Source organism: Polaribacter sp. Hel1_33_78 (assembly GCF_900106075.1).
Lineage (GTDB): Bacteria > Bacteroidota > Bacteroidia > Flavobacteriales > Flavobacteriaceae > Polaribacter.
The window spans coordinates 519044-749729 of record NZ_LT629794.1; the positions used below are offsets into that span (position 1 = coordinate 519044).

Annotated in this window: 181 protein-coding genes, 1 tRNA gene and 1 pseudogene (2 of these 183 cut by a window edge); 109 read left to right on the forward strand and 74 right to left on the reverse strand. The window is 31.5% G+C overall.

The window, feature by feature from the left end; genetic code table 11:
* Positions 1 to 192, forward strand: partial view of an OmpA family protein gene (locus BLT88_RS02355; protein ID WP_091952767.1) — the end only. 666 nt of this gene lie to the left of the window's left edge; 192 of the gene's 858 nt are visible here — the last part of the coding sequence; its start codon lies beyond the left edge, outside the window; the stop codon is at positions 190 to 192.
* A gap of 2560 nt (positions 193 to 2752) precedes the next feature.
* Here the strand turns inward: BLT88_RS02355 and BLT88_RS02360 are convergent.
* Positions 2753 to 3823, reverse strand: coding sequence for a response regulator (locus BLT88_RS02360; protein ID WP_036788062.1), 1071 nt, complete (start codon positions 3821 to 3823; stop codon positions 2753 to 2755).
* A 4-nt stretch (positions 3824 to 3827) separates the two neighbouring features.
* Positions 3828 to 6545, reverse strand: a complete 2718-nt coding sequence (locus BLT88_RS02365) for a PAS domain S-box protein (RefSeq protein WP_091952769.1) — start codon at positions 6543 to 6545, stop codon at positions 3828 to 3830.
* Between the two features lie 495 nt (positions 6546 to 7040).
* On the opposite strand from BLT88_RS02365, the gene BLT88_RS02370 reads away from it, so the two are divergent.
* Positions 7041 to 7541 carry a nicotinate-nucleotide adenylyltransferase gene (locus BLT88_RS02370; protein WP_091952771.1) on the forward strand — a complete coding sequence of 167 codons (501 nt, stop codon included), beginning with the start codon at positions 7041 to 7043 and terminating at the stop codon, positions 7539 to 7541.
* A 135-nt stretch (positions 7542 to 7676) separates the two neighbouring features.
* On the opposite strand, the gene BLT88_RS02375 is transcribed toward BLT88_RS02370, so the two are convergent.
* The 3 genes from BLT88_RS02375 to BLT88_RS02385 form a co-directional block, all read right to left on the reverse strand.
* Positions 7677 to 10337 carry a cation-transporting P-type ATPase gene (locus BLT88_RS02375; protein ID WP_091952773.1) on the reverse strand — a complete coding sequence of 887 codons (2661 nt, stop codon included), beginning with the start codon at positions 10335 to 10337 and terminating at the stop codon, positions 7677 to 7679.
* A 109-nt stretch (positions 10338 to 10446) separates the two neighbouring features.
* Positions 10447 to 10881, reverse strand: a complete 435-nt coding sequence (locus BLT88_RS02380) for an Hsp20/alpha crystallin family protein (protein WP_091952775.1) — start codon at positions 10879 to 10881, stop codon at positions 10447 to 10449.
* 253 nt (positions 10882 to 11134) lie between these two features.
* Positions 11135 to 12979, reverse strand: a complete 1845-nt coding sequence (locus BLT88_RS02385; protein ID WP_091952777.1) for a cystathionine beta-synthase — start codon at positions 12977 to 12979, stop codon at positions 11135 to 11137.
* 254 nt (positions 12980 to 13233) lie between these two features.
* Here BLT88_RS02385 and BLT88_RS02390 point away from each other — a divergent pair, with 254 nt between their 5' ends.
* From BLT88_RS02390 to BLT88_RS02440, 11 genes are all read left to right on the forward strand, one after another.
* The gene (locus BLT88_RS02390) at positions 13234 to 13992 is read left to right on the forward strand and encodes a DUF481 domain-containing protein (RefSeq protein WP_091952779.1); all 759 of its coding nucleotides are present in this window, start codon (positions 13234 to 13236) and stop codon (positions 13990 to 13992) included.
* 189 nt (positions 13993 to 14181) lie between these two features.
* Positions 14182 to 17085, forward strand: a complete 2904-nt coding sequence (locus BLT88_RS02395; protein ID WP_231960057.1) for a hypothetical protein — start codon at positions 14182 to 14184, stop codon at positions 17083 to 17085.
* Between the two features lie 261 nt (positions 17086 to 17346).
* Positions 17347 to 19776 carry an Ig-like domain-containing protein gene (locus tag BLT88_RS02400; RefSeq protein ID WP_091952783.1) on the forward strand — a complete coding sequence of 810 codons (2430 nt, stop codon included), beginning with the start codon at positions 17347 to 17349 and terminating at the stop codon, positions 19774 to 19776.
* A gap of 59 nt (positions 19777 to 19835) precedes the next feature.
* Positions 19836 to 22952 (forward strand): TonB-dependent receptor, encoded by a 3117-nt coding sequence (locus BLT88_RS02405; protein ID WP_052107494.1) that lies wholly within the window; start codon positions 19836 to 19838, stop codon positions 22950 to 22952.
* Positions 22953 to 22962: 10 nt separating this feature from the next.
* The gene (locus BLT88_RS02410; protein WP_036783989.1) at positions 22963 to 24882 is read left to right on the forward strand and encodes a RagB/SusD family nutrient uptake outer membrane protein; all 1920 of its coding nucleotides are present in this window, start codon (positions 22963 to 22965) and stop codon (positions 24880 to 24882) included.
* 14 nt (positions 24883 to 24896) lie between these two features.
* Complete coding sequence (locus tag BLT88_RS02415; RefSeq protein ID WP_036783987.1) at positions 24897 to 26096, forward strand: DUF4959 domain-containing protein; 1200 nt, start codon at positions 24897 to 24899, stop codon at positions 26094 to 26096.
* 20 nt (positions 26097 to 26116) lie between these two features.
* Positions 26117 to 28807 carry a carbohydrate-binding protein gene (locus tag BLT88_RS02420; protein WP_091952786.1) on the forward strand — a complete coding sequence of 897 codons (2691 nt, stop codon included), beginning with the start codon at positions 26117 to 26119 and terminating at the stop codon, positions 28805 to 28807.
* A gap of 167 nt (positions 28808 to 28974) precedes the next feature.
* Positions 28975 to 29850, forward strand: coding sequence for a family 16 glycosylhydrolase (locus BLT88_RS02425; RefSeq protein WP_172824229.1), 876 nt, complete (start codon positions 28975 to 28977; stop codon positions 29848 to 29850).
* A 52-nt stretch (positions 29851 to 29902) separates the two neighbouring features.
* A complete protein-coding gene (locus tag BLT88_RS02430; RefSeq protein WP_091952788.1) occupies positions 29903 to 31384 on the forward strand; it encodes a glycoside hydrolase family 30 beta sandwich domain-containing protein in 1482 nt (493 codons plus the stop codon).
* A 29-nt stretch (positions 31385 to 31413) separates the two neighbouring features.
* Positions 31414 to 32958, forward strand: coding sequence for a sugar porter family MFS transporter (locus BLT88_RS02435; protein WP_036783981.1), 1545 nt, complete (start codon positions 31414 to 31416; stop codon positions 32956 to 32958).
* 183 nt (positions 32959 to 33141) lie between these two features.
* Positions 33142 to 34125 (forward strand): type IX secretion system membrane protein PorP/SprF, encoded by a 984-nt coding sequence (locus BLT88_RS02440; RefSeq protein ID WP_036783979.1) that lies wholly within the window; start codon positions 33142 to 33144, stop codon positions 34123 to 34125.
* Here BLT88_RS02440 and murI read toward each other — a convergent pair.
* From murI to BLT88_RS02480, 8 genes are all read right to left on the reverse strand, one after another.
* On the reverse strand, positions 34122 to 34919 hold the full coding sequence (gene murI, locus BLT88_RS02445; RefSeq protein WP_091952790.1) for a glutamate racemase: 798 nt from the start codon (positions 34917 to 34919) through the stop codon (positions 34122 to 34124). The genes BLT88_RS02440 and murI overlap by 4 nt on opposite strands.
* 65 nt (positions 34920 to 34984) lie before the next feature.
* Complete coding sequence (locus tag BLT88_RS02450; protein ID WP_036783973.1) at positions 34985 to 35491, reverse strand: OmpH family outer membrane protein; 507 nt, start codon at positions 35489 to 35491, stop codon at positions 34985 to 34987.
* A gap of 35 nt (positions 35492 to 35526) precedes the next feature.
* Positions 35527 to 36357 (reverse strand): OmpH family outer membrane protein, encoded by an 831-nt coding sequence (locus BLT88_RS02455; protein WP_036788054.1) that lies wholly within the window; start codon positions 36355 to 36357, stop codon positions 35527 to 35529.
* 66 nt (positions 36358 to 36423) lie between these two features.
* Complete coding sequence (bamA, locus tag BLT88_RS02460; RefSeq protein ID WP_091955619.1) at positions 36424 to 38928, reverse strand: outer membrane protein assembly factor BamA; 2505 nt, start codon at positions 38926 to 38928, stop codon at positions 36424 to 36426.
* A 7-nt stretch (positions 38929 to 38935) separates the two neighbouring features.
* A complete protein-coding gene (locus BLT88_RS02465; RefSeq protein ID WP_091952792.1) occupies positions 38936 to 39679 on the reverse strand; it encodes an isoprenyl transferase in 744 nt (247 codons plus the stop codon).
* A gap of 3 nt (positions 39680 to 39682) precedes the next feature.
* A complete protein-coding gene (locus tag BLT88_RS02470) occupies positions 39683 to 40360 on the reverse strand; it encodes a DUF6089 family protein (protein ID WP_091952794.1) in 678 nt (225 codons plus the stop codon).
* Between the two features lie 106 nt (positions 40361 to 40466).
* Positions 40467 to 41366 (reverse strand): NAD kinase, encoded by a 900-nt coding sequence (locus BLT88_RS02475; protein WP_091952796.1) that lies wholly within the window; start codon positions 41364 to 41366, stop codon positions 40467 to 40469.
* Between the two features lie 64 nt (positions 41367 to 41430).
* Positions 41431 to 42084: a CBS domain-containing protein gene (locus tag BLT88_RS02480; RefSeq protein WP_231960062.1), complete on the reverse strand. Its 654-nt coding sequence runs from the start codon at positions 42082 to 42084 to the stop codon at positions 41431 to 41433.
* Positions 42085 to 42150: 66 nt separating this feature from the next.
* Between BLT88_RS02480 and BLT88_RS02485 the strand changes: the two genes are divergently transcribed.
* The 5 genes from BLT88_RS02485 to BLT88_RS02505 all read left to right on the forward strand — a co-directional run bounded on the left by BLT88_RS02485 (position 42151) and on the right by BLT88_RS02505 (position 45317).
* On the forward strand, positions 42151 to 42873 hold the full coding sequence (locus BLT88_RS02485; RefSeq protein WP_091952800.1) for a pyridoxine 5'-phosphate synthase: 723 nt from the start codon (positions 42151 to 42153) through the stop codon (positions 42871 to 42873).
* A 72-nt stretch (positions 42874 to 42945) separates the two neighbouring features.
* Complete coding sequence (locus BLT88_RS02490) at positions 42946 to 43719, forward strand: alpha/beta fold hydrolase (protein ID WP_091952802.1); 774 nt, start codon at positions 42946 to 42948, stop codon at positions 43717 to 43719.
* A gap of 113 nt (positions 43720 to 43832) precedes the next feature.
* The gene (locus tag BLT88_RS02495) at positions 43833 to 44639 is read left to right on the forward strand and encodes a phosphatase PAP2 family protein (protein ID WP_231960063.1); all 807 of its coding nucleotides are present in this window, start codon (positions 43833 to 43835) and stop codon (positions 44637 to 44639) included.
* 103 nt (positions 44640 to 44742) lie between these two features.
* Positions 44743 to 45069, forward strand: coding sequence for a nucleotide pyrophosphohydrolase (locus BLT88_RS02500; protein WP_036783956.1), 327 nt, complete (start codon positions 44743 to 44745; stop codon positions 45067 to 45069).
* Positions 45069 to 45317: a hypothetical protein gene (locus tag BLT88_RS02505; RefSeq protein WP_036783954.1), complete on the forward strand. Its 249-nt coding sequence runs from the start codon at positions 45069 to 45071 to the stop codon at positions 45315 to 45317. Before BLT88_RS02500 ends, BLT88_RS02505 begins: the two co-directional genes overlap by 1 nt.
* A 49-nt stretch (positions 45318 to 45366) precedes the next feature.
* Here BLT88_RS02505 and BLT88_RS02510 read toward each other — a convergent pair whose 3' ends face one another.
* Positions 45367 to 48474: a glycosyl hydrolase gene (locus tag BLT88_RS02510; protein ID WP_091952803.1), complete on the reverse strand. Its 3108-nt coding sequence runs from the start codon at positions 48472 to 48474 to the stop codon at positions 45367 to 45369.
* A 53-nt stretch (positions 48475 to 48527) separates the two neighbouring features.
* On the opposite strand from BLT88_RS02510, the gene BLT88_RS02515 reads away from it, so the two are divergent.
* The 4 genes from BLT88_RS02515 to BLT88_RS02530 all read left to right on the forward strand — a co-directional run bounded on the left by BLT88_RS02515 (position 48528) and on the right by BLT88_RS02530 (position 53051).
* Positions 48528 to 49757 carry a 3-phosphoshikimate 1-carboxyvinyltransferase gene (locus BLT88_RS02515; RefSeq protein WP_091955624.1) on the forward strand — a complete coding sequence of 410 codons (1230 nt, stop codon included), beginning with the start codon at positions 48528 to 48530 and terminating at the stop codon, positions 49755 to 49757.
* 74 nt (positions 49758 to 49831) lie between these two features.
* Positions 49832 to 50881 carry a tRNA preQ1(34) S-adenosylmethionine ribosyltransferase-isomerase QueA gene (queA, locus tag BLT88_RS02520; RefSeq protein ID WP_036783950.1) on the forward strand — a complete coding sequence of 350 codons (1050 nt, stop codon included), beginning with the start codon at positions 49832 to 49834 and terminating at the stop codon, positions 50879 to 50881.
* Positions 50882 to 50948: 67 nt separating this feature from the next.
* The gene (rlmN, locus tag BLT88_RS02525; protein ID WP_091952804.1) at positions 50949 to 51989 is read left to right on the forward strand and encodes a 23S rRNA (adenine(2503)-C(2))-methyltransferase RlmN; all 1041 of its coding nucleotides are present in this window, start codon (positions 50949 to 50951) and stop codon (positions 51987 to 51989) included.
* 84 nt (positions 51990 to 52073) lie between these two features.
* Complete coding sequence (locus BLT88_RS02530; RefSeq protein WP_091952806.1) at positions 52074 to 53051, forward strand: polyprenyl synthetase family protein; 978 nt, start codon at positions 52074 to 52076, stop codon at positions 53049 to 53051.
* Between the two features lie 202 nt (positions 53052 to 53253).
* On the opposite strand, the gene BLT88_RS02535 is transcribed toward BLT88_RS02530, so the two are convergent.
* The gene (locus BLT88_RS02535; RefSeq protein WP_036783944.1) at positions 53254 to 54762 is read right to left on the reverse strand and encodes a GH3 auxin-responsive promoter family protein; all 1509 of its coding nucleotides are present in this window, start codon (positions 54760 to 54762) and stop codon (positions 53254 to 53256) included.
* Between the two features lie 59 nt (positions 54763 to 54821).
* Here BLT88_RS02535 and BLT88_RS02540 point away from each other — a divergent pair, with 59 nt between their 5' ends.
* Together BLT88_RS02540 and BLT88_RS02545 are read left to right on the forward strand one after the other, a co-directional pair.
* Positions 54822 to 55613: a DUF2797 domain-containing protein gene (locus BLT88_RS02540; protein ID WP_091952808.1), complete on the forward strand. Its 792-nt coding sequence runs from the start codon at positions 54822 to 54824 to the stop codon at positions 55611 to 55613.
* A 40-nt stretch (positions 55614 to 55653) separates the two neighbouring features.
* Positions 55654 to 56607 (forward strand): carbon-nitrogen hydrolase family protein, encoded by a 954-nt coding sequence (locus tag BLT88_RS02545; protein WP_091952809.1) that lies wholly within the window; start codon positions 55654 to 55656, stop codon positions 56605 to 56607.
* Here the strand turns inward: BLT88_RS02545 and BLT88_RS02550 are convergent.
* From BLT88_RS02550 to BLT88_RS02580, 7 genes are all read right to left on the reverse strand, one after another.
* Complete coding sequence (locus BLT88_RS02550) at positions 56604 to 57416, reverse strand: HAD family hydrolase (RefSeq protein ID WP_231960064.1); 813 nt, start codon at positions 57414 to 57416, stop codon at positions 56604 to 56606. The genes BLT88_RS02545 and BLT88_RS02550 overlap by 4 nt on opposite strands.
* The gene (locus tag BLT88_RS02555) at positions 57416 to 58432 is read right to left on the reverse strand and encodes a LacI family DNA-binding transcriptional regulator (protein WP_091952811.1); all 1017 of its coding nucleotides are present in this window, start codon (positions 58430 to 58432) and stop codon (positions 57416 to 57418) included. Before BLT88_RS02555 ends, BLT88_RS02550 begins: the two co-directional genes overlap by 1 nt.
* A 59-nt stretch (positions 58433 to 58491) precedes the next feature.
* A complete protein-coding gene (locus tag BLT88_RS02560; protein ID WP_091952812.1) occupies positions 58492 to 59895 on the reverse strand; it encodes a mannosyltransferase in 1404 nt (467 codons plus the stop codon).
* The gene (locus BLT88_RS02565; protein WP_091952814.1) at positions 59895 to 61385 is read right to left on the reverse strand and encodes a cellulose synthase family protein; all 1491 of its coding nucleotides are present in this window, start codon (positions 61383 to 61385) and stop codon (positions 59895 to 59897) included. The genes BLT88_RS02560 and BLT88_RS02565 overlap by 1 nt, the downstream gene beginning before the upstream one ends.
* A complete protein-coding gene (locus tag BLT88_RS02570) occupies positions 61385 to 62077 on the reverse strand; it encodes a glycosyltransferase family 2 protein (RefSeq protein WP_036783926.1) in 693 nt (230 codons plus the stop codon). Before BLT88_RS02570 ends, BLT88_RS02565 begins: the two co-directional genes overlap by 1 nt.
* 479 nt (positions 62078 to 62556) lie before the next feature.
* A complete protein-coding gene (locus tag BLT88_RS02575) occupies positions 62557 to 64179 on the reverse strand; it encodes a 4Fe-4S dicluster domain-containing protein (protein WP_091952816.1) in 1623 nt (540 codons plus the stop codon).
* A 59-nt stretch (positions 64180 to 64238) separates the two neighbouring features.
* Positions 64239 to 65585 carry an NAD(P)/FAD-dependent oxidoreductase gene (locus tag BLT88_RS02580; protein WP_091952817.1) on the reverse strand — a complete coding sequence of 449 codons (1347 nt, stop codon included), beginning with the start codon at positions 65583 to 65585 and terminating at the stop codon, positions 64239 to 64241.
* Positions 65586 to 65753: 168 nt separating this feature from the next.
* Between BLT88_RS02580 and BLT88_RS02585 the strand changes: the two genes are divergently transcribed.
* From BLT88_RS02585 to BLT88_RS02620, 8 genes are all read left to right on the forward strand, one after another.
* Positions 65754 to 66623, forward strand: a complete 870-nt coding sequence (locus BLT88_RS02585) for a hypothetical protein (RefSeq protein WP_091955627.1) — start codon at positions 65754 to 65756, stop codon at positions 66621 to 66623.
* 26 nt (positions 66624 to 66649) lie between these two features.
* A complete protein-coding gene (locus BLT88_RS02590; RefSeq protein ID WP_172824231.1) occupies positions 66650 to 67651 on the forward strand; it encodes a glycoside hydrolase in 1002 nt (333 codons plus the stop codon).
* A gap of 81 nt (positions 67652 to 67732) precedes the next feature.
* The gene (locus tag BLT88_RS02595) at positions 67733 to 68566 is read left to right on the forward strand and encodes a universal stress protein (RefSeq protein ID WP_091952819.1); all 834 of its coding nucleotides are present in this window, start codon (positions 67733 to 67735) and stop codon (positions 68564 to 68566) included.
* 8 nt (positions 68567 to 68574) lie between these two features.
* Entirely contained in the window at positions 68575 to 68790 is a 216-nt protein-coding gene (locus tag BLT88_RS02600; protein ID WP_091952821.1) for a hypothetical protein, read from the forward strand.
* Positions 68791 to 69318, forward strand: a complete 528-nt coding sequence (locus BLT88_RS02605) for a hypothetical protein (RefSeq protein ID WP_091952823.1) — start codon at positions 68791 to 68793, stop codon at positions 69316 to 69318.
* On the forward strand, positions 69318 to 70595 hold the full coding sequence (locus BLT88_RS02610; RefSeq protein WP_091952825.1) for an outer membrane protein assembly factor: 1278 nt from the start codon (positions 69318 to 69320) through the stop codon (positions 70593 to 70595). Before BLT88_RS02605 ends, BLT88_RS02610 begins: the two co-directional genes overlap by 1 nt.
* Positions 70596 to 70661: 66 nt before the next feature.
* Positions 70662 to 71390, forward strand: a complete 729-nt coding sequence (locus tag BLT88_RS02615; protein ID WP_091952827.1) for a metallophosphoesterase family protein — start codon at positions 70662 to 70664, stop codon at positions 71388 to 71390.
* A 534-nt stretch (positions 71391 to 71924) separates the two neighbouring features.
* The gene (locus BLT88_RS02620) at positions 71925 to 81722 is read left to right on the forward strand and encodes a T9SS type A sorting domain-containing protein (RefSeq protein WP_091952829.1); all 9798 of its coding nucleotides are present in this window, start codon (positions 71925 to 71927) and stop codon (positions 81720 to 81722) included.
* Positions 81723 to 82015: 293 nt separating this feature from the next.
* Here the strand turns inward: BLT88_RS02620 and BLT88_RS02625 are convergent, their stop codons facing one another.
* The 8 genes from BLT88_RS02625 to BLT88_RS02660 all read right to left on the reverse strand — a co-directional run bounded on the left by BLT88_RS02625 (position 82016) and on the right by BLT88_RS02660 (position 88071).
* Positions 82016 to 82831 (reverse strand): purine-nucleoside phosphorylase, encoded by an 816-nt coding sequence (locus BLT88_RS02625; protein ID WP_091952831.1) that lies wholly within the window; start codon positions 82829 to 82831, stop codon positions 82016 to 82018.
* A gap of 2 nt (positions 82832 to 82833) precedes the next feature.
* Positions 82834 to 83433, reverse strand: coding sequence for a TIGR04282 family arsenosugar biosynthesis glycosyltransferase (locus BLT88_RS02630; protein WP_036787712.1), 600 nt, complete (start codon positions 83431 to 83433; stop codon positions 82834 to 82836).
* Positions 83426 to 83920: a rhodanese-like domain-containing protein gene (locus BLT88_RS02635; protein ID WP_091952833.1), complete on the reverse strand. Its 495-nt coding sequence runs from the start codon at positions 83918 to 83920 to the stop codon at positions 83426 to 83428. Before BLT88_RS02635 ends, BLT88_RS02630 begins: the two co-directional genes overlap by 8 nt.
* Positions 83921 to 84047: 127 nt before the next feature.
* A complete protein-coding gene (gene arsM, locus BLT88_RS02640) occupies positions 84048 to 85016 on the reverse strand; it encodes an arsenosugar biosynthesis arsenite methyltransferase ArsM (protein ID WP_036788356.1) in 969 nt (322 codons plus the stop codon).
* A 59-nt stretch (positions 85017 to 85075) separates the two neighbouring features.
* Positions 85076 to 86131 (reverse strand): arsenosugar biosynthesis radical SAM (seleno)protein ArsS, encoded by a 1056-nt coding sequence (arsS, locus tag BLT88_RS02645; protein WP_036787706.1) that lies wholly within the window; start codon positions 86129 to 86131, stop codon positions 85076 to 85078.
* A 123-nt stretch (positions 86132 to 86254) separates the two neighbouring features.
* Positions 86255 to 86590 carry an arsenosugar biosynthesis-associated peroxidase-like protein gene (locus BLT88_RS02650; RefSeq protein WP_036787703.1) on the reverse strand — a complete coding sequence of 112 codons (336 nt, stop codon included), beginning with the start codon at positions 86588 to 86590 and terminating at the stop codon, positions 86255 to 86257.
* Positions 86591 to 86620: 30 nt separating this feature from the next.
* On the reverse strand, positions 86621 to 87331 hold the full coding sequence (locus tag BLT88_RS02655; RefSeq protein ID WP_091952835.1) for a DUF547 domain-containing protein: 711 nt from the start codon (positions 87329 to 87331) through the stop codon (positions 86621 to 86623).
* Between the two features lie 53 nt (positions 87332 to 87384).
* Positions 87385 to 88071: a queuosine precursor transporter gene (locus BLT88_RS02660; protein WP_091952837.1), complete on the reverse strand. Its 687-nt coding sequence runs from the start codon at positions 88069 to 88071 to the stop codon at positions 87385 to 87387.
* Between the two features lie 242 nt (positions 88072 to 88313).
* Here BLT88_RS02660 and fabD point away from each other — a divergent pair, with 242 nt between their 5' ends.
* The 16 genes from fabD to tsaB all read left to right on the forward strand — a co-directional run bounded on the left by fabD (position 88314) and on the right by tsaB (position 102812).
* Positions 88314 to 89201 carry an ACP S-malonyltransferase gene (gene fabD / locus BLT88_RS02665; RefSeq protein WP_036787694.1) on the forward strand — a complete coding sequence of 296 codons (888 nt, stop codon included), beginning with the start codon at positions 88314 to 88316 and terminating at the stop codon, positions 89199 to 89201.
* 130 nt (positions 89202 to 89331) lie between these two features.
* Positions 89332 to 89754, forward strand: a complete 423-nt coding sequence (locus BLT88_RS02670) for a hypothetical protein (protein WP_091952839.1) — start codon at positions 89332 to 89334, stop codon at positions 89752 to 89754.
* 128 nt (positions 89755 to 89882) lie between these two features.
* Positions 89883 to 93236, forward strand: a complete 3354-nt coding sequence (locus tag BLT88_RS02675) for a class I tRNA ligase family protein (RefSeq protein ID WP_091952841.1) — start codon at positions 89883 to 89885, stop codon at positions 93234 to 93236.
* A 109-nt stretch (positions 93237 to 93345) separates the two neighbouring features.
* On the forward strand, positions 93346 to 93603 hold the full coding sequence (locus BLT88_RS02680; protein ID WP_366132479.1) for a SemiSWEET family sugar transporter: 258 nt from the start codon (positions 93346 to 93348) through the stop codon (positions 93601 to 93603).
* Between the two features lie 130 nt (positions 93604 to 93733).
* The gene (locus BLT88_RS02685; protein WP_036787685.1) at positions 93734 to 94504 is read left to right on the forward strand and encodes an enoyl-CoA hydratase/isomerase family protein; all 771 of its coding nucleotides are present in this window, start codon (positions 93734 to 93736) and stop codon (positions 94502 to 94504) included.
* A gap of 4 nt (positions 94505 to 94508) precedes the next feature.
* Positions 94509 to 95066, forward strand: a complete 558-nt coding sequence (locus BLT88_RS02690) for an MOSC domain-containing protein (RefSeq protein ID WP_091952843.1) — start codon at positions 94509 to 94511, stop codon at positions 95064 to 95066.
* A gap of 381 nt (positions 95067 to 95447) precedes the next feature.
* The gene (gene cyoE, locus BLT88_RS02695) at positions 95448 to 96350 is read left to right on the forward strand and encodes a heme o synthase (protein WP_036787679.1); all 903 of its coding nucleotides are present in this window, start codon (positions 95448 to 95450) and stop codon (positions 96348 to 96350) included.
* Positions 96351 to 96353: 3 nt separating this feature from the next.
* The gene (locus BLT88_RS02700) at positions 96354 to 96941 is read left to right on the forward strand and encodes a cytochrome c oxidase subunit 3 (RefSeq protein WP_172824233.1); all 588 of its coding nucleotides are present in this window, start codon (positions 96354 to 96356) and stop codon (positions 96939 to 96941) included.
* A 55-nt stretch (positions 96942 to 96996) separates the two neighbouring features.
* The gene (locus BLT88_RS02705; RefSeq protein WP_091952845.1) at positions 96997 to 97977 is read left to right on the forward strand and encodes a cytochrome c oxidase subunit 3; all 981 of its coding nucleotides are present in this window, start codon (positions 96997 to 96999) and stop codon (positions 97975 to 97977) included.
* A 24-nt stretch (positions 97978 to 98001) separates the two neighbouring features.
* Complete coding sequence (locus BLT88_RS02710) at positions 98002 to 98343, forward strand: cytochrome C oxidase subunit IV family protein (RefSeq protein WP_036787673.1); 342 nt, start codon at positions 98002 to 98004, stop codon at positions 98341 to 98343.
* Between the two features lie 111 nt (positions 98344 to 98454).
* Complete coding sequence (locus tag BLT88_RS02715) at positions 98455 to 99126, forward strand: hypothetical protein (RefSeq protein ID WP_091952847.1); 672 nt, start codon at positions 98455 to 98457, stop codon at positions 99124 to 99126.
* A complete protein-coding gene (locus BLT88_RS02720; RefSeq protein WP_091952848.1) occupies positions 99123 to 99824 on the forward strand; it encodes an SCO family protein in 702 nt (233 codons plus the stop codon). The genes BLT88_RS02715 and BLT88_RS02720 overlap by 4 nt, the downstream gene beginning before the upstream one ends.
* On the forward strand, positions 99817 to 100356 hold the full coding sequence (locus BLT88_RS02725) for a DUF420 domain-containing protein (protein ID WP_091952849.1): 540 nt from the start codon (positions 99817 to 99819) through the stop codon (positions 100354 to 100356). Before BLT88_RS02720 ends, BLT88_RS02725 begins: the two co-directional genes overlap by 8 nt.
* Complete coding sequence (locus tag BLT88_RS02730) at positions 100349 to 100570, forward strand: hypothetical protein (protein WP_091952851.1); 222 nt, start codon at positions 100349 to 100351, stop codon at positions 100568 to 100570. The genes BLT88_RS02725 and BLT88_RS02730 overlap by 8 nt, the downstream gene beginning before the upstream one ends.
* A gap of 132 nt (positions 100571 to 100702) precedes the next feature.
* Positions 100703 to 102034 carry a TolC family protein gene (locus BLT88_RS02735; protein WP_091952852.1) on the forward strand — a complete coding sequence of 444 codons (1332 nt, stop codon included), beginning with the start codon at positions 100703 to 100705 and terminating at the stop codon, positions 102032 to 102034.
* A gap of 91 nt (positions 102035 to 102125) precedes the next feature.
* Complete coding sequence (tsaB, locus tag BLT88_RS02740; RefSeq protein ID WP_091952854.1) at positions 102126 to 102812, forward strand: tRNA (adenosine(37)-N6)-threonylcarbamoyltransferase complex dimerization subunit type 1 TsaB; 687 nt, start codon at positions 102126 to 102128, stop codon at positions 102810 to 102812.
* Here the strand turns inward: tsaB and BLT88_RS02745 are convergent.
* From BLT88_RS02745 to BLT88_RS02755, 3 genes are all read right to left on the reverse strand, one after another.
* Positions 102802 to 103602, reverse strand: a complete 801-nt coding sequence (locus BLT88_RS02745; protein WP_091952855.1) for a mechanosensitive ion channel family protein — start codon at positions 103600 to 103602, stop codon at positions 102802 to 102804. The two genes, tsaB and BLT88_RS02745, sit on opposite strands and share 11 nt — an antisense overlap.
* Positions 103603 to 103704: 102 nt before the next feature.
* Positions 103705 to 104061, reverse strand: a complete 357-nt coding sequence (locus BLT88_RS02750) for a DUF1304 domain-containing protein (protein WP_091952857.1) — start codon at positions 104059 to 104061, stop codon at positions 103705 to 103707.
* Positions 104062 to 104127: 66 nt separating this feature from the next.
* Positions 104128 to 104328, reverse strand: coding sequence for a dodecin family protein (locus BLT88_RS02755; RefSeq protein ID WP_091952858.1), 201 nt, complete (start codon positions 104326 to 104328; stop codon positions 104128 to 104130).
* Between the two features lie 166 nt (positions 104329 to 104494).
* Between BLT88_RS02755 and BLT88_RS02760 the strand changes: the two genes are divergently transcribed.
* Entirely contained in the window at positions 104495 to 104848 is a 354-nt protein-coding gene (locus BLT88_RS02760; protein ID WP_091955630.1) for a toxin-antitoxin system YwqK family antitoxin, read from the forward strand.
* 274 nt (positions 104849 to 105122) lie between these two features.
* Here the strand turns inward: BLT88_RS02760 and BLT88_RS02765 are convergent, their stop codons facing one another.
* The 6 genes from BLT88_RS02765 to BLT88_RS02790 all read right to left on the reverse strand — a co-directional run bounded on the left by BLT88_RS02765 (position 105123) and on the right by BLT88_RS02790 (position 116668).
* Complete coding sequence (locus tag BLT88_RS02765; RefSeq protein ID WP_091952860.1) at positions 105123 to 105842, reverse strand: energy transducer TonB; 720 nt, start codon at positions 105840 to 105842, stop codon at positions 105123 to 105125.
* Positions 105843 to 105915: 73 nt separating this feature from the next.
* A complete protein-coding gene (locus BLT88_RS14425; protein ID WP_172824235.1) occupies positions 105916 to 106290 on the reverse strand; it encodes a VanZ family protein in 375 nt (124 codons plus the stop codon).
* A complete protein-coding gene (gcvH, locus tag BLT88_RS02775; RefSeq protein WP_036787634.1) occupies positions 106256 to 106636 on the reverse strand; it encodes a glycine cleavage system protein GcvH in 381 nt (126 codons plus the stop codon). The genes BLT88_RS14425 and gcvH overlap by 35 nt, the downstream gene beginning before the upstream one ends.
* Positions 106637 to 106662: 26 nt before the next feature.
* Entirely contained in the window at positions 106663 to 113775 is a 7113-nt protein-coding gene (sprA, locus tag BLT88_RS02780) for a cell surface protein SprA (protein WP_091952861.1), read from the reverse strand.
* A gap of 4 nt (positions 113776 to 113779) precedes the next feature.
* Positions 113780 to 114361: a Holliday junction branch migration protein RuvA gene (gene ruvA, locus BLT88_RS02785; RefSeq protein WP_036787630.1), complete on the reverse strand. Its 582-nt coding sequence runs from the start codon at positions 114359 to 114361 to the stop codon at positions 113780 to 113782.
* A gap of 30 nt (positions 114362 to 114391) precedes the next feature.
* Positions 114392 to 116668: an NADP-dependent malic enzyme gene (locus BLT88_RS02790; protein ID WP_036787627.1), complete on the reverse strand. Its 2277-nt coding sequence runs from the start codon at positions 116666 to 116668 to the stop codon at positions 114392 to 114394.
* A 227-nt stretch (positions 116669 to 116895) separates the two neighbouring features.
* Here BLT88_RS02790 and BLT88_RS02795 point away from each other — a divergent pair, with 227 nt between their 5' ends.
* Both BLT88_RS02795 and moaD read left to right on the forward strand, forming a co-directional pair.
* Positions 116896 to 119367 (forward strand): DUF5686 and carboxypeptidase regulatory-like domain-containing protein, encoded by a 2472-nt coding sequence (locus BLT88_RS02795; RefSeq protein ID WP_091952863.1) that lies wholly within the window; start codon positions 116896 to 116898, stop codon positions 119365 to 119367.
* Between the two features lie 17 nt (positions 119368 to 119384).
* Positions 119385 to 119630 carry a molybdopterin converting factor subunit 1 gene (moaD, locus tag BLT88_RS02800; protein ID WP_366132470.1) on the forward strand — a complete coding sequence of 82 codons (246 nt, stop codon included), beginning with the start codon at positions 119385 to 119387 and terminating at the stop codon, positions 119628 to 119630.
* A gap of 2 nt (positions 119631 to 119632) precedes the next feature.
* Here moaD and BLT88_RS02805 read toward each other — a convergent pair whose 3' ends face one another.
* Positions 119633 to 119905, reverse strand: a complete 273-nt coding sequence (locus tag BLT88_RS02805) for a DUF3817 domain-containing protein (protein WP_036788349.1) — start codon at positions 119903 to 119905, stop codon at positions 119633 to 119635.
* Positions 119906 to 119968: 63 nt separating this feature from the next.
* On the opposite strand from BLT88_RS02805, the gene BLT88_RS02810 reads away from it, so the two are divergent.
* A complete protein-coding gene (locus BLT88_RS02810) occupies positions 119969 to 120391 on the forward strand; it encodes a molybdenum cofactor biosynthesis protein MoaE (protein ID WP_036787620.1) in 423 nt (140 codons plus the stop codon).
* An 87-nt stretch (positions 120392 to 120478) separates the two neighbouring features.
* Here BLT88_RS02810 and BLT88_RS02815 read toward each other — a convergent pair whose 3' ends face one another.
* Together BLT88_RS02815 and BLT88_RS02820 are read right to left on the reverse strand one after the other, a co-directional pair.
* Entirely contained in the window at positions 120479 to 121507 is a 1029-nt protein-coding gene (locus BLT88_RS02815) for a heme A synthase (protein ID WP_091952864.1), read from the reverse strand.
* A gap of 355 nt (positions 121508 to 121862) precedes the next feature.
* Positions 121863 to 122054, reverse strand: a complete 192-nt coding sequence (locus BLT88_RS02820; RefSeq protein ID WP_036787616.1) for a cold-shock protein — start codon at positions 122052 to 122054, stop codon at positions 121863 to 121865.
* 407 nt (positions 122055 to 122461) lie between these two features.
* Between BLT88_RS02820 and BLT88_RS02825 the strand changes: the two genes are divergently transcribed.
* The 5 genes from BLT88_RS02825 (at position 122462) to BLT88_RS02845 (ending at position 132497) form a co-directional block, all read left to right on the forward strand.
* Positions 122462 to 123433, forward strand: coding sequence for a ribonucleotide-diphosphate reductase subunit beta (locus tag BLT88_RS02825; protein ID WP_036787613.1), 972 nt, complete (start codon positions 122462 to 122464; stop codon positions 123431 to 123433).
* A gap of 146 nt (positions 123434 to 123579) precedes the next feature.
* Positions 123580 to 125979 carry a ribonucleoside-diphosphate reductase subunit alpha gene (locus tag BLT88_RS02830; protein ID WP_091952866.1) on the forward strand — a complete coding sequence of 800 codons (2400 nt, stop codon included), beginning with the start codon at positions 123580 to 123582 and terminating at the stop codon, positions 125977 to 125979.
* A 143-nt stretch (positions 125980 to 126122) separates the two neighbouring features.
* Positions 126123 to 127901, forward strand: a complete 1779-nt coding sequence (locus BLT88_RS02835) for a Na/Pi cotransporter family protein (protein ID WP_091952867.1) — start codon at positions 126123 to 126125, stop codon at positions 127899 to 127901.
* Positions 127898 to 129238, forward strand: a complete 1341-nt coding sequence (locus BLT88_RS02840) for a deoxyguanosinetriphosphate triphosphohydrolase (protein WP_091952869.1) — start codon at positions 127898 to 127900, stop codon at positions 129236 to 129238. The genes BLT88_RS02835 and BLT88_RS02840 overlap by 4 nt, the downstream gene beginning before the upstream one ends.
* Positions 129239 to 129299: 61 nt before the next feature.
* Positions 129300 to 132497 carry a T9SS type A sorting domain-containing protein gene (locus BLT88_RS02845; protein WP_157691112.1) on the forward strand — a complete coding sequence of 1066 codons (3198 nt, stop codon included), beginning with the start codon at positions 129300 to 129302 and terminating at the stop codon, positions 132495 to 132497.
* A 51-nt stretch (positions 132498 to 132548) separates the two neighbouring features.
* Here the strand turns inward: BLT88_RS02845 and dxs are convergent, their stop codons facing one another.
* A complete protein-coding gene (gene dxs / locus BLT88_RS02850; protein WP_091952872.1) occupies positions 132549 to 134315 on the reverse strand; it encodes a 1-deoxy-D-xylulose-5-phosphate synthase in 1767 nt (588 codons plus the stop codon).
* Positions 134316 to 134425: 110 nt separating this feature from the next.
* Here dxs and BLT88_RS02855 point away from each other — a divergent pair, with 110 nt between their 5' ends.
* The gene (locus tag BLT88_RS02855) at positions 134426 to 134875 is read left to right on the forward strand and encodes a nucleoside deaminase (protein ID WP_091952874.1); all 450 of its coding nucleotides are present in this window, start codon (positions 134426 to 134428) and stop codon (positions 134873 to 134875) included.
* Here the strand turns inward: BLT88_RS02855 and BLT88_RS14460 are convergent.
* Together BLT88_RS14460 and BLT88_RS02860 are read right to left on the reverse strand one after the other, a co-directional pair.
* On the reverse strand, positions 134872 to 135000 hold the full coding sequence (locus tag BLT88_RS14460) for a helix-turn-helix domain-containing protein (protein ID WP_368086560.1): 129 nt from the start codon (positions 134998 to 135000) through the stop codon (positions 134872 to 134874). The genes BLT88_RS02855 and BLT88_RS14460 overlap by 4 nt on opposite strands.
* A 112-nt stretch (positions 135001 to 135112) precedes the next feature.
* The gene (locus tag BLT88_RS02860; protein ID WP_091952875.1) at positions 135113 to 136612 is read right to left on the reverse strand and encodes a PLP-dependent aminotransferase family protein; all 1500 of its coding nucleotides are present in this window, start codon (positions 136610 to 136612) and stop codon (positions 135113 to 135115) included.
* Between the two features lie 75 nt (positions 136613 to 136687).
* On the opposite strand from BLT88_RS02860, the gene BLT88_RS02865 reads away from it, so the two are divergent.
* Positions 136688 to 138505: a TonB-dependent siderophore receptor gene (locus BLT88_RS02865; protein ID WP_091952877.1), complete on the forward strand. Its 1818-nt coding sequence runs from the start codon at positions 136688 to 136690 to the stop codon at positions 138503 to 138505.
* Between the two features lie 462 nt (positions 138506 to 138967).
* Here the strand turns inward: BLT88_RS02865 and rseP are convergent, their stop codons facing one another.
* Positions 138968 to 140314 (reverse strand): RIP metalloprotease RseP, encoded by a 1347-nt coding sequence (gene rseP / locus BLT88_RS02870; protein WP_091952878.1) that lies wholly within the window; start codon positions 140312 to 140314, stop codon positions 138968 to 138970.
* A 170-nt stretch (positions 140315 to 140484) separates the two neighbouring features.
* On the opposite strand from rseP, the gene BLT88_RS02875 reads away from it, so the two are divergent.
* From BLT88_RS02875 to BLT88_RS02895, 4 genes are all read left to right on the forward strand, one after another.
* The gene (locus BLT88_RS02875) at positions 140485 to 141165 is read left to right on the forward strand and encodes an SCO family protein (protein WP_036787593.1); all 681 of its coding nucleotides are present in this window, start codon (positions 140485 to 140487) and stop codon (positions 141163 to 141165) included.
* A gap of 52 nt (positions 141166 to 141217) precedes the next feature.
* Entirely contained in the window at positions 141218 to 141448 is a 231-nt protein-coding gene (locus BLT88_RS02880; protein WP_036787590.1) for a FeoA family protein, read from the forward strand.
* Positions 141448 to 143559, forward strand: a complete 2112-nt coding sequence (feoB, locus tag BLT88_RS02885) for a ferrous iron transport protein B (protein ID WP_091952880.1) — start codon at positions 141448 to 141450, stop codon at positions 143557 to 143559. Before BLT88_RS02880 ends, feoB begins: the two co-directional genes overlap by 1 nt.
* A 209-nt stretch (positions 143560 to 143768) precedes the next feature.
* The gene (locus tag BLT88_RS02895) at positions 143769 to 144311 is read left to right on the forward strand and encodes a DUF2911 domain-containing protein (RefSeq protein ID WP_091952883.1); all 543 of its coding nucleotides are present in this window, start codon (positions 143769 to 143771) and stop codon (positions 144309 to 144311) included.
* A gap of 85 nt (positions 144312 to 144396) precedes the next feature.
* Here BLT88_RS02895 and galE read toward each other — a convergent pair whose 3' ends face one another.
* The gene (gene galE, locus BLT88_RS02900; RefSeq protein ID WP_036787586.1) at positions 144397 to 145410 is read right to left on the reverse strand and encodes a UDP-glucose 4-epimerase GalE; all 1014 of its coding nucleotides are present in this window, start codon (positions 145408 to 145410) and stop codon (positions 144397 to 144399) included.
* A 21-nt stretch (positions 145411 to 145431) separates the two neighbouring features.
* Positions 145432 to 146580, reverse strand: a complete 1149-nt coding sequence (locus BLT88_RS02905; protein ID WP_091952885.1) for a DegT/DnrJ/EryC1/StrS aminotransferase family protein — start codon at positions 146578 to 146580, stop codon at positions 145432 to 145434.
* 73 nt (positions 146581 to 146653) lie between these two features.
* On the opposite strand from BLT88_RS02905, the gene BLT88_RS02910 reads away from it, so the two are divergent.
* The gene (locus tag BLT88_RS02910) at positions 146654 to 149035 is read left to right on the forward strand and encodes a penicillin acylase family protein (protein WP_091955633.1); all 2382 of its coding nucleotides are present in this window, start codon (positions 146654 to 146656) and stop codon (positions 149033 to 149035) included.
* A gap of 44 nt (positions 149036 to 149079) precedes the next feature.
* Here the strand turns inward: BLT88_RS02910 and BLT88_RS02915 are convergent, their stop codons facing one another.
* The 5 genes from BLT88_RS02915 to BLT88_RS02935 are packed head-to-tail and all read right to left on the reverse strand — an operon-like array spanning position 149080 to position 153003.
* On the reverse strand, positions 149080 to 149817 hold the full coding sequence (locus BLT88_RS02915; RefSeq protein ID WP_091952886.1) for a nitroreductase family protein: 738 nt from the start codon (positions 149815 to 149817) through the stop codon (positions 149080 to 149082).
* Between the two features lie 5 nt (positions 149818 to 149822).
* Positions 149823 to 150857, reverse strand: coding sequence for an alkane 1-monooxygenase (locus BLT88_RS02920; protein ID WP_091952888.1), 1035 nt, complete (start codon positions 150855 to 150857; stop codon positions 149823 to 149825).
* A gap of 34 nt (positions 150858 to 150891) precedes the next feature.
* Positions 150892 to 151578 carry an RluA family pseudouridine synthase gene (locus BLT88_RS02925; RefSeq protein WP_091952889.1) on the reverse strand — a complete coding sequence of 229 codons (687 nt, stop codon included), beginning with the start codon at positions 151576 to 151578 and terminating at the stop codon, positions 150892 to 150894.
* 6 nt (positions 151579 to 151584) lie between these two features.
* Positions 151585 to 152196, reverse strand: a complete 612-nt coding sequence (gene yihA, locus BLT88_RS02930; RefSeq protein WP_036787574.1) for a ribosome biogenesis GTP-binding protein YihA/YsxC — start codon at positions 152194 to 152196, stop codon at positions 151585 to 151587.
* 42 nt (positions 152197 to 152238) lie between these two features.
* On the reverse strand, positions 152239 to 153003 hold the full coding sequence (locus BLT88_RS02935) for an alpha/beta fold hydrolase (protein ID WP_091952891.1): 765 nt from the start codon (positions 153001 to 153003) through the stop codon (positions 152239 to 152241).
* A gap of 202 nt (positions 153004 to 153205) precedes the next feature.
* Here BLT88_RS02935 and mraZ point away from each other — a divergent pair, with 202 nt between their 5' ends.
* From mraZ to BLT88_RS03005, 14 genes are all read left to right on the forward strand, one after another.
* Positions 153206 to 153673 (forward strand): division/cell wall cluster transcriptional repressor MraZ, encoded by a 468-nt coding sequence (gene mraZ, locus BLT88_RS02940; RefSeq protein ID WP_036787570.1) that lies wholly within the window; start codon positions 153206 to 153208, stop codon positions 153671 to 153673.
* Positions 153660 to 154580: a 16S rRNA (cytosine(1402)-N(4))-methyltransferase RsmH gene (gene rsmH, locus BLT88_RS02945; protein WP_091955635.1), complete on the forward strand. Its 921-nt coding sequence runs from the start codon at positions 153660 to 153662 to the stop codon at positions 154578 to 154580. The genes mraZ and rsmH overlap by 14 nt, the downstream gene beginning before the upstream one ends.
* 2 nt (positions 154581 to 154582) lie before the next feature.
* Positions 154583 to 154909: an FtsL-like putative cell division protein gene (locus BLT88_RS02950; protein ID WP_036787568.1), complete on the forward strand. Its 327-nt coding sequence runs from the start codon at positions 154583 to 154585 to the stop codon at positions 154907 to 154909.
* Between the two features lie 58 nt (positions 154910 to 154967).
* Positions 154968 to 156932 (forward strand): penicillin-binding protein, encoded by a 1965-nt coding sequence (locus tag BLT88_RS02955; RefSeq protein WP_091952892.1) that lies wholly within the window; start codon positions 154968 to 154970, stop codon positions 156930 to 156932.
* 1 nt (position 156933) lies between these two features.
* Entirely contained in the window at positions 156934 to 158400 is a 1467-nt protein-coding gene (locus BLT88_RS02960; RefSeq protein WP_091952894.1) for a UDP-N-acetylmuramoyl-L-alanyl-D-glutamate--2,6-diaminopimelate ligase, read from the forward strand.
* 1 nt (position 158401) lies between these two features.
* On the forward strand, positions 158402 to 159628 hold the full coding sequence (mraY, locus tag BLT88_RS02965; protein WP_091952895.1) for a phospho-N-acetylmuramoyl-pentapeptide-transferase: 1227 nt from the start codon (positions 158402 to 158404) through the stop codon (positions 159626 to 159628).
* Positions 159629 to 160963 (forward strand): UDP-N-acetylmuramoyl-L-alanine--D-glutamate ligase, encoded by a 1335-nt coding sequence (gene murD / locus BLT88_RS02970; RefSeq protein WP_091952897.1) that lies wholly within the window; start codon positions 159629 to 159631, stop codon positions 160961 to 160963.
* 52 nt (positions 160964 to 161015) lie between these two features.
* Positions 161016 to 162197: an FtsW/RodA/SpoVE family cell cycle protein gene (locus BLT88_RS02975; protein WP_091952898.1), complete on the forward strand. Its 1182-nt coding sequence runs from the start codon at positions 161016 to 161018 to the stop codon at positions 162195 to 162197.
* On the forward strand, positions 162184 to 163275 hold the full coding sequence (gene murG / locus BLT88_RS02980) for an undecaprenyldiphospho-muramoylpentapeptide beta-N-acetylglucosaminyltransferase (RefSeq protein WP_036787551.1): 1092 nt from the start codon (positions 162184 to 162186) through the stop codon (positions 163273 to 163275). The genes BLT88_RS02975 and murG overlap by 14 nt, the downstream gene beginning before the upstream one ends.
* A complete protein-coding gene (gene murC, locus BLT88_RS02985) occupies positions 163272 to 164615 on the forward strand; it encodes a UDP-N-acetylmuramate--L-alanine ligase (protein WP_091952900.1) in 1344 nt (447 codons plus the stop codon). Before murG ends, murC begins: the two co-directional genes overlap by 4 nt.
* On the forward strand, positions 164612 to 165337 hold the full coding sequence (locus tag BLT88_RS02990; RefSeq protein ID WP_091952901.1) for a cell division protein FtsQ/DivIB: 726 nt from the start codon (positions 164612 to 164614) through the stop codon (positions 165335 to 165337). Before murC ends, BLT88_RS02990 begins: the two co-directional genes overlap by 4 nt.
* A 6-nt stretch (positions 165338 to 165343) precedes the next feature.
* Entirely contained in the window at positions 165344 to 166672 is a 1329-nt protein-coding gene (gene ftsA, locus BLT88_RS02995; RefSeq protein WP_036787545.1) for a cell division protein FtsA, read from the forward strand.
* A gap of 66 nt (positions 166673 to 166738) precedes the next feature.
* Positions 166739 to 168637: a cell division protein FtsZ gene (gene ftsZ / locus BLT88_RS03000; protein WP_091952903.1), complete on the forward strand. Its 1899-nt coding sequence runs from the start codon at positions 166739 to 166741 to the stop codon at positions 168635 to 168637.
* Between the two features lie 304 nt (positions 168638 to 168941).
* Positions 168942 to 169157, forward strand: coding sequence for a hypothetical protein (locus tag BLT88_RS03005; protein WP_091952904.1), 216 nt, complete (start codon positions 168942 to 168944; stop codon positions 169155 to 169157).
* 216 nt (positions 169158 to 169373) lie between these two features.
* On the opposite strand, the gene BLT88_RS03010 is transcribed toward BLT88_RS03005, so the two are convergent.
* Both BLT88_RS03010 and BLT88_RS03015 read right to left on the reverse strand, forming a co-directional pair.
* A complete protein-coding gene (locus BLT88_RS03010) occupies positions 169374 to 170561 on the reverse strand; it encodes a pyridoxal phosphate-dependent aminotransferase (protein WP_172824237.1) in 1188 nt (395 codons plus the stop codon).
* Positions 170562 to 170584: 23 nt separating this feature from the next.
* Positions 170585 to 171676, reverse strand: a complete 1092-nt coding sequence (locus BLT88_RS03015) for an acyl-CoA desaturase (RefSeq protein ID WP_091952906.1) — start codon at positions 171674 to 171676, stop codon at positions 170585 to 170587.
* A 118-nt stretch (positions 171677 to 171794) separates the two neighbouring features.
* Here BLT88_RS03015 and rsmG point away from each other — a divergent pair, with 118 nt between their 5' ends.
* Positions 171795 to 172424 (forward strand): 16S rRNA (guanine(527)-N(7))-methyltransferase RsmG, encoded by a 630-nt coding sequence (gene rsmG, locus BLT88_RS03020; protein ID WP_091952907.1) that lies wholly within the window; start codon positions 171795 to 171797, stop codon positions 172422 to 172424.
* 129 nt (positions 172425 to 172553) lie between these two features.
* Here the strand turns inward: rsmG and BLT88_RS03025 are convergent, their stop codons facing one another.
* Positions 172554 to 173471 carry a glutaminase gene (locus BLT88_RS03025; RefSeq protein ID WP_091952909.1) on the reverse strand — a complete coding sequence of 306 codons (918 nt, stop codon included), beginning with the start codon at positions 173469 to 173471 and terminating at the stop codon, positions 172554 to 172556.
* A gap of 157 nt (positions 173472 to 173628) precedes the next feature.
* Positions 173629 to 175326, reverse strand: a complete 1698-nt coding sequence (lysS, locus tag BLT88_RS03030) for a lysine--tRNA ligase (RefSeq protein WP_036788340.1) — start codon at positions 175324 to 175326, stop codon at positions 173629 to 173631.
* A gap of 426 nt (positions 175327 to 175752) precedes the next feature.
* Between lysS and BLT88_RS03035 the strand changes: the two genes are divergently transcribed.
* Complete coding sequence (locus BLT88_RS03035; protein WP_036787532.1) at positions 175753 to 176376, forward strand: peptidylprolyl isomerase; 624 nt, start codon at positions 175753 to 175755, stop codon at positions 176374 to 176376.
* Between the two features lie 92 nt (positions 176377 to 176468).
* On the opposite strand, the gene BLT88_RS03040 is transcribed toward BLT88_RS03035, so the two are convergent.
* Positions 176469 to 177647, reverse strand: a complete 1179-nt coding sequence (locus tag BLT88_RS03040; protein WP_091952910.1) for an OmpA family protein — start codon at positions 177645 to 177647, stop codon at positions 176469 to 176471.
* Positions 177648 to 177830: 183 nt separating this feature from the next.
* Complete coding sequence (locus tag BLT88_RS03045) at positions 177831 to 179219, reverse strand: dipeptidase (RefSeq protein ID WP_036787528.1); 1389 nt, start codon at positions 179217 to 179219, stop codon at positions 177831 to 177833.
* A gap of 108 nt (positions 179220 to 179327) precedes the next feature.
* On the opposite strand from BLT88_RS03045, the gene BLT88_RS03050 reads away from it, so the two are divergent.
* Together BLT88_RS03050 and BLT88_RS03055 are read left to right on the forward strand one after the other, a co-directional pair.
* A tRNA-Leu gene (locus BLT88_RS03050) sits at positions 179328 to 179409 on the forward strand.
* Between the two features lie 876 nt (positions 179410 to 180285).
* Positions 180286 to 181266, forward strand: coding sequence for an NADPH:quinone oxidoreductase family protein (locus BLT88_RS03055; protein WP_091952912.1), 981 nt, complete (start codon positions 180286 to 180288; stop codon positions 181264 to 181266).
* Here the strand turns inward: BLT88_RS03055 and BLT88_RS03060 are convergent.
* Both BLT88_RS03060 and BLT88_RS03065 read right to left on the reverse strand, forming a co-directional pair.
* Positions 181263 to 181712, reverse strand: a complete 450-nt coding sequence (locus BLT88_RS03060; protein WP_036787524.1) for a thioesterase family protein — start codon at positions 181710 to 181712, stop codon at positions 181263 to 181265. The two genes, BLT88_RS03055 and BLT88_RS03060, sit on opposite strands and share 4 nt — an antisense overlap.
* Before the next feature lie 66 nt (positions 181713 to 181778).
* Positions 181779 to 183911, reverse strand: a complete 2133-nt coding sequence (locus BLT88_RS03065) for a carboxy terminal-processing peptidase (protein ID WP_091952913.1) — start codon at positions 183909 to 183911, stop codon at positions 181779 to 181781.
* 283 nt (positions 183912 to 184194) lie between these two features.
* On the opposite strand from BLT88_RS03065, the gene surE reads away from it, so the two are divergent.
* Genes surE through BLT88_RS03090 form a run of 5 tightly spaced genes read left to right on the forward strand, consistent with a single transcriptional unit; the run spans position 184195 to position 188904 of the window.
* Positions 184195 to 184965 (forward strand): 5'/3'-nucleotidase SurE, encoded by a 771-nt coding sequence (surE, locus tag BLT88_RS03070; RefSeq protein ID WP_036787520.1) that lies wholly within the window; start codon positions 184195 to 184197, stop codon positions 184963 to 184965.
* On the forward strand, positions 184953 to 185240 hold the full coding sequence (locus tag BLT88_RS03075; RefSeq protein WP_091952915.1) for a hypothetical protein: 288 nt from the start codon (positions 184953 to 184955) through the stop codon (positions 185238 to 185240). Before surE ends, BLT88_RS03075 begins: the two co-directional genes overlap by 13 nt.
* On the forward strand, positions 185241 to 186353 hold the full coding sequence (lpxB, locus tag BLT88_RS03080) for a lipid-A-disaccharide synthase (protein WP_091952916.1): 1113 nt from the start codon (positions 185241 to 185243) through the stop codon (positions 186351 to 186353). It abuts the gene before it with no gap.
* 25 nt (positions 186354 to 186378) lie between these two features.
* Entirely contained in the window at positions 186379 to 186840 is a 462-nt protein-coding gene (locus BLT88_RS03085) for a C40 family peptidase (RefSeq protein WP_368086551.1), read from the forward strand.
* A gap of 36 nt (positions 186841 to 186876) precedes the next feature.
* Positions 186877 to 188904, forward strand: a complete 2028-nt coding sequence (locus BLT88_RS03090) for a ComEC/Rec2 family competence protein (protein ID WP_091952919.1) — start codon at positions 186877 to 186879, stop codon at positions 188902 to 188904.
* Here BLT88_RS03090 and BLT88_RS03095 read toward each other — a convergent pair.
* The 4 genes from BLT88_RS03095 to BLT88_RS03110 form a co-directional block, all read right to left on the reverse strand.
* The gene (locus tag BLT88_RS03095; RefSeq protein WP_091952921.1) at positions 188901 to 189449 is read right to left on the reverse strand and encodes a thioredoxin family protein; all 549 of its coding nucleotides are present in this window, start codon (positions 189447 to 189449) and stop codon (positions 188901 to 188903) included. The genes BLT88_RS03090 and BLT88_RS03095 overlap by 4 nt on opposite strands.
* A gap of 37 nt (positions 189450 to 189486) precedes the next feature.
* On the reverse strand, positions 189487 to 191034 hold the full coding sequence (locus BLT88_RS03100) for a peptide MFS transporter (RefSeq protein WP_091952922.1): 1548 nt from the start codon (positions 191032 to 191034) through the stop codon (positions 189487 to 189489).
* A 67-nt stretch (positions 191035 to 191101) separates the two neighbouring features.
* A complete protein-coding gene (locus BLT88_RS03105; protein ID WP_091952924.1) occupies positions 191102 to 192511 on the reverse strand; it encodes a peptide MFS transporter in 1410 nt (469 codons plus the stop codon).
* A gap of 31 nt (positions 192512 to 192542) precedes the next feature.
* On the reverse strand, positions 192543 to 194735 hold the full coding sequence (locus tag BLT88_RS03110; RefSeq protein WP_091952925.1) for a S9 family peptidase: 2193 nt from the start codon (positions 194733 to 194735) through the stop codon (positions 192543 to 192545).
* Between the two features lie 143 nt (positions 194736 to 194878).
* Here BLT88_RS03110 and BLT88_RS03115 point away from each other — a divergent pair.
* The 12 genes and pseudogenes from BLT88_RS03115 to BLT88_RS03170 form a co-directional block, all read left to right on the forward strand.
* Positions 194879 to 196147 (forward strand): annotated as a pseudogene (locus BLT88_RS03115) (hydroxymethylglutaryl-CoA reductase, degradative); the annotation flags it as partial.
* Positions 196148 to 196633: 486 nt separating this feature from the next.
* Positions 196634 to 197563 carry a GYDIA family GHMP kinase gene (locus BLT88_RS03120; protein ID WP_091952928.1) on the forward strand — a complete coding sequence of 310 codons (930 nt, stop codon included), beginning with the start codon at positions 196634 to 196636 and terminating at the stop codon, positions 197561 to 197563.
* On the forward strand, positions 197560 to 198771 hold the full coding sequence (locus tag BLT88_RS03125; protein WP_091952929.1) for an NAD(P)/FAD-dependent oxidoreductase: 1212 nt from the start codon (positions 197560 to 197562) through the stop codon (positions 198769 to 198771). Before BLT88_RS03120 ends, BLT88_RS03125 begins: the two co-directional genes overlap by 4 nt.
* Positions 198772 to 198821: 50 nt before the next feature.
* A complete protein-coding gene (locus BLT88_RS03130) occupies positions 198822 to 199379 on the forward strand; it encodes a thioredoxin family protein (RefSeq protein ID WP_091952931.1) in 558 nt (185 codons plus the stop codon).
* A 244-nt stretch (positions 199380 to 199623) separates the two neighbouring features.
* The gene (locus BLT88_RS03135; protein ID WP_231960066.1) at positions 199624 to 200013 is read left to right on the forward strand and encodes a hypothetical protein; all 390 of its coding nucleotides are present in this window, start codon (positions 199624 to 199626) and stop codon (positions 200011 to 200013) included.
* Positions 200014 to 200122: 109 nt separating this feature from the next.
* Positions 200123 to 203824: an efflux RND transporter permease subunit gene (locus BLT88_RS03140; RefSeq protein ID WP_091952933.1), complete on the forward strand. Its 3702-nt coding sequence runs from the start codon at positions 200123 to 200125 to the stop codon at positions 203822 to 203824.
* Positions 203821 to 205059, forward strand: a complete 1239-nt coding sequence (locus BLT88_RS03145; RefSeq protein ID WP_091952934.1) for a TolC family protein — start codon at positions 203821 to 203823, stop codon at positions 205057 to 205059. The genes BLT88_RS03140 and BLT88_RS03145 overlap by 4 nt, the downstream gene beginning before the upstream one ends.
* Positions 205059 to 207554: a heavy metal translocating P-type ATPase gene (locus tag BLT88_RS03150; RefSeq protein WP_091952936.1), complete on the forward strand. Its 2496-nt coding sequence runs from the start codon at positions 205059 to 205061 to the stop codon at positions 207552 to 207554. Before BLT88_RS03145 ends, BLT88_RS03150 begins: the two co-directional genes overlap by 1 nt.
* Positions 207555 to 207564: 10 nt before the next feature.
* Positions 207565 to 208155 carry a DUF2911 domain-containing protein gene (locus BLT88_RS03155; protein ID WP_091952937.1) on the forward strand — a complete coding sequence of 197 codons (591 nt, stop codon included), beginning with the start codon at positions 207565 to 207567 and terminating at the stop codon, positions 208153 to 208155.
* Positions 208156 to 208157: 2 nt separating this feature from the next.
* Positions 208158 to 208868: a PepSY domain-containing protein gene (locus BLT88_RS03160; protein WP_091952939.1), complete on the forward strand. Its 711-nt coding sequence runs from the start codon at positions 208158 to 208160 to the stop codon at positions 208866 to 208868.
* Positions 208869 to 208871: 3 nt separating this feature from the next.
* Positions 208872 to 210644 carry an efflux RND transporter periplasmic adaptor subunit gene (locus BLT88_RS03165; RefSeq protein ID WP_091952940.1) on the forward strand — a complete coding sequence of 591 codons (1773 nt, stop codon included), beginning with the start codon at positions 208872 to 208874 and terminating at the stop codon, positions 210642 to 210644.
* A 21-nt stretch (positions 210645 to 210665) separates the two neighbouring features.
* Entirely contained in the window at positions 210666 to 211106 is a 441-nt protein-coding gene (locus tag BLT88_RS03170; protein WP_036787473.1) for a heavy-metal-associated domain-containing protein, read from the forward strand.
* 397 nt (positions 211107 to 211503) lie between these two features.
* Here BLT88_RS03170 and BLT88_RS03175 read toward each other — a convergent pair whose 3' ends face one another.
* The 3 genes from BLT88_RS03175 to BLT88_RS03185 form a co-directional block, all read right to left on the reverse strand.
* The gene (locus BLT88_RS03175) at positions 211504 to 212430 is read right to left on the reverse strand and encodes an MBL fold metallo-hydrolase (RefSeq protein ID WP_091952942.1); all 927 of its coding nucleotides are present in this window, start codon (positions 212428 to 212430) and stop codon (positions 211504 to 211506) included.
* Between the two features lie 8 nt (positions 212431 to 212438).
* Positions 212439 to 213131, reverse strand: coding sequence for a hypothetical protein (locus tag BLT88_RS03180; protein ID WP_091952943.1), 693 nt, complete (start codon positions 213129 to 213131; stop codon positions 212439 to 212441).
* A gap of 86 nt (positions 213132 to 213217) precedes the next feature.
* Positions 213218 to 214273 (reverse strand): branched-chain amino acid aminotransferase, encoded by a 1056-nt coding sequence (locus BLT88_RS03185; protein ID WP_091952945.1) that lies wholly within the window; start codon positions 214271 to 214273, stop codon positions 213218 to 213220.
* A gap of 111 nt (positions 214274 to 214384) precedes the next feature.
* Between BLT88_RS03185 and BLT88_RS03190 the strand changes: the two genes are divergently transcribed.
* From BLT88_RS03190 to BLT88_RS03215, 7 genes are all read left to right on the forward strand, one after another.
* Entirely contained in the window at positions 214385 to 214897 is a 513-nt protein-coding gene (locus BLT88_RS03190; protein WP_091952946.1) for a DUF4920 domain-containing protein, read from the forward strand.
* Between the two features lie 30 nt (positions 214898 to 214927).
* Positions 214928 to 215590, forward strand: coding sequence for a tRNA (5-methylaminomethyl-2-thiouridine)(34)-methyltransferase MnmD (mnmD, locus tag BLT88_RS03195; RefSeq protein WP_091952948.1), 663 nt, complete (start codon positions 214928 to 214930; stop codon positions 215588 to 215590).
* Between the two features lie 81 nt (positions 215591 to 215671).
* Positions 215672 to 215803 (forward strand): hypothetical protein, encoded by a 132-nt coding sequence (locus BLT88_RS14430; RefSeq protein ID WP_302846603.1) that lies wholly within the window; start codon positions 215672 to 215674, stop codon positions 215801 to 215803.
* Positions 215804 to 215827: 24 nt separating this feature from the next.
* Entirely contained in the window at positions 215828 to 216382 is a 555-nt protein-coding gene (ruvC, locus tag BLT88_RS03200) for a crossover junction endodeoxyribonuclease RuvC (RefSeq protein WP_091952949.1), read from the forward strand.
* A gap of 97 nt (positions 216383 to 216479) precedes the next feature.
* Entirely contained in the window at positions 216480 to 217613 is a 1134-nt protein-coding gene (gene hemW / locus BLT88_RS03205; RefSeq protein WP_091952950.1) for a radical SAM family heme chaperone HemW, read from the forward strand.
* A gap of 20 nt (positions 217614 to 217633) precedes the next feature.
* The gene (locus BLT88_RS03210; RefSeq protein WP_091952952.1) at positions 217634 to 218383 is read left to right on the forward strand and encodes a cyclase family protein; all 750 of its coding nucleotides are present in this window, start codon (positions 217634 to 217636) and stop codon (positions 218381 to 218383) included.
* A gap of 6 nt (positions 218384 to 218389) precedes the next feature.
* A complete protein-coding gene (locus BLT88_RS03215) occupies positions 218390 to 219328 on the forward strand; it encodes an alpha/beta fold hydrolase (RefSeq protein WP_091952953.1) in 939 nt (312 codons plus the stop codon).
* Between the two features lie 27 nt (positions 219329 to 219355).
* Here the strand turns inward: BLT88_RS03215 and BLT88_RS03220 are convergent, their stop codons facing one another.
* The 6 genes from BLT88_RS03220 to BLT88_RS03245 all read right to left on the reverse strand — a co-directional run bounded on the left by BLT88_RS03220 (position 219356) and on the right by BLT88_RS03245 (position 226790).
* Positions 219356 to 220336 carry a CorA family divalent cation transporter gene (locus BLT88_RS03220; RefSeq protein WP_091952955.1) on the reverse strand — a complete coding sequence of 327 codons (981 nt, stop codon included), beginning with the start codon at positions 220334 to 220336 and terminating at the stop codon, positions 219356 to 219358.
* An 839-nt stretch (positions 220337 to 221175) separates the two neighbouring features.
* Positions 221176 to 221334: a hypothetical protein gene (locus BLT88_RS14115; protein ID WP_157691115.1), complete on the reverse strand. Its 159-nt coding sequence runs from the start codon at positions 221332 to 221334 to the stop codon at positions 221176 to 221178.
* A gap of 646 nt (positions 221335 to 221980) precedes the next feature.
* Positions 221981 to 222343 carry a response regulator transcription factor gene (locus BLT88_RS03230; RefSeq protein WP_091952958.1) on the reverse strand — a complete coding sequence of 121 codons (363 nt, stop codon included), beginning with the start codon at positions 222341 to 222343 and terminating at the stop codon, positions 221981 to 221983.
* Positions 222336 to 222899, reverse strand: a complete 564-nt coding sequence (locus tag BLT88_RS03235) for a sensor histidine kinase KdpD (protein ID WP_091952959.1) — start codon at positions 222897 to 222899, stop codon at positions 222336 to 222338. Before BLT88_RS03235 ends, BLT88_RS03230 begins: the two co-directional genes overlap by 8 nt.
* A 1219-nt stretch (positions 222900 to 224118) precedes the next feature.
* On the reverse strand, positions 224119 to 225762 hold the full coding sequence (locus BLT88_RS03240) for a tetratricopeptide repeat protein (protein WP_091952960.1): 1644 nt from the start codon (positions 225760 to 225762) through the stop codon (positions 224119 to 224121).
* A gap of 179 nt (positions 225763 to 225941) precedes the next feature.
* A complete protein-coding gene (locus tag BLT88_RS03245) occupies positions 225942 to 226790 on the reverse strand; it encodes an AraC family transcriptional regulator (protein ID WP_036787431.1) in 849 nt (282 codons plus the stop codon).
* Between the two features lie 172 nt (positions 226791 to 226962).
* Between BLT88_RS03245 and BLT88_RS03250 the strand changes: the two genes are divergently transcribed.
* The 3 genes from BLT88_RS03250 to BLT88_RS03260 form a co-directional block, all read left to right on the forward strand.
* Entirely contained in the window at positions 226963 to 227880 is a 918-nt protein-coding gene (locus tag BLT88_RS03250) for a dihydrodipicolinate synthase family protein (RefSeq protein ID WP_091952962.1), read from the forward strand.
* Between the two features lie 199 nt (positions 227881 to 228079).
* Positions 228080 to 229657 carry an aldehyde dehydrogenase (NADP(+)) gene (locus tag BLT88_RS03255; protein ID WP_091952963.1) on the forward strand — a complete coding sequence of 526 codons (1578 nt, stop codon included), beginning with the start codon at positions 228080 to 228082 and terminating at the stop codon, positions 229655 to 229657.
* A gap of 10 nt (positions 229658 to 229667) precedes the next feature.
* On the forward strand, positions 229668 to 230686 hold the 5' portion of the coding sequence (locus tag BLT88_RS03260; protein WP_091952964.1) for a DUF885 family protein. 718 nt of this gene lie beyond the right edge of the window; only the first 1019 of its 1737 coding nucleotides appear in the window; its start codon is at positions 229668 to 229670; the stop codon falls past the right edge of the window.

Here is a 230686-nt window from a genome sequence, read left to right on the forward strand (position 1 = left end):
TTAATGCAAACTGATTTTAATGTACAACCCGAACGAATGAGTGCTGGTGGACGCTCAGAATACGTGCCAAAAGCAACAAATGAAACTCCTGAAGGAAGAGCACTTAATCGTAGAACAGAGATTATCATCCTTCCTAAACTAGATCAGTTTTTTAATTTGTTAACACCACCAGCAGCAACATCTGTAGATTAAGTTTTTTTATAAAAATACTTTTAGGAATCGATATTGCGCAAACAGCAATGCAATGCCACAAGTAAATGAGTCAAATATTATAAAGGCTTGATAGGTTCTCTTCAAGACCTTGAAAACAGGAAAGAAAGAGGATAGCGATCTTTCGTGCAGGGAAAAATTTGGAAGTCAAAAAGGTGATTTCAGACTTTTTTTTGAGATAATTTAAAAAAGATACTCAAACTGACCCAGGTCATTTTTCATCTTTAAAAGTTGCTTTACATTAGTAGTATAATTAAAAAATTAAGTTCTTTGATAGTATTAAAATATAGATTCTAGGGATAGCAGTATCCTCTGAATCTTGGAGTTATCCAAAAGTGTTTTAAGTCTTGTGTTGCAGAGTTTTCTAGCAATAGGTACTCAAGATTGCAAGTAGCCTTAAACTACATTTGATATCTTCAAGGGAATCGAGATATTTCGGTGTCTCGATTTCCTTATAAAGAATTGACTTTTGTCTGCTGGAAGGTAAGCAAAGTCATTATGACGCGATTGACATTGCATTAGGACGACTATATGTTGTTTTAGAGTTTTAGAAATAAAACTTTTTAATGCGTTGAACAGGACTAAGTAATACTGGTTGCATCATAAGAAACTGGAAGCTTCGGCTTCCAGTTTCATTTTTTTTAAGATTTTATAAGTTTTTTAATTTAAATATTACAAAACTGATCTATGTCATGTACCATCTTTAAAAGTTGCTTTACATTAGTAGTATAATTAAAAAATTAAGTTCTTTGATAGTATTAAAATATAGATTCTAGGGATAGCAGTATCCTCTGAATCTTGGAGTTATCCAAAAGTGTTTTAAGTCTTGTGTTGCAGAGTTTTCTAGCAATAGGTACTCAAGATTGCAAGTAGCCTTAAACTACATTTGATATCTTCAAGGGAATCGAGATATTTCGGTGTCTCGATTCCCTTATAAAGAATTGACTTTTGTCTGCTGGAAGGTAAGCAAAGTCATTATGACGCGATTGACATTGCATTAGGACGACTATATGTTGTTTTAGAGTTTTAGAAATAAAGCTTTTTAATGTGTTGAACAGGACTAAGTAATACTGGTTGCATCATAAGAAACTGGGAGTTTCGGCTTCCAGTTTCATTTTTTTTTTAAGATTTTTTAAGATTTTTAATCTAAATATTAGAAAACTGATCTAGGTCATTTTTCATCTTTAAAAGTTGCTTTACATTAGTAGTATAATTAGAGTAATAAGTTCTTTGATAATATTAAAATATAGATTTTAGGGATAGCAATATCCTTTAAATCTTGGAGTTATCCAAAAGTGTTTTAAGTCTTGTGTTGCAGAGTTTTCTAGCAATAGGTACTCAAGATTGCAAGTAGCCTTAAACTACATTTGATATCTTCAAGGGAATCGAGATATTTCGGTGTCTCGATTTCCTTATAAAGAATTGACTTTTGTCTGCTGGAAGGTAAGCAAAGTCATTATGACGCGATTGACATTGCATTAGGACGACTATATGTTGTTTTAGAGTTTTAGAAATAAAGCTTTTTAATGTGTTGAACAGGACTAAGTAATACTGGTTGCATCATAAGAAACTGGGAGTTTCGGCTTCCAGTTTCATTTTTTTTTAAGATTTTTTAAGATTTTTAATCTAAATATTAGAAAACTGATCTAGGTCATTTTTCATCTTTAAAAGTTGCTTTACATTAGCAGTATAATTAAAGTAATAAGTTCTTTGGTAATATTAAAATATAGATTTTAGGGATAGCAGTATCCTCAAAATCTTGGAGTTATCCAAAAGTGTTTTAAGTCTTGTGTTGCAGAGTTTTCTAGCATTAGTTACTCAAGATTGCAAGTAGCCTTAAACTACATTTGATATCTTCAAGGGAATCGAGATATTTCGGTGTCTCGATTTCCTTATAAAGAATTGACTTTTGTCTTCCGAAAGGTAAGCAAAGTCATTATGACGCGATTGACATTGCATTAGGACGACCATATGTTGTTTTAGAGTTTTAGAAATAAAACTTTTTAATGCGTTGAACAGGATTAAGTAATACTAGTTGCATCATAAGAAACTGGGAGTTTCGGCTTCCAGTTTCATTTTTATAATTAAGTGCTAAAGATAAAATAGAAATAATTTCAAGAATTTATCAATTGGGGGATTGATTTGATTTGGGTCTTGTATAAATAAACTAATTTTTATACTGATCCAGAAACTGGAAAAACATGTTTTTTCCAGTTTTTTTTATGTGTTTAAGTTACCGTTTTTTTGAAATAAGTAAGGAGGCCATTCAGCTCGTTAATCATTAGATTGTAATTAGTAAAAAGTGTTTATTTTGATGATATTTAATTTATAAACGGCCAGTATTTCCTTAATAGGAAAACTTTTATTGATGGTTATAAATCATAATTATTTTCAAATTACTTCCGTTCAGTATTCGCTCAAAACGAACACTTTTTGGTTAACGACCATCTCGTCTATTTTGGCAACCAAGTATAGTGCTATTTTCAATGTATAGATTCTCTAGTAGTTGGCTGCGACCCGCTAAGTTCTATCTTGTAGTTTTTTACCCAAATTGAGCAATCTCGTCTATGTTTTTTTTGTCTATAATTATGATCTCTCTGTGTGGACCAATAATCACTAATCCTTCATCTTTAAAATCTGTAAGCATTCTAATAGCGGTCTCGTTGGCAGTGCCAATAAGACCCGCTAAATCTTCTCTTGAAATATGGATTCCTTTAGTTTCGGGACTAGTATGTGGCTCATTAGAATGCAACTGTAATAGTACTTTTGCTAATCGTTGTTTCACTGAAGCAAAAGCCATACTTACCAATTTTTCTTGAAGTTCAATAAGATCGTTGGATATCATAGTAATAAATTTATTCGAAATTAACTTATCACCATATAATAACGTTGTAAAATCTGTCTTAGGAATTTCAATGATCTCTGCATCTTCTATAACTGATGCAGTATCTCTATAGATACCTTTATCAGCAATCAATGATAATTGACCAATAAATTGACCAGGTCCACTTATACCTGTAACCAGGCATTTACCTGATTCCGTGGTTTTATAGGTTTTTATAGCGCCACTTTGCACAAAATAAAGTTTATGGGCTGGGTAACCTTCCATAAAAATAAAGTCTTTTCGTTTATATAATCTTACATTACGGTCCTTGGAAAGCTCCTTCATTCCCTGGTAAGATGATACTTCATCAAAAAATTGATTGACCCCTTTAAGATCTTTTGAGAATTCTTTTTTTAAAAGCTGATGTTTTTTAAGTCTAGTAGCAATAGCATCTAACAATTCGTTTTCTTCAAAGGGTTTGGTAAGGTAATCATCAGCACCTAGGTTCATTCCTTTTCTAACATCTATTTTTTCAGTTTTTGCGGTAAGAAATATAAAAGGAGTACTGGCTGTTTGTTGGTTTTTATGTAAGTTTTCTAAGACGTCATATCCGTTAAGTTCTGGCATCATAATATCACAGATAATAATATCGGGTTTTTCTAGCTTAGCTATTTGGACTCCTTTTTTTCCATTTTCAGCGGTGCAAACTTTGTAGTTTGCCAACTCTAAAATATCTGCAGTATTCTCGCGAACATCTAAGTTGTCTTCTATGATTAGTATCTTTTTCATTAGTTTATTTTTCATTAGGTTTTGGCCACTTCACTTTAAAAGTACTGCCGTTGTTCATCTGGCTCTTAAAATCAATAGTGCCATTCATAAGTTCTACATATTGCTTTACGATATTAAGACCAATCCCCGTACCTTCAATATTGTGTGTGTTTCTAGCTCTAAAAAAACGTTCGAATAATTGTTTTTGTTCCTCCTTTGGAATGCCAATACCTTGATCTTTTATTTCTATAGAAACATGCGTGCTATTTTCTTTAATTTTAAAATTAATCTGACTATCTTCTGGGGAATATTTAATTGAATTAGACAACAAATTTAGCAAGATATGGCGAACTAGTTTTGGGTCAAGTTTAATGAATACTTTACTTTCTAGGGATGAGAAAATAATATTTTGACCGACTTTTGTTGTAATTTTTATTTCTTCAATTAGTTTTTTAGAAAAGTCAATTAAATCAAATAATTCTCCATGGACTGTAATATTTCCTTCTTCCAATTTACTAAGCGACAAGAAATCATTTAGAATGACTACCAGGTTTTTTACATTTTTCTTGATTTTTCCAACATATTTTTCGCGTTTTTCTTCCTTGCCAGGTTCGTTTTGTTTATCAATAAGAATTGCAGAGGTATTTATAGCACTTAGTGGAGTTCTAAATTCGTGCGACGCCATGGAAATGAAACATGATTTCAGCTCATTAAGTTGTTGTTCTTTCTTTAAGGCATTTTGGACTTTAAGTTCAATTTTCTTTTGAAAAGTAATATCATTGTATACAAATAACGCGCTTGAAATAGTATCATTTTCATCCAATAAAGGCTTTGTATTCACAGAGAAATGTTTTTTTTTGTATTTTATTTCGAAGCGAAGGTGTTTACCATTTATGGTCTCTCTGATTTGGACTTTAATCTTTTTCTTTTGTTTTTCGGAAACGATACTAACGTCATCGACAAACATACCTTCAGAAATGAATTTATTTAATTTTAATTGAGATATAGCTTCCCCTTCTTTCAGTAGTATTTCCGAGTTTATACTAAATACGATAATAAATCCATTAGGAAAGTTCTTGGCAATAGCTGTAGATAAGGATTTACTAACAAGTGCAATTTTTTCAGCTACTTGTGTTTCTTGTATCTGATCTTTTAGGTTTAAATTTGAAGTAACAAGTTGTTCTTTGGCAACCTTTATCTCTTTTGAACTCTTTTGTACTTTTTTCTCTAATATTTCGGAGTAAATTTTTAGTTTTCGCTTACTCTCTTCCAGTTCTTTTTCATTTTTTTTTTCTACGGTAACATCTCTTATTATGGTAAGCAGTTTTTTTGCATTCATGGGCACTATGCGCGCTTCATAAAAGATTGTCCTCTCAAGCTCTTCAATTGTGTATTCAACCATTTCTACTTGCTTATTTTTTAGAACGCGCAATTGCGCTTGATGAAAGAGTTTATGCACCTTTGCTGGGAGAATTTCTTTCATGTTATTTCCAATAACTTTATTTTTAGAAGTTAATAGCTTTGTAGGATCTGGTGCGTGGAAATCTAAAAATGTTCCCTCATTATCCTGAACAAATATCATATCTGGAATAGCACGGAGTAAGGCAGCATTCTTATCAATTTGTTCTTTTAATTTTTTTTGATTGTAAGTTTGCTCCGTAATATCTATTCCGGAACTAACAATACTTATAATATTTTTGTTAGCATCCCTTAAAATTCCGTTTCGCCATTGAATGAGCCTTTCTTCATTTTCAACCAAGATTATATTTTCATAGGTGTCTGGAGGCACAGTTTCGCCCTTTATTACTTGGTCAAATAATGTTGATAATTGCTTTCTGTTGTGTTTTGGTATAAAACTATTAAACCAGTCTTTACCAATGATTTCTGAATCTAAAACTTTTAACACTTCACGCGCTTTCCGATTAGCAAATTCAATTTTATGATTTGCATTGATAACTAAAAAAATTGAAGATGCAGTATCCATATAATTAAAGAGTAAATTCTTCTCCTTTTTTATAGTAATCTCAGCTTTCTTAATTTCGGTAATATCTTTTACTGTTCCAGAAATTTGTATGGGTTTACTTGCACTATCAAATTCCATTTTGCCTTTCGCTCTTATGAATCTTATGGTGCCATCTGGCCTTAAAATTCTGTTTTCATAGAGGTAAGGTGTTTTATTTTCAATAGCATAGTTCATAGTTTTTCTGGCGAGTTCCCTATCATCTGGGTGAAGAAATAATACTGCTGTTCGAGCGTTTAGGTTATTATCTCCAGGAGATAGTCCGCAAATTTTGTATAACTCATCAGACCAGTGTTGCTCATCTGTATCAAAAATCCAGTGCCAAGTGCCTATATTACCATCACTTTCTATATTCAATAAATTGTTTCGGTTTATTTTATGAGTCGATTGAAATATCAAATTATCTGCAATGTTTGTAATATAAAAAGCAGCTTCAGCAATATCATTATCATGTATAGTTTGCACCCGAAGGTCAACTAAAGCTTTTAAGCCATTTTTTTTATGAATCCAAATACCCTTATAATTTCCTTCTTTATAATTTATAGCAGGAAATAAAGCATCTAATTTTAGGCCAATTAATGCTGCTTTTTCAAAAGCGAAAAAATCGCAAGCCACTTTATTTACTTGTATAATAGTTTTGTATTTATCGATTACAAGTATCGCTTGAGAGGAAGCGTCAAAAATTTGTTGAAGTAGTGCTGTATGTTTTTGATGTTTGTTCATACTTGTATTTAGCTTTCAATGCAATTAGTAGTATTAAATAGAAAGAAAAACGAATATGATTTAACTTCATAGATATACATTTCCAAAAATACAAAGGTGAGCTAGCTTTAAAAATGATATTTCTCATAAAAACTTCGGTTAAAAACAAATGATTTGACTCATGCAAAGGAGTCTTAAAATTCAACAAATATCAAATAGAGATGATGTAGTTCTTATATTTTTTATTTCACTAGAAATACAATTGATTTTTAATTGCGCTCCACTAGAAAAGGGGTTAGTGCATTTGTTAACATAGTTGGTTTATCAGCATGAATTTGCTAGATAAGACAAACGAATAAATTCTATTATTGAAGAAATTAGCGAGAAATTTAATTGCAATTTGTAAGCTAGTAATCCAAGGCTATTATGATTGAATTAAGTAAGATGATACAGATCATTTTATATGTTTCAGCTGCTGGTTAATTTTGAGTATTATTAATTCTTAACAATCATATTATGAAAAATTTATTCCTTATTTTTTTCCTTTTTGGATTAACAGTACCCATATTTTCTCAAATAATCGAACTAGACGAAGTCATTATTCATCCTGTTAAATACAAATATCTTTTTGCAGTTGTAGACGAAGATTCTGATGCCAATGTAAAGAAACTAGAAGTTGAAGTTTCAAATTTTGATGTTACAAAGCAAGAGTATTACAGCGATGAATATGATGGCTATAATGTGTCTTTTTACATCCCTGAAGGTTATGCGGTAGCTGTCTATGACAAAGACGGAAATATACTTAAAACCATTGAGCGTTATAAAAATGTAAAATTACCTATTTCAGTGAGTAGAGCTTTAGTAAAAAGATTTCCTCGATGGAAAGTAGAAAAAGATATTTATACGGTAAATTTTAACCAAAAGAAATGGGATGCCAAGAAAATATATAAATTAAAATTAACAAATGGTGAAAAGACAATTAGAGTAAAATCAGATGAAAAAGGTAATTTCTTGTAGCAGTTTAATAATTTATACAAAACGATTATAGAAGGCTGTTTAAAAACAATATTTAATAAATTAAGGGTTTTAAGGTGTTGACTTTAAAACCCTTAATTTCTATTTTTAATAGAAGTTAATTAGCTAAGTAAAACGTTAAAAAGTGCCACCATTTCTTTTAATTATTTGTGCTAAAGCTAACGACCCAAATGCAAAGACCAATACCCATCCCAATTGATCCCAAGATAAACTAGTAAGGAAAAGAGCCTCGGCAATCGCCGGAATGCGATATGCACCTGCGGTAATAACTAATGATATTGCAATAGAACCCCATACCCAAGGGTTTTTAATAACTTCATTATTAAAGAAGGTTACTTTGTTTTTAGCCATGTTTAATACATTAAACAATTGAGCCAGTACCAAGGTGTAAAAGGCCATATTGTTTATTTTAATGGGTGATAATTGTAATGTAAAATGCGCATAGGCTGTAATTCCTACTACAGCCGCGGTAATACATAATCCGTAAACAATAGTGGAAGACCAAAGCTGAGGTGTCATAATAGGCTCATTAGGTTTTCTAGGCGCACGTTTCATAATATCAACTTCTCCTTTGCCCATGCCCAATGCTAATGCAGGAAATATATCTGTAACAAGATTCAAAAATAAAATTTGTAATGGCAGTAAAGGTGCTGGTAAAGCAAGTAATGCCGCAATACCCACGGACACTACCTCTGCAAGATTACAAGATAATAGGTAAACTACAAATTGACGAATATGATCAAAAATGGCGCGCCCTTGCTTTATGGCTAATTCCATAGCGGTGAACTTATCATTTTTTAAAATGATATCTGCGGCTTCTCTGGCAGCTTGTGTTCCTCTAATACCCATGGCAATGCCAATATCTGCTTTTCGTAACGCAGGTATATCATTTATACCGTCTCCAAACATACTTACCGTATTCGCGTTTTCCTGATAAAATTGTACTAATTTCAATTTTTGTTCTGGTGATACTCTGGCAAAAACAGCAGCATTTAATACTTTTTCTTTCATATCAGCATCAAATCCTTCTTCAAATTTTAAGTCTCGTCCGTGAATAACTCCGATAGTTTCAAAGTGATTAGTAAATAAACCTACATCTTCAGCTATTTTTCTTGCGGTACCTGCATGATCTCCAGTCATCATAACAACTTTAATTCCGGCATTCTTATAAACTTGTATTGTAGCCTTTATATCATCTCTAGCGGCATCTAAAAACCCAATAATTCCTATAAAGGTGAGTTTAGATAACAACGCTTCTTTTTTTGGTTTTATGGCAAGGTCTTTATATGCAAACGCCAAAACCCTTAGACCCTGCGAGGCTAATTTATCAACACTATGAAACCAAGCCTCTTTATCTTCAAATTTCTTTTGTTCATTTCCAATTAAGATTTTGTCACAATATGGTAGTATGCTTTCAAAGGCTCCTTTAACAAAGACATTAAAATGTTTGTTGCCATTTTTATTCAGCGTAACCATCAATTTTCTTTGGGCATCAAAAGGAATCTCCATGGCCTCAGGAAACTTTTCTTTAATGGATTTTATATCAAATTTTAATTTTTCAGCAAACTGAATAAGTGCTACTTCAACACTATCTCCCCGAATTTGCTCTGAATCTAAGCGTACATTGTTACATAAGATACTTACCATCATCATTTTATTGAATGCATATTGATCTCGTAAATTATCAAAGTATAGATTGTTTTTGTTGTGAACAGCCGCTATGGTTTCTCCTTCAAAGGCGAGTGTATGCACTTGCATTTTATCTTCGGTGAGGGTTCCTGTTTTGTCTGTACAAATAATATTTGTTGCACCCAGCGTTTCTACAGCCTCCATCTTTTTAATAATTACCTGTTTTTTTGATAATTTTAGCATCCCTCTAGCCAAGGCAATTGTTGCAACTATTGGCAGTCCTTCTGGTATCGCCGCAACAGCCAATGCTATAGCTGTTTTAAGAATGATAAGCAGCGCTATACCTCTAAGGTATCCTGTAAGAATGATAAGAATTGCAAAAATTAATGTGAGCCAAATAAGCCATTTGCTTAAGGCGTTTAATTTTTTTTCTAAAGGTGTGCGTTGCTCATCAATGTCAAGCCCCATTTTTTGAATTTTACCGAGCTGCGTTTCGAATCCAGTATGCACAACAATTGCTTTGGCACTTCCTTGAACTACTGAAGTTCCTTTAAACAGCATATTAGTTCTTTCGGGTAGTATGGTGTTTTCGGGTAAGCGCCTTACTTCTTTCTGAATAGCATTGCTTTCTCCTGTTAGGGATGCTTCTTTTATTAATAAATTATCGCTTGTGATTAATCGAGCATCTGCTGTGATAACATCACCTTTTTCTATTAAAATGATATCTCCCGGGACTAGGAATGTAGATTTTATGGTTTTTATTTTTCCATCGCGCAGCACATTACAATCTGTGGAAGCCATTTTTTGAAGTGCTTCTAGAGAGCGTATTCCTTTTAACTCCATTACAAAACCTATGATAATGGTAATGAAGATAACCGCGAGTATCGCAATACACTCTGGCCAATCGTCTGTAAATAAAAAAGTAAAAAGAGCAGCAAGTGATAAAATTAAAATAATTGGATCAATAAATTGATCAAGTAGAATGTGCCAAGTTGGTTTTTTATTCGAGACAGTAATATCATTTTTTCCAAATTCATTTATAAGAAACCCCGCATTCTCTTGTATTAAACCCTTGTCAATAGAGCTGTTTAGCCTTTTTACGAGGGTTTTTAGGTCTAAAGCAAAAGGATGTGCAATTATTTCTGGCATCGTAGTTTGTTTAAAGATGTGCAAATCAACAACCCTCTTACCCTATCTTTTGAATTTAAAAATAAGGGTAAGAGGGTTGTTGTAGTTGAAATACTGCGGAAGTTTGCCGCTACATAACTTCAATTAATTTTGGTTCATGCGCTTTGGCTTCTTCTTTTTTAGTAAGTTTGAAGCTAAGGATACCATCTTTATACCTTGCTTTTATACCTTCATCTATTACAGAATCTGGCAATTGCAATCTTTTTTCAAAAGAATTATAGCTAAACTCTTTACGAGTATAGTTTTCTTCTTTTTCTTCTTTTGAATCTGATTTTTCTGCTGAAATATTTAAGCAGTCATCATCAATAGTAACTTCAAAGTCTTTCTTTGCGAAGCCTGGCGCTGCCAGTTCAACTTCAAAGGCTTCATCCGTTTCCTTAACATTCAAAGCGGGCTCATCCATTTTCTTTTTCCATAAACGGTTTTCAAAAAAATCGTCAGTATCAAAAAAGTCTGATGTAATTAAATTTCCCCAAGGTTTTCTTTTAAATTTTACGAGTGACATAGTTTTATGGTATTAAGTTAAACAATATTCATACGGCTAAAGTAGCAAGAAGGTGCTTATATAAAAATGACCTGTGTCAGTGTAAAGTTTTAATTTTTAATAAAGTATATCTCTATTTGGAAGTGTTTATTCCAATACATAAAAACCAACACAACTTTAAAAAGGTTGTGTCAGTTTAAGGGGTGTATTGGCGCGAATATATTTACTAGATAGTATAAATAAGTTTCGTGTTTTTATTAATAGCTCTTTAAAATTAAATGTTTGCCACAAAATCTAAAAAGACTTTTTTATGGAGTTCAAGATTTATGCTGGGAGATAGAGATGCACGGACAATATAATCTTTGTCGCCTTCTTTGGTGGTGCCTTGCGTAGAGGTAGCAGGTATGGTCCAATAACACCCTTTTAACTGTCCATAACTCACACAGAACTTACTTTCGTTGGGTATTTCTGTAATCATTAAATTGATTAAAGTAAGATTTAATGCTCTTTTGTAGACTTCTCTTTCTTCATCTGTAGTTCCTTTAGTAGGCAGATCTAATGAAAATACAGATGGGGTAAAGCCCTCTGCAGCTAACTCTTCAGACACAAAATTTATTTTTGCAGTTGGCAAATTATCCTTAATAAAGTTTACAAAGTCTCGTGTATTTATATAGGCATCTTTTATGCGTTGGTTCATAGAAGGCAATTGTTTTGCCAGGATTTTATATTGTAGTTCGGTAGCCTCGTTGTCACAAAGTGTTAGATGGTTGGCTATTTTATTCATCATAGATCCTGTTTTTTTATTTCCCACACAATAGCCAGCAGTGCACTGCCCGCCACTTGGAAATTTAGACCCACTAGCATACGAAATAGCACTAACGGTTGAGAGTAGTTCACCTTCACCTAAAAAGTGAACATTCGGACAAAATGTTTGATCTAAAATAAAAACAGGATCCATTGCAATTTTACCAGTTTTAGTTGTTCGTTCTTTACCTAAAACTTCTTTTAATTGTATCAGGTTTGGTACCTCAACTCTTGGGTTTGTAGGAATTTCTGCAATAATATAAGGAACAGCATCTTCGATAGCAATTTTAGCCAAAATGGTATCAATACTTTGCACCATATCATTGTCGCCATCAACTGGTAAATCTACCACTTCAACATTCTCAATACAAGCAGCAACGCGTCTTGCCTGGTCATTTGTACCTCCATAACAATTTGGCGGAACAATAAATTTAATAGCCTTTCCGGGATGATTTTCTTGGGCATCATCAATAAGCCCCATCATAATAGCATATTGTATGGAGAGGCCACTAGAACCCACTAATGGTTTTGTATCAGCACCAGTAATGCTTGTAATTGTATCTAAAACAATTTTTTTGTTGGTCTCTAGATCGTTTGTTGGAATATTAAAAGGAGATTTGTTAACTAAAGACTGCAATGCAGTAAGAGAATTGGCTGGCGTCATGGCAATCGTTTCTCTTCTTCTTACATGCTGAATTTCTGAAATATAACGTTCATTTTGTTCACCGTTTACTAGTAAAACACTTCCAAGGTGCTCATATATGTTGATAAAAAAGTCAATATTTGAGTTGAGGTCATTCGCATTAATTGTAGTTTCTTGTGAAACAAAAATGGTGCTGCCATTAAACTCAGAAATATCTGCGACTTTTTTAATATGTTTTAGTTTAAATTGATACCCATAAATATTCCTTAATAATTCAGCATCAAAAAAAGTTGGTAATTCACCTGTATAGACAATTTGGGTATTTTTATGATCTAATAAGTTTTTTCTTAGAATGGCTAGAATAGGAATTGTCTTTGAAGAAAAACTAATTACATTTTCTGGTTTTATATTATTTAAGTGAGCAATTGCCCACTCGAGTATACAAGATAATGGATGTCCTAATCGAATATAGTCATAAGCAGTTTGCAATTCATGGAGCGCAGTGACATCAGAATTATTGGTGTTACATAAGGTTTCAAACTGTTCTAAGAATTCAGTTTTAGCCAAATTTTCATCATAAATATCTAGTCGATGTGTTGTTAGATTCAGCCAATCAGTTGGCATATTTTCTAATACATCTTTAACATAATTGAGCATCTTAGTATCTTCCATAATTTTCACCTTTAGATAGGCCAGCAAGATACATCAAATAGATTTTTTTAAAGTGTTACTTCGTATTTTGTTAAATTGTAGTTGGTCATTTTTTCGGAAACATACTGTAACTGATATTATTGCCCTATTCTATTGATCAGAAGCATCGATTTTTGCAGGCTCATTGATTTGAGAATCTTTAAATTCTTTGTTCTTAATTCATAAATAAGTATCTTTCGAGCATATTAAAAAGAGTAATTTAATTGCGAATTAGAATGAAAAAAGTTTTATTTTATTTTTTGTTTTTCCCCATCTTTCTTTCTGCCCAGATCAACGAAAGTGATACGTTAAAGGTAAAGGTAAATCTTTCTTTAACCGGTTTTTGGCAAGGAGGAAATGTGGAAACCTTAATTTTTAGAGCAAAATCAGATTTGAGTTTAAAACTTCATGAGAAATGGGTTTTCAAAACCAAAAATTCTTACGTTTATCAGGAGTTTGGAAAGGACAAGGCAGATGAAGATATTTTAAGTCTTAATTTTTTATATTTTAATCCAGATCGAAAAATATATCCGTTGGTATTGGGTTTTATAAGTACCAATTTTCGAAGAGAAATTGAATTGCGATCTTTGGTGGGCGCAGGAGTTACCTACCAAATCTTGAATCATAAAGAGCATTGGCTTAAATTTTCGATTTCTAGTGAATATGAACAGACAAAATTTGCCAAAACTAAATTTAACCTTTCTGAGTATAATGGAAGGCAATCTATTAATACATTTCGGAGTACTTTTTGGGTAAATGGTGCCTATAAACTGTTCGAGAAAAAAGTAATTGTAAATCATGAACTTTATTTTCAGCCTTCTCTAGGTCATAGTAATAATTTTCGTTGGCAAGCGGATATTGGATTAGAACTGCCACTCTGGAAGTTTTTAAACTTTAAAATAAACTATCTGCATTCATGCGAGAGTATTGTTATAGAAAATCAAAAACAAGAAGATAGTATGTTGTCTTTTGGTTTTACCCTTAAAAGTTATTGATTAAAGAAACGCAGCCAATCTTAAAACATCTGCATGAAATTTAAAAAGATTTGATATTTGTGGTGGCGCTATTTTTTATAATTTAAGTTTTTATTATCTAAAGAGTTGATGCCTAAAAAAATAAATAATATTTTTGATGTAAATTTACTTTAATTATAATTTTAATAATTGGTAAGAAAAGTAAGGGGCTTGGAAAACAACATTTTATTTAAACACTTTAAAAGAACAAAATTATTTTTGCTTTCTATATTGTTTTTGTTTTTTTTTAAGAATACCCATAGTCAAATAAACGACCAATTTGGAAATCCTTTTATTAAAAATTTTTCAAAAAAACAGGTTAAAATAGATTTAAGAACTTTTGATATTTCTCAAAATAAGAATGGAGAAATGTATTTTGCTACCTCAGGATCTTTATTAGAATTTGATGGTTTTAGATGGGTGAATTATTCTTTAAAAGAAGAAACAGATCTTCGATCAGTTTTATATGCAGACGATCAGCACATTTACACTTCTGGTCATGGTGGTTTTGGATACTGGTCTAAAAATAAGAAAGGTATTCTAGACTATTCAAGTTTATTTTTTAAACATCCAAGTAAAACGGCACCTTTATTGCCTGTTTTTTCAAATATAGTGGCGGTAGATGGAAAGATTTTATTTCAATCTTTTCAGCAAATACATAGTTACAATCCTCTTACTAAAAAAATAAATATAATAACTGCAACTAAAGGGTTTAGTGCTCTTTTCTCTTCAAATAACAGAGCATTTGTTCAAGATGTTTCTATTGGCTTATTTGAAATAATAAACTCAGAACAAAGAATAATTAAAGGTACTGAAGATACTTCTTTAGACATTATTGAGGTATTTGAAGAGGATAAAAAAGGATTGCTAATAGCCACAAAAAATAATGGCTTTTGGCATGCTAAAGACGGAATTCTGCGAAAAAAAGAATGGAAGATTAACAAGGAAGTTGAAAATTATATCATTACCGATGTTAAAAAATATACGGAAGGTAATTTTATTGTAGGAACTTTAAGAAATGGGTTTTATATTATTTCTAAGGATGGCAAGAAAGTAGCTCATTTTAATAAAAACAATGGAATCGAGAACAATGCTATTCGTAATGTATTTAAAGATAACAACAATAACATTTGGTTGGCTACAGAATCTGGTATTAGCTATGCTGAAGTAAAGAGTGAGACAAAATATTTATTAGATACAAAAAGTAATTTTGGAACGGTCTATACAAGTTTTTTAAATGATTCAATATTGTATTTAGGCACCAACCAAGGATTATTCTATAAAAACATCAACAAAGCGAATTCAGAACCAAAGTTAATTGATCAAAGTGCAGAGCAAATTTGGGAAATTGATAAAATTGATAACCAGATTTTAGTGGGCAGTAACAAAGGAATTTCCTTGTTAGAAAATAATTCTCTGAAAACGATTCATGTTGAAGGTGGAGGATGGGTTTTTAAAACACACCCAAAGATTAATAACCTATTGTATGTAGGTTTTTATTCTGGAATAGCTGTTTTTCAGAAAAAAAATAAGCAATGGAAATTTCTAAAGAAGTTTGATGATTTTGGAGAATCATCACGGTTTATAGAGTTTGACCAATATGGGCAAATTTGGGTTGCACATCCTTCAAAAGGATATTATAGATTAAGATTGTCTCAAAATGGATTAACAATTAACGAGGTAGAGTTTTATGGAGTAGAAAATTCAAACATCGAAGCATACGCATACATTTGTAAGATTGATGGAAACTTAGTTTTTTACAATCCAAAAGGGTTCTTTTATTATGATGCCATAGATAATTCGTTTTCAAAAGCAAAATATCCTTCAGAAATATTTAAAGGCTTAAAAAATATAAATTATGTGTACCAAAATGAAAACGTGTTCTGGTATGCTACAGCTAATTTTTTAGGCTATATTTTAAGAGATGGAAACGATTTTCAGAAATACCAAGAACCTTTTTTTACCGTTTGGGACAAACACTTAAAAGACTTTAATAAAGTTGAGAAAATTAACAATGCTAATTATGCTATTGGTATAGATAATGGTATCGTTTTTCATAGTATTAGTGCTAAAACAGGAGCTTCTTTAAAAAATGCACCTACCGTTAAATTAATGGAATTTATAAGTTCAACGGATACTATAAATGCTCCAATTGATATTAACAATGAATTAAAAGTTCCACATAATAATAATTTCTTAAAAATTAAAGTTGCTTTACCAAATGTTCCTTTAAGTAATTCTAGACAGTATCAATACAGGTTAAATGGTTTAGATAATGAATGGTCATCTTGGGTTTTTGAACCCGAAATTAAATTTCCAGGGTTAACCTCTGGAAGTTATGTTTTAGAATTAAGAACAAAAAGAGAGGTAGATAGTGAGTTTAAGATGGTAGAAATTCCATTTTACATGGAATATCCTTGGTATATAAATAATACGGCAAAAACAATTTATTTAGTATCCTTCCTGCTTTTTTTTATTGGGTATAGAACTTATTTAAAAAAGAAAAATGAAAAATATGTAATTCGATTAAAACAGTTAGAAAAACAAAAAAGAGTGCGCCAAAAAGAAAGGTTTGAATTACAAAAAATGGCAGCAGATAAGGAGCTATTTATTTTAAAAGAAGAGAATTTAAATCTTGAAATCAAAAAGAAAAACTCAGCATTAGCCTCTTCTACCTTAAATAACATTAAGAAAAATGAATTGCTAACCGATTTGATAAATGATCTTAAAAAAATTGACAAAGAGATAGTAAATAGCGCATTACATTACTCCTTAAAAAAAGTAATTAAAAAAATTAATAATCAATTAATAGATAAAGAAGATTGGTTATCCTTTCAGCTTCACTTTCGTAATTCTCATTCTCAATTTTTTCAAAATTTAAGAGAAGCACATCCAGATTTATCTTCCAATGAAATTAAGTTATGTGCTTATTTAAAACTAAATCTTTCTTCAAAAGAAATTGCTTCTTTAATGAATGTAGCAATTAGAAGTATAGAACAAAGTCGTTATAGACTTCGTAAAAAATTTAATTTAGGTAAAGATGTAAATCTTGTAAACTACATTCAAAAAATTTAAATAAAAATTTTATCTCTAATAATCAATTACTTATATTTTTTAACAAAGGTTTTGTAGAGGTGTATTTTTACTTTTATTAACTTTTGTAGAGGTTAAAAAATTGTTAAATAAGGAATTTTACTTCAAATTTGTTATCAACTAAAATTATAATTGTTTTTTCTAGTACTGCAATTTTTATATAAAATTAAGAATTTGTTACAAATCAAACAACCTTATAATTGACTAGTTTCTATGTTATTTTAACTTAATTAATCATTTATTATGAAACAAAAATTACTCTTACTTTTATTAGTAACTTTTAGTGCTATAAACGCTCAAGAAGTCACTCATGTTGATTTTGACACAAACAACGAAAACATTGTTTTTAACAGCTGGAATACTTCTTCCACTTTTACTAAAATAACGAACCCAGCACCAGATGCTTTAAACGGATCTTCTTTTGTAGGTCAGTTTACAGCTGGTGATGATAATGAGATTGGAATTGGAGTTATAGATGCAAAAACGGTATTTGCATCACCTTTTAATTTAGAATCTAATTCAGTTTTTAAAATGAAGGTATTTTCTACCGAAGAAATTGATGTTATTTTTCATTTAGAGAATGATCCTGACTGGGGAAATAATATTGAAGTTGCTGCATTTATTGGAGCTGCTGATGTAAACAAATGGACAGAGTTAACTTTCGATTTTAGCAGTGCATCATCTAATATTTATATGAACAATATTGTTATTAAAATTGGTGGTGCAAATACATCACAAGGAGATATCTATTTCTTTGATGAAATTACAGGACCAGCTTTATATGCAAGTCCTGCACAGCAATACAACCCTGCAAATAGTGTAACAGATGTTTCTATTGCAACAAATTTAGAAATTACTTCTAATGGTACGTTTAGAAATTTAGACGATTCTGAGATTACAGATTTAACGGCTAAAGTTGCCTTAAAAGTAGGCGATTCAAATGGTGCGGATGTTGCCTTTACGGCATCGATTAATGGTGATAAAAATAAAATTATAATAGACCCAATAAATGATTTAGAGAATTCTGCAACCTATTGGTATGGTGTCGTAGATAATTCTATAGAATATTCAACTGGTGTTGCTGTAACTGAAGTTTCTGCAAGCTTTGAAACAAAAGCAGCAGTGACAGGCGATATTAACGAAGTTTTATTCGATTTTGATACTACCAATGAAGATGTTGGGTTTGAATCTTGGGGTGGTGTTGGTTTTGCAAAAATTGATAATCCTGACAAGACTGGAATTAATGTTTCAGATAATGTAGCTCAATATACCTATAATGCTAATGATGCTGGTTTAGAGAATTCCTTAGTAAATGGAGCAACTCCATTAGTTCCATTTGATTTTTCTGAAACACCTTTCATTAAAGTAAAAGTATGGGTAAATAAGCCTGTCGCAGTTTCTATTAAAGCTCAAAATTATCCTGATTGGGGACAGGGACAGGAGCAAAAAATAGAAGTTACAGAAACCAATAAATGGGTAGAATTGGTCTTTAATTACGGAGCTATTACCGCAACAAATTACGATAGAGTTCAAATTTATTTTGATAAAGATGGAGCGGGAAATTCTTCAGTAGGAGACCTATATTATTTTGATGACTACTTAAAAAGTAATGTTGCGCCGGCTATAGAAAATACGCTTACACCTGAAAACGGAGCTACAGATGTTTCTCAATTTGAAAAACCAACTATTTCGTCAAATTTTCAATTTAGAAATTTAGACGATACTACGATAACCGATATTTCCAGTTTTGTAGAGTTAAGAGAAAATGATGCATCGGGTACTGTCGTTTCTATGAATGCTCTTTTAAGTGATGATAAATCTACGATTGTCATAAGTCCTTCAGATATATTAAATGTAAATACCACATATTGGTACGGAATTAAAGATAATATGATTGAGTATAAAGAAAATGATACCGCTATTACCGGAGTTTCTGCAACATTTACCACGACGGCTATAGCTACAACAATGGTCACTTATAACGATTTTGACGGTACATCTTTAACTACGGTTTCAGAAACGATGGGAGATCCAGCAGGGTCTTACACTGCAGTTGCAGATCCAGCAGGAGGAAGCAATATGGTTGCCAAATGGGATAAAGGAAACTCATGGGGAGGCTGGGAAAGAATTCACTTTCAATTAAATGGACCTTTTGATGCGTCTAAAGATGATATATTCTCTTTTAGAGTCTATTCTTCAATAAAAACAGGTATAAGATTTAAGTTAGCAGATGCAAAAGAGGATGGAGATATTACCGCTCAATTTGAAACTGATGAAGAAGTTATTTTAGAAAATCAGTGGCAAACAGTGTATTTAAATACATCTGAATTAGCAGATAATGTAAGTTTTGATCATTTATTTATTTTCTTAGGCAGGGGAGATACAACAGATACTACATTTTATATAGATGATGTAAAAGGACCTCAATTACAAGGTACAGCTTCTACAAATGATTTTGATAAAACTAGTTTTCAGTTTTTCCCAAATCCTACAAAAGATTTGATAACCTTTATCAATATAGACGGGAAAAAAGAAATTAGAATTTTTGATGTGAATTCTAAACAAGTTCTTAAAAGGACTATTGAAAATAACGAGTTGTCTATTGGTAGTTTAAAACGAGGGTTTTATTTTTTAGAAATTAACGGTCAATTTAGAAAGCTAATTAAAGAATAATATTTATCTAAGCGTAACAGGGGATTTTTCTTCTGTTATGCTTTTTACAAAAAATAAGCATGAACAAACTAACGGCATTATTTTTAAAATTAATACTTATTATTACCCTTTTTTGTCCTACTATCTCTTTCTCTCAAACCACAATAGTATCAGGAGAAGTTATAGATAGCTCTGGAAATCTCCTCCCTGGAGTTTCAGTATTAGTAGAAGGAACGACTAATGGAACTACAACAGATTTTGATGGTAAATATGTTCTTAATATTAAGACTCCAAATGCAACGCTATTATTTGCCTATTTAGGATTTGAAAAACAAAAGATAAAGGTTTTAACAAATAAGATAATCAATGTAATCTTAAAAGAAAGTTTAGATCAATTAGATGAAATTCAGGTTGTTGCATTTTCAAAACAAAAGAAAAACAGTGTTATTGGTTCCATTACTACATTAAAAGCTGCAGAATTAAAACAACCAACTTCTAATATAACAAATGCATTGGCAGGTAAAATATCTGGTTTAATTTCTTATCAAAGATCTGGAGAGCCAGGAGCTGATAACGCCGCTTTTTTTATTAGAGGTGTAACGACATTTGGGTTTAATAATAGTCCTTTAATTTTATTAGATGGACTGCAAATAACTGCCTCAGATTTAGCACGTTTAGAACCCGATAATATTGCCTCTTTTTCAATTATGAAAGATGCAACAGCTACGTCCTTGTATGGAGCAAGAGGTGCAAATGGTGTCGTTTTAGTAACTACAAAGGAAGGAAAAAAGGGAAAGGCGAAAGTATCTGTGCGGTATGAAAGTTCATTATCAAGTCCTTCTAAAATAAATAGTTTTTTAGGAGCTGTAGATTATATGGAGTTGTATAACAGAGCGCAGAGATCTAGAGATCAGTCTGCAACCTTATTATATTCAAAGCAAAAAATAGAAGGAACAAGAAATGGTCTTAATCCAAATATTTATCCGGATGTAGATTGGTATAATGAATTATTTAAAGATTTTGCCCTCAATAAAAGATTGAATGTAAATATCAATGGAGGTGGAGAAGTTGCTCAATATTATTTATCGGTTACAAGTGCAAATGAAACAGGGTTGTTAAAAGTAGACCCTCTAAATAATTTTAATAATAATATTGATATTAATAGATCTAATTTAAGAGCGAATATTAATATCAATTTAACTAAAACAACGAAAGTTTCTGCTAAATTTTATTCATTATTCGAGCGCTATAACGGACCTATTATAGGTGCTTCAGATATTTTTTATCAAGTAGCACAAGCAAATCCAGCGAATTTCCCAAAAGCTTATGAACCAGATGAAGCAACTGCGAACTTCAACCATATTCTTTTTGGAAATAAAGGTAATGGTAGTTTTGCAAACCCATATGCAGAAAGTGTAAGAGGTTATAAAGATCGTTTTGCAAATACAACATTAGCTCAATTTCAAATTAAACAGGATTTAAGTTTTATTACAGAGGGCTTAAAGTTAAGAGCTATGGCTTCTGTAAGAACATTTACAGAGAATCAAAACGAACGTAGTTTTACACCTTTTTACTATGGCGCGAATGAAACGCTAACGCCACAAGGAGTTGTAAATGAACTTTATCAAATTCAAGAAGGTACAGAGTTTTTAAATAACCCTACAGTGAATAACTACGGTAATAGTAATTTTTATTATGAAGCTGTTTTAGAATACAACAGCACCATCAAAGAGAAACATGAAGTAGGTGGTTTATTGGTAAGTTATTTTCAGGAAGCTTTAAATACAATAGGCGGTAATACTGCTTTTTCCACATTACCATCCAGAAATATGGGTATATCCGGAAGAACTTCTTATAGTTATGATAGTCGATATTTTGGTGAATTTAATTTTGGATATAATGGATCAGAAAAATTTGCCGAAAAGAATAGATTTGGGTTTTTCCCTTCTGTAGGATTAGGTTGGATAGTTTCTAATGAAGCTTATTTTGAGAAAAATATTCCATCTATTAATTTATTAAAATTAAAATATACGTATGGTTTAGTTGGTAATGATGGTATTTCAGGCCCAAGTGATCGTTTTTTTTATCTATCTGACGTAAATCTCAATAATGGAGGAACGGGATATTCTTTTGGCTCAAATTATAACAACTATTATAATGGATATATTATTAATAGGTATGCAAATGAAAGTGTTACTTGGGAGGTTGCCACAAAATCTAATATAGGTTTAGAATTAGGACTATTTAATAAATTAAATTTACAAGCAGATTATTTTACAGAACATCGTAAAGATATCTATATGGAACGTCAGTATATTCCAGAAACTGCTGGTTTAACAACCACAATTAGCAGTAATATAGGAGAAGTTAAAACAAAAGGAGTTGATTTATCTATTGATTATAATCATGCTTTTAACAGTGATTTTTATATAACTGCTAGAGGTAATTTTACGTATTCAACAAACGAGATACTAGTAAATGGAGAGCCAGAATTTCAAAATGAAAACTTGAGTAGAATTGGACATCCTGTTAATCAACAATGGGGTTACATCGCCGAACGGTTGTTTGTAGACGAGGAAGATATCAATAATTCTCCTGAGCAATTTAATGGATTTTCAACCACAAACTCTTATCTGCCTGGAGACATAAAATATACAGATATAAATCAAGATGGGGTTGTAAACGAATTAGATCAAGCACCTATAGGTAAGCCAAATGTACCTGAAATTGTTTATGGATTTGGGGTATCTGCGGTCTATAAGAATTTCGATCTTTCAATATTTATGCAAGGTTCTGCAAGATCGTCGTTTTTTATAAATCCTAATGATATTTCTCCTTTTGTAAATGAAAGAAACGCATTGAGTATTATTGCTGACAATCACTGGTCAGAAAACAATCCTGACCCCAATGCTTTTTGGCCTCGATTATCAACTTATGAGATAGAAAACAATCAAAAACCATCTACTTGGTGGCTAAGAGATGGTGATTTTTTAAGATTAAAAAGTGTAGAATTTGGTTTTACAATCCCAGAAACTACAGGAAAAATTTTCGCAAATGCCAAAACAAGAATCTATATTACAGGGTTAAATTTACTGCATTTCTCAAAATTCGATTTATGGGATCCAGAATCGGCAGGAAATGGTTTAGGGTATCCACCTCAAAGAGTTATTAATATTGGGGCTCAAGTAAAATTTTAAAAAGTAAAAAATGAATTTAAAAAACAAATTTTTAGCAATTATTTTATGTAGTGCATCACTATTTATAAGCTGCGAAGATTATTTAGATATTGTGCCAGATGGAACGCAAGAGTTAAGTTTACTTTTTAATAGAAAAGAAACAGCTTATAATGCTTTAGCAAATTGTTATAGTTATTTACCGCAAAATGATGGTACATATGCAAGTTATGTTTTACTAAGTGATGAATTAGCAGTGCCAATTCCTAAAGAACCGAACGCTATTAAATTAATGAAAGGCCAACAAAATGTTTCTTCACCAATAATGGGTTATTGGTCTGGTTTTTCTGCAATAGGAAGAGGGCAAGGTTCTTTGTGGGAAGGAATACGAAGTTGTAACACGCTAGTTGAAAATATCGATTTAGTGGTTGACATGACTCAGGAAGAGAAAAATCAGTGGAAAGCTGAAGTGATATTTTTGAAGGCGTATTATCATTTTTTATTAGTTAGTAATTACGGACCAATTCCAATTGTTGATGAGAATTTGCCAATTTCTGCTTCAGACGAAGCTGTGCGATTAGATAGAAAAACGGTTGATGAATGTTTTAGTTATATAATTGAAACAATTGACGCTGCTATTGTTGATTTACCTGAGAGAATTATTGGAAATAATGATATCGGAAGAATAGATCAGGTAATTGCTAAATCTATTAAAGCAAAAGCGTTGTTGTATAGTGCAAGTCCATTATTTAATGGTAATACTTCTTTATATGGAAGTTTTGTAAATGTGAATGGAGAGCATTTTTTCAATCAAAATAAAGATGATTCTAAATGGGAATTAGCAGCTGAATCAGCAAAAGAAGCTTTAGATGCTGCAATTACTCAAGGTGCTAGTATGTATTATTATACAGAAACACCTCCACTTTTTGATACGAATAATTTTCAATTTGAGTTGGTAAGAGATCAGTATAATAATCGTTTTGCAATTACAGATCCTTGGAATTCTGAATTAATTTGGGGAAATTCTAGTCCTGTAACAAACGGACAATATTGGCAGATTCAGTCACCAGCATTAATGAAAGACCCAACATCTTCTTCTGTAGAAGCTTCTTGGCAATGGCTAGCGCCAAGTTTAAGAATGGTAGAAACCTATTACACTAAAAATGGATTGCCGATTAACGAAGATTTATCTTTTGAATATGTTGATCGATACAACACAACCACCATAGCTTTTAATCAACGTTTTTATGCCCAATTTGCAAATAGAACTGCAAAACTAAACTTAAATAGAGAGCCTCGTTTTTATGCATCTTTAGGATTTGATAGAGGATTGAACAGAACCTGGGGAAGTCTTTGGAATCTTAAAATGCGCGAAGGAGAGCTGCATGGCAGAGTTGCAAACACAGGAGACTATTTAGTAACAGGGTATGCACTTAAAAAGCTAGTGCATCAAGATTCTGAAGGAGATGCATATAATAAAGCAATTACGTATCCTTGGCCAATGATGCGATTAAGTGAGTTGTATTTAAATTATGCAGAAGCTTTAAATGAATTTAGTGGACCTTCTATGGAAGTCTATGAAGCTTTAAATAAAATTAGAGAACGCGCAGGAATACCAACGGTGCAAGATGCTTGGAGCAATGCAACTTTTGCCGCAACACCAAATAAGCACACGAGTAAAGAAGGTTTAAGAGAAATTATTCAACAAGAAAGAATGATAGAGTTGGCTTTTGAAGGTCACAGATATTACGATGTTAGAAGATGGAAATTAGCAGAAAAGTATTTTACAACCCCAATTAAAGGATGGTCTGTAGATGAAGAAACAGAGGCTAATTATTATCAAATTAAGGATGTAAGTCAACGATCCTTTAATTCACCTAGAGATTATTTACAACCTATAAGTTTTACAGAGTTGTCTAGGAACCCTAATTTAATCCAAAATCCAGGTTGGTAAAAAAATATATCATTATGAAAAAACAAATAAACAAAGTACTGCTTTTTTCAATCTTTATTTTAGCTACACTTATTGCTTGCTCTAATAATGAGGATTTTGACACAACACCTCCAGGAATACTATCTAATATTTCTGTAACGCCAACAAATGGCGGAGGAATCATAAATTATTCACTTCCTTCTGATGACGATATATTGTATGTGAAAGCGGTATATTTTAATTCACAAGATGAAGAGGTTTTTAGAGTTTCTAGCAAGTATAATACTTTTTTAGAGGTAAACGGATTAAACCAAACTTCGGCTGTTAAAGTGAAATTATATGTGGTAGATGAAAGTGAAAATAGATCAGAGACTGTAGAAATTGATTTCATCCCACTAAAGTCCTTTATTTTTTTAGTGCAAGAGAGTATCGCAATAAATCCAGATTTAGGAGGTGTAAAAATTACGTGGGATAACATTGCTTCAAAAACAGTTTTTGTTTACGTGCATATTTTGGATGGAGCAAATGAAACCATTAGAATATTATCATCAAACAACGCACAAGAAAGTATTTTTATCAGAGGTTTAGCCTCTTCAGAACTGGCATTTTCTACGAAAGTTGAAGATTTTGATGGTAACATCACGGAACTAGAAGAAAAAGGAAAATACACTCCTTTATTTGAAGAGAAAATTGATAAGTCGACTTGGACTTTAGTAAGTGGACAATCTATAAATGGAGATGCTTATGAAGGAAGAACCGTAAACTTTTGGGATGATGTTGTAGATACTGTTGAAACGGATGCAGATAATAGCTATTTTATTGCTACCAGAGAGAATAATGGAGGAAGTTTAAATTTTCCTTTAGACATTGTTATCGATTTTAATAAGAATGTTAAAATTCAACGGTTTAAAGTTTGGCAAAGAGCTTTTTGGTATAATGGAGGTGGTATTACATATCATTATCAAGAAGAAAATATAAAGTCTTTTAATCTATATGCTAGTTCAGATTCTCAAACTTGGAATTTACTTGGGCAATTTGATATTGGTGATCCAAGAGATGCTTCAGGAAATATACCAACAGCAGCTTTTCAAGAAGCAATAGATGGTCACGAATTTAGTTTAGCAAATACGTCAGAAGAATTTAGATACCTCAAATTCGAGATTACGTCTAATTATGGGAGCACTCAAATAACGGTAGGTTCTGAAATCACCTTATTCGGTTTAGATAATTTATAAATAAAGGGTTAATAATTTTTATGAAAAAATATTTTATATATATATTTCTTGTTCTAGCTATCTCTGCAAATTCTCAAGGGTTAAGAACTTTAGGTAAAAAAATAGTCAACTTAAACTCAGAAGAGGTTTTATTAAAAGGAGTTGGTTTAGGTGGCTGGATGTTGCAAGAAGGGTATATGATGAATTCTTCTGGAGCAGCAGACACGCAACACGAGTTTATACAGAAACTAACAACGCTAATTGGCGCAGATAAAACAGCAGAATTTTACACGAATTGGCGAAATAATTTTGTTACAAAACAAGATGTAGATTCCATAGCGAAATTGGGCTATAATAGCATTCGATTACCAATGCACTACAACTTATTTACATTACCCATAGAAGAGGAGCCTGTTGAGGGTGAAAACACGTGGTTAAATACCGGTTTTGAAATGGTTGATGAGCTGTTAACTTGGTGTGAATCTAATCAAATTTATTTGATCCTAGATTTACATGCTGCTCCTGGTGGCCAAGGAAAAGATGCAGCGATCTCTGATTATGACGATACAAAACCTTCTTTATGGGAAAGCGAATTTAATAAAAGTAAAACAGTTGCTTTATGGGGGAAACTGGCGGAACGTTACACAGACAAACAATGGATTGGTGGTTATGATCTGTTAAACGAAGTAAACTGGCCTTTAGGAACAAATGTACTTCGTGATTTGTATGTTAGAATTACCAATGAAATTAGAGCAGTAGATGCTAATCATATTCTTTTTATTGAAGGAAATGGATTTGCGAATGACTTTTCTGGTTTAACGCCACCATGGGATTCGAATATGGTCTACAGTCCACATAAATATTGGACGTATAACGATACTGCTTCTATGCAATGGGTGTTAGATATAAGAGAACAACACAATGTGCCGCTTTGGCTTGGGGAATCTGGGGAGAACTCTAATGCTTGGTTTACAGAGGCTATAAACCTGTTTGAAGATAACAATATTGGTTGGGCTTGGTGGCCCTGGAAGAGAATTGAAACGATTACTTGCCCTTATTCTATTAATTCGAACTCCAATTATGAAGCTATTATAAATTATTGGAAAGGGGAAGGACCTCAACCTTCTGTGGATGAAGCTGTGCAGGGTTTAAGTCAATTAACAACAGATTTATTGTTAGATAATAACGTGTATTATAAAGATGTTGTAGATGCAGTTTTAAGACAACCTCAAGATGAAACTCATATTCCTTATGCCAATCATACCTTACCAGGAATTGTTTATTTGTCTGATTATGATTTGGGAACTAATGGTATTGCTTATTATGATGTTGATTATGCAAACTACACGTTGTCTACAGGTGAAGATTATCAGCCATGGAATTCTGGTTGGAACTATAGAAATGATGGTGTAGACATTCAAACAAATTCAGATAATATAAACAGCAATGGTTATCATATTGGGTATACGAAAAATAAAGAATGGTTAAAATATACTGTTGAAGTTACAGAAACAGGTTTCTATAATATTAATTTTAGATATGCGACAACGCAATCTGGAGCAAAAGTAAAACTCTTTGTAAATGATGTTGATATTGTAGGAAATGTAAATTTAGGGAATAGTGGAGGTTGGAGCAATTTTGTAAATCACTATATAGAAAATGCATATTTAGAAGCTGGAAATCAGGTTTTAAAAGTTCAAGTTGATGGAAATTCAGAATTTAACATGAGTAGTATTGAGTTTTTAAAATCAACAGATGCAATTCCGGATTTTGAAGTATTAAGCGCGAGTACGAATGCTGATGAAAAATCAATAAAGATTGTTTTAAATCATCCAATAAACCAAACAGACTTAACAAATAGTTTGTTTGAAATAATGGTAAATAATAATTCTAGAACGATAGAATCAGCAGAAATAGATGCTTCAACGACTAGGTTTGTAAAAATAAATTTAGCAGATTATTTGTTTTATCAAGATGAAATAAAAGTAAGTTATAACGGTACTATTATCACATCAATATACAACTCAAATTTAGATGTATTTGAAAATCTAACTGTCAACAATAATTTAATAGCTAGACTATTAGTGCCAGGAAAAATACAAGCCGAAGAGTTCACCAATCAAGTTGGACTGCAAACAGAAAATACAACGGATATTGGAACAGGACAAAATATTGGTTATACAGATATTGGTGATTATGCAGAGTATTTAATTTATATTTCTGACAGGGGTAATTATAATCTAAATGTGCGAACAGCCGCGCAATCTAATGCAGGAAAAATTGAATTTAAATTAATTAATAATGTAACAACTAAAAGTATCTCTCAAATAGATTTGCCAGTTACAGGTGGTTGGCAATCTTGGCAAACAACATCTACAAAAACCGTTTTAGACGCAGGGGTTTATACTTTAAAAATGGAGGTTTTAAAAGCTGGTTTTAATATGAACTGGTTTGAATTCGAATTTGTAAATAGTTTAAGTCTTGATAGAGCAAAAAATAATAAGGTAGTAGTTTTTCCAAATCCTATTTCAGCGAGGTTTTATGTAAAATTAAATAACCAACAAAATATTAAGAAGCTAAAGATTATTGATGTGAATGGACGTTTGGTGCAAAAGTTAAAACCTAATTTAATAAACAATGTTTATAATTTATCTAATTTAAATTCTGGGATTTATTTTCTAATTTTAGAGACGGATCAAGGAAGTTTTCAAAAGAAACTAATAAAAAATTAAACAGACAATTACTGGAAGAAAATACCTAATTCTTTTACCATTCTGTATTTAAGTTTATCACTTCCTTTTGAGATATCTAAAAGAATCAGCAGAGTATAGAAGAGGATACAGTTTTTTTAGGAAAACATAAATCAAAATATTTAAAATAATTCAATTAAACAGATCAAATGAAAAATAGATATTTCTACTACATACTAAGTTTCTTTGCAATAGGGATTCTTACAATATCTTGTAAAATAAAAGATAAAAAAGACCCAATAAAAATAGTAGGGTCTAATGTTTGGGAATTAGATTTCTTGGATAATTTTGATGTTTTTAATACCGAAAATTGGCAAGACCAGCGTATTTGGGTAAATAACGAAACACATTGTTATGTTCCTGATAATGAATTCGGAACTAGAGAAGTTAGTGATGGCTCCTTAAAGTTAAAGGTTATAAATATTGGCACAAAACGTCCTTGCGATAATTTTGACAAACATGGAAAACAACATCCAGAAACCCAATATGTGGCGGGTAGAGTAGTATCAAAAAATAAAAAAGAATTTATAAAGGGAAAATGGACAGCAAGATTAAAGCTTGAGAGCAATGGAGAACCAAGTATGTTTCCTGCTTGGTGGATTCTTGGTGCGCAGAATAACGAATCCCCAATTCAAGAAGCTGATGAAAACATTTGCTGGCCTTTAACCGGTTCTGGTGAGATCGATATTTTTGAACATCATGGAGATCATCAGAAAAATCATTTCACAGCTGGAGCTATTAAAAATTTAGGAGAATGTGATAAAGGTGATTGGTGGAGTTTACGCAAAGGATTTGATGTTACTTTAAATGATTATCACGAATATTCTGTAGAGTGGGAGGGTAGTGATCTCGTTTATAGAGTTGATGATACAGAAATATACCGAAATATTGGAGAGGGGGATACTTACCCCGAAAAGATGTTTGCTATCTTAAACTTCGCCAAAATCACAGATGCACCCATGAAAGGGGAATGGGTTTTAGAAGTTGATTGGGTAAAACATGAATTTCGAAAATTATTAGATTAATCTTATTTAAATATTATATTTGAAAAATCATCTATCTCTAATTTTTATAAACATGACCTTAAAAAATTGCAGCATACTATTTTTTTTACTAATAATTGTATCTTGTTCAGATTCAGAAATTAAAGAAGTAAATAAAACTGAAAACTTGGCCACTTCTTCTATAGAAAATTACAAGAATAAAACGCTGAGAGTGTATACAACAGCAAAAGATACAGAGCTAAGACTAACAAAAACAAGTGAACAAACTTTTAAAAATAAGGTACAGCCGTTAGAAACCGAAGTGGCTATTTTTGTGAACCCAAAAAAGACTTTTCAGAAATATTTAGGCATTGGTGGCGCTATTACAGATGCTTCCGCTGAAGTTTTTTCAACGTTAAATGATGTGCAGCAAAATAAATTATTGCAATCCTTATATGGTAAAGAAGGTATTGGTTATAATATTATTAGAACGAGTATTCATAGTAGTGATTTTGGTTTAGGAAGTCATACCTATATTGAAGAGGGTGATGCAGCATTAAAGACTTTTTCAATTGAAAAAGACAAACAGAAACGAATTCCGTTTATAAAAAGAGCGATTGAACTAATTAAGGATGATGTCGTTTTTTATGCAAGTCCATGGAGTCCGCCAGCTTTTATGAAAAGCAATAAAAATATGTTACGAGGAGGTAAGTTACTTCCAGAATTTCGTCAATCTTGGGCAGATTATTATGTGAAGTTTATTAAAGCGTATGAGAAAGAAGGGATTCCTGTTTGGGGTTTAACCATACAAAATGAACCGATGGCCGTTCAAAGATGGGAGTCTTGTATTTATACGGCTACCGAAGAACGTGATTTCTTAAAAAATTATTTAGGACCTACACTTGAAAAAGAAGGTTTAGGAGATAAAAAAATTGTTGTTTGGGATCATAATAGAGATTTAATTTCTGAAAGAGCAAATACTATTTTTGAAGATCCAGAGGCGTCAAGATATGCTTGGGGTATCGGTTTTCATTGGTATGAAACTTGGACTGGAGGTTTGCCAAAATATGATAATCTAAAAAACATAAATGAATCTTTTCCATCTAAGAATATGCTATTTACAGAAGGTTGTGCAGAAGGATTTAATTCGGAAAAATTACAATTTTGGCCAAATGCAGAACGGTACGGAAATTCTATGATAAACGATTTTAATAGCGGTGTTGTTGGTTGGACAGATTGGAATATTTTACTAGATGAAAGAGGTGGTCCAAATCATGTTCAGAATTTTTGCTTTGCACCAATTCATGCAGATACAAAAACAGGAGAATTGACATTTACACCAACCTATTATTATATTGGTCACTTTTCAAAATTCATAAATCCAGGAGCTTTGCGAGTAAGCACAACAACAAGCAGAACCACTATTGAAAGTACGTCTTTTAAAAATAAAAACGGGGAAATTGTAACCGTAGTGATGAATAAAACAGATACTAAAATAGGGTATAAACTTATTGTTGGTGAAAGTGAAACTGTATTAGAAATAGCACCACGTGCAATGCAAACAATAATTTACTAAATTTACTTTTTTAAAATTCAAAATGAATTATGAATAATAAGGCATACACCATTTTTATAAGTTTTATAGTTGCATTAGGCGGATTCCTTTTTGGTTTTGATGCCGGCATTATTTCCGGAGTCATGTCTTTTGCGGGGCCAGAATTTGATTTAAGCGAAATTCAATCTGGATGGGTGGTAAGTGCCCCTTCATTTGCGGCCATGTTTGCGATGTTATTTTCAGGAAGGTTGAGTGATGTTATTGGAAGAAAAAAAACATTGATTTTTGTAGCTTTTTTATATGCTATTTCTGCTGTTTTATCTGCCATGGCATCATCTTATGAAATGCTATATGTTGCAAGAATTATTGGCGGTATCGCTTTTGGTGCAGCGTTGGTTTTAGCACCGATCTATATTGCAGAGATTTCAACAGCAGAAAATAGAGGAAAGTTAGTTTCTTTGCAGCAACTAAACATTGTTTTTGGTTTTTTTGCGGCATTTTTAAGTAATTATTTTTTTAATAAATATAATACATCAGAAAGTACTTTTTTAACCGATGAAAACGTTTGGAGATGGATGTTAGGGGTCGAGTTTATTCCTGCAGTAGGTTATTTTATTTTCTTGTTTTTTATCCCTAAAAGTCCACGTTGGTTATATTTAAAAGGGAATTTCGAGGAAGCGAAAATAGTTTTGAATAAAATTCATGGTACTGAAAGAGGAGAGGAAGAAATTGCTGCTATCGAAAAAAATATACATGCTGAGAAAAACAAAGAAGCATTAAAAATTAAAGATATATTAAAATCATCATTACGCTTTATTTTAGTTGTTGGTTTAATTGTTGGAGTTTTGCAACAAATTACAGGTATAAATGCAGTGTATTTCTATGCAACATCCATTTTTAAACAAACAGGAATAGGAACAGATGCTGCTTTTTCATCCGGAGTTTTATTAAGTTCGATTTCAGTTATATTTACTTTTGTTGCTATTTATTTAATTGATAGAACAGGCAGAAGGCCTTTATTGTTGTTCGGTACGGCGGGAATTGCAGTTAGTTTATTATTGTGTGCTTATGGTTTTAATCAGGCAACATATCAATTATCAGCAGAAAAAATTAATCAATTAGAATTTTCTGAATCCCAAAAATTACTACCTTTTGTAGATAAAGTATATGATAATGATATTGATTTTAAGAACGATGTAAAAGCGATTTTAGGGAATAAAATATATAGTAAGAATGATGGCGCTATTTTGGAAGCAGCAACTACGATTAATGCTACTTTAATATTAATCGGAATTTTAGGTTTTATAGCCTGTTTTGCATTTTCACTGGGTCCAGTTATGTGGGTATTATTGTCAGAATTATATCCATTAAAATATAGAGGATTAGCAATTGGTATTATTGCTTTTATAAATTCGTTAATAAGTTCTTTAGTGCAGTTAGTTTTTCCTTGGGAGTTATCTAATTTAGGAAATGCACTTACCTTTTTTATCTTTGGAATAATTGCGTTAGTAGGATTCTTTGTTTTGGTGAAAATATTACCTGAAACGAAAGGAAAATCTTTAGAAGAGTTAGAATTAGAGTTGGTTAAAAGCTAATTTAGGGTTTCAAATTAAGGATACTGTATAGGTGCAAACATGTAAAAATTAAAAATCATTGATTATTAATATTGCAATAGATTTTTCTTTTTTTAGTTTAATTATAGTGTTAAAACTTCAGGTGATAAGTATTTGTTCTTGTAAAATGAATATATTTGATAACTTAAATTAATCAGTGTTTGAATGAAGTTTTTATACTTTAGATTTTGCGTACTATTTTTATGCTTTTTTTCATTAAAAATTAATTCGCAAGAGACGTTGCCGATATACCAAGATTATCTTTCTGATAATGTATATTTAGTGCACCCATCGGCTGCAGGTATTGGTAATTCTAGTAAATTAAGATTTACTGCAAGACAACAATGGGCGGGAATACCCAATGCACCAGCTTTACAAACTTTGAGTTTTCATACCAAAATTAGTGAAGAATCTAATGCCGGTTATGGATTTGTTTTATTCAATGATAAAAACGGTTTCCATTCTCAAAAAGGAATACAAGGTTCTTATGCATATCATTTGCCAATGTCCGATGGGAGACTGTTTAATCAACTTTCTTTTGGATTGGCTTTTACCTTTGTTCAAAATCAATCAGACCAAAGAACTTTTACCGGAGATAGAGCAATTGCTGCTGTTGTAGAAAGTACAAGCTATTATAACGCAGATTTTAGTGTTGCTTATCATTTGGGAGGTTTTTCTTCCTATTTTACAGTAAAAAATTTATTATTAACGGCTAAGAATAATTTAAATGTTCAGGAACCTTTAGATTTAAGAAATTATATTTTTTCTACTGGATATTATTTTGGCCAAGATCTTTTTGTTCAATTTGAACCATCTTTGATGCTCCAAATTAGAGAGAGTACAGGAGAACGAATTGCAGATTTTAATATGAAAGTGTACAAGGATTTTTCAAAATTACAACTTTGGGCGGCACTTTCATATCGAAAAAGTTTTGATGTTAACGCTATCGAAAACGCACAATTTGTATCTCCAATTATTGGTTTAAATTATGATAACTTAATGTTTTCTTATACATACACAAACCAAATGAATGAGACTGTTTTAACAACATCTGGATTTCATCAAATTTCTGTGGGTATAAATTTATGGACTAGAGAACAAAGAGCTGCTGCTTGTCCAAACATTAATTCCTCTGTTAGACGATTTTAAAACTCCCTTTCATCAATTTTCACTAGCTCATTATTGTCATTAGAAATGAGCATTTTTAAAACTTGTTTGTTTTTATTGATGTAAAACTGATGCTTTCCTTTTCTTGCATTATTATTTAAAAGATGATGTTTTTCTAAGATCGCTTTGGTTTGTTTTGCAACTGCTTCTCCAGAATCTATAATCTGAATCTTCTCTCCAGTGATTTCTCTAATTTGAGGTATTAAATAGGGGTAGTGTGTACATCCTAAAACCAAACAGTCAATATCCTCTTCTAGCATCGGTGTGATATAAGAAGAAAGTAATTCATTCATTTCTGAAGAATTTATTTTCCCGTTTTCAATCAATTCAACTAAGCCTTTTCCTATCGTTTCTATAGTTGTTATTTTTTTAGTAATAGTATTTGTGGTTTTTTCAAATAACGTGCTGTTCAAGGTTCCTTTAGTGGCCAGTATTCCAATATTATTTGTTTTAGTTTGAATCGCTGCAGGTTTTATAGCAGGCTCAATACCAATAAAAGGAATAGCATACTTTTTTCTTAATATTTTTATGGCATTTGTGGTCGCAGTGTTGCACGCTACAACAATTAGTTTACAATCTTTTTGAAGTAAATATTCTGTATTTTTTATAGATAAATCAATAATTTCTTGTTCGCTTTTTTCTCCATAAGGAGCATTTTTGCTATCAGAAAGATAAATGGTGTTTTCGTTTGGTAAAAGTGTCTTAATCTCTTTCCAAATAGAAGTGCCACCAACTCCAGAATCAAAAATACCAATTGGAAAACTAGTTAATTTCATATATGTAAAAATAAAAAAACCTACTTAAAAAAGTAGGTTTTAGAATCTTATTTAAAAGTTTGTTTTTAGAAGCCTAATTTCGTTTTTACAGCTGCAAAAATATCTTCACCTTTTTTAACTAGTAAGCCTTTACCGACAGAAGCGTCTAAAATGTATAAAATACCTTTAGAAGCTGCTACTTCTTCGATAGCTTTCTGTGCTTTTTCTATAATTGGGTTTAAGCCTTCTGCCTGTTTTTTCTGCATTTCTTGTAACGCAGTTTGTCTTAATTGTTCGTATCTAGCTCTCTCTTGTTGTACTTCTTGAGCTCTAGACTCGTTTATTTCTCTTGTCTGTGCATTTTGTTCTGCAGTATACTTTTTCATTTTACTGTCTAATTTCTGCGCCATTCCCTCAATCTCATCTTGATAAGTTTTACTTAACTTTTCAATATCTAATTTCAACTGTTTTGTTTGAGGCATTTCAGCTACTAACTTTTCAAAGTCTATATGACCCGTCTTTTGTGCATTCGCAACACCACCTACTCCTAAAGTAAACACAGCAATTAATAGTAACGTTTTTAAATTTTTCATTCTTGTTTTAATTTAATTATTATTCTTGACTTTATTTAATTATTTTCTTTCTTCTTTCGTTCTTCCTCTTTTTTCTTTCTGAGGGCTTCTTTCTTTTCTCTTAAAACTTTTCTTTGTTCTTCTCGTTTTTTAATAAGAGCGGCTCTTTTTTCTGCAATTGCTTTTTTCTTCGCTTCTTTATCTGCTACTTTTTTAGCAACTGCCTGCACTTTTTTATTCTTCGCTTCTGCTAGCTTTAATTCTTTATCTGCAGTTTTTTTAGCAATAACTTCTTTTTGTGCTTCCGTTAACTCTTTGCCAGGAGCATTCGCTTTTTTTCTTTTTTGCTCCTTTTTTTCGCTTGCTAATCTTGTTCTATCTATTGTAGATAAAACAAGTTCGCTAATATCGTATTTTTTATTTGAATACAACATAATCAAATCACTAGATTTTTCAAATACAAAATCGTACTTCTTTCTTTTTGCAATCCCTTGTATCGCATTAAAAACTTGATCTTGAATAGGCTTTACCAATTGTTTTCTTACCAAAAACATATCTCCTTTAGGACCAAAGTATAAAGATTCTAAACGTCTTAATTCAAATTGTTTTAAAGTAATTTCCTCTTCTTTTTCTTCGATTAAATCTTTCGTTAAAATTACTTTTTCGTTCGCTAAGTCAGATTTTAGCACTTCTATATGACGTGCTTGCTTGTCTAATTTTTTTCTCCATTTTCCAATTTTAGCATCTAATGTATTTTGCGCTTGCATATATTCTGGAACATTTTCTAGAATGTACTCCATATCTATATATGCAATAATTTGATTTCTTTGGGACCAAAAGTTTGTGGCTGTAAATAACAGAAAAACTAATAAAAATATTTTTTTCATTTGTATAATGTATTTAGAAAAAACCGTGCCAAAAAAACCCATTGACATTACAAATGTACAGTTTTTCTAGAATTGTCTTCCAATAATAAAATGTGTTTGCCAGCCAGATTTTTCCCTTAATCCAGGTAAAGGGTCAAAGCCATGTGCAAAGTCTATACCTAATAAACCAAAGGCCGGCATAAAAATTCTTACACCTAATCCTGCTGAACGTTTTAATTCAAACGGATTAAATGTTTCAAAATTGTCATAAGAATTACCCGCTTCTAAAAATCCTAGTGTATATATAGAGGCAGAAGGAGAATCTGTTATAGAAAATCTTAATTCCATTTGAAACTTATTAAAAATTGTTCCTCCTTCAGCAGATGATAATCTATTATTTTCATATCCTCTTAATCCAACTGTTTCTCTACCATCTAACTGAAATTGTGCAATTCCATCTCCTCCAACAAAATATCTTTCAAATGGATTTTGACCTAATTCTGAATTATAAAATCCTAAATAACCCATTTCTGCGTTGGTCATCAATACTAATTTATCTGTAAATGAAGTATACCATTTACCTTTTGCTGTTATTTTATAGTATTCTAACCATTTGTATTTTTCTTGAGTTTCTAAATTTGCGTAATCTTTATCACTGAATAGAGAGTAAGGCAAAGTTGCTTTTACGGCAAGAGAAAATTCAGAACCATAAGTAGGAAAAATTAAACTTGGTCCTGCAGAGTTTCTGCTAATAACTGCGTTATACGACAAGTTATTTAAAGTTCCATTATTTAAAATATCACTACCAACTCTAAATCCATAGTTATTTAAATTAAAACTTTGATAAGAAATAGTTTGCGATAATTGAAAGAAATCATCTGGCCATTTTAAACGTTGTCCTAAACCTAAAGAGGCACCAATAATACCTAAACTTTGATTTCTATCTACATCTCCTGTTTGAAAGTTAAATTGATACTGATTTGATGAGTAAATAGAAAACGATAAAGATTGTGGTTTTCTGCCTCCCAACCAAGGTTCTGTAAATGAAAAACTATAAGTATTAAATGTTCTACTCGTTTGTAGACGTAAAGATAGTTTTTGACCATCTCCCATTGGTAAAGGATTGTACGATTCTTTATTGAATAAATTTCGAATAGAGAAATTATTAAAAGATAAACCAAGAGTACCTATAAAAGAACCACCTCCATAACCCCCTTGCAGTTCTATCTGACTTCCACCTTTTTCTACTACTGTAAAGTCTATATCAGCTGTTTTATTTTGATAATTTGGCACAACATCTGGTGATACATTTTGATCAAAGAAACCCAATTGACCTATTTCTCTAATAGACCTAATAATAGCACTTCTACTAAATAAATCTCCCGGTTTAACACGTAATTCTCTAAAAATAACATGGTCATTTGTTTTATCATTACCCGTTACTGTAACTTTTTTAATACGTGCTTTTTCATCTTCTCTAATTCTAATTTCAACGGTAATAGAGTCATTTTTCACCCTTGTTTCAATAGCATTTACTTGAGAGAATAAGAAACCATTATCTTGGTATAAGGTAGAAATATCTTCAGAATTAGGAGATCCATCACCTTTTACGCGCTCTTTAAGCACAGCGCCGTTATAAACATCACCTTTATCAATTCTTAACACTGCTCTTAATTCATCATCGGTGTATTCTTTATTTCCAACAAATAAAATATCAGCAAATTTGTACTGTTTTCCTTCTTCTAATGTTATATTTAGATTAATTGTATTGTCATCATTCCAAGAAATTTTATCACTTAAAATACGAGCATCTCTAAAGCCTAATCGGCTGTATTTATCTAAAATATTTTCTAAATCTTCTTGATAATCTTCTTCTATATATTTTGATGCTTTCCAGAAACGACCAACAAACTTACTTTTGGTGTTAGACATTGCCTTTTTCAGCTTTTTATCTGTAAATTTTTTATTTCCAGTAAAAACAATTTCTTTAATTTTTATTCGAACACCTTTATCTACAAAGACATTTATATTCACCGTATTGAGGTCTGCGGTGTCTTTTTTTACAGCTAGGTTTACTTTTGTTTTCAGATATCCTTTATCTGTGTATTTCTTTGTAATATAATTTTTTGTGGTTACAATTAAGTTATCGGTAAGCATTGCCCCTGATTTTAATTCAGCCTCTTTAACAAGTTCTTTTGCTTTAGATTTTTTAACACCAGTAATTTTTACTTGATTTAATTGTGGTAATTCTTGCACATCAAATTGTAGGTAAACGGTGTTGCCATCTACTTTTGCCAAGTATACATCTACATTGCTAAATTGCTTGCTTTCGTATAATTTTTTTATAGCACTTGTAAGCTTGTCTCCCGGTAGTTTTATAACTTGTCCATTTCTTAAACCAGTAAAAATTTTAACAGTTTCTTCGCTAAATTTTTTTAAACCAGTAACAGAAATTCCACCCAAAATATATTCTTTTCCTTTTTCGAAGGAAATATTTTTGTCGGTGGTAATGGTGTCTTTTTTTATTTGAGCTATCGTACTAAAATTAAAAAAAAGTGCAAAAAGCACTAAAGTTGTAGAAAGTAATTTCATAGAAATTTTATTCTGTAAGTTGTTCGCTTGTTTTTCCAAATCGTCTTTCTCTATTCTGATAATCTATGATGGCATCATAGAAATGTTCTTGTCTAAAATCTGGCCAAAGAATATTTGTAAAGTATAATTCAGCATACGCAATTTGCCATAATAAGAAATTACTAATGCGTTGTTCTCCACTAGTTCTTATTAATAAATCAACGTTGGGCAAATTAAACGTATATAAATGGTTATTTATAGTATTTTCATCAATTTTTTCTAAATCAAGCTCTTTATTAACAACTTTTTTAGATATGTTTTTGATTGCGTTAACAATTTCTTCTCTTGATCCGTAACTTAAAGCAAAAGTTAGGGTCATTTCATTATTTGATTTTGTTTTCTGAATTACATCTAATAATGTTTTTTGAGCAGTTTTAGGCAGATTTTCTATGTTGCCAATGGCATTCACTTTTATTTTGTTTTCTTGAAAGGTCGGCAGTTCTTTTTTTAGTGAACTAATTAGTAAACTCATTAAAGCGTCTATTTCAAATTTAGGTCTTTTCCAATTTTCTGTAGAAAAAGCATATAGAGTGATATATCTTACTTTGAGTTCTCCTGCAGCCTCCAGTGTTTGTCTTACAGCAGTTAATGCATTTTTATGTCCAAAAACTCTAGTCATCCCTTTATCTTTTGCCCAACGACCGTTACCGTCCATAATAATGGCAACGTGTTTTGGAACTCTTTGTGGGTTAATGCGTAGTTTTTTATCCATAAATTATAGTCCGTTGGTGTAACAAGCGGGTCTTCCAAAGGTGTAAATTAAAGAAAAACCAGTAAACATATACCAATCATTGCCAGTGCCTCCAAAATTAAGGTCGGTAATTGTATCATTATTGTAATCTAAATCATCTTCAAATGTATATCTAAATTTGGCTTCTAAAGAAAATGCTAAAGGACCTGCTAATTTTGATTTAAATCCAACACCAAAAGGAATAGAAAATGAGTTCTTAGTATCATAAACATATGCATCTGGTGACGATTCTGTAACAACATATTGATAGTTGAAAGCAGCTAATTCCAATAGAATGTAAGGAGTCCAAGTTTTATCATCAGATGATAAATCGTACTCATAAAAATTATATTCTAAACCTACTGCCAATTCGTTTATTGTATTGGAAAAACTTGATCCTCTATCTCTTCTAAAATCTGTATCTGCATCTTTATCATTTGCTTCAATGGGCAAATAACTGTATGTTGCTCTTAGAACCATTCTAGGGTTTAAGTTGTACTTAAAAAAAGCGGCACCCGCAATCTTATTTGGGTATATGTAGTTGAATCTGCCGATATCTCCAACATAATTAGAGCCTCCAATAGAGATTCCTGCTTCATACATTTGTCCAAATGAAACACTAGAAATGTTCATAAAAATGATTAATAGTATACTTTTTTTCATCCTAAAAAATAGCGAGCAAATATAGGTATTTCAATTTGCTTTATAAAGTTAATATGTAGTCTTTTTTGAATAACTACTATTTCTATCATTTATTGTCATAAGTACGTTAAAGGTTGGTTTCGTTCCTGGTATCTTCTCCCCACAATAATTTACTTCGTAAAGTTTGCAAAAAAGATTGATTATTTGGGGTGATACTTTTAATTTTAAATGCCGCTTTTTGTATAAAAACTTTCGTGTTTTTAGGTACAGAAGAAATTCTAGAATCTAAAGAAATTAAAAAGTCTTTTTCTCTAGAATCTATGGTTAGTTGTATGATCGTTTCATCAGAAATAACCATTGATCTTGCGCTTAAATTATGGGGTGCAATAGGTGTTATTACAAGACTTTTAGAGTCTGGTGAAATTACGGGGCCATTGCAACTTAGAGAGTACCCTGTAGAGCCTGTAGGAGTTGCAATTATCAAGCCATCAGCCCAATAATTGGTTAAATATTCCTTATTCAAACTAGTTCTTACACCAATCATAGAAGTAGTGTTTTTTCGGGCGATGGTAACTTCGTTTAAGGCAAAGTTTAACTCTGAAAACTCTTCTAACTTTGGCAGCGTTTTTATAGAAAGTAAAGTTCGCTCTTGAATTGTAAATTCACCTTTTAAAATAAGTTCTATGCTTTCTTTTATGTTTTTTTTGTTAATTGTTGCCAAGAAACCTAATCTACCTGTATTAATACCTAAAATAGGAATTCCTAAATCTCTAATATAATTAACTGCTCTTAAAATTGTACCATCTCCACCTAAAGTAAATAGAGTGTCAAAAGAAGTATTTAAGTCAGAAAAATGAGAAAAGGTTGGATATTTTTTTTCTAAAATATTTCCATCCTTTAATAAATCGTAAAATTCACTTTCTATAAAACAGACAATATTATTTTCTTGCAGGACACTCAATAAAACTTGAATTTCTTTTTCGGCAGAAATTGAATAAGACTGACCGTAAATTGCTACTTTCTTCATTTGTTTAATTCATTATCTTAGAAAAAATACAAAAAATTTGCTTCAATAAAGCCATCTTTTATGTTTACGCTTCTAGGTATTTTTGTAAATATTCTAATCTATATTTTAAGTCCTCTAAATACTTGTCATTTTGATGTGAAGAGATAATTTTATAATTATACCTTCTGAAAGCTTGCATAATTTCATTTATATCCTCTGTGATGATCTTTAGGGTAACTTGCACAAAATTATTGTGTTTTTCAGAAATATAAATTCCTAATAATTTGCCCCCATTGGCTTCTGCAATTTGACTTGCCTCACTCATAGAATAGTCATTTTCTAATTTTTCTACGATTACGGTTTCACTTTCTTCAAGCATAAAAGGACTCGTGGAAAAAGCATCTAAAACGTCGCGTAAGTCATAATAACCTATGTAATGTTTATCAGTATTTACAACAGGAATTATGTTTGTGTCATTCTCAGAGAAAGTTTTTAACAACTCTAAGACTGTTGCTTTTTCATCAGAAAAAAAATAATTCACTAAATGAGTATAGCGCTCTAAAACAGCCTCTTTATTTTCAATAGTGTGCATGTCGTCTTCTGAAAAAGAGCCTAATAATCTGCCTTTTTCTACTAATGGAAAATGTGTTATTGGATAGTTTTTGAATAGCTTTTGCGCACTTTTTACATTGTCTTGTAAGCGAAGTGGCTTAATATCTTTTAATATGTAATCATTCATGTTCATTCTTTACGAATATAGGATAAAATGATTTAATGAGTTACATTTGCAACCTAATTTTATATAATGACAAAGTTAAGCGTAAATATTAATAAAATTGCAACTTTACGTAATTCTCGAGGTGGTAATGTGCCTAATTTATTGAAAGTTGCTGCTGATATTGAAGCCTTTGGGGCAGAAGGGATTACCATTCATCCAAGACCAGATGAAAGACATATAAGGTATCAAGATGCAAGGGATTTAAAAACTATTGTTACCACAGAATACAATATAGAAGGAAACCCTATTACATCTTTTATGGATTTGGTTTTAGAAGTAAAACCAACGCAAGTTACTCTCGTGCCAGATGAATTAAATGCAATCACATCAAATGCAGGATGGGACACCATTAAACATCAATCCTTTTTAAAAGAAGTTATTTCGGAATTTAAAAAAAATGGCATTAGAACTTCAATTTTTATTGATACTGATTTAAAGTTGATTGAAGCTGCTGCAAAAACAGGTACAGATAGAATAGAATTGTATACTGAAGAATTTGCAACTCAATTTGATTTAGGAAATAAAAGAGCTATAAAACCATATACAGAAGCTGCAATCTTAGCACATAAATTAGGATTAGGAATTAATGCTGGTCATGATTTAAGTTTAGAAAACATCCAATTTTTTAAAGAGAACATTCCTCATTTAGCTGAAGTTTCTATTGGGCATGCACTTATTACCGAAAGTTTGTATTTAGGTTTAGAAAATGTGGTGAGCATGTATTTGCATAGGTTGCAAAGCACAAAGTAAGACCCTTAAAATTGATTATTTCTAATCTAGCTTTTGAAGCGAATGAGTACTCTAAAAAAATCAGAAATTTAAATGTCTAAAAATCCAATACTTCACGCAACGATAAAAGGAGAAGGGGAGCCATTACTAATTTTACATGGTTATTTTGGAATGGGTGATAATTGGAAGTCATTAGGAAATCAATTTGCTAAAAAGTATCAAGTTCATCTAATAGATCAGAGAAATCATGGACGAAGTTTTCATGCAGATGAATTTTCTTATGAATTATTAGTGGATGATTTACACAACTATATACTGCATCATCAATTAGAAAAAGTTAATTTAATTGGTCATTCTATGGGGGGTAAAACGGCGATGCTGTTTGCTGTTACATATCCAGAGTTATTGAATAAATTGGTAATTGTAGATATTTCTCCAAGAAACTATAAACCTCATCATAATGCAATTTTAGCAGGTCTAAATTCGATTGATTTTTCTTTACAAAATTCTAGAAATTTGGTCGATGAAAAATTATCAAAATATATTCCTGATTTTGGAGTTAGACAGTTTTTGATGAAGAATATTTATTGGAAAGAAAAAGGACAATTAGGATATAGATTCAATCTACAATCTTTAACAGAAAACAATCCAGAAATTGGTGAAGCTTTGCCTTCTTTTGCTGTTTTTGAAAAGGATACATTATTTTTAAAAGGAGAAAAATCTGATTATATTACTGAAAATGAAAGGCCTATTATAGAAGCTCATTTTCCGAACTCAAAAATTATAAAAATTACAAATGCTGGTCATTGGTTGCATGCCGAGAATCCGAAAGATTTTTATAGAGAAGTTGCTGAGTTTTTGGGTTAATCTTTTGACCGATTTGTAACGTAATTGGTTTCCTTTTTTTAAATTAACTTCTAATATTAGAATCAGAGAATGAAGTCAATAAACTTTATCTTTACTATATATTATTTCTAATTATGAAAAAAATATTATTATTACTTTTTTTGTTAAGTTGTTTTGGGAAAACGTTTAGCCAAACTCAAAAAATTTCTCTAAATTTAAATACAAATAAAAATTTATGGCAAAATTTTACCTATGATTTAGGGAATATGGCTGGCGGAATGGGGTATGCTTACAGCAGACCTTTATACTGGAAAAAGAAACAATTTACTCATTTTGGATATATTGCTGCGGGTACAACTTCACTATATTTTATAGATGATAATGTTGATAGATGGGCAGATGGTTGGAGAGGTGATGTGCCACGTTGGTTGGTAAACTATGGAAACGATGTTGGGAGTCCAAATAATAACTTCATGTTAACAGGAGCAGTCTATTTAGCAGGTTTGTTTACTGAAAATCCAAAATTAAGAAGAACTGGAGTTTTGTTAATCTCCTCAGCTTCTGCGGCTGGGTTGATGCAACAAATAACAAAAAGAATTATTGGTAGAGCAAGACCTAAAGCTAACGTTGGTAAAGATGTTTTTGATCCTTTGCATTTCGATAGAGTTTATGATTACGACTCTTTTCCTTCTGGTCATGTAATGCTTGGCTTTACAAATGCGTATGCAATTGCGAAACAATTTAAAAGTCCATGGGTAAAAGCGGGTCTATATACAATAGGTTCTATACCTGGATTAAGCAGAATTATTGATCGTTTTCATTGGTTTTCTGATGTTGCCTTTTCTACTGCGTTAAGTATTTTTATCGTTGAAGCTGTTGATAGATTTTTGGATAATAAGTACGATCAAAAATACAACCCTATAAAAAAGAACAAAAAGTAGTTTGGGATTTAAAAGTTACACCACAAACTTTTGGTGTGGTAATGAATTTTTGATAAACAGATTGCATACGAAACTTTATCTTTGATTTTTTAATAAATGAAATATGAACATAGAAAACGCACAGCAACAAGTAGACGATTGGATTAAGAATCATGGAGTTCGTTACTTTAATGAGCTTACAAACATGGCGCAGTTAACCGAAGAAGTTGGTGAAGTTGCTAGAATTATCGCAAGACGTTATGGAGAGCAAAGTGAAAAAGAATCTGATAAAAATAAAGATTTAGGGGAAGAGTTAGCGGATGTACTATTTGTAGTTTTGTGTTTGGCAAACCAAACAGGCATTGATTTACAAGATGCTTTTGAAAAGAAATTAGATGTTAAAACAAAACGCGATCACGATCGTCATCACAATAATAAAAAATTAAAATAATGAGTTTTATAGAGAAAATTAAAAATCCAGTTTTTTGGTCTAACTTTGTTAGAGTTGTCGTTCCCTTTTTTATCATAGTTACTTTATTTTCATTATTTATGAATAGTTGGAGAGAAATTTTTGCTGGTGATTTTACCGCAGTGGCAGAAACAAATTTTAATGATGGAAAATGGAAGAACTTTTGGGGCATAAAAATATTTATTACCGTTTTTTATGGGCTATATATTACCAATAAGAACATGAAATAAAAAAAAAGCGACTCTTAAGTCGCTTTTTTTACATACTGTTTTATGGAAATTAATCCAACTGAATTAAATCGATATTACTTTCTTTTACTTTCTGATTCAATTCTTTTACTCTAGCATCAAATAACGAATACAATTTTTTCAATTCAATATCTATATCCTTTACAATATCATTTTTAAAATCAAATGCTTGTTGCGTAGGAGCGTAGTTTCCAATTCTTGTCAACGAATTTAGATGCGCTAATTTATTATTCAATCTAATAGGAAAATTTAATGGATCCTGACCACTTTTAGATTTTGTTTGATACAAGGTTTCCTCAATTGTTGTCATATCTTTTACGAGTGTATCTGCGTATTCTAATAACGCTTTGTGCGTTTCTTTATCTTTGATGGACTTCTTTAAAAGACCAACTTGACCTCTTACTTTTTGTACATTTTTTAAAGCTTTATGAATCTCTGTCATTTTTGTATTGATCTCATTTATAAAATCAAACTGAGTTTTCATATCTCTTTCTGTAGCTTCAGAAGCTGGGTTTCTTATGATATTAAAACGTTGTGTTTGTTTTGTGTCATTGACCGCCAACTCCACTTTATAGTTGCCTGGTAAGGCCATTGGTCCACTTAAAGAAGCCCACCATAATATCATGCCTTTTACAGATTCTGCTCCAGAATGCATCATGTTCCAATTAAAAATATTGTTTCCATCGGCTACTTTTAGTTTTTCCTCCTTTTTTTCTTTATCCGGTTTAGTCGTATATTTTTTAATAAGATGTTCATTTGAGTCAAAAAAGGAAATTGAAACCACATCTTTTTCAGCCACTTTTTTAATATAATAATTTACAGAAACGCCACCTGAATGATTTGTACCAGCAGTTCTAGAAGTTCGTCCATTTCCGCCAGATAAATTATAAGCATTTTTAGGTTTGTATAAAACGATCTCTTTCTTTAAGGTAGATTCGTTTAATTGATGTAAAGGCGTTAAATCGTCAATAATCCAAAGAGAACGCCCTTGGGTTGCAGCAATTAAATTATCGTCTTTAATCGTTAAATCAGTAATGGGAACAATAGGTAGATTTTGTTTGAAAGATTGCCAGTTTTTACCATCATCAAAAGAAATATACATTCCTCTTTCTGTTCCGGCATATAACAACCCTTTTCTTTTTGGATCTGCTCTTAGAGCTCTTGTAAAATCTTCATCAGAAATTCCCTCCACAATTAATTCCCAAGATTTTCCATAATTTTCTGTTTTGTAGATGTAAGGCTTGTAATCTCCAGATTTATATTTGGTACCTACGATATAAGCGCCACCTTTTGTAAACGGATCAATCTCAATACAATTGATCATCATCCATTCTGGCATCTTTTTAGGAGTTACATTGTTCCAAGTTTCACCATTATTTTTAGAAATATGCACTAAACCATCGTCAGAACCTGTCCAAATTAAACCAGGTTCAAAAGTAGATTCTATCGCTGCGAAAATAGTTCCATAATATTCTACACCTGTATTATCTTGTGTAATTGGTCCGCCGGAAGATTTCAAAGTTTTAGGATCATTTCTAGTTAAATCAGGACTAATGATTTTCCAAGATTGCCCTTCATTTTCTGTAACATGTAAATGATTAGAAGCAGCATATAATTTTTTTTCATTGTTGGGTGAAAAGAAAATTGGAAAGTTCCATTGAAAACGATATTTAAAATCTTCAGCACCATGACCCATTGGGTCATCTGGCCAGACATTTACAGCGCGAGTTTCATTTGTTTTATGATTTTTTCTAGTTAATAAACCACCATAACTTCCTCCATAAACAATATCATCATTTAAGGGGTCTACGGCAATATGTGCACTTTCTCCACCAGCAGTTGAGGTCCAATCAGATTCGGTTATAAATCTTCCTGAAGTTCTATGTGAAATTCTTACTGTAGAATTATCTTGTTGCGCTGCCAAAATTCGATATGGAAAATGATTGTCTGTGGTAACTCTATAAAATTGCGAAGTAGGCTGATTCATATACGTGCTCCAGTTATCGCCAGCATCAAAAGAAATTTGAGCACCACCGTCATCGCCAATAATCATTCTTTGGTTGTCTTCGGGTGCAATCCATAAATCATGATGATCTCCATGCGGTGCATTATACGTTTTGTAAGTTTTCCCACCATCTGTTGATTTATGGTAACGAACATTTAATACATACAAAATATTTTCATCTTGTGTATCTGCATAAATACGGGTATAATACCAAGCTCTTTGACGCAATTTACGTTCAGAGTTTATGAGTTTAAAAGTCTTTCCTGCATCCGTAGATTTATAAATTCCACCTTTTTCATTCTCAATTAAAGCCCAAACAATATCAGAGTTTATTGGTGAAACTGTAACTCCAGCAATTCCCCAAATTCCAGATGGTAACCCTTTATTTGTTGAAATGTTAGTCCAAGTTTCACCTTGATCTACACTTTTCCATAAAGCAGAACCTTTTCCGCCAGAAGACAAACTGTAAGGAGTTCTTCGAACATCCCAAGTTGTTGCATATAAAATTCTTGCATTATTTGGGTCAATGATTAAATCAACAACCCCAGAATTTTCATCAGAAAATAATACGCGTTTCCAGTTTTCGCCACCATCAACAGATTTATAAACACCTCTTTCTTGGGTTGGTTTATATAAATCGCCCATAACGCCTGCAAAAACAATATCAGCATTTTTAGGGTGAATTCTCATTCTAGGAATGTGTCTTGAGTTTTTTAAGCCCACATGCTTCCATGTTTTTCCAGCATTTTCGGTTTTCCAAATTCCATCGCCAGAAGAAACATTTCCACGAACTGTTTTTTCTCCCATTCCGGCATACATCACATTATTATCAGATTCTGAAACAGCAATTGCGCCAACAGAACCACCGAAAAATCCGTCAGAAATATTTTGCCATGTGTTACCGGCATCTGTAGTTTTCCATACGCCACCTCCAGTAGAACCCATATAAAAAAGATTTGCTTTGCCAGAAACACCTGTAACTGCGGCACTTCTACCTCCTCTAAAAGGTCCAATATTTCGCCATTTTACGGCGCTAAAATATTCGTCAGAAACTTTGTTAGATTTTTTTTGTGCATTAACTTTGACATTTGCTGATATAAACAAGCAAATTACTAGAAAATAGATTTTTTTCATGATGGTAGTTGTAAGTTTGAATGTTAAAAATAAGAATTAAAATCATTTTTGGAATGGATATACTGTTAAATCATCTAGAGAATAAAAAGATAAAAGAGAAAAATACCATTTCTGGTTCTAAAAGTGAATCTAATAGACTCTTAATTCTACAAAAATTATTTCCAGAAATTTTAATTCAAAATTTATCAGATTCTGATGATTCCGTGCACATGCAACATGCACTTTCTACCGAAGATGGGAGGGTAGATATTGGTCATGCAGGAACTGCAATGCGTTTTTTAACATCGTATTTTGCGGTTAACGATGGCAGAGATACTGTTTTAACTGGTTCTCAAAGAATGCAAAACAGACCGATCGAAATTTTAGTAAATGCATTAAATAATTTGGGAGCAAGTATTGAGTATTTGGAGAAAGTTGGGTATCCACCGATAAGAATTAAAGGAACAAAAATAACAAAAGATAAAGTTCAAATAAATGGAAATGTAAGCAGTCAGTATATTTCTTCACTGCTATTAATCGCTTCAAAATTAGAGAATGGTTTAGAAATTGAATTGATTGGGAAAATTACCTCTGTTCCTTATATTAAAATGACTTTAAGTTTGCTGACCCAACTTGGAATTGAAAACAAATTTGAAGGTAATTTCATCAAGGTTTTTCCAAAGACAGAAATCCAAAAACAAACCATTGTTGTCGAATCAGATTGGTCTTCTGCGAGTTATTTTTATTCAATAGTCGCCTTGTCGAAAATTGGTTCAGAAATTACTTTATCAGCGTATAAAAAAGAAAGTTTACAAGGAGATTCTTGTTTGGCAGAAATTTACCAACATTTTGGAGTAGAAACTGTTTTTGGTGAACATAGTATCATTTTAAAAAAGACAAAAGTAAGTAATAAGGAGATCTTAGAGATTGATTTAAAAAATGCTCCGGATATTGCACAAACGATTGCAGTTACTTGTTTTGCTGAAAAAATTGCGTGTAATTTATCGGGTTTACATACCTTAAAAATTAAGGAAACAGATAGATTAGAAGCTTTACACGATGAATTATCTAAATTAGGTGCTTTAATTTCTGTGACAGATAAAAGTTTACATTTAGAGAAATCATCAGAAATCAAGAAGAATATTGCCATAAAAACGTACAATGATCATAGAATGGCAATGGCGTTTGCACCCTTAGCTTTGTTAGTTCCAATTAAAATATTAAATGCTGAAGTTGTCACAAAATCATATCAAAAATTTTGGGAGGACATGCAGCAAATAGGCATTGTAATTAACGAACTTTAAATATAAACGGTCAAACACTTGACAACGCCTATTTCGATGTCGTATATTTGCCTCCTTTACAGCAAAATAGACATATGAAATTATCACACTTTGAATTTGAATTGCCAGAAGAATTGTTAGCAATTTATCCTGCGGAACATAGAGATGAATCTCGTTTAATGGTTTTAAATAGAAAAGAGCAAACCATAGAACATAAAACGTTTAAAGATGTTATAAATTACTTTGAGGAAGGTGATGTTATGATGTTAAACAATACCAAGGTTTTTCCTGCGAGAATGTTCGGAAATAAAGAAAAAACAGGTGCTAGAATCGAAGTTTTCTTATTACGAGAACTAAATGCTGAGAATAGACTTTGGGATGTTTTAGTGGATCCTGCAAGAAAAATTAGAATTGGAAATAAATTATTTTTTGGAGAAGACGATAGTTTGGTTGCAGAAGTTATAGATAATACAACTTCTAGGGGAAGAACTTTACGCTTTTTGTATGATGGGAGTTACGAAGCTTTTAGAGAAAAATTATTGGAATTAGGAGAAACTCCTTTGCCAAAAGCAATTAATAGAGAAGTAGAAGCTTCAGATGAAGAACGTTACCAAACTATATATGCAAAGCATGAAGGTGCAGTTGCAGCTCCATCAGCAGGTTTGCATTTTTCTAAGCACTTACTAAAACGTTTAGAAATTAAAGGAGTTGATTTTTCAGAGATGACGTTGCACGTTGGATTAGGAACTTTTAGTCCTGTAGAAGTAGAAGATTTATCTAAGCACAAAATGGATTCTGAACAAATTGTGATTTCTGCTGCTACTGCAGATAAAATTAATAAAGCCAAAAAAGCAAAAAGAAGAATTTGTGCAGTGGGTACAACAGTAATGAGAACTGTAGAATCTTCAGTTTCATCTAAACAGGAATTAAATGCTTTTGAAGGTTGGACAAATAAGTTTATTTTTCCTCCTTTTGACTTTAGTATTGCTAATAGTATGATCACAAATTTCCATGCGCCTAAATCTACCTTAATGATGCAGGCAGCTGCTTTTGCTGGGTATGATTTTTTAATGGAAGCGTATAAAGTAGCAATCAAAGAGCAGTATAAATTCTCTACATACGGAGATGCGATGTTAATAATATAATTCAATTTTTTTATTGAAAACTTAAAACCTCACAAGTTTCTTGTGAGGTTTTGTATTTTTGCACAATATGGAAGTAAAAAAGAAAGACATAAGAGCCTTAACCAAAGAACAATTACGTGATTTTTTTGTAGAAAATGGCGATAAAGCTTTTCGTGGAAATCAAGTTTATGAATGGCTTTGGAGCAAGTCTTTGCATACTTTTGAAGCCATGACCAATATTTCTAAACAAACCAGAGAAATATTAGAATCAAACTTTGTTATCAATCATATTAAGGTTGATTCTATGCAAAAAAGTAACGATGGAACTATTAAAAACGGTATTAGATTGCACGATGGTTTAATTGTTGAATCTGTTTTAATACCTACAGAAAAAAGAACAACAGCTTGTGTTTCTAGTCAAGTTGGTTGTAGTTTAGATTGCAAATTCTGTGCAACTTCCCGTTTAAAAAGAATGCGTAATTTAAATCCCGATGAAATTTATGATCAAGTTGTTGTTATAGACAGGCAAAGTAGATTATATTTTAATCACAAACTAACAAATATTGTTTTTATGGGAATGGGAGAACCGCTGATGAACTATAAAAATGTTTTAAAATCTATAGAAATGATTACATCTCCTGAAGGTCTGGGTATGTCGTCAAAAAGAATAACAGTTTCTACTTCTGGCGTGCCAAAAATGATAAAAAAGATGGCAGATGAAGAGGTTAAATTTAATTTAGCTGTTTCTTTACATTCGGCTATTGATGAAGTTAGAACATCAATAATGCCGTTTAATGCAACTTTTCCGTTAAAAGATTTACGAGAATCTTTAGAATATTGGTACGAAAAGACAAACCGTGCAATTACCTATGAGTATATTGTTTGGGACGGAATTAACGATAGAAAGGAAGATATAAAGGCGTTAGTTGAATTTTGCAAAGCGGTGCCGTGTAAGGTTAATTTAATAGAATACAACCCTATTGATGATGGGGAGTTTCAACAAGCAAGTTCATCTGCCATAAATAATTATATTTCTAATTTAGAAATGCACGATATTACAATAAATGTAAGAAGAAGTAGAGGTAAAGATATTGATGCTGCTTGCGGGCAATTAGCAAATAAATCTTAAGTGATACAGTCTATATATTTTGCTGCAAAATCTCATTATTTTCACTACTTTTGAATTGAAATTGCCTTGATAAATGAATCCTTAATGAATCCTATCGAACAAATAAAATTGCCTATTTTATCAGAAATGGAAACTTTTGAAAAAAAGTTCAAAGATTCGATGCTTTCTAAAGTGCCTCTTTTAAACAGAATTACCTATTATATTGTCCGCAGAAAAGGAAAACAAATGCGGCCAATGTTTGTTTTTTTGGTGGCAAAAATGGTTTCTGATGGTGGTTTTGATGAACGAACTTATAGAGGGGCTTCTGTGGTAGAACTGATTCATACTGCAACTTTAGTGCATGATGACGTGGTAGATGATAGTAATAGAAGACGTGGTTTTTTCTCTATAAACGCGTTATGGAAAAATAAAATTGCAGTTTTAGTGGGAGATTTTTTACTTTCAAAAGGATTGCTTTTATCCATAGATAATCAGGATTTTGATTTACTGAAACTAATTTCTATTGCTGTTCGTGAAATGAGTGAAGGCGAATTACTGCAGATAGAAAAAGCAAGAAAATTAGACATTACAGAAGATATTTACTTTGATATAATTCGTCAGAAAACTGCCACATTAATTGCAGCTTGCTGTGGAATTGGAGCAGCTTCAGTAGGAGCTAACCAAGAAACAATTCGACAAATGCGAAAATTTGGAGAATATATTGGAATCGCGTTTCAAATTAAAGATGATTTATTTGATTACTCTGATGAAAAAATTGGAAAACCAACAGGGATAGATATTAAGGAGCAAAAAATGACCTTGCCATTAATTCATTCATTAAATACCTGTTCAAAAAAAGATAAAAATTGGATTATTAATTCTATAAAGAAACACAATAAAGATAAAAAACGGGTTAAAAAAGTAATTGCTTTTGTAAAAGAAAATGGAGGTATTGAATACACAACAAATAAAATGCTCGATTACAGAGACAGAGCTACAGCCATTTTAGAAAACTACCCAACTTCGCCTTATAAAAATTCTTTGTTAGAAATGATTGACTATGTTGTAGAACGTAAAATATAGTTTCTTTAATTCACTGATATTAGTGTATATAATTTCTCTTTCTTACACTAAAATAGTATTCCCCTTTTGGCATACTTTGTATTTAAAACTTTAACACAGGCCAATAGCTATAAATTGTTGTATCCGTAGCTATAAGAACATGTTACTTTTCTAGTATTGAAAAATGAATCTAGTGCAAAAATGTATTGGGAAACCTGTTTTTTTATAATATCAATAATTCCTCTATGAATGCTCTTGAGTTTGATAGTCTTGGTATTTTATGTTGCCCTCCCAATTTGTCTTTACTCTTTAACCAAGTGTAAAATAAGCCCTTTTTAGCCACATGAATTATTGGCATTGCAAGTGTTAGAGAATTGTAACGCTTGGCCTCATAATCAGAATTGATAGATTTTAATGCATTGTCTAACAGTTCTGTAAAATAGTTCATATTTTCTGGAGCTTTGTTAAACTCAATGACCCATTCATGACCCCCACTTTTTTTACCTTTCATAAAAATAGGTCCCACTGTATAATCGATGATAGTTGCATTTGTTTTCTTGCAAGCTAATTTTAAAGCATCTTCGGCATTTTCAATATTTACTTCTTCACCGAAAACATTGATGTAATGTCTTGTTCTTCCCGTAATTTTAATTCTATAAGGATCTAAAGAAGTGAATCGTATTGTGTCTCCTATTAAATAGCGCCACAAACCACTATTTGTGGTAATAATTAAAGCATAATCAATATCTTTTTTCACTTTTGATAAAGGAATTGTTTTAGAATTTTCTCCTTTATAAGAAGTCATCGGAATAAATTCATAGAAAATTCCATAATCTAACATCAACAATAATTCTTTTGAACCATTTCTGTCTTGAATAGCAAAAAAACCTTCGGAGGCGTTGTAGGTTTCATAATATTGAAAATCCTTTTTAGGAATTAATTTTTTATACTGCTCTCGATAAGGATTAAAATTAACACCTCCATGAAAATACACTTCCAAATTTGGCCAAACCTCTAAAATAGTATCTTTACCTGTGCGCTCTAAAACTCTATTTAAGAGTACGAGCATCCAACTGGGTACACCTACTAAACTAGTAATATCTTCATGTATTGTTTCGTCGATAATAGCTTCCATTTTGGTTTCCCATTCTGCCATTAAAGCCACTTCTTGACTTGGGGCAGAACTATAATCTGCCCAAAAAGGCAAGTTCTCGGTTATAATTGCCGACAAATCTCCAAAGTATGAATTGTTGTCTTTGTAAATTTCAGAACTTCCTCCTAATTTTAAACCTTTACCTGTAAACAACTGGGTTTCATCATTGTTATTGATGTATAAGCATAACATGTCTTTACCCGCTTTTAAGTGACAATATTCCAATGCTTCATCACTCACAGGAATAAATTTACTTTTAGCGTTTGTAGTTCCGCTTGATTTTGCAAACCATTTTATTGGAGTTGGCCAAAATAAATTTTGTTCACCTTTTCTGCAACGCTCAATTAATGGTTCTATGCTTTCATATTTTTGAATAGGTACGTTTTTCGTAAAATCTTCATAATTTTTGATAGAAGAAAAATGATACTCTTTGCCAAGCTCAGTTCTTTTTGCAGTAGCAATTAATTTCATTAAAAGTTCTTCTTGCACATCAATAGGATATTTTAAAAATAATTCTATTTGATGCACTCTCTTTTTTAAAAACCAAGAAATTATTGAATTTACAATTGGTAAAGCCATGGATAAAGTTACGTTTTTTGTGTAAGTTTGTTATAAGCTAAAAATACTAAAATTTGGTCATGAAATATCAAGGAGTACTAAAAAAAATGAAAACTGAAAATTCATCACAAATTCAGTATTATTTGGATATGAATTCTGATTTTTTAAATATGAATCAGTTGTTAGACAAGGAGATAGTAATTAGTTTTGTGACTTATGAATGTCTAAACTGTCATTTAGAAAAAAAAGTTTTTAGACAAGGATATTGTAAATCTTGTTTTTTTGAAATACCAAATGCTGCAGATTGGATCATGAAACCAGAATTAAGCAAAGCGCATTTAAATATTGAAGATCGGGATTTAGCTTATGAAAAATCTGTACAATTAAAACCACATATTGTGTATTTAGCAAATTCTAGCAATGTTAAAGTGGGCGTTACAAGAAAGCAGCAAGTACCTACTAGATGGATCGATCAAGGAGCACACGAGGCTCTAGAAATTGTGGAAGTTCCTAACAGGTATTTAGCGGGAATTACAGAAGTCGCTTTAAAGGAATATGTTGCTGATAAAACTAATTGGCGTAAAATGCTGAAGAATGATATTGAAGATGAAAATTTAGTAGAATGGAGAGATAAGTTAAAAGTCTTTATTCCAGAAGAAGCAAAAGAGTATTTTATTGAAAACAATTTAGAAACCCACTTAAGCTTTCCTGTTTTAAAATATCCTGAGAAACCAAAAAGCTTAAATTTGATTAAAACACCAACTTTTAAAGGAAAGCTAGTTGGAATAAAAGGACAGTATTTAATCTTTGAAGATGAAACTGTTTTTAATGTAAGATCTAATGAAGGTTTGGTAGTTTCGATAGAGATATAATATCACCACCTCCTAGTCTGATGATAATAGAAGATTAATTATGAAAAATAATTTACTAAAAGTAGCCTTAGCACAAATCTCTCCTGTTTGGTTAAATAAAGAAAAAACAATTCAAAAAATTAAAAACTCAATTGAAGGGGCAGCAAAAGAAAATTGCGAATTGATTGTTTTTGGGGAGGCCCTTCTGCCAGGCTATCCGTTCTGGATTGGTTTAACGAATGGTGCAGAATGGAATTCTCAAACTCAGAAAGAAATTCATGCACATTATGTTCGTAATTCTATAACGATAGAAAAAGGTGAGTTAGATTCCATTTGTAAATTAGCAAAAGAACATAACATTGCTATTTATTTAGGGATTATGGAGCGCGCAAAAAATAGAGGAGGACATAGTATTTATGCTTCATTAGTGTATATCAATCAAGAAGGAGAAATAAAATCTGTTCATCGCAAACTTCAGCCAACCTTTGATGAGCGCTTGACCTGGGCTCCTGGAGACGGAAATGGTTTGCAAGTTCATCCTCTTAAAGAATTTACGGTTGGGGGCTTAAATTGTTGGGAAAATTGGATGCCTTTGCCAAGAACTGCTTTATATGGTTTAGGAGAAAATTTGCACATTGCTGTTTGGCCAGGGAGTGACCATAATACCAAGGATATTACGCGCTTCATTGCAAGAGAATCTCGTTCTTTTGTGATCTCTGTTTCTTGCTTAATGACTAAATCTGATTTTCCAAGGGATATTCCTCATTATGAAAAAATTATAAAAGATGCTCCAAAGGTTTTAGCAAATGGTGGTTCTTGTATTGCTTCTCCTGACGGAGAATGGTTAGTAGCGCCTATTATTAATAAAGAAGGTTTGATTATAGAAACTTTAGATTTTAATCGTGTTTTAGAAGAAAGACAAAACTTTGATTGTGTAGGTCATTATTCGAGACCTGATGTGACTAAATTACATGTAAATAGAGAAAGGCAAAGCACCGTTTCTTATGAGGATTAAGTTCTAATTTTAAGTAACTCCTCTAAAATACGTTCAACACCAAAATCATCATTACTTTCTGTTGAAAAGTTTGCTAGTTCTGTAATATCAGCATGTGCATTTTTCATTGAAAAACTAAAATGTGCCTCTTGCATCATTTCTATGTCATTATGATAATCTCCAAAAACCATAGTAGCTCCTTTGGTAACATCTAAAAGTTTCTGAACTTCTCTTAAAGCATTTCCTTTGTTGGCTTTTTCGTCAGATATATCTAACCAATTTTTACCAGAAATTTTTAGTAAAACCTCTTCTTTTAGGTGTTTGATTGCGGGATAAATAAATTCTTCAGAAGAATCAAAATGATAGACTGCAATTTTAAACACAGGCGTTGTTTTTGGAATTTCTAACAAATCATCTACCAATTTAAAACTGTGATAATATTCTTGAAAGAGCTCAATGAAAAGTTTATCTGTGCTCTCTATAAAGGCAGCATTATTGCAACAAAGTACCATGTTTGCTCCTTTAATTTTTCTTAAAATAGGAATTAATTTTAATACTTTTTCTTGCTGTAGATAATTGGAAAGTAAAACTTCATCTCTTTTTTTGACAACTCCACCATTTTCTGCAATGATATAAATATCATCTTTTATAGTAGAAAGTTTATCAATAATACTATTGTGTTGTCTTCCACTTGCTGCGCAAAAAGTAATATTTCTTTTTTTAAGTTCTTTAAAAAGATTGAAAAATTGTGAACTAACTTGTCCCTGAGAGTTTAGTAAAGTTCCGTCCATATCAGAAACTACCAATTTTACTTTAGTGAAATCGGTCATTATAACTTAGCAGAATCTCTTATAACTAAATCAGTCTTAATTACTTTGGTAACCGTGTCATTATGTTTTTTTTCTAATTTATCAATTAATATCTGTGCAGCGGCCTCTCCCATTTGCTCTCCATGTTGACTAATTGTTGTCATTTTAGGACTTGAGTGTCTTGCTAAAATTCCATTTGAAAATGCAATTACAGATAAATTTTTAGGTATTTCAAGACCGCTTTTTAAGCCAGCTTTCATTGCAGCAATTGCAGCAGATTCGCCAGTAGCTATTACACTATCAATTTTATTATTTTTAAAGAGCGGAATCAAAATAGATTCATATTCTTTATAGTCTTGGTTTAAAATATTGACAATAAGATTTTCATTAAAAGGTAAACCTACATTTTCTAATCCTTTCTGATAACCTAAAAAGCGTTGTTCACCAATATGTAAATTGCTTAAAGTAGAAACAAAAGCAATATTTCTATGACCAGTTTTGTGTAAATATTCAACGGTATTCAAAGCACCATTAAAATCATCCGTAATAATTTTGTCACAATCTATGGTTTTTGCAACTCGATCAAACATTACAATTGGAGTTCCATTTTCTATGGTTTCTTTAAAATGATTAAATTCTTGCTTAATTTCAGTCTCTTTAGACATGGAAAGAATAAAACCATCAATACTTCCATTGGAAAGCATTTCTATAATTTCAACTTCCTTGTTGTATGACTCATTAGATATGCAAGCAATAACTTTGTAACCTCTTTCTAAAGCAGTTTTTTCTATTCCTTTAAATACTTGTGCAAAGTAATATTTAAGCATTGTTGGAATGATAATTCCAATCGTTTTGGTGCTTCTATTTTTTAAACTTAGTGCATTAAAGTTAGGCTTATAGTTTTTTGCTTTCGCATATTTTTGGATCTTATCTTTGGTCGCTGCACTAATTTCGTAGCTGTCATTCAGCGCTTTAGAAACGGTGGAGATAGAAACATTAAATTCTTTTGCAATATCTTTTATGGTAAGCTTCTTCATATAAACAATAATTAAGCACTAATATATAAAATTATAGGGATTCCTTTTTTATTAAATTATTAAATTATCAGTTTTTTTAAGTTTGAACTTTTTATTTCATAAATTAAAAAGGAAAATACAATCAAATATTCAAGAAGAACTAACCATAAATTTTCTTCCCAAGGAGAATTTGAATAGGCTTGATAACTTAAAATCACCACCAAACTCCAGACAACGGGGAATTTATATTTGGTAAAAACTGATAAAATTATAGGAGTGGCTAAATACCAGGGGTGCACAGTGGTTGCCATAAAATAATAAAAACACAAGCCAAATAATAATGCTGTTATTAATTGAATAATGGTAGTGTTTTTCTTTAGAAATGTAAGAATTATTAAAAAAATGACAGTGAAAATAGGGGTTATTTTTCCAATAATTGCAATTTCATTCCAACCTCTAAAAAGATAGCCGATTTCTCTAAATAAGTAGTAAAAACTGGCATTAAATTCAAAATTACCAAACCATAAACCGACTGAATTTGTGTAGTTTTCGATTAATTCTGAAGTGTAAAATGGAAGAAATAAAATGATAGTAGTTGCTAAAACAATTGTGTAAAAACTTATTAATCTGATCATTCCTTCGAAAGTAGGAATCCATTTTTTTGTATAACTTTTCAATTTTTTCTCTTCATTTATAGACACGTTCTGCTTCATAAACCATTGATAAAAAAGAGGCAAAAATAAAAGAGGAATCAATTTTACAGAAACAGAGCAAGCAATTAAAACGGCAGCTAAAATCCATTTTTGTTCGTATAGTTTGTGCAATCCCCAAATAAGAAAGAACAGCATTACAGGTTCAAAATGTAAATTCCCTGTCATTTCTATAATGATAAAAGGATTTAAAGCATACCAAAAAATATTTTTTACAGGTAGCTGAAGTTTTTCTAAAAGCTTTTTGCCAAAATATAAGATTCCAATATCGGCAAGTATAATAAGCAATCTTAAAACGATAATAGATCCAAAAATACTTTTACTAGAAAATAATGCAGCTATTAAAAAACACAACTGATTTAGTGGTGGGTAATTTGTATAATGGCTTCCATTCATTTCACCCATTCCTTTGTATAATTCTGTTGTTTCTGCAATAGGCTGTAATCCCTGTTGAATAAAACTTTGTGGTATAGATAGATATGGATTTAGTCCCTCAAGAATCATTCTTCCATCCCAAATAAATCGATAAAAATCTTGAGATAAATTAGGTGTTGCAAATATAAATATCAACCTAAAAAGAATGGAGATTCCGATTAAATTAGAGAATGTTAGGCTTTTACTTTTTATGATTAGATAAAAACATCCAAAGAGAGAAAGCCATAAAAAAAGAAGTCTATAGAATGCAATTCTTTCTAAGAAATAAGCAAATAAGAAGAATAGAATAGCACTTATAGAAATAAATAGCGCGTCTTTATTTTTTGTAAAAAAAGACATTATGCTTTAGAAAAAATTGATTTAAAAAAGACATATGAGAAGCCTATAAAAAGCATAAAGTGAAAGGGAAATAATCCGAAATCTCCACCTTGATCTCCTACAACGAATGCACTGTACATTCCAAAAATAAAGTAGATTGCTAGCAAGCCTTCTAAAACAACGTGAATGGATGGTTTTTTCTTGATATATTTATTTGTTTTCCAACCATCTTTTATATTCTTAATGTTGAATTTTGGTGTTCTAACAAATTCACTTTTTTTACCCAAATGCCCTTCCAAAACTGCTATCGTATTGTGCAAAGAAAAGCCCATTGCTATGGAGAAAAAAGTAAAAAATGCACCTATATATTTAAAGAAATTCTTAAATCCACTACCATAAATATTTTTGTACATATACCAATAGCAAACAAAAAATATTAAAGAACTAAGGACAAAGAAACTCATTACATAAAAGTAATTTTTTAAATGGGCATATTCATTTTTAATGTAGAGCATAGGAACACTTAAAATAGCTACTAAAAAAATACAGGTAAACATTGAACTGTTCAATAAATGCAATAAACTATGTATCTTACTCCTGAAAGGAACGTTTTTACTCGTTATTACACGTCTCATCATTTTTTGAAAATTCTCCGCACCGCCTTTATTCCATCTAAATTGTTGAGATCTTGCTGCACTAATTATTATTGGTAATTCTGCAGGGGTAACTACTTTTTCAAGGTATTTAAATTTCCATTTTTTTAACTGGGCTCTATAACTTAAATCTAAATCTTCTGTTAGAGTATCACCTTCCCAATTACCTGCATCATAAATACATTTTTTTCGCCAAATTCCTGCAGTTCCGTTAAAATTTATAAAATGACCTTTGCTATTTCTACCAACTTGTTCCAGAGTAAAATGAGCGTCTAGAGCAAATGCTTGAATTTTTGTAAGCGTCGAATAATTTCTATTGATATGTCCCCAGCGTGTTTGCACAACTCCGATTTCTGAGTTTTTAAAATAAGGAACAGTCTGGTATAACCAATCTTTTTGAGGTAGAAAATCTGCATCAAAAATAGCAATAAATTCACCTTTAGCGGTTTTTAACCCTTCCTTTAAAGCACCTGCTTTAAAACCCTTTCTATTGGTTCTCCTAATATGCTGTATATCAATTCCTTTTTCTTGAATTTTTTTAATATGTTTTGCAGTCATTTCTATAGATTCATCTGTGGAGTCATCTAAAACTTGTATTTCTAATTTATCTAAAGGATATTCTAATTTTGCGATGTTTTTTAACAAACGCTTCATTACATATAATTCATTAAATACTGGCAGTTGTATGGTTACAAAAGGGATTTCATCAGGATTTGAGAAATTAAATTTAGGAGAGTTGTCTTCTTTGTTTCTATACTTCAAATAATTAAAGAGTAGGTTTAATTGCGCTATTGCATACATGAAAATAAGCAATAAGCAAATAGTATAAACAGCTATGATGATATATTCTAAAACCATTATTTAAAACTATATTTAAAAATCCAACCTAAAATCTTTATTCCTGCAAAGATAGAACCTTTTATGGTACCTGAAACTTTTGAAACACCAATTCTATTTCTATATTTTACAGGTATTTCTGCATAGGTCAGTTTTTGTTTTAGTGCTTTTAATTGCATTTCAACCGTCCAGCCATATGTTTTGTCTTGCATTTTTAGTGCTAATAATTTGTCATATTTTATGGCTCTAAAAGGACCTAAGTCTGTAAATTTCGCGCCAAAAAATAATTTCATTAAAAAGGTTGCTAACCAATTACCAAAAACTTGTTGCGGTGTCATAGAACCACTTTCACGCAATTTTTTTACACGAGAACCAATTACAAAATCAATATGATCATGGATAATTGGAGCAATAATTTTTGTTAATTGTTCTGGATAATCAGAATAATCTCCATCTAAAAAAACAATGATTTCTGGTTTTTTGTTTTGTTTACTGATGTACTCCATTCCTTTTAAGCAAGCATAACCATAACCCTTTTTACTTTCTTTTAAAACCGTAGCACCAGCATTTTTTGCATTGATTTCTGTATGGTCAGTAGAATTATTGCTTACAACAATTACTTCGTCAACGATTTTAGGAATGTCGTTGATAACATTTGCAATCGAGTCTTGTTCGTTATATGCAGGTATAATTACTTTTATGGTTGGTGTCATTTTATCTTAAATCTGGGACGCCGTTTTCATCTGTAAGGATGAAAAGTCTGTCCATACTTTTATTATTTTACCTTTTTTATATTTGGATGTTTTTATCAATTTTCTCCTATTGTAAATTAAGCAATATTTGTTTTTTTGATTGTTTTTTAATTGACATTTATGATGCACGCAACCTTAGGCCATCATAAAATAACCTCCAATTATTTAGTTTCTTTTCAAAAATGACCTTCTTTTTCTTTCTAAGAATCTTGGCCATAAAAGTACCAATAATTCGTTTCTAAATTATCTATAAAATGACCTTCTTTTTTCAGGTGCCCACTTTTGTAATAGAATCTCCAAAATGCTCTATTTTTACTATTTATAAGCTAGTCTTTTTCCTTACGTTGTTCATTCTTATAATACTCTTTGTGATATTTTTTTGACAGAAAGAAGCAAAACTCAATGATAGTAAGAGAAAAGGAAGAATATTTTCTGAAACATTACTTTCTATTTACGAGATCCATTAAATCTACATCATTTCCAAGTAGAATTTCTGTAGGATTTATTCTTCCATCTTCAGGACCATTTTCTAATTTTAAAACACCTCGAGGGCAAACTGCAGAACAAACTCCACAACCCACACAACTAGAACGTACAATATTTTCTCCTTTTTGTGCATACGCTCTTACATCAATTCCTTGTTCACAATAGGTAGAGCAGTTTCCACATGAGATACACTGTCCGCCATTCGTAGTAATTCTAAATCTTGATTTAAAACGTTGAATAAAACCTAAATAGGCTGCTAAAGGACAACCAAACCTACACCAAACACGGTTTCCAAAAATAGGATAGAATCCAGTACCAATAACACCCGCAAAAATAGAACCAATTAAAAAACCATAAATATCTTGAATTGTTTGCGTTTTAATACCAATTACTTGACTCTCTCCAGAGAAGAAAGTGTACAAAGCAAACCCCGTCATGACCAAAACAAAAATTAATACCGAATGAATTACAATACGTTCTACTCTCCAGGAAAGTAGCGTTTTACTCGATAGTTGTCGGTAAGGATCTCCTAATGTTTCTGCCAATCCACCACAACCACAAACCCAAGAACAGTACCATCTTTTTCCAAAGAAATAGACCATTACAGGAACAACTACTATTGTTAAAACAACGCCCCAGACTAAAATAAATAGACCAAATGTGCCACTAGCAAGCAGCTCGTCTAAATTCCATCTAAAGAAAAAATCATAGTCTAAAGGAAACGCATTTTTAAAGTCATACCAAGGTTTATCAAAACGAACTAAAATTTCAGGAATTAAAAAAGCGAATACAATTTGAAAGAATAAAACAGATGTTGTTCTTAAAATTTGGTATTTATTATGACGGTATTTTATATACATTCTCACAGCCATAACACTCATTACTGTACAATATAAAAAACCATATAAAAACCACTGACTTGCAGGATTTCCGCTAATAGATTTACTTATCGGATCTACTAAATAGACCCAGTTAACGATTAAATCTGGGTAGAAATAGAGTAGGATGTAAAAAGTCACTAAAAAGATAAAAGCAAACCAACCAATCCAACCACGATTTGTGGCTGCGTTTAAAAATATCCCATCGTTTTTAATTTCTGGCTTACCTAATAAAACAACATCGGGCACAATATACAGCAGTGCACCAATAATACCCAAACCAAAAGTTAGAAACCACATGAAACCAGTTTTGTCAGCAGCTAAACCCTTACCCGCTTTTTTTGCAAGTGCAAAACTTGTGCTTCTTAGTTTTCCTGAGATTTTATATTGATACTGTGCTCCTTTTTTAGTCCAATTTTTTTCAGCATTGTATTTTGCAATTAAGGTATCATAATAATTATTAGATGTTTCGAAGGCAGTAATTACTTTAGTAGAAAAAGCAAAAATGTTTAAATCTTTTTTGTTGACAATTGCTCTAGAAAGTTCGTCTTTGATGACTTCGCTTTTGTACCCTTTTTCGCTAATAAAAGTATCCAATTCTTGGGGGGTACAACTAAATGAACCTGTAAAAATAGTTCCTATAAAAAAGGCTAATCCTGTTAAAAAGACAACTAAACCTGTTTGTTTTATAAATTTCACAATAATAATTTTACGTTATAAGTTTGGATTGAAAGAGTTTTATGATTGCTAAACCCCAATTAATTGGTAAAAATTCGTTTCCAACTTTTCTTTTTTAAATTGATGTTGGTCATCTGCTCTGTATTAAATTTTGTTACAATTTCAGCTTCATGCAATTTATAAAACTCAGGATCAAAATTGGCATCCGCTAAATATTCTAAAACAAATTCTACAGATTTATTTTGGGTTAGCCACGTATCAAAAATTTCATGACGCATTCTAATTCCAAAGGTATTTATTCCTAAAAATTGGCGAGAATCGATATCATAAGAAATGGTAATACATTTATGATCTTTTGGATGTTGCCATTGAAAATAAGCTTCATTTTCTTTTTTACTTCGTTCGCTAAAAACCCAACCATACGTTTGGTATTCAATGTCTAAAAATTTGGCAGAATTAAACCAATGTCCAGGTTTGTATTCCGTTTTATTACCACAAATAGTTTGCGCAAGCGTTTCTCCCATCATTCTTCCTGTATACCAAACGGCTTCAATATTTCTTCTTTGTCCGATAGCTTCATGTTGCTCTGCACAATCACCAATTGCATAAACATTTTTTATGTTTGTTTCTAAAAAGCGATTCACTTTTACACCACGTCCTAATGCGATTCCAGAATCTTTTATAAAATCAATATTTGGTGTAACACCGGCTGTTAATCCCACTACATTGCAGAAAATTTCTTCACCGGTTTCTTCAATAATTACTGATTTTACGTTGCCGTTTTTATCTGCTTTGATTTCTTTTAAATTAGTGCTGAGTCTTAAATCTATGTGATGTTCTTTAATATGATTATTAATCATTTCTGATTCTTGCGTTGGTAAAACCCCATTCCAAAAACTAGCTTCACGCACTAAAAAAGTAACCGGAATTTTTCTACTTCTCAACATTTCTGCCAATTCAATTCCAATCAACCCACCACCAACAATTACAGCTCTTTTGCATTTTTCTTTATTTGGGGCAAATTTTTCTAAATTCTCTAAATCTTGTTTGTGATACATGCCCATAACACCTTTTAAATCTTGCCCTGGCCAGCCAAATTTATTAGGTTTAGAACCTGTTGCAATAATTAATTTATCGTAAGAAAGTATAGAAGAATCTTTAAATTTTAATGTTTTTTTATCAGTGTTTATCGTATTAACAAAACCCTCTTTTAATTCGATTTTATTTTTATCCCAAAACCAATTTTCATAAGGTTGTGTGTGTTCAAATTTCATGTGCCCCATATAAACATACATAAGTGCAGTTCTCGAAAAAAAGTATTTAGTTTCAGCAGAAACTAGGGTAATTTTTTTATTAGAATTCTTTCTGATATGTCTTGCGGCAGTTACTCCAGAAATTCCATTACCAATAATAACAATATGCTCCATAGTTGATTGATTCTTACTTTTGAGTCGAAGACTAAGTTAAGAACTTAAACCTGAAATTTAATTTAGATTTATTATAAATAAAAAAGCATAAGTCTAAATTGTAAGCATTCGATAATTTTAATGACTTACTTCGTAATTAAACTTTTAGAAATAAAACCAACTAGAAAAATGAAAAAGAGATTTTCAAAAATTCTATTTCTTACCACATTTGTTGTCAGTTTTACCGCTTCTGCGCAAGAAAGAGAGCCTGTTAAAAGTAATATTCAAACATATACGCCATCAAAATTATTAGACAAAGGTCAATGGGATGTTAAGTTTTTTAACAATTTGTATACAGAAACCAAGGGCAGCTATAATGGTATTACATCTGATAAAGAAAGAGAAACTTATTTCACATCAACTTTAGATCTTTTTACAGGTGTTTCAGATAATAACAGATTAAACATTGGGTTGTTGTTAGAATACCGTTCAAATGTTATTAATGGAAAAAGTGCTACTGCTGCTTTTGATTTTAAGAATGATGAAAATTCAAGAAATGGATTATCTTCTTTTGCACCAGCTTTAAAATGGCAGCCGATAGAAAATATTGGAAACTTCTCGATTCAATCTGCTTTTCATATTCCTATAATTTCAAATGAATCTGATGCAAATGGTGTGTATTTAGATCAGACAGCATATACATTTCAAAACCGTTTTTTTTATGATTATACGGTCGAAAATGGAAATTGGCAATTGTTTACAGAATTAAATACGGAGTATAATTTTGGTGATTCCACTAGTTTTGCAAACAACACAATTGTGTTAGCTCCGGGTGTATTTATGAGTTATTTTCCAAGTAATACAGCAACTATTTTAGGTTTTGTGCAACATTATCAGCGTTTTGGAGATTTTACACAAAATTTTACGGCATTAGGTTTTGGAGGAAAATATCAATTAAACAGCACTTTAAACTTAGAAATTTTATACAGCAAATTTGTAAGAGGGAGTGATACCGGTTTAGGACAAAGTTTTAATATTGGATTAAGAGCATTGTTTTAGTAAAAAGAACTATTTTAGAGGGAATTATGAAAACAACAAAACTCTTTTTTTTACTGCTTCTTTTTTTAGAGTTACCCTGTAACAGTCAAACCAAAAAAGTAAACGGATTAAGCTTTGTAGCTTCCAGAGATAAAATTGATATCACACACACAAATGCAGTTTTAAATGCACAAAGCAATTATGTTGCATTGATGCCTTTTGGTTTCATAAAAGAATTGTCTTCGCCAAAAATAACACACAATACAAATAGACAATGGTTTGGTGAAACCAAAAGTGGACTGTTACAATATGCAAAAGAGTTTCAAAAGAATGCTGTAAACGTTATGGTAAAACCTCAAATTTGGGTTTGGCGCGGAGAATTTACAGGGAACATAGAAATGGATTCTGAAGAAAAATGGACTATTTTAGAGAATTCCTACTCAGAATTTATTTTAACCTATGCAAAAGCGGCACAAGAAATTAATGCAGATATTCTTTGTATTGGAACAGAATTAGAAAAATTTGTAATGACTAGGCCACAATATTGGCAAAAATTAATAAAGGAAATCAGAAAAATATATAAAGGAAAGTTAACTTATGCTGCAAATTGGGATGAATTTAAAAGAGTTTCTTTTTGGGGTGAAATCGATTTTATTGGAGTTGATGCGTATTTTCCTTTGAGTGATGAAAAATCACCAACGGTACAAGAATTAGAAATTGGCTGGGAACCTCACAAAAACGAAGTTATAAAAATTCAGAAAAAATATAATAAGCCCGTTTTGTTCACAGAATTTGGATATAGAAGTGTAGATTTTAACGCTAAAAAACCTTGGGAATCGAATAGAGTAGAAGGCAATGTAAATTTGCAAGCACAAGTTAACGGTTTGCAAGCGATACACAATCAATTTTGGAAAGAAGATTGGTTTGCTGGTGGTTTTATTTGGAAATGGTTTCATAAACATGAGGAAGTTGGAGGTGAAAATAACAACAGATTTACACCCCAAAATAAACCAGCAGAGCAATTAATTAGAAAACTATATAAACAATAACATGTTTTTAAACATGATAAATATCTTGAAATAGAACATTAATTGTTTTTAAATTTGTGCTAGAATATAAAAATATTTTAGATGAAAAAAATTATTGTGCCTATAGATTTCTCAGAGCATTCAGAGTATGCGTTAAAAGCGGCAGCACTTTTGTCAAAAAAAATGGATGTTGAAATTTATGCTCTACATATGTTAGATCTTCAGGAGGTTAACTTTAGTCAAAGCTCAGAATTTAGCCAAGAAAAAGGAGTTTTCTTTTTAAAATTAGCAGAAAAAAGATTTGAAAAATTCCTACAAAAAGACTTTTTAAAAGAGGTGAAACTTGTGCCAATTATTAAGCATTATAAAGTTTTTAGCGAAGTAAATGCTATTGCGAAAGAAATAAATGCAGATTTAATAATTATGGGATCTCATGGAGCTAGTGGATTAAAAGAATTTTTTACAGGCTCAAACACGGAAAAAGTTATTAGATATGCAGAGATTCCTGTTTTAATACTTAAAAATGAATTGAATGATGTAGATTTTTCTGATATCGTTTTTGCAACAGATTTTTCAGAAGAAACAATACCTGCTTTCAATAAAATGTTAGATTCATTAGATTTTTTGGGTGCTAAAAAACATCTTTTATTTGTGAATTCACCAAACGAACTATTTAAAACGACGCCAGAAATGGATGCTTTAGCAAACAACTTTTTAATGAAAGCAGAGGGCCATACAAATCGGTTAGTAAATGTTAATTTTGTTTGTGCCAAATCAATAGAAGATGGTATTTTAGACTTTTCGAATGCAGTTGGTGCAGACTTAATTGCATTAATCACACATGGTAGAAAAGGATTGTCTCACGTTTTTTCAGGAAGTATTTCTGAAGATGTTTCAAACCATTCTGCTTTACCAATTATGACGTTTAAAATATAAATTGATGAATGAAACTAAAACAGTTGCTACTTTCTGTTCCTTTTTCTATTTTCTTTTTTTTATGTTCAGAAGATAATGACATTACAATTCCAAGAAATTTGCAAGATTATTTTGAAGGAAACTCTGAAAGAGAGTTAAATAAAATTATTGCTTGTGCAGCAACTGCGGATGCAAATGAAAGCCTATCTTATATTTTTTATTATCCAGTTGAAGGTGCTTCGTAAGTGCTTTATTATGAAGCAGACAGTTTAAATATAGATGAAAATGATTTTACGAATTACAAAAGAATAGTTTTAGCTGAAACAGCTGTTTTTGCCCAAAAATTAAGTCGATTTTCACAATTAAATTCGGAAGAATTTTGGTGTGTGGTAACTTATTTAACTCATGGAAAAATGCACAAATCAAATCCCATTCGATTAAAAAATGAGACCAAACCTACAAATTGGACAAATGAAGTTACAATCGAATATCCAACAACTTTAAAACCAAAATTTACATGGTCAGATTTTGATATTACAGATAATGAATTTTATTTTCAAGTAATTTCTGATAGAGATGATGATTCTATTTCTGGAACGTATAGCTATGATCATTTTTTTCAATACTATAACACAACCAATATTGTTTTAAATATAAACACTGCAACTCCAAAGGATTTGGTGGTAGACGACACCTATAATTTTACCTTAATGGCGGTAAGTGCAGATAATTGGGTAAATTTACGAATACAAAAATCTTTTGTTGCAGAATAATGAAACTTAAAATCTGGATTTTTACTTTTTTATTTTTAGGGATCTCTTTTTCTCTTTTTTCACAAGAAAGAATAATTTTAGATCTTAAAATTAAAGGAGCAAGGAAGACTAAAATTTCTTTTTTAAAGAAATTTTTAAGTACCAAGAAAGACCTTGTTTTAGATTCTATTGCCTTAGAGAAAGATATTATTGAATTGAAAAGATTGCCAGCAATAAGGCATGCGTATTATCAAGTACTAAATGCTAATACTAATTTCTGCACTGTTTTTATTACCGTTGAAGAAAATTTAACCTTGTTTCCAGAAGTTAATTTTTGGACTACTACAAATCAGCAGTTTTCATACAAACTAGGTTTGTATGATTATAATTTTTTAGGAAAAAATATTGCCTTTGGCGGATATTACCAAAACAACGGGTTCAATTCGTATGGCATTAATTTTAGAGCGCCGAATTTGTTTTCTAAAAAGTGGGGGCTATCTGTAAATCATCAAGATTGGAAGAGTGAAGAGCCTCTTTATTTTGGAGATAAAACGGCTAATTATGTTTACAATAATACTTCTTTTGAAGTTTTAGGGATTCATCAAATCAATTTTAAAAATCAAATTAATTTTGGCTTTAATTTTTTTACAGAGCAATATCAATATATTTCAGGAGCTATAGACCCCTCAATTCCAAAAAGGTTAAGCCTAAAAAAGACACTTTTTAAACTAGTATATGTTTATAATAATTTAGATTATTTTTATCAATATATAAACGGATTTAAAAGTGTACTGTATGCACAGTATGTAATTACAGAAAATGATTTCCAGAACGATTTTTGTATTTTTTGGAATGATTTTTTCTATTACACCCGAATTACTGAAAAAGGAAACTGGGCAAACAGATTAAGAATTGGTTTGTCATCAAATGAAAAAACACCCTTTGCACCCTTTGCTTTAGATAACAATATAAATTTACGTGGAGTAGGTATTTTAGTAGATAGAGGTACAGGTAGTGTTGTTTGGAACACAGAATACAGGCACACGATCTATGATAAAAATTGGTTGGCAATTCAAACAAATTTCTTTACAGATATTGGGTCTTGGAGAAACCCTGGCGGAAACTTAAATGATTTTTTGAGTAGCAAAAACATTCATATATATTCGGGTTTTGGTTTGCGTTTTATCAGTAAAAAAATATACAATGCTACTTTTAGAATCGATTATGGGTTAAGAGTAAACACTATTAAGAACAATTCTGAAGGAGGTCTGGTTTTTGGAATTGGACAGTATTTTTAATTAAATTAAGATTCCTTTCATCTTTTTTTTATAGAAAATAGTAGTTTTGTGAAAAATAAAAGGAAGATGAGAACTTTTGCAATAGGAGATATTCATGGAGGCTTAAAAGCGTTAATTCAGGTTTTAAATAAACTAGAAATTAAAGAGGGAGATAAACTGATCTTCATGGGAGATTATGTCGATGGTTGGAGTGAATCTGCTCAAGTTGTTCAGTTTTTAATTGAGGTTTCAAATAAATTTAAGTGCGTCTTTATAAAAGGAAATCATGATGTTTGGTGTCAAGATTGGTTAAAAACAGCAACGGTAAATACCTCTTGGTATATGCATGGTGGTAAAGAAACCATGGAAAGTTATGAGGGCTTTTCCGAAGAAGAAAAAAAACAACATTTGGTCTTTTTTGAGAAGCTACCTTTATATCATATAGATGCTGAAAATAGATTGTTTTTGCATGCCGGTTTTACTTCTTTACATGGTGTAGAAAAAGAGCCCTTTAAAGAGCTTTTTTATACAGATAGATCTCTGTGGGAAATGCTTTTGGTGATGGACAACCGAATAGAAAAAGACTCGATGTATTATCCTAAAAGAATACAACATTATAAAGAAATTTATATTGGTCATACGCCCACTACAAAGTATAATGAATCTTTACCAATAAACATTGCAAATGTTTGGAATATTGATACCGGAGCTGCCTTTAAAGGAAAAGTAACCGGAATAAATATTGATACAAAAGTGTGCTCTCAAAGTGATCATTTGCCAGATTTGTACCCGGATGAAAAAGGGAGAAATAAATAAAATTGAATTAGTATTAAGTTAGTTTTTTTTATGTTTAAGTGATTTTTTCTCGTCGTTTATACTTTTCTATCGAAAAGAAATATTGAAGTTGTGTGTCATTCCTAAACTGTCAATATTGAGGTATCTAGAAAAATGTAGCACTCATTTTCTTTTTCCCTTTTCAAAAATTATTACGCTAATCAATTAGAAAGGTAAAAGTATTTTTCTCATTTGGTTAAAAATTAATAGTTAGCAACATTCACAACCATCATAATATAGAATCTGAAAATAAAAAGGTCGTCTCTTCTGAAAGTAGATAATGCAGCAGTTGTTTTATTAAAATTGCTAAGGCTCAATTATCTCTTTGTTTATGTTTTTTATTAACTTAACGGGTATTAATGAATATTCATCGATATCAATTTGCTAAGCAACTTTTTTTCTTTTTTAAAATTTCTTTGTTAATTATTTTTGTAAAAAAAAGTTAGGAAAAGAAAATCAAAAACTCATATCCAAAATAAGTTTTTGAGTATTCTTTTTTACAAATTAATTATAAAAATGAATTCATTGAATACAAAGTACTCCAGAAAAAAGACACTTTCACTTGCAATTGCGCTATTATCAATTATTCAGTTTAATTATGGATCTAACGTAATTAATACCAATGAAATTGCAAATGCTATCTCAGAAAAAGATGTTAAGAATTCTTTTACAGAAAACTTTTTCAGTAATTATGAAGCTAACTGGAAAAATCTTGAAAATTTTAATACTGAATTCAATCAGAGTGCTTTCGCAAGTAAGCAGTTTACAGCGATAAGTGCACCTGCACCTGAAGCAGATGATTGTACAAGCGCTTTACCTGCAGTAGATGCTATCAATTTTTCTGAAAGTATGCTAGAAATTGCCATGGATAAAACTTATCAACCTGATAACAATCAAGGCTGTTGTTATAAGGAACAGCCTCAAGGTCACATGCATCCAAAGAGATTAAAACTAGAATATATAGGAAGTGGAAACCCCTGGATCGTTTTTAGATTTAAAAATTCTGGCGGAGCAGTTCATTTTCAGGGCAATGTTTCAAATGGTCAGTCCTTAATAGTTGATGGTTCGGGTATGGTAAATAAACACGGTCAAGAAGGACTCGAAACTAATACTTGGTATTCTATAGCGGGCGCTGCCGTCTCATATCACACCTCTTGTTCTACAAATTTAGATGTTGGTCATACTATTAACGGACATTTCAAAGTTTTGGCGATAGAAATGCCTTTAGTAAGTGGTATGGGTGGCGTTTCATGCACAGAAGGAAATTTTACACCTTGCAATAATGTTACAAACGCTGGTAGAACTTCTGATAGGAATAATGATTTATGTACAAGTAATGCAAGCAACCCTTTAACAATTCCTAATATTACGATGCCAGTGGCGAGTGGTGGAGAAGGCGGTGATATAGAATATCAATGGCAAATTAGATATTCTGGTAGTTCGTCTTGGCAAGATATTCCTGGAGCAAATAGTAAAGATTATAACCCAGTTAATTTAGCGAATAGTTCAAATGGTTGGAGGATCGGAGAAAATTATTGGAGAAGAAAAGCTAGAAGGACATGCCAAACTAGTTGGATTTATTCTGGTTATGAATATTATTGGATTGTTGAAAATTTTCAAGATCCAGGCGTAATTTCTGGAAATGAAAGTAGATGCGGTTCTTACGATCCAGATAATATTTTTAATTCCACAGGACCTTCTGGTGGGGCTCCAAACAATGCTACAATTGAATATAGATGGGAATATAAAACAACAGGAGGTTGGATAGTAATTCCTAATGCAAAGCAATGGAAATACAATCCTGGAACAATTAACCAAACAACACAATATAGAAGAGGAGCTAGAAGAACAGCTCCAGACTGTACTATAAATTACAAATACTCAAATACAGTTACAAAAACTGTTGTAAATAATAATTTAAGCTTAACCTGTGAGTATAAAATCGATAATGGCGGTTGGATTACAAATAATTGTTCGATTACTCTAACACAAGGACAAAAACTTCAGCTTTCTACAAATCCAAATTATTTGTCGTCATATTCTTGGACAGGTCCAAATAATTTTTCAGGTAGCGGAAATAATGGTGGAGATATTCTACTTTCAAATTCTGTTACTACAGCTATGTCAGGAACATACACGGTTATAGCAACAGATAGCAATGGATGCACTGGCTCAAAAAATATTACAGTTAATGTAGTATGTCCAAACCCTGCAAATAATACAACAGCAACTGCATCAATTAATGAAAATCAAACCAAAACATTAACGGGCTCTCCTTCTGGAGGTTCTTGGAGTATTGTATCAGGTGGCGGAACTATTAATGGTTCAACGTATACACCTGCTAATATAAATACAAATACTAATGTTAAAATTAGATATACAATTGCAGCAAACGGAAGTTGTGCAGCGACTTCAGATGATGTTACGTTTACAGTAACTCCTGTTTGTAGTATAACGGCAAATAATACAACAGCAACTGCATCAATTAATGAAAATCAAACCAAAACATTAACGGGCTCTCCTTCTGGAGGTTCTTGGAGTATTGTATCAGGTGGCGGAACAATCAATGGTTCAACGTATACACCTGCTAATATAAATACAAATACTACTGTTAAGATTCGATATAGAATTGCAGCAAACGGAAGTTGTGCAGCGACTTCAGATGATGTTACGTTTACAGTAACTCCTGTTTGTAGTATAACGGCAAATAATACAACAGCAACTGCATCAATTAATGAAAATCAAACCAAAACATTAACGGGCTCTCCTTCTGGAGGTTCTTGGAGTATTGTATCAGGTGGCGGAACGATCAATGGTTCAACATATACTCCTGCTAATATCAATACCAATACTACTGTTAAAATTCGATATACAATTGCAGCAAACGGAAGTTGTGCAGCGACTTCGGATGATGTTACGTTTACGGTAACTCCTGTTTGTAGTATAACGGCAAATAATACAACAGCAACTGCATCAATTAATGAAAATCAAACCAAAACATTAACGGGTTCTCCTTCTGGAGGTTCTTGGAGTATTGTATCAGGTGGCGGAACTATTAATGGTTCAACGTATACACCTGCTAATATAAATACAAATACTAATGTTAAAATTAGATATACAATTGCAGCAAACGGAAGTTGTGCAGCGACTTCAGATGATGTTACGTTTACAGTAACTCCTGTTTGTAGTATAACGGCAAATAATACAACAGCAACTGCATCAATTAATGAAAATCAAACCAAAACATTAACGGGTTCTCCTTCTGGAGGTTCTTGGAGTATTGTATCAGGTGGCGGAACTATTAATGGTTCAACGTATACACCTGCTAATATAAATACAAATACTAATGTTAAAATTAGATATACAATTGCAGCAAACGGAAGTTGTGCAGCGACTTCAGATGATGTTACGTTTACAGTAACTCCTGTTTGTAGTATAACGGCAAATAATACAACTTCAACTGCATCAATTAATGAAAATCAAACCAAAACATTAACGGGCTCTCCTTCTGGAGGTTCTTGGAGTATTGTATCAGGTGGCGGAACTATTAATGGTTCAACGTATACACCTGCTAATATAAATACAAATACTACTGTTAAAATTAGATATACAATTGCAGCAAACGGAAGTTGTGCAGCGACTTCAGATGATGTTACTTTTACTGTAACACCAGTTTGTACAACAGCAAATAATACAACAGCAACTGCATCAATTAATGAAAATCAAACCAAAACATTAACGGGCTCTCCTTCTGGAGGTTCTTGGAGTATTGTTTCTGGTGGCGGAACGATCAATGGAACAACTTATACTCCTGATGATATCAACACCGATACTGATGTGACTATTAGATATACCATTGCTGCTGATAATGGTTGTGCTGCTACATCTGATGATGTTACGTTTACAGTAACTCCTGTTTGTAGTATAACGGCAAATAATACGACTTCAACTGCTGATATTACTGAAGGACAAACCAAAACATTAACTGGTACTCCTGCTGGAGGAACTTGGTCAATCGTTTCTGGAGGCGGATCTATTACAGGAACTACCTACACTCCTGCAGATATCAATACAGATACAACGGTAACGATTCGATATACAATTGCTGCAGATGGTGATTGTGCTGCAACAACTGATGATGTTACTTTTGATGTAACTCCTGTCTGTGATGTAGTTGCTAATAATACGACTTCAACTGCTAATATTACTGAAGACGAAACGAAAACATTAACAGGTACTCCAGCAGGCGGAACTTGGTCAATCGTTTCTGGAGGCGGATCTATTACAGGAACTACCTACACTCCTGCAGATATCAATACAGATACAACGGTAACGATTCGATATACAATTGCTGCAGATGGTTCTTGCCCTGCTACAAGCGATGATGTTACTTTTACAGTAACGCCAGTTGACCTTTGTACTGATGGTGCAACAGTTGGTCTGGTTACTGCGAATGACCCAGATGCAGACGGCATAAATAATGTGTGTGATTTAGATGATGATAATGATGGTATTCTTGATGTAGAAGAAGGAGATAATGATTGTACTTCGTTTACAACGGTAGGAAAATCGTCTGGAAATCCTCAGGGAGTAGCTATATCTGGAACCTTAACATCGGGGTTGTTTAATGGAAGTTATCTTTATAAACAAAATAATGATGGAAGTTATACGGCTATTATTACCAAGACAGTAACAGGGGCTAAAATTGGCGGTGCAATAGCGATTAATTTTAATGAACTTGGTTCTACTACAAATATAAATAACTCTGTAACAGTCAGAGTTAAAATAGCATTAGGATCTACCGTACTTTATGACGAACTCTTCACAACATTCAAAGCAACATATGGTAATTATGGAAATATAAGTTTCAATACAACAGCACCAATTAATGATCCTGTTTTGAAATTTACTTTAACAAAACCTAATAATATTGGTAATCCAGACCCAAGATTAACTAGTTTTGATTACACCTATTGCACGAGTAATGATACAGACAGCGACGGATTAATCAACAGTTTGGATTTAGATTCAGACGGTGATGGTTGCTATGATGTAGTTGAATCTGGAGGCTTAGATACAAATAGTGATGGTATCCTTGATGGAACAGGAATTGATGCAGACGGTAAAGTTATCGGAAGTTCGGGAGGCTATAATGGAGTTTCGGGAAATGAATATGCTGCACACCAAGCTAATTTTACTTCTAATCTTTCTAATCAAAATATTGACGAAGGTCAACCAGTTACATTTAGTGTTTCAGCATCTGCCGAACAAGCAACTTCTTACAATAATGGAGCACCTATTTATGGAACACCTGGAAATGCAAATAATGGAATAAACTATCAATGGTATTTGGGAGACCCAGACAATAGTGGCATTACCCTAACTGATATTGGAATATATACAGGTACAAATACAGCAGATTTAAATATTAGCAATAGTACTGGTTTAAATGGTAAACAATATTTTGTAAAATTGACACATGCTAATAATAGCTGTTTAATAGAAATTAAAAATGCAATATTAACTGTATGCTCAAGTGCAGATAACACAACATCAAACGCTTCAATCACTGAAAGTGAAACCAAAACTTTATCAGGAAATCCATCGGGAGGAACTTGGTCAATCGTTTCTGGAGGCGGATCTATTACAGGAACAACATATACGCCTGCAGATATCAATACTGATACAACAATCGTAATTCGTTATACAATTGCTGTTGATGGAGATTGTGCTGCAACAACAGATGATGTTACTTTTGATGTAACACCTGTCTGTGATGTAGTTGCTAACAATACGACTTCAATTGCTGCTATTACTGAAGGACAAACGAAAACATTAACGGGTACTCCTGCTGGAGGAACTTGGTCAATCGTTTCTGGAGGCGGATCTATTACAGGAACAACATATACGCCTGCAGATATCAATACTGATACAACAATCGTAATTCGTTATACAATTGCTGTTGATGGAGATTGTGCTGCAACAACAGATGATGTTACTTTTGATGTAACACCTGTCTGTGATGTAGTTGCTAACAATACGACTTCAACTGCTGATATTACTGAAGGACAAACGAAAACATTAACGGGTACTCCTGCTGGAGGAACTTGGTCAATCGTTTCTGGAGGCGGGTCTATTACTGGAACAACATATACGCCTGATGATATCAATACTGATACAACAATCGTAATTCGTTATACAATTGCTGCTGATGGTGATTGTGCTGCAACAACTTCAGATGTTACTTTTGATGTAACTCCTGTCTGTGATGTAGTTGCAAACAATACGACTTCAACTGCTGCTATTACTGAAGGACAAACCAAAACATTAACTGGTACTCCTGCTGGAGGAACTTGGTCAATCGTTTCTGGAAGTGGGTCTATTACTGGATCAACGTATACGCCTGATGATATCAATACTGATACAACGGTAACGATTCGATATACAATTGCTGCTGATGGCGATTGTGCTGCAACAACTGATGATGTTACTTTTGATGTAACTCCTGTCTGTGATGTAGTTGCAAACAATACGACTTCAACTGCTGCTATTACTGAAGGACAAACGAAAACATTAACTGGTACTCCTGCTGGAGGAACTTGGTCAATCGTTTCTGGAGGCGGATCTATTACAGGAACTACCTACACTCCTGCAGATATCAATACAGATACAACGGTAACGATTCGATATACAATTGCTGCAGATGGTGATTGTGCTGCAACAACTGATGATGTTACTTTTGATGTAACTCCTGTCTGTGATGTAGTTGCAAACAATACGACTTCAACTGCTGCTATTACTGAAGGACAAACGAAAACATTAACTGGTACTCCTGCTGGAGGAACTTGGTCAATCGTTTCTGGAGGCGGATCTATTACAGGAACTACCTACACTCCTGCAGATATCAATACAGATACAACGGTAACGATTCGATATACAATTGCTGCTGATGGTGATTGTGCTGCAACAACTGATGATGTTACTTTTGATGTAACTCCTGTCTGTGATGTAGTTGCAAACAATACGACTTCAACTGCTGCTATTACTGAAGGACAAACGAAAACATTAACTGGTACTCCTGCTGGAGGAACTTGGTCAATCGTTTCTGGAGGCGGATCTATTACAGGAACTACCTACACTCCTGCAGATATCAATACAGATACAACGGTAACGATTCGATATACAATTGCTGCTGATGGTGATTGTGCTGCAACAACTTCAGATGTTACTTTTGATGTAACTCCTGTCTGTGATGTAGTTGCAAACAATACGACTTCAACTGCTGCTATTACTGAAGGACAAACCAAAACATTAACTGGTACTCCTGCTGGAGGAACTTGGTCAATCGTTTCTGGAGGCGGATCTATTACAGGAACTACCTACACTCCTGCAGATATCAATACAGATACAACGGTAACGATTCGATATACAATTGCTGCTGATGGTGATTGTGCTGCAACAACTTCAGATGTTACTTTTGATGTAACTCCTGTCTGTGATGTAGTTGCTAATAATACGACTTCAACTGCTGATATTACTGAAGGACAAACGAAAACATTAACTGGTACTCCTGCTGGAGGAACTTGGTCAATCGTTTCTGGAGGCGGATCTATTACAGGAACTACCTACACTCCTGCAGATATCAATACAGATACAACGGTAACGATTCGATATACAATTGCTGCTGATGGTGATTGTGCTGCGACAACTTCAGATGTTACTTTTGATGTAACTCCTGTCTGTGATGTAGTTGCTAACAATACGACTTCAAATGCTGCTATTACTGAAGGACAAACCAAAACATTAACTGGTACTCCTGCTGGAGGAACTTGGTCAATCGTTTCTGGAAGTGGGTCTATTACTGGATCAACGTATACGCCTGCAGATATCAATACAGATACAACGGTAACGATTCGATATACAATTGCTGCAGATGGTGATTGTGCTGCAACAACTGATGATGTTACTTTTGATGTAACTCCTGTCTGTGATGTAGTTGCAAACAATACGACTTCAACTGCTGATATTACTGAAGGACAAACGAAAACATTAACTGGTACTCCTGCTGGAGGAACTTGGTCAATCGTTTCTGGAGGCGGATCTATTACAGGAACTACCTACACTCCTGCAGATATCAATACAGATACAACGGTAACGATTCGATATACAATTGCTGCTGATGGCGATTGTGCTGCTACCACTTCAGATGTTACTTTTACAGTAACAACAGGTTTAGGAAGTATTGGAGATACAGTTTGGTTTGATACTGATGGAGATGCTATAAAAGATGCAAATGAAGATGGATTAGGAGGTGCAACTGTTACTTTAGACCCAGGTACACCAGGAGATCCTAGCGATGATACAACAGCGACAACCGATGTAAATGGAAACTATTTATTTAACAATTTACCACCAGGACATTACATAATAAGTGTAGATGTAAGCGCAGTAACTTCTGGAATTCCAGTGGGTAAAACACCTTCAGACTTGATACAAACATATGATTTTGATAGTGTAGGTACTCCAAATAACAGCGCGATTAATTTACCTTTAGGTCAAAACAATCTAGATCAAGATTTTGCTTATGGAGTTTCTTCAGGAAACACGGGAACAGGTAACAATGGTGGAGTTGAGTCAGAATCTTTAGGAGATGCAATTTCTAAGATTTACGTAGGTAGAAAGAAGAATTCTATGCCAACTGAATTTGTGAAATCAAGTGAGAACTTGTACAATAAAGTGAAGTTAAAATCCATACAGCCTTATCAAGGAAAAGGACAAACTTTATTAGACATGTTCCCTACCGAATTAGTAGCTGGAAATGTAGCCAATGTAACTTCACCAACTGATATTTTAGATTATACCATTGCTGATGAAGTATTATCTGTAGATTTCTCTATAAATGGAGAAACAAAAGGAGTTGTATTAGGAATTAAAACTTCAGATAAGATTTACAATCACACCAAAGCATCTTGTGATCGTTTAAGAGGTGCTGAAATATTGAATGTGCAAAAGGTTCGATTAGAAGGTTATAATTTCTTGATGCAAGGAATTAAGCAAAGAAACGGTGTTGTAGAGTATGCGATCTCATTTGCGGTTTCTAAGAACAACAATGATGATAAGTATACAATTCAGACAAACTGGTATGTAAATAACTATATCAAGTTTAACGATGCCTATAACTTCCAAGTATGGTCTACAAAGCCAGCGGATACTCAAAAATTAGTACAAGATATTTTAGATAACTTGAAATCTTATATTCCTGTACAACAAACAGAAATTCAGAAATTTCCAGAAACCTATGCTTCTAAAATTTACAGAGAAAAAGGGGAATTAGTGGTGAATTTAAGAAGTACTGAAGTTGGAAATACTGCTGAAGTTTCTATGGTAGAGTTATATTCTGAAACTGCAAATAATAACAAACACAGATACAATTCTTTAGATACTGAAATACAGCAATCGTTAAGATTAGACATTGCTGATGGATATGAGTATGATGGTCTTGTAACAGTAGAGGATGAAGTAGAAGATGCATTTTATCATGCGGATGGTAACTGGGGCTTAGATTATGATTCGGATTATACAGAGATACTAAACTACTTTGTATGGAATGATTTTGATAGAACATATCAAGATGATGAATATTCAATAAACAGAAATGTTGAGATCAAGGCAACTAGTGAGTATGATTACTTAACGGTTTACAAATCATTATTACCTGGTACATTGTCTGCTGATTACTCTGAGTACAAGTACTTATCATTTACTGCTAAAGGATCTGGTTTAATGGAATTAGGATTGATTAAATCTTCCATAGAACGATGGAAACAACAATACAGAGTGATGGTCGATTTATCTAAAGAAGAACAAACGTACTATGTGCCTTTTGATATATTTTCTTCTACAGGTACAACGAATAAAATAACTGCAGATGACTTAACCACTCTAGCATTTACTTTCTTGCCTGTTGAAGCGAATACTAAAGACTTAGATTTATTTATTTCTAACGTGAAATTCACTAAAACGGCTATTGAAGACCAGATAGTAAATAAAATTGAGAAGTTTGAAAATAACTTTATGGCATACCCAAATCCTTCTAAAGGAAGTGTAAATGTTATGATATTTAGTAAAGTGGATACCAATGCAACTATCTCTTTATTTGATGTAACCGGAAAAGAAATCTATGTAGCTCCGGTGCAATTAATAAACGGTAAGAATGAAATAGACTTCAATGTAAAAGTGAAGCCTGGTGTTTTATTCTTAAAGGTGAATAGTAAAAAAGTTAATTATGGAGTTTCTAAAATTATGTTTAGATAGTATAAAATAATATCAATTGTATTTATTCAAAAAATTAAGCTGCATTTTGTAGGGAAAAGCAGCTTATGTATTCAATTGTTTTGAAGGAGAAGAGCTGTTAATTTAGCTCTTTTTTCATTTCATAAAACTAGGCTAAAATATTTCGATTTTAAATCAACTCTTTTAAATCTAGATATAATAGATGATTTTTTAAAAGTTAAAAAGAAGATAGTCTTTTGTAAAAAATCTCATGATGAAAAAGATATAGGGCTAAAAGTTTTATTCAATACTATAATATAGATTTTTAAAAAAAATTAAATCATTTTAATAACTTCCTTAAAGAGTGTAATCAGTTTAGGTTCAGCTTTACCAGCAATTGCAATAATTTCATTAATATCGACTGGCTGTAAGTTTTTAGGGTCACATTCATCGGTTAAAACAGAAATAGCAGCACAAGGTAAATTGAGTTGTTTGGCAACGATAACTTCTGGTGTAGTGCTCATACCTACAGCGTCTGTTTCTAAAATTTGTAACATTCTGTATTCTGCTCTAGTCTCTAATTGAGGTCCTAGAACACTTGCATAAATACCTTTATGCAGCAGAATGTTTTGCTGTTTCGCGATGGCAATAATTTTAGCATTGATTTCTTGTGAGTAGGGTGCTAACATGTCTGCAAAAATATTCCCAAAATTGTTAGCGCCCTTAAATGCAAGAGGAGAGCTTCCTTGTAAATTAATGTGGTCTTCAATTAGCATTAAGTCCCCTTTATTATAGCATAAATTTATGGCCCCTGCGGCATTTGAAACTAATAAGTTTTTAATTCCTAAACCATGCATGGTCCTAATACCGTAAGTTACTTCCCAAGGATTGTATCCTTCATATAAATGAAAACGACCTGCCATCACTAGCACTTTCTTGCCTGACAATTCTCCGTAAATTAATTTGCCAGAATGAAACTCTACAGTAGCAATAGGAAAATTTGGAATCTTAGAATAGGTAATTTCTTTTGTAATTGAAATTTCATCGACTAGTTTTCCTAATCCTGTACCTAAGACAATTCCTATTTCTGGATTTGTAATTCCTTCCGATATTAAAAAATCGATTGTTTCTTTTAATTGTTGCTGTTTCATACTTATAAAAATTGCTGAAAGGAGGGATGATATTTTATATCTTCAAAGATGTCTATATCGTTCAGTTCCTCTAACAAATGTACTTTTTTATCTTTTAAATCTGTTAAAGTATCTTTTCTAACAGTCTGTGTGCCCCACTTTTTGTTTTTGAAGATTGTTGAATGCAACAAATTCATACCCAGTAAATAATAACCACCATCTTCTGCAGGTCCAAGAACTACATCATTATTATCTAATTCAGTAAACGCTTTTTCTATGTTTTCGGATGTTAAATCATAAAGGTCACTGCCTATAATTACTACTTTTTTATATCCAGCATCAAATCCATTTTTAAAAGCATTTTGCATTCTGATGCCGAGATCTTCTCCAACTTGTTGGTTTTTTTGATAGTTTTTTGAATCCCAAATATCATTAGACCTAATTTTTACGGAATAATACACTTCTCTATCGGAAGATACTTGTAACGAAATATCTCTCGTTTTTTGAAGTAAGTATTTATAGATTTCTAACGCAGTTTCGTTACCAACTGTTTTGGCTAAACGTGTTTTTACTTTTCCTAATTCAGGATTTCGGGTAAAGATTAATAACAAGTTTTTATTCATATACTTTTTCTCCTTTTGTAAGCCATTTACTCCAATCGCTATCGAAAGTATGGATTTTGTCAGTATAATTTCCCAAAGTGTCAATTACTTGAAAATTATTGTTTTTCCATTCAAAAATACCTCCATATAAATTATAAACATTGGTATAACCCTCTTTGATAAGTTGATATGCAATTGTTTCTGAACGAATACCGATAGAACAATACACTACAATTTTTATATCTTTTTCTTTAGGTAATTTTTTGAGGGTTTCTTTTAATTTAAAATCATTATAACCAACACAAATAGCCTCTTTAATATGACTTACTTTGTATTCTTTTTCTTCTCTAGCATCTAACAAAATAGCTTTCGTATTTGGCAATGCCAAAGTATTTACTGATATATAAGGAACATTTTTTTTGTTCCATTTTATCAAAAGCTTATCTAGTTTCTCTTGTGCAGAGACTGTTGCGCTAATAAGTAAAAAAAGTATTAAAATTTTCTTCATTATTTATGTATACATTCTTTTCATTGCTAGTACGAGGCAATCCTTTTATCGTCTGCACTTTGTTTTATGAGATTGCCGATTTATACCTTCTAGCAATGACTTTTTTCATAAAAATTATCTAAGATGGCTAGCAACATCCACCACCATCATAATGGAAGGTAGATTCTGAAAAGAAAATATCGTCTCTTCCTAAAGCTTGCAAAGCAGCCGTTGTTTTATCACAAATTGCTAAGGGTTGATTTTTTAATAAAGTATGTCCTAAACCGTCATCAAAATAATCTTCATCACCGAAATAAATGGCCGCTCTTCCGGTGAAAATACACGGTCCGTCTGCAGGCATTGGATCTTTAATTGCAGCCACTTCTATAGATTCAATATAGATAAGCTCATCAGTTGGATAATTCTTTGGATCTAAAATTCTGTAGGGTTTTCTGGCTCTTATTTCAATCGTTCCAAATCCAGCATCAGTTAATGCTTTTACATAATCTGCAATTGACAAACTTCCGCTTAAACATAAAGCACGCAAACGAGCGTCATTTCGCAATTCGTCATTCATAGGTTGCTCACAGGTTGGATCGCTCATCACTAGTTTTCCATGAGGTTTTAAAACTCTGTACATTTCTGCAATTGCTTTCTTTAAATCATCCGATTTAAAAATATTGAACAAACAGTTTTGAGCTGCAACATCTATAGAATTATCTTCTACAGGTAAATCCATTGCATCCCCTTTTCTTAAATCAACAAAATTACTTTTAAACCATTCATTTTGTTCTTCAGCAATTTTAAAGTTTTTATGAGAAGCTTCTAGCATTTCGTCAACAACATCTAAACCAATAACACCACCTTTATTTCTGTTGAAATACGCAAATTGCAGTAATTCCATTCCGCCACCAACACCAACATATAGCATTTTTGGATTGTTGGTTAAATCTCTTGCATGCACCGTAGAACCACAACCGTAGTTCATTTCTTGCATAATTCGTGGAATTTTTAGCCCTGGTAATTCCCAGATAGGATTGGTGGTGCAGCACAAACCAACATCTGGTGTTAAAGCAGCTTCTTTGTATACATTGTGTGTGGTTTCTAAATAACTCATATTTTTTATTCTTTGATACGAATTCATGAATGATTCGTGATTATTTTTTTACTAATAAATTAAGCAACAACTCCTTGACAGCTACTTCCAGCTCCTGCTGTGCATCCATAACAATGTTGATTAACAATAATATTTCTGTCTTGTAATATTTTTTCGTTGTAATCCGAAATGTGTTTTATTGCACTAGCGACCTTTAAATTTAACATCTGATTAAAATCGCAGTCATATAAATTTCCATCCCAACTTACAGAAAGTGTGTTCGTACACATTACATTTTCTACTGCAGAAGGGTTATAAGCTTCTACCAAATTATACATATAATCTTCATAGTTTTCTGATGCGATTAAATAATCTAAAAACCTACTAATTGGTAAATTTGTAATCGCAAATAAACTATGAAAAGCGATATTAAAATCTGCTTTTAATGCTTTTTTGAAATCATTTTCTAATGCCATTTGGTCTCCAGGTAAAAATGCTCCTGAAGGATTGTACACTAAATCTAATTTCAAATCTGATCCCTCTATTCCATAACCAATAGCATTTAATTCTTGTAATGCTTTTATGGATTTATCAAAAACTCCATTGCCACGTTGTTTATCTGTTTTTCCCCTCGTCCAATGTGGCATCGAAGAAACTATGTGAACATTGTGTTTTTTGAAAAATTCTGGTAAATCATAATATTTTTTGTTGGCCCTTATAATTGTTAGGTTAGAGCGAACAATAAAATCTTTAATTCCTGCTTTGGATGCTTCTTCTACGAACCATCTAAAATTAGGATTCATTTCTGGTGCTCCACCTGTTAAATCTAAAGTATGTGCTTCTGTTTTTTTGATTACTTCTAAACATTGATGCATTGTGTCAAGTGTCATAATTTCTTTACGATCAGGACCCGCATCTACATGGCAATGTTCACAAACTTGGTTGCACATATACCCTAAGTTTATTTGTAAAACTTCTAATTTTTTAGGACGCAAAGGAAACTGATTTGTTTCTTTAATTTTAGAAGCAAAAGTGGGTAACTCTCCATTTGCAAAAATTCCTTCTGAAAGAATTTCCATTTGACGAGAAGTATTTGCAATGTCGTTATTTCTTGCTTTTAATGATTTTGTAGCCATATATTTTGTTGAGCTGAACTTTTTTCAGCTGTTGATAATTTTGAGATGATTCTGTATGATAAATTTAGAATTATATAGGAAACACTTATCTAATAAAAGTATTTTTTAAAAAGTATAAACTACTTACATTTCTAATTTATTAACTTTATTCATCATTTGAACTCCATGAACTAAAGTAGCGCCACTTTTTATTGCAGCACCAACATGAATTGCCTCCATCATTTGCTCTTTTGTAATTCCACGCTGTAAACCATCTTTTGTGTAGGCGTCTATGCAATAAGGACACTGTTCTGTATGCGCAACAGCCAATGCAATTAAAGATTTTTCGCGGGCCGTTAAAGCGCCTTCCTCAAATACTTTTCCATAATAATCAAAAAACTTGTTTCCAAGCTCTTCGCTCCATTCTGTAATTTTGCCGAATTTTCTTAAATCAGCAGCATCATAATAGTTTTTAGACATAAAATTTTATTTGAAAGGGAAAGATAATATTTATTTACCGTTTAAAGTCCAGTCATATTTTAAATAACTAATTTTTGCTTTAGGACTAATTTTTGTTTCTGAATACGTACTTAAATAACTTATTAAGGAACCTTTTTTTGTAAAATCGTCTTGAAACCAATCAAAGATAGAAGAAATCTGAATTTTCTTGTTAGAAATTTTATTTCTTGAAGAATCATTCACAAAATCTTTCATTAAACGTTCTAATTCTGCATCAATGTTATCCTCTGTAAAAGCGATATTTGATAATTTAGGACAAGAACCTGAGGCACAGTTTACTCCCACATGAATTCTAGCATCAAATAAGGTTTTACGTAGGATTTCGTGTTCAATATGGTCTAGCGTATATGTTTTACCACCAATTTTAGCAAAAGGAATTTTCCAAGCAGTTTGTCCTTCTCGTTTAATGTCCATGATACTTTTTAGAGGATGGCTTTCTAAAATGAGTTTGATTGTATATGCATTATACGCATTAATCCAAAAAGCTTTTTGTTGATCTTGTGACCATGATTTTTCTGGAGATGTTCTCTCTAAATAAGAGATGTAATTATCTAACTTAAGGGCGTCTTTCTTAAAAGATTTATAATCTACAATTCCCTCTTCGGTCACATGTTTATGCAGTAAATCGTTAAAAATTGATGTTTGTGCATTTACTTGTGCTACAAATAAAATGGTAACAAATAATAAGCCTATTTTTTTCATTCTTTGTTTTTTCTAAATATATAGACGAAGCCATTTTATATTAATTACAAAAATTACTCCAAAATTTCCTCTCCAATTTTTAAGTTGAATTTTTTTCTAAAAAGAAATACAAATCCATATAAAATAGGAGTATCCAAAGCTGCTATAATTACTTTAAAAAGGAAGCCACTTATTAGTAAACTTGCAAAAATGGTCCAAGGCAAAATTTTAAAAGAGCATAATAAAAAAAGAACTGTAAAAGTGTCAATAAATTGCGACGCAAAAGTAGAAAAATTATTACGCAACCATAAATGTTTACCATGCGTTAGTTTTTTCCAAAAATGGAAAATTCTAATATCTATAAATTGCGCACATAAATATGCTATCATCGAAGCAAAAACAGCCAAAGGCGATAATCCAAAAACTTGATGAAAAATAATATCGTTAATTGGAGAATTGTCTATTGCTGGAGCAAAATCTGCAATTAAAATGATTAGCATTGAAAAGAAAGATGCGAAAATACCGGCAATAACAACTTGATTTGCTTTCTTCTTTCCGTAGATCTCTGATAAAATATCTGTGATTAGAAACGTAATTGGATACGGCAAAATACCTACTGAAATTTCAAAACGATATAAACCAAAAGGTTCCCAATAAAAGAATTTTTGAAAAATTAAATTAGAGGCCACTAAAGAAGCAATAAATAATGCCGCTAGAATTAAATAGATGCTATCTGCTAATTGTTTGTCTTTAATTTTCATTGAACGAATTTACTAAATATTCTATCACTTTCTAAAAAGCTCTTTGTTAATTGAAAATTTTTAAAAGCTCGAAAGGGTATTGTTTTTTGTCTTTAGTTTCAATAAAGTAATTAAAATTGACCAATTTTATTTGGAGATGAGAAGCAAAAAAGATATCATATAAAGTAGTAAATACCTTCAAATAAAAATTATTATTTTTGTCCAAAATTAAATGAATAAACAGTTACATAGATAAATACTTTATGAAAGCATATATTTTTCCAGGGCAAGGAGCACAATTTACAGGAATGGGTTTGGATTTGTACGAGAAATCTGCCTTAGCGCAAGAGTTATTTGAAAAAGCAAATAAAATTTTAGGGTTCTCAATTACTGATATTATGTTCGAAGGAACAGCAGAACAGCTAAAAGAAACAAAAGTTACACAACCTGCAGTTTTTTTACATTCAGTAATTTTAGCAAAGGTTTTAGGTGATGATTTTCAGCCTGAAATGGTTGCAGGCCATTCTTTAGGAGAATTATCTGCTTTGGTTGCAAATGGAGTTTTAACATTTGAAGATGGATTGAAATTGGTCTCTAAACGTGCTTTGGCAATGCAAAAAGCCTGTGAGGTTGTACCTTCTGCCATGGCTGCTGTTTTAGGTTTAGCAGATAATATTGTTGAAGAAACATGTGCCGAAATTGAAGGAGTAGTGGTGGCGGCAAATTACAATTGCCCTGGTCAATTAGTGATTTCTGGTGAAATTTCAGCTATTGAAAAAGCATGTGAGGTTTTAACTGAAAAAGGAGCTAGAAGAGCTTTGTTATTACCTGTTGGTGGCGCGTTTCATTCACCAATGATGGAACCTGCAAGAGAAGAATTAGCAGCGGCAATTGAAGCAACAGCATTTGGTAATCCCTCTTGTCCTGTGTATCAGAATGTCACGGCGAGTGCGGTTACAAACCCTGATGAGATCAAGAAAAACTTAATGATTCAGTTAACGGCGCCTGTTAGATGGACGCAATCTATACAAGCAATGATTGCTGACGGTGGAACTGAGTTTATTGAAGTTGGGCCAGGTAAAGTATTACAAGGTTTAATGCGTAAAATTGATAGAAGTGTTACTGCTAGTGGAGCATTTTTAGGAGCATAAATTATTTATTTTAAAAGCTTTTTTTCTTTTTTAACGCTTTTTTTTCCTTTTCAGTCATATTATTAGGTGAAGAAACTATAAATAGTTATTTATTTGCGAAGAATTAGCAAAAACTTAAAAATCAAAAATTATGAAGTCCTTAATTAAAATAATTTTTACAATCTTCACATTATCTAGTGTATTATTTTTTTCAAGTTGTGAAGATTCATCAAACGAAATTGAAAAAGAATTAAGTATCCTAGAAAAAGTACTATTACTTGAAAGTAGTGAATGGCTTTTAAAAGGTTTTGAACATAATACTATGCATACTTTTGCAAATGGAGAACGTTTCACATATTATGGAACAGATCATATTTTCTTTGACGAGGCAATTCCTGGAACTGTAGACTACGTAATTGACGGGAGTTTATTAACTATGGATTTTCATTTTGGTCATGTTTACACTTTTGAAATTAAAGTTTCTTGCGATTCTAATATTATAGAGTTTCATCGAGATGGAGAGTTAAATACCACACTTTATAAACGTGGTTCTAATTATGAGGAGTGTTTATAAAAAAAATATTTAAAATAATTAAAAAAGGCTTTCAAAATCAATTTGAAAGCCTTTTTTAATTTAAGGTATTTACGTTTTTCACTTCCAAACAATAAGCGTAAATTTGCACACTTTAATAAAAGAATCAAATGCAATATAATCACCTAGATATAGAAAAGAAATGGCAAAAATTTTGGTCAGAAAACCAAACTTTTAAAGCCAGTAATGAATCTGAGAAACCTAAATATTATGTTCTAGATATGTTTCCTTATCCTTCTGGAGCAGGTTTACATGTAGGACATCCTTTAGGGTATATTGCAAGTGATATTTATGCGCGTTACAAACGCCACAAAGGTTTTAATGTTTTGCATCCGCAAGGATATGATTCTTTTGGATTGCCAGCAGAACAATACGCAATTCAAACTGGGCAGCATCCAGCAAAAACAACGGAAGAAAATATTACAACCTATCGAAGACAATTAGATCAAATTGGCTTCTCTTTTGATTGGAGTAGAGAGGTACGAACTTCTAATCCTGAGTATTATAAATGGACACAATGGATTTTTATCCAACTCTTTAATTCTTGGTATAATAAAGAAACAGACAAAGCAGAAGATGTTTCTTCTTTAGAAAACATCTTTAAAAAATCAGGAAACACTTCAATAAATGCGGTTTGTGATGAAGATATTATTTCTTTTTCTGCGGATGAATGGAATGCCTTTTCAACAAAAGAACAAGAAGAAATTTTATTAAAATATCGTTTAACATTTTTGTCGGATACTGAAGTAAATTGGTGTCCTGGTTTAGGAACTGTTCTAGCAAATGATGAAATTGTAAACGGCGTTTCAGAACGTGGAGGTCATCCTGTTGTTCGTAAAAAAATGACACAATGGTCTATGCGAATTTCTGCATATGCGCAGCGTTTATTAGATGGTTTAAATACTATTGATTGGCCTCAACCTTTAAAAGATTCTCAAACTAATTGGATCGGTAGAAGTCAAGGTGCAATGGTTTCGTTTAAAGTTGCTGGAGATTTTGAAAGCACTACTTCTGAAGTGAAATTATCTTACAAAGAATTAGAAGCTTTAAAAGAATTACGTCAAAATTTATCAAAGGCAGAAATGACGCTTTGGAATGAATTGAAAAATAAAAAAGGAGCTTCAAAATTTAGAAAAAAATATACAATAGGTGCATTTTTAGTAGATTATGTGTGCTTAGCAAAAAATATAATTGTTGAGTTTTCCGGCAAAGAAGATGAAGCCGCGAGAACTATTTACTTTGCAAAAGAAGGATTTAACGTTATTCGTTTTACAAACGAAGAAGTCTCTGATAACGTTCTGAAAATTGTTTCTAAGATTAATTCTGCAATTCAATTTCCAAAAAAAAATAAAAAGGAAATAGAAAATAAAACGGTTTCAAAAGAAGAAAATCAATATAAAATTGATGTTTTCACAACAAGACCAGATACTATTTACGGAGTAAGCTTTATGACGCTAGCTCCAGAACATGAGTTGGTGTCAAAAATAACAACAGATGCTCAAAAAGCAGAAGTTGAAGCTTACATAAAGGCAACTGCTAAAAGGTCAGAACGCGATAGAATGGCAGATGTAAAAACCATTTCTGGTGCTTTTACAGGTGCGTATGCAATTCATCCTTTTTCTGGTGAAAAAGTACAAATTTGGATTGGAGATTATGTATTAGCAAATTACGGAACAGGAGCTGTGATGGCTGTTCCTTGTGGAGATCAGCGTGATTTTGATTTCGCAAAACATTTTGACATTCCGATTCCGAATATTTTTGAAGACGTCGATATCTCTGAAGAAGCACATACAGGTAAAGACGGAACAAAAATCGCGAACTCAGATTTTTTATCAGGATTAAAATATAAGAAAGCATTAAAATTATCCATTTTTGAAATGGAGAAACGTGGTTTTGGTTATGGAAAAATAAACTACCGTTTGCGTGATGCTGTTTTTAGCAGACAACGTTATTGGGGAGAACCTTTTCCGGTGTATTATAAAGACGGAATGCCACAAATGATTGATGTAAAACATTTGCCAATTGTGTTGCCAGAAGTTGAAAAATACTTGCCAACGGAAGATGGAAAACCGCCTTTAGGAAATGCAACAGTATGGGCTTGGGATTCTCGTGGAAAGAAAGTAGTGTCTAATGAGAAGTTGAAAAACAAAACAGTTTTTCCTTTAGAATTAAATACAATGCCTGGTTGGGCAGGAAGTTCTTGGTATTTTAACAGATACATGGACGCGGCAAATTCAGGCGAATTTGCAAGTAAAGAATCTTTAGAATATTGGAAAGAAGTAGATTTATATATTGGAGGTTCAGAACATGCAACCGGGCATTTATTATATGCTCGTTTTTGGCAAAAGTTCTTGTTTGATAAAGGAATTGTTCCTGTAGATGAGTTTGCAAAAAAACTGATTAATCAGGGAATGATTTTAGGGACTTCTGCTTTTGTTTACAAAGCAACGCCGTTTATAAAATCAGATTGTTTTACGGCACACGCTAGTGAAGCAATCATGAATAAAATTCCTGCAATACTTGTTTCTAAAAACCTTTTTAATTCTGATAATGAATTTGAAACGATTGTAAAGAATCATATAATTGATAAAGGATTTTTAAATGCTAATGATGCGGATAGCATTATGATTGTAAAGTCAGCTTTGCATGCAGATGTTTCTCTAGTAAATTCCTCTGATGAACTAGATATTGAAGCGTTTAAGAATCATTCTTTGAACGCTGATCATAAAAATGCTGAATTTATTTTAGAAGACGGAGTTTATAAAACTGGACGTGAAGTGGAGAAAATGTCAAAGTCTAAATACAATGTTGTGAATCCTGACGCTATTTGTGCAGCATATGGCGCAGATGCATTGCGTTTGTTTGAAATGTTTTTAGGCCCTTTAGAACAGGCAAAACCTTGGAGTACTTCGGGTATTTCTGGAGTTTCCTCGTTCTTAAAGAAACTATGGAAACTGTATTTTAACGAAGAAACATTTGAGATTTCAGAAGAAGAGGCAACAAAAGATGAGTTAAAGGTTTTACACAAAACCATTAAGAAAGTTGAAGAGGATATCGAGAACTTCTCTTTTAATACTTCTGTTTCTACCTTTATGATCGCTGTAAACGAATTAACTGTTTTAAAATGTAATAAACGCGCAGTATTGCAACCGTTAGTAATTTTGGTTTCTCCGTATGCACCCCATATTGCAGAAGAATTATGGAGTTTGTTAGGGAATAAAGAAAGTATTTCTACTGCTGATTTTCCTCTTTTTGATGCAAAACATTTGATAGAAAGCACTAAGAATTATCCGATTTCCTTTAACGGAAAAATGCGTTTTACATTGGAGCTTTCTCTTGATTTATCGAAAGAAGAGATAGAAAAAACTGTTTTGGAAAACGAAAAAACAATTGCGCAATTAGAAGGTAGAACTCCTAAAAAAGTAATTATTGTACCAGGTAAAATTGTAAATATAGTTGGATAGCATGCTCAGAGTACATCTGTTATTCAGCTATTAGTAAAGAAAGACATATAAAGATGTTTTTTGTCATTCTTTTTGAGTTCAGAATTTATCAAAATAAACGAAAGAAAAAGTGATTGATTTTTATGAAATTATTGGTTTAGTAGCTGCCTTTATTACAACAGCATCATTTTTGCCACAAGTTTTTAAAACTTACAAAACGAAAGATACCTCAGGACTTTCTTTAACCATGTATCTCACTTTTTTTGTTGGGATTGTTTTATGGTTAATTTATGGTATTCATTTAAAAAGTTTACCAATGATTTTAGCAAATTCAATCACAGCAATTTCATCATTATTTTTGGTAATAATGAAGTTGAAGTACAAATAAATATTTATTTTTTAGAATGAAACAAGTTTGTCACATTATAATTAATTCTCTTTTTTGCGCAATAATTCTTCCTCAATTTAACATTGACATTCTTGTTATAAAAACCTATTTTTGGTAAAACTTATATTTTATGACGACTACAAGGCAAAATGGAAGTTTATATACCAGCCTTCAAAATAATATTGCAACGATAGAATTTGGGCATCCTGCCAGTAATTCTTTTCCAAGTGAATTGTTAAATAGGTTAACAAAAGAATTGAATTCAATCTCAGAAAATGATGCTATTTCAGTTGTCATTTTAAAATCTGAAGGGGAGAAAGCTTTTTGTGCAGGTGCTTCTTTCGATGAGTTAGTTGCTATTTCTAATCTACAGGAAGGAGAAAAATTCTTTACTGGTTTTGCAAATGTGATTAACGCCATGAGAACTTGTGGTAAGATTATTATTGGACGTGTTCAAGGAAAAACTGTTGGAGGAGGAGTTGGTTTGGCCTCAGCCTGCGATTATGTTTTGGCTACAGAAAATGCCGCTATTAAATTATCAGAACTCACAATTGGTATCGGTCCTTTTGTCATTGAGCCAGTAGTTAAAAGAAAAATAGGGTTAGCTGCGTTATCCGAATTAACGTTAGATGCGACCAATTGGAAAACAGCTTATTGGGCAAAAGAAAAAGGGTTGTATGCAAAAGTCTTTGAAACCGTTAAAGAATTAGATGAAGAAGTAGAAATTTTAGCATCAAAATTAGCGTCCTACAATCCATCAGCTTTGGGTGAAATGAAGAAAGTTTTATGGGGAAATACCCAAAATTGGAATGAATTATTGGCTGAAAGAGCATTGGTTTCAGGAAAATTAGTGCTATCGGACTTCACAAAAAAGGCGTTATCTAAATTTTCTAAAAAGTAATTGAATGAAAATTGTGTCGACAAATATTGGCGAACGAAAGGAGGTTATTTGGGAAAATATAAAAGTGGTCACAGGTATTTTTAAATTTCCAATGGATAAACCTGTTTTTTTAGATACTGAGGATGTGAGAGGAGATGCAATTTGTGATAGGGAAAATCATGGAGGAATCAATCAAGCAATTTATGGATATTCTTTAAAACATTATGAGTATTGGAAGCCTTTGTACCCCAATTTAGATTGGAGTTTAGGAATGTTTGGAGAGAATTTAACCATTGATAATCTCGATGAATGTAATACTCATGTTGGAGATACCTTTAAAGTAGGCGAGGCTGTTTTAGAAGTCACCCTTCAAAGAAACCCTTGTTATAAACTAGGCATTCGTTTTGACGATATGAAAATTGTAAAACAATTTTGGAATACTACTTTTTGCGGTGTATATTTTAAAGTATTACAAACGGGTTTTGTGAAAACTGGAGATGCGTTTGTTCAAATAAAAAGTTGTTCCGAAAATCCAACTATTGCAGATTTATTAGCCAGAAAGAAAATAGAAAAAAGAATGTAATTCTAAAAATACATTCTTTTTTTATACCCATGTTTATTGACTTAATGAAAGAAAAAGTATGCCGAGTTTGTTAAAACTTGATTTGTTTAATTTTAGGTTGAAATAAATAATTAGTTGTATTTCAAAGACTTCGCAATTAAACAAAACGAAAAATATAAATAATTACATTAAATGTAAAAAAAATGTAATTTTTATATTTTTATATCATAAAATTATATTTACATTTGTGTGTGCTTTTTAAGTAAAGCACACTTTTTCTTTTTCATAGCAATTTTCCCACTCAATTTATTGAGTGGGTTTTTTAATTTACAAAACAATATTTTACAAATTCTATGGTAAATTGATATTTATAAAATATCTTTGCATTCAATTGGTTTAATAATGAATTCAATAGTAATTTCAGAGACAAAAACTTCAATGAATATACTTTTATCAGACTTAAAACAACTTACAAAAGTTGGCTTGTCTTTAAGTGTGGTGTTTTCTTCTGTTGCAGGATATTTGTTAGCAGTAGATGTCATAAACTTTACTACAGTTGTATTATTAGCATTAGGAGGTTTCTTTATGGTGGGTGCATCTAATGCATTTAATCAAATTATAGAGAAAGATACAGATGCTTTGATGCAAAGAACCAAAGATAGACCTCTCCCAACAAAAAGAATGTCTGTGACTTTTGCAATGATCATTGCCATTTTGTTTACAGTTTTAGGAATTTCTATTTTATATAGTATCAACCCAAAGACCGCTTTATTTGGGGCTATTTCAATTTTTTTATATACTTGTGCTTACACGCCTCTAAAATCGGTAACACCTTTAGCAGTTTTTGTGGGTGCAATTCCTGGTGCAATTCCCTTTATGTTAGGATGGGTAGCAGCAACAGACCAATTTGGAGTAGAAGCAGGGATGTTATTTATGATTCAGTTTTTTTGGCAGTTTCCACATTTTTGGGCAATTGGATGGTTGCAATTTGAAGAATACAAAAAAGCAGGGTTTAATATGTTGCCCATGAATACCAAAGATAAAGGAGCGGTAAAACAAATTATATTTTATACGGTTATCATGATTTTAGTTTCTGTAGCTCCAGTTTTAAAGTTGTCTGGAAACTTTTACATATACCCGATAACTGCAATAATCGTTGCTTTCTTAGGAGTTATTATGTTATTTTATGCACTTCAATTGCATAAATCAGAAGAAAATACAGATGCAAGAAAATTAATGTTGTCTAGTGTTTTGTATATTACTGTTGTGCAAATTATATATGTAGTTGATAAATTTTTACATTAAAAAATGATAGGAGAACAAGCTTTAAAACAAGAATATACAGTCGCTAAAAAGAAATCAGCAAAGCCAATGTTGTGGATTTCTATGATTAGCATGGTTATGTTTTTTGCAGGATTAACAAGTGCTTATGTAATAAGTATGAAGCGTGATGATTGGGTTTCTTTTGACTTACCTGATGCCTTTTACGTAAGTACGGTTCTAATAGTGGCGAGTAGTATTACACTATTTTTTTCACAAAGATTTTTAAAACAAAACAAAAGACAGTTATCATTAATAATGGTGCTTGTTACCTTATTTTTGGGAATTGGATTTATTTGGCAACAATATGCTGGATTTAATCAACTTAAAAGTATCGGATTGTTTTTTACAGGACCAGAGAGCACGGTGTCAACATCCTTTATAATCGGAATTACTTTTATCCATGTATTACACTTGTTCGCAGGGGTCGCTGTACTTTTAGTTGTTATTTATAATCATTTTAAATACAAATATAAATCGGATGATATGCTTGGTTTTGAACTAGGTGCAATCTTTTGGCATTTTGTAGATATACTTTGGATTTACCTATTTTTCTTTTTCTATTTTATTAGGTGATTAAAAATAGTTATTTTTGGCGAACTAATTAAGAAATAATTAACAGATAAGATTTATGGAAGCAAATATTGCTATACCTTCTGATAGTAAGAAAACTTGGAATGGTGGCGGAGTAAAGCCATTCGGAGCAAGTTATGGTAAAATGATGATGTGGTTTTTTATCGTTTCTGATGCATTAACCTTTTCGGGATTTTTAGCGGCTTACGGCTTAACACGTTTTAAATTTATAGATTCATGGCCAATTGCAGATGAAGTGTTTACTCACGTGCCATTTATACATGGTAATTACCCTATGTATTATGTTGCTTTTATGACATTTATACTTATTTTCTCATCAGTAACAATGGTAATGGCTGTTGATGCTGGTCATAAAATGCAAAAAAATAAGGTAGCATGGTATATGTTCGCAACAATTATTGGAGGTTTAATATTTGTAGGTTCTCAAGCATGGGAATGGAATACTTTTATTAAGGGCTCTTATGGAGCTGTGAAGACTGCGGATGGAAGACTTTTACAATTTGTAAAAGACGGTCACCAAATAGCTTTGTCAGATTTTGTTGTTGGTGATCGAATGGATCATAGAGAATCTAATACCAAAAAAAATGGACTATGGTTTGAATCTGGAGAATCTGTAGGAGCTTACTCCGTTGCTCAAATAATGGCCTCTTATAAAGCAGATCCTTCAATACAAATTAGAAGTGAACAAATTGATTTAGAGAAAAAGCAAAAAATTATTTTCTCAAGAGAAAAAGGTGCTTCGGAATTAGCAAAAGGAAAACTTGTTGTAGAAGGAGCAAATTTAAAAGTAAATGAGTATGGAAATACAATTTTTGCAGATTTCTTTTTCTTCATTACAGGTTTTCACGGATTTCACGTATTCTCTGGAATCGTAATTAATATTATCATTTTCTTTAATGTTATCCTTGGTACATATGAAAAAAGAGGGCATTACGAAATGGTAGAAAAAGTAGGATTATATTGGCACTTTGTAGATTTAGTTTGGGTATTTGTTTTTACCTTCTTCTACTTGGTTTAATTATAAAATAATAGCAAAATAAAAATGGCACACGCACACGAATCTAATGTAAAAAGAATATGGATGGTATTTGGTTTACTATCCGTTGTAACTATTATAGAAGTTGCTTTAGGTATTATAAAACCAGAAGTTTTATATTTAACTAATTTTTTAGGAACAAGTCCGTTGAACTGGATTTTTATTATTCTAACACTTTATAAAGCATATTATATTACTTGGACTTTCATGCACATGGAAGGAGAAAAAAAATGGTTTAGACGTGCTGCAGTTTGGACTGCAGTTTTTCTAATCTGTTTCCTTGTAACTTTACTTTTAATTGAAGGTGGCTACTTATATGACACATTGGCGCCACTTGTAAAATGGTAATTAGAAAATTATAAAGGTGGTGTTAACCACCTTTTTTTTATATTCAAAATATGTCATCTTAAACAAGTTGATGTTTTTTAGTATTCTTAAAATTGTATTAACTATTTAGAAATGAAATTTATCACAAAAAAAAGAGTAGTACTATTTTTGCTTTTTATTTTTCCTTTAATTTGTTTTTTAATTCTTTCTACAGGAAAAAATAATTTCACAAAACTACCAATTGTAACTAAAAATATTACTGATATTTCAAAAATTGATGGGACCAAAAAAGTTCAATTAAAAGATAATGTTTCCATTATTTGTTTTTTAGGAAATGATGTAAACACGAATAAATCTGGCCTCTTCAACCTAAATGAAAAGGTGTATAAGAAGTTTACAGATTATAAGAAATTTCAGATTGTAGCGATTTATCCTAATGGAAAAGAAACTGAAGCAGAGAAATTAAAAGGAGAAATTGGTGCTTTTACGGATATGCAAAAATGGGTTTTCATGGCAAGTTCTAAAGAAGAGATAGAAGCTTTGTATAGCAGTTTTTCTTTTGATGAGCCTCTGACAAATTTAGCTTCTTCAAAAGCATTTTTAATTGATAAAAATGTAAATTTAAGAGGAAGACTAAAAGACTCAGATAGTAAAGATGGAAAACTTTATGGGTATAATATGAATTCTGTTTCAGAATTGAATGCAAAATTAAAAGATGATGTAAAAGTACTCTATTACGAGTATTACGCTGCTTTTAAGGAAAAGAATAAAAACAAAGCAGATCGAAAAGAGGTTGGGCTATGAACAAAAAATATTCTTACATAGGTGTTTCTTTTATTATACTTTTATTCGGAATTTATGTTGTTAGAAATATAGATAGAAGGTTAAATGACAATGATTTTGTTCAAGATGATAGATTGAATAAAGTTGATAAAAAATCAGGAAGTACAAATAGTTTATTTAAATTTAATAAAGTTCCAGATTTCGAATTTACAAATCAAGAAGGAAATATAATCACGAATAAAACTTACGAGGGTAAGGTGTTTGTTGTAGAATTTTTCTTTTCTACTTGTCCAACAATTTGTCCTTTAATGAATCAGAAGATGTTGAGCATCCAAGATTCATTTCTTGGAAATCCGGATTTCGGAATAGCTTCTATTTCTATTACTCCAGAAATTGATTCTCCAAAAATCTTAAAAGAGTTCGCAAAAAACAAAGGAATTAAGCATAAAAATTGGCACTTGCTTACAGGTAAATCCGAAGAGATTGTGTATGCTTTGTCTAACAAAGGGTTTAAATTATATGCAGGAAAAGGAGATGAAGAGCATGGGGGATTTGAACATTCAGGTTTGTTCGCGTTGGTGGATAAAGATGGTTATATTAGATCTAGAAAAGATAAGTTTGGCAATCCTATTATGTATTACAGAGCGTTGCAAGAACAAACTTTTCCTGATCAAATAAATGAATTAAAAGAAGATATTAAATTGTTATTAAATGAGTAAGCTAGCACAAGAACGAAAGTACAGAAAAATAATCACAGGGTTGTCTATTATAATTCCAATAGCTGTTGCAGCGTTATTTGGAGTTAATGTAAGAGACTTAGGTTTTGATGTAGAGCCTTTTACTTTTTTACCACCAATTTATGCATCTATAAATGGATTAACAGCTATTGTATTAATAGCAGCTGTTCTCGCTATTAAAAACGGAAATAAGAAATTACATGAACAATTAAACACTCTTGCAATTATTTGTTCTTTAGCTTTTCTGTTGATGTATATAGCGTATCATATGACATCTGATTCTACTAAATTTGGTGGTGAAGGAGCCATTAAATTCGTTTATTATTTTATTTTATTTACACACATTGTATTGTCTATAATTGTAATACCTTTTGTATTAACCACCTACTTGAGAGCGAAATTAGGTAATTTTGCACAACACAAAAAAATAGCAAAAATTACATTTCCGTTATGGCTATATGTAGCTGTAACCGGGGTAATAGTTTATATAATGATATCTCCTTATTATGCTTAAAAAAAGAATATATACCTTTTTTCTTTTAATTCTTTTTACTGTAAAATCAACTTACTCCCAGTGTGCAATGTGCAAAGCTGTTGTAGAAAATGGTGATGTTTCTATGGCAGAAGGTGTTAATAACGGAATTACTTATTTAATGGTATTTCCATACTTACTTATTGGTGTGTTGTTTTATACAATTTACAGATATAAAAAACAGGCAAAAATTTAACATTTCAATAAGAGTGAAAATCTGTAACATTTTATAGTTTTAGTCGTCTTATATGCACAATCAAAGTAATATTTTTTTGCTTTTGAACTGTAGTGAATAAAAGTAATAAACAAACAAAAAACAAAAGACGTTGTGAAAATTAAATTTATAGTAATAGTAGCTTTTTTAACTTCAATAACTACTTTTTCACAGAAAAAGTGGGATTTAAGGGAATGTGTAGATGAAGCGTTAGTGAAAAATATTTCTATCCAACAAAACAGACTTAGTTTAGAGTTGGCAGAAAAAGATGTAGAGATTGCGAAAGGAAATTTTTTGCCAAATCTAACTGGTAATACTGGAGGTAATTTGAATTTTGGTACTGGTTTTGATCCAGTTTCTCAAAATAGGGTGAACACAACTTTTTTTGGAGGCTCAATTAACGTAAATTCAGGTATTACTGTATTTAATGGGTATAGAAATACAAATACATACAAACAAGCGCAATTAGGTGTGGAAACAAGCATGTTAGATTTAAAGAAAATTGAAAATGACATTTCTTTATTTGTAGTTAATGGTTATTTGAATATTCTATTTGCTAAGGAAAACTTAAATGCAGCCAAGGTTCAGCATGAAATAAGCAAAAAACAAATTGAAGCAGCAGAAAGTAGATTTAATTCTGGAGTTATACCAAAAGGAGATTTATTAAACGCACAATCTACAGCAGCTACAAATTTACAAACAGTAATTACGCAAGAAAATGCTTTAGATTTAGCATTGTTAAATTTGGCACAGTTATTACAGGTTCCTGTTGAAGGTTTTGATATAGCTTCTATTGATGTAGGCACTCCATCTTCAAACTTGTTATATAAAAGTTCATCAATAGTATATAATAAATCCTTAGAAACAATGCCAGAAATTGCTAGAGCTAAAATAGCGATTGAAAGCGCAAGTTTAGGTATAGAAATATCTAAAGCTTCTTTTTTACCTTCAGTTACAGCTTCTGCAGGATTATCGACAAATTATGGATTTAATTTAAAGCTTCCGGAGGGACTTTCTAATCCTGGTTTGTCAAATCAATTAAATGATAACTTTGGTTATGGTGTTGGTTTTAACGTAAGTGTTCCAATTTTTAATCGTTTTCAAACTAGGAATAGAGTTGCACAATCCGTGATAAATAAAGAAGTTTTTGAAATAAGATTAGAGAGCGAGAAAGTAGCTTTAAAACAAACTATAGAACAGGCTTTTTTGGATGTGAAATCGGCTTTAAAAACATATGAAACCGCAAAAATTTCTTTAGGAGCGCAAGAAGAAGCATTTAAAAATGCACAAGAGCGCTATAATTTTGGAGCAATGACGCAGTTTGATTTTGATCAAGTAAGAACACGTTTGGTAAATGCTGAAGCTGCATTAATTCGTTCTAAATACAATTATGTTTTTAAAACTAAAGTATTGCAATTTTATTCTGGAGAATTAATTTTAGAATAATTTACTTCAAAAAATAGTTTAAACCTCATAGTGAGTAGATTACTGTGAGGTTTTCTTTTTAATTTATCTTTACAAAAAAGAATTATAGATTTTGAGCATCATTTTAAATATTGAGACTACCACTAAAAATTGTTCTGTAAGCATTGCAGAAAAAGGTGAAATTTTAGCCATCAAAGAATTAAATAATGGTAATTACTCTCATGCAGAAGTTTTGCACCCTTTTATTTTAGATGTTTTAAAAGAAGCAAATCTTACCTCTGATAAAATAGATGCTGTAGCAGTAAGTAAAGGTCCTGGGTCTTATACTGGGTTAAGAATTGGAGTTTCTGCCGCAAAAGGGCTGTGTTTTGCCCTTGATAAACCTTTAATTTCTATTGATACTCTTACTTCTTTGTCTTTTTCAATTACTATTGAAGAAGGAATTATTGTGCCGATGTTAGATGCAAGAAGATTGGAAGTTTATGCATCAGTTTTTAATGAGAAGCATCAAAAAATAAGAGAAATTAAAGCTGAGATTATAGATGAAAATTCTTTTTGTGAATATTTAGAAAGGAGTAAAGTTTATTTTTTAGGTGATGGATCTCAGAAATGTAAAAAAATTATTACGCATAAAAATGCGATTTTTATAGATGCTAAGTTTCCTTCGGCACAAGAAATGGCAAAACTTTCTTATGAGAAATATAAAATAAGCGACATAGAAAATGTCGCTTATTTTGAACCTTTTTATTTAAAAGATTTTATTGTTATTCCAGAAAAGAAAAAGAAACCTACTTTTTAATTTCTACTATATGAGGATAAGGTATTTCTATTCCTGCCTCGTCTAAGGCTATTTTAGTATTTTCAGTAATATCAAAATAAACACTCCAATAATCAGCAGATGCACACCAAGGTCTCACTGCAAAATTTACTGAGCTATCGGCTAATTCAGAGACCATAACGGCTGGCGCTGGATCTTTTAATACTTTTGGATGCTGCATTAAAACATGCATTAAAACTTCTTTTGTTTTCTTGATGTCCGTATCATAAGAAACGCCAAATATTAAATCTACACGCCTTGTGCCTTCTACGGTATAATTTATAATAGTCCCATTGGACAAGCTTCCATTAGGAATAATAATTTCTTTATTTGATAAACCGGTGAGTTTTGTTGTAAAGATTTCAATTTCTTTTACAGCACCAGTTTCACCCTGAGCTTCAACTAAATCACCAATTTTAAAAGGTCTAAAGATCATGATTAAAACTCCGCCAGCAAAATTAGCTAAAGAACCTTGCAAGGCCAAACCGATAGCTAAACCGGCAGAAGCTACAATGGCAGCAAAAGATGTTGTTGCAACTCCTAATTTTGAAATTACTGTAATGAATAATAATATTTTTAAAACCCAGCTGCTAAGATTTCCTAAAAATTTTTGAAGCGTAAGATCGACACCTCTTTTAATCATTATTTTTTTAGATGATTTTATAACGATATTAATTAGAAATAAACCAACTATTAAAATGATTAAAGCAGTAATTACATTAGGGGTGTATTCAATTAAAAGTTCTTTTATTTTTTCTAGATATTCCTCCATTTTCGTTTTATTAATAATAAGAGGCAAAAGTAAGCGAATATTTAAAATCTAAGGAATAAAGATGATGGAAATAAGTTAGGTTTTAGTCTAACTGTTCATGGTTTAAAGTTTTAATAAAACAATCACTGATATTAATGCAGGAATGGATTGAATATACAAGATGTTTTTTTTCTTTGTTGAGTATGCACCATAAATACCTGCAACAAAAACACATATTAGAAAGAATAAAGCTGTATCGGTATTTTTTATGATGATAGACCAGATTAAACCAGCAGCTAAAAAGCCATTATATAAACCTTGGTTCGCTGCTAATACCTTTGTTTCTTCAGCAAATTCTTTGCTTTTTAATCCAAAAGCTTTTATCCCTTTTCGTGTGGTCCAAAGAAACATTTCTAGATAGACAATGTATGCGTGGATTACGGTCACGAGACCAATAAGTATAATTTGAATTATATTCATAATATTTGAAAAATAAAGTGATTTAATATGGTATCAAATCACTTTAACGGAGTTTGAATGGAAATTTTAGTTTACTTCAAAAGTAATTTTTAGATTCACTCTAAATTCAGTAACATTACTGCCATTAACAACAGCACTTTGTGATTGTACAAATACAGATTTAATATTTTTCACAGATTCCGCTGCATGCTTTACAGCTTTCCTCGTAGCCTCTTCCCAACTTTTTTCAGAGTTAGCTAATACTTCAATCACTTTCATTACCGCCATAATATTTTCAGTTTATTAAGATTTATTTATTGTAAATATAATTTTTTTTGTTCAAAATAGGGTTATATACAGATTTCAATGTAAATTTAATGTTATGTAAATGTTTTTTAATGGTTACAAAATATTTATATTTGTAAAAATAATGTTAATCTTAAAAGAAATTAATATGAGAAAAATTATTGTAATATTCATATTTATGCTTGGAACTGTAGGATATTCGCAAGAAAACAGACCAACTTACATGGCGGAAGGGGATTTAGTAAAAGTTACTTATTATTATGAAAATGGAGCTGTTAAAACACAAGGTTCTTTTAAAGATAAAAAATTAACAGGAGAATGGGCACGTTTTGATAAAGCAGGTAATAAAACTCAATTGGGTTATTATAGTAATGGTAAAAAAGTTGGGAAATGGTTTGTTTGGTCTAAATCGGCTTTAAAAGAGATTAATTATGTAAATAATTCTATCGCTTCAGTAAATTCTTGGAAGTCGGAATCTAATGTTGCAGTTAAAAATAAATAATAATACCTAAAATTTAATAGAAAAAACTCATTAGTATTTTAAAATACTAATGAGTTTTTTATTGCTTATAAATTATGTTTTAATAAGTTGTTAGCGAAAAGTTTATTGTTTTATTATATCTGATAGTAGTTTAATTAAGTGCTATTGGGCTTCGTTGGCAATGATACAAGATTATGAATATATAATTAAAACAGCGTTATTCCTTATTTATTGGAGCTAAAAAAAAGCGTTTAGAGATTCTCTGAACGCTTTTTTAAAACTTTTTGTATTTTTTTTACTCTACTATTAAAGTAAAAGGAATACTATATTTTACTCCTACTGGTTTTCCTCTTTGTCTACCTGGCTTCATTTTTGGCAATTGCTTCATTACTTTTACAACTTCAGCTTTAATTTTTGGATGTGGAGCTCTCGCTTGAATGTTTACGATATTACCTTTTTTATCAATTTTAAAACCAATAAATACTCTTTTTCTTCCTGGTGATAAACCTAACTCGTTAGGTAACTCACTATCAAATTTTCTACCAAAGTGCTTTTGTACTTTTGCACTAAAACATTTTTTTAATTCAGCCTTATTTCCTTTACAGCCAGGAAATACGGGTACATCTTCAATAATCATGAAGCTTACATCTTCCTCAATTTCCTCAACTTCTTCAACTTCTTCAATTTCTTCAACTTCAACCGCTTCACTTTCATCAGTTTCTGTTGATTCTATAACAGTCTCTTCAATTTCTTTTTCATCTTCGACGATTTCAATTTTTTCTGGAGCTGGTGGTGGTGGTGTTTTAGGTTTTACCGGTTCAACTCTTTCTGTAATAGGAATTTCTTCTTCCATATCTGCGTTCATAACAGCAGAACCTAAATCTCCGTAGGTTTTATCGAATGTTTTCTTTTCTATTGCAACATAAGTTATAAAAAGGGCTAGTACAAGACCAATTTGCATAAAAATTTTGCTGAAATTTTCTAAATTTGATTTAGGACTTTTCTTAATTTCCATTTTAAAGATTTATTAATAGGTGGCTAATTTAATTAAATTATTGTTTTAAATACAAGTCTTATTGTTAATTAATCTATTTTTTTTTTGAAATTATATTAAAAATCAACAAAGCCGAGAGTGCTCCTGCAGAGTTTGCAATCACATCTAAGTAATCTCCTGATCTGTATAGGGTTATTTTACTCTGTAATAGTTCAATAATTATGCCAAAAACAATGCAAAGAATTACGATCCAATATTTTTTATTAGGTTTCTTGTAATATGCTATTAACCATGAAAGGGCTAACATAAAGTATGCGAAACCATGAAAAATTTTATCAATATTAGTAAAAGTAAGCTTAATAGGCGCGTTTGGCACTCTTATAAGGCTCAAGCACACAATAATAATTGTAGTTACAAAAGCTATTATAAAACTGTTATTTCTTAATAAGGTCTTGATATTCTTTAGCATCTAGTAAATTTTCTATTTGTGAGCTGTCAGAAATCGCTATTTTAATCATCCATCCTTTTTCATAAGGGTCAGTGTTTACCAATTCTGGATCATCTTCTAGTCCTTCATTAAATTCAACTACTTCACCTGACAAAGGCATAAACAAATCTGAAACTGTTTTTACGGCTTCTACAGAACCAAAAACTTCTCCCTCTTCTACATTATCATCTAATGTATCTACATCTACATATACAATATCTCCTAATTCTCCCTGCGCAAAATCTGTAATTCCTACAGTTGCGATGTTTCCTTCAATTTGAATCCACTCATGATCTTTGGTGTATTTTAATTCAGCTGGAATATTCATTTTATTTTTATTTTTATTGATTTGGTTTAATTTCCTCCTAAGTTATAAACTATATTAAATCCACCATTAATTGATTGTCTTGGAAAAGTGGTAGAAATAGCATATTTAGATGTTTGATGATTGTAATAAAAAGATGCTGTTAAATTACTATTCAATTTGTAATCTGCTGTAAATTTAATTGAAAATAATTTCTGTCCCCCACTAATTTGATCATTATCTTCGTCAACATATCTAATTTGGGTTAAATTATCTCTTAATGATACATCTGCTCTTAAGTTAATATCACCTTTAAGGGTTGTCTTTTTACCTGTAAAACGTGTGTTCATTTTTACGTCTTTAAAAACATACCCAAAACCAAAAACATATTCAGTACCAGCAATGTCTGTTATAGTACTGTTATTAAAATTCATGGTTAAAGTTCTGTCTTTTTTAATTTCTCCTCTCAAAGAAAAGGAGTTTTTCATTTTTAAATCCACTTTTACCAAGGGTGAAAATTCATCCACAAGAGTAGCACTGGCAATTAGTCTTTCAGATTCGTAATTACCTGCTATATTCGTTTTAGTATATGCAGTGGCATCATCGTATTGTAAGTTGTTTGTAAAGCTAGAAATGGTATATGAAGATCTATATCCATGAGAAAGTACAAAGGTTGAAAAGTTCTTTTTAAACCATTTGAATTTCATTAAACCATTATATCTCAGAGTCCAGTTTGGAATTGGAATATCTCTAAACAGTCCTGTGCTTACTTTATTTGGACTTTTACCAGAATAAGCAGCCATAAATGCCGGAAGTAAGACTTGTTGACTGTTTTGACCAAAACCATCAATTAGCGCTCCTGTTTCTGAAGCTAATCTATTCGAAATAATACTTCTGTAATCTTTCATTTTCTGGAACAGAGCATCGCCATTTGTAAATGCTGTTGAAAGCATAGAATGACTTGTACTAAAGTTACCAGTTTCAAAAACAGGAGTATCTTCAAATGCACTTTTGCCTTCTATTAAATCTATTTGTTGAGAAATATCTTTGGTTTGAATTTTATTTCCTCGAACATCAATATTTAAATCTTTAAAAGGCTTAACCGTAAAAGTGTAATCTAATTTGTTATAATGAGTTTTGCTGTAAGTTTTGTTAAAATATTCTCCACCATCAATTCTTGTAACTAACCAGCCATTTTCTAAGGCCTTATTTCTAATATCTACTTGACTACCAAAAGCAAATGAGGTAGGTGCTCCGCCTAAAAATCCAATATTTTCTGTATAACCTTGCAAGTACTGACCATTATTTTCTGTATAACTTATTTTACCTTGTTTTACAGAGGTCAGAATATTCCAAGTTCCTTTTAAAATTTGCTTTCCAATGGGTAATGTTTTCTTTTGTTTTATTCTAGCTAAATTTTTTCCTTTTGCATTTTTACGTTGCGTTTTTGTTAATAAGAGCTTTTCAAAACCAACTTTCTGATACAACTTATCAAAGGAAAGAGTGGTGTTTATATTATGTGTATTTGAGTTCTGAATTACATTACCAATTTGTTCTAAGATAGTATTGTCTTGCGACGACACCTGCCAATCAAAATCTGCTGTGTAAGCGTAATCAGCTTTCATAAAGCTTAGGAATGGAAACTTATCTAAAGGTAAATTATAAGTTGTATTTAGTTTTTGATGGTAATGGTTTGGTCTACCTGTGTTAAAGAAATCATCAAAAATTTGTAAATCTTCTCCATTTCCAAAGGCATCATAAATATAACTATTAGTTGCGTTAAAGTTTAGTTGTATCGATTTTGTTAAATCAAAACCAACTGTATAATCCCAGTCAAATAAAAATCTACGTTGTTTTAATTCTGGTTGAGCAGTTAAACCCTCTACTAAATTTCTGGATTGTTGTTCGTTATAACTTCTATTAATTCTAGAGTTTAAAGCGAAGGTTTTTGGCACAGGATTAAAGTTTAAATCTTTTATAAACTTCCAGTATTTGTTTCTAAATTTTTCTGAATTTTTAAAGAATTCTATAGGTTTTGAATTAAAGTTGAAGTTATAAGCAGCAGAAGCTGATACATTCTCATTAATATACTTTTCTATATTGTAATCTCTATGGAATTCTTTATTATGGGAATAAGAAACTGCTAAGTTTTCTACATCATAAAACTTTGGTTTTTTCGTTGAATTTGGGTTTCTATTCTTTTTGACATTGATAAAACTGATACTTGTTCTTTTTGTGTAATCTCGAGAAAATTCACTATTTGGATTCTGCTCCAAAGCATCTTCTAATTTTACATCTTGATATTGAGGATCAAACTTTGGATCAACGAATTTTTCACCAACGCTGTAGCTCATCGGTAATTGAATACCCCATTTTTGTGGTGTTAAAACTTTGCCTAAATTAATAGTTGTAGAAACATCGTATTGTTTTGTTTCGTCTAAACTACGCTGATTTACGCGATCTTCTACATTTCCAAAACCAATGGTTTTTACGCTTCCTGAAAGGGATACATTCGCAACATCAGCAAAATTTGCATCAGCATTCATAACCGCAGCCCAACCTCCTTTGTTGTCAAAACCTGATGAACGCAATTCATTAAACCAGATTTCCCCACTTTTATTTGAAGTAGTATTATTTCTTAAACCTAAAGTTATTGTTCTTAATTGCGCCAGTGTAGGATTTCCTTTTACTCGAATTTTAAATTCAGGAATATCATTTGGATTTTCAGATGGATAGATATCATTCACCAAGAATCCGGAACCATCTCTTTCTACTTTTAGTTTTCCAAAGGATTCCAAAATAGCATCTAGATTATTTGCTTCCGGCCAAATGTCGAGTGCAGAACTGCCATTTCTTGTTACTTTTAAAGGAACTTCGATTTGATAAAAATTATCATTTAAGTCTGTTCCTAATCTTATAACTGCTGAAAAATCATCATCACTTAAAGAACCTCCTCCTTCATTTTCTTGCAAATGCATAAACATTTTCAAATTTTTAAAACGTCTTAAATCTACACTTATATTTTTATAAATGGCCCTAGTTTTTTTAGTTTCTAAATCGTTAACTTTTAAGGTGACAGATTGTTCATTTTGTAATTGCACCGTGGTACTTCCTTGTAAACGTTCTCTTTCAATCCCTGGAGGTTCAATATAACTTCCATTATTTTGTTCTATACTAACAACGCCAACTTCAAAACCTTCTAATTCAGCCTGCGTTAATTCTCTGTCAGGATCTATTGCAGGATCTATCGTTTTTGTATATCGTCTCCAATCACCACGTACCAAATCGAGTTCACCAAATCTAATGACAACAGGCATTTTAAATTTTGTTAGGAACATTCTTATAAAACGAATACTGTTAAAATTAGAAATTCCATTTATTGGTGTTCCATTTCTAACGGGTACTCTAAATTGATACCATTTTGTTTGCTGTGTATTCCCGTTTTCTAAAGAAACAGAAGTTGTTTTTTCGTCAACAATATAATTTCTACCTTTTACTAAATCTGCTTGATTCATAGATACCTTATACTCATAATAGCTCTCAACAGTATTCATTGTTTGATCTCTATTAATGTCTTCTACGTCGGGGTATGTTGAAGATGAAGTTGGATACGATTCTGGCGATTGATTTAATGTTGGCGAGTTGCCTTGTGTATTGTTGTAGTCTTTGTATCTTTTTACAATAGAGGCATTAATAGCGTCTAATTCTGCTCCTCTGAAAAATTGAAAATTATCAGATGAAATATCATTAGATTTTAATTTAGAGAAATTTATATTTAAGTTTAAAGAATCAGAAAGTTGCTTTAAATGTTCTTCTTCCTCAATGTCAGTTAACCCATCAAACCCTAAATCTTGATTTGTTCTTGCACCATCTTCTTCACTGAAAGCGTATATAATTGACGGGCTTCTTGGCACATCTCCCCAAGTCGTTCTATTCACATTAGAGCCATCAACCTTTAAACCATTTTCGGGCAAGCCGTTTTCAAACATCTTACGATTATCCTTAACAATGTCTTCAGATATGTTTCCTAAATTGATATATAAATCTCCAACTTGATTTGATAAATCATTCGGGTTTATGCCTTGTGGCAAACCTTCTTCATTTGTAATAGAATAATTTTGATAAGGATCCATCACCCAAAATTGAATAAATTCAACATTCGCTTGATCAAAATTATTCGTAGTTAAAGGACGCATAATTCCACCCCAGTTCTCATTAGGATTCTTAAAAGTTCCGTCATTATTAACATCGCTGTCTAAAGTGTTAAAGTTGTAAGAGCCTCTTTCTTGAGGAAAGTAGGCTAAATCTAACGTTCTAACTAAAGAATTTTGAGTAATGTCTAATTGTACATTTGGGAATAATTCTCTATAATTAATCTGTCTTGTTTCCGCTCTAGATAATTCATCAGCATCTATACTTGGCGGAGTTTGTCCAATGCCGTAAAAAATTTGATCTACATTATACCATGCTAATTTTCCTCTTTTATAATTGTATGATAAATTATTTTGATCTCCATTAAAGCCATTAAAATATTTTGGAGTACTTGCTTCGTACCAATCTAAAGGAGATAATAAACTAATAGGTATTTGTGATGCTTCAAAATCATCTATATATGAGGTGGCAGCGCCAGCTACATCTATTCCACTTGGTGTTCCCGGTAATAAATATGCCATATCTGCTCTTATAGATAAATTAGAAGGAACATCTGTATCTACAAAGGGTAATTTGTTGGCTAATTTTGTAAAATAAGGAACCTCAGTAGAATAATCTATGTTTACACCAAACATGGTATTATCGATAGGCTCAGCACCAAAATTAACTTTAGGAGTTAAAGGTCTTTCATTTACATTTAAAATAGTTGCACCCACTACAAAATCTTCAGAAAATTTATGCTCAATATCAACGCCCATATAGGTTTTTCTTTGTTGATTAAATACAGCATTATTTTCGGTTGATACATTTATAGGAGTTCCAGAAGCTTGTAAGCCTGGATCTATAATTTGCACTCTCCCTAATTGATAATCAACCACAAAATCAACACCTTCTACCAATTGTCTTCCGCCAGCAGAAACTTTCACAGAACCTCTTGGAACATTGAAAGCACCAATTGGAATCCCTCCAGAGTTTTCTGATTTAAAATACCCTTTTAAGAAATATTTATCTTTATTCTGAAAGTTGTTTTTGATGTTTATTTTTGTATTTAGATATAAATCTTTAAATAAATAAACGTCATCTGCAGCATTTGTTAATTTGTTAGCCAAACCATTACCAAAAGGTTCTGGATCTGGAAAAATAATATATCCATTTTGAGAGTTTACAGTAATTCCTTCTACATAATCAAAGAAGCCATCCGCAGTTCTAAACTGACTTTGGTCTAATTGGTCTAGTTTTAATACCTGAATTAATGGAGTGTTAGCAATATCTGTAGTTTGTGCATTTTGTAATACATTTGAAGGTATACCAGTCGCATCGTCTCTATACTGTATTTCAAAACGAAAGCCATCTTGGGTTAATGGATATGCACCTAATGCGTACACATTTTTCATCATTAAACGCCAAGTAGGAAAAGATTCTTCTCCACCATTTCCATTATCTCTTTTTGTAGTTAATATTTCACTACGTAACAATTTTACAGCTAAATTTTGTGGTGCTTGAATTCCGTCATTAGAAAACTCACCCACTTTAAAAGATTTTTCAGTACTTCCATTAACAGTTCCTGCAACAGTATATTCGTAAGCAACGGCTAAAACTTCTCCATCATTTAATCTTCTATTTAAGGAAATATAACCTAATTGTGGATTTAAGGTATATTCATTTAAATCTAGTTTTCGAGCATTTTCGAGCATCGAATAATCTGTTCCTTGCTCCATTTGAAATTCACGATTTAATGTGTTTTCAACATTAGAAACATCCCTAATTCCTGCTAAAACATTTGTATCATAAATATTATTTGCATTGTTTTGAGGTAGATTTATGGTGGTTGATACATTGTTTAAATTAATATTTATGCTAACCGGGTTCGTGCTTTGCACAGTTCCATTGCTATTTACAAGATTTTTGTAAGTGTTATTAATATTGTTAGATTCTCCAATATCTGCAAAAGCAACGATACTTCTAAAATCTTCAGTGCTCGCATTTCTGTTAGTCACCCAAACTTCTATTCTTGTGATATTAACTTGACTGCTTATTAAAGGATAGTTTTTTAAAGAATTTGCATAATTATCTATAAAAAATTGTGATAAGAAAAAGTGTCTATCATTATCATAGTCTGTAGTTCTTAACTCAAAGGGTTGAATTGATGCACCTGCTTCTGCGACGATAGTCTTGCTTTCAGAGTTTTGTTGAGAAAAAACAGCCGTTATGTTTGTGTTACCAAATTTTAATTGAGTTTTTACACCAAACAAACTTTGAGCACCATTTATTAAAGAGTTTTTAATTGGCATTTCTACATTACCCGCTTCGATACCTTGCAAGATGTCATCTTCTGTTGGGGTATAATCTATCTTTACAAGATTCTGAAAATCGAAAGTAGATTGTGTGTCATAATTTGCAGTAAATTCTAAACGTTCACCAACCTTTGCACGAATACTCGCATTAATTTGTTGATCAAAATCAAAGGTAAGACTGCTTCTATTTTCTTCAGATATTTGAGGGTTATCAGTATTTTGATAGATAAAACCAAGTTTTAGATTTAAATTCCCTGTTGGTGTTACTTTTACTGTATTTCCGCCGAAAATAGATTCAAAAAATTTAGAGTCTGTGTAATAAGTTGGTAACAAGTCTTTTTGTGCAGCTGCAGCACCTTTCTTTTTACCGTCTGCAGCACTTACTTTATTTTTAAAATATTCCAACATATCTCGTTTTAAACGATATTGTTGGTATTCTTTTTGAGTTAAGAAAATTGGTGTACTTGTATAAAATTCACCTATTTTCTCTAAAATAATGTACCTGTTTAATTCTTTGTCAAAAATAATTTCTTTTTCCGCTAAATCATCTAAAAAAAGGTCTCCTCTTTGTGTGTGATTAAAATTGTATTTTAACTGTAAAGTATCAATTTTTAGGTTAGTTGAATCTTTTACCTTTTTGGTTTGAGCGGAAGAAGATAAGTTTACTAAAAAAGTAAAAAGGACTAATAAAAGTATATTTTTTAATAATCTGATCAATTTATTATAAGTTTTTTAAAGCTGATTTAATAATTTGTTCTACAGAAGCTTCATGGTTTTCTTTTAAAACTGCACTCACAACTTTTTCAGATTGTTTTCTATTAAAGCCTAAAACTTCTAAAGCAGATAACGCTTCATCTTTATTAGTATTGCTTGAGTTTATAGAAATTTCGTCAATATTAAACGTTTTCATGATTTTATCTTTTAAATCTACAATTACTCTTTGGGCAGTCTTTATTCCAATTCCTTTTACAGCTTGTATTAGTGGTACATTTTCTGAAGCTATTGCATTTTGTATTTCTTCTGATGTCATTGATGACAGCATTGTTCGTGCAATACTCGGACCAACACCTGAAACAGAAATTAATAATTTAAAAATTTCTCTTTCTGTTTTATTGATAAAGCCAAAAAGCGTGTGTGCATCTTCTCTTATAGATAAATGCGTAAATAAAACCACATTTTCACTATCAGGTAAACTAGAAAAAGTATTTAAAGAAATGTGCAACAAATAACCAACACCATTGCAATCGATAACAACTTCTGTTGGGTTTTTCTCTACCAATCTACCTCTAACTTGTGTAATCATGAATTTCTTTTATCGGTCTAAAGTAATCAATTATTTATTCTTTTCTCTTTGTTGAGCGTCAACACATGCTAAAGCTGCCATATTTACCATTTCATCAACACTTGCGCCTAGTTGCAAAACATGCACTGCCTTGCTTAAACCTAAAATTACTGGACCGATAGATTCTGCTCCTTGAACTTGTTTAAGTAGTTTGTAGGTGATATTTGCAGATTCTAAATTCGGAAAAATTAAAACATTTACTTTTTTACCATTCAATTTAGAAAATGGAAACTCTTTTGCTAGCATTTCAGGGTTCAATGCAAAATCTGCTTGAATTTCTCCATCAACAATTGCATCAGGGTAATGACGATGAATAAAAGTAACTGCTTCTTTAATTTTTATAGATGTTTCGGTGTTAATAGATCCAAAATTAGAAAAAGACAACATGGCAATATTTGGTTTCATACCAAACATTTTCACCAAATTTGAGGTCATTTGCGTAATCTTTACCAAATCTTTTGCTGAAGGATTGATATTGATAGTGGTATCTGCTAAAAATAAAGGGCCTTGTTTAGTAAGCATTAGGTTACAAGCAGCAATTTTAGAAATGCCCTTTTCTTTTTCAATTAACTCAAGCATTGGTTTTACAACAGTGGGGTAGGGTCTAGAGTAGCCAGTAATTAAAGCGTCAGCTTCATTTTCATTGACCAACATAGCTCCAAAATAATTACGCTCACGCATTAATTTTTTTGCTTCAGATAAAGTTCGTCCTTTACGCTGTCTTCTTTTCCAATAAGCTTCTCCAAATCGATCTCTACGCTCTTTTTCTTCATCAGTTTTAGGGTCAAAAATTGGTACATCGGCAGTGAAGCCAATTTCTTCCTTTAGCGCTAAAATTAATTCTTTACGTCCGAGTAAAATAGGTTTTCCGAGTTTTTCTTCATGGACTCTTTGTGCCGCTTTTAAGACATCTAAATGATCAGCTTCAGCAAAAACAATTCGTTTTAAATTGCTTTTTGCTCTATTATGAATCATTCTAATTTCTTTACTTCCAGAGCCAGATCTTTCCATTAGTTCTTCTCTGTACTTTTTCCAATCAGAAATTGGTTCTAAAGCAACTCCAGAATCCATGGCCGCTTTGGCAATTGCTGGAGGAATTTCATAAATTAATCTTGGATCAAATGGTTTTGGAATGATATATTCTCTTCCGTAAGTTAAACTTACTTCGTCATACACAATATTTACTTGTTCGGGCACAGATTGCTTCGCTAAATCAGCTAAAGCGTGCACTGCAGCCATTTTCATTTCTTCATTAATTTTGGTAGCTCTTACATCTAAAGCACCTCTAAAAATAAACGGAAAACCAAGTACATTATTTACTTGATTAGGATGATCTGATCTACCAGTAGCCATTAAAATATCATCTCTAGTAGCAATTGCTAAATCATAATTGATTTCAGGAACAGGATTTGCCATTGCAAAAACAATAGGGTCTTTTGCCATCGATAATAACATTTCTGGAGAAACTATATTCCCCATAGAAAGTCCAATAAAAACATCTGCATTTTGCATTGCTTCCTCTAATGTATTTATATCTTGATTCGTTGCAAACTCTGCTTTTTGAGAAGTAAGATTTTCCCTATCTTTTCGGATAACACCTTTGCTGTCGCACATGACAATATTTTCTCTTTTTGCCCCTAATTTTAGATACAAACGTGTGCAAGAAATTGCGGCAGCACCTGCGCCATTCACAACCATTTTTATTTTAGAAATATCCTTTTCTGTAATTTCAACAGCATTTTTTAAAGCTGCTGCAGAAATAATAGCGGTTCCATGCTGGTCATCATGCATTACAGGAATATCTAATTCTTCTTTTAACCTTCTTTCGATCTCAAAAGCTTCGGGAGCTTTGATGTCCTCTAAATTTATACCTCCAAAAGTTGGTGCAATTGCTTTTACGGTTTGTATAAAAAGCTCTACATCAGTTGCGTCTACTTCAATATCAAAAACATCAATATCAGCAAATATTTTAAAAAGTAATCCCTTTCCTTCCATTACTGGTTTTGACGCTTCGGGACCAATATCACCCAAACCTAAAACCGCAGTTCCGTTAGAAATTACGGCTACTAAATTTCCTTTAGAAGTGTATTTGTAAACATTTTCTTTGTTTTTGGCAATTTCTAAACAAGGCTCTGCCACACCGGGAGAATACGCGAGCGCTAAATCGTGCTGAGTAGCATATTTTTTAGTGGGAACAACCTCGATTTTCCCTGGTTTTGGTTTTGCGTGGTACAGTAAAGCTTCGTGTCTTTTTCTAGAATCGCTCATAAATTGTTGTATACTATATTGTAGTCGACAAATATAGGCTTTTCAGTCAAAGAGCAAATGAAATTTTATTACTTTTAGAAACTAATAAATTATTATCAATATCTTTTAAGTCACTCGTTTTTAACAACATCACATAATCGAAGAAACTATTATAGGTTGTTTAACAAATTTTAAAGATTTGATTGTAACATAAACTTTATTTTTACGTCTGTTAAGTAAAATCAGCCATGAAAAAAATTATTACCTTATTTTTTCTTTTTGTTTCAGTAACTTTTATTGGGCAAGTAAAAGGGAAAATTACAGATATGAAAAACAATCCTCTTTCATTCGTGAGTGTCTATCTAGATAATACAGTTACGGGTGCAACTTCTAATGATAATGGCGATTATATTTTAGATCTTATTAGGAAAGGAAAATATACTATTGTTTTTCAGTTTTTAGGTTTTAAAACGGTAAAAAAAGAAGTGGAAATTTCTTCATTTCCTTTTTATCTAAATGTTAAGTTAGAGGAAGAAAGTGTGCAGTTAAGTGAAATTTCTATTTCAACTAAAGACAATCCTGCGAATAGGATTATTAGAAATGTAATTGCGAATAAAGATAAGAACACAGATAAGTTTGCAAATTATACAGCCAAGTTTTATTCACGTGGATTGTATCGAATCAAAGATGCGCCAAAGAAATTTTTAGGTCAAACTTTGGGCGATTTTGGTGGAGGTTTAGATTCAACAAGGAGTGGTATTATTTATCTCTCTGAAACTATTTCTGACATTAAATTTCAGAAAAAACCTAAAAATTTTAAAGAGAATATTATTGCGTCTAAAGTTAGCGGACAAGACAACGGTATCAGTTTTAATAGGGCAGAAGATGCAAATATCAATTTTTATGAAAACAGTGTCGAGTTTGGTAATAATTTGGTTTCACCTCTTTCTACAAACGCTTTTAGTTACTATAAATTTAAATTAGAGGGAACTTTTTATGATAAAAACGGAAGGCTTATCAATAAAATAAAGATCCTTCCAAAACGTAAAAATGATCCTGTTTTTAATGGGTCATTATATATTGTAGAAGACGATTGGGCGCTCTATGGCGCGGATGTTTCAGTTACTGGAGCACAAGTAAATATTCCTGTGGTTGATGTTTTAAAACTAAAACAAAATTATAATTATTCTGATAAGAATGATGCTTGGGTTTTAATCAGTCAAAGTATAGATTTTAGAGTAAATGCTTTAGGCTTTAAGTTCGATGGACGCTTTTCTTCTGCTTTTTCTAATTATGATTTTATACCTAATTTTAATGAAAAAACATTTACAAATGAGGTTTTAACTTTTGAGAAAGAAGCTACTGAAAAAGATTCTTCTTATTGGATTACTTTAAGGCCTGTTCCGTTAACCACAGAAGAGGTGAAAGATTATGAAGTTAAAGATAGTTTAAAAGTAGTTCGTAAATCAAAAAAGTATTTAGACTCAGTAAATAAAAAGCAGAATAAGGTTAGTTTTCTCTCTCCAATTACCGGTTATACCTATAAGAATTCTTTCGAAAAATGGTCTTTGTCTTATGATGGCCTCATAAAAGATTTAGGATTTAATACTGTGCAGGGTTTTAATACTTCTATGGGTGTTAGTTATTCTAAAAATATTAATGACAAGGGAAATTGGTGGAGTGCAGGTGTAAATGTTAATTATGGTTTTTCAGAAAAAATAGCAAGGCCAACATTCTTTTTCAATAAAAAATGGAATAATATTTCTAGACCAAGAATGTCTATTTCTGTTGGGGTAACAACTGCCCAATTTAATGGAAGAAATCCGATTTCTAAAATGGATAATTTAGTACGCTCTTTATTAAGAAGAGAAAATTATTTGAAAATTTTTGAGAAAGAGTTTGCTAAAATTAGGTATTCCGAAGAGATTAAAAATGGTATTTACTTTTCATCATCTTTAGAATATGCAAATAGAAAACCACTTTTTAACACCAATAATTATTCTTTTGCACGTCAAAGTAAAACAAAGCCTTATACTTCTAATAATCCTTTAGACCCAACAGATTATATAAATACGGTATTTACAGAGCATAGCATAGCTTCATTAAAAGTAGGTGCAACTTTTATCTTCAATCAAAAATATTTATCCTACCCTCATAGGAAATTTAATATTGGAAATACAAAATACCCATCTTTGAGTTTAACATACAGGAAAAATTTTGGAGCCTCAAATTCTGAATTAAATTCTGATGTATTTGTAGCCAACATAAGACAAAATATTGATGCTGGAAATTATGGGAAACTAGCTTACAATATTGGAGGAGGACTCTTTTTGAAAAAGAAAAACATTGCTTTCATGGATAATTTGCAAGCCAATGGAAATCAGCTGCTATTTATCACAGATAATCAATTAAGTAGTTTTGGCTTGTTAGAGTATTATAAGTTTTACACGAATGATAGATATGCAGAAGCACATCTAGAACATAATTTTAAAGGATCGGTTTTGGGTAAAATTCCTTTAATTAATAACCTAAACTTTCATTTAGTTGGAGGGGTAAAAAGTTTGTTTATGGCGGATAAAAAACCTTACTCAGAATACTCTCTTGGATTAGATAATATTGGTTTTGGTAAATGGCGATTCTTAAGAATTGATTATGTAAAATCTTTTCATGCCGGAATTAAGAATGATGGATTCTTATTAAGATTGAATATATTAAATTAATACTTTTATCTTTGTTTATGATGAAAATAAAAACACTTTTTTTTGGAATTACAACAGATCTAGTAGGTACTTCAAATTTAGACTTAGAGCTTTCCGAAGCCTCAACTGTTGAAGATTTTAAAAATTTGTTGAAGAAAGATTATCCTCAGTTAGAAAATTTGGATTCTTATGCAATTGCAGTAAATGAAAGTTATGCAACGGGTGATTTGATTCTAAATGGAAATGATACAGTTGCTGTAATTCCTCCCGTGAGCGGGGGTTAAAGCTATCTCAAATATTTCTTATCAATATAAAAAGTTCCAAAAGGTAAAATAGAAGCTAATAATACTATTGCTAAAGTTATATTTTTCCATTTCATCTGTTTCTTGAGCATAATCGCTAAAATAATATAGAGTATAAATAGAATTCCGTGAGGCATTCCAAACATTTTTACAAAACTTGGATCTTTTAAAGCGTATTTATAATATAGGCCTAAGCTCATTAATAATAAGTAAGAAACTCCTTCTAAAAAACTAACAACTCTAAAGATACTTTTCATTTTTATGAAGTATTGAAAATTAGGTTGCAAAGATACATTTTGAATCATTATTTTTGTTCATCAATGAAAAGAACTTCAATAAAAATTACAGGAAAAAAATTAGACTTACAGGAATGTTACAGTTTTGTAGAGGATGCTTCTTGTGGCGGAATATCAGCTTTTATTGGTGTAGTTAGAAATGATACACAGGGAAAAGAAGTAATACAGTTAGATTTTTCTACCTATAAACCAATGGCAATTAAGGAAATGCAAAAAATTGCAGACTTGGCTTTAGTAAAATTTGACATTCATAAAATAGCCATTCATCACGCAGAAGGCATGTTGCAAATTGGCGCTATTCCTGTTATTATCACGGCTTCAGCGAAACACAGAAAAGCGGCTTTTAGGGCTTGTGAATTCGCTATTGACACTCTAAAAGAAAGTGTGCCTATTTGGAAAAAGGAACATTTCTCTGATGGCGATGTGTGGGTAAATGCGCATCCTTAGTTTTTATCTTCTTATCGTTCATGCCTTAATAAGTTCTTGGCATTTTTTAAACTGAGCCTATTAATATTTGGCTTTATTGACCGAAGCTTATTGTTGAATATTCTTCACTGAGCGGCTCTGCAACCACAAGTAAAATTGTAAACCAAATAAAATTGCACCAGATAATAAATGTATAGCTTGTGTTCCTAGAGGAAATTCTGCATAATACATTAAAATTCCTGTAATGGTTTCAAGAAAGATTAAAAAGACAATCCAATTTACGAGCTTATAGCCTAAGTTTTTAATTTGATTCAGATAGAACATTCCAAAGTTAACCAAGACAATCGCTATCGTAAAGGATCTATGAAAGTAGAATTTAAAACTCGGATTCATTAAGCTATATTCTTTGTTTTCAAAACCAAAGAGTTTTACTTGTTCATCTATAAATTGTCTTACTTGGGTACCCATCGCAATTTGAATCAAAGAGAAAATAACAGAAAAAAGCAGTAATTTATTAAAGATAGAATTATATTTGAACACCTTTTTTTTGTCCGAAATAATAAATTTTAATTGTAGTAAAAGAGCAATTATAACTAATCCAACAACCATATGAATAGTAATAATTGTAGGTTTTAGATTGGTGTCTACAACAGTTTTTCCTAACCAAGCTTCAAACAACATTAAAAAGAAAGCCGCAAATGATAATAACGGAATTATCTTTTTTGTTTTCCAGAACTTAGCTGCTCCATAGATTAGAAATAAGAAAACAAAACCTGATAAAACAGAGGCCAATCTGTTTATATATTCTGTCCAAGTGTGATATTTATTAAACTTAGCATAATCATGCTTTGTATAGTTTTTCCAATTATTTTTATTGAATTCTGATGAAGTTTTGACATCATTTTCAGCAACAAATAGAACTTCGTCTTTAATGATGATAAAACCTTTTTTGAATTCTGTATTTGGTTTCCAACTAATTTGTTCCTCAGAAGTTGGTGGAATGTAATATCCAAAACATTTTGGCCAATCAGGGCAACCCATTCCAGAGCCAGTCATTCTAACAATAGAACCTGCTAAAAAAATTAAATACACAGAAATAATTGCAATTTGTACAATTTTCGGAAATCTACTTTTCATTAGTAATAAATATTTTCACAAAAATACTGCAAAAACAAGTCGTTTGAAATATTTTAAACGACTTGTTCTTATATAAATAAAATCTAAATAATATTAAATAGGTTTTTTAATATCTACCAGGTTTTTTTTTCAATAAGTCAGATGTATAAAATAACTTTCTGTAATTTTATATTAATTTTTATAGGTTTAAAAATTTATCTTCGATTCTAAATCGTTTGGCATCGTTAAAGAGTTTACTTTTTTAGTTAGTGGTATAATTTTCAAAAACTTATATTTTCGAATAAAAAAATAAAGCAAAAAAAAATCGTCTAAAATATTTTAGACGATTTTTTTTGTAAAAATTTAAAGACAGTGATTAAAGTACTCTAACATCTACTGCATTTAAACCTTTTCTACCTTCTTTTAGGTCAAACTCTACTGTGTCGCCTTCTCTAATTTCATCAATTAATCCAGATACGTGTACAAAGTACTCTGTATTTGAATCGTCTTCTGTTACAAATCCAAATCCTTTTGATTCGTTGAAGAATTTTACTGTTCCTTTTTTCAAAATAATATATTATAAGTGTTAATAATAGAGCAAAGATACAATATAATGCTGAGCAATAACATTTTTATCTATTTTGAATTAAAAATAATTTTTGATGGATAGCCTTTAAATAAATTATTAAGATTTTTTTTAAAAAAAAATAACCCAAAAAAGAAATAAAAATGAATTTTGAAAGGAAGTCAATAGAATTAGGGCTTCAGGTTTTTTTTTAATTTTAAAAATCTAAAAATCAGATAATTGAGGATATCGTAAAAAGTTCAAAAAAATCAAAAAAGAACTATATTGTTAAAAACTTTAAGGGTTTTGTGAATAAGTATAACTTTCATTTTGGAACAAAAAATTCAATCTTTGTAAGGGTCGTTTTTACGATTTAATAATATTACATAACTCTCAAATTTTTAACATAAATGTCTTCTAAAGAACCAATTTTACAACCTAATGATAATCGATTTGTAATTTTTCCAATTCAACATAATGATTTGTGGGAATGGTACAAGAAACAACAAGCCTGTTTTTGGACAGCAGAAGAAATTGATTTACAATCTGATGTGATTGATTGGACGACTAAATTAACAGATGACGAACGTTATTTTATAAAACATATTTTAGCGTTTTTTGCTGCTTCTGATGGAATTGTTAATGAAAATTTAGCAGAGAATTTTGTAAATGAAGTTCAATATTCGGAAGCTAAGTTTTTCTATGGTTTTCAAATTATGATGGAAAATGTTCATTCAGAGACCTATTCTTTATTGATTGACACCTATGTAAAGGACGAGGTAGAAAAAGATAGATTATTTAGAGCTATTGAAGTTTTTCCTGCAATTAGGAAAAAAGCAGATTGGGCTTTAAAATGGATTGAGTCTGATTCTTTTGCAGAAAGATTAATTGCATTTGCTGCAGTAGAAGGAATCTTCTTTTCAGGAGCATTTTGTTCTATATTCTGGTTAAAGAAAAGAGGATTATTACCCGGGTTAACTTTTTCTAACGAGTTAATTTCGAGAGATGAAGGTATGCATGCTGATTTCGCAGTGCATTTGCATAATAATCATATTGTAAATAGAGTCTCTCCAGAACGTATTAGAGAAATTATAATTGATGCATTAAATATAGAACGTGAGTTTATTACAGAATCTTTACCAGTAAGTTTAATTGGTATGAATTCAAAATTAATGACACAATATTTAGAGTTTGTAGCAGACAGATTATTACTAGAGTTTGGCTGTGAAAAAGAATACGAAGCAACAAATCCTTTTGACTTTATGGAGATGATTTCTTTAGAAGGGAAGACTAATTTCTTCGAAAAAAGAGTATCTGAATACCAAAAAGCTGGAGTAAAATCTGGAGGAACAGGAAGCATTAGTTTTGATTCAGATTTTTAGATTTAATCAAATCCCCTGAATTACGAGTAAATACCGTATAAATTAAATTACCATTCTGAGTACCTCAGAATTACTAAAAATAAACTGCCAAAAAGTGGATGTTTTGGCGGCTTTAACAATAACTTTTAAATAAAACCAGTAAACCAATGTATGTAGCTAAAAGAGACGGCAAGAAAGAACCAGTGATGTTCGATAAAATCACATCAAGAGTTAAAAAAATGTGTTACGGATTGAACAAAATAGTAGATCCAGTAAAAGTTGCAATGCGTGTAATTGAAGGTTTGTATGATGGAGTAACTACTTCAGAATTAGATAACTTAGCCGCTGAAACTGCAGCTACAATGACTACAGCACATCCAGATTATGCTAAATTAGCTGCAAGAATAGCCGTTTCTAATTTACATAAAAACACTAAAAAATCATTTTCAGATACTATGGATGATTTATATTATTATGTAAATCCACGTACAGAGAAAAAAGCACCATTATTGGCTGATGATGTATATAAAATCATCAAAGACAATGCGGAAAAATTAGATTCTACTATTATTTACAATAGAGACTTTAATTATGACTATTTTGGTTTTAAAACTTTGGAACGTTCTTATCTGTTAAAATTGAACGGTCAAATTGCAGAACGTCCACAACATATGTTAATGCGTGTTTCTATAGGTATTCATAAGAATGATATTGATGAAGCAATAGCTACTTATGAATTAATGAGTAAAAAGTACTTTACACATGCAACACCAACATTATTCAATGCAGGTACTCCAAAACCACAAATGTCTTCTTGTTTTTTGCTACAGATGCAAGATGATAGTATTGAAGGAATTTATGATACTTTAAAACAAACAGCAAAAATTTCACAATCTGCAGGAGGTATCGGTTTGTCTTTACACAACATTAGAGCAACAGGTTCTTACATTGCAGGTACTAACGGAACCTCTAATGGAATTGTACCAATGTTAAAGGTTTTTAATGACACAGCACGTTATGTAGATCAAGGAGGAGGAAAACGTAAGGGATCTTTTGCGATGTACTTAGAGCCTTGGCATGCTGATATTTTTGATTTTTTAGATTTAAAGAAAAATCACGGAAAAGAAGAAATGCGTGCAAGAGATTTATTCTATGCAATGTGGATTTCGGATCTTTTTATGGAACGTGTTCAAGAAGATGCTGATTGGACTTTAATGTGTCCTCATGAATGTCCACATTTATATGACTCTTATGGAGAAGAATTTGAACGTCTATATACAAGTTACGAAGCCGCAGGTAAAGGTAGAAAAACTATTAAAGCTCGTGAACTTTGGGAGAAAATATTAGAATCTCAAATTGAGACAGGTACTCCTTATATGTTGTATAAAGATGCTGTAAACCGTAAAACGAATCAGAAGAATTTAGGTACAATTCGTTCTTCAAACTTATGTACAGAAATTATGGAATACACTGCAAAAGATGAAGTTGCAGTTTGTAACTTAGCTTCTATTGCTTTACCAATGTTTATTTCTGAAAAAGAAAATGGAGAAAAATTCTTCAATCATAAAAAATTATTCGATGTTACTAAAAAAGTAACTCGTAATTTAGATACTGTAATCGATGCTAATTTTTATCCTGTAATTGAAGCAGAAAATTCTAACTTTAGACATAGACCAATTGGTTTAGGTATTCAAGGTTTAGCAGATGCTTTTATTATGTTGCGTTTACCTTTTACTTCGGAAGAGGCTCAAAAATTAAATCAAGAAATTTTTGAAACAATGTACTTTGCAGCTGTAACTTCTTCAATGGAAATTGCGAAAGCAAAAGGAGCGTATTCTACATTTAAAGGTTCTCCGATGTCTGAAGGAGAATTTCAATTTAATATGTGGGGAATCAAAGATGATGAATTAAGTGGAAATTGGAATTGGGGTAAATTACGTAAAGATGTAATCCAACATGGAGTTAGAAACTCTTTATTGGTAGCACCAATGCCTACTGCATCAACTTCCCAAATTTTAGGAAACAATGAAGCTTTTGAACCATACACATCTAATATTTATACAAGAAGAGTATTATCAGGAGAATTTATTGTTGTAAATAAACATTTACTTGAAGATTTAGTGGAGCTAAATTTGTGGGATAATGATATGAAAGAAAGCATTATGCGTGCAAATGGGTCTATTCAACACATTGAAGAGATTCCTGCTGAATTAAGAGAATTGTATAAAACAGTTTGGGAAATGAGTATGAAAGATATTATTGATATGGCGCGCCATAGAGGGTATTTTATCGATCAATCTCAGTCTTTAAACTTATTCATGAAAGACCCTGATTTTGGAAAATTAACTTCAATGCATTTTTATGGATGGAAATCTGGTTTAAAAACAGGAATGTATTATTTAAGAACAAAATCAGCAGTAAATGCAACTCAGTTTACAGTTTCTAAAGAAAAGAAAGCAGCTGTTATAGAGGAAGAGAAACCAATGAGTCCTGCGGAATTTAAAGCCATGGTAGACGCTTCTAAAAATGGAACACCAGATGATGATTGTTTGATGTGTGGTTCTTAAAAGCATATATATTACTCCCTTGAAAAAGGGGAATCCATTAAAATAAAAAATAGATAAAAAGAGAAGCAGAAATGCTTCTCTTTTTTATTTATAAATAATATCTTTATGTTTAAAAAATCTTATAACATGAATGCTTTTTTTGGATGATTAAAAAAATATTATTTCCTACTTTCTTAATTATACTCGCTATAATTCTATATTTCAATCCAAATTTCAAGACAATTGCAGCGGGTGTTGCAGTTTTACTTTTTGGTGTTATTTTACTTGAGGAAGGATTTAAAGTTTTTACAAAAGGGCCATTACAGTTTTTTTTAAAACAGACAACTGATAAGTTGTATAAGAGCATTACCGCTGGAGCTTTAGTAACTACTTTTATACAGTCTAGTTCTTTGGTTTCTGTTATTACAATTTCTTTTATAAGTGCGGGCTTAATAAGTCTTTCAGGAGGTTTAGGTTTAATTTTTGGAGCAAATATTGGTACTACTGCAACCGCTTGGTTAGTGGCTGGTTTTGGTCTAAAAATTAAAATAGCTTCTTTGGCAATGCCAATGCTAATTTTCGGACTTATTTTTTCCTTTAAAAAGAATCTTATTTTTAAAGGAATTGGAAATGTTTTAGCAGGATTAGGTTTCTTTTTTTTAGGGATTTATTATATGAAAGAAGGTTTTGATGTTTTTAAAGAATTCATCGACTTATCTCAGTTTGCAGTTTCAGGGTTTTTAGGTGCTATAATTTATACAGGTTTAGGAATCATTATAACAACAATACTGCAATCTAGTAGTGCGGCTTTAGCATTAATATTAACGGCTTTAGCCACAGGTCAAATAGAATACGAGAATGCTCTAGCGCTGGCAATTGGTGCAAATATAGGAACTACGATAACGGCGATTTTAGGTTCCTTAGGTTCAAACATTGCAGGTAAAAGATTAGCAGTAGCACATCTAATTTTTAATGTTTCTACAGGGTTAATTGCCTTGATATTTATCTTCCCATTGGCAGATTTTGTAAATTATTTATCAGAATTTTTAAATTTTAAAGAAACAGATTACACTTTAAAATTAGCATTATTTCACACGATTTTTAATGTTTTAGGCGTCGTATTAATGATTCCTTTTATCAGTAAATTAGAACTCTTTTTATTAAAAATATTTAAAGAAATTGAAAATAAAGGAATTGATGAACCAAAATACTTAAATGAAGCTATTTTGAAATTTCCAGGAACATTAATTTCGGCAGTCTTAGAAGAATCTAAATATCTTTACAAGAATGCAATTTTTGAAATTGTTGCTCATGCCTTAAATATTCATAGAGATGACATTAAATCAGATATAAACATTAAAAAGATAATTAAACAATCTGACAAGAAAATTCCTATTGATATAGAAGAATTTTATTACAGTAAAGTTAAAAATATTTATGGTCAGATTATCAATTTTGTAACAAGAGGTCAGCAAGAATTGAAACTAACAAAACAGCAAAACAAGAGATTATCAGAATTAAAATTAGCCAATAGAAGAATGGTTGAAATTATAAAGGATACAAAAGAGTTAGAGAAAAACGTATCAGTATTTTTAGTTTCGGATAATGAAGAGATCAAAAATGAATACAATAAGTTTAGAAAAAAAGTTGTGAAGGTTTTAAGAGTGATCTATTTGTTTAGAAAAAAAGAAGATAAAGATGAATATTTTAATCAATTAATGATTTTAAAGAGAGAAGCCAAAACGGCGCTAAAAGAAGATAATAAATCTTTAGATAGATTAATAAGAAAAAATCTAATTACAACAGATATGGCATCATCTTTAGTAAACGATAATGTGACTGTGAATGATTTAATCAAGAAATTAATTCAGGTTGCAGAATTATTATATTCAGAAAAAGATGTAATTTTAGAAACGGTTATAAATAATAAAATTCAACAATGAACTGGGAACAACTCCTTTCTTTAAAACGCTATGGCGATAGACAAACGCGCACTAGAGCAGCACAAGATGAAACACGACTGGGTTTTGATGTAGATTTTGATAGAATCATATTTTCATCAGCATTTAGAAGCCTGCAAGATAAAACACAAGTAATTCCGTTATCCGAAACAGATTTTGTACACACACGCTTAACACATAGTTTAGAAGTATCTGTGGTGGGAAGAACTTTAGGGAGAAGAGTTGGTAAAGTGTTGTTAGAGCGTCATCCAAATTTAGCAGAACTTGGTTATACTTTTAATGATTTTGGCACTATAGTTGCAGCTGCCTCTGTAACACATGATATTGGAAATCCGCCTTTTGGACATTCTGGAGAAAAAGCAATTGGAGAGTATTTTAAATCTGGGAAAGGAATAAAGTATAAAGAACAGCTATCTGCAAAAGAATATCAAGATTTAATAGATTTTGAAGGAAATGCAAACGGATTTAAAATTTTAACGGAATCAAGAGAAGGGGTTTCTGGAGGGTTGAGGTTGTCTTATGCAACATTAGGTGCTTTTTTAAAATACCCTAAAGAAAGCTTGCCCAAAAAACCAACGAATCATATTATCGATAAAAAGTATGGCTTTTTTCAGTCAGAAAAAGAATCGTTTTTAGATATAGCCACAGATTTAGGTTTAAAACAAAAATCGATTTCAGGTGATATTTCTTTTTATCGTCATCCACTAGCTTATTTAGTAGAAGCAGCAGATGATATTTGCTACACAATTATCGATTTTGAAGACGGAATTAATTTGGGCTTAATTGAAGAAGAATTCGCTTTAGAATATCTGATTAAGTTAGTGAAAGATACAATTGATAGTAAAAAATATCACTCTTTACCTTATAAGAAAGACAGAGTAAGTTATTTAAGAGCTTTAGCAATTGGTGTTTTAATTAATGAAGCAGTAGACATTTTTCTAGCAAATGAAGAAGCAATTTTAAACGGAACTTTTGATAAATCTTTATTAGATAAATGCAAATACGAAGCACAGATTAACGACATTATTAAAATTAGTGTTACTAAAATTTACAAAAGCAAAGAAGTTTTAGAAAAAGAAGTTGCTGGTTATAGAATTATTGCAGATTTGTTAAATATTTTTGTAAATTCGTTAAACAATAAGTTCCATGGAATGGCCTCTAATTATGACCAGTTAGTGTTCAATTTATTGCCAGAAGAATATCAAATAGAAAGTACTAATCTGTATAATAGAATTATGTTAATTTGCAGTTATGTTGCTGGAATGTCTGACAGTTATGCAATTAGAATACATAAAAAATTAACAGGAAACACAATTTAAGTATTATTAATAATGCTTATTTTTGGTAAATAATGAAACAATTAAATTGAAAATTAATATTATGAGAAAAAAAATACTGTTTGCAATTGCAACAATTTTAACTATTGGCTTCGTATATATGTATGCATCAAAAGAGTCTGAAGTTGAGAAATTAAGAATACAACATGCTACTTTTTTAAAAAACCATCCGTACAATAAAACTTTAGCGCTTACTAAAAGCGAAAGAAAAGCACAGGGAATTCCGCCTAATAAATATTTTGAACAAGAATATTTAAATGAAATTAATCCAGCTACTGGAGTTACTCATAAAAGAGAATTACTGAAATTACAAGAACAATTAAATGCAAATCGACTAGCGAAAAAAGCGCCAGGAGATACAGACAATGCATGGGAGGAAAGAGGACCAGACAATATTGGTGGAAGAACAAGAGTGGTTCTTTTTGATCCTAATGATACTTCTCAAGAAACGGTCTATGCTGGTGGTGTTAGTGGTGGTTTATGGAAAAACACCAAGATATCAGATCCAAATTCTGCTTGGGTTCAAGTTGGTATTTCAGAAAACTTAGCCGTATCTTCTATTGCTGTAGATCCTAATAACTCTAATATCTGGTATGTGGGTACAGGAGAATCTTATACTAGTGGCGATGCTGTTGGAAACGGACTATGGAAAACAACAAATGGAGGAGCTACATGGAGCCATGTTTTTGGTGGTGTTACAGGTGATTCAGCTCTTGACACTTCGCCATCTGCAGCTTTAAAAATTAATACTCCTGCTTCTATTGCGGGAAACTATTCTTTTGTTGTTACTACTTCTTTTGGTGGTAGTTTGAATACACCCATAACAGGAAATCTTGTGCTCGCCATTGATGGAGCAGCTCCAACAGACGATGCTTGTACTGCTATTACGAATACCTCCCAAATGAATGGAAACATTGCAGTACTTAGAAGAGGTGCCTGTAGCTTTGACGATAAAGTAAAAAGAGCTCAAGATGCTGGTGCAATTGCTGTTATTGTTGTAAACAATGTTACTACTGCTCCTATATCTATGGGCGGTGATGGTTTAGGTTTTGGAGAAGAAGGTAATGTATTAAATATCACGATTCCTTCTGCTATGGTTTCAATGGCTGATGGAAATACTATTATAGCAGCTCTTGGAGCCGGTGTAAACGCAACTTTAGAAGTAGGTTCAAGTTCTTCTGGATTTGCAATTGTTCCTGGAATACAGCATATTAATGATGTGGTAGTTAGAGACAACGGTGGTGTTTCTGAAGTATTTATTGCAGCAGGAGAAACCTTTTATTCAGCAGCAACACCATCTACTTTATTAGGTTATAATGAAGCAGGATTATATAAATCGACAGATGGAACAAATTTCACAAAACTAATGCTTGGAGATGATTCAGGAAATATACCTAACAATATAAAAATTGCTTTGGATAATTCTATGTATGTATCTACAACTTCAAATACTTTTGGTGCAGGTGGAGGTAGAATTCTTCAATCTACAGACGGAACAACGTTTACCCTAAAACATACGGTTCCTAATGGACGTAGAACAGAAATAGCTTGCTCTAAATCTGATGCAAATACCTTATATGTTTTGGCACAATTAAGTTCAGATCCTGTAGGAATGTATAAAACAACGAATAATTTTGCAACGGTTACTGATTTGTCATTGCCTAATGATGCAGATACAGGAATTCCGGCAAATGATTTTACAAGAGGACAAGCTGGATATGATTTGTTGCTAAGAGTAGACCCTAATGACGATACAGTAGTTTATATTGGAGGGATTGATTTGTTTAAAAGTACCGACGGAGGTACCTCTTGGGGTCAAATATCTAAATGGTCTAATAATAATAATTTACGAACTTTAGATGTGTCTTCAGTGCATGCAGATCAGCATGGAATGGCTTTTTCAGGAACTTCATCTACTAAAATGTTATTCTCAAATGATGGAGGAGTATATTTTTCAAATGATGGAGGTACGACTATAGATCCTAGAAATAAAGGATATAATACACTGCAGTTTTATACCGTTGGAGTTGCTCCAACCACTGCTTTTTCTGGAAAAGAATACTTTTTGGCAGGAGCTCAAGACAATGGAACATTAATAATACAGGATGCAGCAGCGGGGGTTAATGGTTTTGTTGAAACTTTTGGAGGAGATGGCGCGTATAGCTTCTTTGACCAAGATGGTACAGACCAATATTATATTGCAAATTATGTGTATAATAACGCTATTGTATTATTTGATTTATCAAATGGTACTTCTAGAGAGATTAATTCTGAAAGTTCAAGTAATGGTGATTTTATCAACCAAGAAGCGTTAGATTCTAATTTAGATATTTTATACTCTAATTATTCTAGCGGATCTAATTACATTGTAAGAATGTATGGAAATCTGAAATCTGGCGTGGTAACTAAAAAAAGCTTAGCTTTTGCTTCTGTTATGGATGCAGAACCTTCTGCATTAACTGTTTCACCCTATACAACCAATCAATCTAATTTATTTATTGGATTAAAGAATGGTAAAATCATTAAAATAAAAGGCACAACAAATACTTTTCCAAATAATCCTGAATGGACGGATATTACAGGTTCTAATTTTGTAGGTTCTGTTTCTGACATAGAACTTGGGGCTAATGAAAACGAAATTTTTGTAACGATGCACAATTACGGCGTTAATAATATTTGGTACACGAATGATGGCGGTACTAATTGGTCTGAAAAAGAAGGAGATTTACCAGACATGCCTGTAAAAGCAATTTTACAAAATCCTTTAAGAACGGAAGAAGTGATTATAGGTACAGATTTGGGTGTTTGGAGAACCTCAAACTTTTTCGCAGCGTCTCCTAATTGGGTGCAATCTTATAATGGAATGAGTAATGTAAAAGTGAATGATTTAGATTTACGAGACGATAATACTGTTTTTGCATCTACTTATGGTAGAGGTGTTTTCTCTGGTAAATTTACAGCTGAAGTTGCTTCTGTAGATGACGTTTTAGCAGGAACAAAAGCATTTACAATTTATCCAACAATATCGAATGGTAATTTTACGCTGCAAGCTAAGAGCTCTGCAGGAAAAACTAATGTAAATATTTTTGATATTTCAGGAAGACAAGTTTACAAATCTAATCTAGATTTTGCTGAAAATGAAAAACACGCAGTTTCTTTGCAGGTGAGTTCAGGTATTTATATTGTAAATATTATGGATGAAAACAATAATAAATCTTCTAAAAAGATTGTGATTGAATAATTTTCACATAAATTAATAAACATAAAAAAGACGCTAATTTTAGCGTCTTTTTTATGTTTTAGAAAAGAATTTTGCTAAACTTTTAGCATCTAAACCAATTTTCTCTTGCAATTGAGAGATAGAACCATGCTCTATAAATACATCTGGTATGCCTAAGGTTTTAACTTTATTTGTATAATTATGCTGACATGCAAACTCTAGAATAGCACTTCCAAGCCCGCCTTTTAAGGTTCCATCTTCAATAGTGATGATGGTTTGATAACGGTCAAAAATTTGATGCAATAATTTTTCATCCAAAGGTTTAACAAAACGCATATCGTAATGGGCAATTTTGTTTTTATTTTCTGACAGTTCCATAGCCTCAGAAACATTTTTTGCAATTGTTCCAATAGACAAAACCGCAATACTTTTTCCTTCTTTTAAACAAACTCCTTTGCCAATTTCTATGGATGTAAAAGGTTTTTGCCAATCTATAATATTTCCAAAACCTCTTGGATACCGAATTGCAATTGGGTTTTTTAACTTTAATTGAGCAGTAAATAAAATATTACGCAATTCAATTTCATTTCTTGGTGCAAAAATAACAAGGTTCGGAATACATCTTAAATACGCTAAATCAAAAACGCCGTGATGTGTAGGGCCATCTTCACCCACCAAACCAGCTCTATCTAAACAAAAAATAACAGGTAAATTTTGCAAAGCAACATCATGAATTACCTGATCATAAGCACGTTGTAAAAATGTAGAGTAAATATTGCAAAAAGGTATTAAACCTTGAGTTGCCATTCCTGCGGCCAATGTTACTGCATGTTGCTCTGCAATACCAACATCAAAAGTTCTTTTAGGAAATATTTCCATCATCAATTTAAGAGAACTTCCCGTTAGCATTGCGGGTGTAATTCCAATAATTTTATCATTTTGCTGCGCTAACTCTACAATAGTTTTCCCAAAAACATCTTGATATTTAGTATATAAACTTTCTTCTTTTTTAATTCTTTCACCAGAAAATTTATTAAATTTTCCTGGAGCATGATACGTTACTTGGTCTTCTTCAGCTTGCTGTAAACCCTTGCCTTTTGTAGTAATTACGTGCAGAAATTTTGGACCCTTTACAGACTTTAATCGTTCTAATTCTGAGATTATTTTTGGTAAATTATGACCGTCAATGGGTCCAGAATAATCAAAATTTAAAGCTTTGATAATATTGTTTTGTACTGCGAGTCTTTTATCTGTTTTTACTTTCGTTAAATACTCTTTTAAAGCGCCTACAGAGGGGTCAATTCCTATTGCATTGTCATTTAAAATAATTAACAAATTAGCTTTAGAAACACCAGCGTGATTTAAAGCTTCAAAAGCCATTCCGCTTGCAATAGAGGCATCGCCAATAACAGCTATATGTTGCTTTTCTGTTTCTCCTTTTAAGTTGGATGCAATTGCCATTCCTAGCGCTGCAGAAATAGAAGTGGAAGAATGTCCAACCCCAAAAGCATCATATTCACTTTCCTTTATAGATGGAAAACCGGCTATTCCTCCTAATTGTCTATTGGTATGAAAAATATCTTTTCTTCCTGTTAATATTTTATGTCCATATGCCTGATGACCAACGTCCCAAACCAATAAATCGGTTGGAGTATCAAAGAGAAAGTGTAATGCAATTGTCAATTCTACAACCCCTAAACTGGCGCCTAAATGACCTTCTTTTGTGGCTACAACATCAATAATAAAATCACGTAATTCTTTTGCTAATTGCGGTAATTGTTCTGGATTTAATTTTCTTAAATCTGACGGATTTGATATGTTATCTAACAAATTTTTCATGTCTTCGCAAAAAATACAATATACATTTTTGTGTTCTTAAAACACACTGTTAAGAAATGCAAATCTATCGTAAAATAATTACTTAAATTTACATAATTAATATATTATACATGATTCAACCTTTTGATGATGCTTATTTTATGAAAAGAGCCTTACAGCAAGCGGAAATTGCTTTTGATAAAGGGGAAGTTCCAGTCGGAGCAATTATCGTATTTAAAAATCAAATTATTGCTAGAGCTCACAATTTAACGGAAACATTAAATGATGTAACTGCGCACGCCGAAATGCAAGCTTTTACAGCTGCTGCAGATTTTTTAGGCGGAAAATACTTAAAAGATTGTGAATTGTATGTTACTTTAGAACCATGTCAAATGTGTGCAGGCGGAAGTTATTGGACACAAATTGGCAAAATAGTTTACGGTGCTTCAGAACCAGAAAGAGGATTTAGAAATTTAAAAACTACGTTACACCCTAAAACCAAAGTTGTTAGTGGGATCTTAGAAAATGAATGTTCTCAGCTTTTAAAACGTTTTTTTGTTGAGAAACGAAATTTAAATTAATTTACCATGAATTTTAGAATATCTGCTGACGAACAGACAAGTGCTTCAAGAATAGTAGCTATCGTTGAAAAATGGATTGCTTTTGTTTTTCTAAATTTTAAGGTGGATAAATTTGCTGAGGTAATGCCAAAATTTCATCCAATTTTTTATTTTAGAATTTCCGTTTAGCAAGCATTCCATTTAAATGTTCGATGATTGCCATATTTATATTGTTAAATCATTTTCTTGCTTCATTTCTTATTGTAGAACTACTTTACGATAAGTACTTTTTAGTTTTTTAATTACAGGTTCCATTTCTGATAGATCTAAATGTCCAAAACCAAAACGAACAGCACAGGTATTTTTATCCTGATATAAAACAGTCTGTGGTAGAAATAAATCATTTTTTTCGGCTTCTTCGGCCAGTTTTACTAATGATATTTTAGGTTTAAATTTTAACCAAATAGCCAACCCACCCGAGGGTATGTCCCATTCTGCAATTGCTCCAAAATATTCAGTTAAGAGCTTGCATAGACAATCGCGCCTTTGTTTATAAATTACAATGTTCTTTTTCATGAGGCGATAAATTTCACCTTCATTAATTAACTCCGACAGCATCTGTTCTTGTATTAAGTCGCCTTGTTGGTCTAGCAATTGTAGATAATTATTTGCTTCTGATATCAGATTTTCTGGAGCTACTACAAAACCTGTTTGAAAACTTGGAAATAATGATTGCCCAAGTCTTCCTAAATAAATAACCATACCGTTCGCATCTGCACTCGCTATTGGCAACATTGCAGAGCCTTCAAACTGAAAATCATAATCGTAATCATCTTCAATAATAGCAAATCCAAACTCTTTAGCAAGCTGTAACAACTGTAAGCGACGTTCTACGCTTAATTTTACTCCCGTTGGATAATCTCTATTGGCACATATATACACACACCGAATACTTTTTTTTATGAAATGTTTTTTTATATATCCAATATCCAAACCATTCGTATCCCCAGGAATTGTTTTGATTGTTGCACCTGCTTGTTGAAAAATCATGTTAGAGGCATAATTACTTAAATGACCTACTAATACTAAATCGTTTTGTTTTATTAGTAATTGAGAGACGATGTACAAACTCATTTCTGCACTACGTGTGCTAATGATGTTATCTGGTCTTATATGAAAACCGCGGGTTGCATTTAAATAATTACATAGCTGAGTTTGAAATATGGAATATGAACATTCATTGGGTCTGTTCCATTTTTTAATTAATGTTTTTCGTTTCATGCTAGCACTATACCACCTCGTAAACTGATGCACTGGGTGCAAGCGTAAATCGGGTTTACCATCGTTAATAGTATATTTTGCTTTTGTTAACTGAACAGTTGATGCTAAATGAAATGATTTTTGAAAGGGAAAACTTGTTGCTTTCGCATAAGTATATGCCTGATTTATTTTTTGGAAATGAGCTTTTATTTTTGCTTCTTTCAGGGCTGGTTCTAAAACAAATGTGCCTTTATTCGGTATTATTTCTACCCAACCCTGAGAGGCCAGTTCTTCGTAGATAGCCACTGCTGTATTTCTATGAACCTGCAATAGCTCTCCTAAAACACGAGTTCCTGGTAGAATTGTGCCTTTGATTAAATAGCCACGTTGTATGGTATTTACAATTTGTTGTGAAACTTGCAGATAAACAGGTGTGGACAAAGATTTGTCAAAAACAATTAGTTGTTTAAAAAGAGCATTAACCGGACTATCTATCATTTATATACTGGACTAGTTTAATAGTCCGGAAAGTTACTACTTTTGCATCGTTTTAAATTAAAATAATTTTTAAAAATGACACGTAATAAATTATTGATTTTATCATTTGCATTGATGCAAACGACCTTGTTTGCACAAGAGAATAAAAAAGTGCAAGAACTAGATACAATTTTAATAAAATCGACTAGAATAGACTTACCTTTTAAAGAAAATTCACGCACAATAAATGTTGTTACCTCAGCAGCAATAAAAAACAGCGCAGCAACAAATGTAGCAGATCTTTTGCAACAAGTTGCAGGAGTAGATATTAGAAGAAGAGGAACTGCCGGGAGTCAATCAGACTTATATATTCGAGGAGGAGGTTTCGACCAGACATTGTTGTTGATTGATGGAATTAAAATGGATGACGCGCAGACAGGTCATCACACAATGAATGCAGCTTTGCCACTTGAAGTTATTGAAAGAATAGAAATTATAAAAGGACCTGCAGCAAGAGTTTTTGGTCAAAATGCATTTACAGGTGCAATAAATATTGTGACTAAAAAGAAATTATTAAATAAAGTTTCTATCAATTTAGAGGCTGGTTCTTTCGGTCAATTAAATTATTCTGCAACGGTTGGTAGGGAATATGAAAATACATCAATTATTGCGCACGCAGGGTCACTCAATTCGGATGGTTATCGTACGAATTCTGATTATGAAAACAACAATTATTTCTTAAAAGGAATTTTCAACAAGAAAAACCAACCAATAGAAGTACTTGCTACTTTTTTCGACAAAAAAATTGGTGCAGAAAATTTTTACACTACAAATCCTGCTTGGAATGAATATGAAGAAACTCAAAATAGTTTATTAGGAGTTTCAACTACTTTCAGAACAGAAAAGTTTAAGATTTCTCCAAGAATTTATTGGAGAAGAGGGCAAGATATATTTTTGTTGAAAAGAGACGATCCTAGTTTTTTTAGGAATTTACACATTACGAATAAAGTGGGTGTAGAAGCGAATGTTTCTTATACCTCAGAAATGGGGATTACTGGTTTTGGTATAGATATTTCTAGATTTTTTATTAGTAGTAATAATTTAGGTAATAGAAATAGAACCATGGCGAACTTATTTTTAGAGCATCGTTTTACTTTATGGGATAATGTAGATGTTACTCCAGGAGTTGCAGTTACTTATTTTTCTGATTTTAAATTTAATGCTTTTCCTGGTTTAGATGTTGGTGTGCAATTAACAGATAACTTTAAAGCTTACGGAAATATTGGTTATACGTTTAGAGTGCCAACTTTTACAGATTTGTATTATAAAGATCCTGGAACTTCTGGAAACCCAAATTTAGAGCCAGAAAGTGCATTTGCACAAGAATTAGGAATAAAATTTAGTACTAACAATTTCTTTGGTTCTGTTGCTTTTTTTAATAGAGATTCAGATAATTTAATAGATTATATTCGACCGAATACGACCGTAAGTATTTTTACAGCAACAAATATTGCAGAGGTAAATACACAAGGATTTGAATTTGAAGGAGCTTATAGTTTCAATTTAAAGGACTATAAGCAAACAGTAACATTTGGTTACACGTACTTAAATGATGATATTTTAGATCAAAATAAAGATTTGTCTCGTTATTCTTTAAACACGCTAAAACATCAATTTATAACTCGTTTTGCAAGTAAATTGTTTAAAAATATAAAGCAAAATATTATTTATAAGCATGCAGAACGTGCGATTGGCTCAAGTTATAATGTTTGGGATGCTTCTGTAATTGTAGATGTTAATAAGTTTAGTTTTACAGTAACTGCTAATAATATTTTTGATGCAGAATATATAGAATCTGGTTTTGTGCCAATGCCGTCAAGTAATATTTTATTTGGTTTACGGTATAATTTTTAAAGAAGAAATTTATCTAAATTAAAGGAAGCCTTGATATATTTTTATCAAGGCTTCCTTTTTAAATATTATTAAAAACAATAACAATTAGTTGGTTGTAAGTTTCTTACAATCTAAATTTGACAACATCTTCAGCCTTTTAAAAGTTTATTTCATTAGAAAAATATCAATCGTTTTCGTAAATAAAATCAAGACATAAATTAATGTAAGTTGGTTTAATGAATATATTTGGTTTGTGTTTATTCTTTGCAATTATGAAAAAATGTCCAAAATGTAAATCTGTTTCTAGGCACAGATTAAAAAGAAAGCCCTTCACTAAAATAATTCCAGGCACCAAAACATATGGATGCGATTTATGCAATACCCAATACACTTGGGTCTCTTGGCTTAATTCGTCTTTTAAGATCTAAAAAAAAAAAGCACTTAGTGAATGTAAGTGCTTTTTGTAGGTTGTGTTTGAATTTTTTACTTAAATAGCCTAAAAATATCATTTCCATTGGCAAAAATCAATAAGGCAATTAGTAGAATAAAACCAACTACTTGAGCATATTCTAAAAATTTATCTCCTGGTTTTTTACCGGTAATCATTTCCCAAAGTGTAAAAACAACGTGTCCACCATCTAAAGCAGGAATTGGCAACAAGTTCATAAACCCAAGCATAATAGATAAGAAAGCTGTAATAGTCCAAAATGATTCTGCACTCCATTCGGCAGGGAAAATACTTCCAATAGAAATAAAACCGCCTAACCCTTTATAGGCCCCAGTACTTGGATTAAAAATCTTTTTTAATTGCTTTACATAGTCCGTTAAGGTTTTCCAAGATTTATTCCATCCAGCAGGAATTGCCTGGGCAAAAGAATACTCAAAACTGGCTAATTTATAATACTCAAGTTTTTCTAAATCTTTAAAAGATAATTGACCAAGACCAACACCTAATTTACCATCATTTGTTACTTCTACAGCAATTTCTTTAATCTCATTGCCTCTTTTTACAGTAACTGTAATGGTTTCATTTTTAAATTTATCAAGTTGAGTTTTAGCTTCATCAAAATATTTAATAGCATTTCCATTGATCCCAATTACTATGTCTTTCGCTTTTAAATCTGATGTTTTATTTGGAGAACCTTCTGAAATACCTGCAATTACAAATGGGTAACGCGGTAATAAAACTGGGCCTGCATTTTTACCTCTCTCTACTAATTGAGATATAAAATCTTCAGGAATTTGTTTATCTTCAACTTGTCCGTTTCTTTCAATTTGAAACTCATTTCCATTGACAAATCCTATGGTTAATTCAGAGAATTTTTTAATTTTTTCTCCATCAATCGTTAAAATTTTATCACCCGTTTGTATTCCTAAATTCATGGCTAATGAGTCTTGCACCCAAACACCATCTTTTACATTTTCATTTGGCAAATATTTTTCACCATATGCCCACATTAAACAGATATAAATGAAAATTCCTAAAACAAAATTCACAAAAACTCCTCCTAGCATAATAATGAGACGTTGCCATGCAGGTTTAGAACGAAACTCCCAAGGTTGTGGGGGTAAGGCCATTTGTTCAGTATCCATACTTTCATCGATCATTCCAGAGATTTTTACGTAACCTCCTAAGGGAATCCAGCCAATACCATAAACAGTTTCACCAATTTTTTTCTTGAAAATTGAGAATTTATAATCGAAGAATAAGTAGAATTTTTCAACTCTAGTTTTAAATAATTTTGCAGGGATAAAATGCCCCAATTCGTGCAAAACAATTAGTAAAGATAAACTCAGTATAAATTGCGATGCTTTTATTAATATTTCCATTCAGCGTTAAATCATAATTTAAAAACGGTCAAATGTACGTTTTTAAAGAGAGTTTGAAAAGAACTATTCTAAGTAGATATTTATTTTAACAAAAGTTTTACATCAAATATCTTTTACTTGTCTTTTCTGTGGGTTTTTTAAGCTGTAAATTTGCACAAATATACTTTTTAATGGATTTAAATTTTTTTAAAAAAAGCAAACTAACAGTCATTTTTTTAATAGTCTTTTCCACTATTTCAATTCCTGTTTTTTATCATTTATTAAAAGTTGATAAAAAATTAAAAGTTTATAATCCTGCAGATGTAAATCCAAGTTTGGTTGATGTTTCTTTAAAACATATTACAAAAGATCATACAATTTCAAATTTCGAATTGACAAATCAAAATGGAGAAACCATTACCAATAAAAACTATAAAGATAAAATTTATGTAGCGGATTTCTTTTTTACACGTTGTACAAATATCTGCATTGCCATGGCTTATAACATGAGTGAATTACAAGAATATTATAAAAATGATAATGACATTATGTTTTTATCACATTCTGTAACTCCGGTTATTGATAGTGTTTCTGTATTAAAAACATACGCAGAAAACAAAGGTGTTATAGATGGAAAATGGAATGTAACTACAGGCTCAAAAAAACATATATATGAGTTGGCGAGAAAAAGTTATTTTGCCGTTCTTGAAGATGGTGATGGAGGTGAAAATGATTTTATTCATACAGAGCAATTTGTATTAGTTGATAAAGAAAGACGTTTACGGGGATATTACGATGGCACAGAGAAAAAAGATATGGAAAAATTGAAGAAAGATATAGCTCTTTTAAAAGAGGAATATACCAACAAATAACTTGTTTAGAATCATTCTAAATTCTTATCTTTGCTATCCAAAATTTAAACCTTTGAGTACAATTGCATCTTTACATATTGGTGAAATAGGATATATTTCTGAAGAGTCATTAGATTTTATTCCTCTAAAATTATTAGAAATGGGGTGTTTGCCCGGAGCAGAAGTTAAGCTAATTCAATTAGCACCTCTGCAAGATCCTTTATACATCTGTGTTAACGGAAGTCATTTAGCGATTCGAAAAGAAACTGCTGGTAAAATTCAAATTCTAAAAGAGAATAGTTAATGTCTAGAAAAGATATAAAAGTTGCTTTAATAGGAAATCCGAATACAGGAAAAACATCTCTTTTTAATCAGTTGACTGGTTTAAATCAAAAAGTAGGAAATTATCCAGGAGTTACGGTAGATAAAAAAGAAGGAACCAGTAAATTGTCTTCAAAACAAAATGCAATTATTACAGATTTGCCAGGAACCTACAGTATAAATCCTACTTCTATAGATGAAAGTATTGTCTTAAAAACTTTACTTAAAAAGGATATTAAAGAATCTCCGGACGTAATCTTAGTTGTTGCAGATGTAGAGAATTTGAAGAGAAATCTATTGTTGTTCTCTCAAATAAAAGATTTAGAAATTCCTACTGTTTTGGCAATTAATATGGTAGATCAAATGCATAGAAAAGGAATTTCTATTGATTTGTCTCTGTTAAAAAAGGAACTAAATACAGAAGTAATTTTAATAAGTGCCAGAAAAAACGAAGGAATAAAAGAAGTAAAAGAAGCAATTATACGCTGTCATGTAGCAGCAAAGGCATCACCTTTATGCGGTGTGAATCATAAAATTGATCCTGATTATTTTAATAAGTTAAAAGAAATAAGTCCTAATTACACTTTGTATGAATTATGGCTGATGGTTACTCAAAATAATTTTCCAGAAACCATAACTAAAGAGGAAAAAGAGAAGCTTTTAGCATTTAAACAAGATGTTTCTAAACTAAAGAAATATCAGCATAAAGAAACCATTTACCGCTACCAAGAAATCAATAAAATTTTAAAGAAAACCTATATAATAGACAAGACGAAGGCAACAGATTTGCGTGGTAGATTAGATAAAATTTTCACACACAGAATTTTTGGTTATGTATTATTTAGTTTGATTTTATTAGTTATTTTTCAATCTATTTTCGATTTGGCTTCCGTGCCAATGGATTTTATTGATGCTACTTTTGCGCAACTATCAGACTTTACAAAAAGTAATTTACCCAGTGGTGTGTTTACAGATTTATTGACAGAAGGAATTATTCCTGGAATAGGAGGAGTAATCATATTTATACCACAAATTGCCATTTTATTTTTATTCATTGCCATTCTAGAAGAAACCGGGTATATGAGCAGAGTAGTCTTTTTAATGGACAAAATAATGAGGCGTTTTGGAATGAACGGTAAAAGTGTAATTCCGTTAATTTCTGGAACAGCATGTGCAATTCCCGCAATTATGGCAACTAGAACTATTTCTAGTTGGAAAGAAAGATTGATTACTATTTTAGTAGTTCCTTTTACAACATGCTCTGCAAGATTGCCAGTTTATGCTATTTTAATTGCATTGATAATTCCAGATGAAAAAATTTTTGGATTTTTAAACTTACAAGGATTAGTGCTACTTTCTTTATATGCTTTAGGTTTTCTGTCGGCCATATTGGCTGCCTATATTTTGCATAAAACTTTAAAAGTAGAATCAAAATCATTTTTCGTAGTAGAAATGCCAAACTATAAATTACCATCTATAAAAAATGTGTTTTTTGAGGTTGTAGAAAAAACAAAAGCTTTTGTTTTCGGAGCAGGAAAAATTATTTTAGCATTGTCAATTGTTTTATGGTTTTTGGCTTCAAATGGAGGTTCAGATTATCAATATGCCGAAGAATCGGTTATTGAAAATAGTGACAATCAGAATTTAAATGAAGATGAAATTCAACAAAAAATAGCTTCCGTAAAATTAGAAAATTCTTATATAGGAACTCTTGGAAAAACAATAGAACCAGTTATAAGGCCTTTAGGATATGATTGGAAAATAGGAATTGCATTAATAACATCATTTGCAGCACGGGAAGTATTTATAGGTACGTTAGCAACAATATACAGTGTGGAAGCAGATGATGAAGATACAACCACTATTAAACAAAAAATGGCATCAGAAATAAATCCTGATACAGGCAAGAAGCGTTTTAATTTTCCTGTTGGCATGTCGTTAATGGTTTTTTATGCTTTTGCAATGCAATGTATGGCAACTTTTGCGATTGTAAAGCGTGAAACTAAAACATGGAAATGGCCACTAATCCAGTTATTTGGGATGGCTTTGTTGGCTTATATTTCATCATTTTTAACCTATCAAATTTTAAGTTAATGCAAGAAGTTGTTGTTTATTTTGTAGTTGCTTTAGCTATTGTTTTTTTAATAAAGAAATATGTTTTTCCTACAAAGAAAGACAAAAATTGCAATACTGATTGCGGCTGTCATTAAAACCTTAACAGAATATTAGTAATCTTTAAATGATAGGTTTTCTAACTTTGATTCCTAATCTGAACACAAATAAAAACTTAAATATTTAGTCCCATGCAAAAAGCTATTTTATCAATTATAATTTTTACGATTACTTTAATTTCATCAACAGAATTTACAGCACAGGAATTTTCAAAAATCGATGTAAGTCCTATGGATGCTGCTGCTCATCCTAATAATTGGAGAGAAGCTAATAAACTTGTAAAAGTAGTTTATAGTAGGCCTCAATTAAAAGGCAGGTCTTTAGATAAATTGGTTCCAAATGATAAAGTTTGGAGAACAGGTGCAAATGAAGCAGCAGAAATTACATTTTATAAAGACGTAACTTTTGGAGATAAAGAAGTAAAAGCGGGTACATATACACTGTTTACGATTCCTACAGATGGAGATTGGACGGTTATTTTAAGCAACCATAAAAATATTTGGGGTTCTTATTTTTATAAACAAGAACAAGATGTAGCAAGGGTTAGTGGTAAATTCTCAAAATCAGAAAAATTAATTGAAGCATTTTCTATTGTTTTTGATGGTGAAGGAGATAGTACAACTATGTATTTAGGTTGGGGAAATACAATTGTTTCTGTTCCTGTAAAGGGTTAAAATTAGATTGTTAAAAAATTTAAAACCTCAAAAGCTGAATGACTTTTGAGGTATTAAATGAATTCATTAAAAAGAATTTAAAATCTTAAACAGTTTGCTTTAGTTGCCATTTCCAAGCAGTTTCTAAAGTTTTCTCTAGGCTTATTTCTGTTTTCCAATTCAATTCTTTATTTGCAATTGCAGTATCAGCAAAAGCAACTACTACATCACCTTCACGTCTTCCAACAATTTTATAATTTAGTTTTATATTATTTACTTTTTCGAAAGTATTAATAATTTCTAAAACAGAACTTCCATTACCTGAACCAACATTAAAATATTCAAAAGATTTTTTATTTTTTTTATCGATAAGCCTTCTTAAAGCTGCAATATGTGCCCTGGCTAAATCTACAACATCGATATAATCGCGAACTGCAGTTCCATCTTTTGTAGGATAATCATTACCGAAAACAGATAATTCTTCACGCATTCCTGCTGCAGTTTGTGTGATAAATGGGATTAAATTTTGAGGAACTCCAAGAGGTAATTCTCCGATTTTTATAGATGGATGACCACCTATAGGATTAAAATAACGCAAAGCAATTGCATTGATATTATGTGCTTTGCTTGTGTCTTTAATAATTTCCTCACCAACTTGTTTTGTATTTCCATAAACAGATTCTGCTGCTTTTACTGGTGCCTCTTCTGTTATAGGTAGTTTATCTGCTTGTCCGTATACTGTGCAAGAAGAAGAGAAAATAAAATTATCTAATTTTCTGTCTCTCATTTCTTGCAATAAATAAATTAATGAGTTAAAATTATTTTCATAATATTCTAAAGGTTCGCCCATACTTTCACCAACAGCTTTATAAGCAGCAAAATGTATAATACCATCAACATGATTGTTCTTAAAAAAATCTTTTACATCGTTTTTAATCCGCAGATCTATCTGATGAAAGTCTGGCTTTGTTCCAGTAATTTCTGTAATTTGACCTAATACATCAATTGTGGTATTAGATAAGTTATCTATAATTACTACTTCAAAACCTTTGTTTTGTAGTTCTACTACAGTGTGAGAACCTATAAAGCCTAAGCCTCCTGTTACTAATATTTTTTTCATTTTAGGGGTGTGTTGTTTTTTTTATTTTAAGAAATTTGTAATTGTTCGTGTAATAAAACTTAGTTGTTCTTTATTTAATTCTGTATGCATAGGCAAAGAAATTACCGTTTTTATCAATTTATTGGTTACAGGAAAATCTTCTTCTTTGTACCTGTCGTCAACATAGGCTTTTTGAGAATGCAAAGCGACAGGATAATAAATGGCATTTGGAATCTCATTTTCTAATAAATGCTTGTGTAATTCATCACGTTTACCATTGGTGATTTGCAATGTGTATTGATGAAAAACGTGGCAATTACAAGTAGCACAAATTTCTCCACAAGCATTTGTTGTGGGTGTAATAATATTGGTATTGTTAGCAAAAGCTGTATTGTAAAAACGCGCAGCATTTCTTCTGGCTTCACAATAAGTATCTAATAAAGGTAGTTTGGCTTTTAAAACGCCTGCTTGAATAGAATCTAATCTAGAATTTACACCAACAACATCATGATAGTAACGTGTATACATTCCATGATTTACAATGCCTCTTAATGTGTGAGCAAGTTCATCATCATTTGTAAAAATTGCTCCACCATCTCCATAACAACCTAAGTTTTTTGATGGAAAAAAAGAGGTTGTTCCTACATGTCCTATCGTTCCAGCTTTCTGTTTTGTTCCGTTTTTAAAAGTATAATCTGCCCCAATGGCTTGTGCATTGTCTTCAATTACAAATAGATTGTGCTCTTTTGCAATTTCTAAAATAGCATCCATATTTGCAACTTGTCCAAATAAATGAACAGGAACAATTGCTTTAGTTTTTGGAGTAATCGCTCTTTTTAAAGCATCAATATTTATATTGAACGTTTTTTCATCAACATCAACCAAAACAGGAGTCAGTTTTAAAAGTGCTATTACTTCTACTGTGGCTGCAAACGTGAAATCTACGGTAATAACTTCATCTCCTTGTTCTAGGCCAAGACCCATCATTGCAATTTGCAAAGCATCGGTTCCATTTGCGCAAGGAATTACATGTTTTACATCTAGGTATTCTTCTAAATCTTTTTGAAACTCTTTAACTAAAGGTCCATTTATATAAGTAGATGAGTTAAGAACTTCTTGTATAGAATTGTCTACAGTTTGTTTTATTTCTTGATATTGACTTTGTAAGTCAACCATTTGAATTTTTTTCATGAGTCAGATTTCTATGAACAAAACAAAAATACGATATTATTCTTTTATCTTTGGTTATATAAAATGTTTTCAAATGAAATTTTTTAAAAAACTTCTAAAAATTATTATTGGATTATTAGTACTGTTCATAGTTGGAGTTTGGTTGTTTTCAAAAACATATCACCCAAATTATAATGATGAGATTAAAATTAAAAATTTATCTGAAGAAGTAAGTATTTATTTTGATGATATTGGTGTTCCGCATATTTATGCTAAAAATCAAAAAGATGCTTATATGGCGCTAGGATATGTGCATGCTCAGGACAGGTTGTGGCAAATGGAATTGATTAGAAGAATTGCTTCTGGACGATTGTCAGAAATTTTTGGAGAAAAATTGATAAGAACAGACAAACTTTTTTCTGGTTTAGGAATTGAAGAAGCGTCAGAGAAAACCATCGCTAATTTGGATAAAAATTCGCCAAAATATAAATTAGCAATGGCCTATTTAGATGGGTTAAATCAATACATAGAAGAAGGGAAAACACCTTTAGAGTTTACTTTAGTTGGTGTAGAAAAAGAAAATTATACATTAAAAGATATGTATAACGTATTTGGTTATATGGCTTTTAGTTTTGCAATAGCGCACAAAACAGATCCGCTTTTAACCGAAGTGAATGAGAAATTAGGAGATACTTACTTTAAAGAATTAATAGGAGGAGAGTCTGAAAACCTGACTATTATTAAAAATGAGAAAAATGCAGCATTAACAGGGCGTTTTGCAAAAGCTATAAATGATTTGTATGATGTTTTGCCAATATCGCCTTTTATAGGAAGTAATTCTTGGGTTATTGGAGCAGACAAAACGAAGAATGGAAAGGTGATTTTTGCTAATGATCCTCATATTGGTTTTTCCCAACCATCAGTTTGGTATCAAGCGCATGTAACAACTCCGGATTATGAAATGTATGGATTTCATTTAGCACTAATTCCTTTTCCACTTTTAGGGCATAATAAAGACTACGCTTTTGGTTTAACGATGTTTGAAAATGATGATATAGATTTTTATGTGGAACAAGAAAATCCCGAAAACAGAAATCAATATACATCAGAAAATAGATTTATAGATTATAAATTAATTGAAAAACGTATTAAAATTAAAGATAGAAAAGACAGTGTTTATGAGATAAAAGTAAGTAAGCATGGACCTGTAATGAATGGAATTATTGATCATTTAGATGATGAGCGTTCAATTGCTATGCAATGGATTTATACTAAAGGTAAAAATCAAATTTTGGATGTAGCTTATGAGATTTCTCATGCTAATAATTTATCAGAATTTAAAAAAGGAGCCAGTAAATTACATGCACCAGGTTTAAATATGATGTATGGTGATGCGGAAAATAATATTGCCTGGTTTGCTTCCGGAAAATTATATACTTATAGAGATTCTTTATACACAAAAACCTATTTAGATGGAGCTTCTGGAAAGGATGAAATTCTAGGGTATTTAGATTTTGAAGAAAATCCGCAAGCGGTAAATCCAAGGTGGAATTATGTGTATTCTGCAAACAATCAGCCAGATTCTGTTGCAGGAATGCTATATCCTGGATATTATTTAAATGAAGATAGAGGTAAAAGAATTGTCAATTTGTTAGAGCCAAAAAATGATTGGACCAAGGAAGATGTTGCAAAAATGATGTTCGATGTTACTTCTCCAAATGCACCAATTATTATTGCTGATCTTATAAAATCAATAAATCAGAGAGATTTGTCTGTGAGTGAGAAAAAAGCAATTTATTTTTTAAAAAACTGGAAAGGTAATTTTGAGATAGAAGAAGTTGGACCTGTAATTTATAATCGAATGGTATATGAGTTTCAGAAAAACACTTTTGCAGATGAAATGGGAAAATCTTACAGTCAGTTTGCGAATACGCCTTTCATAGAGAAGATATTACCAGTGCAAGCAAAAAGAGTGAATTCTGTTTGGTGGGACAATATTATGACCAAGGATAAAATTGAAAATAAAGAAGATATTATCAATACATCTTTTAAAAATGCGTTTGCTTTCTTACAAAACCAATTAGGAGGGAATGTTGAAGATTGGACATGGAAAAGAGTTATTTCTGTAGAATATAAACATGCAGTTGGTGAAGTTGCAGGTTTAAGAAAATATTTTAATGTAGGTCCTTTTGTAACCGCTGGAGGAGATCAAGTAATTAATAATCAAATTTACGATATTGATTCTACGGGTGTTTATAAAGTGAAAGCGGGGCCTTCAACCAGAAGGGTTGTGGATTTCTCAGATGTAGAAAATAGTTTCGCAATTGTGCCTACAGGTCAATCTGGCAGGGTCTTTAGTAAACATTATAAAGACCAAGCTCAAAAATATTTGAATGGTGAGTTTGTGAAAATGAAAATTAATCAATCTGAAATCGAAAGAAGTAAAAATTTGCTGGTTTTGAAGCCTAAAAAATGATTGATTTAATGAGAAGCTAAAGTTGTTTTAGCTTTTCATTTTTTCTATACTTCCTTATAAACTTCTTCAAAAGGAATTCTAAATCGATCACCATAAACACCTTCAGGTTTTCTAATTCCGCAAGAAACAATCATATTTACCTCTGAGGCAAATGGCAAGCCAAGTAAATTTTTTATTCGCCAAGTATCTGATCCTTCCATTGGGCAAGTATCATAACCTTCTGCCGCCATTGAGAGCATAAAGTTTTGGGCGGCTAAACCACAAGTTTTATGAGCAACAATTCTCATGTCACTTTTTCTAACCTCCCTGTAAATAGGTTTAAAAAGGCCGATAATAAGAGTCATTAAGAATTTAAAATAACCCAAAATTCCTAAAAAATCTGCATATGCAAAAGGGATTATTTTTCCATAATAATTTCTTGCTACTTTTTCTCTACTACTTTGTTTTGTTTTCGGATTATTTGCGCCAAAATTAGCATCCATAAAGCTTAAATTAGCTTTGGCTCTCTTTTTCCATAAATCTTTTCGAACAACAAAAACTACTAATTGTTGAGCTGTTTTTGCTGCATTTTGATTAAAACAAAATGGCGCAATCTTATCTATAATATCTTTGGATGTAATATGATAAAATTCCCATAATTGCATGTTGCTACTGTTCGGGGCTAAAGAAGCCTGTTCAATACATTTTTTAACAATGGTTTTATCTATTGATTTTTCATTGTCGTAAATTCTTACTGAACGTCTATAGTGTATAGCCTCAGATACTGTTTTTTCTTGGGACATAAAATTTATGAGAGTTTTTGTATTTTTTTATTCATCAACCAAAACCAAAGAGGTGGAAAGAACGAAAGTAACATCATTCCTGGGTATCCTGTTGGCATTTGGGGACTTTCTGGTACTGTTTTTAAAAGTTGATAATGTTTTGATCCATTATAATGATGGTCTGAATGACGTGATAAATTGAACAACAAAATTTGTCCAACTTGATGATCTGAATTCCAAGAATGATTTCTTTTTACTTTTTCATAACGACCATTTTCATTCTTTTTTCTGAGCAAGCCATAATGTTCTATGTAGTTCACAGTTTCAAGGAAAGCAATTCCAATAACCGCAGCAGCTATAAAATATAGTAGGACTGTTTTTCCAAAGAAAAAGTAAATCAAACTTAAAAATACAACATTACAAATTGAATAAATAACCATTCTATTTTGATGATGAAACCAGCTTCTTTGTTCTTGAATCATTCTTTTGTTTTCTAGTTTCCATGCTTCAATGTAACTTGAGAAATGAGAGCGAATCCAGAACGTGAATAATACCTCGTTTTTTCTTGCAGTTGCAGCATCATTTGGAGTTGCAACATTATAATGATGCCCTCCATTATGGTAAGGTAAAAAATGAGTATTTAACGAAGTGAGTAATAAAATTTCACCAATAAATTGATCAATTCTATTGTTTCTGTGCCCTAATTCATGGCCAACATTTATACCAATAATTGTACACATGATTCCCATAGAAAATATACGTCCAAAAATTTCTAAATTTGTTAAATTTGCTTCTTGTATTGCGTATAAAAAAAATATTAAACAGGGCACTTGTACAAATACAGTAGCATATAAGAGATAGGTATACAACTTGTTTTCTTTTTCAATTTTTTCTTCTTCTTTGTTGAAGTTAACCTTGTTGGGTTTTATCATAAATTCTATAAGAGGGACTAAACCAAACAAAATAATAGCAGGTATATAGGTAAGCCAGCCTTTACAGGTGAAAGAGATGAATACAAAAAAAGGAACGACGAATATTGAAAAATATTTGAAAGCTTTCATTATTTAAAGAAGAATTATTTTCTAAATATACCAATTACTTGCAAGCGTTCCAAATTACTTCGTTAGGACCAGGTGCAATAATAGAAATCTCTTCTTTAGAAACAGGGTGAGTAAACACTATTTTTCTAGCATGCAAGTGTATGCTTCCGTCTTTATTACTTCTATTAAAGCCATATTTTAAATCTCCTTTAATAGGAAAGCCAATAAATGATAATTGAGCTCTAATTTGATGATGTCTTCCAGTTTCTAGATCAATTTCTATTAAGGAATAATTATCTAATTTTTTGATGACATTGTAATGTAAAATTGCTTTTTTAGAATCCGTAATTTCTTTGTTGTAAACAGAAGATTTGTTGTTCTTAGGATTCTTTTTCAGGAAATTTATTAAAGTATCTTTTTCTTTTTTTGGAGTGCCTTTTACAATAGCCCAATATGTTTTACGAATTGTTTTATCACGTAACATTTTGTTTAAACGTTCTAATGCTTTAGATGTTCTTGCAAAAATAATAACACCAGAAGTGGGTCTGTCCAATCTATGAACAACTCCTAAAAAAACATTTCCAGCTTTGTTGTATTTGACTTTAACATATTCTTTTACAACATCGCTTAAAGGTTTATCACCCGTCTTATCGCCTTGTGTGATATCTCCAGAACGTTTGTTAACAATAATTATATGATTGTCTTCAAATAAAACGTGTAAGTTTTCTTTTGTAGAATGCATGAGCGATTATTTAAAATCTTTTGCAACATCCTCATTTACGCTATCAATAAAATCTAAAAATTCTTTACGACCTAATCTAGTGGAAGAAGAAGTAAGAAAAGTCATCGGTAAAGTTTCCCAAGAATTTAGTAATTTCTTTTTATAGGAAGTAATTTGTTTATTTAATTTAGAGCTACCTAGTTTATCTGCTTTGGTAAAGACAAGGCAAAAAGGAATTTGGTTTTCGCCTAAAAAGTGCATGAATTCCAAATCGATTTTTTGCGGATCATGTCTGCTATCAATCAAAACAAAGGTACAAACTAATTGTTCTCTTTCTTTAAAGTAGTTCTCTATAAAATATTGAAAAATAGTTCTTTTCTTTTTAGAGATTTGAGCATACCCATAACCTGGTAAATCTACTAAAAACCATTCATCATTTATTCTAAAATGATTGATGAGCTGAGTTTTTCCTGGTTTTCCTGATATTTTTGCTAAATCTTTTCGCTCCATTAGCATATTTATTAATGAGGATTTGCCAACATTAGAGCGTCCAATAAAAGCGTATTCAGGAATTCTGTCTTTAGGTGCCTTTGTAACATTACTGTTACTCATCACAAATTCTGCAGATTTTATTTTCATTATAAAAAGTTCTTTGCTGTTGAAATTCTTTACTGCAAAAGTTTAAATATTACCAGAAGTTAACCAATTATGGAGAATAGTATTAAACTCTTCTGGTTGTTCCATCATTGCAGCATGGCCACATTTGTCAATCCAAAACAAATCTGAATTTGGTAATAATTTATTAAAATCTTCAGCAACCTCAGGAGGTGTAACTCCGTCTTGTTTTCCCCAAATTAAACAAGCAGGTTGTTGCATATGTAGCAGGTCATTGGCCATATTGTGTCTGATGGCACTTTTGGCAATAGATAAAGTTTTTAAGGCTTTCATTCTGTCGTTTACAGTCTCATAGACGTCATCTACCAATTCTTTAGTGGCAGTTTTTGGGTCGTAAAAAACTTGCTGTGCTTTTTGTTCAATGTATTCATAATTTCCTCGTTTAGGAAAACTATCACCCATTGCTTTTTCATATAAACCAGAACTTCCAGTAAGTATAAGTGCTTTTACTTTTTCAGGATAATGTTTGGTGAAATATAAGGCAATATGACCTCCTAATGAGTTTCCTAAAAGAATGGCGTTATCTATTTCTTTATATTCTAAAAAATCTTTTAAAAACGCGGCTAAATTTTTGACATTTGTTTTTATAAGAGGCAGAGAATACAGTGGTAATTCAGGAATTAAAACTTTGAATCCATTATTGGAGAAATAATTAAAAGTTGCGCCAAAATTACTTAAAGCCCCCATTAGTCCGTGTAAAACAATGATTGTAGGTCCTTCTCCAGCTTCAGCATAGGTGAAACCACCTTCAGTTTTTAACTTATCCGTCATTGATTTATGTTTGATTTATTGTAAACGCAAAGATAGTTTTTTTTTATAATATATAATTGATTTCAATATCAGTTTACTAAGGCTTTTTACAATTTTCAAAGGGGTGTAAATATAGAGGATTTTTAATACTTATTAACAATGTGGTAAAATGTGGTAAAAAGTGGTAATTTTTATATATTTTTGATATTGATAATTTTTTTGAGTGATAAATTTAATTGGAACATATGAATGTAAGGCAGATGCCAAGGGAAGAGTGATGTTTTCATCAGCTTTCAAGAAGCAATTGTCTTCGGTGTTACAAGATGGTTTCGTTATTAAGAGAGCTGTTTTTCAGCCTTGTTTAGAATTGTATCCAATGCAAGAGTGGAATTTGATGATGGAGAAGGTTAATAAACTAAACAGATTTAAAAAGAAAAATAACGATTTTATAAGAAGGTTTACAGCGGGTGTTAGAATGGTTGAGTTAGATGCTACCGGTAGAATTTTAATTCCTAAAGATTTATGTGATTTTGCAGGAATACAAAAACAAGTAGTCATGTCATCATCAGTAAATATTGTTGAAATCTGGGATAAAGATAAATATGAAAAAGCAATTGATGCTGCAGCTTTAGATTTTGCAGATTTGGCTGAAGAGGTAATGGGAAATACGGATGAAAATGAATTATCATAATCCAGTTTTATTGCAAGAAAGTATAGATGCGCTAGCCATTAAAGAAGATGGTGTTTATGTGGATGTTACTTTTGGAGGTGGAGGACATTCAAGGGAAATTTTAAAAAGACTTGGAAATGAAGGGAAATTGTTTGCATTTGATCAAGATCCAGATGCTTTAGGAAACTTAATTGATGATGAACGTTTTGTATTGATTCCTGAAAATTTTAGATTTATCTCTCGCTTTTTAAGGTTTTATGGAATTAGAAAAGTTGATGGAGTTTTGGCAGATTTAGGTGTTTCCTCTCATCAATTTGATGAGGCCGAAAGAGGGTTTTCAACTCGTTTTGACGGAGATTTAGATATGAGAATGAATCAAAAATCTAAAACTTCAGCAAAAGAAATTATAAATAAATATTCTGAAGAGAAGTTAGCGGAGATATTGTTTTTGTATGGAGAGTTAAGAAACTCCAGAAATATCGCAAAGACTATTGTCGAAGAAAGAGAGGAAGAAAAAATTGAAACTAGTTTTCAGTTGAAAAAAGTTTTGAAAAAGTATTTGCCAAACGCAAAAGAGCATAAAATTTTAGCACAAATATTTCAAGCCATTAGAATTGAAGTCAATGAAGAGTTAGATGTTTTAAAAGAATTTTTAGGACAGATGCCTAACCTCTTAAAAGAGGAAGGAAGGTTAAGTGTAATCTCATATCATTCTCTAGAGGATAGATTGGTAAAAAGGTTTATTAGAACAGGTTTGTTTAGTGGTGAGTTAGAGAAAGATGTTTTTGGTAATTCTAACGAACCTATGCAAAAAGTAGGAAAATTAATTGTTCCAAATGCGGCTGAAATTAAAATAAACAATAGAGCTAGAAGTGCGAAATTAAGAATAGCGACTTTGAGAAGTTATAGGTCCAAAGCAAACAGTTAGTTATGTCAAAGGTTAAAAAAGGAGTTTATGATTTTTTTAGAGGGAGTTTTCTTACAGATGAATCAGCTTTCAAAAACTGGCGAATTATAATTTTTGTCGTGGCACTGCTGTTAATTATGATTTCAAGTGCTCATAATGCTGATAAAAAAGTGATTAAAATATCAGAATTAAATAAGAGGAAAAGAGAATTAAGAGCAGAGTATGTAGATACAGGTACCGTTTTAATGCGAATGAAAATGGAGTCTAGTATCAGAAAAAAAGCGAAGGATAGAGGTTTAAAACCATCCGAAACACCACCAAAAAAAATAAAAGTAACCTATAAAGATTAATATATTGGCAACTCACAAAAAAAGCATACTTACCAGATTCTACATAGTAGCTGGTTTTATGACGCTTTTTTTATTGGCTATTATTTTTAGGGTTGTAAATATTCAATATGCTCAAGGAGCAAAGTATAAAAAACTTGCAACAGAACTTACTATAAAGCAAGATACCATCAAAGCGAATAAAGGAAATGTGTACGCAGCTGACGGTAATTTGTTGGCGACTTCAATGTCTAAATATACAATAAGGATGGATGTTGTTGCTGTAAACAGTAATGTCTTCGAGAATAATTTTATGGCTTTATCAGAAGAATTGTTTCAGATGTTTGGCAATTCTCCAGAGTATTATCAAAACAAATTAAGAAAAGCAAAAAAACGTCGAAATAGGTATTTATTAATTGCTAGAAATGTAGGTTATAATGATTATCTAAAAATGAAAAAATTTCCAATTTTTAAATTGGGAGTTTATAGGGGAGGATTTATTGCAGAGCATAAAACTGTTCGTGCGCATCCTATTGGTAAAATTGCAGAACGTACAATTGGTTATGATGATTTTAGAGGTGAAGCTGGAATAGAAGGTGCTTTTGCTGATTTTATGGAAGGTGAAAATGGTTTGCGTTGGAAACAGAAGATTGCAAAAAATCAATGGAAACCAATTTCAGATGTCAATGAAAAAGAGCCTATCGATGGTCACGATGTCATTACAACAATAGACGTAAATATTCAAGACATTACGCATCACGCCTTGTTACGTCAATTAGAATATTTTGAAGCAGATCATGGTTGTGCTGTGGTTATGGAAACTGCAACGGGCGAAATAAAAGCAATCTCTAATTTAGGGAGAACCTCAAAAGGAAAATATTTTGAAAAAAGGAATTATGCTCTTTGGGAAAGTCATGAACCGGGTTCTACTTTTAAATTAGCAAGTTTAATGGCTGCTTTAGATGATAAAGTAATTGATACATCTACAGTGGTGGATACAGAGAAAGGTAAAGTTTACATTTATAATAGAAAGGTTGAAGACTCTAAAAGAGGAGGTTATGGGAAAATTTCTGCCGCGAGAGTTTTTGAGGTTTCATCCAATGTCGGAATCGTAAAATTAATAAGGGAACATTATGACCAGAACCCTGGAAAATTTATAAGTAAACTAGAAAAATACGGATTTAAAAAACCAATTGGTTTTCAAATAAAAGGTGAGGGATTGCCCTATATCCCTAACCCTAAAGATAAAAAAAGATGGAGTAAAATTTCTCTGGCATGGATGTCTTGGGGGTATGGAGTTTCTGTTACGCCTATGCAGACATTGATGTTTTATAATGCCGTTGCAAATAATGGAGTCATGGTAAAACCACGCTTTGTAAAAGAATTAAGAAGACAAGATAAAATAGAGAAAATTTTTCAAACTGAAATTGTAAATTCTAAAATTGCTTCTGATCAAACTTTAAAGAAGATTCGAAAAGTGATGGAAAATGTTGTTATTAGAGGAACTGCAAAGAATATCTATTCTTCTAATTTCTCTATGGCAGGAAAAACAGGGACTGCAAAAAAATATATTCCAAGACATAAAAATGAAAAAGGAGAGACTATTTCTGGTCATTATTCAACAGAACGTTATGTGGCCTCTTTTGCAGGTTTTTTTCCGGCAGAAGCACCTAAATATTCTTGTATTGTAGTTGTGCATGATCCCAATAAAAAGAAAGGTTATTATGGAGCTACGGTTGCAGCGCCAATCTTTAAAGAGATTGCTCAAAAAATTTACACCACAACACCTATAGATAATCAATCTGTAAAAGATAAAGTTGAATTTGAAAGTATAGTAAATCAATATAAAAAATATACTAAAGTTATTAATAAAGAACATACATATATACCAAATGTTCAAGGAATGTCTGGTATGGATGCCGTTTCTCTATTAGAAAATATTGGTTTGAAAGTAAAGATTACTGGAGTGGGAAAAGTAAAATATCAATCGATAAAAAAGGGAGAAACATTAGTGAAAGGAACCACCATTATTTTAAAATTATCGTAAACTGAAAAATTTAAAAGACATATTATATAAGGTTGCAATCAACCAAGTATTTGGAGTTACAAATATTGATGTAAATCAACTTGTTTTCGATTCTAGGAAAATTGAAAAAAATGATGTTTTTATTGCTCAAAAAGGTTTTTCTGTTGACGGTCATTTGTTTATAAATAAAGTGATTTCTTTAGGTGCAATTGCAATTATCTGTGAAGTTTTTCCTTCGGATATAAAAGAAGGAATTACGTATGTGCAAGTTGATGATGCGAATGTTGCTCTGGCGGTTATGGCTTCTAACTTTTATGAAAATCCTTCAACTAAATTTCCTTTAGTTGGAGTTACAGGGACCAATGGGAAAACAACAATTGCATCGCTATTGTATCAGTTATTTTATAAAGCTGGTTATAAAGTTGGATTGCTTTCTACTGTTAAAGTTTTAGTTGATGAAGTTGAGTTTAAAGCGACGCATACAACTCCAGATTCAGTGGCGATTAACAAGTATTTAGATATGATGCTAGATGCTGGTGTAGAATTCTGTTTTATGGAAGTGAGTTCTCATGGAATTCATCAAAAAAGAACAGAAGGCTTAAAATTTGCTGGTGGAATTTTCACAAACCTTTCTCATGATCATTTAGATTATCACGACACATTTGCCGAATATAGAAATGTGAAAAAATCATTTTTCGATTCTTTGCCAAAATCGGCTTTTGCTTTGACAAATATTGATGATAAAAATGGCAACTTTATGTTGCAAAACACCAAAGCAAAAAAGAAAACATATGCTCTAAAAACAGTAGGAGATTATAAAGTGAAAATTTTAGAAAAGCAAATTTCTGGAACTTTAATTTCTGTCGATGGAACTGAAGTTTGGACTAAATTAATTGGCGTTTTTAATATTTATAATTTAACTGCAATTATTGCAACTGCAGATTTATTAGGGTTAGAAAAATTAGAAATTCTAACTATTGTAAGTCAATTAGAAAGTGTAAGTGGTCGTTTTCAATATGTAATTTCTGAGGAAGGTAACACGGCAATTATTGATTATGCTCACACTCCTGATGCCTTGAGAAACGTATTAGAAACGATTAATGATATTAGAACAGGAAACGAAAAAGTGATTACTGTAGTCGGTTGCGGAGGTGATAGAGATGCAACAAAAAGACCAAAAATGGCGCATATTGCATCTCAATTAAGCACTCAGGCAATTTTTACTTCAGATAATCCTAGGTCCGAGAACCCTCAAACTATTTTAGATGAAATGGAAGATGGTGTTTCGCCTGAAAACTATAGAAAAACATTAACCGTCTTAGATAGAAGACAAGCAATAAAAACAGCTTGTAAACTATCAGAAACTGGGGACATTATATTAATTGCTGGAAAAGGACATGAAAATTATCAGGAAGTGAATGGAGTTCGCTCTCATTTTGATGATTTAGAAGAAGTAACAAACTGTTTTAATCAATTAAAAAAGAACTAAAATGCTGTATTATTTATTCGAATATTTAGAAAGTCAATTTAGTTTTCCAGGTGCAAGTGTGTTTCAATTTATCACATTTAGAGCAGCAGCAGCTTTTATTTTGTCTTTATTGATTTCAGCAATTTTTGGTAAAAGAATTATTAAATTTTTGCAAAAACAACAAGTAGGAGAAACGGTTAGAGATTTAGGCTTAGAGGGGCAGAAACAAAAATCTGGAACTCCAACTATGGGAGGAATTATCATTATTCTAGCAACGTTAATTCCTGTAATTTTATTAACGAAATTAGATAATATTTACATTGTGATTTTGATAATCACTACATTTTGGATGGGTTTTATTGGTTTTTTAGATGATTATATCAAAGTGTTTAAAAAAGATAAAGATGGTTTAAAAGGGAAGTTTAAAATTTTAGGTCAGGTTGGTCTAGGGCTGATTGTAGGGTCAATGTTATATTTTAATGATGGAGTTACGATTAAAGAACAATTACCACTGCAGCAGCAAGTTATGCAAGAGAATGGAAGGAAAAAAGTTTTTGGTGAGGCTCACAAATCTACCAAAACTACCGTTCCGTTTTTAAAAGATAACGAATTAGATTATTCAAAAGCGTTGCGTTTTTTGGGTGAAGGTTATGAAAAACATGGATGGATCGTTTTCATTTTTATCACTGTTTTTATTGTTACAGGAGTCTCCAATGGAGCAAATTTAACTGACGGAATCGATGGTTTAGCAGCAGGTTCATCAGCAATTATTGTAATAACATTAGCTGTTTTTGCTTGGGTTTCTGGTAACATAATTTTTGCTGATTACTTAGATGTAATGTATATCCCAAATTCTGGAGAAATGACTGTTTTTATTTTGGCATTTGCAGGAGCTTTAATTGGGTTTTTGTGGTACAATACATATCCTGCTCAAGTTTTTATGGGAGATACAGGAAGTTTAACAATTGGAGGGATTATAGCGGTAATCGCAATTTCAATTCGTAAAGAGTTATTGTTGCCGATTTTAGCAGGAATTTTTGTTGTAGAAAATCTCTCAGTAATCATGCAGGTTTCTTGGTTTAAATACACAAAGAAGAAATTTGGAGTAGGTAGACGTATTTTTAAAATGGCGCCTTTACATCATCATTATCAAAAGTTGAGTTATCATGAAAGTAAGATTGTTGTTCGTTTTTGGATTGTTGGAATTCTTTTAGCGGTCTTCGCAATTGTTACTTTGAAATTGAGATAGATGAAAAGGTTAGTGATTTTAGGAGGAGGAGAAAGTGGAGTAGGGACTGCAATTTTAGGAAAACGAAAAGGGTACGAAGTTTTTGTTTCAGATAACAACAAAATATTAAATAAATATAAAAAAGTTCTTTTAAATAATGAAATTGATTTTGAGGAAAATCAGCATACAGAAAGTAAGATTTTAAATGCTGATGCAGTGGTAAAAAGTCCGGGGATTCCGGAAAAAGTTTTAATAGTTCAAAAATTGATGGAGAACTCAATAAAGGTTATTTCGGAAATTGAATTTGCAGCACAATATACAAATGCAACAATTATTGGGATTACAGGTTCAAATGGAAAAACAACCACAACATTATTAACACATCATATTTTAAAAAAAGCGGGATTAAGTGTTGGAATTGCTGGGAATATTGGAGATAGTTTTGCACAACAAGTTGCTGAGGAAACGTATGAGAATTATGTTTTAGAATTAAGTAGTTTTCAGTTAGATGGCATAGAAAATTTTAAAAGTCACATTGCAATTTTAACCAATATTACACCAGATCATTTAGATCGCTATGAGTATGATTTTGATAAATACATTGCCTCAAAATTTAGAATCACAAAGAATCAAAAAGAAACTGATTATTTAATTTATGATGCAGATGATCCTGTAATCAATAATTGGTTAAAAGAAAATAAAACAAGTGCAAAATTAGTTCCGTTTTCGCTTGAAAAAGAATTGGAATATGGAGCCTATATCAAAGATAATAATATAATCATCAACATTAATAAAGACCTAATTAACATGCCGTTATCAACTTTATCAATTAAAGGAAAACATAATACAAAAAATGCTATGGCAGCAAGTATGGCTGCGCAATTATTAAAGGCTAGAAAACAAGTTATAAAAGAAAGTTTAGAAGATTTTGAAGGTGTAGAACATCGTTTAGAAAATGTTGCAAAGGTCAAGGATGTAGAATATATCAATGATTCTAAAGCAACGAACGTAAATGCAACTTTTTATGCATTAGAATGCATGGATAAAACCACAGTTTGGATCGTTGGAGGTGTAGACAAGGGGAATGATTATAATGATTTATTGCCTTTGGTTAGAGAAAAAGTAAAGGCAATTGTTTGTTTAGGTCTTGATAATGAAAAAATTAAAAATACGTTTGGTAATGTAGTAGATATTATTGTTGAAACTGCCGGAGCCGAAGAAGCGGTAAAAGTATCTCATAAGTTAGCAGAAAGAGGAGAAGTGGTTTTATTATCTCCTGCTTGCGCTAGTTTTGATTTATTTGATAATTATGAAGACAGAGGGCGTCAATTTAAAAGAGCAGTAAAAAGTCTTTAAAAAGGTTTAATCATCTAAAAATTTAAATACTTACGTATCTGTAAACCTAAAAATGAAAACTATTTTTCAACATATAAAAGGAGATCACACCATTTGGGCAATTGTTGCTATTTTGGCAATATTCTCTTTTATGCCTGTGTATAGTGCAAGCACAAACTTGGTATATGTTGTTGGTTCTGGTTCTACTTTAGGGTATTTACTAAAACACATGGTTTTATTAATTATGGGTTTTGGCATTATTTACGGAGTTCATAAAATTCCTTACAGATATTTCTCAGGAGGATCTGTATTAATGCTTCCCATTGTAATTGTCTTATTGGTTTTTACATTGGCGCAAGGAACTATAATTGGAGGGGCGAATGCAAGTAGATGGATTCGTATTGCAGGTATCGGTTTTCAAACATCTACTTTAGCAGGTTTAGTGTTGATGGTTTATGTAGCGCGATATTTAGCTAAAAACAAAGAAAAAGAAATCAATTTTAAAGAAAGTGTATGGCAACTTTGGGTGCCAGTAGCTGCAGTTTTAATATTAATATTGCCTGCAAATTTCTCAACAACCGCCATCATTTTTGCTATGACTTTAATGCTGACTTTTATTGGAGGATACCCATTAAAATATTTAGGATTTATTATAGGAACTGGATTAGTAATATTATTGTTTTTTGTTTTAATAGCAAAAGCCTTTCCAGACGCAATGCCAAATAGAGTGCAAACTTGGCAAAATCGAATTGAGAATTTTTCAGATTCAGAAGATAAAGAAGCGTATCAAGTACAAAAGGCAAAAATTGCAATTGCAACAGGAGGTCCGGTAGGAGTTGGTCCTGGTAAAAGTGTTCAGAAAAACTTTTTACCACAATCTTCATCAGATTTTATTTTTGCAATTATTGTTGAAGAATATGGTTTATTAGGTGGTTTTTTAATCGTTTTTATTTACTTTTTGCTGCTCTTCAGAATTTTTGTAGTTATTAGAAAAACAACTACCATTTTTGGAACATTGTTAGTTGTTGGTGTTGGTTGTCCAATTATATTTCAAGCGACCATAAATATGGCTGTTGCTGCCAACTTGTTTCCAGTTACTGGACAAACGTTGCCATTAATTAGTAGTGGAGGTACTTCTATTTGGATGACATGTTTTGCATTAGGAATGATTCTTAGTGTAAGCGCAGCAAAAGAAGTAGAAGAGGAAGATATTTTAGATGATAACCCTTTAGATATTTTACATGAAACCATATAATATACTTATTTCTGGAGGAGGAACAGGAGGTCATATTTATCCTGCAATAGCCATTGCTAACGAATTTAAATTACGCTATCCAGATGCAAATTTTCTTTTTGTGGGTGCTAAAGATAGAATGGAAATGGAAAAAGTTCCGCAAGCTGGTTATGATATAAAAGGCTTATGGATTTCTGGAGTGCAAAGAAAATTAACCCTAGATAATTTATCCTTTCCTTTTAAATTGATTAGTAGTTTGTGGGAAGCAAGAAAAATTATCAAACAATTTAAACCTGATATAGCAATTGGCACTGGAGGTTTTGCGAGTGGGCCAACTTTAATAGTGGCAAGTAGAAAGGGTATTCCTACTTTAATACAAGAACAGAACTCTTTCCCAGGAATTACTAATAAATTGTTGAGTAAAAGAGCCAGCAAAATTTGTGTGGCCTATGACCATTTAGAACGTTTTTTTCCTTTGGATAAAATGGTAAAAACAGGAAATCCTGTTCGTCAAGATTTGTTGACGATTTATTCCAAAGAACAAGAAGCAAAAGATTTTTTTAAGTTGCATAAAACGAATAAAACAATTTTGGTTTTAGGTGGAAGTTTAGGTGCAAGAAAAATAAATCAGCTTGTTGAAGGTAATTTGGAATTCTTCAAAAACCAAGAGGTTCAAATTATTTGGCAATGCGGAAAGCTATATTTTGACGAGTATAATAAATACAATGACTTAAGTTACGTGCAAGTGCATGAATTTGTGAATAGAATGGATTTGGCATATGCTGCCACGGATATTATTATCTCTAGAGCAGGAGCAAGCTCAGTTTCAGAGTTGTGTATCGTTGGTAAACCTGTCATTTTTATTCCGTCACCAAATGTAGCTGAGGATCATCAAACAAAAAATGCAAAGTCCATAGCAGATAAACATGGAGCTATTTTGTTAAAAGAAAGTGAGTTAGAAACGTTTCCTATTGTTTTTGAAACGCTTTTAAAAGATATAGGAAAGCAAGAGCATTTATCAGAGAATATAAAAGAATTAGCATTGCCAGGAGCAACAACAGATATTGTAAATGAGATTGAAAAACTATTAAAAAAGTGAATTTAAAAAAGATACAGACCATTTATTTTGTTGGTATTGGAGGTATTGGAATGAGTGCAATTGCTCGTTACTTTGCATCCAATGGAAAGCTTGTGGCTGGTTATGACAAAACTCCGTCTCAAATAATTTCGAGTTTAGAGGAATTGGGTGTTGAAATTCATTTTGAAGATAGTTTAAAGAACATACCAATTTCTTTTTTAGATAAGGATAAAACCTTGGTTGTGTACACACCAGCAATTGCCGAAAATCATACAGAATTAAATTACTTCTTAAATAATAATTTTAAGGTTTTAAAAAGAGCAGAAGTTTTAGGTAAAATTACAGAAAGCACTTTTTGTCTGGCTGTTGCTGGAACGCATGGGAAAACTACAACTTCTTCTATTTTAGGACATATTATGCATCAACAAAAAGCGACTTCTTTTTTAGGTGGAATTGCTGAAAATTACAATTCAAATTTAATTTTGGGTGAAGACAAAGTTTCGGTTGTTGAAGCAGATGAGTTTGATCGATCTTTCTTACAATTGAGTCCTAATATTGCTTGTATAACTTCTATGGATGCTGATCATTTAGATATCTATGGAGAAGCAGCAGTTTTAGAAGAATCGTTTGTAGAGTTTGCAAATAAAGTTTCAGGTACATTAATCATTGCAAAAGGATTGCCTTTAAAAGGGTTAACCTATGCTGTAAACGAAGCCGCAGATTACAGAGCCTTTAATTTAAAAATTGAAAGTGGAAAGTATATTTTTGATGTCCAAACACCATCAGAAAGTATAAAAAATATTGAATTCTATTTACCAGGTAAGCATAATGTAATGAATGCTTTAGCTGCATTTGCAATGGCAGATGTATATGGTGTTCCCGCAAAAAAAATTAAATTAAGTTTGTCAACTTTTAAAGGGGTGAAACGTAGGTTTTCTTATAAAATAAAAACGAGTGACTTTGTTTTGATTGATGATTATGCACATCATCCAACAGAAATAAATGCAGTAGAAAATTCCATAAGAGAAATGTATCCCAAAGAAAAAGTATTGGCTGTTTTTCAACCACATTTATTTTCTAGAACAAGAGATTTTATCGATGATTTTGCAACTGCATTATCAAAATTTGATGAAATCTTATTATTAGATATTTATCCAGCAAGAGAATTACCAATTGCTGGGGTAAGTTCTGAATGGTTATTTCATAAAATAGAGAACAAGCATAAAAAATTGGTTCAAAAAAATAATTTAATAAAAGATATTAAAAAATCGACAGCAAAAGTAGTTGTAATGTTAGGTGCTGGTGACATTGGAGAAATGGTAAATGAAGTAAAAATAAACTTTTATAATTCAAGAAAATGAAATTCAGAAAGGTTTTAAAATACTTGTTATTTCCAGCTTTGATGGTGGGTTTAGGGTTTTTGTACAGTTTTTCATCAACAAGAAATCTGCAAATAAAAATAGCAGAGCCTATTGTAGAATTTGAAGAAGGGGATAATAATTTTTTAACATATTCAATGGTTAATAAATTGTTAATACAAAATAAAGAAACAGTGCAAAACCAAGCGAAATCTGTGATAAATTTATACGGATTAGAGAATAGAGTGTCCAAAAATCCATATGTAGAAAATGCAACCATTTTTTTAACGATTGATGGCAGACTAAAAACAATTATTAAACAACGGATACCTGTTGCTAGAATTGTTTTAAAAAGTGGCTCTTATTACATTGATAAACAAGGAGTAAAAGTCCCTTTGTCCAATAATTATTCTGCAAGAGTAATGTTGATTTCGGGAGTTGAAAATGTGGAAGCTGTTAACGAGATTTTACCTTTGATTTCTTTAATATTAGGGGATGAATTTTTACATAAAGAGATTGTTGGAATTGAAAAATCTGAAGTTCATGAGTATAAGTTTTCTGTGAGAAGTGGTGATTATAAAATAAATTTTGGAAAATTATCTGAAATGGAAACAAAATTTAAGAAGTTGAAAGCTTTTTACAGCAAAACATTTAAAGATAAAACTATTAAAAATTACAATTTAATAAATTTAAAATATCACAACCAAGTTGTGTGCATTAAATAAATCAAAATGGAAGACAATAAAATAGCTGTTGGTTTAGATATTGGTACAACCAAGATTGTTGCCATGATTGGTCGTAAAAACGAATATGGCAAGATTGAGGTTGTTGGTATCGGAAAAGCTAAAAGCCTAGGCGTGAAACGTGGAGTTGTAAGTAATATTACACAAACGATTCAATCAATTCAACAAGCGGTAGATGAAGCACAAAGTGTTTCTGGTGTAAAGATTGAAGATGTTGTTGTTGGTATTGCTGGTCAGCATATAAGAAGCTTACATCATAGTGATTATATCACAAGAAATAATGCTGATGAAGTTATAGATGAAGATGATATTGAAGACTTAGTGAATCAAGTTCATAAGTTGGTGATGTTACCGGGAGAAGAAATTATTCACGTATTACCACAAGAATTTAAAGTAGATTCTCAAGCAGATATCAAAGAGCCAATAGGTATGTATGGTGGTCGTTTGGAAGCTAATTTTCATGTTGTTGTTGGTCAAGTTTCATCAATTAGAAATATTGGACGATGTGTAAAAAGTGCGGGTTTAGGGTTAAGTGAAATTACATTAGAACCCTTAGCTTCGGCTTCAGCAGTATTAAGTCAGGAAGAAAAAGAAGCGGGAGTCGCTCTCATTGATATAGGAGGCGGAACTACAGATTTAGCAATTTTTAAAGACGGAATTATCAGACATACTGCTGTCATTCCTTTTGGAGGAAATGTAATTACAGATGATGTTAAAGAAGGTTGTTCTATCATTGAAAAACAAGCTGAATTATTAAAAATTAAGTTTGGTTCTGCTTGGCCAGGAGAAAATAAAGAAACAGAAATTGTATCTATACCTGGGTTAAGAGGAAGAGAGCCAAAAGAAATCACATTAAAAAATTTATCAAAAATTATACATGCAAGAGTTCAAGAAATTATTGAGCATGTGTATTTAGAGATAAAAAATTACGGACATGAAACGGCAAAAGGAAAACTAATTGCGGGAATTGTTTTAACAGGAGGTGGTTCTCAACTAAAACATTTACGTCAGTTAGTTGAATATATAACGGGTATGGATGCCAGAATAGGATTTCCTAATGAGCATTTAGCCGGAGATTCTGATGAAGGCTTGTCAAGTCCTTCTTACGCCACAGCTGTTGGTTTGTTGATGGTCGGTTTAGAGAAAGATATTAAAGTAGAAGATATTATTGAGGAGACTGTATCTGAATCAAATGCAGAGACAGAAGAGCAAGAAGAAATTCAAGCAAAAAGTGAGGAAAAACCAAAACCTACGAAGAAATCTTTTTTCGAAAAATTTACAGAAGGTTTAAAGGATTTTTTAGACAACGCTGAGTAAAATCAGCATGATTAGTAAAATTAAAAAGAATAAAATTAATAAAAATTTAAAAAGATAAACGTTATTATGAGCTCAGAATTTGATAACATTTTATTTGACATGCCAAAAACACAATCTAATACCATAAAAGTAATTGGTGTTGGTGGTGGTGGAAGCAATGCAGTAAATCACATGTTTACCCAAAGCATAAAAGGAGTAGATTTTGTAATCTGTAATACAGATGCACAAGCTCTAGAAAACAGCCCAATTCCTAATAAAATACAGTTAGGAGCAAACTTAACATCTGGTTTAGGAGCTGGTGCAAATCCAGAAATTGGGGCACAAGCAGCTAAAGAAAGTATGCAAGAAATACAGCAAATGCTAAATACCCAAACAAAAATGGTATTTATTACTGCGGGTATGGGTGGTGGAACTGGTACTGGTGCGGCACCAATTATTGCTAAAATTGCCAAAGACATGGACATCTTAACTGTTGGTATTGTGACAATGCCATTTGCTTTCGAAGGGAAAAGACGCTCAAAACAGGCTCAATTGGGAATTGATCAATTGCGCCAAAATGTGGATTCTTTAATTGTTATTAATAATAATAAATTAAGGGAAGTTTACGGAAACCTAGGTTTTAAAGCAGGTTTTTCGAAAGCTGATGAAGTTTTATCTACTGCTTCTAAAGGAATTGCAGAAGTTATTACGCATCACTACAAACAAAATATTGACTTGCATGATGCTAAAACGGTCCTTTCTAATAGCGGTACAGCAATTATGGGCTCTGCAAAAGAAGAAGGTCAAACCAGAGCAAAAACAGCTATTGTAAAAGCATTAGATTCACCGTTATTAAATGATAATAAAATTACAGGTGCTAAAAATGTATTATTACTTATTGTATCTGGGACTAATGAAGTTACCTTAGATGAAATTGGTGAAATCAACGATTACATTCAAGATGAAGCTGGATATGACGCTAATATTATTATGGGTATTGGAGAAGATGCGGACTTGGGAGATGCAATTGCAGTAACAATTGTTGCTACTGGTTTTGCGGCAGATCAACAAAGTACAATTACAAATACAGAGGTAAAAAAAATCATTCACACTTTAGAGGATGAACAAAAAGCTACGTATAACTTTACAGAAAAAACAGTAACGAAATCACCTACTTTAAATACTCCCATTTCTAATACGGGAGCACAAAAAATTATACACGTTTTAGGAGATGAAATGGAAGATACTAAACCAAAAATGGATTTAGTGGCTACAAATCCAATTATTTCAAACATGCCAGTAACTTTTGATGAGGTTTCTAGTGATGTTGTTTCTGAAGATGATTTTATCATTACGGATGCTTTAAAAGTGGAAGAAAAAGTGGAAGAAGTATCGACGCAATTTCAAACAGATTTAATGTTTGATTTACCTTTAAATCCTGATGCAGAAATAAAGTCTGAAGACGAAATTAGATTTAATTTAAATATAGAGAAAGAATTAAATATCCATGAAATTGAGGTTTATGGAGCGCAAGAAATTAAGGCTGAAAAGAAAGAAGTTGAAAAAAGATATATTTTAGAAGATTTTGATGCTCAACCAACAATAGGTAAAAGTTCTAGTTTTGTGGAGAAAAAAGTAATTGAGGAAGAAGAATTTCAATTTGAATTAAAAACAACAAAACCGCAATCAGAAATTAATAAGATTGAAACCACGAGTGAGGAAGTTTCCCCATTAGACTTAACAATTTCTGAATTACAAAAGAGAGCAGAGGAAAGACGTAAAAAAATGAAAGGTTTTAATTATAAGTTTAATGATCAATTAGGTAAAAATATTGATGAAATAGAACGTCAACCGGCATATAAAAGAATGGGTGTGGATTTAGATAAAAATACATCCATAAGTAAAACAGAAACTTCATTAAAAAAAGACAATGATGATTTAGGTTTTAAATCTAATAACTCTTTTTTACATGATAATGTAGATTAATATTTTTTTAAATTATATATAAGATCACACCAGAAATGGTGTGATTTTTTTTGTAATTAATTTACGAAACCTATTTATTGCATTAAATTATTTCATTTGTGATGCTTTTCTATAAACTAGCTATTTCTTATATTTTTCTTTCTTTTTATGCATAATTCTAAAATATATTTTTATTTTTTTTCTGATTGTCGTAAACCATCAATCCTGAGAGAATGAAGTTTTAGTGATGATTTCATGATATTTAGCCTGTAACATATTTTTTTTTAAGTCGTCTATTTAATGTAATCAATTAAACTTATACATCATGAAATATTTAAAAACGGTATCATTAGAAGAAAGAGGAATTTTAACATCTGCGTATAAAAAAGAAATTAAAAAGAACATGAAGTTAGAGAAATCTAAATCAGTATCTAGAATTAAGGATATGATTTTAAATCATCATGGAAAAATAGAAAGTCAAGTAGGAACTATTTTACAAGTTTCATTGTTTGCATTTGCTATTATTATGATCGTTTACTAAAAGGTAAAAGGATTTTGAATAGAGAAAGTAGCTTATAAATAAGTCCTGTTTAGTGATAGTAAGGATATCCTTTTAAATATCAGTTTGAGTAAATTTTGAGGAAAGAACAAATCTAAAATATATAAAATAACACATTTTAGATTGTTTTAAAAACACACAACATCAAAAAAAATCCATCTAAAAAAGATGGATTTTATAATAGATATGTTTTTGCTTTTAATGTAAAGCTTTTTTTATTCTCTTAATAGCTTCACGAATTTGTAATTTAGAAGCTGCATAAGATATTCTGATGCAATTAGGAGCTCCGAAAGCATCTCCAGTTACAGTAGCAACATTGGCTTTTTCTAGGATGAACAAAGAAAAATCGCTGGCATTTTCAATTTTTATTCCGTCTATCGATTTACCAAAGTAAGCAGAAATATCTGGAAAAACATAAAAAGCGCCCTCCGGAACATTTACTTTAAATCCATCAATTTCTCTCAATAACCCAATAATGATATCTCTACGAGTTTTAAACTCATCTACCATAAATTGTATTTTAGAAACGGGCGCTAATACTGCTATAATTGCCGCTCTTTGAGCAATACAGTTTGTGCCTGAGGTAATTTGACCTTGCATCTTTGTACATGCTTTTGCAATCCATTCTGGTGCGCCAATATAACCAATTCTCCAACCAGTCATGGCAAATGCTTTTGCCAAACCGTTTACGGTAATGGTTCTGTCATACATGCTTTCTATAGCTGCAAAACTAAACGGTTTTGAATCGTAATTGATATGTTCATAGATTTCATCTGATAATATAAAAATCTTTGGATATTTTTCTAAAACTGCTGCTAATGCTCGATATTCTGATTCACTATAAATAGTTCCGCTTGGATTATTTGGCGAGTTAAAGAAAATCATTTTAGTTTTAGGCGTAATTGCTGCTTCTAACTGAGCCGGTGTAATTTTGAAATCGTTGTCAATAGAAGAAGGAATTTCGACATAGGTTGCTTCACATAAAATAGCAATTGCAGAATAACTTACCCAATAAGGCGCTGGTAATAAAATTTCATCACCAGGGTTTAACAAAACTTGTGCAATGTTGGCGATAGATTGTTTTGCGCCCGTAGACACTACTATTTGATTTGGTTTGTAGTCTAGACCATTATCACGTTTAAACTTAGTGCAAATAGCCTCTTTCAATTCTACATAACCATCTACAGGTGTATATGTATTGTAATTTTCATTGATCGCTTCTATTGCCGCATCTTTAATAAAATCCGGTGTATTAAAGTCCGGCTCTCCCAAACTTAAACCAATAATATCTTTTCCTTCTGCTCTTAATTCTCTAGCTTTTGCAGCCATTGCCAATGTTTGTGATGTTGGTAGGCTGTTAATTCTGTCCGATAATGGATGTGTCATTTTACTGTTAATTGTTGTTTTACTTATACTAATTCAGGGTTTTTACCTAAAACGCCTAAATGTCTAAAGTGCTCTATAATTGCTTTACGCATGGTATCGTATTCATTATACGGCAAATTAAACTCTTTGGCAGTTTCTTTTACAATTTTAGCTAATTTTTCATAATGCACATGAGAAATATGTGGAAAAATATGATGTTCAACCTGATGATTTAAACCTCCTGTATAAAAGTTTACTAACCAGTTGCTAGGTGCAAAGTTAGAGGTAGTGTATAATTGATGGACTGCCCAAGTGTGTTCTAAATTTCCTTCTTTATCTGGAATTGGCATTTCTGTATTTGGAACAATATGCGCCAATTGAAAAACCAAGCTTAAAATCATACCAGCAGTATAATGCATAACAAAAAAACCTATTAATACTTTCCACCATGAAACGTCTAAAGCTAATAATGGTAAAACAATCCAAAGTGCATAATATGCAATTTTAGAGATTACCAATTTCGTCCATTCGGTTGAAGGGTTTGGAAACTCACCATAAGATAGTTTTCGTTTCAAATACCGGTGCATTTGCTTAATATCTGTAGTAATTGCCCAATTAATGGTTAGCAAACCATATAAAAATATAGAATAATATTTCTGAAGTTTATGAATTCTTAACCATTTAGAATGCTTTGAGAAACGAATAATTCTACCAGCATCTATATCTTCATCATGGTCTTTTACGTTGGTAAATGTATGGTGTAAAACATTATGTTGTACTTTCCAATTATAAACGTTACCAGCAAGAATATAGATACTGCTACCCATTAGTTTATTAACCCATTTTCTTTTAGAAAATGATTCGTGATTGGCATCATGCATAACATTCATACCAACACCGGCCATACCAATACCTGTAACTACCATTAACAAAATCATTATCCACTGAGGCATAGATACCGTTAATACTAAAATAAAAGGAATTAAAAACAGCGAAAACATGATAATTGCTTTAGAATATAATTTCCAGTTTCCTGTTCTCTTAATGTTATTTTCTTTGAAATATGTATTCACTCTTTTATTTAGAGTTCTAAAGAACTTAGCTTTATCTACTCTTGAAAAGTTTATTGCTTTCATATGTATTATGTATAATAAACAAAAATAATGTTTTTGAAATATCTTTCTGTAATAAACGTAGGATTTTGTTGCTAATTGTTTGTGAACAATAACTATTTTTGTCGCTGACACTTAATTTATGGAAATTATACAAAAATATTTTAAAGATTTAACACCGACTCAAATTGAACAGTTTTCGAAACTTCAAGAGTTATATAAAGATTGGAACTTAAAAATAAATGTAGTTTCTCGTAAAGATATAGATGAGTTATACTTACGTCATGTACTACATTCATTGGGGATAGCAAAAATAATTTCTTTTAAACCAGGCTCTAAAGTAATGGATGTAGGAACAGGAGGAGGTTTTCCTGGTATTCCTTTGGCAATTTTATTTCCTGAAACCCAGTTTCACCTAGTTGATTCCATTGGGAAAAAGATCAAAGTAGTAAATGAGGTTGTTGCTGGCTTAGGATTAGTAAATGTAAAAACTACTCATGGCAGAGCAGAAGATGTAAAAGATACGTATGATTTTATTGTGAGTAGAGCAGTTGCCCAAATGGAAACTTTTGTTCGTTGGACAAAAGGTAGAATTGCTAAAAAGCAAAATCACGACTTAAAAAATGGAATTCTATATTTAAAAGGTGGAGATTTATCTGAAGAATTAAAAATATATACTTCAGCAACTATTTATGACCTACCTAATTATTTCGACGAAACTTTTTTTGAAACAAAAAAAGTCGTTCATTTAGGTATGAAGTTTAAGGGGTAATTGTTTAAGATTATTGAAATATTACAACTTTTAATAAGTACTTGGTAAAGTTGTATTTTTAAAAGGGTGGCAACCAACTAAATGAAAATTAATCATATTATGGTCAGAAATCATGAATGTTGTAACGAATTAAAAAATAGAAGAAGCCGTTTTTGTGGTAAAGGTTTCTAAAAACAGCATGCCTTTATAAGAATTTCCTTTTTTATTCAATTTTGGACTCCAAACTGCAATACAATATTTATCGGGGTGTACCGCTACAATACCGCCACCAACACCGCTTTTTCCGGGTAAACCGACTCTAAAAGCAAACTCGCCAGATTCATCATAAAAACCACAAGTAAGTAAAATTGCATTTACTCTTTTAGCTTGACTCATTGTAAGAATTTTATTTCCTTTATGACTCGTGAAGTTATCATCCGCTAAAAAAAGAGATATTTTAGAAAGTTCTTTACAGCTCATTTCTAAAGAACAGATATGAAAGTAAAAATCTAATACTTCATCTACATCATTTTTTATGTTTCCAAAAGATTTTATAAAATTACAAAGGGCACTATTTCTATAGCCAGATTTTTTTTCTGATTGCGCTACTTTTTCATTATAATTTAGAGAAGAATTATTACTAAGCTCTTTACAGAAGTTTAAAAAATCTTCTTTTGGATTTTTAAGATGGCTCAATAAAACATCGCAAATTACAATTGCACCAGAATTTATAAAAGGATTTCGTGGTTTTCCATGATCTGTTTCTAGTTGTAATAATGAATTAAAAGGATTTCCAGAAGGTTCAATACCAACTCTTTCCCATAATTTTGTATCCTCAAATTTGTAAGCTAGCGTCAGTGCAAAAACTTTAGAAACACTTTGAATAGAAAATTTCTTGTCAAAATCACCAATTCCAAAAGATTCCTTGTCAATTGTTGTTATATGTATTCCAAAATTATGATTAGAAACATTTGCTAATTCGGGGATGTAATTGGCTATTTCGCCAGTATCATCAATGGTTTTTACTTCAAAATAAATGTCTTCGATTATTTTTTTATAATTTTCCATTGATAATTTATGGTATTGGTTATCACAAACATATTAGAAAATTTTTTAAGAAACAACATAAAGCAGCGTTCAAAAAAAAGGGAACTACATTGCTGTAATTCCGATTTTTACTATTCATTATTATGAAATTCTGAAACAAGATCAGAATTAGAAGTTTTTATAAAATCTCTACAAACAAACCTTCATCGGTTTTAGATACTTTTGCAACATTTTTCTTTGTTAAACCTTTAATCGTTTTATCCCATTTTTTATTAGACAAACCAGATTGAGTTTTTAAAGAATTTAAAGCTATTTTTTCTGCTTTTGTGATGATATCAAGTAAGTCCTTTTCCTCAACAGTGAGTTCTACATCTAAAGCGATTCGCTTCTCTGGTCGCATTTGCGGGAAGAACAGCACTTCTTGTATCGATTGATTGTTAGTTAAGAACATAATTAGTCTGTCCATTCCAATTCCCATTCCAGAGGTTGGAGGCATACCATATTCTAAAGCACGTAAGAAATCTTCGTCAATAAATTCTGTAGCTTCATCATCTCCTTTTTGCGCTAACTTTAATTGGTGCTCAAAACGCTCACGTTGATCAATTGGGTCATTTAATTCAGAATATGCATTGGCAATTTCTTTACCACAAACCATCAATTCGAAACGCTCTGTTAATTCCGGATTGTCTCTGTGTTCTTTACAAAGTGGAGACATTTCCTTCGGATAATCTGTAATAAAAGTTGGCTGAATGTAGTTTCCTTCGCATTTCTCTCCAAAAATTTCATCAATCAATTTTCCTTTTCCCATCGTTTCATCAACAGGAATATTCATTGATTTTGCAGCTTCTCTAATTTCATCTTCTGTTTTTCCAATAATATCGAAGCCCGTAAAATGTTTTATAGAGTCTGCCATCGTAACTCTTGCATAAGGCGCTTTAAAGTCAATTTTATGTTCCCCAAAAGTAGCTTCTGATGTTCCATTTACAGCAATTGCACAGTGTTCTAACAATTGCTCAGCAAAATCCATCATCCAATTGTAATCCTTGTAAGACACATAGATTTCCATGGCTGTAAACTCAGGATTATGAGTTCTATCCATTCCTTCATTTCTAAAGTTTTTGGAGAATTCATAAACCCCGTCAAAACCACCAACAATTAATCTTTTTAGATATAATTCATTGGCAATTCTCATATATAAAGGAATATCTAAAGAATTGTGATGCGTTATAAATGGCCTTGCAGCAGCACCTCCAGGAATTGGTTGCAAAACCGGTGTTTCAACTTCAAAATAACCAGCGTCGTTGAAGAACGAACGCATAGCATTAAATAGTTTCGTTCTTTTTATAAAAACTTCTTTTACATGTGGGTTTACAACTAAATCTGCATAACGTTGTCTGTAACGCATTTCTGGATCTGTAAAAGCGTCGTATGTAACACCATCTTTAACTTTTGGCATCGGTAAAGGCTTTAATGCCTTAGAAAGCATTTTAAAACTTTTTACCATGATTGTTTTCTCGCCAACTTGTGTAGTGAAGAGTGTACCTGTAATTCCAACAAAATCCCCTAAATCTAATAGTTTTTTGAAAACGTTGTTATACAAAGATTTGTCTTCTCCTTCACAAATTTCATCTCTATTAAAATAAAGTTGAATCCTACCTTCACCATCTTGCAATTGGCCAAAAGAGGCTTTTCCTTGAATATTTATAACCATTAATCGGCCTGCAATAACTACCTGTTTACCTTCAATATAGTTTTCTTTTATTTCTTTCGAATTAGAATTTATTGGAAATAAATCTGCAGGATAAGGGTTTATTCCCAAATCTCTTAATTTTGCTAGCTTTTCTCTACGTACAACTTCTTGTTCTGATAATTGCATTTGATGTATAAATTTTCTGGTGTTTATTAAAGGTTGCGAAGATACAATCAAATGCATTAATAGGCAATTTAGATAATTGTAAAAAAGAATATATTTATTTGTGAATAGTTAAAAACAGTGTATATTTGTAGACTGTTTTTTGTTAAAACAGTATTAGTTGTGTTGTTTGGCACTTTATAAAAAGTGCCGTGGTTTTGTTAACCAATGGAAAGCTTCCCTGAAATGGGACGCTTTTTTTATTTTAGCCAGTTTTTTCCTCATTTTAGCTTAAAATAATTATGGTTTTTTTCTTCCAACATTAATTTACTTTTTATTTCATTCAATCTCATATAATTTTATTGCGGTAATTATTAGATTCTACAAATGTGGCTTCGAAATGTTCATAAATATTTTATTTACATTTGTTTAAATCAATTGAAATTAAAGATGAAAAAAATATTTTTAGTAGGCAGTATTATTTTACTAAGTTCTTGCGCCACAGTGAAGTTTAAGGAGAAATGGTTAAAAGAAAATTCTCCAAATACTTTTAAAGCGAGATTTGAAACCACGAAAGGTAATTTTGATATCGTTGCACGAAGAGCTTGGTCGCCAAAAGGGGTAGACAGATTATATCAAATGATAAAAAATGACTATTACCAAGATGTCGCTATTTACAGAGTTGTACCAAAATTTGTTGCTCAATTTGGCATTCACAATGATAGCATCATACACGGAAGTTGGAGTAAAGGAATTGATGATGAACCTGTATTGGCTAAAAATGATTTTATGACCATTTCTTTTGCCAGAGGAGGCGTAAAGACAAGATCGAATCAAATATTTATCAACTTAAAAGAAAATCATAGATTAGATAAACTCACTTATTCAGGTGTAACAGGTTTTCCAGTAGTAGCAAAAGTAATTGCTGGTCAAGAAAATGTGTTGAAGTTCTATAACGGTTATGGAGATGAATTAGGTTACAAACAAGACTCTATTACCAAATTTGGAAATAAATTTTTAAAAGATAAATTTCCTAAGGTAGATTATATTAAAAAGGCGTACATCATAAAATAATTTATGTAGCGTATTACTTTGAACTAAAAAAAACCAACAAATTAATTTGTTGGTTTTTTTTAATGATTTTAAAAATAAGCTATTATTAATCGTTAGTTGATTTTAAAAATAACTTTTCTTGCAAATTGTCTCGCTTTTGTTGTAACACTTTTATCTTCTCCACCACCTGCGTAAGATAGTCTATTAGCACTAATTCCTGCAGAAACTAAAATATCGAACACACTCTTTGCTCTGTTTTTAGACAAAATTTGATTTTGTTTTTCTTTTCCAGTTTCATCTGCATAACCAATTAATAGCGCTGAAACATTTGGATTATCTTTCATAAACTGTGTTAAGTAATTTACAGAATTTAAAGAACCTTTTTGAACAGTTTTTTTATTTACATCAAAGTAAACATTGATATAGCCATCATTTAATAATTTTCTTATCAAATCTACATTAGAACTCGTTACAACATTTGCATATCTATTAGATGCAACTTCTCCTTTTAAGGCATATCTGTTGTCTAATTCTTTCACTAATTCTACTTTGTTAATCGTTGCTTTTTTAGTTTTTAAAGTAGCTATTTCCGTTTCAGCTTTATCTAAACGTTTTACAATATCGTCTATTTTGTCAGTAACTATAACTTCATCATTTTTTAAAAAATCTGCATTCTCTTTTTGTTTCCCTATAGAAATATTTACTCCTAAGGATGTATTTATAATTGCAGGGTTAATTATTCTTGGCTCTTGTATGATAGCTCCGTCAAAAGTATAATGTTGGAATTGATGAAATATAATGGATGTGTCGAAAAATAATGAAATACGATTTGATAATTTAAATTGAGGCGTCAAACCCAAAATAAAATTAGTCATAATATCAGTTTCCTGATTTATAGGTTTTATTGTGCTAGAGGTAGACATACCCACACCAGCGTGAAATAAAAGATTAAATCTTTTTGTCCAACTACTAAAATTTAAAAGATTACCCGCATTTACAATACCTTCTATATTTATTCTGTAATAATTAGCTCTAAAAGGTAAACTGTTTTCACCTTCTGCAAACTCATTATAACCTAGACCAAGCCGAAACCCAAATTTTTCATTAAGCATATATCTAAGCCCTAAACTAGCTTGACCAAAACCAAAATTACCAGAATCATAATTTGGAGAAATATTTTTTGTAATTTGGTGAACTCCTGCTCCAAAATCTACTGACCACTTATTAAACTCTTGCGCATTTACTTGCATTATAAAGCAAAAGAATAATGCTCCTAAAAATATTTTCCCCATAATTATTTGTTTTTTTCATCGACAAATTTATAACTTATTTTTAAAATAAATATAATTAATTATTTTAGCTGCGTAATTATTAAGATAAAATGCTCCTTGGGATAGTTAAATTAAAAGATGTTTCTTTTATATCTTTGATATATTTAGAAATTTATTAAAAATATTTTTTTATCTAAATGCTGTTTATTTTGATAACGCTGTAAAATATTTATAAAAATATGGAATTGTTTCAATCCCTTTTAAATAATTCCAAACTCCAAAATGTTCGTTAGGTGAGTGAATTGCATCTGAATCTAACCCAAAACCCATTAAAATTGTTTTGCTCTTTAATTCTTGTTCAAATAAAGCCACAATAGGAATACTACCGCCACTTCTTTGCGGAATTGGTTTTTTACCAAAACTAGTTTCATAAGCTTTACTTGCTGCTTGGTAAGCAATATTGTCTGTTGGTGTAACATAACCTTGGCCTCCATGATGAGGTTTTACAACTACTTTTACAGCTTTAGGCGCGATACTTTCAAAATGATTTTTGAATAATTGGGTAATTTTTTTCCAATCTTGATTTGGTACTAAACGCATAGAGATTTTTGCAAAAGCCTTTGAAGCAATTACTGTTTTTGCGCCTTCACCTGTGTAGCCTCCCCAAATTCCGTTTACATCTAAAGTTGGTCTAATAGCATTTCGTTCATTGGTAGAATATCCTTTTTCTCCATAAACGGTATCAATGTCTAAAGCTTTTTGATAGTTGTCTAAAGAAAAAGGAGCTTTTGCCATTTCAGCTCTTTCTTCGGTTGACAGATCTTCTACATCATCATAAAAACCAGGTATGGTAATCCGATTATTTTCATCAAGTAAAGAAGCAATCATTTTGGTTAATATATTAATTGGATTGGCAACTGCACCTCCATACAAACCAGAATGTAAATCTCTGTTAGGTCCTGTAACTTCTACTTCAACATAACTTAAACCACGCAAACCTGTGGTAATTGATGGAATATCGTTTGCAATCATGCCAGTATCAGAAATTAAAATAACATCATTGGCTAATTTTTCTTTGTTTCTTGGCACAAACCAAGCTAAACCTTCTGAGCCAACTTCCTCTTCGCCTTCGATCATGAATTTCACATTACACGGTAGATTTCCTGTGGACGTCATATATTCCAATGCTTTTACGTGCATATACATTTGTCCTTTATCATCACAAGCACCACGGGCAAAAATTGCTCCTTCTGGATGAATTGCTGTTTTTTTAATAACAGGTTCAAAAGGAGGAGAGGTCCATAAATCAATAGGATCTGCAGGTTGCACATCATAATGACCATAAACCAATACTGTTGGTAGTTTTGGATCAATAATTTTTTCACCATAAATAATTGGATATCCAGGAGTTTCGCAGATTTCTACATGCTCACAGCCTGCTTTTTTTAGACTTTCTAGTACAAAATCTGCAGTTAGTAAAACATCTTTTTTGTAAGCAGAGTCAGCACTTACAGAAGGTATTTTAAGTAACTCTATTAATTCATTTAAGAATCGTTTTTTATTATCTTTTATGTACGATTGAATGGTGTTCATTTGGTATGTTTTTTTTCTATACCAAAAATAGAAAAATAATAACGAACTACTTTGAAGTTTGCAACTATTGTTTATATTTGCACCCCGATTTAGCTGAATTGGAAAGTTGCAGGCGTGGTGGAATTGGTAGACACGCTAGACTTAGGATCTAGTGCCGCGAGGTGTGAGAGTTCGAGTCTCTCCGCCTGTACAGATACAAACCTCATCATATTGATTTTCAATAAGTTGAGGTTTTTTAATTCAAAAAAAACCCTTCCTTTTACTTAAATTAGATCAGACTTAATACTAAATTAAATAAGTAGTTGATTTTAGTTGATTAAATTATAATCTATTTTTTTTTTTGAAGCTAGCAGTATATAAAATCAATTTTATTTTTAAAATTACAAGAGTTAGAATTTATTCTTTTTTAATCCTGAGACAGACCCTCGCGATAATTTTTATTTACTGAAAGTATCTTATTTTCAATAAAAAAAACCTGGCCAATACTAGCTTCACAACAAACGAATACAAGATGTATTAGGTTTAAAATTTATTTTAAAATGAAATCATAGGTTCTTTTTTAAAAACATTCTTCTCATATTTTGTATATTAGGTTCATAATTAATAAAACAAATTAGTAAAAGATGAAAAAATTTATTTTAAAATGGTACCCAATTATTTTAGCATTCCTTTGTTTATTGTACTCTGTAGGGTACGGTATATTAGGCATGACTGCTGAGGCTCAATATTCAGCTCACTGGCCAGGTACAATACTATTATTTGCAATAGCAATTAGACAAAGACGAACAACATGAATATAGGATTTTTTATAGTAGGTGGTTTAATATTCTCTATATATATGGGTTTAACCATATGGAATATTATTTACTCAAGTCGGAAACAAAAAGAAGAAAATTATCCAGACAATAAGAACAAATAAGGTTGTTATTATAGATAACAAGTGATGGTGATTTTATTTATTAACTATTGTTTTCTTGCAGGTTTTTAGTGCATAGATAGACTTTCGTAAAAAAGAATTTAGAAATAAGTATTTATTTTAAAGACTTATATTTGAGAAAACTTTTTTATGAAAGCCATCGTTTGCAATAAATTCGGAACTCCAGATACTTTAAGGTATCGGGAAATTGAAATTCCAAACCCAAATGAGGGTCAGGTTTTAATCGCTGTAAAAGCATGCAGTGTAAATTTTCCTGACACGCTAATTATTCAAGGAAAATATCAATTTAAGCCATCATTTCCTTTTTCACCCGGAAGTGATGTTGCGGGGTTTGTAGAAAAGGTTGGTAAAAATGTAAAACATTTAAAAGTTGGAGATGAGGTAGTTGGCTTTATTCCCTTTGGCGGTTTTGCAGAGAAAGCAATTGTAAATGCTAAAGATTGTTTTCCTAAGCCTAGAGGAATGTCCATGGTAAATGCTTCGGCTTTTTTATTAGCTTACGGCACCTCTTACCATGCGTTGAAAGGTAGAGCAAATTTACAAAAAGGAGAGACTGTTTTAATTTTAGGAGCTTCAGGTGGCGTTGGTTTAACAGCTTTAGAATTGGCAAAATTAATGGGAGCAAAAGTTATTGCCGCGGCATCTTCTGGAGAAAAATTAGATTTATGTAAACAATTCGGAGCAGATGAAGTCATTAATTACACAGAGGAAAATTTAAAAGACAGGGTAAAAGAATTGACAAATGGAAAAGGAGTTGATATAATTTATGATCCTGTTGGAGGGCATTTTTCTGAATTGGCCTTAAGAGCTATTGCATGGAAAGGAAGACATTTGGTCATTGGTTTTGCAAATGGTGAAATCCCTAAAATTCCTATTAATTTAACTTTATTAAAAGGGGCGAGTATTGTGGGTGTTTTTTGGGGAGCTTTTGCTCAAAAACAACCCAAAGAAAGTCTAGAGAATATTAAACAATTATTAGCATGGTTTGCAAAAGGAGATTTAAAACCACATATAGATAAAACCTATTCTTTAGAAAATGCACCAAAAGCATTGGAAGATATGATGCAAAGAAAGACAAAAGGTAAAATTGTAATTGATATGGAAATTTAACTTTTTGATTTTAAAAGAATTTCTTCAAAATTTAAAGTTTTTTCTGTGTTTAAAAAGAGATGGGCTGCTTCTTTTGGAGGAGTAGTTAGTTTTCTTTTTGTTAGATCAATCCAAGCGCCATACACTTTTATGACCGCAGATAATTTTCCAGCTTCATTAAAAACTTCATGCACAATTTTCCACCGTTCATTATTCATTGAAAGCGCGGCAAGTTTCATGTTTACCGTTATATTTTCTCCCAAATGAATTTCTTTTCTAAAAGAGGTTTCTTCCGTAAACAAAATAGGACCAATATTGTGTTTGGTAAATTCTTCAATAGAAAAGTTTTGAGCCGCAAAATAACGGATTCTTACTTCTGCAGCATACTCATTATATGCCGTGTGACGCATGTGTCTGTTAGGGTCAAAGTCAGACCATTTTGTGGCGAAGGTTATTTGAAAACTCATAAGTAAAAATTAAAAATCCTGATGTGTAGCATACATATCAGGACTTTATTGAAATAATTTATATTTTTAATGTTGAACGATTTCTACTTTATTTTTTAGCTTTAATTCGCTTAAAACATTTAAAGCTTCAGAGATGTAAATGTCTTTTGATAAGTTTTTATGCCATGCCATTCTTTTATCAGCTAAATCTTTATTGTCTTTAAATAATGATTGCTCATATTTTGGAGAAAAATAGGTAAGATTCGATTTGTAATCGAAAACAGATTTAAATTTGTTAGCTTCTTTTTCTTTTTCTTCACTTTCCTTATAAAACTTTTTATAGTTTAAAGAATAAGAATTTTCTTTTTGATTTTTTTTGAGCCATTTTGCGTACTTATTTACTAACTTAAAATTGGTGTTAGAAGCAATTCTTTGTTTGCTACTATAAACAACATCTGCAAAATTAGCGTACGAATTTGTTTGAGAATACTTTGCTTGTGGCACTTTATCCCAAGCCAAAGCACCTTCTAAATCACGCTCACCTACTTTCATATAGCTATACCTGCTTGGCATTGCAATATCTGAATAAACGCCTTCTTTTTGGGTTGACCCGCCATTTACTCTATAGAATTTTTGGATAGTCATTTTTAAATATCCTAAATCTTCTTCGTAATTTGGATAGAATTGATTGATAGGTAAAATGTTTTGTACAGTTCCTTTTCCATACGTTTGATTTCCTCCTAAAATAACAGCTCTTTTATAATCTTGCATTGCAGCAGCAAAAATTTCTGAAGCGGAAGCAGAAAATTCATTCACTAAAATAACCAAAGAGCCTTCCCATTGAATTTGCGGATCTATATCATTTTTTATAATTGGATTTTCTCCTCTGTATTTTACTTGTACAATAGGGCCTTTATCAATAAATAATCCTGAAATTTCTATGGCAGTTTTTAAAGATCCACCACCATTATTTCTCAAATCAACGATTAAACCAGTAACGTTTTCCGCTTTCAACCGCTCAATTTCTTTTTCCATGTCTTTCGCTGAATCTCTAGAAGCTTGGTCTTGAAAATCAATATAAAAGCTTGGCAAATCTATGACTGCATATTTCTTACCGTTTTTCTCTACAATGCTAGATTTTACAAAGGTTTCATCTAATTGAACAACATCTCTTATAATTGATATTACCTTTATAGAACCATCTAGTTTTTTCTTGACCGTTAATCGCACTTCAGTTCCTTTTTTCCCTTTAATAAACTTTATGGCATCATCTAAACGCATGCCAACAATGTCTAGAGGTTCATTGACTCCCTGTGCAACTTTTAAAATAATATCACCGGCTTCTAAATCTCCTTGTTTCCAAGCAGGACCTCCAGAAACCAATTCAAAAATATGTGTATAAATTCCTTTTTTCTGCAAACGAGCTCCAATGCCTTCTAACTTCCCAGACATACTTTGATCAAAACGCTCCTTAGTTCTTGGAGCCATATAAGTGGTATGTGGATCAAACGCACCAACCACAGAGTTTAAGAAAGTAGAAAACCAATCTTCGTGCTCTAATTCTTCAATTTTAATGTACAATTCATCCATGTTTTTTAGAACTTCTGTTCTTGCTTCTTTTTCTAAAGTAGCAAGCGATTTCACTTTGAATTTTTTGTCTTTTTTTACTTTTTCTTTCTGAAGTTCTGCTTCTTCTTGAACTCTACCTAGTGTTTGTAATTTCAATTGTTTTCTCCAGTAATCAACTAATTCATTATCGTTTTTTGCAAATGGAATTTCTTCATAATTTAAATCAATCGTTTCATTATTATTAAAGTTAAAAGGTTCTTCAAGTAAAGCTCCGTAATAAGATTTAGCATTCTTAATTTTAGTTAAGAATCGATTATACACCAATTTGTAAAAAGTTAAATCGTCTTGCAGTAATTGATTGTCAATTTCATATTTATATTGAGAGAATTCTTTAAGATCTTCTTGTGTAAAATAACGTTTACTAGGGTCTAAACCATCTACAAAAGAGTTGAAAACTTGTTCAGAAAAATCATCATTCATGTCTTTCACCACAAAATGACCTCGCGTTAAAATGTTTTTTAATACATAAATTAGCACCTTATCTTTTTCAGGATCAGCAACGTTATTTTTATTAGATGCATTTATTGCAAAACTGTTTACTAATAAAGCCAGTGCTAAAAATGCAATACTAAACTTAATTTTAATTTTCATAAATCTTTTTTCCTTTATTTTCTCTTTTATTTTTTTTCTAGAACTAAAATAGTGCCAAATGTTTAATTTTTATTTCTTTTTTTTTTTTAAAAATCTTTTGACGATTTTAAAAGCGACACTATTTTTTATGGTTTTAAGTTCTTCTAATGCTCTCAAAAAAAAACACCTGTCGATAAATATTATACCATTACAATGTTACATAATTTTAGACCGTTCTATTCTTTACAAAATGTTAAAAAGAAAATCGTTTAAATAAATTACATTTGTATTTAAAACAACAAGGATGCAAGAAAAACCTTTAATTTTAATAACGAATGATGATGGAATTACGGCTCCTGGAATTAGAGCGCTCATCAAAATAATGAATAAAATTGGGGAAGTTGTTGTGGTTGCTCCTGACAGTCCACAAAGCGGAATGGGGCACGCAATTACGGTTGATAATGTATTAACTTGTAATCCTATTACGATTGATGACGGTCCACAGCTAGAATATACATGTTCGGGAACTCCTGCAGATTGTGTAAAAATGGCAATTAGTGAGATTCTGAATAAAAAACCAGATTTATGTGTTTCAGGCATAAACCATGGCGCAAATTCTTCTATAAATGTTATTTATTCAGGAACAATGAGTGCTGCTGTTGAAGCGGGAATAGAGGGGATTCCTGCCATTGGTTTTTCATTATTAGATTTTAAATGGCATGCAGATTTTAAACCTGCAGAAGAATTTGTTAAAAATATAACTTTAAATACCTTATTGAACGGTCTACCAGAAGGAATTGTTTTAAACGTAAACATTCCTAGTTTGCCAGCAGAGGAGATAAAAGGCACCAAAATTTGCAGGCAAGCAAATGGCGTTTGGAAAGAGAACTTTGACAAACGTAAGAGTCCATTTGGAAAAGAATATTATTGGCTTTCCGGCGAGTTTATTAATAAAGATAAAGGTCAAGATACAGACGTATATGCCCTAGAAAATGGATATGTTTCAATAGTTCCTGTTCAATTTGATATGACTGCGCATCATATGATTCAAAAATTAAACTCTTGGGAACTTTAAAAAAAGACATTCTTATTGGTTTTTTAATTTCTCTGTTTGCAACTGCAGCAGGAATTTTTTTCTACATAGAATATTTTTCCAAGTACAGTTTTAATGATACTTTAAAAATGATTGGTGAAGGAGATTTATATGGAAAAGTATTGTCGTTAGCCGCCATTCCTAATTTGTTTGTATTCTTTATTTTTATTAAAAAGAAACAAGATAATAGAGCAAAAGGAGTTTTATTGGCGACAATTTTAATTGCCTTAACAACATTAATTTTAAAGTTTTTCTAAATGAAATATTACATTATTGCAGGGGAAGCTTCAGGAGATTTACATGGTGCTAATTTAATGAAGGCATTGTTTAAAGAAGATACAAATGCCGACATTCGGTTTTGGGGTGGCGATTTAATGCAAAAAGTTGGCGGAACTTTAGTTAGTCATTTTAAAGAAAGAGCTTTTATGGGCTTTTTCGAAGTATTAAAAAACCTCACAAAAGTACTGGGTTTTATTAAACTTTGTAAAGGAGATATTGCTCAATACCAGCCAGATGTAATTATTTTCATCGACAATTCTGGCTTTAATTTAAGGGTGGCTAAATGGGCAAAAAGGCATGGTTTTAAAACCAATTATTATATTTCACCTCAAGTATGGGCAAGCAGAGCAGGCAGAATTAAAGACATTAAAAGAGATGTTGATAAAATGTTTGTGATTCTTCCTTTTGAGCAAGCGTTTTATAAAAAACACGAGTATGAGGTGGCTTTTGTTGGGCATCCTTTAATTGATGCAATTGCTGATAGAAAGCAAGTTGATGCACATCAATTTAGAACAGCACATAATCTAGGAGATAAGCGAATTATTGCTTTATTGCCAGGGAGTAGAAAGCAAGAAATTACAAAAATGTTGTCCGTAATGTTATCTTTAGTTACTGATTTTTCTGAATATGAATTTGTAATTGCGGGTGCTCCAAGTCAAGATTTTTCTTTTTATCAGCAAATAATTGGTGATAGGAAAGTGAGTTTTATCAACAATAAAACATACGATTTATTAAGTATTGCTAACGCGGCAATAGTAGCTTCTGGCACTGCAACTCTAGAAACTGCTTTGTTTAAAGTGCCTCAAGTAGTTTGTTACAAGGGAGGAAATATTTCATATCAAATTGCAAAAAGAATTATCACATTAAAGTTTATTTCTTTGGTTAATTTAATCATGGATAGAGAATTAGTGACGGAGTTAATCCAAAATGATTTTACAAAGGAAAATCTAAAAAGGGAGCTTTCTAAAATTTTAGACAAAGAGCATCGTGAAAAATTATTCTTATCATATTTTGAATTAGAGGAAAAACTAGGAGGAAAGGGCGCTTCAGAAAAAACAGCAAAATTGATTATTAAAAATTTAAAAGCATAATTTATCAATGAAAAAAGCGCTGTTTTTGTCAATTATTTTTGCTGTTATTTTAAGCTCTTGTTCATCATCTAAAATAGCAGGAACAAACAATAAAAAGAATGCTTCAAAAGCAGATAAAATTGTTAGAAATGCGCTGAAATTTAAAGGTGTAAAATATAAATTTGGAGGCACCACCAAGAGAGGAATGGATTGTTCTGGGGTAATTTATGTGGCTTTTGGAGATGAGAATTTTCAGTTGCCAAGAATTTCGAGAGATATGGCAAAAAGAGGCCGTAAAATTTCTTTAAGTAAAACCCAAAAAGGCGATTTGTTGTTTTTTAAAACTAGTAACAGCAGAAGAAGTATTAACCATGTTGGTTTAATAATTTCTAAGAAAAAAGACCAAATTCGCTTTATTCATGCTACTAGTTCTAGAGGTGTCATTATTTCTTCATTATTAGAAAAATACTGGAAAAAAGCTTTTGTAAAAGCAATAAAAGTGCTTTAGTTTTTTCTAATAATAATTTTGTAACTTTATTTCGCTATGAAAAGGTTACTTAATTATTTACCCTTCCACTTTGTGGTACTCCTATCTTTAGGAATTTATTCGCAATTTTACGATCAATTTTGGAAAGTTGGATTTCTAAAAATAGTTATTTTAATTGCTATTCTTTTGATGTTTTTGGTGATTTTAAATCACAAGAAAATAAGTACTACTTTATCTTTTCTTTTGTTCTATTTGATAGGAGTCTCTGCGGTTTATTTTAATAATGATGTAAATTATAAAGACTACTATCAAAATTATGCAGAAAAGAATTCTACTATAGTTTTAAGAGTTGATAAAGTATTAAAATCTGGTCTTTTTAATGATAAATATGAAGTAGAAGTCGTACAGATTGATAGCATAAAAACTAGAGGTAAGGTACTGTTAAATATACAAGAAGATAGTTTAAGAGAACTGCTAGAAGTTGATGATTTGCTTTATGTGAAGTCAGTCTTTCAAAAAGTAAGTCCACCATTAAATCCACATCAATTTAACTACAAAGACTATTTAGCAAAACAAGGAATTCATCAACAGTTATTTTTAGAAAACAAGGAGTTTAAAAGAATCGGTTCACACGGTTTTTCTATACAAGGTCTTTCAGCAAAATTCAGAAACCATGTTCGAGAGTCACTGAATAATTATCAATTTAAATCAGATGAATTAGCGGTAATAAATGCGCTGTTGTTAGGGGAAAGAAAAGAAATTTCTAAACAATTAATTATCGATTATTCAAGAGCGGGAACCATTCATATTTTGGCAGTTTCTGGTTTGCATGTGGGTATTATTTTACTCATTTTAACGTGGTTTTTTAAGCCTTTAGAAAGACTAAAAAGAGGAAAACAATTCAAGACACTTTTAGTGGTTTTATTTCTCTGGATGTTCGCCTTTGTTGCGGGGCTTTCGGCATCCGTTGTGAGAGCAGTTACTATGTTTACTTTTTTAGCAATCGGGTTGTCTTTTCAACGGAAGAATGTAGTTGAATTTTCGTTAATTTCATCCATGTTTTTCTTGTTGGTTTTAAAACCTATGTTTTTGTTTGATGTAGGTTTTCAATTAAGTTATTTGGCTGTTTTCGGTATTATTTGGGTACAACCAAAACTGTATAAAATTTACCAACCAAAATTTAAGATAGTTGATAAAATTTGGCAATTACTAACAGTTTCTTTTGCCGCTCAAGCCGGAATTTTACCATTGAGTTTGTACTATTTTCATCAATTTCCAAGTTTGTTTTGGTTGTCTAATTTAATCATAATTCCTTTTTTAGGAGGTATTTTAATTGGTGGAATTGTAATTATTTCTCTTGCATTATTTGGTTTTTTACCACAGCCTTTAGCAGCTATTTACGGATTTGTAATTACTCAAATGAACAATTTTGTAAGTTGGGTTTCTCATCAAGAACAATTTTTATTGAAAGATATTTCATTTTCATTTTTGGTGATGATAGCTTCCTATCTTTTTATCATTTTTCTTATCCGTTTTCTGATTGATAAATCACCTAAAAAAATGATCTACTTTTTGATTTCAATACTTATAGTCCAAACTGTTTTTGTATTTGAAAGGCATCAAAAGAAAGTAAAATCTGAATTTATAATTTTTCAAAAAAGCAGAAGTTCTGTGTTAGGAATTAGGGCAGGTGAGAAGCTTTTAGTAGATCATAATTTAGATAGTTTAGAAATTGAAAAGTCTAATTTAATGGCTTCCTATAGAATTGGAGAAAATGTACAGCAGTGCTTTAAAGCTTATAATTCTTCTATTTTTCAGTTTGAGAAACAACATATTTTATTGGTAGATAGTTTGGGCGTTTATCAACTTAATAATTTGAAGAACCTTAGTGTAGTATTGCAGTATTCACCTAAAATAAATATGGAAAGGTTGATAAAAACGATGCAACCGAAACTAATTATTGCTGATGGTAGCAATTATAAAAGTGATGTAAATAGATGGGAGATTATTTGTAATAAACAAAAAACTCCATTTTACTATACAGGTAAAAATGGAGCTTATGTTTTACGAATAAACAGAGATTAATCTGTTTTAAATACTGGTTTAAAAGTCTTGTAGTAAGCGTCAAATTTTTCTTGACTTTTTAATTCTTTATGCTCATCGTTTAAAAACATTTTAAGATAGAACTCTAATTGTTGTGGTCCATAAAAACCTTTTAAAGGAATTATAAAGTCACCTTCTTCATTTAAAAAAGCAATTGTAGGATACGCACTTATTCCAATATAATTTGCAAATCCGTGTGAGCTATTTCTTTTGTTTGCTTTTGTTTTATCATAATTAGGATTGCTATAAGCGTTTCCTTTATAATGTATGCTATCATTTCCTTCACCATTAAATTTAACGGCGTAATAATTTTTATTTACAAAAGCGACAACATCTTCGTTCTGGAAAGTTTTTTTGTCCAATAGCTTACAAGGGCCGCACCAATTGGTGTAAACATCCATCATTATTTTTTTAGGTTGCTTTCTCTGAAGCTCTAAAGCTTTGTTTAAAGAAATCCAATTGATTTCTTGTGCCTTTAGATGAATAGTAAAAGCGATGATTGATAGCGTAAAAATAATTTTTTTCATATTTTATTGATTGCAATTGATATGCCAAATATATAAATTATCGAATTCCATGCATTAGTTTTTTGATTAGTGGATTTAATACTAAAAAGATTAAACCGACTACTCCAGGAATAACAGTGAATATTAAAAAGAAATGAGACATCGAATATTTAGCAACTATTGTATCGATAGAACTTCCTACTAAACCAGCGATTAGGTTTCCTAAAAAGTTAACTAAATACCAAATACCAAACATCATCCCTATCTTTTTCGCTGGAACTAATTTTGATACATAAGATAACCCAACTGGCGACACACACAATTCTCCCATTGTGTGCAATAAATATGCCAAAACTAACCATATTAAACTTACAGAAGCTGTTTTAGCTCCTTGTTCAATACCACTAGATCCATAAGCTAAAGCTCCAAAACCAACTCCTAAAAGAATCATTCCAATTCCGAACTTGACAGCTGCAGAAGGATTGAATTTACTTTCCCACCATTTAGAAAATAATGGCGCTAAAAAGATGATAAATAACGAGTTTAAAATTAAAAACCAAGAAGCTTCAATTTCTGTGTTTTCTTGAGGAATAATTACATTAAGTTTCCAAATTACAATACCCCAAATACTTAAAAAACTAATTCCTAATACAATGTTTGATAAAGATATTTTTTTAAATGTTTGTCCAAATAACTTTAATAAAACCCAAGAAATAATAAGCAATGGAACTGTGGAAACTAATACATCTACAATTTTAAATATTAGCGCTGAGTTTCCGGTTAATGCCCTTTGAGTATAATCTCTTGCAAAAATATTCATAGAACCACTTGCTTGTTCAAAAGCAGCCCAAAAGAAAACTGTAAAGAAAGCCAAAATAGCAACCACAATATATCTATCTCTTTGAATATTTTCGGGAACTTGTTCTTCAGTGATTTCAGCATCAGTAGTTGCATTAGAAATATCGACTTTTTTGGAAGGAGTTACTCCAATACTTTCAAAGATTTCTCTACCAAACCAAAATTGTAAAGTTCCTAAAAACATAAAAATACCAGCCAAACCAAAGCCCCAAGAATAACTTAGGTTGCTTGCTAAAAATCCACATAAGAGAACACCTAGGAATCCACCAGCATTTACACCCATATAGAAAATAGTAAAAGCGCCGTCCTTACGTTCAGGATATTTATCATACAAACCACTAACGATAGAAGTAACATTCGGTTTAAACAATCCATTTCCTATAATTAGTAGACTTATACCAATATATAAAGTAATTTCTGTTTCTAAAGACATAGCAAGATGCCCAAATGTCATTGCCAAAGCACCTAGAGCCACAGCTTTTTGATACCCTAAGAATTTATCAGCAATTATACCCCCTATTAACGGTGTTAAATAAACAGAGCTAGTATAAATAGTTAGAAGACCAATGGCTCTTTCTCTGGTCCATTCCCAGCCACCATCAGAGAATGAAGCTGTTAAGAATAATACAAAAATGGCACGCATTCCGTAATAAGAAAAACGTTCCCACATTTCTGTGAAAAACAAAACAAAAAGTGCAGGTTTATGATTTAATAAACTAAATTCTTTTGAAGTAACTGTTGTGCTCATAATAATTTTTTGAAAAAGTAAAAACCCTCATAAATTTTAATTTTTGAGGGTTTTATTGTTTTTTATTTTAGTTGTCTGCCAACTCGAAACCTTCTGTTTCGTCATGAATTATATGCTCATTGTCTTCAGCACCGTGCGTCAATTTCTCCAATCTCTTACGGAATAACATTACCACAAAACCAAAAATAACACACAAAATAGCAATTCCTGTGAAAATCACAAATTCACCTAAATTCTCAGAAGCTTCACCTAACCATCCTGCTAGCTTATTACCAAAGCCTGTCATTGCAAAATAAACACCCATCATCAAAGAGGCGTATTTTATAGGAGCTAGTTTTGTAATGTAAGATAAAGCAACTGGAGAAATACAGAGCTCACCAACTGTGTGGAACAAATACGCTAAAACTAACCAATACATCGCGGAAGCTCCATTGGTTTCATATTGTGCCGCAGCAGCCGTCATAAAAAAGAATCCTGTTCCCATGATAATTAGACCTAGTATCATTTTAAATAAGGATGTAGAAATTTTCCCCTTTAACTTTCTATTTGCCCAATATCCTGCTACTGTAGTTCCTAAAAATATAATAAACATCGCGTTTAAGGACTGAAACCAAGATGCTGGTACTTCATTCCCTATAAAAGGTAGAGAAAAAGATAAAACTCTATCCGTTTTATCTGATGCATAAAGGTTCATCAAACCTCCAGCTTGTTCAAATGCTCCCCAAAATATAATAACCAATAGAAAAGAAAGTAATAAAACAACTACTCTATCTTTTTCTATTTTAGTTAAAGGTTTGTTCATTAGGTCTTTATCAGCTCTATTCTCTGAGGCTCCAAGAAAGTTACCAACGCTTTTTAAGTATTTTTGTCCAAAAAGATATTGAATTAAACCTGCTGCCATTCCTATTCCGGCTAGTCCAAACCCATAATGCCACCCATAAACTTCTCCTACGGTACCAACGATTAAACTGGATAGAAATGCACCTACATTAATTCCGATATAAAAAATTGTAAAACCTTTGTCTCTTCTAATATCTCCTTGCTTGTATAACCCACCAACCATCGTAGAAATATTTGGCTTTAACAAGCCTACACCAGCAATAATTAGGCCTAATCCTGAATAAAACGCCCACATTTCTTCAATAGCCAAAACACTATGTCCAGCAACTAAAAGTATTCCACCATAGAGTACAGATTTCTTTTGTCCAAGAAATTTATCTGCGATCCAGCCACCAGGAATAGAAGCAACATATACTAACATAGTGTACGTTCCATATAAAGATAAGGCTTCACCATTGGTCCAGCCTAGCCCTGAGTTTTCACCTTGAGTTTTTGCTACCAAGTATAACACTAATATTGCTCGCATTCCATAATAAGAAAAGCGTTCCCACATTTCTGTAAAAAATAAAACATATAAGCCTGATGGATGCCCAAATAGCTCTTTTTGATGTGGTAATTTCATAGTAGTATCTGACATAAGTTTATCCTTTTAGTTCTATTAATTTAGTTTACTTTTTATTTAATTTTTTTTGTATAAAATTTGTCATTTTAGTATACAAATTTAAGCGTGTATTTTTTCCTTTATATATTCCATGTGTTCTGTCTGGAACCATGAACATTTCAAATTGTTTGTTGGCTTCAATAAGAGAATTTATCATTCTGTAGGAATTCTGTACATGTACATTGTCGTCTCCAGTTCCATGCACTAATAAGTAATTTCCTTTTAATTTTTCGGCATAATTAACGGGCGAATTTTCATCATATCCTGCCGGGTTTTCTTGAGGAGTTCTTAAAAATCGTTCTGTATAAACGGTATCATAAAAGCGCCAAGAAGTTACAGGTGCAACAGCAATCGCGGTTGTAAAAATATCATTTCCTTTTAAAAGTGCATTGGTGCTCATATGGCCGCCAAAACTCCAGCCCCAAATACCAATATTATTTTGATCAATGTAAGAATGTTCTGCTAATTTTTTGGCTGCAGCAATTTGATCTTCTGTTTCATATTTTACTAAATTTAAATACGTAGATTTCTTAAATTCAGCGCCTTTAAAACCAGTTCCACGTCCGTCTACACAAACTATAATCATGCCTGTTTGTGCTAACATATTGTGCCAGTAATCATTGCTTGCATTCCATTTGTTTGCCACTTGTTGTGATCCTGGACCCGAGTATTGAAACATCAACATTGGATATTTTTTATTTTCATCAAAATTTGCAGGTTTCAACATCCACATATTCAAATCGTTTCCATTAATGTTAATCGTTGAAAACTCTTTAGGACTCATTTTATAGGCTGATAAATCTTCTTTTAATTGAGTATTGTCCTTTATTACTTTTAACATTTCTCCTTCACCAGAAAATAAAGCATAGATTGGTGGAATTTCTGCAGATGAAAACGTATTGATAAAGTAGTTTAAGTTTTTGCTAAAAGCAGCAGTATTTTGACCATCTTTATTGCTCAATAACTTTTTCTTTTTGCCATCTATGCCAATAGCATAGACACCTCTATTTGTAGATCCATTTTCTACAGATTGATAGTAGATAGTATTTTTATTTTCGTTAAAGCCATAATACTGTGTTACCTCCCAGTTTCCTTTTGTAACTTGATTGATAAGTTTTCCTTTAAAATTATAATGATAAATATGATTAAATCCGTCTTTTTCACTTGTCCAAATAAAGCTATTGTCATTTAAAAAAGTAAGATTATTTGTGACATCGATATATGCTTTGTCAGTTTCATTGAACAACAAAGTGGCGTTAGCTTTTGAAGCGTTTACTTTGTGTAATTTTAAATTATTTTGATGACGATTTAAAGTAGTTGCAACTAAAATATTAGCATCATTAGACCATTTAATTCTTGGAATATATTCATAATCACCCAATGCTACTTGCTTGGTGTTATTTGAAGAAACTGTATACATGTGCAACGTTACATTTGCATTTTTCTCCCCAGCTTTTGGGTATTTAAAAACTTGCTGCTTAGGATAGTTTCCGGTGCCAACCAAATCCATAGAAAAGGTAGGAACATTTGTTTCATCAAAGCGTAAATAAGCTAAATTTTTGCTGTCATTACTCCATTCAAAAGCTCTTACAAAACCAAATTCTTCTTCATAAACCCAATCAGTAATTCCGTTGATAATACTATTTATTTCACCATCTTTTGTCACTTTACTGATGGTATTTCTTTTAATATTTTTTATAAAAATATTATTCTTCTTCGCAAAGGCAACTTTTTGATTGTCAGGAGAAAAAATAGGTTCTTGAATATTTTTCCCTATTAATGTGAGTTTTTTTGATCCAATATCATAAGCATAAAATGTTCCTTTAAAAGAACGTCTAAAGATTTTTTGAAAGTCAGTACCTAAAATAATTTTAGTTTCATCATTGTTAAAACTGTAAGAAGAAAAACTCTCTAAGTCTTTTAAATCATTACTACTTACAATCGTTTCAACTTTTTCTAAAGTTTTATAGCTGTATTTATCTACAGTTGTTTCGTTTGTTTCCTTATCCGTATTTAATAAAGAATAAAAATTGCCATTCATAGAGTTTAACGCATTCATTCTTACCGGTGAAAACGTGTCATTCCAAATTTCTTCGAGTGTAATTTCTTTAGATCCTAATGTTAAATTTGAAGATTTTTCTGGAGTTTTATTACAACCTATTAAAAGTGTGATGACTGTTAAAAAGAGTATTTTTTTCATTTAAAACGTTAGATTTCATAAATGTTTGCCAAGTTTACGTAAAAATCTGCAAAAAATAGTTGTAAAAAGTAGAAATCTTGATTAATTCATATTTTTTGATTGGTTTAAATTATATTTGTTGTTGATAGTTTACAGATACATAAATGAGCAAACTTATTTCAGGATTTTCTAAGTTTAGTAAGGAAGAAAAAATAAATTGGTTAACCGAAAATTACTTTCAGAATGAAGCTGAAACAGTAAAAATTATTACCCAATATTGGAATAGTGACAAGGATTTACAGCAACTTCATGATGATTTCATAGAAAATACAATTTCTAATTTTTATATGCCTTATGGGGTTGCCCCCAATTTTATAATTAACGATAAGGAATATGCGATTCCTATGGTTGTAGAAGAAAGTTCAGTGGTAGCAGCTGCTTCGTTAGTTGCAAAATTTTGGAGTACAAGAGGAGGTTTTAAAACGATAGTTATTGGTACTGAAAAAATTGGTCAAGTACACTTTATGTTTTCTGGTGATAAAAGTGATTTAGAAAATTACTTCAATCAAAATAAAACAGAACTATTTGCCTCAACAGCTTCCATTACCAAAAATATGGAAAAGCGTGGAGGTGGAATTTTAGATATCCAATTAGTTGACAAAACAAATAAATTATCGAATTATTATCAATTGCACGTAACCTTTGAGACTAAAGATTCAATGGGAGCAAATTTTATAAATTCTTGTTTAGAAGCTATTGCAACAAAATTTGAAAAAGAGGACATAGAAATTGTAATGAGTATCCTTTCAAATTATATTCCAAAATGTTTAGTAAGAGCAGAGGTAAGTTGTAAGATTGATGATTTAGGGGGCAATAATCCTCAGAAGTTTGCAGAAAAATTTTATCAAGCAGTTAAAATTGCAGAAATAGAACCTTATCGGGCAGTTACACATAATAAAGGAATTATGAATGGAATTGATGCTGTTGTGTTAGCTACAGGTAATGATTTTAGGGCGATAGAAGCAGGTGCTCATGCATATGCTTCAAGATCTGGAGAATATACTAGTTTGTCTCATTGTGAAATTAAAAATGATATTTTTAAATTTTGGATAGAAATCCCATTAGCTATAGGAACTGTTGGTGGTTTAACGGCATTGCATCCAATGGCAAAATTATCTTTAGAAATGTTACAAAAACCATCTGCAAGAACCTTGATGCAAATTATGGCTTCAGCTGGTTTAGCTCAGAATTTTGCAGCTTTAAGAGCTTTAACAACAAAGGGAATTCAGCATGGACACATGAAAATGCATTTGCAAAATATTTTAAATCAGTTTGAAGCAAATGAAGAAGAAAAAGAAATTGTTACGGCTTATTTTGATAAAAGAACAGTTACGCATTCTGCTGTGGTCGAAAAAATAAATGCCTTAAGAAAACCTCAAATTAATTGGGTTAATTTTTTAGATGAAGATTTTGTAAGAGCTCAATTATCAAAGTTAAATAAAAATACCAAACCTATTTTTGGGAGTATGAATGCCCAACAAATGATAGAACATTTAAGTGATGTAACTCAGATTGCAAACGGAAATTGGAACGTGGATGTTTTTGTCTCAGATACAAAGGCCGCTCGTAGAAAACCATTTTTAGAGACAAAAAACGAATTGCAAATAGGTTTTAAAGCTTCTTTTTTAGCAGAAGAGCCTGATAAATTAAAATTTAGTTCTATTAAGGAATCAATTAATGATTTAATAAAGCAGATAGAAATATTTACCACCGTTTTTATGGAAGATAAAAATAGAACAGTAGTTCACCCGTTTTTTGGTGAGTTAGATTTTGAGTATTGGAAGAAGTTTCAAGTAAAACATTTTACACATCATTTTAAACAATTTAATTTGGTGTAAACTAAATTTCAAAATAAGAAAATGAAAAACTTTTATTCCAATGGGAAGCTTTTGTTAACAGGAGAATACCTCGTTTTAGACGGTGCAAAATCGTTGGCTGTCCCTACTAAATTTGGTCAAGATTTAAGTGTTGAAAAAATTAAAGAAACACAGCTAATTTGGGGAAGTTTTACACACACAGGAGAATGTTGGTTTGAAGCTATTTTTGATTTGCAGAAGTTACGTTTAGTAAGTTGCACATTTAATTCTGATACAGAGGGAAATGCAGGTTTTATAGCAGAAACACTTTTAGAAATATTAAAAGAAGCCAGAATCTTAAATCCTGAATTTTTGAATTCTGAAAGTGGATTTGTTGTAAAAACCAGACTGACTTTTCCCAGAAATTGGGGCTTAGGAAGTTCGTCAACGTTAATAAATTCGATTGCCTCTTGGGCAAAAGTAGATGCTTTTAAATTACTTTGGAATTCCTTTAAAGGAAGTGGTTACGATATTGCTTGTGCTCAAAATGATATGTCAATTTTTTATGAAATAAAGGATGAAAAACCAATGGTTGAACAAGTATCGTTTAATCCAATTTTTAAAGAAAATTTGTTTTTTGTGCATCTAAATGAAAAGCAAGATTCTAAAGAAGGAATTGCGAAGTTTAGGGAAAGTAATCAGGATATTGAAAAAGAAATTAAAATGATTTCAGCTATTTCTGATGCGTTTTTAAAGGCAGAATCAATAGAAGATTTTGATAGGTTAATTATAGAGCATGAAAGAATTATCAGTTCAATTATCAAGGTAAAACCTGTAAAAGAAAAATTATTTTCGGATTATTTTGGAGAAATAAAAAGTTTAGGAGCATGGGGAGGAGATTTTGTTTTAGCAACAGGGAATTCAGCGACACCCGCTTATTTTAAAAATAAAGGATTTGAAACAATTCTTACATATTCAGAAATGATTTTATGAGTAAAGTAATAATTATTGGAGGTGGAGCAGCAGGATATTTTACAGCAATAAATGCAAAAGAAAATAATCCCGAATTAGATATTACTATCCTAGAAAAAGGGAAAGATGTTTTACAAAAAGTAAAAATTTCTGGAGGCGGAAGATGTAATGTAACCCATGCGTGTTTTGAGCCAAAAGAATTAGTGAAATTTTATCCAAGAGGAGAAAAAGAATTACTTGGTCCTTTTCATCAATTTATGACGGGAGATACTTTTGAGTGGTTTGATGATAGAGGAGTGCCTTTAAAAATTGAAGATGATAGTCGTGTTTTTCCAGAAGCAAATACCAGTCAAGCAATTATAGATTGTTTTCAAAAAGCTGTTGATAAATTAAAGATTAAAGTGTTAACAAATCATGGAGTGAATTCTGTGTCTCCGCAAGAAAGCAAATGGATTGTTAATACGAAAGAACAAATTTTTGAAGCTGATAAATTAGTAATTGCAGCAGGAAGTTCTAAAAAAGTATGGGAGTTGTGTGAAAGCTTAGATCATGGGATTATACCACCGGTACCTTCTTTATTTACGTTTAATATTAACGATAAGAGATTGTTAGATCTACTAGGTACTGCCGTTCCGAATGCAACCGTAAAAATTGTAAACACAAAATTAGAAGCTTCAGGTCCTTTATTAATTACCCATTGGGGAATGAGTGGTCCCGCAGTTTTAAAACTTTCAGCTTTTGGGGCAAGAATTTTAGCAGATAAAAATTATCAATACAATGTAGAAGTAAACTGGTTATCTAGACCAAAGGATAAAGTATTGAATGTTCTTCTAAATTTAAAAAAGAAAGAACCTCGTAAAACCGTAATTTTAAAGTCGCCATTTGCAGAAGTTTCTAAAAGATTGTGGGAACGTTTTGTAGTCGCATCTGGCATTAAACCAATTCAAAACTGGGCAGATTTAAATAATTCTCAATTAGAAAATTTAGCAAATCAACTTACAAAAGGTGTCTTTAATGCAAATGGAAGAACTACTTTTAAAGATGAATTTGTAACTGCTGGCGGAATTGATTTAAAAGAAATTAATTTTAAACGTTTTGAAAGCAAGAAACATGCAAACCTCTTTTTTGTGGGTGAAGTGTTAAATATTGACGCAGTTACTGGTGGTTTTAATTTTCAAAATGCTTGGACGGGTGGTTATATTTGTGCAAATGCATTGGCACAAGACTAAAAATTTAAATTAATTTTATTAACGAGGTTCCTAAAAGTTTAAAATAAATTATGGCATTAACAGCATCAAATGAGTTTCCTTTAGGAAGAAAAGCGCCAGACTTTCTTTTGTTGAATACAGTTGATAACACAGCGCTTTCTTTGAGCGAGGCAAAAGGCGAAAAAGGAACTGTTATTATGTTTATTTGTAATCATTGTCCGTTTGTAATTCATGTAAATGATGAATTGGTGAAAATGGCAAATGAGTACCAAGAAAAGGGTGTTAATTTTATTGCAATAAGTTCTAATGATATTGAAAATTATCCGGAAGATGCTCCAGGTCTAATGAAGCAACTGGCTAAAGATGTAAACTATCCTTTTCCTTATTTGTATGATGAAACTCAGGAAGTAGCAAAAAAGTATGCTGCTGCTTGTACTCCAGATATCTATGTGTTTGATGAAGATTTAAAAGCCGTTTATCACGGTCAAATAGACAATTCAAGACCTGGAAACGGAAAACCTGTTACGGGAAATGATTTACGAGATTCTTTAAATAATTTAATAGAAAATAGAGCTGTTATAGAAAATCAAAAACCAAGCATGGGTTGCGGTATAAAGTGGCGGTTATAGTTTTTGACGTTCAGGTCGAAAGTAAAAACTAAAATTTTAAAGGAGAGATAAGATTTTTTTTTAATCATTAAAAAATGCACGCTAGAAATACCACTAGAGTAAAAAAACACAGATTTAGATTGCATAAAATAGTTGTAAAGTGAAGAATAGCCTTTTTTAGGTTTAAAATTCTGTTAAACCAAAATTTCGTTTATTAAAATTTTGTAACTTTGTTTTTAGTATGAGACAAGTCTTCCGTAAAATAATGTCAATTTTAATGGCTTTTGTAGTGTTATTTTCTACAATGTCATTTACGATTAATATGCATTATTGTGGCGATACTTTGGTAGAAACTGCTATGTTTCAAAAAGCAAAAGGATGTGGTATGGAAATGCAAAAGCCTTCTACTGAAGCCTGTGTCTTTGCAAAAAAGAACTGTTGTAAAAATGAACAATTAGTTATTGAAGGGCAAGATAAATTACAATTTCAAATTGATGTCATTTCTTTAGAACACCAGATATTTATTGCATCATTCGTGTATACTTACCATAACCTTTTCTCAGGTTTCGATAGGAATATATCGCCTTATGAAGTATACAAACCACCACTCGTCATAAGGCCCCTATACAAGCTAGACGAGACCTATTTAATTTGATTTTTAAACAATAGATTATATCATCCTATAACTTGCATGTTATAAGGGTTAATTGTTGTGTTCGGTATTTTTCTAACACGAATGTGTAACTGTTTAATAATCAAAGCTAATGCTAAATAAAAGCATCAAATTTTTAATAGAAAATAAATTGGTAGCGGTGCTGCTACTCGTCCTTTTTGTGGGATGGGGAACTATTAATGCCCCTTTCAATTGGGATACAGGGTTTTTACCAAGCAATCCTGTAGCCGTAGATGCTATTCCAGATATTGGTGAAAACCAACAAATTATCTTCACAAAATGGGATGGTCGTTCACCACAAGATATAGAAGACCAAATTACCTATCCTCTAACGACTTCTTTACTCGGTATTCCTGGTGTAAAAACGATTCGTAGTTCTTCTATGTTTGGGTTTTCAAGTATTTATATCATTTTTGAAGAAGATAAGGAGTTTTATTGGAGTCGTAGTCGCATCCTCGAAAAACTGAATTCATTACCAAGCGGATTATTACCCGAGAATGTTAATCCTGCTTTGGGTCCAGACGCCACAGGACTAGGACAGATTTTTTGGTATACACTTGAAGGGCGTGATGAAAACGGAAACGTTACAGGTGGTTGGGACTTACAAGAGTTAAGAAGCATACAGGATTACTATGTAAAATATGCATTGTCATCTGCAAGCGGAGTTTCTGAAGTAGCCTCTATTGGCGGTTACGTAAAGGAATATCAAGTAGACGTAGATCCGGAGTTGATGCAACAATACAATATTGATTTAAGTGAAGTTGTAAAAGCAGTCAAGGAAAGTAATAAAGACATTGGTGCACAAACTTTAGAAATTAACCAAGCAGAATATTTAGTGCGCGGGTTGGGCTATGTAAAATCTATTGAGGATATAGAAAACGCAGTGGTTTCTTCTGAAGATTATACATCCCTACGAATTAAAGATATAGGTAAAGTATCGTTAGGTCCTGCAGCACGCAGAGGCTTATTAGACAAAGAAGGTGCTGAAGTTGTTGGCGCCGTTGTAGTAGCTAGATATGGAGCTAATCCAATGGAAGTCATTAATAATGTAAAAGAAAAAATCAATGAGTTAAGCGCAGGATTACCTTCTAAAGTGTTAGCAGATGGTAGAACCTCTCAAGTCACGATTGTTCCTTTTTATGACAGAACAGAATTAATTCAAGAAACATTAGAAACACTAAATGAAGCATTAACCTTAGAAATTCTAATAACCATTCTTGTGATTATCATTATGGTATTTAATCTACGAGCTTCTATATTAATATCAGGTCTTTTGCCCGCTGCTGTTTTGATGGTGTTCATAGCCATGAAGCTTTTTGGTGTTGATGCTAATATTGTAGCGCTTTCTGGTATTGCTATTGCCATTGGTACAATGGTCGATGTAGGCGTCATACTTTCCGAAAACATTATTAGGCACCTCGATGAAGACGATGGTAAACTACCAATAAATACGGTAGTTTATAATGCTACAGCAGAAGTCTCTGGTGCCATAGTCACAGCAGTAATGACAACGATCATTAGTTTTATTCCAGTCTTTACGATGATTGGTGCAGAAGGAAAATTATTTAGACCATTAGCGTATACAAAAACCTTTGCTTTAACCGCTTCAATTATTGTGGCTTTGTTTTTAATTCCGCCTTTTGCTGCCTTTTTATTCCGAAGAAAAAGTATAAAAAAGAATTTCAATTACATTATAAACGCAGCTTTAATTTTGGCGGGAATATTAGGAGTTATCTATAGTTCTTGGTTAGGCGTTATTTTGATAGGTTTTGGAATTACAGGCGCATTAAAACTTCAAGAAAAATTAAATGAAAAGCGGACGAATGGTATCAATATCATCATTACCGTAGCTGCAATTGTATTTCTTCTAGCTGAATATTGGAGACCTTTAGGTGTAGATAAAAGCATCTTTTGGAATCTCATTTTTGTAAGTATTATTTGCTTTGGATTATTAAGTGTTTTTATTTTATTCCAGAGGTATTATACACGTATTTTAAGATGGTGTTTAGATAACAAGTTGTTGTTCTTGTCAGTGCCAACAGCTATTGTTATTGCTGGATTTTTTATCATGAAGAATACTGGTAAAGAATTTATGCCTTCTTTAAATGAAGGTTCATATTTATTAATGCCAACCTCAATGCCACATTCTGGTGTTGAAGAAAATAAGCGTGTTTTACAGCAATTGGATATGGCCGTAGCTAGTATTCCAGAAGTTAAAACGGTAGTTGGTAAAGCAGGTAGAACCGAATCTGCTCTAGACCCAGCACCATTATCGATGTATGAAAACATTATTCAGTATAAACCTGAATATATGCTGAATGCCGAAGGGGTTCGCCAGCGCTACAAAGTTAATGATGATGGCGAATATGTATTAAAAAACGGAATGGCATTGCGAGCGGAACAACGCGAAGCTTGGCAATCTTTCAATGCAAAAGAACAACTCATTTCAGATAATGATGGTGAGTTTTATCGGAATTGGCGACCAGAAATTAAATCGCCAGATGATATTTGGAATGAAATCGTAAGAGTTACCAAATTACCTGGTGTAACGTCAGCACCAAAGTTGCAGCCCATTGAAACTAGATTAGTGATGCTTCAAACAGGAATGCGAGCACCTATGGGTATAAAAGTAAAAGGGCAAGATTTAAAACAAATTGAGGCATTTGGAGTTCAATTAGAAAACATACTTAAACAAGCTGAAGGTGTCAAACAAGAAGCAGTTTTTGCAGACCGTATCGTTGGTAAACCCTATTTGCTAATAGATATTGATAGGGCCAAAATTGCGCGCTACGGCATAAGCATACAGGATGTGCAAGATGTATTAAAAGTTGCTATTGGTGGTATGGTATTAACCCAAACCGTTGAAGGTCGAGAACGCTACGGAGTTCGTGTGCGCTATCCGAGAGAATTACGAGCTAATCCAACCGATTTAAAGCAAATATATATTCCTGTTGCAAAAGGTAGTTCAGTACCATTAAGTGAATTGGCAGCCATTCGATACGAACAAGGTCCGCAAGTTATTAAAAGTGAAGACACGTTTTTAGTAGGCTATGTTTTATTCGATAAATTAGATGGTTTTGCCGAGGTGACTGTTGTTGAAAATGCACAGGTTTTAATTCAGCAAAAAATTAATTCGGGTGAATTAATAGTGCCAAAGGGCATCAACTACAAGTTCACTGGAACTTACGAAAATCAATTAAGAGCAGAAAAAACGTTATCAGTTGTAGTGCCCTTGGCTTTAGTCATTATCTTTTTGATTCTATACTTTCAATTCCGTTCTGTCACTACATCGCTTATGGTATTTACAGGAATCGCGGTAGCATTTGCAGGTGGTTTTATAATGATTTGGCTCTATGGTCAAGATTGGTTTTTAAACTTCAATTTCTTGGGGGAAAATATGCGAGATTTACTTCAAATGCACCCTATTAATTTAAGTGTAGCCGTTTGGGTTGGGTTTATAGCCTTATTTGGAATAGCAACCGACGATGGTGTAGTTATGGCGACTTATTTAAAACAAACTTTCGCCAGAAATATGCCAGAAAATAAGAAAGAAATTAGAGCATCAATAGTTGAGGCAGGAGAAAAACGTATTCGTCCGTGTTTGATGACTACAGCAACAACGATACTGGCTTTATTGCCTATTTTAACATCAACAGGACGAGGAAGTGATATTATGATTCCTATGGCAATCCCAAGTTTTGGTGGCATGCTAATCGCTTTAATTACATTATTTGTTGTTCCAGTTTTGTACAGCTGGAAACAAGAATTTCAACTTAAAAGAACAGTAAAATGAAACATAACAAGTTCAATATAAAATTAGTCTTGGCTCTTGGTTTTTGTTTCTTGGGTCTTTTAGGAAATGCACAAGAATTAGAAACCTTTATTGAAGAAGCATTAGCAAATAATCCAGAAATTCAAAAGTTTGAATTGCAATACAATATTGCTTCTGAAAAAATAAATGAGGTAAATACGTTACCAAATACTGAATTTGGTATAGGTTATTTTTTAAGCGAACCAGAAACACGCACAGGTGCACAGCGCTTTAAAGTTTCAGCTAAACAAATGTTGCCTTGGTTTGGCAATATAACTACAAGAGAGAATTATGTGAGTGCTTTGGCAAATGCTAAATACGAGGATATTGTTATTGCTAAGCGGAAACTAATGGCCTCAGTTTCAAAATCCTATTACAATCTCTATGCAAATAAAGCGAAACAGGCAGTATTAAAAGAAAACATCAAATTATTGGATACCTATGAAACATTGGCGTTGACTTCCGTTGAAGTTGGTAAAGCTTCAGCAGTTGATGTATTACGATTACAAATGCGTCAGAATGAAATGCAACAATCATTAGCTATTTTAAGGCAGCAATTTCTTTCTGAACAAACCACTTTTAATAAACTCTTAAATCGGGACAAAGCTATTATAGTCAATGTGATATATAAATTGAATATTCCTTCAGAAGATTTTGAAATATATTTGGAAAATTTAGCATTACATCCTGAATTACTTAAATATGATAAGCTCTATCAATCAATAGAACAATCTGAATTGTTAAACCAAAACGAAAGCAGTCCAATGGTTGGTTTTGGATTAGATTATATCAGCGTAGACAAGCGTCCTAATATGGATTTTAGAGATAATGGTAAAGACATTATTATGCCAATGGTTTCATTATCAATACCTATTTTTAACAAAAAATACAAATCGAAAAGCAAGCAAAACGACTTGCAACAGCAGGAAATTGAATTTCAAAAACAAGAACGATCGAATACGTTAGAAACCCTTTTAAATAAAGCGATTAACGATAGAGTTTCATCAAGAATACGACATGCCACCCAAACAAAAAACTTAAATCAGGCGAAAGATGCAGAAGAAATTCTCATTAAAAGCTATGAAACAGGTACGATTGATTTTAATGATGTATTAGATATTCAAGAATTACAATTGAAGTTTCAAATGAATCAAATAGAAGCGGTAAAGACCTATTATGTGCAAACCACGATTATTAATTATCTAACTCAGCAATAATGACAAATACTTATCATATACACGGAATGACTTGTAAGGGTTGTCGCAGTCATGTTGAAGAAACACTATCACAAGTAGAGGGAGTTTCAAAAGCTAGGGTTGATTTAGAAAAGGCAGAAGCCACAATTGAAATGGAATCACATATTTCATTAGAAAGTTTTCAAGAAGCCTTAAAAAATGATGGTGATAGATATAGTATTCATAATTCAGTAGAGGATCATCAACATTCTAAAGAAGAAAAAAAAGAACAACTAATAGGGAAAGGTACAGGGGTGTTTTATTGTCCAATGCATTGCGAAGTCGATAAAATCTATAATAAATCAGGCGTTTGTCTTGTATGCGGAATGGATCTGGTTGAAGAAATTAGCTTAACCTCGAAAAGCACAGAATTCACTTGCCCAAAGCACCCAGAAATCATGAAGGATGAACCAGGTTCGTGTCCCATTTGCGGCATGGATTTAGTCGCTTTGGAAGCAGATGTTTCCGAAGAAGATAAAACATATAAAAGGCTTTTAAAAAAGTTTGGGATTGCAGTCGCCTTTACTGTGCCGATATTTCTAATAGCAATGTCCGAAATGATATATAACAATCCTTTGTATGCTATTTTAGATCAAAAGCAATGGAATTGGATTCAATTTGGATTGTCTTTTCCAGTGGTTTTTTATGCCACTTCGATGTTTTTTAAACGTGCCTGGACTTCTATTAAAACAGTGAATCTAAATATGTTTACGCTTATTGGAATTGGTTCTGGTATAGCGTGGCTATTTAGTGTTTTTGCCATGTTGTTTCCTGAGGTGTTTCCGCAAGATTTTAAAACATCTGATGGTAACGTATTTGTGTATTTTGAGGCTGCTACTGTCATTCTTACATTAGTGTTATTAGGCCAGTTATTAGAAGCAAGAGCACATAGTCAAACCAGTGGTGCTATAAAAGAATTATTAAAGTTAGTGCCATCAACAGCGACCTTGGTTGCAGATGGTGTCGATAGACTAATAGCTATTGATAAAATTGAACAAGGTAATTTATTACGTGTAAAACCTGGAGAAAAAATACCTGTTGATGGCAGTATTACAGAGGGGTATAGTAGTATTGATGAGTCCATGATTACTGGTGAGCCAATTCCTGTAGATAAAAATATTGGTGATAAAGTCAGTTCAGGAACAATTAACGGCACAAAGTCGTTTATAATGAAAGCTGAAAAAGTAGGTTCAGAAACTTTACTTTTTCAAATCATTCAGATGGTAAATACAGCAAGTCGTTCAAAGGCCCCTATTCAAAAATTGGCGGATAGAATTTCTAAATACTTCGTTCCTATAGTATTATTAGTTTCGTTAATAACGTTTACTGTTTGGGTGAATTTTGGTCCAGAACCACCTTATGTTTATGCATTTATAAATGCAATTGCGGTATTAATTATTGCTTGTCCTTGTGCGTTAGGTTTAGCGACACCAATGTCAGTAATGGTTGGTGTTGGAAGAGGTGCACAATCTGGTGTTTTGATTAAAAATGCAGAAGTATTAGAGAAAATGAATACCGTGGATATACTAATTATAGATAAAACAGGAACGATTACAGAAGGAAAGCCATCAGTTGAAAAGGTAATAGCAACTAATGCTGTGGAAGAAGCTACGTTAGTAAATTACATAACATCCTTGAACCAATATAGTGAGCATCCTTTAGCCGAAGCAATCGTGAACTATGGTAAATCAAAAAAAGTATCAATTAGTAAAGTAAACGATTTTGAAACCATAGCAGGTAAAGGTGTTATTGGTACAGTTGGTGGTAAAAAAGTGGCTTTAGGAAATGCCAAACTATTAGAACAATTCTCTATTGTCATAACTGAAAGTCTAGCAAAAGAAGTAAAGGCTGAACAAGAACAAGGAAAAACAGTATCATACATAACAGTAGAAAATGAAGCGGTAGGTTATGTTACTATTTTTGATGCTATCAAAAAAACAAGTCAAAAGGCTATTAAAGAACTACAAAATAATGGTGTTGAAGTCATCATGTTAACTGGAGATAATAAGAATACAGCTAAAGCGTTAGCGGAACAGTTAAATCTAAAACACTATAAAGCCGAATGTCTTCCGGAAGATAAACTCAAGGAAATAATAATACTTCAACAAAAAGGCAAAATTGTTGCGATGGCAGGCGATGGTATTAATGATGCACCTGCATTAGCACAATCCGACGTTGGTATCGCTATGGGAAATGGCACAGACGTAGCCATTGAAAGTGCAACAATAACATTGGTTAAAGGCGATTTACAAGGGATTGTAAAAGCTAAAAAATTAAGTCACGGTGTGGTTAAAAATATAAAACAGAACTTATTTTTTGCATTTGTTTATAATGTGGTGGGCGTTCCAATTGCCGCAGGTGTTTTATATCCGATTTTTGGCTTATTACTCTCGCCAATGATCGCGGCATTAGCCATGAGTTTTAGTTCAGTATCAGTAATAGCCAATGCATTAAGATTGCGAAATATTAAAATATAATTATATAATCATGAAGAATTTAATAATAGTACTTGCAGTAATACTATCAGTTTTGAGTTGTAAAAATGAAACAAAACAAACCGATAAAGAGCAACATGAAAATCATGTTACCCCATTAAAAAAAGAAGAAGCACCAAAAAAGAAAGTATTAAGTCCGCATACATCTGCTATGGCAATGATTGGGGATGCTCATATTCATATAGATTACTCATCACCTGGAGTTAGAGGTAGAATTGTTTTTGGTGGATTAGTTGGTTATGACAATGTGTGGCAAGCGGGTGCACATAATGCTACGTGGATAGAAACTAATAAAGATTTAGTTATAAATGATGAGCTGCTACCAAAAGGAAAATATGGATTTTTTACAATTCCATCGAAAGACGATTGGACTATAATGATTAATAAAAATTGGAATCAACACGGTAAAGATGATTATGATGAGAATGATGATGTTATTCGATTTAAAGTAACACCAAGTATTTCTGAAGAAATTACCGAGCATTTAGACTATAAAGTAAATAAAATTAGTGCAACAGAAGGTACTATTTCTCTAGCCTGGGAAAAGGTAACAATTAGCTTTCCTTTTAAAATTAATAACTAATTATGGTAAATAGGCATACAGCATTAAAAATTAGAAAAACACATCGTTATTTGGGTCTGTTTCTCGGGATTCAATTCTTGTTTTGGACCATTAGTGGTCTATACTTTAGTTGGACAGATATTGATGAGATTCATGGAGACCAATTTAAAAACTTGGAGTATGAACCTAAGGCATTTAATGACCTTATTAGTCCATCAGAACTTAATGTTTCAAAAGGTGTTAAAACTATTGAATTGAGGGACATTAATAATTTGCCATATTATTGGATTAACAAAAAGCTGCTATATAATGCGATTGATGGGAGTTTAAAAACTAAAATCACAAAAGAAGAAGCTTTATATATAGCAAAGCTCAATCTAAAAAGTGGATTAGTAGTAGCGTCTATTGAACAGATTAATGAAACAGGTAAACACCATGAGTATAGAGAGAAACTCTTACCAGCTTATGTAATCTCGTATAAAACAGATGAAGCAATTAAGGCTTATGTATCTATTAATGATGGAAAATTTCAAACAGTAAGACATAGAGCTTGGCGTTGGTTTGATTTTTTATGGATGACACATACAATGGACTATGAAGGGAGAGATAACTTTAATACAATTATATTAAGAGCCTTTTCGCTTTTAGGACTGATCACTGTATTAAGCGGATTCTTGCTTTGGTTTACATCATCACCATCAGTTAAAAAGTTATTTAAACGAAATAAAAAATAAGAGATGAAAAAGACACTAATTTATGTTGGAATATTAGCTATTGGCTTACTTTTAGGTTGGTTCCTTTTTGGCGGTTCATCTAATAATAAAACAAAATCTAATCACGATACAATTCAAGAAACGAATAAAATGTGGACGTGCTCAATGCATCCACAGATTATGCAACAAGAAGCTGGTAATTGTCCTATTTGTGGAATGGACTTAATTCCTGCGACAAGCACTTCTGAAGGATTAAGAGTAGACCAATTTAAGCTTACTGAAAATGCAATGGCATTGGCGAACATCCAAACGTCTGTTGTCGGAAATGGTAAAATAGAAGATAACACTATTAAATTATCTGGAAAGATTGCAGAAAATGAAGAAGCTAATGCCGTTCAGGTCAGTTATTTTTCAGGGCGACTAGAGCAACTTAATGTAAGTTTCACGGGTGAAGAAGTGCAGAAAGGTCAACTACTAGCAACCATCTATTCCCCAGAATTATATGCAGCGCAGCAGGAATTAATAATAGCAGCATCGTTGAAAGAATCGCAACCTGAATTATACAAAGCAGTGCGTAATAAACTAAAACTTTGGAAATTGTCTGAAAGTCAGATAAATAAAATTGAAGAAACGGGAAAAGTAAAAGAAAACTTCCCTGTGTATGCAAACGTTTCTGGAACCGTTTCAGAAAAATTAGTAGCACAAGGCGATTATATCGAACAAGGACAATCGTTACTTAAAATTGCAAATCTAAGTACCGTTTGGGCAAATTTTGATGTGTATGAAAATCAAATCAACTTATTTAAAAAAGGTCAAGACATTACCATAACTACCAATACGAGCGCTAATAAAGAATTTAAAGGAAATGTAGATTTTATAGATCCTGTTTTAGATACTAGAACGAGAACCATAAAATTAAGAGTTGTACTTAACAATAAATCTGATGTATTTAAGCCAGGACAATTTGTAGAGGGAAAAATAAAAGGAATCACATCAAATAAAGGTCAAGTATTAGCAATTCCATCAACTGCGGTTTTATGGACAGGTGAACGTTCTGTGGTGTATGTAAAACCAAATCCTGACCAGCCTGTTTTTGAAATGCGTGAAATTACGCTAGGCAATCAAATTGGTGATAATTATGAGGTTTTAGAAGGTTTGAATAATGGCGACGAAATAGTAACAAACGGTGCGTTCACCGTGGATGCAGCAGCGCAATTACAAGGAAAAAAATCAATGATGAATAAAGAAGGCAAGAGAGTGATGACAGGTCATGAGGGACATCTTGGAATGGAAGAAACTGCTTCAAAAAACGTTGAGAAGTATTCCAAGGGGAGTGAACGCGTAAAAGTGTCAGTTGCCTTTCAAAACCAATTGAAAGCAGTTTTTGATGATTATATTAAGTTGAAGGATGCTTTCGTAAAAGAGGATTCAAATAATGTAATTATAGAATCAAAAAGACTATTAGATAAATTATCAAAAGTTGAGATTAAACTAGTAACAGATAAAGAAGCTCAGAAGCACTGGATGTCATTGGAAAAAGAAATAAAAATAGCAGCAACTTCAATTTTAAGCACAGCTAAAATAAAACGACAAAGAAATAATTTCAAAAGTCTTTCATTAGGCTTAAAGAATGCGATTGAGGTATTTGGGATTAATGAAAAGGTATATCATCAATTTTGTCCTATGGCAGATAATAATAATGGTGCATTTTGGCTGAGTAAAGAAAAAAAAGTAATTAATCCTTATTTTGGGAGTGTAATGCTAAACTGTGGAGAAGTAAAACAAGTGATAGAATAATATTAATTAAATTTTTAAATAATGAAGAAAGTAATTTTGAGTGTAGCTGTAATAATAGCGATGAGTTTGATAAGTTGCAAAAACGAAACCAAACAAAAAGAAGTAACATCAACTACCGAAGTATCTAAAGAAATAGCTATGACAGACCTGTCTTTTGGAGTGAGAGGAAACTGCGGAATGTGTAAAAATACCATCGAAAAAGCAGCCAATGGTGTTGAAGGAGTTGCGAAGGCAACTTGGAATGTTGATAAAAAGAAAATTGAGGTGTCTTTTGATGATACAAAAACAAATTCAGAGGCAATTCATAAAGCAATTGCGGCGTCTGGTTATGATACTGAAAAAGTTTTGGGAAATGCAGAAGCTTACGAAGGTTTGCCAGGTTGTTGCAAATACGACCACGAAATGGTAATGAATCAAGCTGTTGAAATGAAAGAAGATGACCATTCAAACCACAATCATTAGAAACTAAAAATTAAGAGTCCTTTTTAGGGCTCTTAATTTATTTTTTTTACAATCCTAAGCTTTTTATTTTTAGCTAGTTGCGGTTTGCAGCCTCTTTTTTTAGTAATTGTTTTGTAATATGGAATATCTAATGATTTAAGTCTTTTTGAATGTATTCTTTAATCAATGCTAGCATATGTTTTTTGAATATGCCTTCGCAAATTCATTGAGTTCAAATATTTCAATTATTAATTCTCTTTGAGAGGTGTTTTTGGTCTTAGAAATAATTAAACAATTCCATTTTCTATCAATAATGTAAACCTCATAATCTTAGTAGATTCTTAATGGCCTCATTTACATGAATTAGGACATTATATATTCAATATTTCAGTGGGATAGTGATTAAAAATAGACTTATTTACAAGTCAAAATTATCATCTTCGTTGGCAAAACGAAAACCTAGCTTTTCAATTCGCTTTCGTTCTTTGCTATTTTCTTGCAGTGCAGGATTTGTATGGTTAAAATGAATAAAAATAATTTTATTTTTAGTAGCTAAAGTTTCGTGTTGAAATAAGGTTGTAGTTTCTTGTACGAATGGATGAGGAACTTCAGACATCGCTCTTTTTACTTCATACTGATTTAAAAAAGTGGCATCTAAAAAAGCATAATCTACTTTTTTAACTTCTTCAATAATATTTTTATGCCATGTTTTCCATTTATCAATATCGGGTATAAACAAAGCTGTTTTTTTTGAACCTTCAATTTTGTAACCTACAGTTTCAGAAAATTCATCTCTATGTGGCACTATAAAAGGCGTTACTTTTAGTTTCTCATTTAAAACCATGGTAGAATCGTGCTGTAAATTTTTAAGAACAATATTTTGAATAGAAACCAACTGACTCCATGGACCGTTATTCGTTAAAAAATTTTTCATTTTTGGCATTGTAAAAACAGGAATGTTTTTTTTACCATAAGCTTCTCGTCCGAAATACATTAGGCCGGTATAATGTCCAATATGGGCATGTGTTAAAAATACGCCATCAATAATGGCTGATTTTTTAAGATGATTTTGTTCCAACTTCGCTAATTGGGTATGCATATCAGGAGTAGCTTCAAACAACCATTTTTGTTGATTCTCTAAATCAATCAAACCCAAAGAAACGACACTTTTTCTGTCTTTTTTTTCATCGTAAAAATCAGCACAACATATTTTTTGACAACCAATATGGGGGTAACCTCCATCTTGCGCAACTCCTAAAATAGTTATGTATTGTTTGAGTTCTGTTCTTTCATTGCAAGTAAATAAACTTAATGCAATGCTAAAATAAATTAGTTTTTTTATCATCCTTATTCTTAATTTAGGACAAAGACTATTATGCCTTCATGATCAAAGGTTGTGTAATTGTGTTCTTGAATGATATTAGCTGCTTTAAACCTATTTCTAAAAACTTTCCATTCTTTAGTTTCCTTCATTTTCTTTAAAGCTTCATTAAAAGAAACAAGATAATGCAGTTCGTCCTCAATACTGAAAGCTCCAGTAGACACGAAAACAGGGTTATTTAAATTACTTGTTATTTTATGTGCGGGAAAAATTCTTCCATGATTATTGATTGTTTTTGGGTCTTCTTTATCTGACCATGTTTCTTTGTATTGCGGTATCCAATTATTGTTTTCAAATAACCCGTAATAACCAACAGACGATCCATTTCTGATAAGAAAATCGTTGGCATTTAAAAAGGTGGTGATATTTTCTCGTGCTTCATTCTTAGTATTAGCTTTGTAATCGACCCAAATTATGTTAATAGGTTCTAAAATACTTTTGCCTTTTTGTTTTATGCCTATCCAGTTTGCAATAGCATCTACTTCTAGTTTTCTTTCATTAAACATCCACATTCCAAAATCAAAGCTAATGGTTTCATTACGATTGTTAAAAACGGTAATATTGTTCCTTAAATTTATTGCTTTTTTTTGATATTCTAAATACGGTTGTTTCTTTGAACAAGAGAAAATAAACATAATTAAAAATGCAGAAAATATATTTTTCATGAAACAGTATATAATTCTTAAATCTACAAAAAAAAACATCAATTATTAAATTGATGTTTTTTGACTCTTATAATACTGTTTAAAAACTACACAAAAACTCTCCATCCATAAGGATCTTCTACCTTATTTGTTTGTATGTCTGTTATTCGTTTTTTTAGTTGCGCAGCAAAAGGATTGTCTAATTCTGGTAAATCATAATCTTTTTCTTGATATCCAAAACCAGCTATTGGCGATATTACTGCAGCAGTTCCAGTTCCAAACATCTCCTTTAACGTTCCGTTTTTAGCAGCTTCTACAACTTCGCCTACAGAAATTTTTCTAACTTCTGTATTAATACCAGCGTCTTCTGCTATTTGCAAAATACTTTTACGGGTAATACCATCTAAAATACGATCGCTTGTTGGGCTCGTAATCAAAGTATCATTTATTCTGATAAAAATATTCATTGCCCCCGCTTCTTCTATAAATTGGTGAGTATTATCATCAGTCCAAATTACTTGATTGTATCCTTTTTCTATCGCTAATTGTGTTGGGTAAAATTGGGCAGCATAATTACCTCCAGCTTTTGCAAAACCAACACCACCATTCGCAGCACGTGCAAATTTTTCTTCAATTAAAACTTTTACTTTACCAGCGAAATAAGCACCAGAAGGAGCTGTACAAATTATAAATTTATAAGCATCTGCAGGGGAAGCATGAAAACCATTACCTGAAGCAAATATAAAAGGTCTTATATATAAAGAGCTTCCTTCATTTTTAGGAATCCAATCGCTATCAATCTCTAGTAATTTTGTTAATCCTTCCATGAAAATAGATTCGGGAATTGAAGGAATAACCAAACGTTCCGCAGATTTATTTAAACGCTTACAATTTTCTAAGGGTCTAAAAAGCATCATGTTTTCATCAGCATCTTTATAGGCCTTCATCCCTTCAAAAATAGATTGTCCGTAATGAAAAATTTTGGCAGAAGGATCTAAAGTTATTGGCGAGTAAGGTTTAATTACCGGAGTTTGCCATTCGCCATTCTTAAAATCACACTCTAACATGTGATCAGAATACACACTACCGAAAGGTAAATTATCAAAATCTACAGAGTCTATCTTCGATTTTTCTACACGTTGAATTTCTATATTAGATTTCATTCTTTTTTGTTGATTAATTTCAGAAACAAATGTACATAATTTATTTATCCATTGTCCATGAGCACTCGCAATTTTCTTACATTTGTAGTAATTCTATTAAATATGTGTAAGATGAAAAATTTGATTAAATTTTGTGCAGTTACTTTGTTGGTTTTTACAGCTTGTAAAAATGAAAAAGTAGCCAAGGAGACAAAGCAAGAGGCAGTGCAAGAAATTTTAGCGTTTGATTCTTTTGGAGCTAAAATAACAAAAGACGCAGCATTAAATTCAGATGAAATGTTGGCAAAGTATCGTGATTTGAAAGTAGGTGACACAATTAGCGTAAAATTTGCTTCTAAAATAAAAGAGGTTTGTTCTAAGAAAGGCTGTTGGATGAAATTACCTTTAGATGATAAAACGGAAACGATGGTGCGTTTTAAAGATTATGGTTTTTTTATGCCTTTAGATGCTAATGATAGAGAAGTTATTATAGAAGGAAAGGCTTTTGTGCAAGAAACGTCTGTAGAAACTTTACAACACTATGCAGAAGATGCAGGGAAAACAAAAGAAGAAATAGCAAAAATTACAGCTCCTAAAACTGAATTTTCTTTTGAAGCGAATGGCGTTTTAATGAAAAAAATATAAAGAATTAAAACAAATATTAACTCCATACGTATGAAAAGAGAAATATTAATTACTTCAGATGGTTCTTCAACAATCCATTTACCAGATTGGGATGAACAATATCATTCTAAAAATGGTTCAATTAATGAAACGTATCATGTTTTTATTAATAGTGGATTAAAAGAAGTTTTATCTGATGAAGTTTCCATTCTAGAAATAGGTTTTGGTACTGGTTTAAATTGTTTTATTACCTATTTAGAAAGTAAAAGATCAATTAATTATGTTGGTGTAGAAGCCTATCCTGTTACTCCTGAAGAAGTTGAAAAAATGAATTTTATAGCTGTATTAGATGCTGAAAAAGATCGTACAGTTTTTAATAAAATACATAATGTTTCTTGGGATGAAAAACATCAAATTACTGATAAATTTTCACTCACAAAAAGAAAACAATTTTTTGAAGATATTGATGACAAAGATACTTTTAACTTAATTTATTTTGATGCATTTGGCGCTCGTGTTCAACCACAATTATGGACTGAAGACATTTTTCTAAAAATGTATAATGCATTAAAAAAAGACGGAATTTTAGTAACTTATTCAGCAAAAGGAAGTGTAAGAAGAGCCATGCAAGCTGTTGGTTTTATAGTAGAACGTTTACCTGGTCCTCCAGGGAAAAGAGAAATGCTACGGGCAACAAAAGTGGTTGCCAGTTAGCCGTATTCAATTAGAAATGCCAGTTTAGTTGAGTCTTGTAAGAATTACTAAATTTGCTTTTCGTATTAATTAGAGATACATATGGAATTTAAAAGAAAGTTTGGTAGACAGAAAGAAGCAAAACCTACAAAAGGATTGTTGCTTGTTTTACTATTAGTTATTGCAGTCATTCTTTGGTTTAAGGCAGACGAAATAATGAATGCATTGTTTTAATAGTAGAAAAATCAATTTGAAGTTGTGGTAGTAGAAAAAATTATTTTAGGGATTGATCCAGGAACGACCATTATGGGTTTTGGACTGATAAAAATAGTGGGTAAAAAGATGGAGTTTATTCAGATGAATGAATTACTACTTCAAAAATATGATGACCATTACCTAAAACTAAAGCTTATTTTTGAACGCACAATTGAACTGATAGACACTTACAATCCAGATGAAATTGCTATTGAAGCACCTTTTTTTGGAAAAAATGTGCAATCTATGTTAAAGTTAGGCAGAGCGCAAGGAGTTGCGATGGCCGCAGGCTTGTCCAGAGAAATACCAATTACAGAATATTTGCCAAAGAAAATTAAAATGGCAATTACAGGAAATGGAAATGCTAGTAAAGAACAGGTGGCTTTAATGTTAAAATCTTTATTAAATTTACAGACCCTGCCCAAAAATTTGGATGCCACGGATGGTTTAGCAGCAGCAGTTTGTCATTTTTATAATTCAGGAAAGGTAGTTGGAGGTAAAAGCTACACAGGTTGGGCGAGCTTTGTGAAACAAAATGAAAAACGAGTTAAGAAATAATATTTAAAATAAGTAAGTTCATGAGTTAGAAGATTAATAATTCTAGTGAATTGGCAGTTAAGCAACTGCAAACTTAAACTGTAAACTTAAAATTATATTGGCCGGAATCTACATTCACATACCATTTTGCAAGCAAACTTGTTTTTATTGCAACTTTCATTTTTCAACATCTCTAAAAAATAAAGAAGAAATGATTGCTGCTTTAATTCGTGAAATCGAATTAAGAAAAGCTGAAATACAAAATGAAATCATTGAAACAATTTATTTTGGAGGTGGCACTCCTAGTGTTTTATCGGTAAATGAAATTCAATTGTTATTGGATGCTATTTATAAAAATCATGCAGTTATCGATCATCCAGAAATTACTTTAGAAGCAAATCCTGATGATTTATCAGAAGTTAAAATCATTGAACTTTCTAAATCACCGATCAACAGACTAAGTATCGGAATTCAATCTTTTTTTGAGAAAGATTTAAAATTGATGAATCGAGCGCACAACGCACAAGAAGCAAGAGAATCTTTGTCTATAGCAACGCGATATTTCGATAATATTTCGGTAGATTTAATTTATGGCGTTCCAGATTGTACAGATCAAGAATGGTGCGAAAATATAAAAATTACCTTAAGTTTCGGAGTGTCACACATTTCTAGTTATGCACTTACGGTAGAGCCTGAAACAGCTTTAGAACGTTTTATTGAGAAAGGAATTATTAAAAATGTAGATGAGGATAAAGCAGAAGCACAATTCAATATTTTAATTGATGAATTAACCAAAGCTAATTTTATACATTACGAAACTTCTAATTTTGGAAAAGAAAATTTCTTTAGCAAAAATAATTCTTCTTATTGGTTAGGGAAAAGCTATTTGGGTATCGGACCCTCCGCGCATTCTTTTGATGGTAAGCGGAGAAGTTGGAATGTACAAAATAACACAAAATATATTAAAAGTATCGCCCAAAACGATTTGCCGATTCAAAGAGAAACGCTTTCTGTTACAGATAGATATAATGAATATGTTATGACTGGTTTACGCACAATTTGGGGAGTTTCTTTGAATAAAATTGATACAGATTTTGGAGAAAATTACACGAAATATTTAAAGATGCAATCGAAAAAATACATTGAACAAAAATTATTGTATATTGAAAATAAAGTTTTAAAAACAACCCATAAAGGAAAGTTTTTATCTGATGGAATTGCATCCGATTTATTTATGATAAACTTGATTTAAAAAAGCAATTTATACCACAAATGAAAGCAATTATTGAATACAACTCAAGAAAAATACAAATCGATGTATCAAAACCTCTAGATATTTCTATACCTATAGATACTTCAAAAAAAAATGTAAATGCTTGGTATATCGAGGATCCAAAAATTGCTCCTGAAAAAATAGATGATTATGAAGTAAGTGTTGCAAATGGTGCAGTAGTTAATTTTAATACCATTCATTTTAATCCTCATGCACATGTTACACATACAGAATGTGTAGGGCATATCACTGAAAAAGTGCATTCTATTAATAAAAACTTAAAACATTATTTCTTTGTTGCTGAGGTAGTTACAATAGCTCCTTTGCATCATAATGGAGATTTTCTAATTGGAGTAAAACAATTGAGAACTGCCTTGCGAAACAAGAAACGGGATGCTATCGTAATTCGTACATTGCCCAATTTAGAGGATAAAAAGAGTATGCAGTATTCAAATACAAATCCAACGTATTTATCTGAAAAAGGGGCTATCTATTTAAGAGAAAAAGGAATTAAACACTTGTTAATTGATCTCCCTTCTGTAGATAAAGAAAAAGATGAAGGAAAATTATTGGCTCATAATGCTTTTTGGAATACAGCAGGAGAAGTAAGAATGGATGCCACAATTACAGAGCTTATATACGTTCCAAATACTGTTGAAGATGGTGAGTATCTATTGAATTTAATGATTGCTCCTTTTGAAAATGATGCTACACCCAGTAAGCCCATGCTATATAAAATTATGAAGTAATTTATTATGAAAAATTTTAAAAAGAGATATATTTTCTATGCAGTTGCAGTAATAACCATAATGCTAATAAAGGGCGCTATATACTCAGATGTTTCTTTAGAAGAATTAAAAAAGGAATACACAAACGAAGCTTCTCAATTTATAGAAATTGATGGAATGCAAGTACATTATAGAGACGAAGGGCAGGGTTTTCCGATTGTTTTAGTGCATGGTACTGCCTCTTCCTTGCATACTTGGAATGACTGGACAAAAGACCTCAAAAAAAAATATAGAGTTATTAGAATGGATTTGCCAGCATTCGGAATTACAGGTCCCAACAAAAATGCAGATTATTCCATAGAAAATTACACGTATTTTTTACAACAGTTTTTGATGAAAATAAATGTTGCTAAATTTCATTTGGCAGGTAATTCTTTAGGAGGTAATATTGCGTGGAACTATGCCGCTGAACATCCTGAACAAATAGAAAAATTGATTTTAATTGATGCAAGTGGTTTACCAACAAATAAACCACAGCCTGCTGTATTTAAGATGGCAAAAACACCTGTGTTAAGTTCCTTGTTTTTGTATGTTACACCGAAGTTTTTTATTAAAAAAAATATGGAAGAAGTATATGCAGATAATAGTAAGGTTACAGATGCTATAATTACGCGGTATCACAAAATGGCTTTGAGAGTGGGTAACAGACAAGCCTTTATAGACAGAGCAAAAACTGATTTTAAATTAGGGGCAAAAGCAAATTTAGAAAAACTAAAAAGCATACAAACTCCTTCATTATTAATTTGGGGAGCTCAAGATTCTTGGATTCCATTGGATAATGGCAAACAAATGGACCGTATGCTAACAAATTCTAAATTAGTTATTTTAGAAAATTCTGGTCATGTGCCTATGGAAGAAAATCCAGCTGAAAGTTTGGAGGCTTTGAATGGTTTTCTGGAGGATTAGGCTCTTCTTTTTTTCAAAACTAATCAACTAAAACCACTTCTTTCTTTTAAAATACCAAACAGAAATAAGGGTAATAATTACCATAGCTGCTAGTAAAATAAAGTAGCTGTATTTAAATTTAAGTTCTGGAATATTCTCAAAGTTCATTCCGTAAATTCCTGCTAAAAAAGTTAACGGAATAAAAATGACGGATAAAATAGTCAATGTTTTCATTACTTCATTTAAACGATGACCTTGTATACTAAAAATTAAATTTATTTTGCTTTCTAACTCTTGTAATTCAAAATCAATATTAGAAATCAAGTTGGTAGTTTGTTCTTTTAATTCGCTAAAATACTTCACCTCAAAACCATCAATTTCCATTTTTTCTAATTTAGTAATGGTATCTCTTAAGCTCAAAGTTGCTTTTTTAAAATTGAATAATTCTTGCTTTCTTTTTTCTACTAAAGAAGTAAATTCTGGAGTTGGTTTGATGTGCGTAGAGTTTAGCTTATCAGCACTTAGTTCTGCATTTTCTTCATAAGTGTCTTGATAATTATCAACAATAGATTCTAACAATAAAAACAATAAATAATCAGCTTTCTTCTTTCTAACAATACCTTTGTTTCCCCCTAAACGCTCCCGAATCCAATTAAAATAATCACCCGATTTTTCTTGAATAGACCATAAAAAATCCGAAGAAACAATAAAAATCATCTGTTCAGAATCTGATTTTTGACTTTCTGTTATTAAAACACGTGTGGTAACAAATAATAAGTCATCTAACAAGATTACCTTGTTGGGATGCTCTTCATCACTCAATAATTTTATTAAAAAATCGTCTAATTTATTTTGATAAATAACTTTTTTATAAGCTTCTTGGTAATGAATGCCATAGGTGTTTACCCATTTTATAACTCCTTTGTTTTCTGTTAATTTAATTTCTGAAATTGCTGTAAAGTCAGTTTTTTCATAAATATTATTAGAATAGCTAATTAGGGATGTATTGTCTAAAAATTCATTTTCCATCGTATAAAATAGTTGTAAATTTGATATATAAAGATACTTTTTAAATTAGAAAAAAAAGATTTTTAAAACGAAGAGTTTATGCACATAGTACAATTTCGCAATTTTTGTATTGCAAAAAAAAGGAGTCACAGAACATTTTCTCATAAAGTTTGTTCACATAACTAGAATCGTTAGGTTTATATTCATTTTTTCTACTTCTAGCTTTTTAATGAGTTCTCCAGGTATCAATCCATAACGTTTTCAAATACTTTATTGAAATTGAACGGCTATTTAATCCTATAGTATATAAACTTCACTAATAGTTTTCAACTTTGTTCATTGCCGTTCTTAATTCGTGCCCGTCCATTAGTGGCATTCATAAATCGGTTAAGATAATGTTATACTATGTTTTTTAGCAAATTTTAATGTTTGTACTCGATCAAATGCGAACGTGCAGTTTAGTGTTGGAGATAATAATTCTTTTAGATAACCAATCATCTATATGCTGGCATCTATAATTAATTAGTTTTAAACGTGAGCAATAAATTATCGAAATTAAAAACAGAAAGTATGTTTCATGCTTATATATCATTTCGTTACTTCTTTCAGAATCGAATTCACAAAATATAAACTGAATAGAAAAGTCGTCAATATTTTATTAAGTATGCCTTCACTAGCAATAAATCATGCAAATTGTTAAAAGCAATATTTTTGTAACTAATGTAGTATTTGTTTTGTAGGATAGTTATGTGCAGTTAAAAAAGACATATAACAAAGTATAAAAGTAATGTTAATCATGGAGCTAAAAATCACACACACTTTTAGTTGTTCTTCATTGTTTCTTTTCGTTATAAGCTATCTCAAATTTTATAGCCATAATCATTACTAATAATATTTTTGCCGAAAAAAAGTACCGCAGGTAATAATATAAAAAAAGCGACTGTAGCAACAAGTGCAATTAAAATACCTCCTGCAATAGCAGCTAGAGTTTCTGTTAGGTTATTTTTGTTATTTTTCATTCCCCTGTTTATTAGATTCTCTTATTAGTTTATTTTAACAATTCTTATACTCTGCAGTAATAAAACGTTATTTTATGATTACAGTTTCGACTATTTCAGACTTGTTACGTCAAAGATATTTTATAATGCCACCTTGTTCAATAGGATATTCTCTTAGTTTATAATCTAAAAATAAATCTTATTTCGTTTATCTATAAAATTTAGACGTATGCATTAATAATTTTCTGTGGGATTAGCATTACAATATGAAAAACGATACTACAGCAAAAAGTGTAATTAAAATACTTCCTGCAATAACGGCTAGAGTTTCTATTTTTTTATGTATTTCTTTTTTCATTCCCTGTTTATTAAATTCTTTTATGAATATATTTTAACAATTCTTAAACTCTTCAGTTGCTAAAGTAAATTTTATATCTAATTAAGAATGTCACAATCATAACAATTAATAGCACAATCTTCCAAACAATCCTTGAATCTTCTGAAACAAAAATTTTATTACTTGGTATTTTAAGAGGTCCAAAATTATCTAAATTCCAATTTTCTTTGAATATTTCTTGAACTATCGAGTTTTTATCCATTTTGCCGGCTGTTATGCATCTTAATTCAAATTTGTCTTTTTGAGTATACCTAATCGAAAGCAAAATTATTATTGAATTTTATTTTTGATGACACTCACCAAATCATCAATATTTACTGGTTTCCTTAAATAATCTTCGGCTCCAAGATTCATACCAATTCTAATATCCCTTTTTTCGCCTTTTGCAGAAAGAAAAATTAATGGAATACTTTTTGTTTTCTTATTTTTATTCAGTTTTTCAAACATTTCAAAACCGTTCATTTCTGGCATTAGTATATCAGAAATAATAAGATCTGGCTTTTCTTTTAAAGCCATTTTAAAACCAATTTCTCCATTTTCAGCCTGAAAAACGGCGTATCCCTCCATTGTTAGAATATCAAAAATTTCTTCTCTAATGGGTAATGTATCTTCAACTATTAAAATTTTATGCATAATATGTGTTTGGCTTTTTTGGAATTTTTACGATAAAGAAAGTTCCATTTCCAATATTTCTTTGAACAATTATTTTTCCTTCAATAACGTCTATGGCATCTTTTACAATCGATAATCCAAGACCTGAGCCTTGAATTAAATCTACGTTTTTTTCTCTAGCAGAAGGTTTACATATATCTGAAAGCTCTGCTTTAGGAATTCCAATACCAAAATTGGTAACTGAAATAATGGTATAATTGTCTTCAGAAGAAAATTTTACAGCATTACTAAGTAGGTTTATAAAAATATTTCGTCCTAATTTTTCATCAATAAAAATAGTTGCGTTTTTTAATTCTTCGGGATCAATTAATATTAATTTGTGCAAGTTTTTTATAGAATTACTTACTTCATCAACTATTTCAGACATAAAATCCCCTAGATTAATCTCTAATGGGTTGTATATATTTTTACTAGCTTCAGTCTGTCCAACAATTAAAATATCATCTAACAATTTAGTCATATGTAATACTTGATCTTCTATTCTCTTCAGTTTTTGTTTTATTTTACTTGGTTCCATATTTCTCCAATATTTTTTAATAGAGCCGGCAGCAAAGTTAATAGCAGATAAGGGCGTTCTAAAGTTTCATTTTCCAATAAGGAAAGTTTATGAGTTCTCGAATTATTCCTGATCTTCCATTTTGACTTTTGTAGCAAACAAAATCTCCAATTTTCGGTTCCATTAGATTCGAAGCGACTCTTTTAGAATTCAGTTCTAAGGTTGATAAATTAGATGTTGTATTACTATAAACTTTAAAACCTTCTCCGACTCAAAATATAATATTGCCTGAATAAAATTCCGAGAAAGATTAATGCAATTCTTAGAAATTTCTTAATCTTGGTGAATAACTGCTCATGTTTAAAGTTACTTTGTTATTATGGCTTGTTCTTAGAATATCAAAAATAAGTGCTATTGGCTCGAATATTTTTTTACTTTTATGTTTATGTCATGCATTAAAAGTGTGAGGAAATTTGTTTAATTTATCATTAATTTTATGGCTGTTAAACGATAAAACTGAATAGTGAAACAATCCACTTATTTGAAAAGTGGACTGCTCATTAAATGGCTAAACTTCAAAATCATAAACCCCCACAGATTGGATTTTTACTGTTGCCAATTCTATATTTTTTTCTCCATGGGTCATGTTGGAATCCAATTATGAATTTTCATGGTAGAAAGATATCAATCCTTGTCTTAATCTTAAACAATAAAGTAAAATACGTTAAATTGTTACAAAAGAACTTCACGCCTAGGCGTGAATATGACCATTTTCACGCCTAGGCGTGAAAATTATTTGGTCTAAATTTATTGATAATTACTGTTTTATATACTAGCCGTTGAAGCCCTTGATTCCTACTAGTAACAATGAAAATTTTTTATACTTGGATTCTTTAAGATTAAAATACTCTCACATTCTCGGAAGAGAAGAACCAATTCCATCAATACTTTAATAAACTTTATTAGAGATTTCTTTATTGGTAAGGACGGTGCTTTAAATTAATCATGTTGTGTATTAATTTTATGCCCTTAGCATTATGTTTCAATAAGATTATCAGATAAAATAAAACTCCACAAACAAGATTGCTTGTAGAGTTTTATTTTGCTATAAATTATATTCAATAGAAATTACAACCATTGAGCGTTACATAAATTTCTTAAAATTGTTTTCAAAGTATTTCAGGCCTAAGGGTGAAAAGTTGCTTTGGGTAGAAATTATTTGTAATTATAGCGGTCTATGCTAGCTATTCGAGCGCTTGATTGTCTCCAGTAACAATGAAACTTTTTTATACTTCGATTCTTTGATATTAAAATACTCATACATTCTGCGAAGCGAAGAACCAACGCCATCTGCACTTAAAAAAACTTTCTGGGCAATTTCTTTATTGGTCATTACGGGCTCTACCAATAATACATTTAGCACCTTCCAATCGGTTTCATTTAATTTTCTTTTAATGGAGTGCTCAATTTTTTCTCTAACCAGTTCAAATACAGTAGTAGCAGCTACAACTTGATTTGAACTGTTTTTGAGACGCATTATTTCATCCAACATTGCAGCTCGTATTGCTTTATCTTTTTTGGTTTTAGATCTAAAATAGAAAATAACACAAAAAATGAATAGGGCAGAAATTATGACTACGGCAAACGTTCTTTTAAGTTGTGTGATTTTGAGTGCTGCTTTTTCGTTTTCGCTTTTTAGTTTACTTTCAGAGATTCGATGCTCATAGTCTTGTTTTACCAATTCTCTCGTAACGGCTAAACGATCTATTTCTAAGTTTATACTATCTTTATAAACAGTAGAGCGTTCGAGCATTTCTACAGCTAACTTTGAATTATTTTGTGACTTGTAGCCTTTGTAAAGTAGGTTGTATATGTCTTTTTTAATACTATAAAATCCATCATTAGGAAGACGGTTTAAAATAGCTTTTGCTTGTTTTAATGCAGAAGGTATATCCGTTTTAAAGGTAATTTCAGCAAGTATGAATTCTGCCATATCTACATCCATTTCGGATTTAAGTTCTTTGCTAAGTGCTAAGTTTTTTTGAGCATAATTGGTTGCTTTGTCAAGTTGGTTTAACTTTGTATGTATTATCGCTAAAAATTTAGAAGAATCTTTCATTTTATACTTTATTTCGAGCGACGTAAAATGTTTGAACGCATTTTCAAAATAAATTAGAGCGTCTTCGTATAATTCTTTTTCAAGATAAACCCTTCCAATTAGCTCTTGATTATAAGCAAAAGATTGGTCGTTTGGAAAGTTATACGTATCATGAGCTGTTTGATATTGCTGAAAATATTCTAAAGCTAGGTCATAATTACCTAAATATAGATTGATATTGCCTAAATTTTGTAATACCCAGGCTGCCTCGCTATTCATTTTTAACTCCCTAAAAATAACCAATGCTTCATTTCCACTTTGAACTGCCTCTAAATACTTATATGTTTCCTGAAATAATAGTGCTTTTCTTGAAATTATTATAGCTTCAAGATTACGTTTATTAAGCTCTTTTGCAATTACTAATGCATCATTGAATAGTCTTAAGCATTTTTCATACTCGCGCTTTGGTCCGTATATCAGTGCCGCTCTTATTAGAGATTTACAAATCTCTTCTTTATTATTGTTTTCCTCAGCGAGCTGTTTGTGGTAATTTATGGCTTTTAAAGTAGAATCTGGTTCTTTATAATAATACTTAAAAAACAAGGTGTCTAAAGCCATGAATCTCACAGAATCCGTTTGTTTTACATCTGTATAAATGATTCTAAGTGAATCACGTTGCGAATACACTTTAGAAAAGGAAATACACACTAAGCAACATAAAACTAATTTAAGTTTTATGTTTGTAATATTATATCTATTCTTATTAATATGTCTAGGATTAATCATTTTTTAAAAATTACTCGTTTTTAAGTTTGTTATGTAACAATCATGTTATTAAAAGTACTGAAATTTATTTGATTTGTTTTTTCGATTCTAATGATTTAACAGTTGATTCAGTATGAGAATTCATCAATCATTTTTATGATATGATTTTCAAGGGATTGACTAAAGTGCTGAAACTTGAATTAGATAATTTGTAATTTTTTAAAATTTAAAGGCGTCATTTTCTTAATTTCTTTAAATTTTCTATTAAAATTAGAAATGTTATTAAAACCAGTAATATAAGCAATTTCATTGATAGATATTTCTTTTTTAATCATAATTAGTTTACTAGCATTTTCAATTCGTATTTCATTTAAAAAATTGAAATACGTTTTATTTGTTCTGTTTTTAAAATATTTGCAAAAAGCATTTTTTGTCATGTTTGCTTTATTTGCGACTTCTTGCAAAGTTATTTTTTGATGATAATTTTCTAAGGTGTATTCAAAAATAGTACGCATCCGTTTTCCTTCCATATCAGAATATATTTTTTGATACACAAAACTAGAAAGTGGGGTTGTTTCTGATATAGCTAATAGTTGTAAGATTTCTAAGAAATGCATAAATCGTTTTATTTTAGAAACCTTCTTCATTTGCAAGAAAATAAAAATGATCGCATCAATATTAGATTTTAAAACAAAACCGCGAGAAGATTTCTCAAAAAAAATATCAATTTCAGCAAACTCATCTAATTCAAAAAATGTTTCACCGAAAGAAGATTTTGTGAAAAACAAACTCAACATTTTAGATTTTTGTGCAACATTTTTATCACTTTTAAAAGCATGCGGAATGTTACTTCCTATTACAAAAACACTGCCTTGAGTATAATTACAAATCTTATCGCCAATAAATAAAGTTCCGCTTCCTCTCTCTATAAAACTAATTTGAATTTCATCATGTTGATGTAGTTTATCATAAAATAAAATTTCAATATCTTCCTGATAAATCAATCCAATATTTGCTGGTTTCGGAATTTTAAATGGAAAAACTTTCATCTCTACGAAATTTGTTTCAGTATCTCATAATGAGAAGTTATATAATACAAAAATATTCAAATAAATTACATTAAGTATTAATTTAGATAATATAATATCAAATTAGAGTAATTTAAGGCTATTTTTAAAAACTTGATTTCTTTAATTTTAGCATATATAAAAAAGCATAAAAATGAAATTTAATTGGAAAGGCGTAATGCCAGCCGTAACAACACAGTTTACTTCTACTGATGAGTTAGACATGGAAATGTTTAAAATAAACATCCAAGCACAACTAGATGCTGGAGTTCACGGTATTGTTTTAGGAGGAACTTTAGGAGAAGCCAGCACATTGACAGATGAAGAAGGGAGAAGGTTAACAAAAGAAACGGTTGCCTTTGTAGATGGAAAAGTACCTGTTTTAATGAATATCGCAGAACAGACTACAAAAGCGGCAATTGCTTTGGCACAGACAGCAGCAGCAGATGGTGCAAGTGGTTTAATGATGTTACCTCCTATGCGCTACAAAGCTAGTGATGCAGAAGTGTTAACATATTTTAAAACCGTTGCCAATAGCACTTCTTTGCCCATTATGATTTATAACAACCCAGTAGATTATAAATTATTAGTAACTTTAGACATGTTTCAAGAGCTTTTAGATGCTTGTCCGAATATTCAAGCAGTCAAGGAATCTACCAGAGATACTACTAATATTACCAGAATTAAGAACAAATTTGGAGACAGATTAGCAATTATGACAGGTGTGGATACTTTGGCCTTAGAAAGTTTGGTTTTAGGCGCAGATGGCTGGGTTGCAGGCTTGGTAGACGCTTTTCCGGCAGAAACTGTGGCTATTTATGAGTTGGTCAAAGCAAACAGAATTCAAGAAGCAATTACAATTTATAGATGGTTCATGCCGCTTTTGGAGTTAGATATTCATCCAAAATTAGTGCAATATATTAAAACAGCATCGGTTCATACAGGTATTGGAAATGAATATGTTAGAGCGCCAAGATTAGTGTTGCAAGGTGAAGAAAGAGCGAGAATAGAAAAAATAATTACAGATGCTTTGGCACTAAGACCAACATTACCAGATTACAAAAATTTATAAAGAAGTAGGGTGTTACCCAAAGGTCGGGTTTTTCACTATATCTTTTTATAGTTGTCATTGCGAAGTTTACTTTTTTGTAAACTTTGGAAATCTCTGAATTAAAAGAGATTACTTCGTTCCTCGTAATGACGCTATTTCAAATAGGCTAAAAAAGGATTTCGTTTCAACACCTAACACAAATGAGCAAATCTCAAATAAAATTATGACAGGAAAAAACTATATAGGCAATTTACAATCAGCTAAAGGAGACCATACATTTAAAACCTTTAATCCAGAATTAAACAAAGAAAATGATGCTGTTTTTACAGAAGCGTCATCAGAAGAAATTAGAGAAGCCGTAAATTTAGCGTCAGAAGCCTTTAAAGAATACAGTACTATTTCGGGAATAAAAAAAGCAACGTTTCTAAACACAATCGCAGATGAAATTTTAGCTTTAGATGATACATTAATACAAATGTATTGTTCAGAAACAGGCTTACCTGAGGGCAGAGCAAAAGGGGAAAGAGGAAGAACTGTTGGTCAATTAAGAAGTTTTGCAACGTTGGTTGCAGAAGGGTCTTGGGTAGAAGCAACTATAGATACAGCGCAACCAAATAGAGAACCAATGCCAAAACTAGACCTTCGTAAAATGAATATCGCTTTAGGACCCGTGGTAGTTTTTGGAGCCAGTAATTTTCCTTTAGCCTATTCCACTGCTGGTGGAGATACTGCTGCTGCGTTAGCAGCAGGTTGCCCTGTAATTGTAAAATCACATCCAATGCACGCTGGAACCGGAGAATTGGTAGCATCAGCAATTATAAAAGCTGCTGAAAAAACAGGAATGCCTAATGGTGTTTTCTCCAATTTAAATTCAAGCGGAATAGAAGTTGGTCAGGAGCTAGTGGCACATTCAAAAGTAAAAGCAGTGGGTTTTACAGGAAGTATAAAAGGAGGAAGAGCATTATTGGATATAGCAGCAAAACGAGAAGAACCAATACCTGTTTTTGCAGAAATGGGGAGCATCAATCCTGTGGTTATTTTACCAAAAGCTTTAGATAATAGAAATGAAGAAATTGCAAAAACATACGCAGGTTCTATTACTTTAGGAGTAGGCCAATTTTGTACAAATCCTGGTTTAATTTTAGGTATCAAAAGTGATTCTTTGAGTGTCTTTATAAATCACTTATCACAAGAAATTATGGATATAAATCCTTCTTGTATGTTGCATCCAAATATTAAAAAAGGATACGATGCAAATAAAGATAAAGTAGTTGCTCAAGCTAAAGTGTCCATAACTGCAAATTATGAATCAGATGTTCAAAATAATTATGCACAACAGGCTGTTGTCTCAGTTGACGGAAAATCATTTTTAGAAAACCCAACTTTGCATTTAGAAGTTTTTGGTCCTTTTTCTATGGTGGTTGAATGCGCCAATAAGGAAGAATTAGAAACCATTATTGCAAATTTAGAAGGCCAATTAACAGGTACTATAATTTCTGATAATGATGAAATTACTAATTTTCAAAAAGTAATTGCTGCAATACAAAATAGAGTTGGTAGAATTATTTTTAACGGAGTTCCAACAGGAGTTGAGGTTTGCGAATCTATGGTGCATGGTGGCCCATATCCTGCATCTACAGATAGTCGTTTTTCTGCAGTAGGTATTACTTCTATAAAACGTTGGGTAAGACCATTTAGCTACCAAAATTGGCCAAATAATCTATTGCCAAAAGAATTGCAAAATGAAAATCCATTAGAAATTTTTAGGTCAGTTGATGGCGCAAGAGTAAAAAAATAAAACATAGTGTATGAGAGTTTTTAAAGTGCTATTTTTTTTAGTGGTTGTGCTATTCTATTCATGTAATGGTTCAGATGAAGTTTGTAATAGTTCTATCAAAGAATTAGAGATAATGATTGAATCTTATGAAGGAAGAGAATCTTATGACAAAGACGAGTATCCTTTGGGGCTATTTACAAGAGAATATTACAAAGCAGAAGCAAAATATGCAGAAGACCAAATGCAATACTTTGGTTGTATTAAAATAAATGAACTTTCTGAAACAGATCAAATTTCAGCGAAGCTGCTAAAATTCGTGTTACAAGATAAAATTGATTATTATAAATTTGAAAGGTTTCTTAATCCTTTGTTGTCGGATTCTGGTTTTCATAGTAGTTTAAATTATCAAATTAGACCTTTAAATAATTATTGGGAAGTAAAAGAATACTTGAGAAAACTAAACAGTTTAACAGAATTTGTAGAACAGCATTTCGTGAATTTAAGAGAAGGTTTAGAAAGAGGAGTTTCGCAGCCTAAAGTTATTTTTGAAGGATATGAATCTACATATAATGATCATATTGTTAATGATTTTAAAGAAAGTCCATTTTATAAACCATTTCAAAATTTGCCAGCTAGTCTGAATCAGAGTCAAAGAGATTCTGTTTTAACAGTTGCAAAAAATACTATTGAGCAAATTGTAGTTCCTGAATTTAAAAGAATCAAAACTTTTTTTGAAACTGAATATTTACCAAAAACAAGAACAACTTTAGGTGTTTCAGAAACGCTAAATGGAAAAGCTTATTATAAAAATAGAATTGATTTTTACACAACAAGTTCTCAATATTCTGCTGATGATATTCACCAAATTGGTATAACAGAAGTCGCTAGAATAAAAGCAGAAATGCAAAAAATAATCAAGGAACTAAACTTTAAAGGAAGTTTTGCAGACTTTTTTGAATTCTTAAGAACCGACAAACAATTTTACGCAACTTCACCAAAAGAAATTTTAATGATCGCCAGGGATATGGCAAAAAGAGCAGATGCGCAATT

Bases quoted from the DNA above. Each gene is read 5' to 3' on its own strand.
- BLT88_RS02915 (WP_091952886.1), bottom strand. From the start codon at position 149,817: ATGTCCCAAGAAAAAACAGTATCTGAGGCTATACACTATAGACGTTCA.
- mnmD (WP_091952948.1), top strand. From the start codon at position 214,928: ATGAAAAGAGAAATATTAATTACTTCAGATGGTTCTTCAACAATCCAT.
- BLT88_RS03005 (WP_091952904.1), top strand. From the start codon at position 168,942: ATGAAATATTTAAAAACGGTATCATTAGAAGAAAGAGGAATTTTAACA.
- BLT88_RS02855 (WP_091952874.1), top strand. From the start codon at position 134,426: ATGATTCAACCTTTTGATGATGCTTATTTTATGAAAAGAGCCTTACAG.
- BLT88_RS02745 (WP_091952855.1), bottom strand. From the start codon at position 103,602: ATGGAGGAATATCTAGAAAAAATAAAAGAACTTTTAATTGAATACACC.
- BLT88_RS03220 (WP_091952955.1), bottom strand. From the start codon at position 220,336: ATGGAAAATGAATTTTTAGACAATACATCCCTAATTAGCTATTCTAAT.
- murI (WP_091952790.1), bottom strand. From the start codon at position 34,919: ATGAAATTAACTAGTTTTCCAATTGGTATTTTTGATTCTGGAGTTGGT.
- BLT88_RS02600 (WP_091952821.1), top strand. From the start codon at position 68,575: ATGAAACTAAAACAGTTGCTACTTTCTGTTCCTTTTTCTATTTTCTTT.
- feoB (WP_091952880.1), top strand. From the start codon at position 141,448: ATGTCTAGAAAAGATATAAAAGTTGCTTTAATAGGAAATCCGAATACA.
- BLT88_RS02595 (WP_091952819.1), top strand. From the start codon at position 67,733: ATGAAAAAAATTATTGTGCCTATAGATTTCTCAGAGCATTCAGAGTAT.
- BLT88_RS03190 (WP_091952946.1), top strand. From the start codon at position 214,385: ATGAAAAATTTGATTAAATTTTGTGCAGTTACTTTGTTGGTTTTTACA.
- BLT88_RS02390 (WP_091952779.1), top strand. From the start codon at position 13,234: ATGAAAAAAGTTTTATTTTATTTTTTGTTTTTCCCCATCTTTCTTTCT.
- BLT88_RS02450 (WP_036783973.1), bottom strand. From the start codon at position 35,491: ATGAAAAATTTAAAAACGTTACTATTAATTGCTGTGTTTACTTTAGGA.
- BLT88_RS02420 (WP_091952786.1), top strand. From the start codon at position 26,117: ATGAAAAAATATTTTATATATATATTTCTTGTTCTAGCTATCTCTGCA.
- BLT88_RS02365 (WP_091952769.1), bottom strand. From the start codon at position 6,545: ATGAACAAACATCAAAAACATACAGCACTACTTCAACAAATTTTTGAC.
- BLT88_RS02440 (WP_036783979.1), top strand. From the start codon at position 33,142: ATGAAGTTTTTATACTTTAGATTTTGCGTACTATTTTTATGCTTTTTT.
- BLT88_RS02805 (WP_036788349.1), bottom strand. From the start codon at position 119,905: ATGAAAAGTATCTTTAGAGTTGTTAGTTTTTTAGAAGGAGTTTCTTAC.
- BLT88_RS03250 (WP_091952962.1), top strand. From the start codon at position 226,963: ATGAAATTTAATTGGAAAGGCGTAATGCCAGCCGTAACAACACAGTTT.
- BLT88_RS02375 (WP_091952773.1), bottom strand. From the start codon at position 10,337: ATGCCAGAAATAATTGCACATCCTTTTGCTTTAGACCTAAAAACCCTC.
- BLT88_RS02510 (WP_091952803.1), bottom strand. From the start codon at position 48,474: ATGAAAAAAATCTATTTTCTAGTAATTTGCTTGTTTATATCAGCAAAT.
- fabD (WP_036787694.1), top strand. From the start codon at position 88,314: ATGAAAGCATATATTTTTCCAGGGCAAGGAGCACAATTTACAGGAATG.
- BLT88_RS02715 (WP_091952847.1), top strand. From the start codon at position 98,455: ATGAAATTTATCACAAAAAAAAGAGTAGTACTATTTTTGCTTTTTATT.
- BLT88_RS03120 (WP_091952928.1), top strand. From the start codon at position 196,634: ATGAAAAACTTTTATTCCAATGGGAAGCTTTTGTTAACAGGAGAATAC.
- BLT88_RS02385 (WP_091952777.1), bottom strand. From the start codon at position 12,979: ATGGAAGATACTAAGATGCTCAATTATGTTAAAGATGTATTAGAAAAT.
- BLT88_RS02990 (WP_091952901.1), top strand. From the start codon at position 164,612: ATGAAATTCAGAAAGGTTTTAAAATACTTGTTATTTCCAGCTTTGATG.
- BLT88_RS02480 (WP_231960062.1), bottom strand. From the start codon at position 42,084: ATGAATGATTACATATTAAAAGATATTAAGCCACTTCGCTTACAAGAC.
- gcvH (WP_036787634.1), bottom strand. From the start codon at position 106,636: ATGAATATTCCAGCTGAATTAAAATACACCAAAGATCATGAGTGGATT.
- BLT88_RS03235 (WP_091952959.1), bottom strand. From the start codon at position 222,899: ATGGAACCAAGTAAAATAAAACAAAAACTGAAGAGAATAGAAGATCAA.
- surE (WP_036787520.1), top strand. From the start codon at position 184,195: ATGCAAGAAAAACCTTTAATTTTAATAACGAATGATGATGGAATTACG.
- BLT88_RS03010 (WP_172824237.1), bottom strand. From the start codon at position 170,561: ATGACACATCCATTATCGGACAGAATTAACAGCCTACCAACATCACAA.
- BLT88_RS02845 (WP_157691112.1), top strand. From the start codon at position 129,300: ATGAGAAAAAAAATACTGTTTGCAATTGCAACAATTTTAACTATTGGC.
- BLT88_RS02710 (WP_036787673.1), top strand. From the start codon at position 98,002: ATGGCACACGCACACGAATCTAATGTAAAAAGAATATGGATGGTATTT.
- lysS (WP_036788340.1), bottom strand. From the start codon at position 175,326: ATGCAATTATCAGAACAAGAAGTTGTACGTAGAGAAAAGCTAGCAAAA.
- BLT88_RS03170 (WP_036787473.1), top strand. From the start codon at position 210,666: ATGAAGAAAGTAATTTTGAGTGTAGCTGTAATAATAGCGATGAGTTTG.
- BLT88_RS02875 (WP_036787593.1), top strand. From the start codon at position 140,485: ATGGATTTAAATTTTTTTAAAAAAAGCAAACTAACAGTCATTTTTTTA.
- BLT88_RS02655 (WP_091952835.1), bottom strand. From the start codon at position 87,331: ATGAAAAAAATAGGCTTATTATTTGTTACCATTTTATTTGTAGCACAA.
- BLT88_RS02590 (WP_172824231.1), top strand. From the start codon at position 66,650: ATGAAAACAACAAAACTCTTTTTTTTACTGCTTCTTTTTTTAGAGTTA.
- BLT88_RS02430 (WP_091952788.1), top strand. From the start codon at position 29,903: ATGACCTTAAAAAATTGCAGCATACTATTTTTTTTACTAATAATTGTA.
- BLT88_RS02475 (WP_091952796.1), bottom strand. From the start codon at position 41,366: ATGAAGAAAGTAGCAATTTACGGTCAGTCTTATTCAATTTCTGCCGAA.
- BLT88_RS02835 (WP_091952867.1), top strand. From the start codon at position 126,123: ATGATTAAAAAAATATTATTTCCTACTTTCTTAATTATACTCGCTATA.
- galE (WP_036787586.1), bottom strand. From the start codon at position 145,410: ATGAAAAAAATATTAGTAACAGGAGGCTTAGGCTTTATAGGTTCTCAC.
- BLT88_RS02730 (WP_091952851.1), top strand. From the start codon at position 100,349: ATGCTTAAAAAAAGAATATATACCTTTTTTCTTTTAATTCTTTTTACT.
- BLT88_RS02380 (WP_091952775.1), bottom strand. From the start codon at position 10,881: ATGTCACTCGTAAAATTTAAAAGAAAACCTTGGGGAAATTTAATTACA.
- lpxB (WP_091952916.1), top strand. From the start codon at position 185,241: ATGAAATATTACATTATTGCAGGGGAAGCTTCAGGAGATTTACATGGT.
- murG (WP_036787551.1), top strand. From the start codon at position 162,184: ATGAAACCATATAATATACTTATTTCTGGAGGAGGAACAGGAGGTCAT.
- BLT88_RS02935 (WP_091952891.1), bottom strand. From the start codon at position 153,003: ATGACGGATAAGTTAAAAACTGAAGGTGGTTTCACCTATGCTGAAGCT.
- BLT88_RS02690 (WP_091952843.1), top strand. From the start codon at position 94,509: ATGAAAATTGTGTCGACAAATATTGGCGAACGAAAGGAGGTTATTTGG.
- BLT88_RS02685 (WP_036787685.1), top strand. From the start codon at position 93,734: ATGACGACTACAAGGCAAAATGGAAGTTTATATACCAGCCTTCAAAAT.
- ftsZ (WP_091952903.1), top strand. From the start codon at position 166,739: ATGAGCTCAGAATTTGATAACATTTTATTTGACATGCCAAAAACACAA.
- ruvA (WP_036787630.1), bottom strand. From the start codon at position 114,361: ATGATTACACAAGTTAGAGGTAGATTGGTAGAGAAAAACCCAACAGAA.
- rseP (WP_091952878.1), bottom strand. From the start codon at position 140,314: ATGGAAATATTAATAAAAGCATCGCAATTTATACTGAGTTTATCTTTA.
- BLT88_RS02370 (WP_091952771.1), top strand. From the start codon at position 7,041: ATGAAAAATTTATTCCTTATTTTTTTCCTTTTTGGATTAACAGTACCC.
- dxs (WP_091952872.1), bottom strand. From the start codon at position 134,315: ATGAAAAATTTGTTAGATAACATATCAAATCCGTCAGATTTAAGAAAA.
- BLT88_RS02410 (WP_036783989.1), top strand. From the start codon at position 22,963: ATGAATTTAAAAAACAAATTTTTAGCAATTATTTTATGTAGTGCATCA.
- BLT88_RS03140 (WP_091952933.1), top strand. From the start codon at position 200,123: ATGCTAAATAAAAGCATCAAATTTTTAATAGAAAATAAATTGGTAGCG.
- BLT88_RS02490 (WP_091952802.1), top strand. From the start codon at position 42,946: ATGTCTAAAAATCCAATACTTCACGCAACGATAAAAGGAGAAGGGGAG.
- rlmN (WP_091952804.1), top strand. From the start codon at position 50,949: ATGGAAGTAAAAAAGAAAGACATAAGAGCCTTAACCAAAGAACAATTA.
- BLT88_RS02865 (WP_091952877.1), top strand. From the start codon at position 136,688: ATGACACGTAATAAATTATTGATTTTATCATTTGCATTGATGCAAACG.
- BLT88_RS02555 (WP_091952811.1), bottom strand. From the start codon at position 58,432: ATGAAGAAGCTTACCATAAAAGATATTGCAAAAGAATTTAATGTTTCT.
- BLT88_RS03105 (WP_091952924.1), bottom strand. From the start codon at position 192,511: ATGTCAGATACTACTATGAAATTACCACATCAAAAAGAGCTATTTGGG.
- BLT88_RS02650 (WP_036787703.1), bottom strand. From the start codon at position 86,590: ATGTCTAAAAACTATTATGATGCTGCTGATTTAAGAAAATTCGGCAAA.
- BLT88_RS03055 (WP_091952912.1), top strand. From the start codon at position 180,286: ATGAAAGCCATCGTTTGCAATAAATTCGGAACTCCAGATACTTTAAGG.
- BLT88_RS03215 (WP_091952953.1), top strand. From the start codon at position 218,390: ATGAAAAATTTTAAAAAGAGATATATTTTCTATGCAGTTGCAGTAATA.
- BLT88_RS02545 (WP_091952809.1), top strand. From the start codon at position 55,654: ATGAAAAATAATTTACTAAAAGTAGCCTTAGCACAAATCTCTCCTGTT.
- BLT88_RS02950 (WP_036787568.1), top strand. From the start codon at position 154,583: ATGTCAAAGGTTAAAAAAGGAGTTTATGATTTTTTTAGAGGGAGTTTT.
- BLT88_RS02975 (WP_091952898.1), top strand. From the start codon at position 161,016: ATGAAAACTATTTTTCAACATATAAAAGGAGATCACACCATTTGGGCA.
- BLT88_RS03025 (WP_091952909.1), bottom strand. From the start codon at position 173,471: ATGGAAAATTATAAAAAAATAATCGAAGACATTTATTTTGAAGTAAAA.
- BLT88_RS02625 (WP_091952831.1), bottom strand. From the start codon at position 82,831: ATGAAACAGCAACAATTAAAAGAAACAATCGATTTTTTAATATCGGAA.
- BLT88_RS02725 (WP_091952849.1), top strand. From the start codon at position 99,817: ATGAGTAAGCTAGCACAAGAACGAAAGTACAGAAAAATAATCACAGGG.
- BLT88_RS02660 (WP_091952837.1), bottom strand. From the start codon at position 88,071: ATGAAAATTAAAGACAAACAATTAGCAGATAGCATCTATTTAATTCTA.
- BLT88_RS02895 (WP_091952883.1), top strand. From the start codon at position 143,769: ATGCAAAAAGCTATTTTATCAATTATAATTTTTACGATTACTTTAATT.
- BLT88_RS14425 (WP_172824235.1), bottom strand. From the start codon at position 106,290: ATGCTAAAGAATATCAAGACCTTATTAAGAAATAACAGTTTTATAATA.
- BLT88_RS02620 (WP_091952829.1), top strand. From the start codon at position 71,925: ATGAATTCATTGAATACAAAGTACTCCAGAAAAAAGACACTTTCACTT.
- BLT88_RS02905 (WP_091952885.1), bottom strand. From the start codon at position 146,580: ATGAAAAAAATTCAAATGGTTGACTTACAAAGTCAATATCAAGAAATA.
- BLT88_RS03095 (WP_091952921.1), bottom strand. From the start codon at position 189,449: ATGAAAAAAATTATTTTTACGCTATCAATCATCGCTTTTACTATTCAT.
- BLT88_RS03150 (WP_091952936.1), top strand. From the start codon at position 205,059: ATGACAAATACTTATCATATACACGGAATGACTTGTAAGGGTTGTCGC.
- BLT88_RS02720 (WP_091952848.1), top strand. From the start codon at position 99,123: ATGAACAAAAAATATTCTTACATAGGTGTTTCTTTTATTATACTTTTA.
- BLT88_RS03155 (WP_091952937.1), top strand. From the start codon at position 207,565: ATGAAGAATTTAATAATAGTACTTGCAGTAATACTATCAGTTTTGAGT.
- BLT88_RS02755 (WP_091952858.1), bottom strand. From the start codon at position 104,328: ATGGCGGTAATGAAAGTGATTGAAGTATTAGCTAACTCTGAAAAAAGT.
- rsmG (WP_091952907.1), top strand. From the start codon at position 171,795: ATGGAAATTATACAAAAATATTTTAAAGATTTAACACCGACTCAAATT.
- BLT88_RS14430 (WP_302846603.1), top strand. From the start codon at position 215,672: ATGGAATTTAAAAGAAAGTTTGGTAGACAGAAAGAAGCAAAACCTACA.
- BLT88_RS02670 (WP_091952839.1), top strand. From the start codon at position 89,332: ATGAAGTCCTTAATTAAAATAATTTTTACAATCTTCACATTATCTAGT.
- BLT88_RS03245 (WP_036787431.1), bottom strand. From the start codon at position 226,790: ATGAAAGTTTTTCCATTTAAAATTCCGAAACCAGCAAATATTGGATTG.
- bamA (WP_091955619.1), bottom strand. From the start codon at position 38,928: ATGAAATTACTTTCTACAACTTTAGTGCTTTTTGCACTTTTTTTTAAT.
- BLT88_RS02485 (WP_091952800.1), top strand. From the start codon at position 42,151: ATGACAAAGTTAAGCGTAAATATTAATAAAATTGCAACTTTACGTAAT.
- arsS (WP_036787706.1), bottom strand. From the start codon at position 86,131: ATGGCTACAAAATCATTAAAAGCAAGAAATAACGACATTGCAAATACT.
- BLT88_RS03035 (WP_036787532.1), top strand. From the start codon at position 175,753: ATGAAAAAAATATTTTTAGTAGGCAGTATTATTTTACTAAGTTCTTGC.
- BLT88_RS03130 (WP_091952931.1), top strand. From the start codon at position 198,822: ATGGCATTAACAGCATCAAATGAGTTTCCTTTAGGAAGAAAAGCGCCA.
- BLT88_RS03135 (WP_231960066.1), top strand. From the start codon at position 199,624: ATGTCAATTTTAATGGCTTTTGTAGTGTTATTTTCTACAATGTCATTT.
- BLT88_RS03145 (WP_091952934.1), top strand. From the start codon at position 203,821: ATGAAACATAACAAGTTCAATATAAAATTAGTCTTGGCTCTTGGTTTT.
- BLT88_RS02565 (WP_091952814.1), bottom strand. From the start codon at position 61,385: ATGGTTTTAGAATATATCATCATAGCTGTTTATACTATTTGCTTATTG.
- BLT88_RS02925 (WP_091952889.1), bottom strand. From the start codon at position 151,578: ATGCATTCTACAAAAGAAAACTTACACGTTTTATTTGAAGACAATCAT.
- BLT88_RS02405 (WP_052107494.1), top strand. From the start codon at position 19,836: ATGAACAAACTAACGGCATTATTTTTAAAATTAATACTTATTATTACC.
- BLT88_RS02580 (WP_091952817.1), bottom strand. From the start codon at position 65,585: ATGGAGCATATTGTTATTATTGGTAATGGAATTTCTGGAGTAACTGCC.
- BLT88_RS03175 (WP_091952942.1), bottom strand. From the start codon at position 212,430: ATGATAAAAAAACTAATTTATTTTAGCATTGCATTAAGTTTATTTACT.
- BLT88_RS02675 (WP_091952841.1), top strand. From the start codon at position 89,883: ATGCAATATAATCACCTAGATATAGAAAAGAAATGGCAAAAATTTTGG.
- BLT88_RS02455 (WP_036788054.1), bottom strand. From the start codon at position 36,357: ATGAAAAAAATATTTTTATTAGTTTTTCTGTTATTTACAGCCACAAAC.
- BLT88_RS02825 (WP_036787613.1), top strand. From the start codon at position 122,462: ATGTCTTCTAAAGAACCAATTTTACAACCTAATGATAATCGATTTGTA.
- BLT88_RS03110 (WP_091952925.1), bottom strand. From the start codon at position 194,735: ATGAAAAAAATACTCTTTTTAACAGTCATCACACTTTTAATAGGTTGT.
- BLT88_RS03230 (WP_091952958.1), bottom strand. From the start codon at position 222,343: ATGCATAAAATTTTAATAGTTGAAGATACATTACCCATTAGAGAAGAA.
- BLT88_RS03180 (WP_091952943.1), bottom strand. From the start codon at position 213,131: ATGAAAAATATATTTTCTGCATTTTTAATTATGTTTATTTTCTCTTGT.
- BLT88_RS14115 (WP_157691115.1), bottom strand. From the start codon at position 221,334: ATGAAAAATAACAAAAATAACCTAACAGAAACTCTAGCTGCTATTGCA.
- BLT88_RS03185 (WP_091952945.1), bottom strand. From the start codon at position 214,273: ATGAAATCTAATATAGAAATTCAACGTGTAGAAAAATCGAAGATAGAC.
- BLT88_RS02795 (WP_091952863.1), top strand. From the start codon at position 116,896: ATGAAAAAAATTATTACCTTATTTTTTCTTTTTGTTTCAGTAACTTTT.
- murD (WP_091952897.1), top strand. From the start codon at position 159,629: ATGAAAAGGTTAGTGATTTTAGGAGGAGGAGAAAGTGGAGTAGGGACT.
- BLT88_RS02765 (WP_091952860.1), bottom strand. From the start codon at position 105,842: ATGGAAATTAAGAAAAGTCCTAAATCAAATTTAGAAAATTTCAGCAAA.
- BLT88_RS02550 (WP_231960064.1), bottom strand. From the start codon at position 57,416: ATGACCGATTTCACTAAAGTAAAATTGGTAGTTTCTGATATGGACGGA.
- BLT88_RS02515 (WP_091955624.1), top strand. From the start codon at position 48,528: ATGGATATACTGTTAAATCATCTAGAGAATAAAAAGATAAAAGAGAAA.
- BLT88_RS02815 (WP_091952864.1), bottom strand. From the start codon at position 121,507: ATGAAAAGTAGATTTCCGAAAATTGTACAAATTGCAATTATTTCTGTG.
- arsM (WP_036788356.1), bottom strand. From the start codon at position 85,016: ATGAGTTATTTAGAAACCACACACAATGTATACAAAGAAGCTGCTTTA.
- BLT88_RS03065 (WP_091952913.1), bottom strand. From the start codon at position 183,911: ATGAAAATTAAAATTAAGTTTAGTATTGCATTTTTAGCACTGGCTTTA.
- BLT88_RS02495 (WP_231960063.1), top strand. From the start codon at position 43,833: ATGAAAAAAATATTATTATTACTTTTTTTGTTAAGTTGTTTTGGGAAA.
- BLT88_RS03100 (WP_091952922.1), bottom strand. From the start codon at position 191,034: ATGAGCACAACAGTTACTTCAAAAGAATTTAGTTTATTAAATCATAAA.
- BLT88_RS02425 (WP_172824229.1), top strand. From the start codon at position 28,975: ATGAAAAATAGATATTTCTACTACATACTAAGTTTCTTTGCAATAGGG.
- cyoE (WP_036787679.1), top strand. From the start codon at position 95,448: ATGAATTCAATAGTAATTTCAGAGACAAAAACTTCAATGAATATACTT.
- BLT88_RS02560 (WP_091952812.1), bottom strand. From the start codon at position 59,895: ATGTCTTTTTTTACAAAAAATAAAGACGCGCTATTTATTTCTATAAGT.
- rsmH (WP_091955635.1), top strand. From the start codon at position 153,660: ATGAATTATCATAATCCAGTTTTATTGCAAGAAAGTATAGATGCGCTA.
- BLT88_RS03125 (WP_091952929.1), top strand. From the start codon at position 197,560: ATGAGTAAAGTAATAATTATTGGAGGTGGAGCAGCAGGATATTTTACA.
- queA (WP_036783950.1), top strand. From the start codon at position 49,832: ATGAAATTATCACACTTTGAATTTGAATTGCCAGAAGAATTGTTAGCA.
- BLT88_RS02910 (WP_091955633.1), top strand. From the start codon at position 146,654: ATGAAATTTTTTAAAAAACTTCTAAAAATTATTATTGGATTATTAGTA.
- BLT88_RS02630 (WP_036787712.1), bottom strand. From the start codon at position 83,433: ATGAATAAAAACTTGTTATTAATCTTTACCCGAAATCCTGAATTAGGA.
- BLT88_RS02505 (WP_036783954.1), top strand. From the start codon at position 45,069: ATGAGTTTTATAGAGAAAATTAAAAATCCAGTTTTTTGGTCTAACTTT.
- BLT88_RS02790 (WP_036787627.1), bottom strand. From the start codon at position 116,668: ATGAGCGATTCTAGAAAAAGACACGAAGCTTTACTGTACCACGCAAAA.
- BLT88_RS02585 (WP_091955627.1), top strand. From the start codon at position 65,754: ATGAAAAAGAGATTTTCAAAAATTCTATTTCTTACCACATTTGTTGTC.
- moaD (WP_366132470.1), top strand. From the start codon at position 119,385: ATGATGAAAATAAAAACACTTTTTTTTGGAATTACAACAGATCTAGTA.
- BLT88_RS02860 (WP_091952875.1), bottom strand. From the start codon at position 136,612: ATGATAGATAGTCCGGTTAATGCTCTTTTTAAACAACTAATTGTTTTT.
- BLT88_RS02705 (WP_091952845.1), top strand. From the start codon at position 96,997: ATGGAAGCAAATATTGCTATACCTTCTGATAGTAAGAAAACTTGGAAT.
- BLT88_RS02810 (WP_036787620.1), top strand. From the start codon at position 119,969: ATGAAAAGAACTTCAATAAAAATTACAGGAAAAAAATTAGACTTACAG.
- BLT88_RS02465 (WP_091952792.1), bottom strand. From the start codon at position 39,679: ATGGATAAAAAACTACGCATTAACCCACAAAGAGTTCCAAAACACGTT.
- BLT88_RS03210 (WP_091952952.1), top strand. From the start codon at position 217,634: ATGAAAGCAATTATTGAATACAACTCAAGAAAAATACAAATCGATGTA.
- BLT88_RS03165 (WP_091952940.1), top strand. From the start codon at position 208,872: ATGAAAAAGACACTAATTTATGTTGGAATATTAGCTATTGGCTTACTT.
- BLT88_RS03040 (WP_091952910.1), bottom strand. From the start codon at position 177,647: ATGGGGAAAATATTTTTAGGAGCATTATTCTTTTGCTTTATAATGCAA.
- BLT88_RS03240 (WP_091952960.1), bottom strand. From the start codon at position 225,762: ATGATTAATCCTAGACATATTAATAAGAATAGATATAATATTACAAAC.
- BLT88_RS02840 (WP_091952869.1), top strand. From the start codon at position 127,898: ATGAACTGGGAACAACTCCTTTCTTTAAAACGCTATGGCGATAGACAA.
- BLT88_RS02635 (WP_091952833.1), bottom strand. From the start codon at position 83,920: ATGAAGAAAATTTTAATACTTTTTTTACTTATTAGCGCAACAGTCTCT.
- BLT88_RS03045 (WP_036787528.1), bottom strand. From the start codon at position 179,219: ATGAACACCATTCAATCGTACATAAAAGATAATAAAAAACGATTCTTA.
- mraY (WP_091952895.1), top strand. From the start codon at position 158,402: ATGCTGTATTATTTATTCGAATATTTAGAAAGTCAATTTAGTTTTCCA.
- yihA (WP_036787574.1), bottom strand. From the start codon at position 152,196: ATGAAAATAAAATCTGCAGAATTTGTGATGAGTAACAGTAATGTTACA.
- BLT88_RS02360 (WP_036788062.1), bottom strand. From the start codon at position 3,823: ATGAAAAAGATACTAATCATAGAAGACAACTTAGATGTTCGCGAGAAT.
- BLT88_RS02955 (WP_091952892.1), top strand. From the start codon at position 154,968: ATGACGCTTTTTTTATTGGCTATTATTTTTAGGGTTGTAAATATTCAA.
- BLT88_RS03160 (WP_091952939.1), top strand. From the start codon at position 208,158: ATGGTAAATAGGCATACAGCATTAAAAATTAGAAAAACACATCGTTAT.
- BLT88_RS02535 (WP_036783944.1), bottom strand. From the start codon at position 54,762: ATGGCTTTACCAATTGTAAATTCAATAATTTCTTGGTTTTTAAAAAAG.
- BLT88_RS02415 (WP_036783987.1), top strand. From the start codon at position 24,897: ATGAAAAAACAAATAAACAAAGTACTGCTTTTTTCAATCTTTATTTTA.
- BLT88_RS03090 (WP_091952919.1), top strand. From the start codon at position 186,877: ATGAAAAGGTTACTTAATTATTTACCCTTCCACTTTGTGGTACTCCTA.
- BLT88_RS02500 (WP_036783956.1), top strand. From the start codon at position 44,743: ATGAACATAGAAAACGCACAGCAACAAGTAGACGATTGGATTAAGAAT.
- BLT88_RS02830 (WP_091952866.1), top strand. From the start codon at position 123,580: ATGTATGTAGCTAAAAGAGACGGCAAGAAAGAACCAGTGATGTTCGAT.
- BLT88_RS02760 (WP_091955630.1), top strand. From the start codon at position 104,495: ATGAGAAAAATTATTGTAATATTCATATTTATGCTTGGAACTGTAGGA.
- BLT88_RS02700 (WP_172824233.1), top strand. From the start codon at position 96,354: ATGATAGGAGAACAAGCTTTAAAACAAGAATATACAGTCGCTAAAAAG.
- BLT88_RS03015 (WP_091952906.1), bottom strand. From the start codon at position 171,676: ATGAAAGCAATAAACTTTTCAAGAGTAGATAAAGCTAAGTTCTTTAGA.
- BLT88_RS02610 (WP_091952825.1), top strand. From the start codon at position 69,318: ATGAAACTTAAAATCTGGATTTTTACTTTTTTATTTTTAGGGATCTCT.
- BLT88_RS02570 (WP_036783926.1), bottom strand. From the start codon at position 62,077: ATGACACCAACCATAAAAGTAATTATACCTGCATATAACGAACAAGAC.
- BLT88_RS02400 (WP_091952783.1), top strand. From the start codon at position 17,347: ATGAAACAAAAATTACTCTTACTTTTATTAGTAACTTTTAGTGCTATA.
- ftsA (WP_036787545.1), top strand. From the start codon at position 165,344: ATGGAAGACAATAAAATAGCTGTTGGTTTAGATATTGGTACAACCAAG.
- BLT88_RS02530 (WP_091952806.1), top strand. From the start codon at position 52,074: ATGAATCCTATCGAACAAATAAAATTGCCTATTTTATCAGAAATGGAA.
- BLT88_RS02470 (WP_091952794.1), bottom strand. From the start codon at position 40,360: ATGAAAAAAAGTATACTATTAATCATTTTTATGAACATTTCTAGTGTT.
- BLT88_RS02750 (WP_091952857.1), bottom strand. From the start codon at position 104,061: ATGAATATAATTCAAATTATACTTATTGGTCTCGTGACCGTAATCCAC.
- BLT88_RS02920 (WP_091952888.1), bottom strand. From the start codon at position 150,857: ATGAAAGCTTTCAAATATTTTTCAATATTCGTCGTTCCTTTTTTTGTA.
- BLT88_RS02435 (WP_036783981.1), top strand. From the start codon at position 31,414: ATGAATAATAAGGCATACACCATTTTTATAAGTTTTATAGTTGCATTA.
- BLT88_RS03060 (WP_036787524.1), bottom strand. From the start codon at position 181,712: ATGAGTTTTCAAATAACCTTCGCCACAAAATGGTCTGACTTTGACCCT.
- BLT88_RS02540 (WP_091952808.1), top strand. From the start codon at position 54,822: ATGAAATATCAAGGAGTACTAAAAAAAATGAAAACTGAAAATTCATCA.
- BLT88_RS02615 (WP_091952827.1), top strand. From the start codon at position 70,662: ATGAGAACTTTTGCAATAGGAGATATTCATGGAGGCTTAAAAGCGTTA.